Source organism: Variovorax sp. GW823-FHT02B07, assembly GCF_058797695.1.
In genome coordinates this window covers 1,056,491-1,282,425 of the sequence record NZ_JBXAJX010000002.1, presented here as the reverse complement: position 1 = coordinate 1,282,425, position 225,935 = coordinate 1,056,491, and the positions used below count along the sequence as shown (strand labels likewise).

The 225,935-nt window shown below is 68.3% G+C and carries 201 protein-coding genes, 3 tRNA genes and 1 other RNA gene (1 of these 205 cut by a window edge); 96 read left to right on the top strand and 109 right to left on the bottom strand.

From position 1 onward, the window contains the following. Positions 1 to 21: 21 nt before the first annotated feature. The 3 genes from recR to dnaX all read right to left on the bottom strand — a co-directional run bounded on the left by recR (position 22) and on the right by dnaX (position 2,873). Positions 22 to 612 carry a recombination mediator RecR gene (gene recR / locus AC1RGU_RS16915; RefSeq protein ID WP_062473120.1) on the bottom strand — a complete coding sequence of 197 codons (591 nt, stop codon included), beginning with the start codon at positions 610 to 612 and terminating at the stop codon, positions 22 to 24. Positions 613 to 619: 7 nt separating this feature from the next. Continuing rightward, on the bottom strand, positions 620 to 952 hold the full coding sequence (locus AC1RGU_RS16910) for a YbaB/EbfC family nucleoid-associated protein (RefSeq protein WP_007836669.1): 333 nt from the start codon (positions 950 to 952) through the stop codon (positions 620 to 622). 73 nt (positions 953 to 1,025) lie between these two features. Continuing rightward, positions 1,026 to 2,873 carry a DNA polymerase III subunit gamma/tau gene (gene dnaX, locus AC1RGU_RS16905; protein ID WP_492696937.1) on the bottom strand — a complete coding sequence of 616 codons (1,848 nt, stop codon included), beginning with the start codon at positions 2,871 to 2,873 and terminating at the stop codon, positions 1,026 to 1,028. 113 nt (positions 2,874 to 2,986) lie between these two features. Here dnaX and ffs point away from each other — a divergent pair. Continuing rightward, an RNA gene (gene ffs / locus AC1RGU_RS16900) (signal recognition particle sRNA small type) lies at positions 2,987 to 3,083 on the top strand. 105 nt (positions 3,084 to 3,188) lie between these two features. Continuing rightward, a complete protein-coding gene (locus AC1RGU_RS16895; protein WP_492696936.1) occupies positions 3,189 to 3,623 on the top strand; it encodes a GNAT family N-acetyltransferase in 435 nt (144 codons plus the stop codon). Positions 3,624 to 3,635: 12 nt separating this feature from the next. Here AC1RGU_RS16895 and AC1RGU_RS16890 read toward each other — a convergent pair whose 3' ends face one another. From AC1RGU_RS16890 to AC1RGU_RS16880, 3 genes are read right to left on the bottom strand one after another with little or no spacing between them, the layout of a single operon-like run. Further along, entirely contained in the window at positions 3,636 to 4,874 is a 1,239-nt protein-coding gene (locus tag AC1RGU_RS16890) for a TIGR03862 family flavoprotein (protein WP_492696935.1), read from the bottom strand. Beyond that, the gene (locus AC1RGU_RS16885) at positions 4,871 to 8,137 is read right to left on the bottom strand and encodes a UvrD-helicase domain-containing protein (protein ID WP_492696934.1); all 3,267 of its coding nucleotides are present in this window, start codon (positions 8,135 to 8,137) and stop codon (positions 4,871 to 4,873) included. The genes AC1RGU_RS16890 and AC1RGU_RS16885 overlap by 4 nt, the downstream gene beginning before the upstream one ends. Beyond that, positions 8,134 to 10,689, bottom strand: a complete 2,556-nt coding sequence (locus AC1RGU_RS16880) for a PD-(D/E)XK nuclease family protein (RefSeq protein ID WP_492696933.1) — start codon at positions 10,687 to 10,689, stop codon at positions 8,134 to 8,136. The genes AC1RGU_RS16885 and AC1RGU_RS16880 overlap by 4 nt, the downstream gene beginning before the upstream one ends. A gap of 160 nt (positions 10,690 to 10,849) precedes the next feature. Between AC1RGU_RS16880 and trxA the strand changes: the two genes are divergently transcribed. Further along, positions 10,850 to 11,182: a thioredoxin TrxA gene (trxA, locus tag AC1RGU_RS16875; protein ID WP_042578306.1), complete on the top strand. Its 333-nt coding sequence runs from the start codon at positions 10,850 to 10,852 to the stop codon at positions 11,180 to 11,182. 182 nt (positions 11,183 to 11,364) lie between these two features. Continuing rightward, positions 11,365 to 12,630, top strand: coding sequence for a transcription termination factor Rho (gene rho / locus AC1RGU_RS16870; RefSeq protein WP_062473130.1), 1,266 nt, complete (start codon positions 11,365 to 11,367; stop codon positions 12,628 to 12,630). Positions 12,631 to 12,683: 53 nt separating this feature from the next. Here the strand turns inward: rho and AC1RGU_RS16865 are convergent, their stop codons facing one another. After that, complete coding sequence (locus AC1RGU_RS16865) at positions 12,684 to 13,751, bottom strand: oxidoreductase (protein WP_492696932.1); 1,068 nt, start codon at positions 13,749 to 13,751, stop codon at positions 12,684 to 12,686. A gap of 197 nt (positions 13,752 to 13,948) precedes the next feature. Here AC1RGU_RS16865 and AC1RGU_RS16860 point away from each other — a divergent pair, with 197 nt between their 5' ends. The 3 genes from AC1RGU_RS16860 (at position 13,949) to AC1RGU_RS16850 (ending at position 17,389) form a co-directional block, all read left to right on the top strand. Next, complete coding sequence (locus tag AC1RGU_RS16860; RefSeq protein ID WP_056580149.1) at positions 13,949 to 14,209, top strand: type B 50S ribosomal protein L31; 261 nt, start codon at positions 13,949 to 13,951, stop codon at positions 14,207 to 14,209. A 90-nt stretch (positions 14,210 to 14,299) separates the two neighbouring features. Further along, positions 14,300 to 16,027: a hypothetical protein gene (locus tag AC1RGU_RS16855; RefSeq protein ID WP_369646811.1), complete on the top strand. Its 1,728-nt coding sequence runs from the start codon at positions 14,300 to 14,302 to the stop codon at positions 16,025 to 16,027. A 3-nt stretch (positions 16,028 to 16,030) separates the two neighbouring features. Next, positions 16,031 to 17,389 (top strand): MATE family efflux transporter, encoded by a 1,359-nt coding sequence (locus AC1RGU_RS16850; RefSeq protein ID WP_492696931.1) that lies wholly within the window; start codon positions 16,031 to 16,033, stop codon positions 17,387 to 17,389. A 16-nt stretch (positions 17,390 to 17,405) separates the two neighbouring features. Here the strand turns inward: AC1RGU_RS16850 and phoR are convergent, their stop codons facing one another. From phoR to pstS, 7 genes are read right to left on the bottom strand one after another with little or no spacing between them, the layout of a single operon-like run. Continuing rightward, positions 17,406 to 18,743, bottom strand: coding sequence for a phosphate regulon sensor histidine kinase PhoR (phoR, locus tag AC1RGU_RS16845; protein ID WP_174254361.1), 1,338 nt, complete (start codon positions 18,741 to 18,743; stop codon positions 17,406 to 17,408). 44 nt (positions 18,744 to 18,787) lie between these two features. Next, entirely contained in the window at positions 18,788 to 19,480 is a 693-nt protein-coding gene (gene phoB, locus AC1RGU_RS16840; protein WP_062473140.1) for a phosphate regulon transcriptional regulator PhoB, read from the bottom strand. A gap of 31 nt (positions 19,481 to 19,511) precedes the next feature. After that, positions 19,512 to 20,213, bottom strand: a complete 702-nt coding sequence (gene phoU, locus AC1RGU_RS16835; RefSeq protein WP_062473142.1) for a phosphate signaling complex protein PhoU — start codon at positions 20,211 to 20,213, stop codon at positions 19,512 to 19,514. Between the two features lie 16 nt (positions 20,214 to 20,229). Further along, a complete protein-coding gene (pstB, locus tag AC1RGU_RS16830) occupies positions 20,230 to 21,015 on the bottom strand; it encodes a phosphate ABC transporter ATP-binding protein PstB (protein WP_056580144.1) in 786 nt (261 codons plus the stop codon). A gap of 17 nt (positions 21,016 to 21,032) precedes the next feature. Beyond that, a complete protein-coding gene (gene pstA / locus AC1RGU_RS16825; protein WP_082818044.1) occupies positions 21,033 to 21,917 on the bottom strand; it encodes a phosphate ABC transporter permease PstA in 885 nt (294 codons plus the stop codon). Beyond that, on the bottom strand, positions 21,914 to 22,999 hold the full coding sequence (gene pstC, locus AC1RGU_RS16820; protein WP_095745556.1) for a phosphate ABC transporter permease subunit PstC: 1,086 nt from the start codon (positions 22,997 to 22,999) through the stop codon (positions 21,914 to 21,916). The genes pstA and pstC overlap by 4 nt, the downstream gene beginning before the upstream one ends. A 38-nt stretch (positions 23,000 to 23,037) precedes the next feature. Continuing rightward, positions 23,038 to 24,072, bottom strand: coding sequence for a phosphate ABC transporter substrate-binding protein PstS (gene pstS / locus AC1RGU_RS16815; RefSeq protein WP_062473144.1), 1,035 nt, complete (start codon positions 24,070 to 24,072; stop codon positions 23,038 to 23,040). 249 nt (positions 24,073 to 24,321) lie between these two features. Between pstS and AC1RGU_RS16810 the strand changes: the two genes are divergently transcribed. Next, positions 24,322 to 25,842: a Ppx/GppA phosphatase family protein gene (locus AC1RGU_RS16810; RefSeq protein WP_062473146.1), complete on the top strand. Its 1,521-nt coding sequence runs from the start codon at positions 24,322 to 24,324 to the stop codon at positions 25,840 to 25,842. 6 nt (positions 25,843 to 25,848) lie between these two features. On the opposite strand, the gene AC1RGU_RS16805 is transcribed toward AC1RGU_RS16810, so the two are convergent. The 4 genes from AC1RGU_RS16805 to AC1RGU_RS16790 all read right to left on the bottom strand — a co-directional run bounded on the left by AC1RGU_RS16805 (position 25,849) and on the right by AC1RGU_RS16790 (position 30,657). Beyond that, positions 25,849 to 26,700, bottom strand: coding sequence for a hypothetical protein (locus tag AC1RGU_RS16805; RefSeq protein WP_492696930.1), 852 nt, complete (start codon positions 26,698 to 26,700; stop codon positions 25,849 to 25,851). Positions 26,701 to 26,925: 225 nt separating this feature from the next. Beyond that, the gene (locus tag AC1RGU_RS16800; protein WP_062473174.1) at positions 26,926 to 27,387 is read right to left on the bottom strand and encodes a SixA phosphatase family protein; all 462 of its coding nucleotides are present in this window, start codon (positions 27,385 to 27,387) and stop codon (positions 26,926 to 26,928) included. 31 nt (positions 27,388 to 27,418) lie between these two features. Further along, positions 27,419 to 29,746, bottom strand: a complete 2,328-nt coding sequence (gene ppk1 / locus AC1RGU_RS16795; protein WP_492696929.1) for a polyphosphate kinase 1 — start codon at positions 29,744 to 29,746, stop codon at positions 27,419 to 27,421. Further along, positions 29,743 to 30,657, bottom strand: a complete 915-nt coding sequence (locus tag AC1RGU_RS16790; protein ID WP_159271573.1) for a GNAT family N-acetyltransferase — start codon at positions 30,655 to 30,657, stop codon at positions 29,743 to 29,745. Before AC1RGU_RS16790 ends, ppk1 begins: the two co-directional genes overlap by 4 nt. 158 nt (positions 30,658 to 30,815) lie before the next feature. Here AC1RGU_RS16790 and AC1RGU_RS16785 point away from each other — a divergent pair, with 158 nt between their 5' ends. From AC1RGU_RS16785 to AC1RGU_RS16755, 7 genes are all read left to right on the top strand, one after another. Then, positions 30,816 to 32,492: an FAD-dependent oxidoreductase gene (locus AC1RGU_RS16785; RefSeq protein ID WP_492696928.1), complete on the top strand. Its 1,677-nt coding sequence runs from the start codon at positions 30,816 to 30,818 to the stop codon at positions 32,490 to 32,492. Between the two features lie 29 nt (positions 32,493 to 32,521). After that, a complete protein-coding gene (locus AC1RGU_RS16780) occupies positions 32,522 to 32,785 on the top strand; it encodes a UBP-type zinc finger domain-containing protein (protein ID WP_492696927.1) in 264 nt (87 codons plus the stop codon). A 101-nt stretch (positions 32,786 to 32,886) separates the two neighbouring features. After that, a complete protein-coding gene (locus AC1RGU_RS16775) occupies positions 32,887 to 33,591 on the top strand; it encodes a glutathione binding-like protein (protein ID WP_095745562.1) in 705 nt (234 codons plus the stop codon). 35 nt (positions 33,592 to 33,626) lie between these two features. Continuing rightward, positions 33,627 to 33,703 (top strand) — tRNA-Pro (locus AC1RGU_RS16770). Positions 33,704 to 34,033: 330 nt separating this feature from the next. Next, positions 34,034 to 34,219, top strand: coding sequence for a hypothetical protein (locus AC1RGU_RS16765; protein ID WP_139140528.1), 186 nt, complete (start codon positions 34,034 to 34,036; stop codon positions 34,217 to 34,219). A 559-nt stretch (positions 34,220 to 34,778) separates the two neighbouring features. Then, positions 34,779 to 34,855: transfer RNA gene (locus AC1RGU_RS16760), tRNA-Arg, on the top strand. Between the two features lie 320 nt (positions 34,856 to 35,175). Beyond that, positions 35,176 to 35,463, top strand: coding sequence for a hypothetical protein (locus tag AC1RGU_RS16755; RefSeq protein WP_143599021.1), 288 nt, complete (start codon positions 35,176 to 35,178; stop codon positions 35,461 to 35,463). A gap of 19 nt (positions 35,464 to 35,482) precedes the next feature. On the opposite strand, the gene AC1RGU_RS16750 is transcribed toward AC1RGU_RS16755, so the two are convergent. Beyond that, entirely contained in the window at positions 35,483 to 35,833 is a 351-nt protein-coding gene (locus AC1RGU_RS16750; RefSeq protein WP_492696926.1) for a hypothetical protein, read from the bottom strand. 188 nt (positions 35,834 to 36,021) lie between these two features. Between AC1RGU_RS16750 and AC1RGU_RS16745 the strand changes: the two genes are divergently transcribed. Then, positions 36,022 to 37,623, top strand: coding sequence for an MORN repeat-containing protein (locus AC1RGU_RS16745; protein ID WP_492696925.1), 1,602 nt, complete (start codon positions 36,022 to 36,024; stop codon positions 37,621 to 37,623). A gap of 53 nt (positions 37,624 to 37,676) precedes the next feature. Here the strand turns inward: AC1RGU_RS16745 and AC1RGU_RS16740 are convergent, their stop codons facing one another. Beyond that, on the bottom strand, positions 37,677 to 38,216 hold the full coding sequence (locus AC1RGU_RS16740; protein ID WP_369629098.1) for a hypothetical protein: 540 nt from the start codon (positions 38,214 to 38,216) through the stop codon (positions 37,677 to 37,679). Positions 38,217 to 38,305: 89 nt separating this feature from the next. Further along, positions 38,306 to 38,785, bottom strand: coding sequence for a hypothetical protein (locus tag AC1RGU_RS16735; protein ID WP_492696924.1), 480 nt, complete (start codon positions 38,783 to 38,785; stop codon positions 38,306 to 38,308). 193 nt (positions 38,786 to 38,978) lie between these two features. On the opposite strand from AC1RGU_RS16735, the gene AC1RGU_RS16730 reads away from it, so the two are divergent. The 3 genes from AC1RGU_RS16730 (at position 38,979) to AC1RGU_RS16720 (ending at position 42,786) form a co-directional block, all read left to right on the top strand. Further along, a complete protein-coding gene (locus AC1RGU_RS16730) occupies positions 38,979 to 39,377 on the top strand; it encodes a hypothetical protein (protein WP_307635609.1) in 399 nt (132 codons plus the stop codon). A gap of 104 nt (positions 39,378 to 39,481) precedes the next feature. After that, a complete protein-coding gene (locus tag AC1RGU_RS16725; protein WP_492696923.1) occupies positions 39,482 to 41,368 on the top strand; it encodes a YadA family autotransporter adhesin in 1,887 nt (628 codons plus the stop codon). Between the two features lie 134 nt (positions 41,369 to 41,502). After that, positions 41,503 to 42,786 (top strand): acyl-CoA dehydrogenase family protein, encoded by a 1,284-nt coding sequence (locus AC1RGU_RS16720; protein ID WP_492696922.1) that lies wholly within the window; start codon positions 41,503 to 41,505, stop codon positions 42,784 to 42,786. Positions 42,787 to 42,822: 36 nt separating this feature from the next. On the opposite strand, the gene AC1RGU_RS16715 is transcribed toward AC1RGU_RS16720, so the two are convergent. Both AC1RGU_RS16715 and AC1RGU_RS16710 read right to left on the bottom strand, forming a co-directional pair. Next, positions 42,823 to 43,137 carry a hypothetical protein gene (locus AC1RGU_RS16715; RefSeq protein ID WP_070060970.1) on the bottom strand — a complete coding sequence of 105 codons (315 nt, stop codon included), beginning with the start codon at positions 43,135 to 43,137 and terminating at the stop codon, positions 42,823 to 42,825. Positions 43,138 to 43,451: 314 nt separating this feature from the next. Continuing rightward, positions 43,452 to 44,279 (bottom strand): crotonase/enoyl-CoA hydratase family protein, encoded by an 828-nt coding sequence (locus AC1RGU_RS16710; RefSeq protein WP_070060971.1) that lies wholly within the window; start codon positions 44,277 to 44,279, stop codon positions 43,452 to 43,454. A gap of 104 nt (positions 44,280 to 44,383) precedes the next feature. On the opposite strand from AC1RGU_RS16710, the gene AC1RGU_RS16705 reads away from it, so the two are divergent. Continuing rightward, a complete protein-coding gene (locus tag AC1RGU_RS16705; protein ID WP_492696921.1) occupies positions 44,384 to 46,261 on the top strand; it encodes a PhoX family protein in 1,878 nt (625 codons plus the stop codon). A gap of 41 nt (positions 46,262 to 46,302) precedes the next feature. Next, a complete protein-coding gene (locus AC1RGU_RS16700) occupies positions 46,303 to 46,692 on the top strand; it encodes a DUF488 domain-containing protein (protein WP_062481598.1) in 390 nt (129 codons plus the stop codon). A 10-nt stretch (positions 46,693 to 46,702) separates the two neighbouring features. Here AC1RGU_RS16700 and AC1RGU_RS16695 read toward each other — a convergent pair whose 3' ends face one another. Continuing rightward, the gene (locus AC1RGU_RS16695; protein ID WP_492696920.1) at positions 46,703 to 47,314 is read right to left on the bottom strand and encodes a glutathione S-transferase; all 612 of its coding nucleotides are present in this window, start codon (positions 47,312 to 47,314) and stop codon (positions 46,703 to 46,705) included. 125 nt (positions 47,315 to 47,439) lie between these two features. Here AC1RGU_RS16695 and AC1RGU_RS16690 point away from each other — a divergent pair, with 125 nt between their 5' ends. After that, complete coding sequence (locus AC1RGU_RS16690; protein WP_095745626.1) at positions 47,440 to 47,898, top strand: Lrp/AsnC family transcriptional regulator; 459 nt, start codon at positions 47,440 to 47,442, stop codon at positions 47,896 to 47,898. 3 nt (positions 47,899 to 47,901) lie between these two features. Here AC1RGU_RS16690 and AC1RGU_RS16685 read toward each other — a convergent pair whose 3' ends face one another. Beyond that, positions 47,902 to 48,804: an SDR family oxidoreductase gene (locus AC1RGU_RS16685; RefSeq protein WP_095745627.1), complete on the bottom strand. Its 903-nt coding sequence runs from the start codon at positions 48,802 to 48,804 to the stop codon at positions 47,902 to 47,904. Positions 48,805 to 48,967: 163 nt separating this feature from the next. Here AC1RGU_RS16685 and AC1RGU_RS16680 point away from each other — a divergent pair, with 163 nt between their 5' ends. Continuing rightward, positions 48,968 to 49,840: a CoA transferase gene (locus AC1RGU_RS16680; RefSeq protein ID WP_492696919.1), complete on the top strand. Its 873-nt coding sequence runs from the start codon at positions 48,968 to 48,970 to the stop codon at positions 49,838 to 49,840. A 6-nt stretch (positions 49,841 to 49,846) separates the two neighbouring features. Here the strand turns inward: AC1RGU_RS16680 and AC1RGU_RS16675 are convergent, their stop codons facing one another. The 3 genes from AC1RGU_RS16675 to AC1RGU_RS16665 form a co-directional block, all read right to left on the bottom strand. After that, complete coding sequence (locus tag AC1RGU_RS16675) at positions 49,847 to 51,931, bottom strand: esterase-like activity of phytase family protein (RefSeq protein WP_492696918.1); 2,085 nt, start codon at positions 51,929 to 51,931, stop codon at positions 49,847 to 49,849. A gap of 142 nt (positions 51,932 to 52,073) precedes the next feature. Continuing rightward, positions 52,074 to 52,985: a hypothetical protein gene (locus AC1RGU_RS16670; protein ID WP_062481616.1), complete on the bottom strand. Its 912-nt coding sequence runs from the start codon at positions 52,983 to 52,985 to the stop codon at positions 52,074 to 52,076. Between the two features lie 7 nt (positions 52,986 to 52,992). Then, the gene (locus AC1RGU_RS16665; protein WP_492696917.1) at positions 52,993 to 53,913 is read right to left on the bottom strand and encodes a DMT family transporter; all 921 of its coding nucleotides are present in this window, start codon (positions 53,911 to 53,913) and stop codon (positions 52,993 to 52,995) included. A 291-nt stretch (positions 53,914 to 54,204) separates the two neighbouring features. Between AC1RGU_RS16665 and AC1RGU_RS16660 the strand changes: the two genes are divergently transcribed. Continuing rightward, positions 54,205 to 54,846 (top strand): DUF1294 domain-containing protein, encoded by a 642-nt coding sequence (locus tag AC1RGU_RS16660; protein ID WP_492696916.1) that lies wholly within the window; start codon positions 54,205 to 54,207, stop codon positions 54,844 to 54,846. A 19-nt stretch (positions 54,847 to 54,865) separates the two neighbouring features. Here AC1RGU_RS16660 and AC1RGU_RS16655 read toward each other — a convergent pair whose 3' ends face one another. Beyond that, complete coding sequence (locus AC1RGU_RS16655) at positions 54,866 to 57,247, bottom strand: YgiQ family radical SAM protein (protein ID WP_492696915.1); 2,382 nt, start codon at positions 57,245 to 57,247, stop codon at positions 54,866 to 54,868. 156 nt (positions 57,248 to 57,403) lie between these two features. On the opposite strand from AC1RGU_RS16655, the gene AC1RGU_RS16650 reads away from it, so the two are divergent. Beyond that, a complete protein-coding gene (locus AC1RGU_RS16650) occupies positions 57,404 to 58,345 on the top strand; it encodes a bifunctional helix-turn-helix transcriptional regulator/GNAT family N-acetyltransferase (RefSeq protein ID WP_492696914.1) in 942 nt (313 codons plus the stop codon). Positions 58,346 to 58,348: 3 nt separating this feature from the next. On the opposite strand, the gene AC1RGU_RS16645 is transcribed toward AC1RGU_RS16650, so the two are convergent. From AC1RGU_RS16645 to AC1RGU_RS16635, 3 genes are all read right to left on the bottom strand, one after another. Then, complete coding sequence (locus AC1RGU_RS16645; RefSeq protein WP_062481077.1) at positions 58,349 to 59,131, bottom strand: 3-hydroxybutyrate dehydrogenase; 783 nt, start codon at positions 59,129 to 59,131, stop codon at positions 58,349 to 58,351. A 73-nt stretch (positions 59,132 to 59,204) separates the two neighbouring features. Next, positions 59,205 to 60,431 (bottom strand): patatin-like phospholipase family protein, encoded by a 1,227-nt coding sequence (locus tag AC1RGU_RS16640; RefSeq protein ID WP_447744858.1) that lies wholly within the window; start codon positions 60,429 to 60,431, stop codon positions 59,205 to 59,207. Positions 60,432 to 60,504: 73 nt separating this feature from the next. Next, positions 60,505 to 60,954, bottom strand: coding sequence for a CHRD domain-containing protein (locus AC1RGU_RS16635; protein ID WP_070060984.1), 450 nt, complete (start codon positions 60,952 to 60,954; stop codon positions 60,505 to 60,507). A gap of 105 nt (positions 60,955 to 61,059) precedes the next feature. Between AC1RGU_RS16635 and AC1RGU_RS16630 the strand changes: the two genes are divergently transcribed. Continuing rightward, positions 61,060 to 61,614, top strand: a complete 555-nt coding sequence (locus AC1RGU_RS16630) for a DUF924 family protein (RefSeq protein ID WP_492696913.1) — start codon at positions 61,060 to 61,062, stop codon at positions 61,612 to 61,614. On the opposite strand, the gene AC1RGU_RS16625 is transcribed toward AC1RGU_RS16630, so the two are convergent. Next, on the bottom strand, positions 61,611 to 62,540 hold the full coding sequence (locus AC1RGU_RS16625; protein WP_062481073.1) for a YihY/virulence factor BrkB family protein: 930 nt from the start codon (positions 62,538 to 62,540) through the stop codon (positions 61,611 to 61,613). The genes AC1RGU_RS16630 and AC1RGU_RS16625 overlap by 4 nt on opposite strands. 46 nt (positions 62,541 to 62,586) lie before the next feature. On the opposite strand from AC1RGU_RS16625, the gene AC1RGU_RS16620 reads away from it, so the two are divergent. From AC1RGU_RS16620 to AC1RGU_RS16610, 3 genes are read left to right on the top strand one after another with little or no spacing between them, the layout of a single operon-like run. Beyond that, positions 62,587 to 63,177 (top strand): chromate transporter, encoded by a 591-nt coding sequence (locus AC1RGU_RS16620; protein ID WP_492696912.1) that lies wholly within the window; start codon positions 62,587 to 62,589, stop codon positions 63,175 to 63,177. Then, entirely contained in the window at positions 63,174 to 63,773 is a 600-nt protein-coding gene (locus AC1RGU_RS16615; protein ID WP_070060988.1) for a chromate transporter, read from the top strand. Before AC1RGU_RS16620 ends, AC1RGU_RS16615 begins: the two co-directional genes overlap by 4 nt. 45 nt (positions 63,774 to 63,818) lie before the next feature. Further along, entirely contained in the window at positions 63,819 to 64,784 is a 966-nt protein-coding gene (locus AC1RGU_RS16610) for an aldo/keto reductase (RefSeq protein WP_139704534.1), read from the top strand. 10 nt (positions 64,785 to 64,794) lie between these two features. On the opposite strand, the gene AC1RGU_RS16605 is transcribed toward AC1RGU_RS16610, so the two are convergent. After that, positions 64,795 to 65,316 (bottom strand): GNAT family N-acetyltransferase, encoded by a 522-nt coding sequence (locus tag AC1RGU_RS16605; protein ID WP_492696911.1) that lies wholly within the window; start codon positions 65,314 to 65,316, stop codon positions 64,795 to 64,797. A gap of 42 nt (positions 65,317 to 65,358) precedes the next feature. Between AC1RGU_RS16605 and AC1RGU_RS16600 the strand changes: the two genes are divergently transcribed. The 3 genes from AC1RGU_RS16600 to AC1RGU_RS16590 all read left to right on the top strand — a co-directional run bounded on the left by AC1RGU_RS16600 (position 65,359) and on the right by AC1RGU_RS16590 (position 67,570). Next, entirely contained in the window at positions 65,359 to 65,958 is a 600-nt protein-coding gene (locus AC1RGU_RS16600) for a helix-turn-helix domain-containing protein (RefSeq protein WP_492696910.1), read from the top strand. Between the two features lie 120 nt (positions 65,959 to 66,078). Then, the gene (locus tag AC1RGU_RS16595; protein WP_167395039.1) at positions 66,079 to 66,249 is read left to right on the top strand and encodes a hypothetical protein; all 171 of its coding nucleotides are present in this window, start codon (positions 66,079 to 66,081) and stop codon (positions 66,247 to 66,249) included. A gap of 115 nt (positions 66,250 to 66,364) precedes the next feature. Further along, positions 66,365 to 67,570, top strand: coding sequence for an NAD(P)/FAD-dependent oxidoreductase (locus AC1RGU_RS16590; protein WP_492696909.1), 1,206 nt, complete (start codon positions 66,365 to 66,367; stop codon positions 67,568 to 67,570). Between the two features lie 15 nt (positions 67,571 to 67,585). On the opposite strand, the gene rlmB is transcribed toward AC1RGU_RS16590, so the two are convergent. Genes rlmB through AC1RGU_RS16570 form a run of 4 tightly spaced genes read right to left on the bottom strand, consistent with a single transcriptional unit; the run spans position 67,586 to position 70,664 of the window. Then, complete coding sequence (gene rlmB, locus AC1RGU_RS16585; RefSeq protein ID WP_492696908.1) at positions 67,586 to 68,332, bottom strand: 23S rRNA (guanosine(2251)-2'-O)-methyltransferase RlmB; 747 nt, start codon at positions 68,330 to 68,332, stop codon at positions 67,586 to 67,588. A 33-nt stretch (positions 68,333 to 68,365) separates the two neighbouring features. Then, positions 68,366 to 69,355 carry a hypothetical protein gene (locus AC1RGU_RS16580; protein ID WP_492696907.1) on the bottom strand — a complete coding sequence of 330 codons (990 nt, stop codon included), beginning with the start codon at positions 69,353 to 69,355 and terminating at the stop codon, positions 68,366 to 68,368. Positions 69,356 to 69,359: 4 nt separating this feature from the next. Beyond that, entirely contained in the window at positions 69,360 to 69,881 is a 522-nt protein-coding gene (locus AC1RGU_RS16575) for a ribosomal protein L7/L12 (RefSeq protein ID WP_492696906.1), read from the bottom strand. 60 nt (positions 69,882 to 69,941) lie between these two features. After that, positions 69,942 to 70,664, bottom strand: coding sequence for an ABC transporter ATP-binding protein (locus tag AC1RGU_RS16570; protein WP_062480734.1), 723 nt, complete (start codon positions 70,662 to 70,664; stop codon positions 69,942 to 69,944). A 36-nt stretch (positions 70,665 to 70,700) separates the two neighbouring features. Here AC1RGU_RS16570 and AC1RGU_RS16565 point away from each other — a divergent pair, with 36 nt between their 5' ends. Further along, positions 70,701 to 71,336 carry an arylesterase gene (locus tag AC1RGU_RS16565; RefSeq protein ID WP_492696905.1) on the top strand — a complete coding sequence of 212 codons (636 nt, stop codon included), beginning with the start codon at positions 70,701 to 70,703 and terminating at the stop codon, positions 71,334 to 71,336. 93 nt (positions 71,337 to 71,429) lie between these two features. On the opposite strand, the gene AC1RGU_RS16560 is transcribed toward AC1RGU_RS16565, so the two are convergent. Beyond that, positions 71,430 to 71,633 (bottom strand): hypothetical protein, encoded by a 204-nt coding sequence (locus AC1RGU_RS16560; protein ID WP_062480739.1) that lies wholly within the window; start codon positions 71,631 to 71,633, stop codon positions 71,430 to 71,432. A 357-nt stretch (positions 71,634 to 71,990) separates the two neighbouring features. Next, the gene (locus tag AC1RGU_RS16555) at positions 71,991 to 73,184 is read right to left on the bottom strand and encodes a PLP-dependent transferase (protein WP_070060997.1); all 1,194 of its coding nucleotides are present in this window, start codon (positions 73,182 to 73,184) and stop codon (positions 71,991 to 71,993) included. Positions 73,185 to 73,318: 134 nt separating this feature from the next. Between AC1RGU_RS16555 and AC1RGU_RS16550 the strand changes: the two genes are divergently transcribed. The 3 genes from AC1RGU_RS16550 to AC1RGU_RS16540 all read left to right on the top strand — a co-directional run bounded on the left by AC1RGU_RS16550 (position 73,319) and on the right by AC1RGU_RS16540 (position 75,587). After that, a complete protein-coding gene (locus AC1RGU_RS16550) occupies positions 73,319 to 74,074 on the top strand; it encodes a M48 family metallopeptidase (protein WP_062480745.1) in 756 nt (251 codons plus the stop codon). Positions 74,075 to 74,153: 79 nt separating this feature from the next. Further along, positions 74,154 to 75,035: a helix-turn-helix domain-containing protein gene (locus tag AC1RGU_RS16545; protein WP_492696904.1), complete on the top strand. Its 882-nt coding sequence runs from the start codon at positions 74,154 to 74,156 to the stop codon at positions 75,033 to 75,035. Positions 75,036 to 75,110: 75 nt separating this feature from the next. Further along, positions 75,111 to 75,587, top strand: a complete 477-nt coding sequence (locus AC1RGU_RS16540) for a VOC family protein (protein WP_307693113.1) — start codon at positions 75,111 to 75,113, stop codon at positions 75,585 to 75,587. Positions 75,588 to 75,618: 31 nt separating this feature from the next. Here the strand turns inward: AC1RGU_RS16540 and AC1RGU_RS16535 are convergent, their stop codons facing one another. The 20 genes from AC1RGU_RS16535 to AC1RGU_RS16440 all read right to left on the bottom strand — a co-directional run bounded on the left by AC1RGU_RS16535 (position 75,619) and on the right by AC1RGU_RS16440 (position 96,289). Continuing rightward, on the bottom strand, positions 75,619 to 76,143 hold the full coding sequence (locus tag AC1RGU_RS16535) for a phosphoribosyltransferase (protein ID WP_095745645.1): 525 nt from the start codon (positions 76,141 to 76,143) through the stop codon (positions 75,619 to 75,621). Between the two features lie 18 nt (positions 76,144 to 76,161). After that, entirely contained in the window at positions 76,162 to 77,493 is a 1,332-nt protein-coding gene (locus AC1RGU_RS16530) for an adenylosuccinate synthase (RefSeq protein ID WP_095947222.1), read from the bottom strand. A 22-nt stretch (positions 77,494 to 77,515) separates the two neighbouring features. After that, complete coding sequence (locus tag AC1RGU_RS16525; protein ID WP_492696903.1) at positions 77,516 to 78,676, bottom strand: ATP phosphoribosyltransferase regulatory subunit; 1,161 nt, start codon at positions 78,674 to 78,676, stop codon at positions 77,516 to 77,518. A 44-nt stretch (positions 78,677 to 78,720) separates the two neighbouring features. Further along, positions 78,721 to 78,909, bottom strand: coding sequence for a DUF2065 domain-containing protein (locus AC1RGU_RS16520; RefSeq protein ID WP_492684031.1), 189 nt, complete (start codon positions 78,907 to 78,909; stop codon positions 78,721 to 78,723). A gap of 37 nt (positions 78,910 to 78,946) precedes the next feature. After that, positions 78,947 to 79,834 (bottom strand): protease modulator HflC, encoded by an 888-nt coding sequence (gene hflC, locus AC1RGU_RS16515; RefSeq protein WP_062480758.1) that lies wholly within the window; start codon positions 79,832 to 79,834, stop codon positions 78,947 to 78,949. Positions 79,835 to 79,851: 17 nt separating this feature from the next. Continuing rightward, positions 79,852 to 81,228 (bottom strand): FtsH protease activity modulator HflK, encoded by a 1,377-nt coding sequence (hflK, locus tag AC1RGU_RS16510; RefSeq protein ID WP_070061003.1) that lies wholly within the window; start codon positions 81,226 to 81,228, stop codon positions 79,852 to 79,854. Positions 81,229 to 81,302: 74 nt separating this feature from the next. After that, on the bottom strand, positions 81,303 to 82,472 hold the full coding sequence (gene hflX / locus AC1RGU_RS16505) for a GTPase HflX (RefSeq protein ID WP_095947220.1): 1,170 nt from the start codon (positions 82,470 to 82,472) through the stop codon (positions 81,303 to 81,305). A gap of 53 nt (positions 82,473 to 82,525) precedes the next feature. After that, positions 82,526 to 82,771 carry an RNA chaperone Hfq gene (gene hfq / locus AC1RGU_RS16500; RefSeq protein ID WP_056582504.1) on the bottom strand — a complete coding sequence of 82 codons (246 nt, stop codon included), beginning with the start codon at positions 82,769 to 82,771 and terminating at the stop codon, positions 82,526 to 82,528. A gap of 164 nt (positions 82,772 to 82,935) precedes the next feature. Next, complete coding sequence (gene der, locus AC1RGU_RS16495) at positions 82,936 to 84,279, bottom strand: ribosome biogenesis GTPase Der (RefSeq protein ID WP_062480763.1); 1,344 nt, start codon at positions 84,277 to 84,279, stop codon at positions 82,936 to 82,938. A gap of 66 nt (positions 84,280 to 84,345) precedes the next feature. Then, positions 84,346 to 85,488 (bottom strand): outer membrane protein assembly factor BamB, encoded by a 1,143-nt coding sequence (gene bamB / locus AC1RGU_RS16490; RefSeq protein WP_062480765.1) that lies wholly within the window; start codon positions 85,486 to 85,488, stop codon positions 84,346 to 84,348. 12 nt (positions 85,489 to 85,500) lie between these two features. Beyond that, positions 85,501 to 86,193, bottom strand: a complete 693-nt coding sequence (locus tag AC1RGU_RS16485; protein WP_099790062.1) for a YfgM family protein — start codon at positions 86,191 to 86,193, stop codon at positions 85,501 to 85,503. Positions 86,194 to 86,199: 6 nt separating this feature from the next. Beyond that, on the bottom strand, positions 86,200 to 87,510 hold the full coding sequence (gene hisS, locus AC1RGU_RS16480) for a histidine--tRNA ligase (protein WP_492696902.1): 1,311 nt from the start codon (positions 87,508 to 87,510) through the stop codon (positions 86,200 to 86,202). 15 nt (positions 87,511 to 87,525) lie between these two features. Continuing rightward, positions 87,526 to 88,806 (bottom strand): flavodoxin-dependent (E)-4-hydroxy-3-methylbut-2-enyl-diphosphate synthase, encoded by a 1,281-nt coding sequence (gene ispG, locus AC1RGU_RS16475; protein WP_492696901.1) that lies wholly within the window; start codon positions 88,804 to 88,806, stop codon positions 87,526 to 87,528. After that, the gene (locus tag AC1RGU_RS16470; protein ID WP_492696900.1) at positions 88,803 to 89,738 is read right to left on the bottom strand and encodes a helix-turn-helix domain-containing protein; all 936 of its coding nucleotides are present in this window, start codon (positions 89,736 to 89,738) and stop codon (positions 88,803 to 88,805) included. The genes ispG and AC1RGU_RS16470 overlap by 4 nt, the downstream gene beginning before the upstream one ends. Further along, positions 89,731 to 90,582 carry a type IV pilus biogenesis/stability protein PilW gene (gene pilW, locus AC1RGU_RS16465; RefSeq protein WP_095745652.1) on the bottom strand — a complete coding sequence of 284 codons (852 nt, stop codon included), beginning with the start codon at positions 90,580 to 90,582 and terminating at the stop codon, positions 89,731 to 89,733. The genes AC1RGU_RS16470 and pilW overlap by 8 nt, the downstream gene beginning before the upstream one ends. A gap of 4 nt (positions 90,583 to 90,586) precedes the next feature. Next, entirely contained in the window at positions 90,587 to 91,756 is a 1,170-nt protein-coding gene (rlmN, locus tag AC1RGU_RS16460; protein ID WP_139706583.1) for a dual-specificity RNA methyltransferase RlmN, read from the bottom strand. 21 nt (positions 91,757 to 91,777) lie between these two features. Continuing rightward, positions 91,778 to 92,203, bottom strand: a complete 426-nt coding sequence (gene ndk, locus AC1RGU_RS16455) for a nucleoside-diphosphate kinase (protein WP_013542117.1) — start codon at positions 92,201 to 92,203, stop codon at positions 91,778 to 91,780. A gap of 152 nt (positions 92,204 to 92,355) precedes the next feature. Further along, on the bottom strand, positions 92,356 to 94,203 hold the full coding sequence (locus tag AC1RGU_RS16450) for a pseudouridine synthase (protein WP_492696899.1): 1,848 nt from the start codon (positions 94,201 to 94,203) through the stop codon (positions 92,356 to 92,358). Then, positions 94,200 to 95,135, bottom strand: a complete 936-nt coding sequence (gene scpB, locus AC1RGU_RS16445; RefSeq protein WP_492696898.1) for an SMC-Scp complex subunit ScpB — start codon at positions 95,133 to 95,135, stop codon at positions 94,200 to 94,202. The genes AC1RGU_RS16450 and scpB overlap by 4 nt, the downstream gene beginning before the upstream one ends. Before the next feature lie 128 nt (positions 95,136 to 95,263). Beyond that, positions 95,264 to 96,289: an RluA family pseudouridine synthase gene (locus tag AC1RGU_RS16440; RefSeq protein WP_409574662.1), complete on the bottom strand. Its 1,026-nt coding sequence runs from the start codon at positions 96,287 to 96,289 to the stop codon at positions 95,264 to 95,266. A gap of 14 nt (positions 96,290 to 96,303) precedes the next feature. Here AC1RGU_RS16440 and AC1RGU_RS16435 point away from each other — a divergent pair, with 14 nt between their 5' ends. Next, complete coding sequence (locus tag AC1RGU_RS16435) at positions 96,304 to 97,113, top strand: outer membrane protein assembly factor BamD (protein ID WP_070061014.1); 810 nt, start codon at positions 96,304 to 96,306, stop codon at positions 97,111 to 97,113. A 21-nt stretch (positions 97,114 to 97,134) separates the two neighbouring features. Here the strand turns inward: AC1RGU_RS16435 and yoaA are convergent, their stop codons facing one another. Further along, positions 97,135 to 99,216: a DNA repair helicase YoaA gene (gene yoaA, locus AC1RGU_RS16430; protein ID WP_070061015.1), complete on the bottom strand. Its 2,082-nt coding sequence runs from the start codon at positions 99,214 to 99,216 to the stop codon at positions 97,135 to 97,137. Beyond that, complete coding sequence (locus AC1RGU_RS16425) at positions 99,213 to 99,419, bottom strand: HP1242/YdcH family protein (protein WP_062481953.1); 207 nt, start codon at positions 99,417 to 99,419, stop codon at positions 99,213 to 99,215. The genes yoaA and AC1RGU_RS16425 overlap by 4 nt, the downstream gene beginning before the upstream one ends. Before the next feature lie 107 nt (positions 99,420 to 99,526). On the opposite strand from AC1RGU_RS16425, the gene AC1RGU_RS16420 reads away from it, so the two are divergent. After that, entirely contained in the window at positions 99,527 to 100,297 is a 771-nt protein-coding gene (locus AC1RGU_RS16420) for a PP2C family protein-serine/threonine phosphatase (protein WP_369629132.1), read from the top strand. Positions 100,298 to 100,318: 21 nt separating this feature from the next. Here AC1RGU_RS16420 and AC1RGU_RS16415 read toward each other — a convergent pair whose 3' ends face one another. The 8 genes from AC1RGU_RS16415 to AC1RGU_RS16380 all read right to left on the bottom strand — a co-directional run bounded on the left by AC1RGU_RS16415 (position 100,319) and on the right by AC1RGU_RS16380 (position 111,356). Continuing rightward, positions 100,319 to 100,978: a hypothetical protein gene (locus AC1RGU_RS16415; RefSeq protein WP_139706286.1), complete on the bottom strand. Its 660-nt coding sequence runs from the start codon at positions 100,976 to 100,978 to the stop codon at positions 100,319 to 100,321. Continuing rightward, positions 100,975 to 102,072, bottom strand: coding sequence for a cell division protein ZapE (zapE, locus tag AC1RGU_RS16410; RefSeq protein ID WP_062480826.1), 1,098 nt, complete (start codon positions 102,070 to 102,072; stop codon positions 100,975 to 100,977). The genes AC1RGU_RS16415 and zapE overlap by 4 nt, the downstream gene beginning before the upstream one ends. A gap of 82 nt (positions 102,073 to 102,154) precedes the next feature. Beyond that, positions 102,155 to 103,585 carry a dihydrolipoyl dehydrogenase gene (gene lpdA, locus AC1RGU_RS16405; protein WP_307635581.1) on the bottom strand — a complete coding sequence of 477 codons (1,431 nt, stop codon included), beginning with the start codon at positions 103,583 to 103,585 and terminating at the stop codon, positions 102,155 to 102,157. A gap of 19 nt (positions 103,586 to 103,604) precedes the next feature. Further along, complete coding sequence (gene odhB / locus AC1RGU_RS16400; RefSeq protein WP_070061019.1) at positions 103,605 to 104,861, bottom strand: 2-oxoglutarate dehydrogenase complex dihydrolipoyllysine-residue succinyltransferase; 1,257 nt, start codon at positions 104,859 to 104,861, stop codon at positions 103,605 to 103,607. A 54-nt stretch (positions 104,862 to 104,915) separates the two neighbouring features. Further along, a complete protein-coding gene (locus AC1RGU_RS16395) occupies positions 104,916 to 107,792 on the bottom strand; it encodes a 2-oxoglutarate dehydrogenase E1 component (protein WP_062480820.1) in 2,877 nt (958 codons plus the stop codon). Between the two features lie 195 nt (positions 107,793 to 107,987). Then, positions 107,988 to 109,901 (bottom strand): propionate--CoA ligase, encoded by a 1,914-nt coding sequence (locus AC1RGU_RS16390; RefSeq protein WP_492696897.1) that lies wholly within the window; start codon positions 109,899 to 109,901, stop codon positions 107,988 to 107,990. Positions 109,902 to 110,051: 150 nt separating this feature from the next. After that, entirely contained in the window at positions 110,052 to 110,657 is a 606-nt protein-coding gene (locus tag AC1RGU_RS16385) for an isochorismatase family protein (RefSeq protein WP_062480816.1), read from the bottom strand. Between the two features lie 12 nt (positions 110,658 to 110,669). After that, positions 110,670 to 111,356 carry a TetR/AcrR family transcriptional regulator gene (locus tag AC1RGU_RS16380; RefSeq protein ID WP_492696896.1) on the bottom strand — a complete coding sequence of 229 codons (687 nt, stop codon included), beginning with the start codon at positions 111,354 to 111,356 and terminating at the stop codon, positions 110,670 to 110,672. A gap of 127 nt (positions 111,357 to 111,483) precedes the next feature. Here AC1RGU_RS16380 and AC1RGU_RS16375 point away from each other — a divergent pair, with 127 nt between their 5' ends. Both AC1RGU_RS16375 and AC1RGU_RS16370 read left to right on the top strand, forming a co-directional pair. Then, the gene (locus AC1RGU_RS16375; protein WP_492696895.1) at positions 111,484 to 113,109 is read left to right on the top strand and encodes a 4-hydroxyphenylacetate 3-hydroxylase family protein; all 1,626 of its coding nucleotides are present in this window, start codon (positions 111,484 to 111,486) and stop codon (positions 113,107 to 113,109) included. Positions 113,110 to 113,119: 10 nt separating this feature from the next. Beyond that, a complete protein-coding gene (locus AC1RGU_RS16370) occupies positions 113,120 to 113,920 on the top strand; it encodes an alpha/beta hydrolase (RefSeq protein WP_492696894.1) in 801 nt (266 codons plus the stop codon). Between the two features lie 8 nt (positions 113,921 to 113,928). Here the strand turns inward: AC1RGU_RS16370 and AC1RGU_RS16365 are convergent, their stop codons facing one another. Next, positions 113,929 to 114,981, bottom strand: a complete 1,053-nt coding sequence (locus AC1RGU_RS16365; RefSeq protein ID WP_492697099.1) for a PQQ-dependent sugar dehydrogenase — start codon at positions 114,979 to 114,981, stop codon at positions 113,929 to 113,931. Between the two features lie 322 nt (positions 114,982 to 115,303). Between AC1RGU_RS16365 and AC1RGU_RS16360 the strand changes: the two genes are divergently transcribed. After that, positions 115,304 to 115,879: a C40 family peptidase gene (locus AC1RGU_RS16360; RefSeq protein WP_062480809.1), complete on the top strand. Its 576-nt coding sequence runs from the start codon at positions 115,304 to 115,306 to the stop codon at positions 115,877 to 115,879. 86 nt (positions 115,880 to 115,965) lie between these two features. Here the strand turns inward: AC1RGU_RS16360 and lpdA (AC1RGU_RS16355) are convergent, their stop codons facing one another. The 4 genes from lpdA (AC1RGU_RS16355) to aceE are packed head-to-tail and all read right to left on the bottom strand — an operon-like array spanning position 115,966 to position 122,816. Next, on the bottom strand, positions 115,966 to 117,783 hold the full coding sequence (gene lpdA, locus AC1RGU_RS16355) for a dihydrolipoyl dehydrogenase (RefSeq protein ID WP_492696893.1): 1,818 nt from the start codon (positions 117,781 to 117,783) through the stop codon (positions 115,966 to 115,968). Continuing rightward, complete coding sequence (locus AC1RGU_RS16350; protein WP_095745669.1) at positions 117,780 to 118,373, bottom strand: Ntn hydrolase family protein; 594 nt, start codon at positions 118,371 to 118,373, stop codon at positions 117,780 to 117,782. The genes lpdA (AC1RGU_RS16355) and AC1RGU_RS16350 overlap by 4 nt, the downstream gene beginning before the upstream one ends. Further along, a complete protein-coding gene (aceF, locus tag AC1RGU_RS16345; protein WP_492696892.1) occupies positions 118,370 to 120,037 on the bottom strand; it encodes a dihydrolipoyllysine-residue acetyltransferase in 1,668 nt (555 codons plus the stop codon). Before aceF ends, AC1RGU_RS16350 begins: the two co-directional genes overlap by 4 nt. A 49-nt stretch (positions 120,038 to 120,086) precedes the next feature. Beyond that, positions 120,087 to 122,816 carry a pyruvate dehydrogenase (acetyl-transferring), homodimeric type gene (gene aceE / locus AC1RGU_RS16340; protein WP_369646694.1) on the bottom strand — a complete coding sequence of 910 codons (2,730 nt, stop codon included), beginning with the start codon at positions 122,814 to 122,816 and terminating at the stop codon, positions 120,087 to 120,089. A 183-nt stretch (positions 122,817 to 122,999) separates the two neighbouring features. Here aceE and AC1RGU_RS16335 point away from each other — a divergent pair, with 183 nt between their 5' ends. From AC1RGU_RS16335 to AC1RGU_RS16315, 5 genes are all read left to right on the top strand, one after another. Then, positions 123,000 to 125,540: a PAS domain-containing sensor histidine kinase gene (locus AC1RGU_RS16335; protein ID WP_062479933.1), complete on the top strand. Its 2,541-nt coding sequence runs from the start codon at positions 123,000 to 123,002 to the stop codon at positions 125,538 to 125,540. After that, the gene (locus tag AC1RGU_RS16330) at positions 125,537 to 126,172 is read left to right on the top strand and encodes a response regulator transcription factor (protein WP_056580071.1); all 636 of its coding nucleotides are present in this window, start codon (positions 125,537 to 125,539) and stop codon (positions 126,170 to 126,172) included. The genes AC1RGU_RS16335 and AC1RGU_RS16330 overlap by 4 nt, the downstream gene beginning before the upstream one ends. Before the next feature lie 80 nt (positions 126,173 to 126,252). After that, positions 126,253 to 127,104: a bifunctional methylenetetrahydrofolate dehydrogenase/methenyltetrahydrofolate cyclohydrolase FolD gene (folD, locus tag AC1RGU_RS16325; RefSeq protein WP_062479931.1), complete on the top strand. Its 852-nt coding sequence runs from the start codon at positions 126,253 to 126,255 to the stop codon at positions 127,102 to 127,104. A gap of 128 nt (positions 127,105 to 127,232) precedes the next feature. Then, positions 127,233 to 129,281, top strand: coding sequence for a M3 family metallopeptidase (locus AC1RGU_RS16320; RefSeq protein ID WP_369646692.1), 2,049 nt, complete (start codon positions 127,233 to 127,235; stop codon positions 129,279 to 129,281). Positions 129,282 to 129,340: 59 nt separating this feature from the next. After that, positions 129,341 to 129,970 (top strand): glutaredoxin family protein, encoded by a 630-nt coding sequence (locus tag AC1RGU_RS16315; protein WP_492696891.1) that lies wholly within the window; start codon positions 129,341 to 129,343, stop codon positions 129,968 to 129,970. Between the two features lie 40 nt (positions 129,971 to 130,010). Here AC1RGU_RS16315 and rpiA read toward each other — a convergent pair whose 3' ends face one another. Further along, positions 130,011 to 130,715 (bottom strand): ribose-5-phosphate isomerase RpiA, encoded by a 705-nt coding sequence (gene rpiA, locus AC1RGU_RS16310; protein ID WP_095745673.1) that lies wholly within the window; start codon positions 130,713 to 130,715, stop codon positions 130,011 to 130,013. A 40-nt stretch (positions 130,716 to 130,755) separates the two neighbouring features. On the opposite strand from rpiA, the gene AC1RGU_RS16305 reads away from it, so the two are divergent. Next, positions 130,756 to 131,835, top strand: a complete 1,080-nt coding sequence (locus tag AC1RGU_RS16305) for a quinone-dependent dihydroorotate dehydrogenase (protein WP_492696890.1) — start codon at positions 130,756 to 130,758, stop codon at positions 131,833 to 131,835. 27 nt (positions 131,836 to 131,862) lie between these two features. Here the strand turns inward: AC1RGU_RS16305 and AC1RGU_RS16300 are convergent, their stop codons facing one another. The 4 genes from AC1RGU_RS16300 to AC1RGU_RS16285 all read right to left on the bottom strand — a co-directional run bounded on the left by AC1RGU_RS16300 (position 131,863) and on the right by AC1RGU_RS16285 (position 134,343). Next, positions 131,863 to 132,564 (bottom strand): phage holin family protein, encoded by a 702-nt coding sequence (locus tag AC1RGU_RS16300; protein ID WP_492696889.1) that lies wholly within the window; start codon positions 132,562 to 132,564, stop codon positions 131,863 to 131,865. 87 nt (positions 132,565 to 132,651) lie between these two features. Continuing rightward, on the bottom strand, positions 132,652 to 132,948 hold the full coding sequence (locus AC1RGU_RS16295; RefSeq protein WP_056580064.1) for a glycine zipper domain-containing protein: 297 nt from the start codon (positions 132,946 to 132,948) through the stop codon (positions 132,652 to 132,654). Between the two features lie 133 nt (positions 132,949 to 133,081). Continuing rightward, positions 133,082 to 134,185, bottom strand: coding sequence for an NAD(P)/FAD-dependent oxidoreductase (locus AC1RGU_RS16290; protein ID WP_492696888.1), 1,104 nt, complete (start codon positions 134,183 to 134,185; stop codon positions 133,082 to 133,084). 35 nt (positions 134,186 to 134,220) lie between these two features. After that, a complete protein-coding gene (locus tag AC1RGU_RS16285; RefSeq protein WP_062479916.1) occupies positions 134,221 to 134,343 on the bottom strand; it encodes a hypothetical protein in 123 nt (40 codons plus the stop codon). A gap of 1,246 nt (positions 134,344 to 135,589) precedes the next feature. Here AC1RGU_RS16285 and AC1RGU_RS16280 point away from each other — a divergent pair. Genes AC1RGU_RS16280 through gmd form a run of 19 tightly spaced genes read left to right on the top strand, consistent with a single transcriptional unit; the run spans position 135,590 to position 166,945 of the window. Then, complete coding sequence (locus AC1RGU_RS16280; RefSeq protein WP_492696887.1) at positions 135,590 to 142,795, top strand: amino acid adenylation domain-containing protein; 7,206 nt, start codon at positions 135,590 to 135,592, stop codon at positions 142,793 to 142,795. After that, positions 142,792 to 147,789, top strand: a complete 4,998-nt coding sequence (locus tag AC1RGU_RS16275) for an amino acid adenylation domain-containing protein (RefSeq protein WP_492696886.1) — start codon at positions 142,792 to 142,794, stop codon at positions 147,787 to 147,789. Before AC1RGU_RS16280 ends, AC1RGU_RS16275 begins: the two co-directional genes overlap by 4 nt. Before the next feature lie 2 nt (positions 147,790 to 147,791). Then, positions 147,792 to 148,565: a 4'-phosphopantetheinyl transferase family protein gene (locus AC1RGU_RS16270; protein WP_095745677.1), complete on the top strand. Its 774-nt coding sequence runs from the start codon at positions 147,792 to 147,794 to the stop codon at positions 148,563 to 148,565. After that, positions 148,562 to 149,383, top strand: coding sequence for a serine aminopeptidase domain-containing protein (locus tag AC1RGU_RS16265; protein ID WP_307693139.1), 822 nt, complete (start codon positions 148,562 to 148,564; stop codon positions 149,381 to 149,383). The genes AC1RGU_RS16270 and AC1RGU_RS16265 overlap by 4 nt, the downstream gene beginning before the upstream one ends. Further along, entirely contained in the window at positions 149,376 to 150,299 is a 924-nt protein-coding gene (locus tag AC1RGU_RS16260; RefSeq protein ID WP_062473263.1) for an alpha/beta hydrolase family protein, read from the top strand. The genes AC1RGU_RS16265 and AC1RGU_RS16260 overlap by 8 nt, the downstream gene beginning before the upstream one ends. Before the next feature lie 28 nt (positions 150,300 to 150,327). Beyond that, a complete protein-coding gene (locus AC1RGU_RS16255; protein ID WP_062473261.1) occupies positions 150,328 to 151,506 on the top strand; it encodes a polysaccharide biosynthesis/export family protein in 1,179 nt (392 codons plus the stop codon). Positions 151,507 to 151,549: 43 nt separating this feature from the next. Beyond that, complete coding sequence (locus AC1RGU_RS16250; RefSeq protein ID WP_492696885.1) at positions 151,550 to 153,829, top strand: polysaccharide biosynthesis tyrosine autokinase; 2,280 nt, start codon at positions 151,550 to 151,552, stop codon at positions 153,827 to 153,829. Further along, on the top strand, positions 153,826 to 154,506 hold the full coding sequence (locus AC1RGU_RS16245) for a sugar transferase (protein WP_062473256.1): 681 nt from the start codon (positions 153,826 to 153,828) through the stop codon (positions 154,504 to 154,506). The genes AC1RGU_RS16250 and AC1RGU_RS16245 overlap by 4 nt, the downstream gene beginning before the upstream one ends. Before the next feature lie 37 nt (positions 154,507 to 154,543). Then, a complete protein-coding gene (locus tag AC1RGU_RS16240) occupies positions 154,544 to 155,521 on the top strand; it encodes a GDP-L-fucose synthase family protein (protein WP_492696884.1) in 978 nt (325 codons plus the stop codon). 19 nt (positions 155,522 to 155,540) lie between these two features. Further along, entirely contained in the window at positions 155,541 to 156,854 is a 1,314-nt protein-coding gene (locus AC1RGU_RS16235; protein WP_492696883.1) for a hypothetical protein, read from the top strand. 20 nt (positions 156,855 to 156,874) lie between these two features. Beyond that, positions 156,875 to 157,966, top strand: a complete 1,092-nt coding sequence (locus AC1RGU_RS16230) for a glycosyltransferase (RefSeq protein ID WP_492696882.1) — start codon at positions 156,875 to 156,877, stop codon at positions 157,964 to 157,966. After that, a complete protein-coding gene (locus tag AC1RGU_RS16225; RefSeq protein WP_492696881.1) occupies positions 157,963 to 158,916 on the top strand; it encodes a hypothetical protein in 954 nt (317 codons plus the stop codon). Before AC1RGU_RS16230 ends, AC1RGU_RS16225 begins: the two co-directional genes overlap by 4 nt. A 25-nt stretch (positions 158,917 to 158,941) precedes the next feature. Beyond that, positions 158,942 to 159,898, top strand: a complete 957-nt coding sequence (locus AC1RGU_RS16220) for a hypothetical protein (RefSeq protein WP_492696880.1) — start codon at positions 158,942 to 158,944, stop codon at positions 159,896 to 159,898. Next, positions 159,895 to 161,163, top strand: coding sequence for a polysaccharide biosynthesis protein (locus tag AC1RGU_RS16215; RefSeq protein ID WP_492696879.1), 1,269 nt, complete (start codon positions 159,895 to 159,897; stop codon positions 161,161 to 161,163). The genes AC1RGU_RS16220 and AC1RGU_RS16215 overlap by 4 nt, the downstream gene beginning before the upstream one ends. Beyond that, positions 161,160 to 162,431, top strand: a complete 1,272-nt coding sequence (locus tag AC1RGU_RS16210) for a glycosyltransferase WbuB (RefSeq protein WP_492696878.1) — start codon at positions 161,160 to 161,162, stop codon at positions 162,429 to 162,431. Before AC1RGU_RS16215 ends, AC1RGU_RS16210 begins: the two co-directional genes overlap by 4 nt. Continuing rightward, positions 162,428 to 163,537: a UDP-glucose 4-epimerase GalE gene (gene galE / locus AC1RGU_RS16205; protein WP_492696877.1), complete on the top strand. Its 1,110-nt coding sequence runs from the start codon at positions 162,428 to 162,430 to the stop codon at positions 163,535 to 163,537. Before AC1RGU_RS16210 ends, galE begins: the two co-directional genes overlap by 4 nt. Before the next feature lie 40 nt (positions 163,538 to 163,577). Further along, on the top strand, positions 163,578 to 164,324 hold the full coding sequence (locus AC1RGU_RS16200) for a LuxR C-terminal-related transcriptional regulator (RefSeq protein WP_492697097.1): 747 nt from the start codon (positions 163,578 to 163,580) through the stop codon (positions 164,322 to 164,324). Between the two features lie 60 nt (positions 164,325 to 164,384). Then, on the top strand, positions 164,385 to 165,872 hold the full coding sequence (locus tag AC1RGU_RS16195) for a mannose-1-phosphate guanylyltransferase/mannose-6-phosphate isomerase (RefSeq protein ID WP_492696876.1): 1,488 nt from the start codon (positions 164,385 to 164,387) through the stop codon (positions 165,870 to 165,872). 35 nt (positions 165,873 to 165,907) lie between these two features. After that, a complete protein-coding gene (gmd, locus tag AC1RGU_RS16190; protein WP_492696875.1) occupies positions 165,908 to 166,945 on the top strand; it encodes a GDP-mannose 4,6-dehydratase in 1,038 nt (345 codons plus the stop codon). A gap of 120 nt (positions 166,946 to 167,065) precedes the next feature. Here the strand turns inward: gmd and AC1RGU_RS16185 are convergent. The 10 genes from AC1RGU_RS16185 to uvrB all read right to left on the bottom strand — a co-directional run bounded on the left by AC1RGU_RS16185 (position 167,066) and on the right by uvrB (position 175,726). Continuing rightward, a tRNA-Val gene (locus AC1RGU_RS16185) sits at positions 167,066 to 167,140 on the bottom strand. Between the two features lie 75 nt (positions 167,141 to 167,215). Beyond that, positions 167,216 to 167,923 carry a DNA polymerase III subunit epsilon gene (gene dnaQ / locus AC1RGU_RS16180; protein WP_070061050.1) on the bottom strand — a complete coding sequence of 236 codons (708 nt, stop codon included), beginning with the start codon at positions 167,921 to 167,923 and terminating at the stop codon, positions 167,216 to 167,218. Next, a complete protein-coding gene (gene fdx, locus AC1RGU_RS16175) occupies positions 167,923 to 168,261 on the bottom strand; it encodes an ISC system 2Fe-2S type ferredoxin (protein WP_062473234.1) in 339 nt (112 codons plus the stop codon). The genes dnaQ and fdx overlap by 1 nt, the downstream gene beginning before the upstream one ends. 13 nt (positions 168,262 to 168,274) lie before the next feature. Further along, the gene (gene hscA / locus AC1RGU_RS16170) at positions 168,275 to 170,137 is read right to left on the bottom strand and encodes a Fe-S protein assembly chaperone HscA (RefSeq protein WP_492696874.1); all 1,863 of its coding nucleotides are present in this window, start codon (positions 170,135 to 170,137) and stop codon (positions 168,275 to 168,277) included. Positions 170,138 to 170,143: 6 nt separating this feature from the next. Then, the gene (gene hscB, locus AC1RGU_RS16165; protein WP_492696873.1) at positions 170,144 to 170,662 is read right to left on the bottom strand and encodes a Fe-S protein assembly co-chaperone HscB; all 519 of its coding nucleotides are present in this window, start codon (positions 170,660 to 170,662) and stop codon (positions 170,144 to 170,146) included. A gap of 63 nt (positions 170,663 to 170,725) precedes the next feature. Then, complete coding sequence (gene iscA, locus AC1RGU_RS16160) at positions 170,726 to 171,049, bottom strand: iron-sulfur cluster assembly protein IscA (protein WP_007828190.1); 324 nt, start codon at positions 171,047 to 171,049, stop codon at positions 170,726 to 170,728. 1 nt (position 171,050) lies between these two features. Beyond that, positions 171,051 to 171,473 carry a Fe-S cluster assembly scaffold IscU gene (iscU, locus tag AC1RGU_RS16155; protein ID WP_062473231.1) on the bottom strand — a complete coding sequence of 141 codons (423 nt, stop codon included), beginning with the start codon at positions 171,471 to 171,473 and terminating at the stop codon, positions 171,051 to 171,053. 50 nt (positions 171,474 to 171,523) lie between these two features. Continuing rightward, on the bottom strand, positions 171,524 to 172,744 hold the full coding sequence (locus AC1RGU_RS16150) for an IscS subfamily cysteine desulfurase (RefSeq protein ID WP_062473230.1): 1,221 nt from the start codon (positions 172,742 to 172,744) through the stop codon (positions 171,524 to 171,526). 89 nt (positions 172,745 to 172,833) lie between these two features. Beyond that, positions 172,834 to 173,370: a Fe-S cluster assembly transcriptional regulator IscR gene (gene iscR, locus AC1RGU_RS16145; protein ID WP_056580055.1), complete on the bottom strand. Its 537-nt coding sequence runs from the start codon at positions 173,368 to 173,370 to the stop codon at positions 172,834 to 172,836. A gap of 238 nt (positions 173,371 to 173,608) precedes the next feature. After that, a complete protein-coding gene (uvrB, locus tag AC1RGU_RS16140; protein ID WP_492696872.1) occupies positions 173,609 to 175,726 on the bottom strand; it encodes an excinuclease ABC subunit UvrB in 2,118 nt (705 codons plus the stop codon). Positions 175,727 to 175,831: 105 nt separating this feature from the next. Between uvrB and AC1RGU_RS16135 the strand changes: the two genes are divergently transcribed. The 4 genes from AC1RGU_RS16135 (at position 175,832) to AC1RGU_RS16120 (ending at position 179,928) form a co-directional block, all read left to right on the top strand. After that, positions 175,832 to 177,028, top strand: a complete 1,197-nt coding sequence (locus tag AC1RGU_RS16135) for an amino acid aminotransferase (RefSeq protein WP_369646673.1) — start codon at positions 175,832 to 175,834, stop codon at positions 177,026 to 177,028. 155 nt (positions 177,029 to 177,183) lie between these two features. Next, the gene (locus tag AC1RGU_RS16130; protein ID WP_492684071.1) at positions 177,184 to 178,644 is read left to right on the top strand and encodes a polyhydroxyalkanoate depolymerase; all 1,461 of its coding nucleotides are present in this window, start codon (positions 177,184 to 177,186) and stop codon (positions 178,642 to 178,644) included. A gap of 19 nt (positions 178,645 to 178,663) precedes the next feature. Further along, positions 178,664 to 179,296, top strand: a complete 633-nt coding sequence (locus tag AC1RGU_RS16125) for an RnfABCDGE type electron transport complex subunit B (protein WP_492696871.1) — start codon at positions 178,664 to 178,666, stop codon at positions 179,294 to 179,296. Continuing rightward, a complete protein-coding gene (locus AC1RGU_RS16120) occupies positions 179,293 to 179,928 on the top strand; it encodes a LysE family translocator (RefSeq protein ID WP_095947175.1) in 636 nt (211 codons plus the stop codon). Before AC1RGU_RS16125 ends, AC1RGU_RS16120 begins: the two co-directional genes overlap by 4 nt. A gap of 6 nt (positions 179,929 to 179,934) precedes the next feature. Here the strand turns inward: AC1RGU_RS16120 and yedA are convergent, their stop codons facing one another. Then, entirely contained in the window at positions 179,935 to 180,858 is a 924-nt protein-coding gene (gene yedA, locus AC1RGU_RS16115; RefSeq protein ID WP_492696870.1) for a drug/metabolite exporter YedA, read from the bottom strand. 116 nt (positions 180,859 to 180,974) lie between these two features. On the opposite strand from yedA, the gene AC1RGU_RS16110 reads away from it, so the two are divergent. After that, positions 180,975 to 181,472: an Lrp/AsnC family transcriptional regulator gene (locus AC1RGU_RS16110; protein ID WP_062473217.1), complete on the top strand. Its 498-nt coding sequence runs from the start codon at positions 180,975 to 180,977 to the stop codon at positions 181,470 to 181,472. Here AC1RGU_RS16110 and AC1RGU_RS16105 read toward each other — a convergent pair. From AC1RGU_RS16105 to scpA, 7 genes are read right to left on the bottom strand one after another with little or no spacing between them, the layout of a single operon-like run. After that, positions 181,462 to 181,947 (bottom strand): VOC family protein, encoded by a 486-nt coding sequence (locus AC1RGU_RS16105; protein WP_492696869.1) that lies wholly within the window; start codon positions 181,945 to 181,947, stop codon positions 181,462 to 181,464. The genes AC1RGU_RS16110 and AC1RGU_RS16105 overlap by 11 nt on opposite strands. Further along, on the bottom strand, positions 181,944 to 182,981 hold the full coding sequence (gene bioB / locus AC1RGU_RS16100) for a biotin synthase BioB (RefSeq protein WP_492696868.1): 1,038 nt from the start codon (positions 182,979 to 182,981) through the stop codon (positions 181,944 to 181,946). Before bioB ends, AC1RGU_RS16105 begins: the two co-directional genes overlap by 4 nt. Then, positions 182,981 to 185,029, bottom strand: coding sequence for an acetyl-CoA carboxylase biotin carboxylase subunit (gene accC / locus AC1RGU_RS16095; RefSeq protein ID WP_095947173.1), 2,049 nt, complete (start codon positions 185,027 to 185,029; stop codon positions 182,981 to 182,983). The genes bioB and accC overlap by 1 nt, the downstream gene beginning before the upstream one ends. 21 nt (positions 185,030 to 185,050) lie before the next feature. Then, positions 185,051 to 186,595, bottom strand: a complete 1,545-nt coding sequence (locus tag AC1RGU_RS16090) for an acyl-CoA carboxylase subunit beta (protein ID WP_062473211.1) — start codon at positions 186,593 to 186,595, stop codon at positions 185,051 to 185,053. A 59-nt stretch (positions 186,596 to 186,654) separates the two neighbouring features. Further along, entirely contained in the window at positions 186,655 to 187,704 is a 1,050-nt protein-coding gene (meaB, locus tag AC1RGU_RS16085) for a methylmalonyl Co-A mutase-associated GTPase MeaB (protein ID WP_369632893.1), read from the bottom strand. Further along, the gene (locus AC1RGU_RS16080) at positions 187,698 to 188,171 is read right to left on the bottom strand and encodes a GNAT family N-acetyltransferase (RefSeq protein ID WP_062473207.1); all 474 of its coding nucleotides are present in this window, start codon (positions 188,169 to 188,171) and stop codon (positions 187,698 to 187,700) included. The genes meaB and AC1RGU_RS16080 overlap by 7 nt, the downstream gene beginning before the upstream one ends. Before the next feature lie 11 nt (positions 188,172 to 188,182). After that, positions 188,183 to 190,348 (bottom strand): methylmalonyl-CoA mutase, encoded by a 2,166-nt coding sequence (gene scpA / locus AC1RGU_RS16075; protein WP_492696867.1) that lies wholly within the window; start codon positions 190,346 to 190,348, stop codon positions 188,183 to 188,185. Between the two features lie 130 nt (positions 190,349 to 190,478). Here scpA and AC1RGU_RS16070 point away from each other — a divergent pair, with 130 nt between their 5' ends. Further along, positions 190,479 to 191,126, top strand: coding sequence for a GntR family transcriptional regulator (locus AC1RGU_RS16070; RefSeq protein WP_095947169.1), 648 nt, complete (start codon positions 190,479 to 190,481; stop codon positions 191,124 to 191,126). Between the two features lie 138 nt (positions 191,127 to 191,264). Here AC1RGU_RS16070 and AC1RGU_RS16065 read toward each other — a convergent pair whose 3' ends face one another. The 4 genes from AC1RGU_RS16065 to AC1RGU_RS16050 all read right to left on the bottom strand — a co-directional run bounded on the left by AC1RGU_RS16065 (position 191,265) and on the right by AC1RGU_RS16050 (position 194,901). Next, positions 191,265 to 192,050 carry an IclR family transcriptional regulator gene (locus tag AC1RGU_RS16065; protein ID WP_062473201.1) on the bottom strand — a complete coding sequence of 262 codons (786 nt, stop codon included), beginning with the start codon at positions 192,048 to 192,050 and terminating at the stop codon, positions 191,265 to 191,267. Positions 192,051 to 192,214: 164 nt separating this feature from the next. Further along, on the bottom strand, positions 192,215 to 193,210 hold the full coding sequence (dusA, locus tag AC1RGU_RS16060) for a tRNA dihydrouridine(20/20a) synthase DusA (RefSeq protein WP_492696866.1): 996 nt from the start codon (positions 193,208 to 193,210) through the stop codon (positions 192,215 to 192,217). A gap of 31 nt (positions 193,211 to 193,241) precedes the next feature. Next, positions 193,242 to 194,057: a helix-turn-helix transcriptional regulator gene (locus AC1RGU_RS16055; protein WP_492696865.1), complete on the bottom strand. Its 816-nt coding sequence runs from the start codon at positions 194,055 to 194,057 to the stop codon at positions 193,242 to 193,244. 46 nt (positions 194,058 to 194,103) lie between these two features. Then, entirely contained in the window at positions 194,104 to 194,901 is a 798-nt protein-coding gene (locus AC1RGU_RS16050) for an acetoacetate decarboxylase family protein (protein WP_492696864.1), read from the bottom strand. 236 nt (positions 194,902 to 195,137) lie between these two features. On the opposite strand from AC1RGU_RS16050, the gene AC1RGU_RS16045 reads away from it, so the two are divergent. Next, positions 195,138 to 195,521, top strand: coding sequence for a response regulator (locus AC1RGU_RS16045; RefSeq protein WP_062473196.1), 384 nt, complete (start codon positions 195,138 to 195,140; stop codon positions 195,519 to 195,521). 4 nt (positions 195,522 to 195,525) lie between these two features. On the opposite strand, the gene gabT is transcribed toward AC1RGU_RS16045, so the two are convergent. The 3 genes from gabT to AC1RGU_RS16030 are packed head-to-tail and all read right to left on the bottom strand — an operon-like array spanning position 195,526 to position 199,047. Beyond that, positions 195,526 to 196,815: a 4-aminobutyrate--2-oxoglutarate transaminase gene (gene gabT / locus AC1RGU_RS16040; protein WP_492696863.1), complete on the bottom strand. Its 1,290-nt coding sequence runs from the start codon at positions 196,813 to 196,815 to the stop codon at positions 195,526 to 195,528. A 31-nt stretch (positions 196,816 to 196,846) separates the two neighbouring features. Beyond that, complete coding sequence (locus AC1RGU_RS16035; protein WP_492696862.1) at positions 196,847 to 198,085, bottom strand: serine hydrolase domain-containing protein; 1,239 nt, start codon at positions 198,083 to 198,085, stop codon at positions 196,847 to 196,849. A gap of 14 nt (positions 198,086 to 198,099) precedes the next feature. After that, entirely contained in the window at positions 198,100 to 199,047 is a 948-nt protein-coding gene (locus AC1RGU_RS16030) for a GntR family transcriptional regulator (RefSeq protein ID WP_492696861.1), read from the bottom strand. A 164-nt stretch (positions 199,048 to 199,211) separates the two neighbouring features. Here AC1RGU_RS16030 and aptA point away from each other — a divergent pair, with 164 nt between their 5' ends. Genes aptA through AC1RGU_RS15985 form a run of 9 tightly spaced genes read left to right on the top strand, consistent with a single transcriptional unit; the run spans position 199,212 to position 210,171 of the window. Continuing rightward, positions 199,212 to 200,570, top strand: coding sequence for an omega-aminotransferase AptA (gene aptA / locus AC1RGU_RS16025; protein ID WP_492696860.1), 1,359 nt, complete (start codon positions 199,212 to 199,214; stop codon positions 200,568 to 200,570). Between the two features lie 56 nt (positions 200,571 to 200,626). After that, the gene (locus AC1RGU_RS16020; RefSeq protein ID WP_062473189.1) at positions 200,627 to 201,724 is read left to right on the top strand and encodes a C45 family autoproteolytic acyltransferase/hydrolase; all 1,098 of its coding nucleotides are present in this window, start codon (positions 200,627 to 200,629) and stop codon (positions 201,722 to 201,724) included. Positions 201,725 to 201,762: 38 nt separating this feature from the next. Beyond that, entirely contained in the window at positions 201,763 to 203,361 is a 1,599-nt protein-coding gene (locus tag AC1RGU_RS16015; protein WP_492696859.1) for an ABC transporter substrate-binding protein, read from the top strand. 15 nt (positions 203,362 to 203,376) lie between these two features. Beyond that, positions 203,377 to 204,321, top strand: a complete 945-nt coding sequence (locus tag AC1RGU_RS16010; protein WP_070061073.1) for an ABC transporter permease — start codon at positions 203,377 to 203,379, stop codon at positions 204,319 to 204,321. Beyond that, a complete protein-coding gene (locus tag AC1RGU_RS16005; RefSeq protein ID WP_070061074.1) occupies positions 204,318 to 205,133 on the top strand; it encodes an ABC transporter permease in 816 nt (271 codons plus the stop codon). Before AC1RGU_RS16010 ends, AC1RGU_RS16005 begins: the two co-directional genes overlap by 4 nt. After that, positions 205,130 to 206,791 carry an ABC transporter ATP-binding protein gene (locus AC1RGU_RS16000; RefSeq protein WP_492696858.1) on the top strand — a complete coding sequence of 554 codons (1,662 nt, stop codon included), beginning with the start codon at positions 205,130 to 205,132 and terminating at the stop codon, positions 206,789 to 206,791. The genes AC1RGU_RS16005 and AC1RGU_RS16000 overlap by 4 nt, the downstream gene beginning before the upstream one ends. Next, a complete protein-coding gene (locus tag AC1RGU_RS15995; protein WP_492696857.1) occupies positions 206,788 to 207,777 on the top strand; it encodes an alpha/beta hydrolase fold domain-containing protein in 990 nt (329 codons plus the stop codon). The genes AC1RGU_RS16000 and AC1RGU_RS15995 overlap by 4 nt, the downstream gene beginning before the upstream one ends. Before the next feature lie 10 nt (positions 207,778 to 207,787). Next, positions 207,788 to 208,426, top strand: a complete 639-nt coding sequence (locus tag AC1RGU_RS15990) for an FMN-binding negative transcriptional regulator (RefSeq protein ID WP_492696856.1) — start codon at positions 207,788 to 207,790, stop codon at positions 208,424 to 208,426. A 44-nt stretch (positions 208,427 to 208,470) separates the two neighbouring features. Then, entirely contained in the window at positions 208,471 to 210,171 is a 1,701-nt protein-coding gene (locus tag AC1RGU_RS15985) for a hypothetical protein (RefSeq protein ID WP_492696855.1), read from the top strand. 25 nt (positions 210,172 to 210,196) lie between these two features. On the opposite strand, the gene ilvB is transcribed toward AC1RGU_RS15985, so the two are convergent. Continuing rightward, positions 210,197 to 211,987 carry a biosynthetic-type acetolactate synthase large subunit gene (gene ilvB / locus AC1RGU_RS15980; RefSeq protein ID WP_492696854.1) on the bottom strand — a complete coding sequence of 597 codons (1,791 nt, stop codon included), beginning with the start codon at positions 211,985 to 211,987 and terminating at the stop codon, positions 210,197 to 210,199. A gap of 65 nt (positions 211,988 to 212,052) precedes the next feature. Here ilvB and AC1RGU_RS15975 point away from each other — a divergent pair, with 65 nt between their 5' ends. From AC1RGU_RS15975 to AC1RGU_RS15910, 14 genes are all read left to right on the top strand, one after another. Then, entirely contained in the window at positions 212,053 to 212,547 is a 495-nt protein-coding gene (locus AC1RGU_RS15975) for an Lrp/AsnC family transcriptional regulator (protein WP_307693174.1), read from the top strand. Positions 212,548 to 212,630: 83 nt separating this feature from the next. Then, entirely contained in the window at positions 212,631 to 213,158 is a 528-nt protein-coding gene (locus AC1RGU_RS15970; RefSeq protein WP_492696853.1) for a P-loop nucleotide/nucleoside kinase family protein, read from the top strand. A 4-nt stretch (positions 213,159 to 213,162) separates the two neighbouring features. Further along, positions 213,163 to 213,486, top strand: a complete 324-nt coding sequence (locus AC1RGU_RS15965) for a hypothetical protein (protein ID WP_492696852.1) — start codon at positions 213,163 to 213,165, stop codon at positions 213,484 to 213,486. Positions 213,487 to 213,508: 22 nt separating this feature from the next. After that, positions 213,509 to 214,042 (top strand): GNAT family N-acetyltransferase, encoded by a 534-nt coding sequence (locus tag AC1RGU_RS15960; protein ID WP_492696851.1) that lies wholly within the window; start codon positions 213,509 to 213,511, stop codon positions 214,040 to 214,042. Positions 214,043 to 214,165: 123 nt separating this feature from the next. Continuing rightward, the gene (locus AC1RGU_RS15955) at positions 214,166 to 214,414 is read left to right on the top strand and encodes a DUF1272 domain-containing protein (protein ID WP_492696850.1); all 249 of its coding nucleotides are present in this window, start codon (positions 214,166 to 214,168) and stop codon (positions 214,412 to 214,414) included. A 218-nt stretch (positions 214,415 to 214,632) separates the two neighbouring features. After that, a complete protein-coding gene (locus AC1RGU_RS15950; RefSeq protein ID WP_492696849.1) occupies positions 214,633 to 215,139 on the top strand; it encodes a hypothetical protein in 507 nt (168 codons plus the stop codon). Positions 215,140 to 215,320: 181 nt separating this feature from the next. Beyond that, positions 215,321 to 215,737, top strand: a complete 417-nt coding sequence (locus AC1RGU_RS15945) for a VOC family protein (RefSeq protein ID WP_139703054.1) — start codon at positions 215,321 to 215,323, stop codon at positions 215,735 to 215,737. A 55-nt stretch (positions 215,738 to 215,792) separates the two neighbouring features. After that, the gene (locus tag AC1RGU_RS15940; RefSeq protein WP_070061083.1) at positions 215,793 to 216,002 is read left to right on the top strand and encodes a DUF4287 domain-containing protein; all 210 of its coding nucleotides are present in this window, start codon (positions 215,793 to 215,795) and stop codon (positions 216,000 to 216,002) included. Between the two features lie 101 nt (positions 216,003 to 216,103). Continuing rightward, positions 216,104 to 216,643: a DUF6886 family protein gene (locus AC1RGU_RS15935; protein ID WP_492696848.1), complete on the top strand. Its 540-nt coding sequence runs from the start codon at positions 216,104 to 216,106 to the stop codon at positions 216,641 to 216,643. 84 nt (positions 216,644 to 216,727) lie between these two features. Beyond that, a complete protein-coding gene (locus tag AC1RGU_RS15930) occupies positions 216,728 to 217,099 on the top strand; it encodes a VOC family protein (RefSeq protein WP_492696847.1) in 372 nt (123 codons plus the stop codon). 73 nt (positions 217,100 to 217,172) lie between these two features. Next, positions 217,173 to 217,697 carry a sigma-70 family RNA polymerase sigma factor gene (locus AC1RGU_RS15925; RefSeq protein WP_492696846.1) on the top strand — a complete coding sequence of 175 codons (525 nt, stop codon included), beginning with the start codon at positions 217,173 to 217,175 and terminating at the stop codon, positions 217,695 to 217,697. Next, positions 217,694 to 218,692 (top strand): FecR domain-containing protein, encoded by a 999-nt coding sequence (locus AC1RGU_RS15920; RefSeq protein WP_492696845.1) that lies wholly within the window; start codon positions 217,694 to 217,696, stop codon positions 218,690 to 218,692. Before AC1RGU_RS15925 ends, AC1RGU_RS15920 begins: the two co-directional genes overlap by 4 nt. Before the next feature lie 129 nt (positions 218,693 to 218,821). Further along, positions 218,822 to 221,329 (top strand): TonB-dependent siderophore receptor, encoded by a 2,508-nt coding sequence (locus tag AC1RGU_RS15915; protein WP_492696844.1) that lies wholly within the window; start codon positions 218,822 to 218,824, stop codon positions 221,327 to 221,329. Between the two features lie 145 nt (positions 221,330 to 221,474). Continuing rightward, on the top strand, positions 221,475 to 223,586 hold the full coding sequence (locus tag AC1RGU_RS15910) for a hypothetical protein (protein ID WP_492696843.1): 2,112 nt from the start codon (positions 221,475 to 221,477) through the stop codon (positions 223,584 to 223,586). A 31-nt stretch (positions 223,587 to 223,617) separates the two neighbouring features. Here the strand turns inward: AC1RGU_RS15910 and AC1RGU_RS15905 are convergent, their stop codons facing one another. The 3 genes from AC1RGU_RS15905 to AC1RGU_RS15895 all read right to left on the bottom strand — a co-directional run. After that, positions 223,618 to 224,049: a VOC family protein gene (locus AC1RGU_RS15905; RefSeq protein WP_492696842.1), complete on the bottom strand. Its 432-nt coding sequence runs from the start codon at positions 224,047 to 224,049 to the stop codon at positions 223,618 to 223,620. 80 nt (positions 224,050 to 224,129) lie between these two features. Next, entirely contained in the window at positions 224,130 to 225,602 is a 1,473-nt protein-coding gene (locus tag AC1RGU_RS15900) for an ankyrin repeat domain-containing protein (protein WP_492696841.1), read from the bottom strand. A 68-nt stretch (positions 225,603 to 225,670) separates the two neighbouring features. After that, on the bottom strand, positions 225,671 to 225,935 hold the 3' portion of the coding sequence (locus AC1RGU_RS15895; protein WP_492696840.1) for a hypothetical protein. 245 nt of this gene lie beyond the right edge of the window; the window shows 265 of its 510 coding nt (coding positions 246-510); its start codon lies off the right edge, out of view — the gene reads right to left on this strand; its stop codon occupies positions 225,671 to 225,673.

Genomic DNA, 225,935 nt, shown 5'->3' with positions numbered 1-225,935 from the left:
CGGCCTTGAACAGGCCGCGCGTCAGCGGCGATCGACCAGCGCGTGCGCGATGGTGCCGAGGTCGACGTACTCGAGCTCGCTGCCGGCCGGCACGCCGCGCGCCAGACGCGTCACGGTGAGCCCGTGCTGCTTGAGCGCCTCGCCGATCACATGCGCCGTGGCCTCGCCTTCGGCGGTGAAGTTGGTCGCGAGGATGACCTCGCTCACCGTGCCGTCGCGTGCGCGGTCGAACAGCTTCTGCAGGCCGATGTCCTTCGGCCCGATGCCGTCGAGCGGACTGAGCTTGCCCATGAGCACGAAGTAGTAGCCGCGAAAGGCGCCCGTGCGTTCGAGCGCGGCCTGGTCGGCCGGCGTCTCGACCACGCACAGCTTGGTGCCGTCGCGCCGCGAGTCCATGCAGACATGGCAGATCGGCGCTTCGGTGAAGGTGTTGCACAGCTCGCAGTGCCGCACCTGGCCTGCCGCCTGCTGCAGCGCACGCGCGAGCAGCTGCGCGCCCTCGCGGTCGTGCTGCAGCAGATGGAACGCCATGCGCGAGGCCGACTTGACGCCGACACCGGGCAACCGGCGCAGCGCATCGACCAGCGCATCGAGCGAACTGGCGTCTGCCATGCCTCGCTTAGAACGGCAGCTTCATGCCGGGCGGCAGGCCGGGCATGCCGGCGGTGAGCTTGCCCATCTTCTGCTCGCTGGTTTCTTCAGCCTTGCGCACGGCGGCGTTGAAGGCGGCAGCCACGAGGTCTTCGAGCATGTCCTTGTCGTCGGCCAGCAGGCTGGGGTCGATGGTGATGCGCTTGACGTCGTGCTTGCAGGTCATGACGACCTTGACGAGACCGGCGCCCGACTCGCCTTCGACCTCGATGTGCGCCAGTTCTTCCTGGGCCTTCTTGAGGTTGTCCTGCATTGCCTGCGCCTGCTTCATGAGGCCGGCCAGTTGTCCTTTGTTGAACATCGTTGGTCCTGTCTGTGATGGGTTGGTGATGGAAAGAATACGGTCGAAAAATGCGGCGACTGCGGCGCCGGCTTCAGAGGGGCTTCAGCGATCCGGGCACGATCTTCGCATCGAAGTCGCGCATCAGCATCTGCACCTCGGGGTCGCTGCGGATGGCTTCCTCGGCCACCCGCTGGCGCTCGTCGGCCGCCTGCTTGTTGCGGCGCGCCGGGCTGTCGACCACGCCGCCGATCTCGATGGCCAGCCTCACATTGTGGCCGAGGCCCTGCAGCGCCGCCGTGAGCTTCTCGCGGCTGGACGGCTGGTTGAGGGTTTCGCGCTCGATGCGCAGCATCCACTGGTCGGTGTCGCGCGCCACCAGCTGCGACTGCAGCGCGAGCTCGCGCGCCAGTGCCGCCACGCTTTCGGCGGCAACGAGCTGCATGACCGTGGCATGCCAGAAGTCGCCCTCTTCGCTCGGCGGGATCGGGGTGTAGGTGCTGCGCTGCTCCTCTTCGCGCGGCACATCGCGCTGGCCGGGCGGCGGTTGCACGCGGATCGGCACGCCGACGACATGGGCTGCGGGGGCGTCGGACGCCTCCTGAGGGACAGGCCGGGGCATGGGCTGGCGCTGCGGGGCATCGACCACCGCGAGCCGCTGGCCGGCCGGCGCGGGTTGCGCAGGCGGATGCGAAGGCGCGGCAGCAGGTGCCGGATCGGGCACCGAAGGCCGGGAAACCGGGGCGGCTTCACGCGCGGGAGCCCGCGGCGCGGCGCCGCCGGCGTCATTCAGAGTTTTTTTTTCCGTGGAGGCCGTCGAAGCGGCCGCATGGGAGGGCTTGAAGGCCAGCAGCCGCAACAGCACCATGGTCAGCGCCGCGTACTCATCGGGCGCCAGGCCCAGCTCGCCGCGCCCATGCAGGCACAGGCTGTACAGCAGCTGCGTCTCGTCGGCGGGCATCAGCGACGCCAGGCGCGCCGTGTCGGCCGCGTCGGGGTCGGTGGCCGCATCGGCCGATTCGGCGCGCGAGGGCACGGCCTGCAGCACGGCCATGGCCTGCAGCACCGCCGTCATTTCTTCGAGCGTGGACGCGGCGGACATGCCGTCGCGGCGCAGCGCCTCGGAGGTGTCGACCACGGTCTTGCCGTCGCCTTGTGCCAGCGCCTCGATCAGGCGGAACACATGGCCGCGGTCGACGCTGCCGAGCATCTGGCGCACGCCGGTCTCGAGCAGCTCGCCGTTGCCGAAGGCGATGGCCTGGTCGGTGAGCGAGAGCGCGTCGCGCATCGAGCCGCGCGCGGCGCGCGCCAGCAGGCGCAGCGCCTGCGGCTCGGCCGGCACCTGCTCGGTCTGCAGCACGCTGGTGAGGTGCTCGAGCACCGTCTCGGGCGCCATCGGCCGCAGGTTGAACTGCAGGCAGCGCGACAGCACCGTCACCGGCACCTTCTGCGGATCGGTCGTGGCCAGCACGAACTTGAGGTACTCGGGCGGCTCCTCGAGCGTCTTGAGCATCGCGTTGAACGCGGTGTTCGTGAGCATGTGCACTTCGTCGATCATGAAGACCTTGAAGCGCCCCTGCACCGGCTTGTAGACCGCCTGTTCGAGCAGCGACTGCACTTCGTCGACGCCGCGGTTGGAGGCCGCGTCGAGCTCGGTGTAGTCGACGAAGCGACCCGAATCGATGTCCTGGCAGGCCTGGCACACGCCGCAGGGCGTGGCCGTGATGCCGCCCTGCCCGTCCGGGCCCTGGCAGTTGAGCGACTTGGCCAGGATGCGCGACACCGTGGTCTTGCCCACGCCCCGCGTCCCGGTGAACAGATAGGCGTGGTGCAGGCGCTGCGTCGTCAGCGCGTTTTCCAGCGCCTGGACCACATGCCCCTGACCGACCATCTCACCGAAGGTTTTCGGACGGAACTTGCGAGCGAGCACGAGATAAGACATTGCGGGCATTCTAAAAGGCGCGGCGGGGGTCACTTCACGCTTGTTTCCCGTCCCCCTCGAAATGATTCACGCCCCGGCGAAGGGGGCAAATTCAGGCGGTTAGAATGCGGGCTGACGGGCCTCCCTGCATGGTGAAGTGGCCAACCGGGTCAGGTGGGGAACCAAGCAGCCCTAACTGCGTAGTCAGTGCCAGGGGTAAGGCTCGTCAACCTAACATCCAGAAGCCGTGAGTTCCTTTGCAGAGAACTTACGCGCCGTGTCCAGGGGTTACCGACCCCGGACACATCAAACTCCCAGAACTTCGCGCAGCCATCCATGAACTTGGACATCCGGCCCGCCCGCATCAGCGATCTAGAAGCGCTGGTGCGCCTCGACACCGTGGCCGCGCACGATGCGCGCCGCGCGGTGCAGATCAAAGGCTGGATCGAAGATCGCTTCTGCCACGTGATCGAGGTGGATGGCGAGATCGCCGCCTACGGCGTGCTGCACCACCACTTCTTCGACTGCGGCTTCATCGAAATGCTGATGGTCGGCGAGCCATTTCGCCGCAAGCGGCTCGGCCTGCGGCTCGTCGATCACTTCCAGTCGATCTGCGAACGCCCCAAGCTTTTCACTTCCACGAACCGCTACAACGAGGCGATGCAATCGCTGCTGAAAGAAGCCGGGTTCAGGGAGAGCGGCCACATCGAGAACCTCGATGCGGACGACCCCGAGCAGGTGTTCTTCTGGCCGTGCGCGCGCTCGCGCTGAGCGCGCCTTCCGTCAAAGCCCCAGCCGTTGGATCGCGCCGCGCGCCGCAGCCGCGCCGCTGGCCATCGCCGCCGTGAGCAGGTAGCCGCCGGTCGGCGCTTCCCAGTCGAGCATCTCCCCGGCCGCGAACACGCCAGGAAGTGCCGTCGCCATCAGCGCCGGATCGAGCGCGTCGAAGCGCACGCCGCCCGCGGTGCTGATCGCCTCGTCGACCGGCCGCGTCGCGACCAGCTTCAGCGGCACCGCCTTGATGGTGGCCGCCAGTTGCGCCGGGTCCTGCATCGCTTCCTTGCTCAGCGCTTCGTGCAGCACGCCCGCCTTGATGCCCTCGATGCCGAGACGGCTCTTGAGGTGGCTGCTCAGCGAGCGAGCGCCGCGTGGATGCTTCACCGCGGCGAGCACCTGTTCGGCGCTGCGGTCGGGCAGCAGGTCGAGCAGCAGCGTCGCACTGCCGTTCGCGGCAATCTCGTCGCGCAGCAGCGCCGACGCCGCGTAGACCAGGCTGCCTTCGATGCCGGTGGCCGTAGCAACGAACTCGCCCTTGCGCCCGAAGTGCCGCCCCTGGCTGTCGGTGAAGGCGATCGCGACCGACTTGAAGGGCTGCCCCGCGAAGCGGCTCGAAAAATGCTCGCTCCAGCCTGCGCCGTCGAAGCCGCAATTGGCCGGCAGCAGCGGCGCCACCGCCACGCCCTGCGCTTGCAGCCACGGCGCCCACGCCCCGTCGGAGCCCAGGCGCGCCCAGCTCGCGCCGCCCAGGGCCAGCACCACGGCATCGGCCTTGGCGGTGACCTCGCCCGCCGGCGTCGCGAAGCGCAGCGCATTCGCATCGAAGGCCCCGTCACCCACCCAGCGATGACGCATGTGGAACTGCACGCCCGCGGCGCGCAGGCGATGCAGCCAGGCGCGCAGCAAGGGCGCGGCCTTCATGTCGGTCGGGAACACACGACCCGAGGTGCCCACGAAGGTCTCGATGCCCAGTCCGGCCGCCCACTCGCGCGCCTGCTGCGGACCGAAGGCCGCGAGCAGCGGCTCGAGCTGCGCGCGGCGCTCGCCGAAGCGGGTCACGAACACATCGAAAGGCTCGGAGTGCGTGAGGTTGAGGCCGCCGCGGCCGGCCAGCAAAAACTTGCGGCCCACCGAGGGCATCGCGTCGTACACGTGCACCTGCGCGCCGGACGCGCTCAGCACTTCGGCCGCCATCAGGCCGGCAGGTCCGCCGCCGATGACGGCGACGGTAGAGGAAACAGTCATTCGAGATTCACCAGTTCGCCCTGCCCGGTCAGGAACGCGGCGCGCACCGTGGCACCGGGGTAGGCATGTTGCACGGCAGCGCGGTAGCGCTGCATCTGTGCGATCAGGGCCGCGTCCCGTTCGGGGCGCGCGGCCGATTTGTAGTCGAGGATCCACCATGCGCCGGTGGCGCGCTCGCGCACCAGCCGGTCGATGCGCAAGGTATCGCCCTCGTGGACCAGCGTGACTTCATTGCCATGCCAGTCGATGCTGCGATCGTCCCACACCCAGGCACCGGCGCCCGCGCGGATGCGCTGGGCCAGCGCCGCGGCGCCACGTGCCTGCTGCGGATCGAGCATGAATTCGCGCGCGGCCGCCCGCACATGGGCCGGTGGCAGCGCCTCGCCGGGCACCGCCCATTCGAGCAGCCGGTGCATGGCCTGGCCGAACGCGGCGGCGCGCGCGTCGACCGTGGCGTCTTGTACCTTTTTCTTTTCGGGCTGCGCACCGGTTGCAGCCACGAGCGGCGCGGGCAGGCGCTTCATCGCGAAGGTGCCCACCCCGGTCTCGCCGGCGGCAGACGCTTCGACCAGCGGCTCGTCGGCCTCGGTCGGCTCGCACAACGGCTCCAGCCGCGCCCACCAGCTGCCCTCGTTGGCGCGCGACGGCTTCACCGACGACAGCACCAGCCGCTCGCGGGCCCGCGTGGTCGCCACGTAGAGCCCGTTGAGTTCTTCGCGGTGACGCGCGCGCTGCTCCTCCTCGAGCAACGCGGCGGCGCATGCTGGTGGCGTCTTCTCGCTGGCCAGGAACACGAAGCGCGTCGGCGCGCTGTCGCTGCCCTTCCATTCGACCAGCACGCCCATGGTCTGCGCGCGCGGCGGCGGGGCATCGCAGTCGAGCATCAGCACGGTGTCGGCCTCCAAGCCCTTGGCACCGTGCACGGTCAGCAGCTGCACCGCCTCGGGCGCGGCCACGGTGGGCGCGCGCACGCCGCCCGCGCGCAAGGCGCGCACCAACGCGTAAGGCGTGGCGAAGCGCGCACCGTCGATGTCGAGCGAAGCGGCGACCAGCCCGCGCAGGTTGGCCAGCGCGCTCTGGCGCAAGGCCGCCGGCACCGCGGCGCCGAACTTCGCGAGCACGTCGCCGTCGTGAAAGATCGCGTCCAGCGCGTCGTGCGGCGGCATCGCCATCAGCCAGCGCTGCCAGCGGCGCAGCTGCACGCCCGCCTCGGTCAGCACGGGCGGCAGGCCTTCGCCCTTCTGGATCAGCGAGAACCAGCTGGCGACCGGCGTCTCGCGCTGGCAGCGCGCCAGCTGCACCAGCGTGTCGTCGTCGATGCCGAACAGCGGCGACTTGAGCGCGCGCGCCAGCGACAGGTCGTGCGCGGGCGACACCAGCGCATCGAGCAGCGCGACCACGTCCTGCACCTCGGGCGCATCGTTCAGGTCGTTCTTCTCGGGCTGCTGCACGGGAATGTGGCGGCGGCGCAGCGCGTCCTGCATGGCCGACAGCCGGCTGCGGCGGCGCGCCAGCACCATGATCTGGCGCGGCGGCGTGCCGTCGGCGATGCGCTGCGCGACCCAGCGCGCGGCCTGCTCGCACTCCTTCTGCAGCAGCTGCTCTTCGGGCAGCACGCGCGGCGTGACGAGGCTGTCGCGCCAGTGCAGCATGCCGTCGTCGGCCGGCGCGGCGGCCACGGTGGTGTCGAGCGCGTCGCGGTCGATGGCGGGCAGCTTCAGCAGCTCGCCATCGTCGCCGCGCTCGGTGGTGTGGGCGCGGTAGCCGTCGAACTCGCCGGCCGCCTGCGCGGCCAGCATCGCGCTGTTGACGAGGCCCACCACAGCACGCGCGTTGCGGTGCGTGTGGTCGCAGTTGAGCAGTTCGCCGCCGAGCCCTTCACGCACGAACTTCTTGGCGGCGATGAACACCTGCGGCTCGGCGCGGCGGAAACGGTAGATGCTCTGCTTGGGGTCGCCCACGATGAACACGCGCGGCGCACTGCCGCCCGCGCCGGTGTAGGCACTGAGCCAGCCGTAGAGCGCCTGCCACTGCAGCGGGTTGGTGTCCTGGAACTCGTCGATCAGCAGGTGTGCGACGCGCGCGTCGAGCCGCTCCTGCACCCAGCCCGACAACGCCGACTGGCCCAAGAGCAGCTGCGCCGCCTGCTCGACGTCGTTCATGTCGACCCAGCCGTGCGCGCGCTTGACCTCGCCGAAGGCGGTGATCAGCAGGTGCGTGAGCCGCGTCATGCGCTGCTGGTAGAGCCAGGCCGCGTGCTGGGCCTGCGCGGCGCACAGCAGCTGCAGCTCGGTCTCGGCCTCTTGCGCGGCGGGGAATTTCTGCAGGTTCTTGGTGAGCCGGTCTTCGCTGGCGACGAAGAAGGTCTTTCGCAGCACCGCGAGCGCATCGGCCAGCGCCTCGGGCGCGCCGGTGCCGAACACGTCGATGATGGCTTCGGCCGCCTTCTGCGGTGTCTTGTTGGCTTCGCGGCCGAGGGCGGCGGCGCGGTCGAGCCAGCGGCGGCGCACGGCCTCGCCGCACAGCGCGTCGGTCGGCACCTCCAGCCCCTGCAGGGCCGGGTACAGCACGTCGAACGGCGTCACGGCATCCTGGGGATCGGACAGCGAGAACTCGACCCGCTTCGACAGCGCCTCGCCCAGCGCCTTCGCCGTCTGCGAGCGGCCGTGCGTGGCGACGACGGCGTAGTAGTCGGCCAGCGCGCGCGCATCGCCGGTCACGGCCTCGAAGAACGGACGCCAGGTGTGGTTGCGCGCCTCGGCATCGTCTTCGAGCAGCTCGTAGTTCGCGGGCAGCCCCAGCTCGCGCAGCACGGCGAGCGGCGCGTTGCGCAGCAGGCCCGCGAACCATGCGTGGAAGGTGCGGAACTGCACCGGGCGCCCACCTTCGAGCAGGCGCCGGTAGAGCCCCTGCAGGCGCGGCACGGCCGCCTGCGCGGCCTCGGGCGTCATGCCGCGCATCACGAGCTCGCGCTGCGACGCGGCCGGATCGAGCTCGGCGAACAGCGCGAGCCACTGGTCGAGCCGCTCACGCATTTCGCCGGCGGCCTTCTTCGTGAAGGTGATGGCCAGGATCTCGTGCGGCTCGCAGGCTGAATCGCCCTCTTCGAGTAGCGCGCGCACGATGCGCGACACCAGCATCCAGGTCTTGCCGGCGCCCGCGCAGGCTTCGACCGCGACCGAGCGCCGCGGATCGCAGGCGACGGTGTAGAAGGCCTCGCGCGCGACGTGCCGGCCGTTGTGTTCGTAGGCTGCGCCGTTCATGGCGAGACCTCCCAGAAATCCTTGCGGCACAAGCCGCGTGCAGCGCAGAAATCGCAGACGCTGCCCTCGCCCAGCGGCGGCAGCGGCGCGCCCTGCGCGATGCGCGCGAAGTCGTCGATGATGCCGGCCACCAGCGCATCGCGCGCCTCGACCACGGCCGGCTGCTCGACAGTCCGCGTGCCCGACGACTTCTCGCCGACATTGACGTAAGCCGCGCGCAGGGTGTCGTCGGCGACCAACGCCGCGTAGAAGGCAAGCTGCGTGTCCTCGGTCGGATTTTCCACGCGCTCCTTGGTGACGGAGGCGGTCTCGGTCTTGTAGTCGATCACGAAGGGCTGGCCGTCTGCCGTGCGATCGACGCGGTCGAGCCGGCCGACCAGCCGCAGGGTGCCCAGGGGCTGTTCCTTCCAGGGCTCGGCCTCGACGAAGACCGCCCCGTCCGCTTCATGCTTCACGAGCCAGTCGAGATACCCGTCGCGCACCGCCGGCCACGCGGCGGCGAAGGGCAGGAACTCGGCGTCGGAGTAGCCGAGCGTCTGCGTGACATCGCGCGCGGTGTCGGCGAGCAGCGCGGCGCGCGCCTGCGCATCGCTTATCGGTGCGTCGCGCAGGGTCTCGTGGAACTGGCCGAGCACCGCGTGCAGCCAGTTGCCGAAGTCGCGCTTGTCGACCTCGGCATCGAGCTCGTCGGCGGTGCGCAGGCCCAGCTGGCGCAGCGCGAAGAAGCGATAGGGACAGCGGCGCAGGTCTTCGTAGACGCTGGTCGACACGTTGGTGAGCGGCAGCAGCGCGCCCGAGGGCGTGGGCCGCAGGGTCGGCGTGATGGCGACGTCGCGCGGCGTGCGTGGATCGACGCCCGGCTGCAGCGCGTGGGCGAGTTGCAGGGCCTGCACCAGCGGGCTCGGCCGCACGGGCTCGCCGCTGGCGTCGGAATGGCGCCAGACCAGGTCGCAGTTCGGGTTGCGCGTGGCCATGGCCCAGGCCGCGCGCTGCGCGGTCTCCAGCACCTCGCGCGAGGCCAGCCCCAGGTCGAGGCGCTGCGCCGCACTCCAGTTGCCCGGCGGCTCGGGCGACGCGGGCATGCGGCGGTCGTCGCAGCCGGGAATGACGACGGCGCCGAAGACGCGGCCCAGCAACTGGTACATCGGCAGCACGGAGACCTTGGGCGCCTCGTCGCCGGCGGGCGGCACGAAGCTGGCGTCTTCGAGCACGTCGCGCGCCCAGGCCGTGAACTCGGCGAGGCTGTGGCGCCCGCCGGGGAACTCGTCTTCCTCGCCGTGCGCGTCGGCATCGAGCCAGAGGGCGGCGATCACCTTGGCGCCCGCGAAGTCGGCGGCGAGCGCGTCCCACTGCTCGCCGGCCGTCAACAGCTCGCGCAGCGCGCGGTGCCACTCGGCCAGGGAGCGCGTGCGCGCCATCGGGGCGCGGCGGGTTTCGATGGTGACGGTGAACGTGCGTAGGCCTTCGTCCTGCGGCTTGTCGCTGCGCGCGATCAACGCGCACCAGGCCTGCCAGTCGCGCACGCCTTCGCGCCGCAGGCGCATTTCGAGCGACTGCACGGCGAACCCATCGACCTCGGCGCCGCTCTTGAGCCATTCGAGCACCTGGTCGGTGGCGGTGTCGTGCGCGCAGGCGCGCAAGGCACTCATCAGCGTGGCGGCGGCACGCGTGGTGGACAGCTTCCAGCCGGTTTCGTCGTGCGTGACGATGCCCTGGGTGCTCAGCTGCGCACTGATGCGGCGGGTGAGCGCGCGGTCGGTGGCGACGAGCGCGACCGGCGCGCGGCCCTCGGCCAGATGCTGCAGCACGCAGGCGGCGGCCAGCTGGGCCTCGTCCTCGGGGTCGAGCGCCACGTGCGCGTGGGCCGCAGACGGCGGGGCATCGGCGGGCACGAGCGGAATGCGGATCGCGCGGTCGCCCCACAGCGCGCACAGGGCCTGCGTGAGCGGATCGGTCTGGAAGCCCTCGAGCACGATCAGCGCATCGACCTGCGTGCGCGCCGCGTCGCGCAGCAGCACATCGGTCGCGTAGCCCGAGTTCGCGGCCCAGGCCACGGCGACGCGGATCAGCGCGCTCTCGATGCGGAACCACTCCGACTCGCTGCCGGCATCGGCCACCTTGGACGCCCCTTCGGCCCAGTCGCTGCTGCGCACGTCAGGCGCCACGGCGGATGCCAGCGGCGCCAGCTGGTAGGCCAGCTCGACCACGCGCCCCGCGAGCGCGAAGCGTTCGGCCTGGAAGCCCGATTGCGCGAGCAGGCCCTGGGCCGTGACCAGGTCGCGCGCCATGTCGAAGGCGATGTCGTAGCCGGATGGCAGGAAGCCGCCCGCGCTGCGCGCCCAGTTGTGCGTGGTCTCGAAGCGCGGCACGAAGCCCGGGCTGCCGCAGCGCGCCCACATGCCGCGCGCGACCGCCATCAGCTGCGCGTACGGCACCAGCACCACGGTGCGCGCCGCATGCAGCTGCCGTTCGCCGAGCGCGCGCACGATCCGCGCGACGACGCCGTCGGCGGGATCGCACCACAGGGCCTGGACGGGGTGGCCTTCGTTCATGTTCTATCGAGGGGGTTGAGGGGGTCGGCGGCAGGGCCGCAAAGGGCTTTGGCTATCGCCGCCATAGCCGGGCCGCATGGCACGTCACCCCTTGGTTTCTGTCACAATGACCAGCACTTTAGCTGCACCGAAACTCTCTCTGCGCACAAGGACACATCACATGGCCAGCGAACTGATCAAACACATCTCCGATTCTTCCTTCGAGGCCGACGTGCTCAAGTCCAGCCAGCCGGTTCTGGTCGACTACTGGGCCGAATGGTGCGGTCCCTGCAAGATGATCGCCCCGATCCTGGACGAAGTCTCGGCCACCTACGAAGGCAAGCTGCAGATCGCCAAGCTCAACGTCGACGAGAACCGCGACATCCCCGCCAAGTTCGGCATTCGCGGCATCCCCACGCTGATGCTGTTCAAGGACGGCCAGCTGGCCGCCACCAAGGTCGGCGCCATGAGCAAGGCGCAACTCACGGCCTTCATCGACCAGCAACTCGCCTGATGCATTTCTTCCGGCCAGCGCGCAATGCGTTGGCCGGGGCGATTTTCCTGTCATAATCGCCCTCAGTTCACCGGGCCTTTCATCAGGCAACCGGTTCGAGTTCCCCGGTTCGTGAGGCAGTTCTTGCCCCACATCAAACCTCCCCCCGTTCCCGATTCGATTACCCCTCCAGGGGTCGTTCCATGCACTTAAACGAACTCAAGGCACTCCACGTGTCTGAAGTCTTCAAGCAGGCTGAGGCGCTTGAGATCGAAAACATCGGCCGCATGCGCAAGCAAGAGCTGATGTTCGCGATCATCAAGAAGCGCGCCAAGGCCGGCGAACAGGTCTTCGCCGACGGTGTGCTCGAAATCCTGCCCGACGGCTTCGGCTTCCTGCGCAGCCCGGACACCAGCTTCACGGCCAGCACCGACGACATCTACATCTCGCCCAGCCAGGTGCGGCGCTTCAACCTGCACACCGGCGACATGATCGAAGGTGAAGTGCGCACGCCCAAGGACGGCGAGCGCTACTTCGCACTGACCAAGCTGGACAAGGTCAACGACGGCGCACCCGAAGCCAACAAGCACAAGGTGATGTTCGAGAACCTGACGCCGCTGTTCCCCAAGGAACAGATGAAGCTGGAACGCGAAGGCGTCAAGGGCGAAGAGAACCTCACCGGCCGCATCATCGACATCATCGCCCCCATCGGCAAAGGCCAGCGCGCCCTGCTCGTGGCACCGCCCAAGAGCGGCAAGACGGTGATGATGCAGCACATCGCCCACGCGATCAGCGCCAACTACCCCGACGTGCACATGATGGTGCTGCTCGTGGACGAGCGCCCTGAAGAAGTGACCGAAATGCAGCGCACGGTGAAGGGCGAAGTCATTGCTTCGACCTTCGACGAGCCCGCAGCGCGCCACGTGCACGTCGCCGAAATGGTGATCGAGCGCGCCAAGCGCCTGGTCGAACTCAAGAAGGACGTGGTGATCCTGCTGGACTCGATCACGCGTCTGGCCCGCGCCTACAACAACGTCGTGCCCTCGTCGGGCAAGGTGCTGACCGGTGGTGTCGATTCGAACGCGCTGCAGCGTCCCAAGCGCTTCCTGGGCGCCGCGCGCAACGTGGAAGAAGGCGGCTCGTTGACCATCATCGGCACCGCGCTGATCGACACCGGCAGCCGCATGGACGAAGTGATCTTCGAAGAGTTCAAGGGCACCGGCAACTCCGAAATCCATCTGGACCGCCGCCTGTACGAAAAGCGCGTGTTCCCGTCGATCCAGCTCAACCGCAGCGGCACGCGCCGCGAAGAACTGCTGCTGGCCCCCGAGATCCTGCAGAAGACCCGCATCCTGCGTCAGCTCATGTACAACATGGACGAGATCGAGTCGATGGAGCTGATGCTCAAGAACATGAAGGCGACCAAGACCAATGTCGAGTTCTTCGACATGATGCGTCGCGGCGGCTGAGCTTCAGGCTCTTCCGCAAAAGCGCGTTGGCCCCACGGGTCAACGCGCTTTTTTCATGGGCGCTCGATGCGGATGGCGCGGCCTTCGGCGGCGCTCTGGCGGCCGATGTCGAGCAGCTCCATCAGTGCGACGGCCTGCGCGGGTGGCACGGGATTGGGCCCCTTGCCGAGAATCGCATCGCGGACCGCGGCGTAGTAGTCGGCGTAGTTGCCGGCCTGCGTCGGCACCGCGCGAAAGTGCGGTGCGCCGTCGCTGCCCGTCAGCGTGAGTTCGCCATCGAGTGGATCGGCGCCCCACCCTTCGGCCGGCGGTCGCTGGCCGGCGCGCAGCGCGTCTTCCTGCGTGTCGACGCCGTGCTTGACGTAACTGCCGCGCGTGCCGTGCACGATGTAGCGCGGCGCCGCATGGGCCGCGAGCGTCGTGGCGTGCAGCACCAGGCGCAGCGGCGCATGGGGGCAGCTCTCGTAGCGTAGCACGGCGTGGAAATAGTCTTCGACCCGCGCGCCATCGCGCAGGGCGGCTGTGTCGAGCTGCAGCGTGTCGGGTCGGCCGAAAAGCTGCACGGCCTGGTCGAGCAGGTGCGAACCCAGGTCCACCCACAGGCCCGCGCCCGGCACAGGCTGCTCCCGCCAGCGCTCGCGGACCTCGGGACGGAAGCGGTCGAAATGCGATTCCAGATACACCGGGCGCCCCAGATCGCCAGACGCCAGGACCTGCTGGAGCGTCAGGAAATCGGCGTCGAAACGCCGGTTCTGATAGACCGAGAGCACGCGATTGTTGTGCGCAGACAACAATTCGAGATCCCGCGCTTCGGCCACATCGAGCGTGAACGGCTTGTCGACGACCACGTGCTTGCCCGCCTCCAGCGCCGCCTTGGCAACCGGATGGTGCTGGGCGTTGGGCGTCGCCACCACCACGAGGTCGATGTCCGCCCGGGCCACCAGCGCCGCCACGTCGGGCACCACGGACACGCCGGGCCAGTCGGCGTGCACCTTGTGCGGCTGCGAGCTCGCCACGGCCGCCAGTTCGAGTCCCGGAACGGCCGAGAGCACCGGCGCATGGAAGGTCTGGCCGGCGAAACCGTAGCCGACAAGGCCGGCGCGAAGGGGTGTGGAAGTCATGGGAGGGCCCGGTTTGCTCGCAATTGGGGCAGTATGCGATAATCATGGGCTCCGCGAAAAGTGCGGCTGGGCACGTCGCCCGGCTTCCTTGGCCTTCACTTCACGTCAAGACCTCAGGGCGGCGCGCCAGATTGCTGGCACGCTGGTGGCTCTCGCATCGACCGCGCATTGATTCCAACAGCGCAAAAGGAAACACCATGGCAAAAGAAGGCATCCACCCGAATTACCGCGAAGTCCTGTTCGTCGACATGTCGAACGGCTTCAAGTTCGTGACCCGTTCGTGCGCGAACACCAAGGAAATGGGCAAGACCGACGACGGCCGCGAGCTGCCCCTGTTCAAGCTCGACACCACCAGCGAATCGCACCCCTTCTACACCGGCACGCAAAAGTCGGTGGACAACATGGGCGGTCGCGTCGAGAAGTTCCGCAACCGCTTCGGCAAGACCGCTGCCAAGTAATCAGGCACGCGCTCTGGCGTCGAGGGCAGCCCGGTTTACCGCGCTGCCCTTTTTCTTTCCAATCACCCCTTCGCCTCTTCCGCCTCGCCCTTGAACCAGCCGACCCCCGCGATCGTTGCCCAGAATGCCGTACGCCGGCTGCCGCGCGTCGCGTTGCTGCTGCTGTGCGCGGCCTACCTGCTGCCGGGCCTGCTCGGCCGGGGCCCCTGGAAGAGCGCCGACATCACGGCCTTCGGCTACATGGCCGAACTGGCCCGCAGCACCGAGGGCATCGCCCGCTGGTTCGACCCGCTGCTGCTGGGCATGCGCCCCGAGACCCCCGCGCTGATCCCCTACTGGATCGGCGCCTGGGCGATCCAGCTTGCCCCCTCGTGGGTCAACCCCGACCTGGCCGTGCGCTTCGTGTTCGCGCTGATGCTGTGGGGCACCTTCACCGCGACCTGGTACGCCGTCTACTACCTCGCCCGCACGCCGCGCGCCCAGCCCGTGGCCTTTGCCTTCGGCGGCGAGGCGCGCCCCACCGACTACGCCCGCGCCATCGCCGACGGCGGCCTGCTGGCGCTGATCGCTTCGCTGGGCCTGGCCCAGCTGGGGCATGAAACCACGCCCGCGCTGGCGCAGCTGTACTTCGCCTCGCACCTGTTCTACGGCGTGGCCGCACTGCCCTACCGCCGCGTCGGCCCGGTGATCGCGCTCGTGGTCGGCACCCTCGGCATGACGCTGAGCGGCGGGCCGACGGTCGGCCTTGCGCTGGCGATCGGCAGCGCGGTGTACATGGTCTACGAGCGCCGCCAGCGCGCCGCCCGCGAAGCGGAAGGCTACAGCGACGACGAGAGCCCCGGCTTCACCCTGCCCGCCCTGCTGACGATGGTCGGCATCACCGTGCTGGCCGCCGCGCTGGTCTTCGGCCTGGGCCTGGCGCAATGGAAGATCACGCTGGGCCACTCGTTGCTGTCCGACGTGCGCAGCCAGGCCAAGCTGCTGCTGTGGTTCACCTGGCCGGTCTGGCCGCTCGCGATCTGGACGCTCTGGCGCTGGCGCCGCCAGTGGCTCGAGCGCCACGTCGCGCTGCCGCTGTGGTTCGCGCTGGTGCCGCTGGCCGCCACCTGGACCACCGACTTCTCCGACCGCTCCCTGCTGCTGGCCCTGCCCGCCTTCGCCACGCTGGCGGCCTTTGCGCTGCCGACCTTCCGGCGCAGCGCCGCGGCGCTGATCGACTGGTTCAACGTGCTGTTCTTCAGTGGCTTGGCCGTGCTCGGCTGGATGTACTGGATCGCCATGCTGACCGGCGCGCCGCGCAAGCCGGCCGCCAGCGTGGCGCGGCTGGTGCCGGGCTTCGTGGCCGAGTTCTCGCCGGTCGCCTTCGTGCTCGCCCTGGCCGCCACGCTGGCCTGGTGCTGGCTGGTGCGCTGGCGCACCGGGCGCCATCGCGCCGCGCTCTGGAAGACGCTGGTGCTGCCGGCCGGCGGCACCGCGCTGTGCTGGATGCTGCTGATGACGCTGTGGCTGCCGTCCATCGACTACGCGCGCAGCTACGTCCCGCAGGTGCGCGCCGTGACCGAGCGCATCGGCCACCCGCGCTGCGTCGCCGAGCTGGCGCTGAGCCGGCCGCACGTCGCGGCGCTGCGCCACCACGGCAACCTCAACCTGCAGCCGCTGCTGCTGGGCAACGACTGCCCGTGGCTGCTCGTGAGCCCCGACACCATCGAGCGGCTGCACACCATCATCCCGCTGGAACAGTGGCGCTTCAGCGGCACCCTGCGCCGTCCCAGCAGCCCCGCGGACGACCTGCTGCTCTACGAAAAGATCGTGCGCTGACCCGTGAGCAGCAGCACGCACGGGAACGAACGCGGACTCATCGCACGGCACGCCGGCACGGTGCTGATCGGCCAGCTGGCCGTGATGGCCTTCGGCGTGGCCGACACCATCATCGCGGGCCGTTATTCCGAAGGCGCGCTGGCCGCGCTGTCGGTGGGCGCCGCCATCTTCGTCAGCGTGTATGTCTCGCTGATGGGCGTGCTGCAGGCGCTGCTGCCGGTGTGGGCCGAACTGCACGGCGCCAACCGGGGCAGCGAGATCGGCCGCTCGGTGCGCCAGTCGCTCTACCTCGCAGCCATCGCCGTCGTGATCGGCATGACCGTGCTGCTGCTGCCCGGTGCCGCGCTGCGCTGGACCCAGGTACCAGCGGACATGCGCGGCGAGGTCGAGGCCTACCTCGCGGTGCTGGCCTTTGCGCTGGCGCCCGCCCTGCTCTTTCGCCTCTTCAGCACGCTGAACCAGAGCCTGGGCAAGCCCAAGCTCGTGACCTGGCTGCAGCTGGCCTCGCTGCTCGTGAAGCTGCCGCTGTCGGTCTGGTTCACTTTCGGTGGTGCCGGCCTGCCGGCGATGGGGCTGGTGGGTTGCGCCTGGGCCACGCTGTGCGTGAACTGGGCCATGCTGGGCTGCGCGGTCTGGCTGCTGCGCCACGGCGCGTTCTACCGCGGCTACCAGCTGTGGGAGCGCATCGAGGCGCCCGACTGGCGCCAGATCCGCCTGTTCGCGCGGCTGGGCGTGCCCGGCGGCCTCGCGGTGCTGGTGGAAGTGACCTCGTTCACGCTGATGGCGCTCTTCATCGCGCGCCTGGGCACCGCGGCAGCGGCTGCGCACCAGATCGCATCGAACCTGCTGGCCGTGGCCTACATGACGCCGCTGTCGCTCGCCATCGCGACCAGTGCGCGCGTGAGCTTCTGGCTCGGCGCTGGCGACACCGCCCGGGCACGCCATGCCTGCCGGCTGGGCTTCGAGCTCACGGCGCTGTTCGCGCTGCTCTATGCAGGCGCCATGGCCGCGTTTCGCACGCAGCTCGCCAACGTGTATTCCGACAACCCCGCCGTGATCGCGATGGCGGCGGCGCTGCTGGTCACGGTGGCGCTGTATCACATCGCCGATGCCTTCCAGACGCTGTGCGTCTTCGTGCTGCGCTGCTACCGCGTGACGCTGGCGCCGCTGGTCATCTACTGCGCGATGCTCTGGGGCATGGGCCTGGGCGGCAGCTACCTGCTGGCCTACCGCGGCCTGGGGCCGTGGCCGGCCATGCAGTCGCCGCTGGCGTTCTGGCTCATGAGCGCCGCGGCGCTGGCGCTCACGGCGCTGTTGTTCGTCGCGCTGCTGCGCTGGACGATGAAGGCGCGGGCCCGCTGAGGGCCACGCGGCTTGCTTACTTGCTCATCACGCGCGCTTCGCGCACGCGCGTCGCCGGGAACAGCAACGCGAAGCGGCTGCCCTTGCCCACCGTGCTTTCGATCCGCAGCTCGGTTCCGTGGCGCTGCGCGATGTGCTTCACGATCGCCAGCCCCAGTCCCGTGCCGCCGGTCTCGCGCGAGCGGCTGCGGTCGATGCGATAGAAGCGCTCAGTGAGCCGCGGAATGTGCTCGGCGGCAATGCCCGGGCCCGTGTCGCGCACGGCGTATTCACCGCGCCCGTCGGGCAGCACCCGCCAAGTCACCACCACCTCGCCGCCGCCGGGCGTGTAGCGGATGGCGTTGCTCACGAGGTTCGACATCGCGCTCTGCAACTCGGTCGGCGCGCCCGACAGCTCGGACTCGGCCTCCGACGTGAACGTCAGCCGGTGCCCTTGCGGCGTGAGCCGACCCGACAGGCCGCGTCCTTCGTCTTCGCACTGCGCCAGCAGCGCGCGCATGCGCACCCACTGGTTGCCCGACGGCGCCGCACTGCCCTCGAGGCGCGACAGCGTCAGCAGGTCGTTCACCAGCGTTTCCATGCGGTGCGACTGCTGCCCCATCAGCGACAGATAGCGCGTGCGTTCGTCGGCGTCCAGCGGCAGGTTCTGCAGCGTCTCGACAAAGCCCGCCAGCACCGTGAGCGGCGTGCGGATCTCGTGCGACACGTTGGCCACGAAGTCGCGCCGCATCGCCTCGGCCTGCTCCAGCGCCGTGATGTCGCGCGTGAGCAGCATGCGCCGGTTGCCGGCGTAGGGATGCACCTGCACCGACAACCGCACCGGATGGCCGCGATGCTGTGCATGCACGAGACCGGGCGCATCGATGACGACGTCGCGGCTGTAGTTCCACGAGGCCAGGTAGGCCACGAACGCCGGATCGCGCACGAGGTTCGCCAGATGCTGCAGCAGGTCGCGCTCGGCATCGATGCCGAACTGCCCCGCCGCCGTCTGGTTGCACCACTCGATGCGGCCCTGCTCGTCGAGCAGCACCACGCCGTTGGGCGACGCCTGGATGGCGGCCAGGAACTCCTGCAGCCGGTCTTCGGCCTGCCGGGTCTGTTGTTCGCGCTCGCGCAGCAGCTTGCGGATGCGCTCCGAGAGCTCGCCCCACACGCCCGGCCCGCGCGACGGCAGCCCGGCCGCGTCGTTGCGCAGCACGCGCAGCAGGCGTTCGGCGCGCCAGGCATCGAAGCCCAGCCAGAGCACCGCGCCCAGCCAGGCACCCAGCCAGCCGTACTTCCAGCCAAAAAGGCCGACAGCGCCCGCCGCAATTACGAGGGACGCTATTAAAAAAGTAGCAATACGGAAAGGCATGGCGGGCGATTATCCGCGCCCGCCGCCGAGGCTCACGGCGCTGCTCACACCGTGACTTGGGCCGTCAGCCGGTAACCCGCTCCGCGAACGGTTTCCACCATCGGCGCGGCCACGCCCAGCGACTCGCGCAGGCGCTTGACGTGCACGTCGACCGTGCGTTCCTCGATGTAGACGTGGTCGCCCCACACCTTGTCCAGCAGCTGCGCGCGGCTGTGCACGCGCTCGGCATGCTGCATCAGGTAGGCCAGCAGCTTGAACTCGGTCGGGCCGACCTTCAGTGCCCCGCCCTGCCAAGTGACGCGGTGGGTGGAGGTGTCGAGGGCCAGTTCACCGATCTCGACGCGCTCGGTCACCACCTCGGGGGCGCGGCGGCGCAGCACGGCGCGGATGCGCGCCAGCATTTCCTGGGTGGAGAACGGCTTGGTGATGTAGTCGTCGGCACCGGCATCAAGGCCGGCGACCTTGTCGGGCTCGTCGCCGCGCGCCGTGAGCATCAGGATCGGGATGGCCTTGGTGCGCGGGTCTTTGCGCCATTGGCGCGCGAGCTGCAGGCCGCTCTGGCCCGGCAGCATCCAGTCGAGCAGGATCAGGTCCGGCAGGAAGGCGTCGATTTCGCGCTGGGCGGCGGCGCCGTCTTCGGACCAGATCGGCTCGAAGCCGTTGTGGCGCAGGTTGACGGCGATCAGCTCGGCGATCGAGGATTCGTCTTCGACGATCAGGACTCTTGGTTTCTTCATGCGTTATGGGGAGTCTTTGCGGCGACGGTCGTCACTGCAATGCCGACTCGATTTCCTCCATCGAAGTGTGCCGCACATCGGCGCCCTTGACGATGTAGATGATGAACTCGGCGATGTTCTTGGCGTGGTCGCCGATGCGTTCGATGGCCTTGGCCAGGAACAGCAGGTCCAGGCTGGCGGAGATGGTGCGCGGGTCTTCCATCATGTAGGTGACCAGCTTGCGCACGAAGCCGTCGAACTCCTTGTCGATGAGGTCGTCGTCTTTCAGGATCGACAGCGCGGCGGCCGTGTCCAGGCGCGCGAAGGCGTCCAGCGCGGTGCGCAGCAGGTTCGAGGCCAGGTCGGCGGCAATGCGCAGCTCGGTGGTGGGCAGCTGGCGGGCCGATCCGCTCTCGATGATCGACTTGACCATGCGCGCGATCTTGTTGGCCTCGTCGCCCACGCGCTCCAGGTTGGCGGTGGTCTTGCTGATGGCGATCAAGAGGCGCAGGTCGCGCGCCGTGGGCTGGCGACGGGCAATGATCGACGACAGCTCGCGGTCGATCTCGATCTCCATCGCGTTGACGCGATGCTCGGTCTCCATCACGCGGTCGGCGGCTTCGGCGTCGAACTGCAGCAGGGCGTACACGGCCTGGTGGATCTGCGACTCGACCATGCCGCCGAGCTCCATCACGCGCGACGAGACGCCGTTGAGTTCGCTGTCGAACTGGCTGGAAAGGTGTTTCTCGGTCATGGTGTTTCCTTTGACTTCAACCGAAGCGGCCGGTGATGTAGTCCTCGGTCTCCTTGCGCTGCGGCTTGAAGAACATCTGTTCGGTGGCACCGAACTCGATCAGGTCGCCGAGGTACATGTAGGCGGTGTAGTCGCTGCAGCGGGCAGCTTGCTGCATGTTGTGGGTCACGATGACCACGGTGTACTCGTTTTTCAGCTCGGCAATCAACTCTTCGATCTTCGCGGTCGAGATCGGGTCGAGTGCGGAGCACGGTTCGTCGAGCAGCAGCACTTCGGGCTTGATCGCGATGCCGCGTGCGATGCACAGGCGCTGCTGCTGGCCGCCGGAGAGGCCCGAGCCGCTTTGCTGCAGCTTGTCGCGCACTTCGGTCCACAGCGCGGCCTTCTTCAGGGCCCACTCGACGCGGTCGTCCATTTCGCTGGCCGACAGATTTTCGAACAGCTTCACACCGAAGGCGATGTTGTCGTAGATCGACATCGGGAACGGCGTGGGCTTCTGAAAGACCATGCCGACCTTGGCGCGGATCAGTGCCACGTCCTGCTTGGACGTGAGCAGGTTCTCGCCGTCCAGCGCAATGGTGCCTTCGGCGCGCTGCTCGGGGTACAGCTCGAACATGCGGTTGAAGGTGCGCAGCAGGGTCGACTTGCCGCAGCCCGACGGGCCGATGAAGGCCGTGACCTTGTTCTCGGGGATCTCGAGGTTGATGCCCTTGAGCGCGTGGAACTTGCCGTAGTAGAAGTTCAGGTCCTTGACCGAAATCTTCGAGCGCGACGGTTGTTGTTGTGCGACGGTGTTTGGCATGTTGGCGCCTTCTTGATTTAGTGTTTGTTGCGCGTCAGCACGCGCGCCAGGATGTTGAGGGCAAGCACGGCGACGGTGATCAGGAACACACCGGCCCAGGCCAGTTGTTGCCAGTTCTCGTACGGGCTCATGGCGAACTTGAAGATCGTGACCGGCAGGCTGGCCATCGGCTGGCTCACGTCGGCGGTCCAGAACTGGTTGTTCAGCGCGGTGAAGAGCAGCGGCGCGGTTTCGCCGGCGATGCGGGCCACGGCCAGCAGCACGCCCGTGACCACACCGGCGCGCGCGGCGCGCAGCGTGATGCTCAGAATGACCTTCCACTTCGGCGTGCCCAGTGCGTAGGCCGCTTCGCGCAGGCCCGGCGGCACCAGCTGCAGCATGTTCTCGGTGGTGCGGATCACCACCGGAATCACGATGAGCGCCAGCGACAGCGCGCCGGCCAGGCCCGAGAAGGTCTTGAAGTAGGCCACCACCACGGCGTAGACGAACAGGCCGATCACGATCGAGGGTGCCGACAGCAGGATGTCGTTGACGAAGCGCGTGACCGATGCGAGCAAGCCCTTGGGGTTGTACTCGGCCAGGTAGATGCCGGCCATGATGCCGATGGGCGTGCCCACGAAGGTCGCCAGCATCACCATCACGAACGAACCGAAGATGGCGTTGGCGATACCGCCCGCCTCGTTCGGCGGCGGCGTCATCTCGGTGAAGGTGGCGAGCGCGAGGCCGCCCACGCCCTGGCGCAGCGTTTCCCACAGGATCCACACGAGCCAGAACACGCCGAACGCCATCGCGGCGAGCGACAGCGTGAGGGCGATCTTGTTGACGCGGTTGCGCGCGGCGAACTTCGCCTGGCGCGTCTCTGCCAGTGTCTTGGCGTTGATCAGGTTTTGCGCGGTGCTCACGACTTGGTTCCTTCGCTCTTCTTCATCTGGGCCAGCAGCATCTTCGAGAGCGACAGCACGACGAAGGTGATGAAGAACAGCACGAGGCCGAGGTACATCAGCGCAGCCTGGTGCAGGCCCGCGCCGGCTTCGGCGAATTCATTGGCCAGTGCCGAGGTGATGCTGTTGGCCGCCTCGAACACCGACAGGGAGTTGAGCTGGTTCATGTTGCCGATCACGAACGTGACGGCCATGGTCTCGCCCAGTGCGCGGCCGAGGCCGAGCATGATGCCGCCGATCACGCCGGCCTTGGTGTAGGGCAGCACGACCTTGGAGACGACTTCCCAGGTGGTGGAGCCCAGGCCGTAGGCCGACTCCTTGAGCAGCGCGGGCGTCACTTCGAACACGTCGCGCATCACCGAGGCGATGAACGGAATGATCATGATCGCCAGGATGATGCCGGCCGACAGAATGCCGATGCCCACGGGCGGGCCGGACACCAGCGCACCGAGGTACGGCACGCCGGCCAGCAGCTTTTGCAGCGGCTGCTGCACCCAGGTGGAAAGAATGGGGCCGAAGACCAGCAGGCCCCACATGCCGTACACGATGGACGGCACGGCAGCCAGCAGTTCAATGGCGGTGCCCAGCGGGCGCTTGAGCCAGTTGGGCGAGAGTTCGGTCAGGAACAGCGCGATGCCGAAGCTCACCGGCACGGCGATCACCAGCGCGATGAACGAGGTGGCCAGCGTGCCGTAGATCATCACGAGGCCGCCGTACTCGTCCTTCACCGGGTCCCACACGCTGCTCGTGAGGAAGCCGAGGCCGTACTTCGAAATGGCGGGCCAAGCGCCGGCAACCAGCGACAGCAGGATGCCGATCAGCATCGCGAGCGTCAGCAGCGCGGCGCCCTTGGCGGCCCAGCCGAAGAGGCGGTCGGCCATGGGGCCGGAACGTGCCGCCTTGACGGGCGGCGGAGGAGCGGCGGAGGTGCGCGCGCGCTCGGCCGCGAGGTCGAGGGAGGCGGCAGCAGCGGGGAAGGTGGATGACACGGGTCGCTCCGGCAAAGACGAAAGCGGCGCGTCCTGGAGCGAAGAGTTGCTCATGGGCGCGCCGTCCTGGAGGGTGGATGAAGGGTTGCTTCTTACTTGAACGCGACCGGCTTGCCCGATGCGTCCTTCACTTCACCCCATGCCTTGGCAATGGTGGCCTTCACGGCGTCGGGCATCGGCACGTAGTCCAGCTCGTCGGCCGTCTTGTCGCCGCCCTTGTAGGCCCAGTCGAAGAACTTCAGCACGGTGGTGGCGCTGGCGGGCTTGTCCTGCACCTTGTGCATCAGGATGAAGGTGGCGCCGGTGATGGGCCACGAATCCTTGCCGGCCTGGTTGGTCAGCACCTGGTAGAAGCTCTTGTTCCAGTCGGCACCGGCGGCGGCGGCCTTGAAGGCGCTGTCGTCAGGAGACACGAACGTGCCCGCTGCGTTCTGCAGTTGGGCGTAGGTCATCTTGTTCTGCTTGACGTAGGCGTATTCGACGTAGCCGATCGAGTTGGGCAGGCGGTTCACGAAAGCAGCGACGCCTTCGTTGCCCTTGCCGCCCGCACCGGTGGGCCAGTTCACGGCCGTGCCTTCGCCGACCTTCGACTTCCACTCGGCGTTGACCTTGCTCAGGTAGTTGGTGAACAGGAAGCTGGTGCCCGAACCGTCGGCGCGGCGAACCGGGGCGATGGCGGCGTCAGGCAGGGCCAGCGACGCGTTCAGAGCCTTGATGGCGGGGTCGTTCCACTTGGTGATCTTGCCCAGGTAGATGTCGCCCAGCACCTGGCCGTTGAGCTTCAGCTCGCCCGGCTTGATGCCGGGAATGTTCACCACGGGGATCACGCCGCCGATGACGGTGGGGAACTGCATCAGGCCCTTGGCTTGCAGTTCGTCGTCCTTCAGGGGAGCGTCCGAAGCGCCGAAGTCGACGGTCTTGGCTTCGATCTGCTTCAGGCCGGCACCCGAGCCGACCGACTGGTAGTTGATCTTGACGCCGGTGGCCTTGTTGAAGTCGGAAGCCCACTTGGCGTACAGCGGTGCGGGGAAGCTGGCGCCGGCGCCGGTCACGTCTTGTGCGAAGGCGGAAATGGAGAACAGCGCGGTCACGAGGCCGGCGGTTGCAAATTTGAACGTCGTTTTCATAAAGCTTCCTTGAGAAGTAAGAAGTAGTCCCTTTGGGGGCTCGAACGGACTCTAAAAAGCTTTTGTGACATCGATGTGACACCCCTTCTGTCGAGGGAAAATGCCGCTGCGCCACCCCTGCTGTGTGTGACGCTGTCACACAACCGTCATTCACCCCGCCTAACCTCCAGCCCTCGCCGTGACGTGACTTGGGAGGCGGCGCCTGCTGTCACGGCGCTACGATCAGAGAACCGCCCTCTTCACTACAACATGCAAAACGGCACCCGCCTCGCGGCGGTCGATCTCGGCTCGAACAGCTTCAGGCTGGAAATCGGCCAGGTCGACCACGGACAGATCCACCGCACCGAGTACCTCAAGGAAACCGTGCGCCAGGGCAACGGCCTGGACAGCGCCCGCAACCTCACGACCGAAGCCATGCAGCGCGGCTGGGACGCCCTCGCCCGCTTCGGCGAGCGGCTGGCCGGCTTCAAGCGCTCGCAGGTGCGCGCCGTGGCCACCCAGACCCTGCGCGAAGCGCGCAACCGCGAGGAGTTCCTGTTGCGCGCGCGCACCATCCTGGGCTTCGGCATCGACGTGATCCCGGGCCGGGAAGAAGCCCGCCTGATCTACCAGGGCGTGGCGCACCACCTGCCGCACACCGACGCGTCCGACCAGGAGCGCCGCCTCGTCATCGACATCGGCGGGCGCTCCACCGAAATGATCATCGGCCACGCCCTCGAGGCCGAGCGCATGGAGTCGTACCGCGTGGGCAGCGTCGCCTGGTCGATGAAGCATTTCGGCGAAGGCCAGTTCACCGCCCCCGCCTTCCGCGCCGCCGAAGTCGCGGCCAAGGCCGTGCTGGACGACGCGCTCTCCAGCTACACGCGCGACCAGTGGGACGTGGCCTACGGCGCCTCCGGCACCATCGGCGCGGTGGGCGACGTGCTCGCCGCAGCCGGCGGCGAGGCCGGCCTGGTCACCCGCGACGGCCTCGACTGGCTGCTCGACCGCCTGCTCAAGGCCGGCAGCATCGACAAGCTGCGCATCGACGGCATGCGCGAAGACCGCAAGGCCGTGATCGGCGGCGGCCTGAGCGTGCTGCGCGCGGTGTTCGATCTGCTCGACATCCAGGAAATGAAGGTCGCCCAGGGCGCCCTGCGCCACGGCGTGCTCTACGAACTGCTCGAACGCGACGAGAGCGTGGCCGACATGCGCAGCGCCACCGTGGCGCGGCTCGCCACCCGCTTCGCGGTCGACCCGGCGCAAGCCAAGCGCGTGAGCGACACCGCCGCCGCGCTGTTCGTGCAGCTGGCCCCCGCCGCGCGCGGCGGCAGCACCTCGAGCCGCGCCGGCCGCGCACTGCGCAAGCTCGGCTGGGCCGCGCAGCTGCACGAGATCGGCGCGCTGGTCTCGCACAGCGACTACCACAAGCACGGCGCCTACATCCTCGACAACACCGACGCGCCGGGCTTTGCAGTGAACGAACTGCATGCCCTCGGCCAGCTGGTGCTGGGCCAGCGCGGCAAGCTGCGCAAGCTCGAAGCCTCGCTGGACGACGAGACCTTCGTGATGCAGCTGCTGGCGCTGCGCCTGGCGGTGATCCTGTGCCACGCGCGCCGCGACCCCGAGCCGCAGGCGCTGAACCTCGCGGCACTCGGTGCCAGGGCCTTCACGATCGCCTGCGCGCCCGACTGGGCCGAGATGTACCCGCAGTCGGCGCACCTCCTGCGCGAGGAAGTGCTGGCCTGGCAAAAGACCGGCAACTGGCGCGTGGAACTCAGCGGCGCCTGAGCCGCTTCACTTCGTGTCGATGCCGGCCGTCTGCGTGACTGCCGCAGCGCTGGCCTTGCGCGGCTCGTCTTCCCCGAACAGGCTGACATAGGCCGGCTGCACGATCTGGTCAAGCCCGCGCTTCAACCCTTCGCGAGCACCTGCGGTGTCCTTGAGCAGGCCGTCGTACAGGAGATAGGTCGGCTCGCTCAGGTCGGCGACCTGCAAGGTCTGGCCCACGACGGACTGCTTCTCGTCCCTCAGCAACTGCTCCACCCAGACGTACGGCTTGAAGCTCGATGTCGCATCGGCCGCGCCATAGGACGTCGTGATCCGCAAGATCAATGTGCTGTAGCCGGGCGTGGGCTGGAGTTCCTGCACCTGCATCTGCGCGTGCTCTCCGGTCGCACGGAAGAAAGGCGTCAGCTTCACCTCGCGGCCACTGTCCCGCAGGCGCGCCGCCAGCCGCTCTGCGAACTGCCTGTTGAGCCCCATGGTCACTCCGCTGTTCTTCACTGCGGCCGTGAACTCCTTGCTGCGCTGGTCGGTCCGGGCGGCCATCGTCAGTCGGCTGTTGGTATCGACGGAGATGGCCACCAGCGCAGCGAGGGGTCCCAGAAACCCTGCGAAGCCCGTCAGCCCCGACCCGCCGCCATCCGTGACGATCAGTTGGTCTTCCTGGTTGTAGATGAGCTCGACCTTCTCGATCGACCGGGCGACATCGTGACGGGTCGGCGGCACAGGCGCGGCGGTGTTCGTCGCACACCCCGACAGCAGGGCTGCGGCAACAAGCAGAAAAAACAGCGCCTTCAACCGCACGTCCGCGTCTGCACGCAGCATGTTCATGAAGCTTCCTGGCAGTGTGTTGAGCGGTTTCATGCGTCTTCCCCAGTGATGTGGTCGACCGGCACCGCTTCTTTCCCGCATCGGCGTCAAAAGCACGCTGCCGTGGAGTCACACTGTAGAAATTGCGCCGCGCGCGCGCATGAGTGCTTCGCCCCTTTTTCCGGGAGACAAGCGCCCTGCCACCTCTGCCCGCGACCGTGACAAAGCGCCTGTCCGCCAGCGTCAGGCGGGGTTCGCGGCGAAGGACGGCTTTGACAGCTAGAGAAGCTCGGGCGCCTGCACCGTCACCACGACGGTCTGCACGTCGCCGTCGCGCTCGCGGGTGCGGATCCACCACAGCGAGCCCTTGCGCACCGGGCAGCTGTCCTGCTTCAGGCCCAGCAGCATCGAGATGGCCTGGCCCAGCGAGGGCTGGTGGCCGATCACCAGCACCACCGACTTGCCGTTGGGCCAGCCCGTGGCGGCCAGCAGTGCATCGGGGGTGGTGTCGGGCGACAGCTCTGAGCGCAGCTTGTACTTGCGGCCCAGCGCGAGCGCGGTCTGCTCGCAGCGGCGCGCCGGGCTGCACACGATGCGCGTGCCGTCGGGCAGTTGCCGGTCGAGCCAGGTGGCCATGCGCTTGGCCTGCTTTTCGCCGCGCGGGGTGAGCGAGCGCTGCATGTCGTCACACCCTTCGGTCCAGTCCTCGGCTTCGGCGTGACGCCAGAAGATCAAGTCCATGCTCATCGTCTTTCGAACTTCTTCTTCAATTTCAATTGCCGGACGCATCACGGTGGTTTCCTCGTGATGCATAGCGGCCCATCAAGGCGGCCTGGGCGCCATGCGCTTCGATCGCGGGGGACGCACCCGCCTCGCCGGGGTGGGTGTCATGGTCGACACGCCGGTAGATGCCGTCGCCGCCCAGGTCCCAGGCGTCGCGCCCATCGTGCAGGTAAGCCACCAGGCACTCGTCGATGAGGCGCTGGCGCAGGTTGGGGTCGGTCACGGGCCAGGCCAGCTCGATGCGCCGCATCATGTTGCGGTTCATCCAGTCGGCGCTCGACAGGTACAGCGACTCGTCCTCGCCATGGCGAAAATAGAACACGCGCGAATGCTCGAGGAAGCGACCGATCACCGAGCGCACGCGCACGTTGTCGGTGAGCCCCGGCACCTGCGCCGGCAGCGTGCAGGCGCCGCGCACGATGAGGTCGATCTTCACGCCCTTCTGCCCCGCGCGGATGAGCGCGCCGATGATCTCCTCGTCGGTCAACGCGTTCATCTTGGCGACGATGCGCGTGGGCTCGCCGCTGGCGGCGGCCTGTCCGAGCGCATCGATGCGCGCGACCAGGTTCTTGTGCAGGTCGAAGGGCGCGAGCCACATGCGGTTGAGCTTGGGCAGGCGGCTCTGGCTGGCCAGGTGGACGAACACGGCCTCCATGTCGGCGGTGAGCGCCGGGTCGGCCGTGAGGTGGCTGATGTCGGTGTACAGCCGCGCCGTGCGCGGGTTGTAGTTGCCGGTGGACAGATGGCCGTAGCGGCGCAGCTGCTTGCCCTCGCGGCGCGTCACCAGCAGCATCTTGGCGTGGGTCTTCAGGCCCACCACGCCGTACACCACCTGCGCGCCGATCGACTCGAGCATCTCGGCCCAGTTGATGTTGGCCTCTTCGTCGAAGCGCGCCTTCAGCTCGACCACCACCGTCACTTCCTTGCCGCGGCGCACGGCTTCGCGCAGCAGGTCCATGAGCTCGGAGTCGGCGCCGGTGCGGTAGATGGTCTGCTTGATCGCCAGCACCTGCGGGTCGAGCACCGACTCGCGCAGGAACGCGAGCACGCCGTCGAAGCTCTCGAAGGGCTGGTGGATCAGCACGTCGCCGCGCTGCAGCCGCTCGAAGAACGACTGGGCGGGCGACAGCGTGACGGGGAACGACGGCGCGTACGGAGGAAAGCGCAGCTGCGGCTCGCCGATCAGGTCGATGAGCTGCGTGAGCCGCGCCAGGTTCACTGGGCCGTGCACGCGGTACAGCGCCTGCGGCGGCAGGTTGAACTGCGCCAGCAGGAAGCTCGCGAGCGATTCGGCGCAGCTGGCCGACACCTCCAGCCGCACGGCCTGGCCGTAGTGGCGGTGCTGCAGGCCCTGGCGCAGCGCGGTGCGCAGGTTCTTGACGTCTTCCTCGTCGACCGCGAGGTCGGAGTGGCGCGTGACGCGGAACTGCGAGAAGTCGCCCACCTCGCGGCCCGGGAACATGCTGGCCAGGTGCGCGCGCACCACGCTCGACAGCGCCACGAACAGCGTCTTGCCGTCCGACACCTTGGCCGGCATCTTGATCAGGCGCGGCAGCACGCGCGGCAGCTTGACGATCTGGATCGGGTTCTCTCGGCCGAAGGCGTCCTTGCCGCCCAGGCGCACGATGAAGTTCAGCGACTTGTTGGCCACCTGCGGGAACGGGTGCGCCGGGTCGAGCCCCACGGGGATCAGCAGCGGGCGCACTTCGCGCTCGAAATACTCGCTGACCCACTTGCGCTGGGCCGGGTTGCGTTCGCCGTGCGACACGATGTGGATGCCGTGCGTGGCAAAGGTCGGCATCAGCTCGTCGTTGTACAGCGCGTACTGGCGCGCCACGAGCGTGTGGGCCGCTTCGGACAGGCGTTCGAAAGACTCGACCGTGTAGGTGCCCTTGCGATCACCGGCGCTGCCCGCGCTCAGGTGCGGCGCGGCGCGGACCTCGAAGAACTCGTCGAGGTTCGACGACACGATGCACAGGTAGCGCAGCCGTTCGATCAGCGGCACTTCGGGCCGGTGGGCCCAGTCGAGCACGCGCTCGTTGAACGAGAGGATGCTGTGGTCGCGGTCCAGCAACGCGAACGAAGACGCTTCGCCGGCGCGCGACGGGTCAGCGGAGAGGGAGGGCATGGGCACTGATTCTGGAGCAAGCGGCACGGGAGAACACGACGGCTGAAATATGACAGTGTCAACTTCGTCCGTGACAGTTCCATGACATTCGCGTGACGCGCCCTGCCCCACAGAGAGCGAACCTGACACATTCGGCGACGGCGAAGCAGCGTGCGGCCCGGCGTCGGGCCGGATGGCCGCTGGCTTCATGCGCCGAGGAAGTGCTTGCGGTAGCGCGCCGGCAGGTCGTCGATGCGCATCAGCATCGGAAGGTCGGCGGTGTTGAAGTCGGGGTCCCAGGCCGGTGCGCCGAGCACCTTGGCGCCCAGGCGCAGGTAACCCTTGATGAGCGCGGGCGGTTCCACGTCGAGCGCGCTGTCGAGCCGCTCGACCGGCAGCGGCAGGCGCGGCTGCACCTGGTACTGGATCGGCGCCAGGTGGCTGGCCGAGAGCTGGCGCCAGATGCTGGCCGCCGCGTCGCCGCTGGTCACGCCGTTGTGCGACATCGGGATGCTCGCGCAGCCGATCATGGTGTCGAGCTTGTTGCGGTGCATGAAGCCGGCCAGCGCGCCCCACAGCGCGAGGATCACGCCGCCCTGGCGGTGCTCGGCGTGCACGCAGCTGCGGCCCAGCTCGACCATGCGCTCGCGCAGGTCGCGCAGGCGGGTCAGGTCGAATTCGGTGTCGCTGTAGGTGCTGCCGACGCGGCGGGCCTGCGCGGGGGTCAGCACGCGGTAGGTGCCGATGACCTGGCCGGTGAGCTCGTCGCGCACCAGCAGGTGTTCGCAGAAGTCGTCGAACAGGTCGATGTCGTGGCCGGCCAGCGGTGTGGTCAGGCGCGCGCCCATCTCGCCGACGAACACGTCGTGACGCAGGCGTTGCGCGGCGCGCACGTCGTCCAGATGACGCGCCCAGCTCACCGTGATGCCCGGCTTGGCTTCGACCACCGGCGGCACGATGACGGCCAGCGGCGCCTCGGGCACCGACGTGCGGGTGGCCAGTGCGGCGACGGTGGCGGCAGCGGCAGCAACGGCGGGGGTTCCGGCCGCGGGTGCGGGCCACAAGGCTGCGCGCAGTCCGAGCTGCGAGAGCGGAAACGTCGGGTTCGGCAGTTCTTTCATGGGAAATCCCTTTCTGCTGACCGAGTCTGGACACGCGCAATGAAACCGGCATGTCAGCGGCGTGGCAGACACATGACGTTGTTACAACGCGCGCCAGCGTCGCTTTGGCGCCGCTTCGGCGTCTAATGCGGGGCATTCGCGACACGGAGTTCGACCCCATGGCCACCGACGCACCAGGCGCCAACAGCCGCCTGCATCAGACTTTCCCCGTCCTCAGTGACGCCGAGATGGCACGCATCGCCAGCTTCGGCAGCGTGCAGCGCTTTGCGCGCGGCGAGCGCCTGTTCACCGCCGGCGAGACCGGCGCCGGCATGTTCGTGCTGCTCAAGGGCGTGGTCGCCGTCACGCAGCGCGACGGCCTGGGCCACGTGGTGCCGATCGCACGCCAGGGGCCGGGCGAATTCCTCGCCGAGGTCGGCCAGCTGAGCGGGCGCCCTGCCCTGGTCGACGGGCATGCCGACGAAGAAGTCGAGGCGCTGGTCGTGCCGCCGGACCGCCTGCGCGCGCTGCTGGTGGCCGAGGCCGACCTGGGCGAGCGCATCACCCGCGCGCTGATCCTGCGGCGCGTGGCGCTGATCGAATCGGGCGCCGCCGGGCCGGTGCTGATCGGGCGGCCCGACTCGCCCGAAATGGCGCGGCTGGAGAACTTCCTGCGCCGCAACGGCCATCCCTATCACCTGGTCGATGCAGCCGCCGACGCCGATGCCGCCGCCCTGCTCGCCCAATACGGCCCCGACAAATTACTGGCCGTGTGCCCCGACGGCTCGGTGCTGGTCAACCCGAGCGACGAGGGCCTAGCGCGCTGCCTGGGCATGGTCGACACCGCGGCGCGCGACGATCTGTACGACGTGGCCGTGGTCGGCGCCGGGCCGGCGGGCCTCGCGACCGCGGTGTATGCGGCCTCCGAAGGGCTGCGCGTGATCGTGCTCGACTGCCGCGCCTTCGGCGGACAGGCCGGCGCCAGCGCGCGCATCGAGAACTACCTGGGGTTTCCGACCGGCATCTCGGGGCAGGCGCTGGCGGGCCGCGCGTTCGTGCAGGCGCAGAAGTTCGGTGTCGAGATGCTGATCCCGGCGCAGGTCGCTGCGCTCGACTGCTCGCGCGAGAACGCGCGGGACAGCCTGGCGCTGAAACTCACCGACGGCCGCACGATCAACGCGCGCACGGTGGTCATTGCGAGCGGCGCGCGCTACCGCCGACCCGGCGTGCCGCGCCTGGCCGAATTCGAAGGCCGCGGCATCTGGTACTGGGCCTCGGCGATCGAAGCCAAGATCTGCGCGCAGCAGGAAGTGGCGCTGGTGGGCGGCGGCAACTCGGCGGGCCAGGCGGCGGTGTTCCTGTCGCGCCATGCGGCCAAGGTCAACGTGCTGGTGCGCGGGCCGTCGCTGGCGGCCAGCATGTCGCGCTACCTCATCGACCGCATCGAGGCCACGCCCAACATCTCGCTGCAACCGCACACCGAACTCGTGCGGCTGCACGGCGCGCCCGAAGAAGGCCTGACCGGCGCCACGTGGCGCTGCCACACCTCGGGCCAGGAGCACGACTGCCCGGCGCGCAACATCTTCCTGTTCGTCGGCGCGGAGCCCGAGACGTCGTGGCTCGAGGGCTGCGGCGTGTCGGTCGACAAGCACGGCTTCGTGCTGACCGGCGCGGCGGCGAGCAGCGGCTTTCCGGCTCGCCCGGCCACGGCCCTCGAATCGAGCGTGTCGGGCGTGTTCGCGGTGGGCGATGTGCGCTCGGGCTCGGTCAAGCGGGTGGGCGGCGCGATCGGCGAAGGCGCCGCGGTGGTGGCGCTCATTCACCAGCATTTGTCGTCGGCCTCGGCCGTGGCCTGAATTTTTCTACTTCTTGTCCTGAGACACCCATGCCCATCCAAGCTTGCGAACACGTTCCCGGCGACATTGCGCAACCACACACGCCCCGCGGCTGTGAAGACTGCCTGAAGACCGGCGACACCTGGGTGCACCTGCGCCTGTGCGTGCATTGCGGCCATGTGGGCTGCTGCGACTCGTCGAAGAACCGCCACGCCACGAAGCATGCGCGGGCCGAAGGGCATCCGGTGATCCAGTCGATCGAGCCCGGCGAGCACTGGATGTGGTGCAACGCGCACGAACGACAGGTGGGATGACCAGCGGCTGGAAGGCCAATGCCCGCACCCGCACGCGTCTGGAAGCGCGTGTATATGCTGCCGTTCTCCCGTCACAACCCTCTCACCCCGGAGCCCGCGACATGCCCGCATCGCCCATCGAGGTCTATTCCTGGCCCACGCCGAACGGCCACAAGATTCACATCATGCTCGAGGAGTGCGGCCTGCCGTACCACGCGCACCCGGTGAACATCGGCACCGGCGACCAGTTCGCGCCCGAGTTCCTGAAGATCAGCCCGAACAACAAGATCCCCGCCATCACCGACCCCGACGGACCGGACGGCCAGCCGATCTCGCTGTTCGAATCGGGTGCCATCCTCGTGTACCTCGCGGGCAAGACCGGCAAGTTCTTGCCCACGGGCGACCGCGAACGCTACGACGTGCTGCAGTGGCTCATGTTCCAGATGGGCGGCGTCGGCCCGATGCTCGGCCAGGCGCATCACTTCCGCATCTACGCCCCCGAGAAAATCGCCTATGCCGTCGACCGCTACACCAACGAGGCCAGGCGCCTGTACGGCGTGATCGACCGGCAGCTGTCGAAACACAAGTTCATCGCCGGCACGAGCTATTCGATTGCCGACATCGCCATCTTCCCGTGGCTGCGCAGCTGGGAAAACCAGGGCATCACCCTCACCGACTACCCGCACCTGAAGGCCTGGTTCGACGGCATCGCCGCGCGCCCCGCCGTGCAGCGCGGCGTGAAAGTGCTGGCCGACCTGCGCCGCCCCATCACCGATGACAAGGCGCGCGAGATCCTTTTTGGCAAGACACAGTACGAGAAGCGCTGAGCGGCCTCTTATTCGGGCTAGAATGGAAGGCTTGGCGGGGTGTAGCGCAGCCTGGTAGCGCATCTGGTTTGGGACCAGAGGGTCGAAGGTTCGAATCCTTTCGCCCCGACCAAAAGAAAAGTGAAAGCCTGCAACGATGAAAGTCGTTGCAGGCTTTTTTCTTTTCCGGGCCGGTCGCGATCGCCGCGAATCTCACGCCCTTTTAGACGTTTCGTAGCACGACCCACGGCTTTCCGTACATCGGGCAACGCCGCTGCCTTGTTGTTACACCGTCAAGACAACCTTTTTCTTAAGGAACTACCCGCGAGGCCCTCGGCGCTCACGCAGAATCGAGCCAATCGTGATCGTGTTTACAAAGTAAGCGGAATCGCGTTTACAAAGCCGAAGAGCTGAGTCAGGGATGGACGTCGCAACAGAACCCTCACCCCTGGACCCTTTTCCGATGCTGAATTACTTTTCCCGCTGTTCTTGCGGCCTCAGGCATCTCGCACGCATCGAGCGCCGGCCATGGATGCGACTCTTCTCGAGCCTGCGCTTCTACCAATGCAGCGCCTGCGGAAAGAAGCAACTGGCGTCCGAACGCGCGGTGAACGACGCGGTCTGGAAGTACCGCTCGGAAAACGTCTGACGCCCTCTCCGCCCAAGCGATACACAGAGGCATCGGACGGTCGAAACGCCGTCCTTAGCAATCTGTTGCGCGTGCAGCCCTTTCGCTGCATGCCCTGCACCCCCACAGAATCGAACGCGGGTGCTTCACGGTTGAGCAAACCGCGAAGCAGCGTCGGGGAAAGAGTGTCGACACCTTCCCGGTTTGAACTCTTCTGTGATGCTGCTGAATCTGTTTCTCCGATGTTCCTGCGGCCTGGACGGCCTTCGCCGCATCGAGCGGCGAACCTGGATGAGGATGCTGCCGGCCCTCAGGTTCTACCGGTGCAGCACCTGCGGCAAGAAGCAGCTCGCGTCGAAGCAGGCCGCCGAGACCGCCAGGGTGTCGTCCCGCGCCAGCCCCGCCCTTTCGCCCTCTCAACGACCGCCGCCGAAGGCATCGTGCATGGAGGGATGTAGGTAGAATCCGCGCTTCCCCGGTCAGAGGCAGAAGCGTCCAGACCGTTGATTTTTCGGGTCTGTTGCCGCCTCGCCGGCGGCCCGAGGACCGAAGGCTCCGGCCCTCGCTTCTCGACCGGAATCTGCCCGTAGCTCAGTTGGATAGAGCACCTGCCTTCTAAGCAGGTTGTCGGGGGTTCGATCCCCTCCGGGCAGGCCATTTGCGTCTCCAACCGCAACGGGTTTCTCCAACTTTTGCGCCGTTGCTCCGCCGGAAGGACGACGCACAGAGCACGCATGCGCGAGCTACCGCCAAGTCGACGCGCTTGCTGCCCACGGATGCGGCAGTAGGTTTAGCCCGCCCGTCGCCTGCTCACTCCCTCGCGGCACACCCCCTCCGATCTCTCCCAAGACTGCCCAGCCATCCTCCGAGAGGTGATCGCAGCCGTACTACCGGTATCCGTTGACTCCCACAAATGCGGTATTTGGTTTGCAAAATGGCATGGATAGATTCAGGTCTTCCACCACGAGGAGACGTCGATGAATTACAAGAGCCCGCTATTGGCATTCGGCCTTTTTCTTTACGCCGCCCTTGCGAGCGCCAATGAAGCGCAGCGCGCATGCGGGGACTTCGACAGCGCCGTCATGACAACGCGCGCGCAATGCCAGCGCGAGCGAACACAGGACGACAGAGAGTACTGCGCAGCCACCAAGCTCAAGCGCGCCCAAGACGCGCACGCCACGTGCCTTGTTCGATTCAACACCCGGGGAGCGGGGTCCGTTCAAGAAGCCAGGGAGCGCTCAAATCGTATCCGGCGCGAACCCTGAGGGGAGCCATTTTTTCACTTCATCGTTGATTTAACGGGGTTTTATAGGAGTTCATATGGTTCGATTTTCTCTCGCCATCTTGCTGGCATTTGTCTCTTCTCATGCACTCGCCAGCAATTGGACGACATCCATGGACAACAAAAGAAAATGTGAAACCGCGGCTCATGAGGCTGAAAAAAATCGCCGACCGATGGCGGCCAACCATTACAAGCAATGCGCCAAGGACTTTCAGACTGCTGCCCAATATTTTCGGGAGAATGATCAGGCATACAACGGGAAAACGGCTTTTCAGCGTGGGCTTGACCAATACAACAGGGGGAACATGCAATAGCCAATATGCCCCGGTGCGCTGATCGAGAAGATCGGCCACCAGGCTGAGTTCAGTGGCCCAATTTTTCTCTCCTCTCCTCAGGGCCACCCTTGCCCGCCGTCGTGCGGGCTTTTTCTTGGCCTGCGCAGTCCCAGCCCACTGGTTTCCGTGGACTCCCACAAAAGAGGTATTTCGCTCGCAAATCGAGCGACTAGATTCGACTGGTCTCAAATCGAGGGGATGACGCCATGACGATAAAGACCACCGCGCAAGAACCTAACGCCACCTCCAACCGCCGAGGCCAGCATGGCCTCTTGCACGTGATCCAGATCCCCACCCACTTCCTGTCGGTGCTGGTCCTCTCGGCCTGCGTACTGGCTGTTCCTGCGGACGCTCGGGCTCAGGTCAATCCCGAGATCGCCAACTGCGCCGAGCTCAAGGACGAGGCCACAGTCACCCAGGCCGATCTCTGCGCCGCGCATGTCGGCTGCCGCTTCGTGCTGAACGTGCAGAAGACCTGCGCACGCGCCAAGAGCTACCTGGAGCGGCTGCAGGCTGCCATTGGCGAAGGCACGCGCACGCTGCTGTTCGGCTATCGCAAGGAAGTCACACCCGATGCCATCTTCACGGCAGAGCTGAACAGCGAGGAGCGCAGCAACGAGCGTGCGCTGGGCGCCCGGCCCGACGTCCAGCCCCGTGCACAGGACATCGGCAACCGCGTGCGCGATGCGGGCACCGGCGATACCCTGAGCGGCAATGGCAAGAACGGCACCACCTGGGTCTACTACGGCCAGACCCGGGACGGCCAGGAAGAAGGCACCGGCACGACGATCTTTTCCAGCGGCGAGATCCAGCGCGGCCAGTACCGGCAAGGCGAGAGGCAGGGGGCATTCGACGTCCTGCACCCCACCGGCGACCGGTTCGTGGGCGAGTATGTGAACGGCAAGCGTGTCGGCGCGGGCGCGTACGGCTTCAAGAATGGCGCCACCCTGGTCGGCCGCTGGACCGACACAGGCGCCGTGCAGGGCACTTTCACGCGCGCCGACGGCTCCCGCTTCGAAGGCCTGCGCGTGGACGGCAAGCCCGCCCAGGGCCGCGAGTACCGCGCCGACGGGTCGCTATCCGAGGAAGGCCGCTACGACAAGGGTGTGCTGTCGGTAGGCGCGCGCATCGACACCGAGGGCAACCGGATCGACGTCAACCTGCCGCGCGACCGCGAGGCCGCCGCACGCGCCGAAGCAGAAAAGAACCGGCTCGCGGCCGAAGCCGAACAGCAGCGCAAACGCGAGCAGGCGGCCCTGGCCGAACAGCAATTCCGAACCAGCCTGCAGACGATGAACCCAGGCCAGCTCTTCGCCCGCGCCGACGAGTTGAACGCACAAGGCGACCGCGCCCGCGCCCGCGAAGTGCAGCGCACCTTGATGAGCCGCTTCCCCGACCATCCGCTGGCAACCACGACGGCGCGGCAGATGACGGGTGAGTCGGGTGGCAGCACGGCCGCGGGTGGAGGCTCGTCGTCAGCGGGCACGGCCAACGCGGCCAGCCGCCCGGCCGGAACGCGCCTTTCCAGCCAGACCTGCGAAGCCATGAAGCAGTCGGTCATCGCGACCAAGGTCGCCCCCAATGCCTCGATCACCGCCAGCCAGGAAACGGTGATGTTCATGACGAAAACGGTGCTGGACATGATCGCCGCCAACTGCCCTACCGAGCCCGGCGTGACACCCGCCCAGATCGCCGCGGAACGCCAGACGCGCCAGCAGCAATACGCTGCCGCCGAGAACGCCTGCAATGCCGTGCAATCCGGCGGGCGTCGGTGCGTTGCGCAGAATCATTTCGGGCCCGGCCGTTGAGGCCCTGCGAGCGCAGGCCTCACGGCATCACGCGAATGCGTTTTTCGCGGGCCTCAGCACCTTGCCCTGAACTGCTGATCCCGGGCCTCCTTGCGCTGCTCGGCGATCCAGGATTGGGTCGCGCCACTCTGCGGCTGCCGCGCCAAACGGTCGTAGTACGCCACCCGCTCGTTGAAGTGCGCACAGCGCGACGTGTCGCCACTGGCACCCGTCACGCCCGGTGACGTCGCACCGCGTTGCTGCGCGGCCTGTTGCTGAACCGCGTAGCCCTGTCGGGTCTGCCGGTCGGCCATCTCCACCTGCTGCTCCCATGGCAGCCCGGCCGGGACCGGCTCGATGCGCTCGACCAATGCGCCCCGCTCGCGGCAGTGATTCGGCGACCAGAAACGCCCGCCACTGTTGCTCACGCAGAGAAACACCTGGGACGCACCGGCCGCCTCGAGGTTGCGCACCGGCGGCGACACGTCGACCACGCGGCCGCCGCTGCCGCCACACGGCTCACCGCTGTACTGGTTGCCGCATCGATAGACCTGCTGGGCATGGGCCATGCCGCTGGCGATCAGGAGAAGGCTGGCGAGGAAGGTGAGGCGCATGGACGCGATGGTAGTAGCGATGCCTCGCAGTGCACAGGTCATCGACGCCAGCCGCGCCGATGCCCCGCACGAACCCGTCACGCCCCGGCCTAGGCGCCCGCTGGCCGCAACGCCTCCCGCGCACGGGCGGAGAGCGGCACGCTCTCGGGCAGCAGCGACAACGCCTGCGCCCCGCGCGCCGCCGTGCCCACATTGGCCACGAAAGTCCGCCGCGCGTCATGGAACTCGAAGATCAGGTTGAAGGTGCCATAGGCCTCGCGCACGTCGACCTGGCGGATGTCCGCGAAAGGCCGCTCGCGCTGGCGCAACACGCGGTACACCAGCTGCTCGCTTTCGATGCGCAAGACAGGGTTCAGGCTGTTGGTCGCCAGCGCCACCCACGGCAGTCCGCGCAGGCCGGTGAAGGTGGCCACGACGGGCACCGCGCCGCCCTTGATCGCAAGGGGTGCAGCGCCCGCCCGGGGCGCCTTGGGCGTACGGAGCTTCTTCCAGAGCCAGTAGAGGAACCAGAACGACAGCCCTTGAAGGACGATCACTCCGACGGTCCCCAGGACGGTCATCCAATCCATCTGCACGTCGCCTTCCTCTGTGACACAAGCCCGGGCCCTCCCCCGGCAAGGCGCCATTAAAGCAGAGGGCTCCATGCGCCAAATGCGCGCTGTCTGTCATTTGAATTCTGGATTCAATACTGTACATTTAAACAGTATTCTCAAGGAATCCACATGCCGAAGAACGCATCCCAGTCCAACGCGTGGGTGAACCATGACCCAAGCTGAACTCTTCTTCCCCCGGCCGGCAACGCCGCCCTCGCCCCTCTTCCACTTCCACGAGCCCGCCACTGCGGCCGCGCTCGAAGACAACGAAGACGAGCCCCGTGACGCCTTTTCCGCCAAGCTGATCGACTACCCCCATTCGTCGGCCGACGCGGTCAGGGTCGCGGAGCAACGCTTCCGGCGCGAACTCGAAAAGCAACTGGGCGCCGACGTGCTGCCGGCAATGCGCGCCTTCCAGAACGCCAGCGAGTCGAGCGACACCGACCTCACCAAGCGCGAGATCGCGCTGGCCGCGCGCTGGGTCAAGGCCTACGACGCTGCGCGCACGGCGGGCTTTCGCGACTTGGGCGACACGGACGAGGCGTACTTCGAAGTCAAGGCGATCTAGCACCCTGGCGAGGGCTCGTACCAGTTTTCGGTGATGGCTCCCTCGAGGGCAAAAAGACACACTCCGTCGCGTTTGTCTTGTTTGCTTTCACAGGGGAAGAGTCCATGCCGATCCACGTCCACATCCACGGTGTCCATGGACAACCGTCGCGCGTCCGCGCCCTCCGGCACTTGGCTGCCGTGGCCTTGCTAGCCGCAGGCAGCGTCCATGCGGCCGGCTTGACGCACGGCGATGCGGGCAGCGCAGGCACGAGCAGTTCGGCAGGAACAGGCGGCCTCGGCGGCGGCGCAGCCTCGGCCGCCTTCGACGGCGCGACAGCACTGGGTGCGGGCGGCAATGGCGGGTCCGCGACCTCTGGCGGAACCGGTGGCTCGGGTGGCACCGGTGCCAGCGCCACCGCCGGCGGCGCAACGGCCGTCGGCGGCGGAGGGACCGGCGGATCGAGCGAAGCAGGCGGCATAGGCGGCGCTGGAGGACGTGGTGCCGTGGCATCGGCGGGCGGGGCCATCGCACTCGGCGCGGGAGCCACAGGCAGCAACGGTTGTTGCGGCAACAACGGCCCATCGGGCGGCAGCGGCGCACAGGCATCGGGCAACGCCGCGGTCGCCATCGGCAGCGCTTTGGGCACCCAACAGGGCGCCCAAGCCTCCGGCAACGGCAGCACCGCCATCGGCGGCGCGAGCGACACCGCCTCGGGCGCCGCAGCACTGGCCACGGGCGGCGTGGCCATCGGCTCGGGCAGCCGGGTCGCGAACGGTGCGAACGGCGGCGTGGCCATCGGCGCGAACTCGGTCGCCACCTCGGCCAACACCGTGTCTTTCGGCAGTGCGGGACAGACGCGCGGCCTGGTCAACGTGAGCGCCGGCGCGGTGAACGCCACCAGCACCGATGCCGTCAACGGCGGCCAGCTGTACACCGTCCAGCAGAGCGCGGCCAACGCACAGGCCACGGCCTCCGCCGCCAATGGCACGGCCCTCACCGCCATGGCCGACGCGGGCGCGGCGCAAAGCACGGCCAACACCGCAACCACGGCCGCAGCCACGGCCCAGAGCACCGCCAACACGGCACTGGGCGTGGCGAACAACTCCGTGCAGTACGGCGCGGGTGGTGCCCAGGTCGCGCTGAACGCCAACGGCGGCGCCGGCACCACGCTGAGCAACGTGCGCGCGGGCGTCGCCGCCACCGACGCCGCCAACGTCGGCCAGCTGCAGCAGGTGCAGCAAGGCGCGCTGACCACGGCCAACACCTTCACGATGCAGCAGATCGCCGCCTTGCAGGGCGTCATGAACCAGGCGCTGTCCAACGGCCTGTGCAGCTTCAGCGGCGGCAACGTGACCTGCGGCACCGGCACGCAGGCCACGGGCACGGGTGCCACGGCGCTGGGCACCAACGCCACGGCCCAGGGCGACAACACCACGGCGATCGGCCACGGGGCGCAGGCGCGCTACGCAGGCTCGGTGGCGATCGGCGCGGGCGCGAAGGCGCTGGCCGATCCGACGACCGCCGTCGGCAACGACGCCATCGCCACCGGCAACAACGCGGTGGCGCTGGGCGCCAACACGCTGGCCGCGGGATCGAACTCGGTCGCCCTCGGTCAGGGCTCGGTGGCCACGCGCGACAACTCGGTGTCGGTGGGCAACGCCGCCACCGGCCAGACGCGCACCATCGCCAACGTGGCACCCGGCGTGCTGCCCACCGACGCGGTCAACCTGCAGCAGGCACAGCAGCTGACGGCGGCCGCGGTGTCGGAGGCGCGCAGCTTCGCGGCCAAGGGCGTGGCCGCGGCGATGGCGATGGGCGACGCGCCGATGCCGTCCGCACCGGGCAAGACCAGCTGGGCGGCACAACTGGCGAACTACAAGGGCCACTCCGCGATGGGTGCCAGCGTCGTGCACCGCCTCGCGACGGACATGCCGCTGGCGCTCTCCGCCGGGGTCAGCGGCGCGAGCGGATCGGTGGGCGTGCGCGTGGGGCTCAAGGGCGAGTTCTGACGCGTTATCGCAGCCCGCCCGCCGCGCATAAGAAAACACGAAAAGCGTATTTCCCAGCGGCGGCCTGGCGCGGGCACAGTCCCACGCCTGTATCGCTCTTTTTCCGGCGCGCCCTCGGGGCCGCCCGGCTCTCCATGGCATCCATCCACGACACGCCGACGCGCCCCGCCGCGCCCACGGCTCCCGCCCGCTCTTCCACGCTCGCCCCCTCTTCCCAGCAACTCGCCGAGCGCTTCCGCCCCGTCTTCGCGCGCATCGCCGAGCATGCGGCGCAGCGCGAGAACGACCGCGAACTGGCCTACGCGCCGGTGGCCTGGCTCAAGGCCGCCCGCTTCGGCGCACTGCGCGTGCCGCTCGAACACGGCGGCCTGGGCGCCTCGGTCGAGCAGCTGTACGACCTGCTGATCGAACTCGGCGAGGCCGACTCCAACCTGCCGCAGATCCTTCGCGCGCACTTCGGTTTCATCGAGCGCCTGTTCGCCGAGATCGACCCCACGCTGCACGGCCCGTGGATGCGCCTGGCGGCCGACGGCGTGATCTTCGGCAACGCCACCACCGAGCTCGGCGAAGGCGCGCTCGGCGCATTGCAGACCACGCTCACACGCGACGCGCAGAGCGCCGACACATGGCGCCTCGACGGCGACAAGTTCTACAGCACCGGCACGCTCTACGCCGACTGGATCTCGGTCGCGGCCCAGCGCCTGAACGACGACGGCAGCAGCGATCGCGTGATCGCGCTCGTGCCGGCGGAAGCCGCGGGTGTCGAGCGTGTCGACGACTGGCGCGGCTTCGGCCAGCGCCTGAGCGCCTCAGGCACAACGCGCTTTCGCCAGGTGCGCGTGAAGCCCGAGCACGTGCTGCTGTACGTGCGCGACCAGCCCACGCCGCTCACCGCGCATTTCCAGCTCACGCACCTGGCGACGCTGGCGGGCATCGCACGCGCCATCGTGCGCGATGCCGTGGCCTTCGTGCAGCCGCGCAAGCGCGTCTACAGCCACGGCAGCGGCGCCACGCCGCGCGAAGACCCGTTGGTGCAGCAGGTGATCGGCCAGCTCGCGAGCACGGCCTTCGTGGCCGCGTCGACGGTGCAGGCGGTGGCGCGCGGCCTGGGCGAGGTCGACCGCCATCTGCAGCGCGGCGAGGCCGTGCCCGAGCAGTTGCTGTTCGAGGTGGAGCTGAACACCGCCAAGGCGCAGGCCGGCATCGTCGATGCGGTGCTGCAGGCGGGCACGCGGCTGTTCGACATCGGCGGCGCCTCGGCGCTGCAGGAAGACCGGCGGCTCGACCGGCACTGGCGCAATGCGCGCACGCTGGCGTCGCACAACCCGACGATCTACAAGGGACGCGTGGTGGGCGACCACCTGCTCAACGGTGCGCGGCCGACCTTCTACTGGGCGGTCGGCGCCATCGCGAGCTGAGACGGGAAGAAAAAGGAAGACGCCGCGAGGCGGTGTTCAGACCCGCGGCAGCGCCGCGAGAAAGGTCGACACCACGATGGCAGCCGCGCGATCGAGCTGCAGGATGTCGGCGACGTCGAAGGCGTTCGGCGCCGTGTGGCCGCTGGTGCCGAGCGGCTTGCGGATTTCGACCAGCACTTCGGCGGCGAGTTCGCGATCGCTGCGCGGACGGCCGTCGGGGTGCATCACCCACTCGTCGACCTGCTCGATGGGGATGCTGCGAAACACCCCCACGATCGGGACGTACTTGTAGCGGTCCTCGCCCACGAGGATGGGCACGCTGAGATTGCAAAAAAACGTATTCGTCGACATGCGGAACGCCGTCGCTAGCCAAAGCAAAAGTTGATTAATTGTTTTCGAGTGTGACTCCGATAGTCATTTTCCCGACCGAGGGCATACGGCAAGACGTGACCTTCTGCACACAAAGTGCGGTCAATTCCGCCGAATTACTCGGGAAAACAACTACTTAATTCTTACACAAAGACACGGATGGCGCGCTTTGTGTACGATTTTTGGCATACGAAATGTTGCGACCGCCACTTCGGCCGGCCGAAACGGGCGCGCAAACAGCTGCGCCTCGCGGTGTCCGCACCGCGAGGAACGCAGGAAAAACCAGAAGAGAAAACTCAGGCCGGCGCGCTGAACTGCGGCGCCCGCCGCTCGATGTTGGCCTTCACGGCCTCGAGCTGGTTGGGGCTGCCGATCAGCGCCTGCTGCTCGACCGACTCGGCGATCAGCAGCTCGGCGGCGCTGTGCGCGAGCGACGCATTCAGCAGCCGCTTGCCGGCGCGGATCGCGTCGGGGCTCTTGGTTGCGATCTCGTGCGCCATCTGCAGCGCCTCGGCCAGCGGGTCGGCGGCCACGCGCGTGGCCAGGCCCAGGCGCACGGCCTCTTCGCCCGAGAAGATGCGGCCGGTGAAAGTGAGTTCGCGCACGACGTCGGTGCGCGCCAGTTCGCGCATCAGCACCATGCCGGCCATGTCGGGCACGAGGCCCCATTTGATCTCCATCACCGACAGCTTGGTGTCGGCCGCCACGAGCCGGATGTCGGCGCCCAGCGCCACCTGCAGCCCGCCGCCGAAGGCCACGCCGTGCACGGCCGCGATGACCGGCACCGGCACTTCGCGCCACACCATCGCCACCTGCTGCGCGGCGTTCGAGAGGCCGTGCGTGCGCGCGACGAGGTCGGTGCCGCCGGCCGCCGCGCCCAGCACGTCGCTGGCGGCGCCCTGCCCCATGCGTTCGAACGACGCCATGTCGAGCCCCGCGCAGAAGGCCTTGCCGCGGCCCGCGATGACCACGGCGCGCACGCTCCTGTCGTCGCGCAGCGCCTCGCCCGCCTGGACCAGCGCGTCGAACATCGCGGGGTCGAGCGCGTTCATCTTGTCGGCGCGCGCCAGCTGCAGTTCCACCACGCCGTCGGCGTGGCGGGTCCATTCGATACGGTCGCTCATTGCATGTCTCCTGTCGGTGTCCGGGTATCGGCTCAGTATCGCGCGACCGGGCCGCTGGGCGATGATGCGCACTGTCGCCGACCCAACACCTCCGCCGCCTCGCCATGCCCCTGGACCGCCGTCACTTTCTCCTGCAATCGGGCGCCACCGCCGCCGTCGTCGCGCTGTTCGGCCAGGGCTGCGCGCGCTCGCAGCTGCCGCCTTCCACAAGCGCGACGAGCCCCTCGGGCTTCTTCACCAGCGTGCCCATTTCGCAACGCGATGCGGTGGTGGTGCCGCCGGAGTACGAGTGGCAGATGCTCTACCCCTGGGGCGCGCCCACGGGCCTTGCGGGCCGCATGCCGGCCTTCGCGCCCGACGCCGGCAACAGCGCCGACGAGCAGGCCCTGCAGGCCGGCATGCACCACGACGGCATGCACTTCTTCGCGCTCGACGCGCGCGGCGAACGCGGCCTGCTCGTGATGAACCACGAGTACACCGACGAGCAACTGCTGCACCCCGACGGCGTGAAGGCCTGGAACGCCGACAAGGTCCGCAAGTCGCTGCATGCGATGGGCGTGTCGGTGATCGAGGTCCGCCGCACACAAGAAGGCTGGCGCCAGGTGCTGCCCTCGCCCTACGCGCGCCGCGTGCATGGCCGCACGCCGATGCGCATCGCCGGCCCCGCCGCTGGCACGCCGCTCATGCGCACCGCCGCCGACCCGGCGGGCACCGGCGTCTTCGGCACCTTCGCCAACTGCGCGATGGGCGTCACGCCCTGGGGCACCTACCTGACCTGCGAGGAGAACTTTCATGGCTACTTCGGCGGCCCGAAGGAGGCAGCCAGGAACGCGACACCCGCGCAGCGCCGCTACGGCACGGTGCCGGGCGCGCAGTGGGTGGAGTACTGGCGCTTCGACGAACGCTTCGACCTGAGCCGCCATCCGAACGAGCCGCATCGCTTCGGCTGGGTGGTCGAGATCGATCCCTTCGACCCCGACTCGGTGCCCGTCAAGCGCACCGCGCTCGGCCGCAAGCGGCAGGAAAGCGCGACCTGCACCGTTGCGAAAGACGGCCGCGTGGTGGTCTACATGGGCGACGACGCGCGCTTCGAATACATCTACAAGTTCGTGAGCCGCGACCCCGTGCGCCCCGGCACCGATGCCGCCGCGCGCGCCGCCAACCGGCACTTGCTCGACGAAGGCACGCTGCACGTCGCGCGCTTCGACGCCGACGGGCGCGGGCGCTGGCTGGAGCTCGTGCACGGGCGCCACGGCATCGACGCCGCCAGCGGCTTCGCCGATCAGGCCGAGGTGCTGATCCACGCGCGGCTGGCGGGTGACATCGTCGGCGGCACGAAGATGGACCGCCCTGAATGGATCGCCGTGCATCCGCACAGCGGCGAGGTGTACGTCACGCTCACCAACAACACACAGCGCGGCGACCTCGGCAAGCCCGGCGCCGACGCCGCCAACCCGCGCGCGCCCAACTTCTTCGGCGGCATCCTGCGCTGGCGCGAGGACGGCGGCGACGCGGCCAGCACCGCCTTCGCCTGGGACCACTACGCGCTCGCAGGCGACCCCACGCAGCCCGGCGCCGGCACGCGCTACCCCAGCGACAGCGCCGACGCATTCGGCTGCCCAGACGGCCTGCACTTCGACAGCGGCGGGCTGCTGTGGATCCAGACCGACATGAGCGGGCAGTCCATGGGCAAGCCGCCCTACGCCGCGCTCGGCAACAACCAGATGCTGTGCGCCGACCCGGCCACGGGCCGCATCCAGCGATTTCTCACGGGGCCCAACGGCTGCGAGATCACGGGCTGCGTGGTCACGCCCGACCGGCGCACGCTGTTCGTCAACATCCAGCACCCGGGCGAGTCGCGCGACGACGGCGACGCGAAGCACAACAGCGCCTGGCCCGACGGCGCGACGCCCGGCAGCGCGCGCCCGCGCTCGGCCACGCTGGCGATCCGCCGGCGCGACGGCGGTATCGTCGGCACCTGACCGTCGAACACATCACAACAACAGCCCAGGAGATCCCCGTCATGAGCATCCGCATCGTCCGCCTCGGCACCCCGCGCGCACCCGGCGAGGGCCTGCGCATCGGCACCGTGCGCCGCCCACCGCGTGGCGTGCCGAAGACCGAGTTCGCCTCGCAGAACTGGTACGACGTGTGGTACCCCAACCTCGCGCCGTCGGCCGAGACGATGAAGCTGGGCCAGGAAGCCGAGACGCCGGCGCAATGGAACGCCTTCATGCGCAAGTACAAGGCCGAGATGGCCGAGGCCGACGCGAGCCGCAGCCTCGACCTGCTCGCGGCGCTCTCGCACACCGCCGCGCTCGCGGTCGGCTGCTACTGCGAGGACGAGTCGCACTGCCACCGCTCGCTGCTGCGCGGCCTGCTGGCCGAGCGCGGGGCGGACATCGCGGCCTGAGCGCGGTCGCTCAGGCCAGCGGCGCGCCGACGAACACCGGCAGCTGCTCGGCCTGCGCCGTGTAGGCGGCGAGCAGTGGAAAGTCCGATGGGCGCACGGCGTCGGGCAGGATGAACTGCGTGAAGGTCCAGGCCACCGCTGCCGAGATACCGCCCTGCGTGATCGTGCGCTCGTCGGGCGCCGCCAGTGGCGTGGCGGCCAGCTCGCGCTCCAGTTCGGCATAGGCCGCGTTCAGCTGCCCCTGCACGCGATCGACCCACGGCTGGTGCTGCTTCTCACTGGGCCGCAGGTTGCGCTCGTAGACGATCTGCACCGTCTTCTCGCAGGCCGCGAGCGCGGGCCCCGTGAGGCGCAGGTCGCGCAGGCGAGCGGCCGAGTCGGTGGGCCACAGGCTGCGGCCGATGACCGCTTGCGCGTGGTCGATGATGAGCGTCGAATCCATCAGCACCGTGCCGTCATCGCACACCAAGGTCGGGGCCTTCACCACGGGGTTGATCGCGCGGAACTGCTCGAAGGTGCTGAAGACGGAGATCGAGCGGTGCTCGAAAGCGAAGCCGAGCAGGCGCAGCGAGATCGCGGCGCGGCGAACGAAGGGCGAGTCGAGCATGCCGACGAGTTGCATGGGGTCTCCTGAAGAAAGATGACCGCCACCATAGCGCCCGCGCCGCGCGCGCAGAAGGGCAACCCATCGAAAATCGGCGCCACGCACCGATCGATCATCGGTCCCCTCTTCTTTCGCCGCACGCCATGACCCTCGACAAGAAAGACCGCCTCATCCTCGAAGCCCTGCAGACCGACGCGCGCCAGAGCCTGGCCGCGATCGGCAAGCGCATCGGCCTGTCGCAGCCGGCGATGAGCGAGCGCGTGCGCAAGCTGGAGCACGCCGGCGTGATCGAAGGCTACGGTGCGCGCGTGAACCTGCGCGCGCTGGGCGTGGGGCTGGAGGCCATCATCCGCATCGACACCACGCACGCGGCCATTGCGCGCTACCTCGCGCTCTTCGAGGCCATGCCCGAGGTGCTCGCGGTGGACCGCGTGACCGGCGCCGACTGCTTCTTCGTGCGCTGCGCCATCGCCGAGCCGACCGACCTGGAGCGCGTGGTGGATGCGCTGGCGGTCGATGGTTCGGTGACCACCTCGCTGGTGCTGTCGAGCCCCGTGCGCAAGCTGGTCACCGTGGGTGCGGCAAAGGCGCCGCGCAAGTAAGCGTCAGCGCTGCGCCTTGTCCTTCTGGTTCTGCGCCTCGATGCGTTCGCGCGCGGCCAGCCAGTCGGCGTCGCTCCACTCGCGCAGCTCGTAGAAGTTGCCGCCGGTGGCCAGCGCATTGCCGCCGTCCATCATGATGCTCTGGCCCGTGAGCCAGTCGCACTGGCCCGGCGCCATCAGGAAGGACGCAAGGTTCTGCAGCTCGCTCATGCGGCCCACACGCGCCATCGGGTTGGTCTTGATGCTGCGCGCGCCGGGTTCCTCGCCGGGGTTCAGGCGCTTGCTCATGCCCTCGGTCGGGATCTCGCCCGGGCCCACCGCGTTCAGGCGGATGCCGTGGCGCGCCCACTCCACCGCGAGCGACTTGGTCATGACCTCGATGCCCGCCTTGCTCATGGCCGAGGGCACGACGTAGGGGCTGCCGTTGTCGACCCAGGTGACGATGATGCTCATCACGCTGCGGAAGGCGTCGCCCGGCTTCCACGCGCCCGACTTGGCCTGCGCCACCCAGCGCTTGCCCACCGCCTGCGTCACGTAGAAGCTGCCGTGGAACACGATGTTGGCCACGGCGTCGAAGGCGCGCGGCGAGAGGCTCTCGGTCGGCGAGACGAAGTTGCCCGCCGCGTTGTTGACGAGGCCGGTGAGCCCGCCGCTCTGGAACAGGCTCTCGACCATGTCGTCGACCTGCTGCGCGATGCGGATGTCGACGCCGAAGGCATCGATGCGCCGATCGGGAAACTGCTGGCGCCAGGCGGCGGCGGTTTCTTCACAGACCGCCTGGCGCCGGCCGCAGATGGCGACGTCAGCGCCCAGGCTCAGGAATCGCTCGGCCATGGCACGGCCGAGGCCGGTGCCGCCGCCGGTGACGAGGATGCGCTGGCCGCGCATCAGGGATGCTTCGAACATGAGGGGTCTCCTTGGCGTTGCGGCAGCGGCAGGAGCGCGTGCTGCCATCGGCCGCATGCTACGACTGCCAGGGCGCCATGGCTTGCGGAATCTGGCTCTGCCGGCGGGTGAAAATGGCCGCGCCCCTTCCCTTTCACCCCTGGACCTTCCGGACACACGACCCATGCCCCGTTCCTCCGATGCTTCCTTCCTGCCGCTCGACGGCGTGCGCGTGCTGAGCCTGGCGCTCAACCTGCCGGGCCCCGCCGCGCTGCTGCGCTGCCGCACGATGGGCGCGGCCTGCCTCAAGCTGGAGCCGCCCGGCGGCGATCCGATGGGGCTGTACAACCGGCCCGCATACACGGCGCTGCACGAGGGCGTGGAGGTCCGCACGGTCGACCTGAAGACCGAGGCCGGCCAGGCGCAGCTGCATGCCGAGCTGGCCCGCACCGACGTGCTGCTGACCTCGTTCCGCCCGTCGGCGCTGCAGAAGCTGAAGCTCGACTGGGCCTCGCTGCAGGCGCGGCACCCCGCGCTGTCCCAGGTCGCCATCGTCGGCGCACCGGGCGAACGCGCCGAGGAGCCGGGCCACGACCTGACCTACCTCGCCGAGAGCGGCCTCGTCACCGGCACGGCGCTGCCACCCACGCTGTACGCCGACATGGGCGGCGCGTTGCTCGCGAGCGAGGCGGTGCTGAAGGCCGTGCTGCAGCAGACGCGCCAGCGCGGCGGCGTGTACCTCGAGGTGGCGCTGAACGCCTCGGCCGACTGGCTCGCCCTGCCCCGCACCTGGGGGCTGACGAAGCCCGACGGCGCGGTGGGCGGCGCGCACGCGGGCTACCGCGTCTACCCCTGCGCCGACGGCCGCGTGGCGGTGGCGGCGCTGGAGCCGCACTTCGCGGCGCGCCTGTGCGAGGTCGCCGGCGTGGCGCCGCCGGACATGATGGCGCTGGCCACGCACACGGCACTGGCCACCTGGCTCGCGACGCGCACGCGCGCCGAGCTGGAGGCCATGGGCCGCGAGCGCGACGTGCCGCTGCTCACGCTGGCCGACTGACGGCGCTCAGGACGCCGGCAGGCGCAGGTCGCTCAGCTTGCGGTCCAGCTTGATGAGCCAGATGCGCGTCGGCCGCTCCAGGTCGGAGCCGCGCGTGATGCGCGCACTGGTGGCGCCCGCGGGGCAGCCGCTGAAGAGCTTGCCGGTGGCATCGACCGTGCAGTCTTCGACGCTGCCGGCCACGGTCTTTCCATCGGCGCCGAGCAGCACGGTGCCCAGGCCGAAGTCGTTGTCGTTCACCAGCGCCAGCGTCTGGTCATCGACGACCGTCAGGCCCTCGGCCTTCTCGGCCAGCCAGCCCAGCACGTTCAGGTCGAGCAGCTCGGTCTTGCGCATCGTCACCACGGTCGAATAGTCGACGCCATTCGACGGGGCCTGCGTGATGCTGCTGATCTCGAGGTTGTGGTTGAACTCCGGGGCTGCGATGTTCGTCGCGTTGGCCGGCAGCTCCACCAGCATCAGCTTGTTGAACACCTTGCCGTCGCCCTTGCGCGCGCCCTGCTCGATCACGATGAAGCGGCCGTTGCCCAGGCTCACCATGTCGCCGAGCTTGGCGTTGCCGGTGCGGTCCTTGTCGTACTGGCTGCCGTCGATCGGGTAGGCGTAGAGCTTGGAGGTCTCGGTGGCCGGATCGAACGCGAGCCAGCGCGTGAACTTGGCGATGTGGCGCACGTCGGTGTTGCTGCCGCCCGGCGGCTTGGCCTTGATCGACTTGCCGTTGGCGTCGCGCGGATCGATCGGGCTCTGCAGGAAGCCGTGCAGCACGCCGCTGGCCACGTCGAGCGTCAGGCCTTCCATGCCGCGGTTGGGGCGGCGCTGGGCCAGCACGGCCGGCAGGTCGGTGGCGCCGGGGCCGGGCGCGTACTTCTTCTCGATCACGCCGCTGGCGATGTTCAGGCGCGCGATGAAGGGGCCGTACTCGTCGCTGGTCCACAGCACGTTGCGCGCCTTGTCGAGCACCAGGGTCTCGGGGTCGAGGCCGTTGGCGTCGTAGCCTGCCTTGGCTTCGTCGAACTTGTACTCGTCGGTCAGCGGGGTCTCGCCGGTCGAGCCCACGCCCGAGCGCGGCGGCAGGCCGGTGATCTTCTTGCCGGCATCGAGCCGCAGCGGCACGCTGGTGCTGAGCACCGCGCCGGTCTTGCCCACGCGCACAACGCCGAAGCTCGGTGCGAACGACGGCGCCGGGAACACCTTGCTGATGCTGGTGACACCGTCGCCGCCGCCGGGCACGGGCGCGGTCGGGCCGTCGCCGTTGGGGCCGCGGTCGGTGATGGCGTAGAACTCGAGCGCGCCGTCGTCGGCCTTGCCCTTGAACGCCAGGCCCGAGCCGTAGGCCGGCAGGAAGCCCTGCGGAAAGTCGGCCTTGATGTCCGTGCTGTCGCCCTCGTAGGGCACGTGGAAGCGGGTGTCGGCCTGCAGCTGATAGCGCGTGACGGCGATGCCGATGGCGCCGAGCTGGTTCGTCTGCGTCGACGCTTCGGTGACCGGTGCACCCAGCCGCGAGGCCAGCGTGTCCTCGAAGTGCTCTCGGGCCAGCATGCGGCGGTTCGCGTCGACCATGCGGGCATTGTAGGGAGCGGGCAACGCGGCCAGCACCGCGTTGAGCGCAGTGTGGAAGGCGTCGGGCGCGGCGTTGAAATCGAGCGCGCCGGCCGTCAGCGCGGCCTTGAGCGCGGGCGTCAGGCGGATGCCGTTGGCGGGGTCGCGGTCCTCGTCGAAGCTCTGCAGCGCGAGCAGGCGATTGACCACGGCATCGGCCTTCACGTCGCTGCCGCCGGCCAGGGTGAGCGGCGTGATCGCGTCGCCGCAGGCGGCGCTGCCCAGGGCCAGCGCGCCGGCGCTGAAGGTGACGGTCTCGCCGTCCTTGCAGATGAATTCGCCCTTGGCGTTGGTGGCGGCCTTGGCGGCGCTGCCGGCCACGTAGTCGAGGCCCTCCACGGCGGCATCCAGGAAGGTGCCGGTTTTCGACTGTGCAGCGGGCGGATTGGTCGTGCCACCGCCCACCGGGAACGACCAGCCGCCCCCGCCGCCGTTGCCGCCGCCGCAGGCGGTCAGCACCGCGCCAGCGCCCACGAGCGCCAGCCATCCCATCCTCGATCCTCTTGTTGTCTTGCGCATTGCTTGTTGTCCTTGTGATGCGCCCGCGCAAAGGCGCAAGCCCCGGCGATTAATGCCGAGGCAGATGACAAGCCCGTGAAACTGCAACCGAAAGGTTGCGGTGGTCGGCGCCTTTTCAGCGGCCGCTGCCGTCGCGCTGGCGGTCTTCGCGCTTCACCGCGAGGTAGGTGTCGAGGTCGACCTCGTGCAGCTGGCGCGGGTAGCGCTCGGCCGCCGCGAACCAGTAGCGCTGCCGGCGCTCGGCCGGGTCGTTGGCGCCGGTGGCCAGGTAGGCGTCGAGCGTGAGGAAGTAGCGCATCGCATTGCGCTCCACCAGCCCGCGCAGGCCGCGGATGTACTCGGGCTGGCCGTCGGCGCCCTTGCCCACCACGGTGAAGCCCACCTTGGAACTGCCGAAGGTCGCGAGGTAGGCCTGCGTGGCAAGCCGCACCATCGTGTTGTGGTTGTAGCCGTAGCTGAAGTGCAGGAAGGTCTTGCGCTCGTCGAGCGCCACCGCTTCGAGCCGCACGCGGTAGTTGCTGGTGCCGAACGGGCCGGTGTCGGCCGACATCTCGACCTGCAGGTGCTCGGGCGTGGCGCTGGCCACGCGGTAGGCAAAAGGCAGCTCGAAGGCCTGGTCGACCGGCTTGTCGTAGCGGCGCACCACGAACAGCGTGAGCGTCTCCTTGCCCTGCGGCGAGGTGCTGATGCGGCAGCGCCGGTTGTTGATGTGCAGCGTGAGCAGTTCGCACCAGTGGTCCGAGCCCTTGAGCGCCGCGCTGACCTTCGACAGCGGGTGCTCGACCACGGCGTAGATGTCGCCCTCGAGGCCGCCGGGCGTCTCGGTGGAATCGAGTTGCACGGGACGCCCGAAGCGGCTCTGGTCGAGCTTGTCGCTGAGCTTCTGGTGCTCGGCGCGCAGGGCCTGGGCACCCGCGGGCGCGGAGGCCTCGGGGGCCGCCGCCTGCGCCAGCAGCGACACGCCGCAGCAGGCGGCCACCGCCAGGATGCGCTTCCACGAAACCGGCACGGGGGGCGAACTGCTCATCATGGGGCTACACGATACCCCGGTTCCGCCGCACCAGCAGCAGCATCGCCCCCGCCAGCAGCGCCGCGCCCAGCCATTGGCGCGGCGCCATCGGCTGCGCCAGCCACAGCGCCGCGAGCCAGGCCGCCACCAGCGGCTCGATCAGCGTGCCGACCACCGCCGCCGTCGGCGACAGCCGGCGCGCGCCCCAGGCGAAGGCCAGGTAGGCCACCGACGTGGTCGCCACGCCGGTGTAGGCCGCGCCCGTCCATTGCGCCGCGCCCTCGGGCCAGGTGATGCCGTTCGCCACCGCGACACTGAGCATGCACAGCGCCGCGGCGCTCATGCCCCACGCGGACGCGGTGACGGCCGGCACCCGCGCCGGCATGCGCGCGTTGCCCAGCACCACCAGCGCGTAGCAGACGGCCGAGCCGAAGGACCACGCGAGCCCGGCACCGTAGCCCGTCGGCAAGGCGCCCCAGCCAGCGGCCGGCATCACCAGCAGCAGCACGCCCGCCAGCGCCAGCACGAGGCCGCCGAGCAGGCGCGCACCGAAGGGTTCGTAGCCGCGCAGCACCGACACGCAGGCCACGATCAGCGGCGCGCAGCAGATCGAGATCACCGTCGGCAATGCCGCGCCCAAGTGCGCGATGCCGGCGAACCAGCAGCTCACGTTCAGCGCCATCGCGGCGCCGGTGCCGACGACGTGGCCCTGCTCGCGCCGCGTCAGGTGGCGCCACCCGGCATGGGCGACCGGCGCGCGCCGCGTCGCCTGCCAGTGCAGCCACCACAGCAGCGGCATGCCCAGCGCGAAGCGCGCCAGCGACAGGCTGTGCGGCGCGATGCCGCCGTCGATCAGGAATTGCGCCACCAGGGCGCCGCCGCCCCAGAGCACGCCGGCCAGCAGCACGCCGCCCCAGGCCAGGGCGGCCGTTGTTCTTGCATTCATGTTGAAACTCTCCGTGAGGCCCGTCGCCTCGGCGTCGCGTCGACGCATTGCCGGGGGCGGGCATGACCATCCGGCCACCGCCCGGCCTGTCTTCGCTCAGCGGAAGAAGGCGGACGGCAGCGACCACTTGCGGGCCTGACGGGCGCGGCGCGAGGCGCGCGCGAACGTCAGCGGCAGGTCGACGAAGGGGGAGAGTGATGCAGGTGCATGAGCGGCCGATGATAGGAGCGGCGCCCCGCGCCCACAAGAGAGAATCGCCGGCATGTGCCCTGCCCTTTCTCACTGCATGCCATGAAGCGCCAAGGTCGACTCGTTCGTTGGGAGGCCGAGCGCGGCTTCGGTTTCATCCGCAGCCCGGAGGTGTCGGCCGACGTGTTCGTGCACCTGCGCGACTTTCGCGACCGCCAGCTGAGGCCGCAGGTCGGCATGGCGGTGCACTTCGAAGAGATCCATGTCGGCGGCAAGGGGCCGCGTGCGGTGGCCGTGGAAGCGGCTGCGGCCTCGGCGGCTGCCGTGCCTCGTGCAGCATCACGCCCGCAGCCTCGCCGGCCTTCGGGTCGCAGCACGGCCGGCACGCCGTGGGGCGCGTGGCTGATCGGGGTCTACGCGCTGGGCCTGGGCGCCGCCGTCTGGCTCGGCCGCCTGCCGCTGCTCGCGCTGGCGGTCGTCGCGGGGCTGAGCCTGCTCACCTTCGGGGCCTACGCCTTCGACAAGCGCGCGGCGCAGGCCGGGCGCTGGCGCACGCAGGAAAGCACGCTGCACCTGCTCGCGCTCGCGGGTGGCTGGCCGGGCGCGTGGTGCGCGCAGCAGCTGCTGCGGCACAAGTCGAGCAAGGCGAGTTTCCTGTGGAGGTTCTACGTCACGGTCGCGCTGCATTGCGCGGCGCTGGGGGCGTGGGTGTTCTGGCTGTCGAAGCACGCGGCCTTCGGCTGACCGCGCCTTCGACCAGGCCTCAACGCACCTTGCGTGAAGGCTTGTTGAGCGGCTTGCTGCCGTTGTCGCGCGGCGGCAGGCCCGTGTGCTGCGTGAGGATGCGGCCCTTGGAGGGCTTCACCGGCGCCAGCCTGACTGGCGCCGCGGCCTTGGCGGCCACCGGCGCGGAGGTCGAGTTCTTGCGGCGCGCGCTCGTGTAGCCGCCATCGGTCAGCGGCTGCCACGTCGGGATCAGATGGTGCTTGCCGTTGCCGATGAGGTCGGCGCGGCCCATGCTCTTGAGGGCCTCGCGCAGCAGCGGCCAGTTGTTGGCATCGTGGTAGCGCAGGAAGGCCTTGTGCAGGCGGCGGCGCTTGTCGCCGCGCACGATGTCCACCGTCTCGCTCTCGCGCGTGATCTTGCGCAGCGGGTTCTTGTTGGTGTGGTACATCGTCGTCGCCGTGGCCATCGGGCTCGGGTAGAAGGTCTGCACCTGGTCGGCACGGAAGCCGTTCTTCTTGAGCCAGATTGCGAGGTTCATCATGTCCTCGTCGCTGGTGCCCGGGTGCGCGGCAATGAAGTACGGAATGAGGTACTGCTTCTTGCCCGCCTCGGCCGAGTACTTCTCGAACATCTGCTTGAACTTGTCGTAGCTGCCGATGCCGGGCTTCATCATCTTGGTGAGCGGGCCCTGCTCGGTGTGCTCGGGCGCGATCTTCAGGTAGCCGCCGACGTGGTGCTGCACCAGCTCCTTCACGTACTCGGGCGACTGCACGGCCAGGTCGTAGCGCAGGCCGGAACCGATGAGGATCTTCTTGATGCCCTTGAGCGCCCGCGCGCGGCGGTAGATCTTGATGAGCGGGTCGTGGTTAGTGCCCAGGTTCGGGCAGATGCCTGGGTACACGCAGCTGGGCTTGCGGCACGCCGCCTCGATCGCGGGGCTCTTGCAGCCCAGGCGGTACATGTTGGCCGTGGGGCCGCCCAGGTCGGAGATGGTGCCGGTGAAGCCGCTGACCGAATCGCGGATGGCCTCGACCTCCTTGATGATCGAGTCTTCCGAGCGGCTCTGGATGATGCGGCCCTCGTGCTCGGTGATCGAGCAGAAGGTGCAGCCGCCGAAGCAGCCGCGCATGATGTTCACGCTGAAGCGGATCATTTCCCACGCGGGAATCTTGGTCGCGCCGTCGTGGCTGCCGTTCTCGTCGGCGTAGCGCGGGTGCGGGCTGCGCGCATACGGCAGGTCGAACACGTGGTCCATCTCGGCCGTGGTGAGCGGAATGGGCGGCGGGTTGATCCACACGTCGCGCGCGGTGGCGCCCTCGCCGTGCGCCTGCACGAGTGCGCGGGCGTTGCCGGGGTTGGTCTCGAGGTGCAGCACGCGGTTGGCGTGGGCGTAGAGCACCGGGTCGCTGCGCACCTGCTCGTACGACGGCAGGCGGATCACCGAGCGGTCGCGCGGCGGCACGGCGATCTTGCCGCGGCCTTGCAGCGCCGGGTTGGGCACGAAGTTCAGCGGCTTGATGGCGGGGTTGACGACCGAACCGGCGGCAGAGCCCGCGGCTTCGGCGGCCTTAGCGACAGCTTCGGCCTCGTCTTCCTTCGCGCAGGTGGCGCCGTTGGCCTTGGCCTGGTCGGACACCATCAGGTACGGGTTGACGTGCGCCTCGACGCGGCCCGGCTCGTCGACGCTGGTGGAGTTGATCTCGAACCAGGCCTCGGGCGTTTCACGGCGCACATAGGCGGTGCCGCGCACGTCGGTGATCTGCTGCACCGGCTCCTTGGCGGCCAGGCGGTGCGCGATCTCGACGATGGCGCGCTCGGCGTTGCCGTACAGCAGCAGGTCGCACTTGGCATCGACGACGATGGAGCGGCGCACCTTGTCCGACCAGTAGTCGTAGTGCGCGATGCGGCGCAGGCTGCCTTCGATGCCGCCGAGGATGATCGGCACGTCGTTCCAGGCTTCCTTGCAGCGCTGCGAATACACGATGGCCGCGCGATCGGGGCGCGAGCCGCCGACGTCGCCGGGGGTGTAGGCGTCGTCGCTACGGATCTTCCGGTCCGCCGTGTAGCGGTTGATCATCGAATCCATGTTGCCGGCCGTGACGCCGAAGAACAGGTTCGGCTTGCCCAGCACCTTGAAGGGCTCGGCGCTTTGCCAGTCGGGCTGCGCGATGATGCCCACGCGAAAGCCCTGCGCCTCGAGCATGCGGCCGATGACCGACATGCCGAAGCTGGGATGGTCGACGTAGGCGTCGCCCGTGACCACGATGATGTCGCAGCTGTCCCAGCCGAGCGCGTCCATCTCCTTGCGCGAGGTCGGCAGGAACTTGGCCGTGCCGAAACGGGCCGCCCAGTACTTGCGGTAGCTGGTCAGCGGCTTGGCGGCACGCGCAAAAAAGGAGACGTCGACGGGGGCGTTCATCGGTGGGAGCGGACAGCGCCGGGGCGCCGCCTGTGTGGGCAACCCTCGATTTTAGGGTTTTCCAGCATTTCTGTCGCCCTGAAGATCCCTTGCCCCGGGATGCGAGGGCTCTTATTTGATTGCCAAAGTCAATCAACTTGAATGACAATGGCAACCATGCCCACGCCAACGCCCTCCGTCGACCCGTCCGCCGTCAAGGCCATCCGCCGGTTCAACCGCTTCTACACGCGCCGCATCGGCGCCCTCGACCCCTACCTGGGCAGCGACCTGTCGCTGACCGACGTGCGCGTGCTCTACGAGCTGGCGCACCGCGAAACCCCCGTCGCCAGCGAGATCGGGCGCGACCTGGGCTTTGACGCCGGCTACCTCAGCCGCATCCTGCGCCGCTTCGAAACCCACGGCTGGCTCACGCGCGAGCCGCACCCGCGCGACGCGCGCCAGAGCGTGCTGCGCCTGACGGAAGCCGGCCATGCCGCGTTTGCGCCGCTGCAACAGAAATCGCGCGACGAGGCCGCCGCCCTGCTCGCGGCGCTGCCGCCGGCGCAGCAGAACCAGCTGGTGCAGGCCATGGACACGGTGCAGGCGCTGCTCGAACCGGCCGCATCGCCGGCCCGTCCCCAGGCGGCTGTGCTGCGCGACCCCGCGCCCGGTGACATCGGCTGGGTGGTGCAGCAGCACGGCGAGCTGTACGCGCGCGAATACGGCTGGGACCACCGCTTTGAAGCGCTCGTGGCGGGCATCGCGGGCGAGTTCCTGCTCAAGTTTCAGCCCGAATGGGAGCGTTGCTGGATCGCCGAGCTCAACGGCGAGCGCGTCGGCGCGATCTTCGTGGTGCGCAAGTCGGCCACCGTGGCGCAGCTGCGCATGCTGATCCTCACGCCGGCCGCGCGCGGGCTGGGCCTGGGCGGGCGCCTCGTGGACGAGTGCATCGCCTTCGCGCGCCGCAAGGGCTACAAGAAGATGACGCTGTGGACCAACAGCTGCCTCACGGCCGCGCGCAGCATCTACGCCAAGCGCGGCTTCCAGCTCACGCACTCGGAGCCGCACGAGGGCTACGGCCAGCCGCAGGTGGGCGAGACGTGGGAGCTGAAGCTGTAGCGCCTACTGCATGTACCAGCCGTGGCTCACCACCAGCGACTGGCCGGTCAACGCATTCGTCGGGAAAGCCGCGAACAGCAGCGCCACGCGCGCCACATCGTCCGTGGTGGTGAACTCGCCATCCACCGTCTCCTTGAGCATCACGTTCTTGACGACCTGCTCCTCGGTGATGCCCAGCGTCTTCGCCTGTTCGGGAATCTGCTTCTCGACCAGCGGCGTGCGCACGAAGCCCGGGCAGATCACGTTGGCGCGCACACCGTGCTTGGCGCCCTCTTTCGCGACCGTCTTGGCCAACCCGATGAGGCCGTGCTTGGCCGTCACGTACGGCGCCTTCAGCAGCGACGCCTCCTTGGAGTGCACCGAGCCCATGTAGATCACGCTGCCGCCGCGGCCCTGTGCGTACATGTGCTTGAGGCAGGCCTTGGTGGTGAGGAACGCACCGTCCAGGTGAATGGCGAGCATCTTCTTCCAGTCGGCGAAGCTGAACTCGTCGACCGGATGCACGATCTGGATGCCGGCATTGCTGATGAGGATGTCGATGCCGCCGAAGGCCTTCGCGCCCTCTTCCACCGAGGCATTGACCTGGTCTTCATTCGTCACGTCGACGCCCACGCCGATGGCCTGCGCGCCCGTGGCCTTCAGCTCGGCGGCGGTCGCGTCGGCCGCTTCCTTGTTGAGGTCGGCAATGATGATCTTGGCGCCTTCCTGCGCGAACAGGATGGCGATTTCCTTGCCGATGCCGCTGGCCGAGCCGGTGATGTAGGCGACCTTGTCCTTGAGTTGCATGGTGAAGCGTCCTTGGAAGTGGTGGATAGGAAAAAAGCGAGCAAGAACCGGGCACGCGCCCGGCTGTCTTCCCTCAGCGCGACAGCCCCGGCCGCTTGATGCGCCCGGTGCCCGGCTCGCCGAGGTCGAAGGTGGTCACGCCGTTCACCGTGGCGTCGGCGCGCAGCGTTTCGGGGTGGGCGAGCGTCTTGCCCATGTCGCGCACGCCCGATTCCCAGTGCTCCTCGACCGCGGCGCGCGAGAACTCGTAGTCCTTCGACTCGAGCTCGTACGTCTTGTCGCGGTAGATCAGGTGAAAGATGTCGATCGGCTCGTGCGTGAGCTGCGCCTGCACCTCGACCACGCTCGGGTCGTTGCGCAGGCCGGGCGGCAGCTTGGCGATCAGGTCGGCAATGGCCTGCTGCAGGTTCATGTTGGCCGCCAGCGCATCGGTGTTCAGGCGCGTGCGGCTCGAGTAGGTGATGTCCTTCTGGCGCTCCATCACGCCCGACAGCGTGTGCGGCATCTCGCCGCGCGCGTTGAACAGGTCGACCTGCAGCACCACCAGCGCCTCGGAGCGCGGGTGCGTGTCGAGCACGTACTGCAGCGGCGTGTTCGAGACGATGCCGCCGTCCCAGTAGTCGTCGCCGTCGATGTGCACCGGCGCAAAGCCCGGCGGCAATGCGCCGCTGGCCATGATGTGCTCGGGGCCGATGCGCTGGCGCGTGTTGTCGAAGTACACCGAGTTGCCGGTGCGCACGTTGACGGCGCCCACGCTGAAGCGCGCCTCGCAGGCGTTGATGCGGTCGAAGTCGATGAGCCGCTCCAGCGTGGCCTTCAGCGGCGAGGTGTCGTAGTAGCTCAACAGCGGCGCGGCACCGCCCAGCAGCAGGGCCGGCGAATAGCGCGGTTCGAAGAAACCCGGAATGCCGACCAGCGAGGCCATGGTGGCGCTCCACTGGTTCTGCGTGGCGCGGTCACCCAGCCACGACGGCAGGCGCTGCGCCGGCCCCGAAGACACCAGGTGCCAGAACTCACGCAGCCGGTCGACCCGCTGCGCGGGCGCATTGCCGGCGATGAGCGCGGCGTTGATGGCGCCGATCGACACGCCCGCGATCCAGTGCGGCTGCAGGTCGGTCTCGCTGAGCGCGGCGTACACGCCCGCCTGGTAGGCGCCGAGCGCACCGCCGCCCTGCAGCACCAGCGCCTTGCGGGCGGTGCGCATGCCTTCGCGGCGGGCGATGAAGGGATGGGGTGGTGCGTGCGAAGAAGAGGAAGCAGCGGTGGCGGCGCGAGGCTTTTTCTTGGGTGTCGTCGTCATGCGGTCATTGGACACCAGCCCCGCGACAGCCACCTGACCAGGGGCCTTTTCGCGGCTTCAGCCCGGACGAATCTCACATCTTCGGCAGCATCTGCCCGCGGATCTCGCCGCCCGGGTTGGCGGCTGTGTGGATGTTGGCGTACCACTTGCCGGCCACGAGGTCGGCCGCCTGCGCCGGCGTGAGCGTGGCCTGGCCCTCGATCGGGCTGGCCGGACTCGCGAAGGGCAACACCACGCCGGCATTCGCGCCCGCGGCGGCGGGCCCGTGGAAGTGGGCCGCCGTGGCCGGGCCGCTCAGGCCTTCGTAGGTGATCTTGTACTTGAGCACGTTGGTGTCGCGGTTGAGCCAGGCCTCGGCCATGCCGCTGCCGCGCGTCATGTTGGGCGGCACCTGGCTGGCCGCGTTCATCGCGCCGCTGAAGCTCGCGACGTTCGACTTCGACATCATTCCGCAGCCGGCCAGTGCGACGGCGGCCAGGCCCGCGACGAGGGTGCTGCGCCAGAGTGTGCGAGTGTTGTTCATGGTCGGGGTCTCCTGTGGATGAAAGCATTCAGCATAGGCAGACGCCGCCTGCGGCCTTGTCGGCCAGCGCCCCTTCTTCGCACGCCTGTGCAAGAGAATGCAACGATGATTTCCGACGACACACTCCCTTCCGCACACGACGTGGTCGCCTTCTGGCGCGATGCCGGACCCGAGCGCTGGTTCGCGAAAAGCGATGCCTTCGATGCCGCATGCATCGACCAGTTGGCCGCCGCCCACCAGGCCGCGGCCAGCGGCCGGCTCGACCACTGGGCCGACACCGCCGAAGGCGCGCTGGCCCTGCTGGTGCTGCTCGACCAGTTCCCGCGCAACGCCTGGCGCCAGAACCCGCACATGCTCGCCACCGACGGCCTCGCACTGGCCGTGGCGCGCCGCGCCGTCGAGGCCGGCTTCGACCGGCAGGCCGAGGCGCTGATGCAGCGCTTCTTCTACCTGCCCTTCATGCACTCGGAGGTGCTGGCCGAGCAGGAGCGCTCGGTGGAACTCAACGCCACGCAGGACGCCAGCACGCAGCACTTTGCCGTGCTGCACCGCGACATCGTGGCGCGCTTCGGGCGCTTTCCGCACCGCAACCAGATGCTCGGGCGCACGTCCACGCCGGAAGAGCAGAAGTTTCTCGACGAAGGCGGCTTCGCAGGCTAAGCAGCGTCGACATGCGCCGGCAGCGGCACGTCGCGCGTCGGCGACGCCTGCCCCGCCGGCTCGCCGATGGCGTCCTTCATCGAGCCGTAGGTGCGCGCATAGACCCAGGTGAACTCGGCGCCCAGCAGGAAGATCTGCGCCGAGTAGTACACCCACACCAGCACCACCACCAGCGAGCCGGCCGCGCCGTAGCCCGAGGCCACGCTGCTCTTGCCGATGTACAGGCCGATGAGGTGCTTGCCCACGGTGAACAGCAGCGCCGTCACCGCCGCGCCCACCCACACGTCGCGCCACTGCACCTTGGCGCGCGGCATGATCTTGTAGATCATCGCGAAGATCACCGTGACCATCGCGAAGCTGAAGACGAAGTTCACCACCTGCGCCAGCGTGGCCCAGGCGCCGAACATCGGCGACCACCACTTGCCCAGCGCCGCCAGTGCCGCGCTCGCCACCAGCGACACCATCAGCAGGAAGCCGATGCCCATGATCATGCTGAACGACAGCAGCCGCACGCGCAGCATGTTGAAGACGCCCTTGTTGCGGGTGCGCGCGGGGGCGCGCCAGATGCGGTCGAGCGCGTCCTGCAGCTCGCCGAAGACGGTGGTCGCACCCACGATCAACAGCGCGATGCCGACCACCGTGGCCACGATGCCCTCGGTCGGCTTGTTGACCGCCTGCAACATGCCCTGCACCGCCGCCGCGCCCTGCTCGCCCATCAGGCCCGAGAGCTGCGCAAAAATTTCGCCGCGCGCGGCCTCCTGCCCGAACACCAGGCCGGCCACCGCGATCACGATCAGCAGCAGCGGCGCGATCGAGAACACCGTGTAGTAGGCCAGCGCCGCGCCCATGCTCGGGGCGTAGTCGTTGGACCAGGAAGCGAAAGCGCGCCGGCAGAGATCGAAGAGTGCGCGAAGTCGAATGAGCATGGCGTCGGGTCCCGGTGAAGCAGTGCGCCTACGATAATCGTTCCACATGCATCCGTCCGCCCCCGCCGCGGCATCGCCGCCCGACCATCCCCAGCCCGCGTCGCCACGCGACCTTTTTGTTTCGTTCACCTGGCTCGCGCTGCAGGGCTTCGGCGGCGTCCTCGCCATCGTCCAGCGCGAGATGGTCGAGAAGAAGAAGTGGCTCACGCCCGACCAGTTCCTCGAGGACTGGGCCGTGGCCCAGGTGATGCCGGGGCCGAACGTGATCAACCTCGCGCTGATGATCGGCGACCGCTACTTCGGCCTGCGCGGCGCCGTGGCCGCGGTGGCGGGCATGCTCACCGTGCCGCTGTTCGTGATCCTCGCGCTGGCCGTGCTCTACGCGCACTACGCCGCCAACCCGCAGGTGGCGGCCGCGCTGCGCGGCATGGGCGCGGTGTCGGGCGGGCTCATCGCGGCCACGGGCATCAAGCTGATCCCGCAGCTGCGCAAGCACCCGCTGGGCTTTGCGACCTGCCTGGCGTTCGTGGCGCTGGTGTTCGCAGCCATCGCCCTCCTGAAGATTCCGCTGGGGTGGGTGCTGCTCGCGGTGGGCGGCGTGGCCTGCGTATGGACCTGGAAGAAGATTTTCCCATGACCATCGCGATGCAATGGCACGACTGGCTGGCCCTCTTCGGCCAGTACCTGCTGCTGTCGCTGCTGTCGATCAGCGGCGCGATCACCACGGTGCCCGACATGCACCGCTACCTCGTGGCGCAGCACGGCTGGCTCACCGAGGCGCAGTTCACCTCCTCGGTCGCCATCGCCCAGGCCGCGCCCGGGCCCAACGTGCTGTTCGTCGCGCTGATGGGCTGGAACGTCGGGCTCAACGCGGGCGGCGGCATCGGCGCCGGGCCCATGGCCTGGTTGCTGGGCTTCTTCGGCCTGATGGTCACCATGGTCGGCATCATGCTGCCGAGCACCACCCTCACCTACGTCGCCACGCGCTGGGGCCATCGCAACCGCACGCGCCGCGAGGTGCGCGCCTTCAAGCAGGGCATGGCGCCGGTGGTGGTCGGGCTGCTCATCGCCACCGGCTGGGTGCTGGCCGGCGGCAACCAGTCGAGCGGCGTGCCGGCCTGGCACCTGTGGCTGCTCAGCGGCGTGGCCGCGCTGGTGGTCTGGCGCACGCGCATCCACCTGCTGTGGCTGCTGGGCTGCGGCGCGGCGCTGGGCGCGGTAGGCTTCGTTTGAGCCTTTTTCCTTTCTGCATACTTTTTCTTTCAGGAGCCCTCTGCCATGTCGCAACTTCGTCCGCTCGGCCGTTCCAGCCTTCGGGTGTCTCCCCTCGCCTTCGGTGGCAACGTGTTCGGCTGGACCGTCGACGAGGCGGCCTCGTTCAAGCTGCTCGACGCCTGGCTCGACGCCGGCTTCAACTTCGTCGACACCGCCGACGTCTACTCGGCCTGGGTGCCGGGCCATGTGGGCGGCGAGTCGGAAACGATCATCGGCAAGTGGCTCAAGCACAGCGGCAAGCGCAACCGCTTGGTACTGGCCACCAAGGTCGGCAAGCCGATGGGCGAAGGCAAGGTGGGCCTGTCGCCCAAATACATCCGCGAAGCCGTCGAGGCGTCGCTCAAGCGCCTGCAGACCGACTACATCGACCTGTACCAGTCGCACGACGACGATGCCAACACGCCGCTCGAAGACACGCTGGGCACCTTCGACGCGCTCATCAAGGAGGGCAAGGTGCGCGCCATCGGCGCCTCGAACTACACGGCGCCGCGGCTGGCCGAGGCGCTCGACGTGTCGGAGCGCCTGGGCATCGCGCGCTACGAAAGCCTGCAGCCGCTGTACAACCTGTACGACCGCGCGGTGTTCGAGGACGCCCTGGAGCCGCTGTGCCTCAAGCGCGAAGTGGGCGTGATCAACTTCTACGCGCTGGCGGCGGGCTTTCTCACCGGCAAGTACCGCACTGAGGCCGATGCGGCCAAGAGCGCACGCGGTGCCAACACCACCAAGAAGTACCTGAACCCGCGCGGCCTGCGCATCCTCGATGCGCTCGACAAGGTGGCCCAGCAGTACAACGCCAAGCCCGGCCAGGTCGCCATTGCCTGGCAGATCGCACGGCCCGGCGTGACGGCGCCGATCGCCAGCGCCACCTCGCTGGCGCAGCTCGAAGAGCTGGTGGTGGCTACGCAGCTCAAGCTGGACGCGGGCACCATCGACATGCTCGACCGGGCCAGCGCCGAGACGCCGGCCTGACGAGCCTCGGCTAGCCGTCGACCGGGTTCAACGACGTCGCCAGGATGCGCTGGTAGAACGCCACGTCGAGCCAGCGGCCGAACTTGAAGCCGGCCTGCCGCACGGTGCCTGCATGCGTGAAGCCCAGGCGCTCGTGCAGCGCGATGCTGCCGGCGTTCGAGGCGTCGATGGCGCCGACCATCACATGCACCTCGCGCGCGATCGCCTCGGCCACGATCGCCTCCATCAGCGTGCGACCCAGGCCCTCGCCGCGGTGCGCGGCGTCGACGTACACCGAGTGCTCGACCGTGTACTTGTAGGCCGGAAAGGCGCGGAACGTGCCGTAGCTTGCGAAGCCCAGCAGCTTGCCGTTGTCGTCCACCGCACCGATCACGGGAAAGCCGCCGGCGCGCTTGGCGGCGAACCACGTCACCATGTTCTCGGGCGTGCGCGGCTTGTAGTCGTACAGCGCGGTGGAGTTGACGATGGCCTCGTTCAGGATCGCCAGGATGGCGCCTGAATGGGCTTCTTCGGTGCAGGCGATGAGACGCATGGTGTTTCTCTGTCGTTCAATATAAGAGAATAATAATCTCATATGGGAAACACTTCACCTTCCACCTCCTCGCCGGCGCCGGCCGATGGCCACATCGACGCGCTCATCGCCACGCGGCTGCTGGCGCTGCGGCAAGCGCAGGGGCTCAGCCTCGCGGACCTGGCCGGGTTGTCGGGCGTGAGCAAGGCGATGATCTCCAAGGTCGAGCGCGCGCAGAGCAGCCCCACCGCCGTGCTGCTGGGCAAGCTGGCCGCCGGCCTCGGGGTCTCGCTGGCGCAGCTTCTCACCGAGGACAAGGCGCAGCCGCAACGGCTGCGCAAACGGGCTGCGCAGGAGGTCTGGCGCGACCCCGAGGCAGGCTACCTGCGCCGCCAGGTCGCCGAGCGCGGCGCGGGCAGCGGCGTGGAGCTGGTCGAGGTCGAACTGCCGCGCGCCGCGCAGGTCGGCTATCCGCGATGGAGCGGCACGCCGTACCGGCAGAGCCTGTGGATGCTCGAGGGCGCACTGCAGGTCGACTACGGCGACGAGCGCTTCGAGCTCACCCCGGGCGACTGCCTCGACTTCGGCGTCGACCGGCCGCTGGTCTTCAAGGCGCTGGGGGCCACCGCCTGCCGCTACCTGCTGGTCGCCGTTCCCGATTGATTGAACGATTGCCTGACCGATGCGGTAGGCAAGCTCCCACACGCAGAGACGACTCAGGCCGGTCCGGGCCACGGGGTGCGTCGGGATACTGCAAGGCATCTCAGCTACCGGAGCCGCACGATGTCCTTTGCGCTTTACATGATCGGCTTTCTGATCTTCCTGGCCGGGGTCGCCTGGGGCGCCTCGGTGGCCGGCGTGCCCACGCTCTACATCGGCATCGGCGCGCTGATCCTGCTGGGCATCGGCGTCTTCAGCGCCGTGGCCCGCACGCGCAGCAAAGACCCGTCCTGAACGAGCCTGATCGCTTCACAGATCAGTTCACACAGGCTTCACGCCCGGCGCACATGGCGTCGCTAACTTCGCAGGCGCACCACACCCCGTGGTGCGCTTTGCAAGTCAGCCTCCCATGCACGCCTCTTCTTCCTGTCTCTTTTCTCCCCACGCGCCTTCCTCGTCGGTCGCGCCCTGCCCCGCGCCGGCCTTCGTGAGCGACCCGGGAACGGCCTGCACCCAGGTCGACCTGCTCGTCATCGGCGCGAGCTTTGCCGGGCTGGCCTGCGCCCGCGCCGCCGCCAAGGCCGGCCTGCGCGTGATGGTGCTCGAGAAGAAGGCCGCCGCCGGCGCCAAGCTGCACACCACCGGGATCATCGTCAAGGACGCGGTCGACAGCGTGCCGTGGCTGGCCGACGTGCCGCCCGCGCTGGTGCGCCGCATCGAGGGCGTGCGGCTGTACGCGCCCGACATGCACCACGTCGACCTGCACGCGCCCGGCTACTGGTTCTGGGCCACCGACGCACCCGCGCTGCTCGACTGGATGGTGGAGTCCACCCGGGCCTGCGGCGTCGAGGTGCGGCTGGGCACGCTGTTCGAGCAGGCGCTGTGGGCGAACGGCCGCTGGGAGGTGCCGGTGGCGCAGGGCCCGTGCATCCGCGCGACCTACCTCGTGGGCGCCGACGGCCCGCACTCGCGCGTCGCCAAGGCGCTGGGCCTGTCGCGCAACACGCGCTTTCTCTACGGCGTGGAGCACGAGTACCAGGGCGCGCGCATGGCGCCCGACCTGCTGCATTGCTTCATCGATCGCCGGCTCGCGCCGGGCTACATCGGCTGGGCGCTCGACGGCGTCGGCGTGAGCCAGATCGGCCTGGCGCGCCGCATGGGCCGCCACGACACGGGCGCGCTGCGGCTCGATCCGCTCTTGCGCAAGATCGCCGCCGTGGTGTCGCCCGGCGAGGCGCCGCCGGTCGCCGTGCGCGCCGGGATGATCCCCTGCGGCGGCGTGCTGCCGGTGGTCGCCCGCGAACGGGCGCTGCTGGTGGGCGATGCGGCGGGCATGGTGTCGCCCGTGACGGCCGGCGGCATCCACACGGCGCTGCAGCACGGCGAGCGCGCCGGCGAGGCCGTGGCGCGCTTCGTGCGCGGCGAGGCGGACGACCCCGCGACGTGGTTCGTGCGCGGCTACCCGCGCTTCCTGATGAAGCGCACGCTGCGCTGGGCCTTCGACCACTTCCAGAGCGACTGGATGTTCAACCGCCTGCTCGGCACGGCGCCGATGCGGCGTGCGGCGGAGCTGGTGTACTTCCACCGCAAGGGCAGCGGGCCGGTGGCCCGCTAGCCTGCCAAGCCAGGCTCAACCGCCGCGCTGGCGCATGGCCTCGTAGAGGCACACGCCGCTGGCCACCGAGACGTTCAGGCTCTCGACCGCGCCGGCCATGGGAATGCTCACCAGCTCGTCGCAAGTCTTGCGCGTGAGCTGGCGCATGCCCTCGCCCTCGGCGCCCAGCACCAGCGCCAGCGCGCGCTTGAAGTCGCTCTGGTAGATCGTGCCCGGCGCGTCGTCGCTGGTGCCCACGCACCAGATGCTGCGTTCCTTGAGCTCGTTGAGCGTGCGCGCGAGGTTGGTCACCATGAAGTACGGCACCGTCTCGGCCGCGCCGCTCGCCACCTTGGCGACGGTGGCGTTGATGCCGGCCGCATGGTCCTTCGGCGCGATCACCGCATGGGCGCCGGCGCCGTCGGCCACGCGCAGGCAGGCGCCAAGGTTGTGCGGGTCGGTCACGCCGTCGAGCACCAGCAGCAGCGGCACGGTGCCGGCCTCCTCGAGGCCCTCGAGCAGTTCGTCGAGCGAGCGGACCTGGGCCACGGGCTCGACCCGCGCGACCACGCCCTGGTGGCCGTGGCTGCCGCTGAGCTTGGACAGCCGCAGGCCGTCGGCCTCGACCAGCCGCACACCGGCTTCTTGCGCACGCGCAATGAACTGTTTCATGCGCGCATCGCGCCGGCTGGCGTCGAACATCACTTCGAGCACCGATTTCGGCGCGGTCTTGATGCGCACGCCCACGGCATGGAAGCCGAAGATCACTTTGGGGGAAGACATTCCCCGATTATCGAGGGCGCGGCGCCCTCGCCCTCAGGCCAGCGGCAAACCGCTGTTCGCGCGGGTGCGTTCGTCGTGCAGTTCCTGCACCACCAGGGCGTTCATGTGCACCTTCAGCGTGTTGCCCACGCTGCCCAGGTACTGGCAGGCGGCATACCCTTCGGCGGCCTTTTCGTAACGTGCCACCCAGGCGTCGCGCGCGGGCAGCCGGTCGGGCGACACGGGCCAAACGCCCGGGCGCGGGCGCAGGTGTTCGGCGATGCCCACGCGCCAGGGCTTGGCGCTCAGGCGGGCGCGAAAGCAGTTCTGGTTGCGGCACATGCGCGCGTAGACCTTGTCGGCGCCCAGCGTCTGGAACACGTCGGTCACGGCGGCGTCGGACGGTGCGAAGACATCGTGCATGGCCAGCACGCGCAGCCCGGCCGGCGTGCGGTACAGCCGAAGGTGCCAGTCGGGATGCTGGTGAATGAAGCGCTCGACACGCGCTCGCGCGCCCGCCAGCGGATCGCTCTTGTCCTCGGTGAGGCGCAGCCCCTCGTAGCGGGCGCGCCAGAAGCCGAAGGCCGCCACCAGAATGAACGCGACCACTCCGGCCATCGCCGAACGCGTGCCGTAACCCGCAACCAGCGCCCCAATGAACGCCATGCCGATCACCGTCAATCCGCGCGTGCTGTCGCGCAAATCCTGGACCTCGAAGTCGACGTCGACGAACAGCACGTCGGGCGTGTTGAGGCAGCGCGCGCCGTAGCCGTTGCGGGTGACGATGCTGTCGCCCTGGCGTTCGACGATCTCCTCGCGGATCGGCACGCCATTGGCGCCGTTGTAGGCCAGCTTGCGTTCGCGACGCTCCAGCTTTTCGCCGTCGACCACGATGCGGTCATAGGCCTCGCGCGTGCGCTGGTCGGCATGGGCCTGCGCGGCGAGCGGGCTATCGTCGGACCAGCCGAAGCGGCGCACCGTGACATGCCGGCCGGCCACCCGCTCCTGGATACGGCCTTCGGCCCAGAACTGGGGAACGATCACGGCCTCAGGCGCCCTTGAAATACGACCACGCCGCGGCCGCGATCAGCAGCACGACGATCACCGGCAGCCACCTGAAGCCGCCGCCCGTCACCCGGCCCGGTTCGGCCATCGGGTTCGCCGCCGGGCTCGACGGCAGGTGCCCGAAGTCGCCGGCGGCCGGGTTCTGGTGCGCCTCGACCAGCTGCTTGGCCTCGGCCAGGCCCAGGCCGGTGGCCTCGCGCGTGAGGCGCACGGCTTCGACCTTCTGGCCCCGCGCCAGGGCCGCGAGCGCGGCGGCCGGCACCGCGGCGGGGCCGTTGCCCTGCATGCCGCTGCCGGTCTCGGCCGCAGCCTCGCCCCGGCCCCAGTCGCCTTCCTGCCAGTCGGCCGGCGCGCTGGTTGCGACTGCGCCACTGTGGGCATAGCGCTCGACGGCTTCCTTGGACGACTTGAGGTCCATGCCGGTGCGGTCGCGCACGATCTTGATGGCCTCGATCAGGTTGCCGCGCTCCAGCGCGGCGATGGCTTCGGGGGGAAGCTGGGTCATGAACTCTCCTCTGTGTTCAGGGGAGCGCCGCGGGAGCCGGGCGCTGTCTTTTTTGCTGGCTCAGGCGGCCTGAGCGACGGTCGATTCGGGTGTTTTTTCGTTGAGCGCCACGCGCCCGGCTTCGATGGTGATGCGCCGTTCGCACTGCGAGGCGATGCTGCGGTCGTGCGTGACCAGCACCAGCGTGGTTCCCAACTCGCGGTTCAGGTCGAACATGAGCTTCATGACCTGCTCGCCGGTGGCGAAGTCGAGGCTGCCGGTGGGCTCGTCGGCCAGCAGCAGGGCCGGCTGGACCACGAAGGCCCGCGCCAGCGCCACGCGCTGCTGCTCGCCGCCCGACAGCACCTTGGGGTAGTGGCCCAGGCGCTGGCCCAGCCCGACGCGGCCCAGCATCTCGGTGGCGGCCTTGCGCGCGTCCTTGCGGTTGGCCAGCTCCAGCGGCAGCATGACGTTCTCAAGCGCGCTCAGGTTGCCCAGGAGCTGGAAGCTCTGGAACACGAAGCCCACGCGCTGGGCACGCAGCGCGGCGCGCTCGTCCTCGTCGATGGCGAAGATGTCGTCGCCCGCCAGCTTCACGGTGCCGCGCGTGGGCGTGTCCAGCCCGGCAATGATCGACAGCAAGGTGCTCTTGCCAGAGCCCGAGGCGCCGACGATGGCGGCGGTTTCCCGCGCGCCCAGGGTGAAATGGATGTCCTGCAGAATGTCCAGCGTGCCGGCCGAGTCGGTGACGGACTTGAAGACATGCTCGACGGCGACAATGGCATCAGACGGGGGTTGGGACATGAAAGGCTTTTCGTTTTGAATCGACGTGACTTTATCTTGACCACCGCCGCGCTCGGCAGCGCGGGGGCATGGACGGCTGCGGCAGCCCAGGCACAGACGGCATCGGCCGGCAAGCCGGTGATCCTGGTGCTCGGTGATTCGCTGAGCGCAGAGTACGGCCTCAAGCGCGGCGAAGGCTGGGTACCCTTGCTGGAAAAAAGGCTTGCGCAGCAGAAGATCGCAGCCTCGGTGGTCAACGCCAGCATCAGCGGCGATACCAGCTCCGGCGGTCGCGCCCGCTTCCCCGCCCTGCTGGTGCAGCACAAGCCCAGCCACGTGGTGCTGGAGCTGGGCGCCAACGACGCCCTGCGCGGCCTGCCGCTGTCGAACACCGAAGACAACCTGCTGCAGATCACCAAGGCCGCGCAGGCCGCCGGCGCGCGGGTGCTGATCGTCGGCATCCAGGTGCCGCCCAACTACGGCGGCGACTACACGCGGCGCTTCGAGGCCGTGTTCGCGAAGGTGGCAGGCGCGACCAAGTCGGCGCTGGTGCCGTTCCTGCTCAAGGGCGTGGCCGATGCGCCCGACGCCATGACGCTGTTCCAGTCCGACCGCATCCACCCGACCGCCGCGGCACAGCCGCAGATCCTGGACAACGTCTGGCCGGAGCTGCGCAAGCTGCTGCCCAAGTAGCCTCGCCTCCTTGCGCGCGCCCCAAAGAAAAAGCCGCCGCAGGCCTGCGCCTGCAGCGGCTTTTCTGTTTTCAGGGGTGCCAGGAACGAGGGGTCATCCGTTCTTGGTCGGCAACTCGGGCGCCGTGGGGGGATCGCGTTCGAGCGATGCCACGTCGGTCTCCGGGTCTCCGGGGGCCAGCCCGTCGCTGCTCGGATTGAGCTTGCGGTTCGCCTTCTCCCGGAGCTTTTCTTCCTTCTTTTTCTTCTTGGCCAGCTCTTTCTGGCGCTTCTCGTAGCCGTAATTGGGTGTTGCCACTGCTTCTCCTTCAGGCGAGGCAGTCAGGGTGACTGCGCTTCAGCCTACTGTAAGCGATAACGGTGCAGTCTCAAGACGCGGCGCCGGCGGCCGTTTCGAACTCGAACACACCTTGCAAACCCGGGTAACGCTGGTGCATGAACCAGCCCATGGCCCCCCGCGCCGGCCGCCACCGATGAGGAGTCGCGTGCCGCGCAGGTCGGACACGCCTTCCAGAAGGCCGGACTGCGCGAGCGCCTCCAGCACCTGCGCGGGCACGGCCAGCACCCGTGACGCGGGCGGCACCGCATCGCGCGCAGCCGGCGGCGCGACGCGCTGGCTCTCGCGGTGTTTCCTGCCCACTGCGCGCAACAGCGCCTACATCTGCAGCAAGGCCTGCTGCAGGTCGGCACGCAGGTCGTCCACGTCCTCCAGGCCGACCGAAAAACGCACCAGCGTGCCCTTGTAGGGCCAGCGGGCGACGCTGGCGTCGCGCATCAGGCCGATGTCGTAGGGCACGACGAGGCTGATCGGGCCGCCCCACGAATAGCCGAGGCGGAAGAGCTTCAGGCTGTCGCAGAAGCGATCGACCTGCTCGGTGCTGAAGCGCTCGTCGAACACCACCGAGAACAGGCCCGCGGCCAGGTCGGTGGCACCGCACAGCGCGCGCCAGTTGGCGTGGCCCGGCGAATCCTCGAGCGCGGGATGCAGCACCTGCGCGATCTCTTCGCAGCCGTTGAGCCAGCCGGCCAGCTCGCGCGCCGCGCGGTCGTGCGCGGCGTAGCGCAGCGCCATGCTCGGCAGCGAGCGCAGCAGGGTTTCGACGTCGCCCACGCCGATGCCGAAGCCGGTGCGCATGTGGGTGAGCTTGAGCGCGCGGTGCAGCCGCTCGTCGCGCGTGACGACGCTGCCCATGAGCACGTCGCCGCCGCCGCTGGGGTACTTGGTGAGCGCGTGCACCGACACGTCGACGCCCTGCCCCGTGCCGTTGAAATCGAAGGGCGCGAAGGCCAGGCCCGCGCCCCAGGTGTTGTCCAGCGCGGTCATCACGCCGCGCTCGCGGCAGACCTCGGCCAGCGCCGGCAGGTTGGGGAATTCCATCGTCACCGAGCCGGCCGCTTCGAGCCACACCAGCCGCGTGCGGTGCGAGAGCTTGGCTTCTAGGTCGGACGGATTCATCGCGTCGTACAGGCGGTGCGTGATGCCGAAATTGGCGAGCTCGCCCGTGGCCAACGCCTTGGTGGGGCCGTAGGCGTTGTCGGGAATCAGCACTTCGTCGCCGGTCTTGAGGAACGCGAACGAAACCAGCGAGATCGCGGCCAGCCCGCTGGGCACCAGCAGGCATTCGGTGCCGCCCTCGAGCGTGGCCAGGCGTTCTTCGAGCGTGAAGGTGGTGGGCGTGCCGTGCAGGCCGTAGGTGTAGCCGGCCTTGGTCTTCCAGTCGCGCGCGCGCATGGCGGCGACGTCGGCGAAGAACACGGTCGAGGCCTTGAACACGCCGGGCTGCGGCGCAGCGAAGGTGGCCGGCGGCGTGTAGGGATGGTGGATCAGGGTCGTGGAAGGCTTGCTCATGTGCTGATGCTAGCGCCCCGCGAGGAACCCTCGACGGCCGTGACATTCTCCGTTCGATGTCGACGGCCTTGGCCGGATCGCACGCGCATTGCGGATAGAGTTGCCCCTCCGAAAATAAAGGGAGGATTTTCTCGATGCGTCATCTGCTCATCACCATCACGGCCGCTGCGGCCCTGTCCGCCTGCGGCGGCATGAAGAACCTGGATTCGAACGCGCTCGCGGGCGCCGGCGGCAGCGCCTTCAAGGCTATGTCGCTCACCGACGGCGACGTGCAGGCCCTGGCCAACCAGTCTTGCGCCGAGCTCGACAAGAGCTCCAAGGTCGCGGGCCCCGCCGATGCCTACAGCAAGCGCCTGGAGCGCGTGCGCCAGGGCCTGCCCACCACCATCGGTGGCCAGCCTGCCAGCTACAAGGTCTACCTCACGAAGGACGTGAACGCCTGGGCCATGGGCAACGGCTGCATCCGCGTCTACAGCGGCCTCATGGACCTCATGAACGACGACGAGCTGCGCGGCATCATCGGCCACGAGATCGGCCACGTCGCCCTGGGCCACAGCAAGAAGGCCATGCAGACCGCCTACGCGGTGTCGGCAGCGCGCGGCCTGGCCGGCGCCACCGGCAATGCGGCGATCACGCAGCTGTCGTCCTCGCAGATCGGCGACTTCGCCGAGAAGCTGGTCAACGCGCAGTTCTCGCAGTCGCAGGAAACCGACTCGGACAACTACGCCTTCGACCTGCTGACCACGCAGAAGCTCAAGCGCGAAGGCCTCGTCACCGCGTTCCAGAAGCTGGCCAAGCTCGACGGCGGCAAGAGCTCGATGCTCAGTTCGCACCCGGCCTCCGGCGACCGCGCGGCCAACATCCAGAAGCGCCTCGCAACGAGCAAGTAAGCAGCCTGGGCCCGGGCGGCTGCTCGGCGCACAATGCGCCGATGCTCACCCGCCCGCCCTTGCCGGGGCCCGCCGCGCCATGCAGCTGACGCGGCCCCCGTCCCCTCATCTGCGGCCCTTCCTGCGGCTGCTGTGGGCCTCGGCGCCCGACGGCACACCCGACACACGCACCGGCGCCCGCGAGCACGTGCTGCCCACGGGCGGCATGCACCTGGTGTTCCGGCTTTCGGGGCCGCCGCTGCGGCTCTTCGACGACACGCGCGACCTGCGCGGCCACACGGTCGGCCACGCCATCGTCGGCGGTGCGCGCGCTGCTTTCTACCTGCGCGATGTGTCGGTGGCCACACGCTCGGTCGGCGCGCAATTGCACCCCGGTGCGGCCCGGCTGCTGCTCGGCGCACCTGAAGGCGCCCTGAGCGGGCGCCACACGCCGCTCGACGCGCTGTGGGGCGAGCGGCAGACCGCCGACGCGCTCGAACAGCTGCATGCATCGTCCGACGACCCGGCCCGGCAGCTGAACGTGTTCGAGGCCTTGCTGACCCGGCGTCTGGCCGCCGCTACCCTGCCCCGCACCAGCCCGCGCGGCCTGCACCCGGCCGTGGCCGCCTCGCTGGGGCAGATGAAGCGCGACACGCCCGCGTCGATCGCCACGCTGGTGGCGCGCAGCGGCTACAGCCACCGGCGCTTCATCGCGCTGTTCCGCGCGGCGGTCGGGCTCGCGCCCAAGGAATACGCCCGCGTGATGCGCTTCGACCGCGTGCTGGCGCTGGCCGCCGACGATCCCGCGCGCGCCTGGGCCGACATCGCGCTCGCCGCGGGCTACAGCGACCAGGCGCATCTGAGCCGCGAGTTCTCGGCGCTGGCCGGCCTGTCGCCGCAGGCCTGGCGGCAGACGGGCGCTGCGTCGCCGCGTCACGTGCCGGCTGCCAGTGCGGCAGGTCAAATTCCTTCAAGACGCTAGCGCCGAGGCTGCGCAGAATCGGCGCCACAGTCCCCGTTTCATCACCCGATTCCAGAAAGAAAGGCAGGTCCCGCCATGGCCATCCACGAGCTGTTTCCGTACCTCTGCGTCGACAACGCCGCCGCGGCCGTCGACTTCTATTGCCACGTGTTCGAGGTGAAGGAAATCTTTCGACTGACCGAGCCCAGCGGCCGCATCGGGCACGTCGAGCTGGACTTTCACAACGGCGCGATCCTGATGATCTCGGACGAGTTCGCCGAGTTCAACATCCGCTCGCCCAAGGCGCTTGGCGGCAGCGCGGTCTCGCTGCACCTGCATGTGGACGATGCCGACGCGCTGGTCGCGCGCGCGGTCGCCGCCGGCGCCACGCTGGACATGGCACCGCAGGATCAGTTCTATGGGGAGCGTTCCGGCGTCTTCCGCGACCCCTTCGGTCACCGGTGGAACGTGGGGCACAGCATCGAGAAGCTGACGCCGGAGGAAATGCAGCGGCGCTACACCGCGATGTTCGACACCCCCGGCGGCGGCAGCTGCAGCTGCAGCAGCAGCTGAGCGCGCCGGCCGGTGGTGCCAGGGCCGGTCGTCAGACCGACCACTTCTCGATCAGCTTCTCGGCGCCGAGCGAGTCGTAGCCCTCGAAGGGCTGGTGGATCCACGGGTTGGTGGCCAGGAACTCGACCGAGTAGTCGGGCGTGAAGGTCGACAGTGCCTTGGTCCAGATGACCGCGCTGCGCAGCTCGGTGATCGGCTTGTAGTTGTTGCGCAGCATGTCCATCACGGCGTGCAGCGTGTGGCCCGAATCGGCCAGGTCGTCCACCAGCAGCACCTTGCCGGCGATCTCGCCCTTGGGGGTCGTGATGTAGCGGGCGATGTCGAGATGACCCTGGATCGTGCCGGCGTCGGCGCGGTAGGAGCTGGTCGACATGATCGCCAGCGGCTTGTCGAAGATGCGCGAGAGCACATCGCCCGGGCGCATGCCGCCGCGCGCCAGGCACAGGATGGTGTCGAACTCCCAGCCCGACTGGTGCACCTTGATCGCGAGCTTCTCGATCAGGTTGTGGTACTCGTCGTAGCTGACGTAGAGATGTTTGCCGTCTTCGGTCAACATGGTCTGGTTCGTTCCTGTTCAGTCTGCGAGGTAGGGGTGACGCATCATGATCGTGTGGTCGCGATCAGGGCTCGTGGACACCATGTGGATCGGCACGCCGGTGACCTGCTCGATGCGCTGCAGGTACAGCCGCGCATTGACCGGCAGCTTGTCGTACTGCGTGACGCCCACGGTGCTTTCGGTCCAGCCTTCGAGCGTTTCGTAGATCGGCGTGCAGCGCTCGATCTCGTCCGCGCCCATCGGCAGGATGTCGGTGGTTTCGCCGTCGAGTTCGTAGCCGGTGCACAGCTCGAGCTTCTCGAGGCCGTCGAGCACGTCCAGCTTGGTGATGCACAGGCCCGACAGGCCGTTGACCTGCGCCGAGCGCTTGAGCAGCGCGGCATCGAACCAGCCGCAACGGCGGCTGCGGCCGGTGGTCACGCCCTTTTCGGCGCCCACGGTGCTCATGTGGTAGCCGGGGGTGCCCGGCGTGGCCCAGTCGAGCTCGGTGGGGAACGGACCGCCGCCCACGCGGGTGCAGTAGGCCTTGGTGATGCCCAGCACGTAGTGCAGCATGCCCGGGCCCACGCCCGAACCGGCGGCGGCGTTGCCGGCCACGCAGTTGCTCGAGGTGACGTACGGGTAGGTGCCGTGGTCGACGTCGAGCAGCGTGCCTTGCGCGCCTTCGAACAGCAGGTTGGCGCCGGCCTTGTGGGCGTCGTTCAGCTCGCGCGACACGTCGGCCATCATCGGCTTGAGCAGCACGGCGTGGCGCATGGCTTCGTCGAACACGGTGTCGTAGTCGATGGCGGGCGCACCCAGCACCTGCGTGAGCACGTGGTTGTGCAGTTCGAGCAGCACGCGCAGCTTGGCGGCGAAGCGCTCGGGGTGCTTCAGGTCCTGCACGCGCAGCGCGCGGCGGGCGATCTTGTCTTCGTAGGCCGGACCGATGCCGCGGCCGGTGGTGCCGATCTTCTCGATGCCACCCTTTTCGCGGTAGGCCTCGCGCGCGATGTCCAGCGCGGCGTGGAACGGCAGGATCAGCGGGCAGGCTTCGCTGATGCGCAGGCGCGAACGCACTTCGACGCCGGCTTTCTCCAGGCCTTCGATTTCCTCGAACAGCTTGGCCGCCGACAGCACCACGCCGTTGCCGATGTAGCACTTGACGCCGGGCCGCATGATGCCGCTCGGGATCAGGTGCAGCGCCGTCTTCACGCCGTTGATGACCAGCGTGTGGCCCGCGTTGTGGCCGCCCTGGAAACGGACCACGCCCTGGGCGCTTTCCGTCAGCCAGTCAACCAGCTTGCCCTTGCCTTCGTCGCCCCACTGGGTCCCGACGACGACCACGTTTCTTCCGGTGGTTACGCTCATGCTCGTTCCATTGCTTAAAAATTCAGATCGCTCGGACACTCCATTGGCCGGCCTGCTCGACGAGCTCGCGGTCGCAATGGAATTCATCGATTTCGCTGCCATGTCCGGGCAGCACGCAGACAACCGTTTCGCCGGCCTTGCGCAGTTGGGCGATGGCCTCGCGCAGGCCGACCGCGTCGCTCCAAGGCGCACGGATGGCGGCGCGCAGCGGACGGGCCGGCAGCACGCCGACGAGTTCGCGCACATCGAGGCTGAAGCCGACGGCCGGACGGTTGCGGCCGAACACGGCGCCCACCTCGTCGTAGCGGCCACCGCGCACCAGCGAGTCGGCCGCGCCCGGCACGTAGATGCCGAAACGCATGCCGCTGTAGTAGGCGTAGCCACGCAGGTCGGCCAGGTCGAAGCTGATCTGGCGCCCTGCGGTGCCGTTCAGGCCGGCGGCCAGCTGCTTCAGGTCGGCCAGCGCCGCGGCCACGGTGGGCGTGCCCTTCAGGGCCTTGGCGGCCTCGCCGAGCACGGCCACATCGCCGTACAGGCCCACGAGGGCGCGCAGGCCGTCGCGTGACGCAGCGGGGAAATCCTTGGTGAGCGCCTGCAGCTCGCTCGCGTCCTTGGCGGCCAGCGCGGCGTGCACGCGGGCGATCGCGGCGGCATCGACCGGCACGCCGGCGAACAGCGCGCGCACGATGCGGGCGTCGGCCAGGTCGACGATCACGCCGTCGCGCAGGCCGGCGGCGTCGAGGCAGTCGAGCGCCAGCAGCAGGGTTTCGGTGTCGGCTTCGAGGCCGGCGTGGCCGTAGATCTCGGCGCCGAACTGCAGCGGCTCGCGGGTGGCGTGCGGGCGGTCGGGCCGGGTGTGGACCACCGGACCGCAGTAGCACAGGCGCGCCACGCCGTCGCGGTTCAGCAGGTGGGCATCGATGCGCGCCACCTGGGGGGTGGTGTCGGCGCGCAGGCCCATGCTGCGACCGGAAAGCTGGTCGACGAGCTTGAAGGTTTGGAGGTCGAGCGCTTCGCCGGTGCCCGAAAGCAGCGACTCCAGGTGCTCGAGCAGCGGCGGCATCACCAGCTCGTAGCCATAGCCACGGGCGGTATCGAGCAGCTGGCGTCGAAGTTCTTCGATGTGGCGCGCCTCGGAGGGCAGCACATCGGCAATGTGATCCGGGAGGACCCAGGCGGACATGGGGATCGGGGGCGTGGTTAAACCGGGATTCTACCGGGCCCGAGCTACCCCAGAGCCCAGAGCAGTACCAAACCCAGCAGGATGCTGCAAAGACCGAAGAAACGCAGCTGGCCGTCGCGCAGCTGCAGCAATTGGCTGAAGCCGCGCCGCCACCCGCCCGGCGAGACGAAAGGCAGGATGCCTTCGATCACCAGGACCAGCGCCAACGCGCTCCAGAAGGTGTCGGCGCTCACGGCTCCAGGCAGGACAGCGGAAACGGACGGCCTGTTGTTACTTGCGCGCCGAGCCGGAGCTCTGCATGGCGCGGAAGAAGTCCGAGGACGGATCGAGCACCATCACGTCGCTCTTCTTGTTGAAGCTCTGCTTGTAGGCCTCGAGGCTGCGATAGAACTGGGCGAACTGCGGATCGCGGCCGAAGGCCTCGCTGTAGGTCGCTGCAGCCTGGGCATCGCCCTCGCCCTTGATCTTCTGGGCGTCGCGGTAGGCGTTGGCCACGATCACTTCGCGCTGGCGGTCGGCGTCGGCGCGGATCTTCTCGCCTTCGGCCGTGCCGGTGGAACGCAGCTCGTTGGCCACGCGCTTGCGTTCGGCTTCCATGCGGCGGTAGACCGATTCGGTGATGGCTTCCACGTAGTCGACGCGGGTGATGCGCACGTCGACCACGTCGACGCCCCAGGGCTTGGCGCCCTTCACCACGGCCAGCACTTCACGCTGCACGTCGGCCATCAGGGCCTCGCGGCGCACCGAGATCAGGTCGCGCACGGTGCGCTTGTTGATGTTTTCCTGGAAGGCGTTGCGCACCACGCGGTTCAGCTGCATGGCGCCCGCGTTCTCGTCGAGGCCGACGTTGCGGATGTAGGCCTGCGGGTCGGAGATGCGCCAGCGCACGTACCAGTCGATCACCACGCGCTGCTTTTCAGCGGTGAGCATGGGCTCGGTGTCCAGGCTCGAGAGCGTCAGCAGGCGCTTGTCGATGTACGACACGTTCTGGAACGGCGGCGGCAGCTTGAAGTTGAGGCCGGGCTCGGTGATGACCTGCTTGATCTGGCCGAGGGCATAGACCACGCCGAACTGGCGCTGGTCGACCACGAAGAGGGTCGAGCTCAGCAGCACGAGCAGGACGAGGACCGAGGTGGCGATGAAACCGATTCTGTTCATGTTGTTCCGGGCCTTTCTCAGCGCACGTCGCGGTCACGCGAACGGCCGTCACGGGCGCGCACGTCGGTGGTGGCGGGCGCCACCGGGATCACCGACGACTGGGTCGGTGCGGTGCCGGCCACGCTGGGGCTGGCGGCGTCCACGGGCGTGGCTGTGTTGCCGCCGCCTTGCTGCATCAGCTTGTCGAGCGGCAGGTACAGCAGGTTGGATCCCTGCTTGCTGTCGACCAGCACCTTGGTCGTGCTGGCGTAGATCTGCTGCATGGCGTCGGTGTACATGCGGTCGCGCGTCACCTGCGGCGCCTTCTGGTACTCGGTCAGCACCGAGCTGAAGCGACCTGCGTCACCTTGTGCCTGCGCCACGATGCGGGCCTTGTAGGCCTCGGACTCTTCCTTCAGGCGCGACGAGGTACCGGTGGCCAGCGGCACGACGTTGTTGGCGTAGGCCTCGGCGTCGTTCTTGGCGCGTTCGCGTTCCTGGCCGGCCTTGAGCACGTCGTCGAAGGCGGCCTGCACCTGCTCGGGCGGACGCACGCCGCCCTGCTGCAGGTTGATGCCGACGACTTCGACGCCGACCTTGTAGCGGTCGAGGATGGTCTGCATCAGTGCGCGCACGCGGGGCGCGATCTGGTCGCGCTCTTCGGCGAGCGCCGCATCCATCTTCATCTTGCCGACCACTTCGCGCACGGAGCTTTCGGCCACCTGCACGATGGTTTCAGCGGGCGACTTGCTCTCGTAGAGCCAGGCGCGCGCATCGCTCAGGCGGTACTGCACGGCGAACTTGATTTCGACGATGTTCTCGTCTTCGGTCAGCATGGCCGATTCGCGCAGGCCGGTGGAGCGCACGATGGCGTCGCGGCCCACGTCGGTGGAACGGATCTGCGTGGTCACCACCACTTCGTGGCGTTGAATGGGGTACGGCAGGCGCCAGTTGAAGCCTGCGTTCACCGTCGACTTGTAGCGACCGAATTGCGTCACCACGGCCTGCTGGCCTTCGTTCACGATGAAGAAGCCGGTGCCGAGCCAGATCAGGACCGCCACGGCGGCCACGAGGCCGATGCCGAAGCCGGCGTTCTTCATGTCGGGCTTGTAGCCGTTGCCGCCACCGCCGCCGGTACCGTTGGGGCGATTGCCGCCGCCCTTGCCGCCGCCGAAGAAACCGCCGAGCTTGCGATTGAGGTCGCGCCAGAGTTCGTCGAGGTCGGGCGGGCCCTGGTTCGGGCCCTGGCCGCGCGGGCGATTGCCGTTGCCGTTGTTGTTCTGGTTGCCGCTCGAAGGCGGCGGGATCGGGGCGCCGGGGGGATCGGCATCGGGCGGCCGGTTGCCGGCCGGGCGGTCGCCGTTGGAGGACGGCTCGTCGCCGCGCCCCCATCGGCCATCGTTCAGGTTGAACATGCCCAGAAACCCTCTCCGCGCTGGCTTTGCATTCATTCGCTTCGTTCTCGTGTCAGTGGCGGGATTGTGCCCAATCAAGGGGCCGCATCGTGCAATTCAGCGTCCGCCTCAGGGGTCATCGTATCGGCGACGGAACCCGATTGCCGGGCCAGCTCGGCCCGCAGCAACGGCAGGCCTTCGCCGGTCCTGGCGCTGAGGAAGATGCGGGGAACCTGCACGCCGTCGATTTCCATCTCGTCCTGCAGATGCAGCGGATGTTGCGCGCTTTCAAGGGCGTCGAGCTTGTTGAACACCAGCAGCTGCGGCACGTCGCCTGCGCCGATGTCCTGCAGCACCGACTGGACCTCGGCCATCTGCTCGGGATAGTGCGGGTTGGAGGCATCGATCACGTGCAGCAGCAGGTCGGCATCGACCGCCTCCTGCAAGGTGGCCTTGAACGCATCGACCAAGCCGTGCGGCAGGTCGCGGATGAAGCCCACGGTGTCGGAGATCGACACCTGCCGCCGCGCATCGCCCAGGTAGAGGTTGCGCGTGGTGGTGTCGAGCGTGGCGAACAGCTGGTCGGCCGCATAGGCGCGCGCCTTGACCATCGCATTGAAGATCGACGACTTGCCCGCGTTGGTGTAGCCGACGAGCGAGATGTTGAAGGTCTCGCGGCGCTCGCGCTGGCGGCGCTGCGTGCTGCGCTGCTTCTGCACCTTGGCCAGGCGTTCGCGCGTGCGCTTGATCGACTCGTTGATCATGCGGCGGTCGAGTTCGATCTGCTTTTCGCCGGGGCCGCCGCGCACACCTGCGCCGCCGGTCTGGCGCTCCAGGTGGGACCAGCGACGGACCAGCCGCGTGCTCAGGTACTGTAGGCGAGCCAGCTCGACCTGCAGCTTGCCTTCGTGCGAGCGGGCACGCTGGGCGAAGATCTCGAGGATGAGGAAGGTGCGGTCATACACCGCGACATCGAGCTGGCGTTCGAGGTTGCGCTGCTGCGCAGGACTCAGGGACTGGTCGAAGATGACCTCGCTCGCCCGGTGCATGGCGGCGAGCTCCTTGATCTCTTCGGCCTTGCCGCTGCCGACGAACAGCGCCGCGTCGGGCGCCTTGCGCTTGCAGGCCAGGCGGGCAACGGGCGTCAGGCCCGCGGTTTGTGCAAGCAGGCCGAGTTCTTCGAGCTCGCTGTCGAAATGGGGCAGCCCGAAATCGACACCGACGAGAACGGCGGCGCCTTCCTGGCGGGGGATCGAATCAGACAAGCGGAATCAGATATGGAAAAAGCGCGGCGGGGTTGCCGCCGCGCTCCGCGCGATCAGGCGGCGGCGTCGTCGTTCTCGTTGGCCGAGAAGTTGACGGCACGACCCGGCACGATGGTGGAAATGGCGTGCTTGTAGACCATTTGCGTCACTGTATTGCGAAGCAACACGACGTATTGATCGAAGGACTCGATCTGGCCTTGCAGCTTGATGCCGTTCACCAAATAAATGGAAACCGGCACATGCTCGCGACGCAAGGTGTTCAGAAACGGGTCTTGCAGAAGTTGCCCTTTATTGCTCACGATATTCTCCGTGTTCAAGAGTAGTTGTTGGAGAGATGACCTTAACACAGGGTTTCTGCGCCGCAGCAATCGGGGTCAAAAGCCTTGAGAAAATAACGGTTCTCAAAAGACGGAACTTCCGCTCCTGCTGCGGCTCAACGGCTGCCATCGGCAGCCAAGCGCCCTCAGTTGTCCTTGTCCACGAACGGATTCTGCGAGCTTTTGAACTGGATCCGCAAGGGCGTGCCCACGAGGTCGAATTCCTTGCGGAAACGCCCTTCCAGGAAACGCTTGTAGGCGTCGGTCACATGCTCCAGCGAATTGCCGTGAATGATGATCACGGGTGGATTCATGCCGCCCTGGTGCGCATAGCGCAGCTTGGGCCGGAACATGCCACCGCGCTGGGGCGCCTGGAATTGCACCGCCTCCAGCAGCAGGCGCGTCAGCACCGGCGTCGACATCTTGCGCGTGGCCGACTTGTGGGCCTGCGCAATGGCCTGCCACACCGGGCCCAGGCCCTGGCGCTTGATGGCCGAGATGAAATGCAATGACGCGAACTTCAGGAACGGCAGGCGGGTTTCGATCTGCCGCTGGATCTGCTCGCGCTGGTAGCTGTCGACCGCGTCCCATTTGTTGATGGCGATCACCACCGCACGTCCGCTTTCGAGGATGTAGCCGGCGATGTGCGCGTCCTGGTCGGTCACGCCCTGCGTGGCGTCGAGCAGCAGCAGCACGACGTTGGCCGACTCGATGGCCTGCAGCGTCTTGACCACCGAGAACTTCTCGATCGCCTCGAACACCCGACCCTTGCGGCGCAGGCCGGCGGTGTCGATCAGCTCGAAGCGCTGGCCGTTGCGCTCGAAGGGCACCGAGATCGCGTCGCGCGTCGTGCCGGGCATGTCGAAGGCCACCAGGCGCTCTTCGCCCAACCAGGTGTTGATCAGCGTCGACTTGCCGACGTTGGGCCGGCCGGCCACGGCCAGCTTGATCGGCTTGTTGACGTCGTCTTCGTCTTCCTCGTCGTCCGGGTCAGCCAGGTTCAGTGGCGCGAGCGCCAGCTCGACCAGGTCGCGCATGCCCTGCCCGTGCGCCGCGGACACGCCGTGCACGTCGCCGAAACCCAGCTCGTAGAAGTCGACCAGCTTGGTGCCGTCGTGCATGCCTTCGGCCTTGTTGGCCGCCAGCACGCAGGGCTTGCCCAGCCGGCGCAGCTCGTTGGCGATGTCGTGGTCTTGCGCCGAGAGGCCTTCGCGGGCATCGACCACGAAGATCACGACGTCGGCCTCGGCCACGGCCTGCCGCGTCTGCTTGGCCATTTCCTTGTAGATGCCGCTGCCGGCATCGGGCTCGAAGCCGCCGGTGTCGATCACGATGAACTCGTGCTTGCCCAGGCGGCCGTTGCCGTAGTGGCGGTCGCGCGTGAGGCCGGCGAAGTCGGCGACGATGGCGTCGCGCGTCTGGGTCAGGCGGTTGAAGAGCGTCGACTTGCCGACGTTGGGACGGCCGACCAGGGCCACGACCGGCTTCATGGCCGGCCTTTCGATGGCGCGGTTTTCATGGTCGGGCCTTGGAAGTAAGAGAAAGACAAGAAATGACTATTCAGGGCGGTAGCCGAACACGCCACCCTTGGCGGTCACGACGACCACCGTGTTGCCGGCCAGGACCGGCGTCACGGTGATGGCCGAGCCATCGGGCGTCACGCGGTTGAGCAGCGCACCGTCTTCGCGCGACACGAAGTGCAGCGTGCCGGTGCTCTCGCCAATGATCAGCGAGCGGCCCACGGCCAGCGGTGCGGTCAGTTCGCGGTTCTTCAGGCGGCTCATCTGCCAGGCGCGTTCGCCGTCGGCGCGACGCCAGGCGGTAACGCTGCCATCCGACTCTGTGCCATAGAGAAAGCGCTCGTCGCCGCTCACGCCGTCGGCGCCCGAGGCCGGCTTGCTCCAGAGCAGCTGGCCGCGCAGGGTGTCGACGCAGCCGACGCTGGCGTAGTAGGCGCGTGCGCAGACCGTGTCGCCGTAGCGGCTCACGCTGCCGGTCAGGTCGACCAGGCGTTCCACGTCGTTGGTGCCGCGCGGCGCGGCGATGGGTGCTTCCCAACGCGAGCTGCCGTTGCCGGGGTTCATGCCGACGAGTCGGCCACCCAGACCGGCGACCAGCGTGTCGCCGACCGCGATCAGGACGCCCGACTTGCGCAGCACGAGGTTTTCGCCCGGGCGCTGTTGCTGCCACAGGCGACGGCCGCTCTGGCCGTCCCAGGCGCTGACGCTGCGGTCGGCGGTCTGCACGAAGACGCGGCGACCGGCCACCAGCGGTGCGGTGAAGGCCTGGGCCGACAAGCGCTGCTTCCACAGCACCTTGCCGTTCTCGATGGCGACCACTTCGTTGTTGGTAGTGACCACGGCCGTCAGCGAGCCGTCGCTGCCGACACCGGCCGCCAGCGGCGCACCGGCGCTGGCGCGCCAGGTTTCGCGACCGGCGCGGGCATCGATGGCGACGACCGTGCCGTCACTGCCGGCCACGGTCACGATGTCACCGCTGACATCGGCGGTGAGCGGGAATTCGACGCCCGGAATCCGCACGTTCCAGGCCTGGCGCACACCCATCAGGGACGGGTTGGCCGGCAGTTCGGCGGGCTTGGGCTTGCCGGAGCCCGAGCAAGCGGCCAGGAGCGCTACCAGAACAAGAGCAGAACCCGCGCGCAGGGCGGTCGATTCAGGCATGAAACGCTTGAAATTCATGAGGGTGTGCGATCAGGAGTTCTTGGGGACGGCGGGCGTCACGGTGACGGTCGGCGCCAGGGTCTTCGGGTCGACACCGACCGCGTTGAGCTTGATCTCGACCAGCCGGCGGTAGTCCGAGCCGGCGCCCAGGCCGGTCCAGGCCTTGCGGTACTCGGCCTGCGCCTCGTCGCGCTTGCCTTGCGCCATGTAGATGTCGCCCTTGCGGTCGGCCACCAGCGGTTCGAATTCGGTCGGCACCTTGCCGTCGAGTTGCTTGAGCGCGTCGTCGTAGGACTTGGCATCGAGCAGTTCGGCCGCAAGCCGCAGCTTGGCGATGGCCTGGTAGCCCGGGTCGACGGCGTTCTGCGCAACCCAGCCCAGCGCCGCGCGCGAGCCATCGGCATTGCCCTTGTCGAACAGGGTCTTGGCGACCAGCAGGCCGGCCTGCTGTGCGTAAGCGGTGCCCGCGAAGCGCTCCTTCATGTCGGTCATCACGCGCTGGATGCGCTCGACGTCGCCCGACTGCGTGCTGCGCTCGACCTCGTCATAAAGGGCCGCAGCCTGGGCAGCCTTGGTGCGCTGGTAGTACTGCCAGCCGTTCCAGGCCACGAAGGCGCCGGCGACGAGCAGCACAGCCCAGGTGATCAGGGTGCCGTAGGTGTTCCAGAAATGCTTGAGCTGGTCGAGCTGTTCCTGTTCTTCGAGGTCGAGATGGGTGGCCATGCGCTGTCAGAGGTTGGGAGCCGGCGATTGTAGGGTGGCGGCCCAGGTGGTCACTTCAGCAAGTGAACGGGCGGACTGCGCGACGCTGGCGTCGCGCAAGGCCTTGAGAGTCACTTCACCGCGCGCAAGTTCATCGGCGCCGAAGATCAGGGCGTAGGCGGCGCCGCTGGCGTCCGCCTTGCGCATCTGCGCCTTGAAGCTCGCAAGGCCTTCGGCCGTGCTGGCGTGCATCTGCACGCGCACGCCGGTTTCGCGCAGCTGCTGCAGGGCGCGCAGCACGACGGGCATCGAAGCGGCGTCGGGCACGATGGCATAGACATCGGGCACCGGTGCCGGCACTTCGGTGCCCTGCTCTTTCAGCAGGTCGAGCACGCGCTCGACGCCGATGGCCCAGCCCACCGCGGGCGCCGGCTTGCCGCCGATCTGGGCGATGAGGTCGTCGTAACGGCCACCGGCGCACACCGTGCCCTGCGCGCCGAGGCGATCGGTCACGAACTCGAACACCGTGAGGTTGTAGTAGTCGAGCCCGCGCACGAGGCGCGGGTTGATCGTGAAGGCGATGTCGTTGGCCTTGAGGATGGCCTGCAGCCCCTCGAAGTGCGCCAGCGATTCGGCACCGAGGAAGTCGATCAGCTTCGGGGCCGACTCGACCACCTCTTTCATGGCCGGGTTCTTCGTGTCGAGGATGCGCAGCGGGTTGCTGTGCAGGCGGCGCTTGCCGTCCTCGTCGAGCTTGTCGGCGTGCTGCTCGAAGTGGGCGATGAGCTGGGCGCGGTGCAGCGCGCGCTCGGCCGGCTGGCCCAGGCTGTTGAGTTCCAGGCGCACGTCGGTCAGGCCGATGGCCTTCCACAGCGCGGTGGCCAGCAGGATCAGTTCGGCGTCGACATCGGGTCCGGCAAAACCGAGCGCCTCGGCGCCGATCTGGTGGAACTGGCGGAAGCGCCCGCGCTGCGGCTTTTCGCGGCGGAACATCGGGCCCGTGTACCAGAGGCGCTTGGGGCCTTCGTAGAGCATGTTGTGCTCGATCACGGCGCGCACGAGGCCGGCCGTGTTCTCCGGGCGCATCGCCAGGTGCTCCGACTGCCCATGCTTGTCCGAACGGTCTTCGAAGGCGTACATCTCCTTCTCGACGATGTCCGTCACCTCGCCGATGCCGCGCACGAACAGCGCCGTGTGCTCCAGGATCGGGGTGCGGACGTTGCGGTACGCATAGCGCCCCATCAGGTCGCGCACGGTGGCCTCGAGCCACTCCCAGCGCGCCGATTCGGGCGGCAATATGTCGTTCATGCCTTTGACGGCATTCAATTTTTCAGCCATGAGTCTGCGGAGGTGTCAGGCAGCGACGGCGTGTTCGCCGCCGAAGCGCTTTTCGATGTAGGTTTCGACGAGCTGGTGGAACTCGTTGGCGATATTGTCGCCGCGCAGCGTGAGGGCCTTTTCGCCGTCGATGAAGACCGGCGCGGCAGGCGCCTCGCCCGTGCCGGGCAGGCTGATGCCGATGTCGGCGTGCTTGCTCTCGCCGGGGCCGTTGACGATGCAGCCCATGACGGCCACCTTCAGCGTCTCGACACCGGGGTACTTCTTGCGCCAGACCGGCATCTGCAGGCGCAGGTAGTCGTCGATCTGCTTGGCCAGTTCCTGGAAGGTGGTGCTCGTGGTGCGGCCGCAGCCCGGGCAGGCCGTGACGCTCGGCACAAACACGCGCAGGCCCAGGGCCTGGAGGATTTCGTTGGCGATCAGCACTTCCTGCGTGCGCGACTCGCCCGGCTGCGGCGTGAGCGACACGCGGATCGTGTCGCCGATGCCCTCTTGCAGCAGGATCGACAGCGCCGTGGCCGAGGCCACCGTGCCCTTGGTGCCCATGCCGGCTTCGGTCAGGCCCAGGTGCAGCGGGTTGTCGCAGCGCTTCGCGAGCTCGCGGTAGACCGAGATCAGGTCCTGCACGCCGCTCACCTTGCACGACAGGATGACCTGGTTGCCGGCCATGCCCATCGATTCGGCCAGCTTGGCGGACTCGATGGCCGAGGTGATCAGCGCCTCGTACATCACCTGCTTGGCGTCCCAAGGCTCGGCGCGCTGGCTGTTGGTGTCCATCAGGCTGGCGAGCAGTTCCTGGTCGAGGCTACCCCAGTTCACACCGATGCGCACCGGCTTGTTCCAACGCATGGCCGCGTCGATCATCTGGCCAAACTGCTTGTCCTTCTTGTCGCCCTTGCCCACGTTGCCGGGGTTGATGCGGTACTTGCTCAGCGCCTCGGCGCAGGCCGGATAGTCGGTGAGCAGGCGGTGGCCGTTGTAGTGGAAGTCGCCGATCAGCGGCACGTCGATGCCCATGCGGTCGAGCTGCTCGCGGATGTAGGGCACCTGAGCGGCGGCTTCGGGCGTGTTGACGGTGATGCGGACCATCTCGGAGCCCGCAATGGCGAGTTCCTTGACCTGGATCGCGGTGCCGATGGCATCGACCGTGTCGGTGTTGGTCATCGACTGCACGCGCGTGGGCGCGTCGCCCCCCACCGTGACGATGCGCGGGCCCCAGACCACGCTGGCCTGGCGCGAGCGGCGCGCCTTGGGCGCCGCCGATTCGATGGGTTGGGGAGTGCAGTCGGTTGTCACGATTTCACCTCGAAACGCGCCACGCCGCCGCCGCGGGTGACAGGCTTCAGATCGTAGGGCTTTCCGTTCACCTGCACATCGACGGCCGATGCACGCCCCACCACCACGGACAACGGCAGCGTGCCCGACAGCCCGACGGTCTCGCCGACCTGCAGGCTGCGACGCAGCAACTGCTTGCCGCCGGCTTCGGTGACGGTGATCCAGCATTCCTCGCGCGCCACGAAGACGAGCTGCTGGCTGCTGGCGGTGCTGGCGCTGGTGTTGGCGACGGCCGCGAGGGGCGCAGAGGCCGGGGCGGCTGGCGCGGCAGCCGCCACGCCGGCGGCCGGGGCGGCGCCCACCGGGCCGGTCGGCGCCACGGCCTGCGTCGGCACGGGCTCCGAGACATCGGCCGGATCGGCGGGCGGCGGCATGGTCTCGCCCTCATTCTTTGCGGTCAGCCGCGCGACGGAGGCGCCGATCTGGTCGAACGCCGATTGCGGCATCCAGAACAGCACGCCGGCGCCGATCAAGAGCAGCACCACGACCGTCAGCAGCGCGCGCGACGGCAGGCCGCCGGAGCGTCCACCGTTCCAGCGCGGCGTGTCGGACACGACGCGGGCATTCAGCGTGCGGTTGGTTTCGGCCAGCGGTGCGCGTTGTGCGCCCGGCAGCTTGGCAAGCACTGGCGCCGGATCGATGCGCAGTGCGCGGCACACGCTGCTGGCCAGGGCCCGGGCGAACACCGGGTCGGGCAGCGAGGCGATGTCGTCGGCCTCGAGTGCGATCAGCTTTTGCGGCGGCACCTTGAGCGCCGCGGCCACCATCTCGATGTGCAGGCCATGCGCTTCGCGCGCCTCGCGCAGCATGTCACCGGCCGTCTTGTGCGCGACGTCGCCTTCTGCCAGCGGCAGCGCCGCGGACGTCCCGAACTCCGAAACCCGTTCAGTCATTGAAATTCCCGCGCTCGTACGCCATTGCCTCCCGCGATTGAGGGAAACGTCGTTGCAATTGACCGCCCAGCTGCGCGACAGCCTCGCGGTTGTTGAGCTTCCGTTCGATCTTGATGCCGAGCCAGAGCGTCTCGGCATTGGCCGAGGGGCTGTTGTTGACACGGCGGACGTAGAACTGCGCGCGCGACCATTCTTCGCGCTGCGCCAGCACCGAGGCCAGGTTGAAGCCGACCACCGGATTGCCGGCATCGAGCTCGTAGGCCTGCAGGAGGCTGCGCTCGGCCTGCGGCCGCTGGCCGGCCTTGAGCTCGCAGACCCCCTGGGTCATGAGCGTCTTGGCACGGTCGGCATAGCTGGGCACGGCCAGTGCCGCGGCGAACTGCTGCGCGGCGTCGCCGTAGCGGTTCTGCTGGCACAGCAGCCAGCCGTAGTTGTGGCGCGTGTTGGCGTCGCGCGGATTGATCGCGACCGCCCGGCGGAAGCTGTCTTCGGCCTGGCCGGCATCGTCCAGCCGCATGTAGACCAGGCCGCGCAGGTTGTAGGCGTCGGCGTAGTTCGGGTCGATGGCCAGCACCTGCTTGAGCTCTTCGAGGGCGACCGAGGGCTGGCCGTGTTCGAAATAGCCGGCGGCCAGCTCCATCCGCAGGCGGGCACGGCGACGGTTGTTCTCGTCGACGTCGGTCACGGCAGTGGTACCGCTGTCGGCCCCGCTGCCGACAAGCCCGGTGGTGGTGGTTCGCGTGTTGACGCAGCCCGCGAGAAGAAGCGCCACGGCGACGCTCGCGATTCCTGCGCTCAGCACTCGCTGCACGCTCGCGGTCGTCGTCGGAAAGGCCATGCTCATTGCGTCAATGCTCCTGGGGAACGGTGGTCTTGGGGGTCTTGGCGCGGGTCGGGTGCAGAACGACGGGACGCTCGGCCACCGCCGCACGGCGCTGGGCCATGCGCTCGGCCGCACGGGTGCGGTCTTTCACGTCGCCGGCGAGTTGTCCGCAAGCGGCGTCGATGTCGTCACCGCGCGTCTTGCGCACGGTGGTCACGAGGCCCGCTTCGCTCAGCGTGCGGGCAAAGGCCAGCACGCGCGGTTGCGGCGAGCGCAGCAGGCCCGACGCCGGGAACGGGTTGAACGGAATCAGGTTGAACTTGCACGAGACGTCGTGCTTGCGCACGAGCTCGATCAGCTGGCGCGCATGTTCGGGCTGGTCGTTCACGCCGTCCAGCATGCAATATTCGAAGGTGATGAAGTCGCGCGGCGCATGCACGAGGTAGCGCTTGCAGGCCTCGAGCAGTTCGGCGATCGGGTACTTGCGATTGAGCGGCACGAGGTCGTCGCGCAGCGCATCGTTGGGCGCATGCAGCGAGACAGCCATGGCCACGGCGCAATCGGTGCCCAGGCGGTCGATCATCGGCACCACGCCGGAGGTCGACACGGTGACACGCCGGCGCGACAGCCCGTAGGCGTTGTCGTCGAGCATGGTGCGCAAGGCGGGCACCAGCGCAGAGTAGTTCTGCAGCGGCTCGCCCATGCCCATCATCACCACGTTGGAGATGACGCGCTCGTCGCGCTTGAGGTGCTTGCGCAGGAAGTGCTCGGCGAACCAGAGCTGGGCGACGATTTCGCCCGTGGTGAGGTTGCGGCTGAAGCCCTGATGCCCGGTCGAGCAAAAGCGGCAGCCCACGGCGCAACCGGCCTGCGACGACACGCACAGCGTGCCGCGATCGTCTTCGGGAATGAACACGGCCTCGACCGCATCGCCGCCGCCGACGTCGAACAGCCACTTGATCGTGCCGTCCTTGGATTCATGCTGCGTGAGGACCGACAGGGCCTCCACGCGCGCGGTGGTCGCGAGTTTCTCGCGCAGCGACTTCGCCAGATCGGTCATCTGGGTGAAGTCGCTGGCGCCACGCTGGTGGATCCAGCGGAACAGCTGCGTGGCGCGGAATTTTTTCTCGCCGAGTTTTTCGCAGAACGCAGCCAGCCCGTCGAGATCGAATTCGAGCAGATTGGCTGTGGTCATGAATTCAGGCGAGCAACGGCTTCAGCGTGCGTAGACGTTGAGGCCGGCGAAGAAGAACGACACTTCGTTGGCAGCCGTTTCGGGCGCGTCCGAGCCGTGAACGGCGTTGGCGTCGATGCTGTCGGCGAAGTCGGCGCGGATGGTGCCGGCGGCTGCCTTCTTGGGGTCCGTGGCGCCCATCAGGTCACGGTTCTTGGCGATGGCGTTCTCGCCTTCGAGCACTTGCACGAACACGGGGCCCGAGATCATGAACTCGACGAGGTCCTTGAAGAAGGGACGCTCCTTGTGCACCGAGTAGAACTGCTCGGCTTCGTTGCGCGACAGGTGAACCAGCTTGGCGGCGACGATCTTGAGGCCAGCAGCCTCGAAGCGGGAAACGATCTTGCCGATGACGTTCTTGGCGACGGCGTCGGGCTTAATGATGGAAAGGGTACGTTCGATAGCCATTGAAATGCTTCCTGAGCTTTGATTTTGAAGTGTTTTGTCACAACTGCAACGAGTTTGTTTCGTGGCACGTCGACAAAGCCTCTGATTTTAACCGGCGCGACCTGCGGGATTGGTGAAAACCCCGCGAAAGGCCGCGCTCCGACGGCTGGCTTTCAGCGTCCGCGACGGCGTCCGCCGCCACCACCGCCAAAGCCACCACCGCCGCCTTGCGAGCCGCCACCACCGCCGCGGCGTCCCGGACCGCCGCGTTGCTCCTTGCGCTGGCGCGAGAAGCTGTCGGCACCGATGTAGCCGAGCGAGGTCTTCATCGGATCGGGCTGGTTCGCACCGCCGCCACCGCCAGCACCCGCCGACCGGTTGCCACCGCCGCCCTGCCCTTGCCCCTGGCCGCCCTGACGGTTGCCGGGACCGGCGTTGCCGCGACGCCCCTGCTGCGGCGGGCCGCCATTGCCACCACCCCGGTTGGGACCACCGCGTCCGCCGCGCTCGGCACGCGGCGGACGACCGTCGCCCAGCGGACTCGGGATCGGTGCTTCGCCGCGCGCTTCACGCGGCTGACCGCCACCCATGCCGCCGTTGCGGTTGTTGTTGTTGCCGCGGCGCTTCTTGTTCCGGCCGTTGCGACCACCACCCTCCGGCCCGCCGGGACCGCGCTGCGACGGCCCCGCCGGTCGCGCCTGCGCACCGCCCGAGGCCTGGAACAGCGCCTGGATATCGCGCTCGTCGAGCTCCATCCAGGCACCGCGCTTGAGACCGCGCGGCAACACCATCGCGCCGTAGCGGATGCGGATGAGTCGGCTGACCGCATGACCCACCGACTCGAACAGGCGGCGCACCTCGCGGTTGCGGCCTTCGGAAATGGTCACGCGGTACCAGCAGTTGGAGCCTTCGCCGCCACCGTCTTCGATGGTGCCGAACTGCGCCATGCCGTCGTCCAGGCGCACGCCCTCGAGCAGCTTCTTCTTTTCTTCGCTGGTGAGCGCGCCCAGCACGCGCACCGCGTACTCGCGCTCCAAGCCGAAGCGCGGGTGCATGAGCTGGTTGGCGAGATCGCCGGAACTGCTGAACAGCAGCAGGCCTTCGGTGTTCAGGTCGAGCCGGCCGACCGACTGCCACTTGCCCTGCTGCAGACGCGGCAGCTTGCGGAACACCGTCGGGCGGTTCTGCGGGTCGTCGTGCGTGACGACCTCGCCCACGGGCTTGTGGTACGCGATCACGCGCGGCGGCGGCGGTGCGATGCGGTAGCGGATCGGCTTGCCGTTGATCTTGACCTGGTCGCCGTACTGGATGCGCTGGCCGATGTGGGCCGGCTCGTTGTTGACCGAGATGCGACCCTGCAAGATGAGTTGCTCCATCTCGAGGCGCGAACCGAGGCCGGCCTGCGCCAGCACCTTGTGCAGCTTGGGCGAATCGGCCTCGGGCAGCAGCACGCGCTTGAGCGGCGGCACCTCGGGGCTTTCCTCGTCGGCGTCGAACTGGCCGGAAATGACGTCGGCAAAACGGATCGGCTCGGTCGGCGGCGCATTGCGCTGCTCGCGCTCGGCGGCACGGCGGGCGCGATCGAGGTCGTCTTCCTCTTCGTCGGGTTCGTCTTCCTCGTCGTCTTCGTCGTCCCCGCGGTCGTCGTCCTGGTCCTCGTCGGACATCTGGGGACGCTGTGCTTCGACCGGCGCCGGCTCGTCTGCCTCGGCTGCCACCACTTCCGCAGCCACGGGCGCCACATCGGGCTGGACCGTCGCGGGAGCTTCCGCAGCAGGAGCGACTTCCGCCGCGCTCACCAATTGCTCATCGGCAGCCGGCGCCTCGACCACCTTCTTCTTGCGGGGTGCACGCGGCTTCTTCGGCGCCTCCCCGGCCTCGGCCCCTGCCGGCTCTGCGGGCGCAGCGACGGATTCAACAGCAACTTCCGTCACCTTCTTGGGCGTGGCGGCCCGCTTCCGCTTCTTGACTTCGGGTTCGACCGGCAGCATCGCTGCGTCGTCGGTGTCGGATGAGCTCATGGGGTTTTTCCGGGAGAAACAGCGTGGGGGTCGTGGGGGTCGGTCTCGTCCGCTGCGGGGGACGGGACGTCGGATTCGGGTTCTTCGGGCGCGGCGGCCACTTCGGGTTCGGCGGGCGGCTCGCCGGTTTCTGGCTCGGACACAGGCAACGCCTCATCGACGGGCTCGGCGGCCTCGGCGATCGCCACCACCTCTTCGGCAAACTCCGCCGCATCGGTCGAGACGACTTCTGCCAGCTCAGCTGACTCAGGCGGCGCATCGATCATGGCGAGTTCGGGCTGCACACCTTCTTCTCCATCCACCAGCGCTGCGGGCTCTGCAGATTCCGCAACGGCCTCTTCCGCCGCATCGCCGTCGATCGGCAGCCCCGGCTGGTCGCCCGCGGCCTGCTGCAGCGCATCGACCAGCGCCGCCTGCTGCGCAGGCGTTTCCACCAGCGGCAGCTGGTCCAGCGAGGCCAGGCCCAGGTCGTCGAGGAACTGGCGGGTGGTCGCGTAGAGCGCGGGCCGGCCGACGGTTTCGCGGTGGCCGATCACCTCGACCCAGCCGCGGTCTTCGAGCTGCTTCAGGATCAACGAGTTGATCGTGACGCCGCGGATGTCTTCCATGTCGCCGCGCGTGGCCGGCTGCCGGTAGGCAATGATGGCCAGCGTCTCGAGCGCGGCGCGCGTGTAGCGCGGCGGCTTCTCGGGATGCAGGCGATCGAGGGCATCGCGCATCTCGGGCCGGCTCTGGAAACGCCAGCCGCTGCCGACGCTCACCAGCTCCAGGCCGCGTTGCGCCCAGTCTTCCTGCAGTTCGAGCAACAGCACCTTGATCGTGTCCACGCCCAGCTCGTCGTCGAACAGCACGCGCATGTCGCGCACCGGCAGCGGCTGGCTCGAACAGATCAAGGCGGTTTCGAGAATGCGCTTGGCATCCGCCGTATTCATGGTTCGCGTTATCCGGAAAAAGGCGCCTGGCGACGCTTGTTCAGATGGATGGAAGGGGTAGGCGTTGCCGGCACGCGGCGAGTGCAACGCAAGGCCGGCATCGGGTGGCCGGCGCGGCCCTCGGGCCGTCAGGCGCGATTGTAATCCAGCCCCCAGGTCTGCAAAGCCTGGGCCAGATCGGGCGGCGGCGGCGAACGGAACTCCATCGCCTGCTGCGTGACGGGATGCACGAACGCCAGCCGGAACGCATGCAGCGCCTGCCGCGACAGACCCGCCGCGGGCGCGCCGCCATACAGCGCGTCGCCGACCAGCGGATGGCCGATCGACGCCATGTGCACGCGGATCTGGTGGGTGCGACCGGTTTCGAGCGTGCAGCGCACCGCGCAGCCGTCGGTGTGGCTGTCGAGCCGCTCGATCAGCGTGCGCGCGGTCTTGCCCGCGTGGCGCTCGAGGTCGACCACGGCCATGCGCAGCCGGTTGCGCGGATCGCGGCCGATCGGCGCATCGACCTGCCGGGCCGCCGCACCTTCCCAGGCCTTGTGCCCCATCGCCAGGTACTGGCGCTTCACATCGCGCGCGGCGATCAGCGCCACCATGGCGTCCATTGCAGCCCGCGTGCGCGCCACCACCATCAGGCCGCTGGTGTCGCGGTCGAGGCGGTGCACGATGCCCGCGCGCGGCAGCAGCACGGCCTTCGGATCGAGCGCCAGGAGCCCGTTCAGCAGCGTGCCGCTCCAGTGGCCCGGCGCCGGATGCACCACCAGGCCGGCCGGCTTGTCGATGATCCGCAGGTGCTCGTCTTCATGGACGGTGACCAGGTCCATCGCCTCGGGCCTGAAGGCTTGACTCTGGGGCGTCGGCCGCAGCTCGATGCGCCCCGACTGGCCCGCGCGCACCGTGGCAGAGACCTTGGTGAGCGTGCGCCCTTGCAGCTCGACGGCGCCGGCCTCAATGAGTTGCTGAAGGTAACTGCGCGAAAACTCGGGCACCAGCGCCGCCAGGGCGCGGTCGAGCCGCTGCCCGTGCTGCGCTTGGTCAATGGCGAAGGGCCGCAGCTCGCTGGGCTCCGCGAGATCGGCGCCCTCTTCAGGTTCAGGCCCTTCCGGGGGATCGGTCAGGGGGTCGGTCGATATAATTGAGGGCAACTGTTTCACGAAAGCCGTATGTGATGTTTCGCGCCAAATTATCGGTCCCTGCCTGGATCGCGCTCAGCGCGGCGGCCCTTCTCGTCGCCGGTTGCGGTTCCACCACCAAGGAAGACAAGACCGCGAACTGGAGCCCCAACCGCATCTACTCGGAAGCCAAGGACGAAGTCGGCTCCGGCGCCTACGACAAGGCAGTGCCGCTGTACGAGAAGCTCGAAGGCCGTGCCGCCGGCACGCCGCTGGCCCAGCAGGCCCAGCTCGAAAAGGCCTACGCCCAGCACAAGGCCGGCGAAAAGGCCAACGCCATCGCCACGCTCGATCGCTTCATGAAGCTGCACCCGGCCAGCCCGGCGTTCGACTACGCGCTCTACCTGAAGGGCGTGATCAACTTCAACGACGACCTGGGCATGTTCGCGTTCCTGACGCGCCAGGACCTGTCCGAGCGCGACCAGAAGGCCGCCAAGGAATCGTTCGAATCCTTCCGTGACCTCGTGACGCGCTTCCCCGAGTCGCGCTACGCGCCCGACGCACGCCAGCGCATGAACTACATCGTGAACTCGCTCGCGCAGTATGAAGTTCACGTGGCGCGCTACTACTACTCGCGTGGCGCCTACCTGGCGGCCATCAACCGGGCGCAGATCGCACTGTCCGACTACCGCGAAGTGCCGGCGCTCGAAGAAGCGCTGTACATCATGGTGAAGTCGTACGACGCGCTCGGCATGAAGGACCTGCGCGACGACGCACAACGCGTGCTGACCACCAACTACCCGCAGAGCACCTACCTGGCGAACGGCTTCAAGGGCAGCACCGACCCCTGGTGGAAGCTCTGGTAATCCAGCGCCTCCCGGTAGATATCAATAGGGTTTCCTGAGCGCGTCGATCGCGCTCTCGAAATCCGCTTCGGTTTCCAGCCGGCGCATCGGCGGCAACGCCGCCAGCAGCCGCCGGCCATAGCCCATCGCCACGAGGCGCGTGTCGCAGATCGCGAGCACGCCGCTGTCGGTTTCACGGCGAATGAGGCGCCCTGCCCCTTGCTTCAATGCCACGGCCGCCTCGGGCAGCGAATAGTCGCTGAACGAGCTGCGCCCCTGCGCTTCGAGCCGCTGCGAGCGGGCTTCCACCAGCGGGTCGTTGGGCGGCGGGAATGGCAGCTTGTCGATCACCACGAACTGCAGCGCGTCGCCCGGTGCATCGAAGCCTTCCCAGAACGAGGCCGACGCCACCAGCACGCAGCCCGCGCGCCCGTTGCTTGCGCCTTCGCGGAAGCGGTCCATGAGCACGCGCTTGGGCAGCTCGCCCTGCACCAGCACCTCGGGCCGCGCTTCTGTCTGGAGCAGTTCGAACTGCTGGCGCATCGCGTCGCCGATGGTGCGCAGCGCGCGCAGCGTGGTGGTGAGCACCAGCGTGCGCCCGCCGAGCTCGGCGGCGCCGTGCGCGGCCAGCTTGGCCACCTGCTGGCTGTGCGTGGGATCGTTGGGCTTCGGAAAGGCCCGCGGCACATAGATTGCTGCCTGCGAGGCGTAGTCGAAGGGGCTTTGCACGCGCAGCACTTCGGCGTCGCGCAGGCCGCAGGGCTCGGTGAACCAGCGCAGTGTCGGGTCGTCGCCCAGCGTGGCGGAGGTGAAGACCCAGGCGCGGCGGCTGTCTTCCTGCGGTGGCGGTGGGACGGCACCGTGCTCGGGGTCTTCCTCGTCGTCGCCGTAGGGCAAGTCGGACTCCACGGGCTCGTCGGCCAGCTTGAGCACCCGCTTGCGCATCGCATCGGCGATGTCGAGCGGCGACTCGATCAGGCGCAGCTGCGTGCCCACGTCGACCCAGCGCACCGAGTCGAGTTCGCACGGCTGCGCGAAGCGCGCCGTGCGCTTGGCGAGCTGGCGCGCGCGCTCGTGCAGGCGCACGAAGTCGGGCGAAATTTCGCTCACCGTGTCCAACCCGTCGGCGGCCAGCACGAAGGCGTCCTGCAGGTCGTCGAGCGCGCCTTGCCAAGCCTCGGCATTCACGCCCTCGGGGGCCGGGCCGATCCAGCGCAGCTTGGCGCCCGGCCATTGCTTGCCGACCACCAGCCGCAGTTCGCGCGCCGCGCGTTCGACCCCTGCCACCAGCTGCTGCCAGTCGACCAGCCCGCGCGCATGCTGCAGGCCCGCGCCGAGCATGTCGCGCGCGAAGTCGAGCGCCTGCCCGCTGCCGAGCTGCGCGCCCAGGAACTGCACGCCGGTCTCGTTGAGCTGGTGCGCCTCGTCGAACACCACGACGCTCACGGTCGGCAGCAGCTCGGCCATGCCGGTCTCGCGCACCGCGAGGTCGGCAAAGAACAGGTGGTGGTTGATGACCACGATGTCGGCCGCCAGCGCCTCGCGTCGCGCCAGGTTGACGTGGCAGGCCTTGAACTGCGGGCATTGCGCGCCCAGGCAGTTCTCGCGCGTGGAAGTGATCAGCGGAATCAGCGGCGAGCGCTCGTCGAGCCCCGGCAGTTCGGCGAGGTCGCCGGTGCGCGTGGCTTTCGACCACTGCTCGATCTTCGCCAGCGTGCGCAGGCTGCCGCGCTCGGGCAGCGAGGCGTCGTGGCGCGCCATGTCGAGGCGGTGCAGGCACAGGTAGCTGCCCCGCCCTTTCAGCAGCGCCGTGCGTATCGGCAGTGCGAAGGCCTCGACGAGGCGCGGCAGGTCGCGGCCGAACAGCTGGTCCTGCAGGGTCTTGGTGGCGGTCGAGAGCAGCACGCGCTCGCCGCTCAGCAGCGCCGGCACGAGGTACGAGAAGGTCTTGCCCACGCCGGTGCCGGCCTCGACCACGAGCATGCCGCCGTCGGAGATGGTGCGGGCCACGGCCATCGCCATCTCGGTCTGGCCGCCGCGTTCGCGGAACTGCTCGGCGGCCTGCGACAGCACCCCGTCCTGCGCGAACGCATCGCGCACCTGGTTTTCGAGCGGCGACGTCACGCCGGTTCTTTCGGGTCGAGCGCGTTCTCGAGCTGGGCGATCTGGTCGCGCAGGGCGAGGCGGCGCTTTTTCAGGCGGCGCATCAGCAGTTCGTCTTGCGGCGTGCCGTCTTCCGAGAGCCGGTCGATGGTGGCGTCGAGGTCGGCATGCGCGATGCGCAGCTCGATCAGCTGACGGGAAAGGGAATGAAGATTGGAGTCCAACGGTGGGGGTGCGCGTGCCGCATGGGGCCGCGCGTGTTCATTCGATAATACGTCCTGACACGAACCCCAGAGAAGACAGAAAGCGCGCCTCTGGCGCCCCAGCGCTCATGACCCAAGGCTTTCGACTCGCCGCCGCCACCGGCCTCCACAAGGGGGATCGCCCCTACCAGCAGGACCAGGTGCTGTTGATGAGCCACCCCCGCACGCCGGGCTGCGTGCTCGGTGTCATCGCCGACGGCATGGGCGGACGCAGCGGCGGGCGCAAGGCGTCCGACCAGGTGCTCATGACCGCGCGCCAGCTCTTCACCCGCTACAGCCCCGAGCGCGACGACCCCGCCGTCGTGCTGCGCCAGCTGCTCGAAGACGCCCACACGGTGATCAAGCTCACCGCGCTGTCGAGCGAGCAGGAGCCGCACAGCACGCTGGCCGCCTTCCTGATGACCCCCAAGGGCGACTGCGCCTGGATCCATGCGGGCGACTCGCGCATCTATCACTTCAACGACGGCGCGCTGGTCAAGCGCACGCGCGACCATTCGTACGTGCAGGCGCTGGTCGATCGCGGCCAGATCAGCGAGGCCGAGGCCAACATCCATCCGCAGGGCAACATCCTGCTGGGCTGCCTGGGCATGACGACCACGCCGCCGCCCGTCGATCCGCACCACATCGCCAAGCTGCAGCCGGGCGACCTGCTCATGGCCTGTAGCGACGGGCTCTGGCACTACTTCTCGCCCGAGGAACTGGCCAGCGTGCTGTACGCGCAGCCGCCGCGCGACGCGGTGGAAATCCTGGTGGGAGAAGCACGGCGCCGTGCGCGCGGCACGGGCGACAACATCTCGATCGCGGTGCTCAAGCTCGACCGGCTGCCCGCGGCGGCCTGAGCGCCCGCCCTCTTTCAAGGATCAGGGCGAGGAAGCCGCCGGTGCCGGTGGCAACGGTGCGCCGCGCGGCTTGGTGCGCTCGGCGTTCTGGCGTTCGCGGTTGGCGCGGTGTTCCGCCGCCCGCTTCTGCTTGTCCTCGAAGCGCGTGGTCGCGGCCGGCGCTTCGGCGCGGCGCTGGGCCGCCTTGGCCTGCTCGTCGGCGTGGGCCTTCTGCTTGTTCTCGAACTGGCGCTGGCGCTCGGCCGCGTCGGCCGCGGTCGCGGCCCGGCTCGCGGCGTGGTCGGCGGCGCGCTGCTCGCGCGCCTTCTGGTCTTCCTGCGACTTCTCGCGCTGTTCGCGCGAATCCTGCGGGCGCTGGGTGGCGGCCTTCTGGTCGAGCTTCTGCAGCTCGGCCGCGCCGCTGCGCTGGCGCTGGATGTCGTTGATCGCGGTTTCCTGCCGCTTGATGTGGTCGGTTTCCTTGCGACGGCGGCTGCGGCTTTCGCGCAGGCAGTCTTCGACCGCGAACTTCTTGTAGCAGGCGGCGCGCTCCTTCGCGTAGCGCGACTCGATGACCTCGCGCTCGGCCGCCAGGCGGCTGCGTTCGGCTTCGAGGTCGGCGTTGCCCGCCGCCGCATTGGACTGGGCCCACAGCGGCAGGCTGGCCAAGGCCAGGAACAGGGCAAGAGCGGTTTTTTTCATGTGAGTCGGGTGTCGACGATGCGGCGTTCCAGGGCGAGGAATTCGCTCGACTGCATTTCGGTGAGCCGGGACACCGTGCGCGGAAACTCGTGCGCCAGCGGCCCCTCGGTGTACAACGCCTCGGGCGGAACCTCGGCCGACATGATGAGCTTGCAGCGCCGGTCGTACAAGACATCGACCAGCCAGGTGAAACGGCGTGCTTCCGAGGCCATGCGCACCGGCATGTGCGGCACGTCGGACAGCAGCACGGTGTGGAACTGGCTCGCGATCTCGAGGTAGTCGTTCTGCGAACGCGGGCCGCCGCACAGCGTCTTGAAGTCGAACCACACCACGCCGCCGGCCTTGCGCAGCGCGCGGATCTCGCGCTGCTCGATGTGCAGGATCGGGTTTTCGTCGGCCGTCTCGGCCAGCTTGTCGAAGGCGTGGCGCATTTCCTTCTCGGCCGCCGCGTCGTTCGGCGTGAGGTACATGCGCAGCTGCTCCAGCGTGCGGCGCCGGTAGTCGGTGCCGTTGTCCACGCTCAGCACTTCGAGCTTCTGGTTGAGCAGTGCAATGGCGGGCAGGATGCGGTCGCGGTGCAGGCCGCCGGGGTACAGGTCGTCGGGCTTGAAATTCGAGGTGGTGACAAAGCCCACGCCGTTGTCGAACAGCGCCACGAGCAGGCGGTGCAGGATCATCGCGTCGGTGATGTCCGCGACGTGGAACTCGTCGAAGCAGATCAGCTTGTAGCGCTTGGAGATGCGCAGCCCCAGCTCGTCGAGCGGGTTCACGGTGCCCTGCAGGTCGCGCAGCTCGCGGTGCACTTCGCGCATGAACTCGTGGAAGTGCAGGCGCGTCTTGCGCCGCAGCGGCACGGCGTTGAAGAACAGGTCCATCAGGAAGCTCTTGCCGCGCCCCACGCCACCGTACATGTAGACGCCGCGCGGCAGCTCCGGCCGGTTGATGAGCTTCTTCAGCGCGTTGGAGCGCCGGGCCTTGTACTCGCCCCACTCGGTGGCGCAGCGGTCGAGCGCCTCGACGGCCGCGAGTTGTGCGGGATCGCTCTTGAACCCGCGTGCCGCGAGTTCCGCTTCGTAAGCCTGTTTGACGCTCAAGGGATCGGATCGCTTCAAAAATGGAGAGCCCCGACCGCCCCGCGAGGGTCGATCGGGGCCGGGTTCGCTCAAGAACCGGAGATCAGAAGTTGAGCGTGCGCTTGTCCACGGCCAGGGCCGCTTCCTTGGTGGCTTCCGACAGCGACGGGTGCGCATGGCAGATGCGCGCGATGTCTTCGGCGCTGGCCTTGAACTCCATCGCCACGACGGCTTCGGAGATCAGCTCGCTGGCCTGCGGACCCACGATGTGCACGCCCAGGATCTCGTCCGTGGCGGCGTCGGCCAGGAACTTGACCATGCCGGTCGTGTCGCCCAGCGCGCGTGCGCGGCCGTTCGCCAGGAACGGGAAGGTGCCGGCCTTGTAGGCGCGGCCTGCGGCCTTGAGCTGCTGCTCGGTCTGGCCGACCCACGCGATCTCGGGGCTGGTGTAGATCACCCACGGCACGGTGTTGAAGTTCACGTGGCCATGCTGGCCCGCGATGCGCTCCGCCACCGCCACGCCTTCTTCCTCGGCCTTGTGCGCCAGCATCGGGCCGCGCACCACGTCGCCGATGGCCCACACGTTGGGCAGGCTGGTCTTGCAGTCGTCGTCCACGGCGATGGCGCCGCGTTCGTCCAGCTTCAGGCCCACGGCTTCGGCGTTCAGGCCGATGGTGTTGGGCACGCGGCCGATCGAGACGATCAGCTTGTCGACTTCCAGCGTCTGGGCTTCGCCCTTGGCGTTGGTCCAGGCGACGCTCACGCCCTTCTTCGACGACTTGATCTCGCCGACCTTCACGCCGAGTTCGATCTTCAGCTTCTGCTTGTCGAAGGCCTTTTTGGCTTCCTTGGCGATCTGCTCGTCCACGGCGCCCAGGAAGGTCGGCAGTGCTTCGAGCACCGTGACTTCGGCACCGAGGCGGCGCCACACCGAGCCCATTTCGAGGCCGATGACGCCCGAGCCGATCAGGCCCAGCTTCTTGGGCACCGCGCCGATGCGCAGCGCGCCGTCGTTCGAGAGGATGTTTTCCTCGTCGAACGGCGTGCCCGGCAGCGCGCGGGCGTTGGAGCCCGTGGCGATGATGATGTGCTTGCCGCTGATCGATTCTTCAGCGGCGCCTGCCACCTTGATCTCGTAGCCGGCGTCGTCCGCCTTCACGAACGAACCGCGGCCGTGGAAGAAGCTGATCTTGTTCTTCTTGAACAGGTACAGGATGCCGTCGTTGTTCTGCTTCACGACCTGGTCCTTGCGGGCCAGCATCTTGTCGATGTCCAGGCCGAGGCCTTCGACCTTGATGCCGTGGTCCGCAAAGTGGTGGCCGGCCTGCTCGAAGTGCTCCGACGATTGCAGCAGCGCCTTCGAGGGGATGCAGCCGACGTTGGTGCAGGTGCCGCCCGGCGCGGGGCCGCCCTTGCCGTTCTTCCACTCGTCGATGCAGGCCACGTTGAAGCCGAGCTGCGCAGCGCGGATCGCCGCGATGTAGCCGCCAGGACCGCCGCCGATGACGACGACGTCGAATTGCTTGTTTGCCATCTGGTTCTTGCTCCCCGGATCAGATGTCGAACAGCAGGCGCGACGGATCTTCCAGCGCTTCCTTCATGGCGACCAGGCCCAGCACGGCTTCGCGGCCGTCGATGATGCGGTGGTCGTAGCTCATGGCGAGGTAGTTCATCGGGCGAACGACGATCTGGCCGTTTTCGACCACGGCGCGGTCCTTGGTGGCGTGCACGCCCAGGATGGCCGACTGGGGCGGGTTGATGATCGGGGTCGAGAGCATCGAGCCGAAGGTGCCGCCGTTGGAGATGGAGAACGTGCCGCCGGTCATTTCTTCAATGCCCAGCTTGCCGTCTTGTGCCTTCTTGCCGTACTCGGCGATCTTCTTCTCGATGTCGGCGAAGCTCATCTGGTCGGCATTGCGCAGGATGGGCACCACCAGGCCGCGCGGCGAACCGACGGCGATGCCGATGTCGAAGTAGCCGTGGTACAGGATGTCGTTGCCGTCGACCGACGCGTTGAGCACCGGGTACTTCTTCAGCGCGTGCACCGCGGCCTTCACGAAGAAGCTCATGAAGCCGAGCTTCACGCCGTGTTCCTTGGTGAACGCGTCCTGGAACTTCTTGCGCAGGTCCATGACCGGGGCCATGTTCACTTCGTTGAAGGTGGTCAGGATGGCGTTGGTCGATTGCGACTGGATCAGGCGCTCGGCGATGCGCGCGCGCAGGCGGCTCATCGGCACGCGCTGTTCCGGGCGCTCGCCCAGGTCAGGCGCGGCAGGCGCAGCCACCTGTTGCAGCGCGGGCTTGGCAGCCGGTGCGGCGATGGTGGCGGCAGGCTTGGCGCCGGCAGCCACGGCGCCGAGCACGTCGCCCTTGGTCACGCGGCCGTCCTTGCCCGTGCCGGCCACGTCGCTGGTCTTCAGGTTGTTGTCGGCCAGCAGCTTGGCGGCGGCGGGCATGGCCACGTCGGCCTTCGAACCACCGGTGGCGGCGGCTGCCGCTGCGGGTGCAGCAGCGGCCGGCGCGGCGGCGGGTGCAGCTGCAGCAGCAGGCGCTGCAGCGGCGGCCTTGCCGTCGGTGTCGATCTTGGCGATCAGCTGCTCGGCCACCACGGTGGCGCCGTCGGGCTGAACGATCTCGACCAGCACGCCGGCCGAGGGCGCAGGCACTTCGAGCACGACCTTGTCGGTTTCGATCTCGATCAGGATTTCATCGACGGCGACGGCTTCGCCGGCTTTCTTCTTCCACGTGAGCATGGTGGCCTCGGCCACGGATTCGGAAAGCTGGGGGACTTTGACTTCTACGATAGACATTTGGAGTGAGCTCCGTTTTGTTCTTGAGGGTGTTCGTGTGAAAAGGGACGGTTCTTACTTGGTCAGCACGAAGCCCTTGAGCTTGCCAAATGCGCCATCGACCAGCGCCTTCTGCTGTTCCTGGTGCAGGTGCGAGTAGCCGACGGCAGGCGATGCCGAAGCGGCACGGCCGGAGTAGCCGAGCTTCTGGCCTTCCTGCATGTTTTCGTGGATGTAGTGCTGCACGAAGAACCAGGCGCCCTGGTTCTGCGGCTCGTCCTGGCACCACACGATGTCCACGAGGTTGGGGTACTTCTTGACCTCGGCGGCGAAGGCCTTGTGCGGGAACGGATAGAGCTGCTCGACGCGGATGATCGCCACGTCGTCGCTGCCCTGCTCTTCGCGCTTCTTGGCCAGGTCGTAGTAGACCTTGCCCGAGCAGGCGATCAGGCGCTTGACCTTCTCGGCCTTCAGACCCTTGCTGTCGGGAATGACGGTCTGGAAGCTGCCCTTGGTGAACTCGGACAGCGGCGAGGTCGCGTCCTTGTTGCGCAGCAACGACTTGGGCGTGAGGATGATCAGCGGCTTGCGCAGGTTGCGCACCATCTGGCGGCGCAGGATGTGGAAGATCTGGCTGGCCGTGGTGGGCTGCACCACCTGCATGTTGGTGTCGGCGCTCAGCTGCATGAAGCGCTCCAGGCGGGCCGAGCTGTGCTCGGGGCCCTGGCCTTCGTAGCCGTGCGGCAGCATCATCGTGATGCCGTTGACACGACCCCACTTCACTTCGCCCGAAGCGATGAACTGGTCGATCACCACTTGCGCGCCGTTCACGAAGTCGCCGAACTGGGCTTCCCAGATGACGAGCGTGTTGGGGTCGTTCGAGGCGTAGCCGTACTCGAAGGCCAGCACGGCTTCTTCGGACAGGATCGAGTCGATGACGACGAACGGGGCCTGGTTCTCGGCCACGTTCTGCAGCGGCGTGTAGGTGCCGGTGTCGAACTTCTCGCGGTTCTGGTCGTGCAGCACGGCGTGGCGGTGCGTGAACGTGCCACGGCCCGAGTCTTCACCCGACAGGCGCACCGGGTAGCCGCTGGCCACCAGCGAGGCGAAGGCCATGTGCTCGCCCATGCCCCAGTCGACGTTGACGTCGCCACGGCCCATGGCTGCGCGGTCGTCCAGCACCTTCTTCACGAGCGGGTGCACGGTGAAGTTCTCGGGTGCCTTGGTGATGCGTTCGGCCAGGCGCTTCCACTCGGCGGAGGGAATGGCGGTGTCGCCGGCGTCGGTCCACTTCTTGTTGAGGTACGGGCTCCAGTCGACGGCGTACTTGCTCTTGAAGTTGGTGAGCACGGGGTCGACGGTGTTCTTGCCTTCGTCGAAGGCGGCGCGCTGCGCCTTGACCATGTCGTCGCCGAGCGTGTCGCCCAGGCCTTGCGCGGCCAGCTTGTCGGCATACAGCTTGCGCGTGCCGGGGTGGGCCGCGATCTTCTTGTACATCAGCGGCTGGGTGAGCGAAGGCGTGTCCTGCTCGTTGTGGCCCAGCTTGCGGAAGCAGATGATGTCGACGACCACGTCCTTCTGGAATTCCATGCGGAAATCCAGGGCGAACTGGGTGGCGAGCACCACGGCTTCGGGGTCGTCGCCGTTCACGTGCAGCACCGGCGCTTCGATCATCTTGACGATGTCCGAGCAGTACAGCGTCGAGCGGCTGTCGCGCGGGTCGCTGGTGGTGAAGCCGATCTGGTTGTTGATGACGATGTGCACCGTGCCGCCGGTGGAGTAGCCACGGGTTTCGGCCAGCGCCAGCGTTTCCATCACGACGCCCTGGCCTGCGAAGGCGGCGTCGCCGTGCACGATCACGGGCAGCACCTGCTTGCCCAGCGGGTCGCCGCGGCGGTCCATGCGGGCGCGCACCGAGCCTTCGACCACGGGGTTCACGATTTCCAGGTGCGAGGGGTTGAACGCCAGGCTCAGGTGGACCGGGCCGCCGGGGGTGGTCACGTCCGAGCTGAAGCCCTGGTGGTACTTGACGTCGCCGGAGGGCAGGTCTTCGGGGGCGGTGTGGTCGAACTCGGCGAACAGGTCGGCGGGCATCTTGCCCAGCGAGTTCACCAGCACGTTCAGGCGGCCGCGGTGGGCCATGCCGATCACGATTTCCTGCACGCCCTTGACGCCGGCCTGGTTGATCAACTCGTCCATCGCGACGATGAAGCTTTCGCCGCCTTCCAGCGAGAAGCGCTTCTGGCCGACGTACTTGGTATGCAGGAAACGCTCGAGGCCTTCGGCGGCCGTCAGGCGGTTGAGCACGTGCTTCTTCTGCTCGGCGCTGAGCTTGGGATTGGTGCGGGCGCTTTCGAGCTTCTGCTGCCACCAGCGCTTGTGGTTCTGGTCGGTGGTGTACATGTACTCGGCACCCATCGTGCCGCAGTACGTTTCACGCAAGGCATTGAGCAGGTCGCGCAGCGACATGGTCTCTTTGCCGAAGAAGGTGTTGCTGGTGTTGAACACCGTCTCGAGGTCAGCGTCGGCAAAACCGTAGAACGAGGGCTCGAGTTCCGGAATGGCGGGACGCTCGGCGCGCTTGAGCGGGTCGAGGTCGGCCCAGCGGGCGCCGACGTTGCGGTAGGCGGCGATCAGCTGCTGGACGGCCGTGCGCTTGCGGCCGAGTTCGGAGTCGGCGCCGCTGGCCTGCACGACACGGGTCGTGCCCTGCTTGGCCAGTTCGGCAAAAGCATTGATGACCGGCAGGTGGGGGACGTCGCGGGCGCTGGTGCCGTCGGCGGCGGGAACGTTCTGCAGGGCGTCGAAATACGTGCGCCAGTTGTCGGGAACGCTGCCGGGGTTGGCGAGGTAGTTTTCGTACATCTCCTCGACATAGGGCGCATTGCCGCCGAAGAGGTAGGTGTTGCCTTGATAGGCGGTGTACGCCGTGGGCGTAGAGGAATCGCTCATGATCCGCTGACCTTCGCTTCCCTGGAGGAAGCACGAGTTGGTTAAGAAACCTTCCGCGACACGGCTGGACCGATTGGCGGATGCGACTGTGGCTGGGGAAGGGCCTGAGTACCTTGGCATTGTGCCACGTCAACCATATGACGACAGAACGCGGCTGCGCAAGGCCCGCAACCCTACCCCGATTCGCGCCCGCGGTCAGGTGGCGGACAGTAACTGTTTGATCTGCTGCAGCGTGGCCGGATCGTCGATGGTGGTCAGGTCGCCCGGGTCGCGCTGCTCGCAGACGGCCTGGATGGCCCGGCGCAGCAGCTTGCCGCTGCGGGTCTTGGGCAGGCCGCTCACGAAGCGCACGCGCGCGGGCCGCGCCAGGGCTCCGAGCTGGTCGGCCACGACCTTCATGATTTCGCCCTCGAGCTTGAGCGCCGCGTCGGCATCGGTCACGGCCAGGCCGTCCTTCGGCACGACGAAGGCCATCGCCACCTGCCCCTTGAGCGTGTCGGCCACACCGACCACGGCCACCTCGGCCACGTTGGCGTGGCCCGAGATGCTCTCCTCGATCTCGCGCGTGCCCAGCCGGTGGCCGGCGACGTTGATCACGTCGTCGGTGCGGCCCAGGATGTAGAAATACCCGTCGGCATCGCGGATGCCCCAGTCGAAGGTCGAATAGACCATCTTGCCCGGCACGCTCTTCCAGTACGTGTTGACGAAGCGGGCGTCGTCCTTCCACACGGTCTGCATGAAGCCGGGCGGCGTCGGGCCCTCGACCACGACCACGCCCTTCTCGTTCGCGCCGGTGAGCTCCTCGCCGGTCGACTCGTGCAGGATCTTGATGCGGTAGCCATACATCGGCACGCCGGGGCTGCCGAACTTGCTGGGCTTGGCTTCCACGCCGTTGGCGATGGTGATCATCGGCCAGCCCGATTCGGTCTGCCAGTAGTTGTCGATGATCGGCACGCCCAGGCCGTCGCTGATCCAGCGCGCGGTCGGCTCGTCGAGCGGCTCGCCGGCCAGGAACAGCGCGCGCAGGGTCGACAGATCGTACTTCTTGAGCAGCGCCGGGTCTTGTTTCTTGAGCACGCGCACGGCGGTGGGCGCGCTGAACATCACCGTCACCTTGTACTTCTCGACCAGGCGCCACCAGATGCCGCCGTCCGGCTGCTGGTCGAGGCCCTGCGTGGGCAGGCCCTCGTACATGATGGTGGCCATGCCCGCGATCAGGGGGCCGTAGACGATGTAGCTGTGGCCCACGACCCAGCCGATGTCGCTGGTCGAGAAGTAGGTTTCGCCGGGCCGGCCGTCGAAGATGTGCTTCATGCTCGCGGCCAGCGCCACGGCGTAGCCGCCCACGTCGCGCTGCACGCCCTTGGGCTTGCCGGTGGTGCCGCTCGTGTAGATGGTGTAGCTGATGTCGGTCGAGGCCAGCCAGGTGCAGGGCACCTGCGCGTCCAGGTGCTTTTGCCTCAGCTCGCCCGCCAGATGGTCGCGGCCAACCACCAGCGTCATCTGCGCCAGGCCGCGGTCGGTCAGCAGCACGGCCTCGGGCTTGTGCTTTGACAGGCGGATGGCTTCGTCGAGCAGCGGCTTGTACGCGATGACCTTGCCGCCGCGCGAACCCGCATCGGCGCTCACGACCACCTTGGGCTCGGCGTCCTCGATGCGGGTGGCCAGCGAGCCGCTGGCAAAACCGCCGAACACCACGCAATGGATGGCGCCGATGCGCGCGCAGGCCAGCATCGCGAAGGCCGCCTCGGGAATCATCGGCATGTAGATGAGCACGCGGTCGCCCTTGCCCACGCCCAGTTCGACGAGGCTGGCGGCGGTGCGCTGCACCTCGGCATGCAGCTCGGCGAAGCTGTAGCTTTTCTCGGCGCCGGTCTCGGTCGACACGAAGATCAGCGCCGGCTGATCGCCCCGATCGGCCAGGTGCCGGTCGACGGCGTTGTGGCACAGGTTGGTGGTGCCGCCGACGAACCAGCGCGCGAACGGCGGCTGGCTGGCGTCGAGGATCTGCTGCGCGGGCGTGTGCCAGTCGATCAGCTTGGCCTGCTCGGCCCAGAAGGCCTCGGGCGCGTCGACGGACTGGCGGTAGAACTCTTCATAGCGGCTCATCGGGATTTGTCTCCTGTTTTATGGATGCCGTTCCGGACTCGCGCCGAAACTGAATTCATAATTATGGAGACCGATCTTGCGGGAAGCTGACAGCCGCGGCAATCCGGACAGCACCCTTGCCGGGCCGCCCTTCGACAGCAATTCAGTAACTCAGCGGATCAGCGCCTGCAGGTCGCGGAACGCCGGGTGCTCGGCGGTGCGCAGCCACTCGAAGCCGACCATCTCGGTGGTCACGAGCTCGGCGCCCGCGCCGGCCAGCCGGTCGAAGGCGGCGTCGCGGTTGCGCTCGGTGCGCGAACTGCAGGCGTCGGTGACGACCCACACGTCGAACTCGTCCTCGAGCAGGTCGAGCGCGGTCTGCAGCAGGCAGACATGGGCTTCGCAGCCGGCGATGACGATGGTGTTGCGCTCTTCGGCCGCGGCCGGGGGCTTCTGCAGGTGCTTGGGCAGGCTGCGGGCATTGCCCTGCGGTGCCGCCTTGGCAGGCGGGCGCAGCCATTCGCCGAGCCCCTCTTCCACGCCGCTGAAATGCATCTTGGCCAGCGTCTTGCGGCAGAAGGCGCGGATCTCGGGCAGGTTCTCGCCCAGCTTGGACGGGTTCTGCTCGGTGCCCCAGACCGGCACGTCGACCCATTGCGCCATCTGGCCCAGGCGCGCCGCGTTGCGCGCTGCCGCCTCGCCTTCGAAGATCGCCGGCATCAGCCGCGCCTGGTAATCGACCAGGACGAGTTGGGATTGCGTGGCGTCGAGCAGCATGGACTTCTTCTTTCAGGTATCGGTTGAACTGGACTGAACCGTACCACTGAAAAGAGCGGGTTTCACTGCGCCTTCCGCTGTAGCTGCAGGGGTCGATCGCTGTGCCAGTTGCGCGAGGTAGGTCTTGAACAGTGCATCGGCCGACTGCTTGAACATGCGGATGCGCCCCGTGTGCTGCATCAGCAGCAGGCCGACGCCGTGCGCGAACAGCGCCGTGTTCTCCTGCTGCGCGAGGTCGGCATCGAGGCCCAGGGCGAGCAGCGCCTCCTCGCAGGGACGCAGGGCGTCATAGAGGCGGTCGTTCAGTTCGTGGTCGAGCGCGTGCGTCAGTCCCCGGGGCCGCATGCCGTGCACCAGATAGAAGCCGAGGTCGAGGTCGCGCGGGTTCGCCGCGTAGAAGTCGAACCAGGCCTGGGCCTTGGCGGCCAGGGTCTGGTCGGGCCGGCGCTCGGACACCGCCACCTCGGCCACGGCGGTCTGCAGGCGCAGCAATGACTCGTCGAGCAAGGCCGCGTAGATCGCCTCCTTGCTCTCGAAGTACGAATAGATGGCGCCCGGCGTGTAGCCGGCTTTCTTCGCGATTTCCCGGATGCTCGCGCCCTCGATGCCCGCCTCGGCGAACACCGTTCGAGCGGCGTCGAGCACCAGGGCGCGGCGGGCGTCGGTGAGGGTCTGGCGGCGTTGGAGCTTGGCGTGCATGGGCGGGACTATAGCCCTCGATCTGTTCATCGATCATTTTTTCGAACATTGATCTAAAAATTGAACAGTGTTTAAATCTTCGAGCCGACGGTCCAAGAATCCCCACGAGCCCCTGGAGACAACACGCATGAATGCCCCGCCTTCCGACGCCCTCCTCATGTCAGGCGCCGACTACCGCGAATCGCTGCGCCGCTACACGCCCACCGTGTTCGTCGACGGCCGCCGCGTCGCCAGCGTGGCCGACGAGCCCGCCTTCCAGCCCGGCATCAACGCCATCGCCCTCACCTACGACCACGCGCTGAAGCCCGAGTACGCGCCGCTCATGACCGCCGTGCAGCACACCAGCGGCAAGCGCGTGAACCGGCTCTCGCACATCAACACGAGCTCGGGCGACCTGCTCAACAAGCTCGAGGCCGTGCGGCTGGTGTGCCAGGAAACCGGCTGCGCCCAGCGCTACCTGACGCACGACGCGCTCAACGCCATCGCGCAGGTGTCGGCGCGCATCGACGACGCGCGCGGCAGCACCGAGCACACGGCCCGCTTCCACGACTACCTGCACCGCATCCAGGACCAGGACCTGACCCTGGGCGTCGCCATGACCGACGCCAAGGGCGACCGCAGCCGCCGTCCGCACGAGCAGGCGAACGTCGACAGCTACCTGCACGTGGTCGAGCGCAACGCGCGCGGCATCGTCATCTCGGGCACCAAGGCCATCGTGACCGGCGCGCCCTACGTGCACGAGCTGCTGGTCATGCCCTGCCGCAACATGGGCAAGGAAGACGCCGACTTCGCCGTCTGCTGCGCCGTGCCGCTCGATGCACCCGGCCTCACCATCGTCGCGCGGCCGGCCGGGCGGCCCGGCGAGAAGCTCGAGCACGGCGACGCCCTGTTCAGCCGCAAGTACGGCCAGAGCACCGGCGTGTGCATGTTCGACCGGGTGTTCGTGCCGTGGGAGCGCGTGTTCTATGCCGGCGAATGGGAGCACTCGGGCCACCTGACCTACAGTTACGCCACGCACCACCGCCACAGCTGCATCGCGGCCCGCGCCGGCTTCGGCGACCTGCTGATCGGCGCCGGCGCGCTGATGTGCGAGGCCAACGGCTTCGACCCCGGCAAGGAGAGCCACCTGCGCGAGCAGATGGTCGAGCTCATCACCATCACCGAGGGTTTCTTTGCGTGCGGCGTGGCGGCCAGCGTCTACGGCAAGGCCGACGACCACTGCGAGGTCTTCATGCCCGACCCGGTGTTCAGCAACATCGGCAAGCTGCTGCTGGCCACGAAGATCTACGACATGCACCGCATCGCGCACTACGTGAGCGGCGGCCTCATCGTCACCCTGCCCGGCCCGGACGAAGACCACAACCCCGAGACGGCGGCGCGGCTGTCCGACGTGCTGCGCGCCAACCCCGCCATTCCCTACGAACAGCGCATCGAGACGGCCCGCTTCATCGAAGACCTGACGGCCGGCTATCAGGGCGGCTGGTACAGCGTGATCAGCCTGCACGGCGGCGGCTCGCCGGCGGCGATGAAGCAGGAGATCTGGCGCAACTACCCGGTGGGATCGAAGGTCGAGCTGGTCGAGCGGCTGCTCGAGCGCGGCATCGCGGCCGACGGCACGCCGGCCGCCGCGCCGCACGATCCGCGCCGCGCCATCACGAAGAACCGCCAGCCCGGCAAGTGCTGCGACACCGGCTGCACCGCGCCGGGACAGCCCGTGATGGTCGACCTGCCAATTCCGGTGTCGCGCACCTAGACTCCGGCGGATGCAGTCCCTGTCGCTCCTGCGCCGCCGCCTCGCCCTGCTCCTCGGAGCAGCCTCGCTGCTGCTGCTCGCCGGCTGCGGCGGTTTGCGGGCCGCCGAGGCACCGCTGGCCACCACGCTGGAAAAGAGCAGTTGCACCCGCAGCGCCGACACGCTGATCGTGCTGCTGCCCGGCGCATACTCAGCGCCCGAGGAGTTCGTGCGCGAAGGCTTCATCGACGCCCTGAACGAGAACCGGCTCGCGGTCGACACCCTGCGCGTCGATGCCCATATGGGCTACTACCGCAACAAGACCATCCTCGACCGGCTGGCGCAGGACGTGATCGCCCCGGCGCGCCGCCAGGGCTACAAGGCGATCTGGATCGCGGGCATCTCGGTCGGCGGTTTCGGCGGGCTGCTGTATGCCCAGACGCACCCCGGCGACCTCGCCGGCCTGGTCGTGCTGGCTCCCTACCTGGGCGAACGCGTGCTGAGCCAGGACATCGCCAATGCCGGCGGCGTGGCGCGCTGGCGCGGCCCGCTCGAAGCACCACCCGGCAGCGACCCACGCACGCCCAGCGACACGCAGCTGTGGCAATGGCTGCGCGGCTACGTCGGCCACACCCGCACGTTCGGCGACCGGCCGCCGCTGTACCTGGGCTACGCGCTCGACGACCGCTTTGCCTTCAGCCACCGGTTGCTGGCCGGAGCGTTGCCAGCGGAACGCGTGGTCACGACCGAAGGCGGGCACGACTGGCCCGAGTGGCGGCGGCTCTGGCGCCGCCTGCTGCCGACGCTGCCGCTGCCGGGCTGCCCGGGCTGAGGCGTCGGTCAGTTCGGCCGCAGACGCAGCAGCTTGCCGTCGGACTCGTCGGTGAGCACGTAGAGCAGGCCATCCGGCCCCTGCTTCACGTCGCGGATGCGGGCCCGGCCGTCGGCCAGCAGCTTGTGCTCGGCGACCACCTTGTCGTCCTTCAGCTCGATGCGATCGAGGTACCCGAACTTCAGCGAGCCCACGAAGAGGTTGCCCTTCCAGCCGGCGCCGTAGCGGTCGCTGGTGAGGAAGGCCATGCCCGAGGGCGCGATCGACGGCACCCAGTAATGCAGCGGCTGTTCCATGCCGTCCTTGCGGGTGATGCCCTCGCCGATCTTGCCGCCGCCGTAGTTTTCGCCATAGGTGATCACCGGCCAGCCGTGGTTGACGCCGGCGCGCGGGATGTTGATCTCGTCGCCGCCCTGCGGGCCGTGCTCGGTCATCCAGAAGCGGCCATCGGGCGCGAGCGTCGCGCCCTGGCTGTTGCGATGGCCGTAGCTCCAGATCTCGGGCAGCGCCCCCGGCTTGCCGACGAAGGGGTTGTCTTTCGGCACGCTGCCATCCTTGGCGATGCGCACCACCTTGCCGTGGTGGTTGTCGAGCGTCTGCGCATCGTCCTTGCGGCTGAAGCGGTCGCCGAGCGTGAGGAACAGGTTGCCGTCGCGGGCCTCGACGATGCGGCAGCCGAAGTGCGCGCGGCTCGCGACCTTCGGCTTCTGGCTGAAGATGACCTTCAGCGCCTCCAGCTTCGTGCCGTCGGCCGACAGGCGGGCGCGTGCGAGCGCGGTGCTGTTGGCCGATCCGCCCGCCGCTTCCGGCTCCGAATAGCAGAAGTACAGGGTGCGGTTCTGCGCGAAGCCGCTGTCGGCCAGCACGTCGAGCAGCCCGCCCTGCCCGCCCGCAGCGATGGGCGGCAGGCCCTGGATCGGCGCGCCCAGCTTGCCGTCGGCCGCCACCAGCCGCAGGCGGCCGGGCTTCTCGGTGACCACGAAACGGCCCTCCGACAGGAAGGCGACGCCCCAGGGGTTCTCAAGACCCGAGGCGACGGTTTCGGCACGCACCTGCGCCATGGCCGCGCCAGCCAGGCCACACCCCGCGAGCACCAACAGGCTCCCCAGGGAGCGAAGAAAGGAGCGATTTCGCAAGTTCATGAAGATTTCCTGAATTTGAGGACGTCTTGGCAACAAATGGAATGCACATGCCGACTTTTAAGACTTCAAAGTCATATCAGCCGAGGTGTTTACATTCGAATCCTTATGCCGCATAAACGTTCACCGTTACATTTTTTCTTCCGCCGGATCGAAAAAACACATGTAAATCAATGGTTTACGCACGCATTCAACAATTCAGATTAAATTGACATAACTGCGCGTCATCAATATCCTACGCGCCATGCGTTTTTTCGTCCTACCCGTATCCCTCCTGTTCGCCGTGGCCGTCCACGCCGCCCCCCCTCAACAGGATCGATCGGATGAGATGGACCGAATCCTTGCCGAACGCGGCCTGGTCGGCCAGTTCCATCAGGTTCGCCAGACCGTCGCAGAGCGCACGTCCGACCTCGTCGTGACCGCCATCGGCTTCCTCGGCGTTCCTTACCGCCGCGGCGGCAACACCGCCGAATCCGGCTTCGATTGCAGCGGCTTCGTCCGCGCCATGTATAACCAGACGGTGGGCCACGTGCTCCCGCGCCGCGCCGAAGAACAGGCCGCCGCCACCGAGAAGATCGACCGCAGCCAGCTCAAGCCCGGCGACCTCGTGTTCTTCAACACCATGCGCCGCACCTTCAGCCACGTCGGCATCTACGTCGGCGAAGGCAAGTTCATCCACTCCCCCCGCTCCGGCGCCCAGGTCCGTGTCGAAGACATGAACGGCAGCTACTGGCAGCGCCGCTTCGACGGCGCCCGCCGCGTGCTCAGCGGCCAGGGCGACGAGGTCAAGGCCGCGGCCATGGGCACTGCCAGCGACTGATTCGGCGCTCCGAATCCAGGACGAAAAAAATCCCGCCGCGGCGGGATTTTTTGTGGGCGCTCGACAGGCGCCGTAGCGCCAATCGATCAGGCCGCCTTCTTCGCCGGCGGCAGGTCCGTGCAGGTGCCGTGCGCCACTTCCGCTGCCATGCCGATGCTTTCGCCCAGCGTCGGGTGCGGATGGATGGTCTTGCCGATGTCGATCTCGTCCGCACCCATCTCGATGGCCAGCGCGATCTCGCCGATCATGTCGCCGGCATGCGTGCCGACGATGCCGCCACCCAGGATGCGGTGCGTCTCGGCGTCGAACAGCAGCTTGGTGAAGCCTTCGTCGCGACCGTTGGCGATGGCGCGGCCCGATGCGGTCCACGGGAAGTGGCCCTTCTTGACCTTGATGCCTTCGGCCTTGGCCTGGTCTTCGGTGAGGCCGACCCATGCCACTTCGGGGTCGGTATAGGCCACGCTGGGAATCACGCGGGCGTTGAAGGCGGCGCTGGACAGCTCCTTGTCGCCCTTCTGCTCGCCGGCGATCACTTCAGCCGCCACATGCGCCTCGTGCACCGCCTTGTGCGCCAGCATGGGCTGGCCCACGATGTCGCCGATGGCGAAGATGTGGGGCACATTGGTGCGCATCTGGATGTCGACCGGAATGAAGCCGCGGTCGCTCACCGTGATGCCGGCCTTCTCGGCGCCGATCTTCTTGCCGTTCGGGCTGCGGCCCACGGCCTGCAGCACGAGGTCGTACACCTGCGGCTCCTTCGGCGCGTTCTCGCCCTCGAAGGTGACCTTGATGCCTTCCTTCGTGGCTTCGGCGCCGACCGTCTTGGTCTTGAGCATGATGTTGTCGAAGCGCGGCGCGTTCATCTTCTGCCAGACCTTCACGAGGTCGCGGTCGGCGCCCTGCATGAGGCCGTCGAGCATCTCGACCACATCCAGGCGCGCGCCCAGCGTCGAGTACACGGTGCCCATCTCAAGGCCGATGATGCCGCCGCCCAGCACCAGCATGCGCTTGGGGTCGGTGCCCATCTCGAGCGCGCCGGTCGAGTCGACCACGCGCGGGTCCTTCGGCATGAAGGGCAGGCTCACCGACTGCGAGCCGGCCGCGATGATCGCGTTGCGGAACTTGACGGTCTGCTTCTTGCCCGTGGTGTCCCAGCTCGTGCCGGAGGTCTCTTCGACTTCCAGGTGGTACGGGTCGATGAAGTTGCCCACGCCGCGCAGCACAGTCACCTTGCGCATCTTGGCCATCGCCGTGAGGCCACCGGTGAGCTTGCCCACCACCTTGTTCTTGTGGCCGAGCAGCTTGGCGCGGTCGACCGTGGGCGCAGCGAAGCTCACGCCCAGGTCGGCGAAGTGCTTCACCTCGTCCATGACGGAAGCGACGTGCAGCAGCGCCTTCGAGGGAATGCAGCCGACGTTCAGGCACACGCCGCCGAGGGTGGCGTAGCGTTCGATCAGCACGACCTTCAGGCCGAGGTCGGCCGCGCGGAAGGCGGCTGAGTAGCCGCCGGGGCCGGCACCGAGTACGACCACGTCGCACTCGACATCGACCTTGCCGCCGTAGCTGGACACCACCACCGAAGCTGCCGCGGCGGGGGCCGGTGCAGCCGCCTTGGGCGCAGGCGCAGCAGCTGCCGGCGCGGGTGCCGGCGCGGGCGCGGCGGCCCCGTCGACTTCGAGCGTCAGCACGACCGAGCCTTCCTTGACCTTGTCGCCCACCTTCACGGCCAGCGACTTCACCACGCCGGCGGCCGACGAGGGAATCTCCATCGAGGCCTTGTCCGATTCGACCGTGATGAGCGACTGTTCGGCCTTGACCGTGTCGCCGATGTTGACCAGCACCTCGATCACCGCGACTTCGTCGAAGTCGCCGATGTCCGGCACCTTGATGTGTTGTTCGCTCATTTGGACACTTTCAGTTTGAGTGTGAGAACGTCGGCCGGCAGGGCCGAATTGCGATCGAATTCGCAGGCGGCGGCGATGCCCGCCTCCGCCACGTCGCGCGCGTTGCGCGACTTGTTGTCATAGGCCGCGTGCATGGCGCCGAGCGCGAAGCTGCGTCCCGAGCCGATGGCCCAGTACTGCTTGAACTCGAACACCTCGCGGTAGCTGTAGATGCCGTAGATGCCGCTCGGGTTGGCCAGCAGCATGGTGAACTGGCTCGACTCGTAGGGCTCGTGCTCGTCTTCCTTGGTCTGCATGAAGAACGAGTCCTTCAGCACCGGATGCAGCTGCGTGAAGGTGTGGAACACCTCGTGCTTGCTGCCGAACTGCAGCGCCTCGCGCGGCTGAGCCGCCAGCGCATGCTGGAGCACCAGCTGGTGCGCGGCGGCGCCCGCCACCGCGAACAGGCTCTGGCCCGCGGCATCCTCGACGGTGAAGATCTTCTGGTTCGCTTCGGCGTTGTGCGACATGCGCGTGTCGCCGAAGGTCACCAGCGAATCGGCCGCCATCGTGACCTGGCCACCCTTTCGGACGGCCACAACCGTGGTCATAGCAGGATGCGACGGTAGTCCGCGAGCACCTGGCCCAGGTAGGCGTTGAAACGCGCAGCCAGGGCGCCATCGATCACGCGGTGGTCATACGACAGCGACAGCGGCAGCGTGAGACGCGGCACGAACTGCTTGCCGTCCCACACCGGCTTCATCTGGCCCTTGGAGAGGCCGAGGATGGCCACTTCGGGGGCGTTGATGATGGGCGTGAAGTGCGTGCCGCCGATGCCGCCGAGCGAGCTGATCGAGAAGCAGCCGCCCTGCATGTCGGCCGAGCCGAGCTTGCCGTCGCGTGCCTTCTTGGCGAGTTCGCCCATCTCCGCGCTGATCTGCAGGATGCCCTTCTTGTCGGCATCTTTCAGCACCGGCACCACGAGCCCGTTGGGCGTGTCGGCCGCGAAGCCGATGTTGTAGTACTGCTTGTAGACGAGCTGGTCGCCGTCCAGGCTGGTGTTGAAGTCGGGGAACTTCTTCAGCGCCGCGACCACCGCCTTGATCACGAAGGCGAGCATCGTGACCTTGATGCCCGACTTCTCGTTCTCCTTGTTGGTGGAGACGCGGAAGGCCTCGAGCTCGGTGATGTCGGCTTCGTCGTTGTTGGTGACGTGCGGGATCATCACCCAGTTGCGGTGCAGGTTCGCGCCGCTAAGCTTCTTGATGCGCGACAGGTCCTTGCGCTCGACGGTGCCGAACTTCGTGAAGTCGACCTTGGGCCACGGGATGAGGCCCAGCGCCGCGCCGTCGCCACCACCACCGGCCGGCGCCTTGGCCGCCGAGGCCTTGGTGCTGGCCTGGCCGCTCATCACGGCCTTGGTGAAGTTCTGGACGTCTTCCTGCGTGATGCGGCCCTTGAGGCCGGAACCCTTGACCTCTTCGAGCGGCACGCCGAGTTCGCGTGCGAACTTGCGCACCGAGGGCGAGGCGTGCGGCAGGCTGCCGGTGGGAGCCGACGTCGGCTGGTGGGCCGGAGCGGCGGCTGCCGGTGCGGCGGCGGCCGGCGCAGGAGCGCTGGCGGTTGCGGCGGCAGGCGCGGCAGCTGCGGCCTGTGCCGGCGCGGGCGCCGATGCAGGTGCGGCAGCCCCTGCGGCGCCTTCGAGCACCGCGATCAGGTCGCCGATGTTGACGGTGTCGCCGACCTTGACCTTGAGTTCCTTCAGCACGCCGGCGGCCGACGACGGGATTTCCATCGAGGCCTTGTCCGACTCCACCGTGATCAGCGACTGCTCGGCGGCGATGGTGTCACCCACCTTCACCAGCAGCTCGATGACCGCGACGTCCTTGAAGTCGCCGATGTCCGGCACCTTGATATCGACCGGGCCCGAAGCAGTCGACGCGGCTGCCGGCGCGGCAGCGGCCGGTGCAGGCGCTGCGGCAGCGGGTGCCGCAGCAGCAGGCGCAGCGGCCGGCGCCGGGGCGGCGGCAGCCGCGCCCTCGGCCTCGACCACCAGCACCACCGAGCCTTCCTTGACCTTGTCGCCCACGGCGACCTTGATTTCCTTGACCACACCGGCCGTGGACGACGGGATTTCCATCGACGCCTTGTCCGATTCGACCGTGATGAGCGACTGTTCGGCCTTGACCGTGTCGCCCACCTTCACGAGCACCTCGATCACCGCGACTTCATCGAAATCGCCGATGTCCGGCACCTTCACTTCCACTGCTGCCATATCGTTGTCTCCCGCCGTCAGGCGCCGTTCGTTCGTTGGTTGTTGATGTTCAAGCGTAAAGCGGGTTGACCTTGTCGACATTGATGCCGTACTTCTTGATCGCTTCCACCACCTTGGCCACCGGCACGGTGCCATCTTCGCTCAGCGCCTTGAGCGCGGCCACGACGATGTAGTGACGATTGATCTCAAAGTGTTCGCGCAGCTTGGCGCGGAAGTCGCTGCGGCCGAAACCGTCGGTGCCCAGCACCTTGTAGTTGCGGCCCTTGGGCACGAAGGGACGGATCTGCTCGGCGTAGGCCTTCATGTAGTCGGTCGACGCGATCACCGGGCCGGTCGAGGCACCGAGCTGCTCGGCCACGAAAGGCACGCGCGGCGTCTGGTCGGGGTGCAGCAGGTTCCAGCGGTCGGCGTCCTGGCCGTCGCGGGTCAGCTCGTTGAAGCTCGGGCAGCTCCACACCGAAGCCGACACGCCCCACTCCTTCTCGAGCAGCTCCTGCGCGGCAAAGCTCTCGCGCAGGATGGTGCCGCTGCCCAGCAGCTGCACGGTCGGCGCTTCCTTGGCGCCCTTGGCGGCCTTGACCACCGGACCCTGCTTGGACAGGTACATGCCCTTGATGATCTGCTCTTCGGTGCCGGGCTGCAGGCCGGGCATCGCGTAGTTCTCGTTCAGCAGCGTCAGGTAGTAGTAGACGTTGTCCTGCTTCTCGACCATGCGCTTGAGGCCGTGGTGCAGGATCACGCCGACTTCGTGCGCGAAGGTCGGGTCGTAGCTCACGCAGTTCGGGATGGTGTTGGCCAGGATGTGGCTGTGGCCGTCTTCGTGCTGCAGGCCTTCGCCGTTCAGCGTGGTGCGCCCCGAGGTGCCGCCCAGCAGGAAGCCGCGGGCCTGCATGTCGCCGGCCGCCCAGGCCAGGTCGCCGATGCGCTGGAAACCGAACATCGAGTAGTACACGTAGAACGGCACCATGATGCGGTTGTTCGTGCTGTACGACGTGGCCGCCGCGATCCAGCTGGACATGCCGCCGGCTTCGTTGATGCCCTCTTGCAGGATCTGGCCAGCCTTGTCTTCCTTGTAGTACATGACCTGGTCTTTATCGACCGGGGTGTACTGCTGACCGTGCGGGTTGTAGATGCCGATCTGGCGGAACAGGCCTTCCATGCCGAAGGTGCGGGCCTCGTCCACCAGGATGGGCACGACGCGCGGGCCCAGGGCCTTGTCGCGCAGCAGCTGCGTGAGGAAGCGCACGTAGGCTTGCGTGGTCGAGATCTCGCGGCCTTCGGCCGTGGGCTCCATCACCGCCTTGAAGGTGTCGAGCGAGGGCACCGTGAAGCTCTCGTCGGCCTTGACGCGGCGGTGCGGCAGGTAGCCGCCCAGGGCCTTGCGGCGCTCATGCAGGTAGCGCATTTCCGGCGTGTCGTCGGCCGGCTTGTAGAACGGCAGCTCGGCGATCTGGCTGTCGGGAATCGGGATGTTGAAGCGGTCGCGGAAGGCCTTGATGTCCTCGTCGCCGAGCTTCTTGGTCTGGTGGACCGTGTTCTTGCCTTCGCCGATCTTGCCCATGCCGAAGCCCTTGACGGTCTTGACGAGCAGCACGGTGGGCTGGCGCTTGTGGTTCTGGGCGGCGTGGAAGGCGGCGTACACCTTCTGCGAGTCGTGGCCGCCGCGCTGCAGGTTCCAGACCTCGTCGTCGGTCAGGTGCTCGACCATCTTCAGCGTGCGCGGATCGCGGCCGAAGAAGTTCTTGCGCACGTAGGCGCCGTCGTTGGCCTTGAACGACTGGTAGTCGCCGTCGTTGCACTCCATCATGATCTTGCGCAGCGCGCCGTCATGGTCCTTCTCGAGCAGCGCGTCCCAGCCCTTGCCCCAGATCAGCTTGATGACGTTCCAGTTGGCGCCGCGGAACTCGCCTTCGAGCTCCTGGATGATCTTGCCGTTGCCGCGCACCGGGCCGTCCAGGCGCTGCAGGTTGCAGTTGATGACGAAGATCAGGTTGTCGAGGTTCTCGCGCGCGGCCAGGCCGATGGCGCCGAGCGATTCGACTTCGTCCATTTCGCCGTCGCCGCAGAACACCCAGACCTTGCGGTTCTCGGTGTTGGCGATGCCGCGGGCGTGCAGGTACTTCAGGAAGCGCGCCTGGTAGATCGCCATCAGCGGGCCCAGGCCCATCGACACCGTGGGGAACTGCCAGAACTCGGGCATCAGCTTGGGGTGCGGGTAGCTCGACAGGCCCTTGCCGTCCACTTCCTGGCGGAAGTTGAGCAGCTGGTCTTCGGAAAGGCGGCCTTCGAGGTAGGCGCGGGCGTAGATGCCGGGCGACACGTGGCCCTGGATGTACAGCAGGTCGCCGCCGTGGTTTTCGCTCTCGGCGTGCCAGAAGTGGTTGAAGCCGGCGCCGAACATGCTGGCCAGCGAGGCGAAGGAGCCGATGTGGCCGCCCAGGTCACCGCCTTCGGGCGGGTGGATGCGGTTGGCCTTGACCACCATGGCCATGGCGTTCCAGCGCATGTAGGCGCGCAGGCGCTGTTCGATCTCGAGGTTGCCGGGGCTGCGGGCTTCCACGCCCGGCTCGATGGTGTTCACGTAGCCGGTGTTGGCCGAGAACGGCATGTCGACGCTGTTCTGGCGCGCATGTTCGAGCAGTTGTTCGAGCAGGAAGTGCGCCCGCTCGGGCCCTTCGCTCTGGATGACGGAAGACAGTGCATCCATCCATTCACGCGTCTCCTGGGCGTCCGCATCGTTTGCGGCCGAGCCGAACAGGTTCTCGGGATTTGCCGACATGCTTGTCTCTCCTTTTAGGGCTGTGGCTGTAATTTAGTGCGCTGGGCACCGAGCGCGCCGGAGTTTCGCATAGAAGTTTCCCTATTTCAAATAGTGCTTGTTGATTTCTTATTATGAAATATCAGGGAAGCACGTCCCCGGCAGGGCCTCTTGCCCGGGAGGGCCATCACCTAAACTCCGCCCATGCCCCTTTCCTCCCCGCTCGCGGTCGCCCGCAGTGCCGTCAAAGCCTCGCCGCTGTCCTGGTGGCGCACGTGGTGGCGCAAGCAGACACCCGTGCTGCAGGACGCCGTCGCGATGCTCGCGCCGATGGCGGCCGTGCTGCTGTTTCTCGCGGCCATCGTGTCGGCGTTCTGGTACCTGCGCTCCGAAGAAGTCGAGCGCGAGCAGGAATCGGTGCGGCGCGATGTCGAGTACGCGCAACAGCGCATGCGACTTCGCCTGTTGGAGCGGCAGGAACAGCTGATGCGCATCGCGCGCGATGCCTCCAACCGCGAGATCGATCCGGTCGAGTTCACGAGCCGCGCCGAGTCGCTGGTGAGCCAGTTCCCCGAGCTGCAGACCATCAGCTGGATCGACGACCGCCGCCGCTTCAAGGCCGGCTATGCCGCGCCCAGCGTGCATCCGGCGCAACAGCACCTGATCGGCGATGTGCTGCGCCCCGGCGACATCGAAAGCAACTACGCATTGGCGCGCGAGCTGCGCCAGCCGGTGTACTCGCAGCCCGTGGCCGGCGGCGAACCGGCCGCGATGCTGCAGCTGCACATTCCGCTGTTCGACCAGGGCCTGTTCGCCGGCGTCGTGCTCGGCGAGTTCTCCATCGACGGCCTGCTGCGCTACGGCATGCCCTCCGAGGTGCAGGCGCGCTATGCCGTGTCGCTGCTCGACGCCAAGGGCAACGTCATCGCCGGCAACACCACGCCGCTGAAGAACAGCGGCACCCGCCTGCTGCCCTGGACCGAAGCCACCAACGAATACGAAGTGCCGGTGTCGCCCGTGGGCAACGCGCTGATGCTGCGCGCGCAGGCCTACCGCACCTCGCAGGGCGTGGTGGGCAACGGCCTCTTCTGGCTCGTGTGCGCCCTCAGCGTGATGACCAGCTGGATGCTGATCGGCACCTGGCGCCACACGCGCCGCCGCCTGCAGGCGCAGCAGCGGCTGGTGGCCGAGACCAACTTCCGCCGCGCGATGGAAAACTCCATGCTCACCGGCATGCGCGTGCTCGACCTGCAAGGCCGCATCACCTACGTGAACGCCGCGTTCTGCGCCATGACAGGCTGGAGTGAAGACGAACTCGTCGGCCAGACGCCGCCCTTCCCCTACTGGCTCGAATCCGACCGCGAGGTGATGAACGAGCGCCTCGAAGAAGAGCTGCACGGCCGCGCCCTGCCCGGCGGCTTCCAGGTGCGCGTGAAGCGCAAGAACGGCAGCGTGTTCAACGCGCGCCTGTATGTGTCGCCGCTGATCGACGCGCGCGGCCACCAGACCGGCTGGATGACGTCGATGACCGACATCACCGAGCCGACGCGCATCCGCGAGCAGCTGTCCGCCTCGTATGAGCGCTTCACCACCGTGCTCGAGGCGCTCGACGCCGCCGTGTCAGTGGCGCCCATTGGCAGCGAGGAGCTGCTGTTCGCCAACAAGCTGTACCGCCTGTGGTTCGGCTCCGACACCGTGGGCCACCTGGGCATGGTGGCGCAGGCCGGCGTGCCGCCGTCGAACGCGCACGACGAAGGCCTGGACGACGTCGACCCCTACGCCGGCCTGCCCATCGACACCCTCACCGCCGCCCAGACCGCGAACAACGAGATCTTCGTGCCGCACCTGGGCAAGTGGCTCGAGGTGCGCTCGCGCTACCTGACCTGGGTCGACGGTCGCCTGGCGCAGCTGGTGATCGCCACCGACATCACGCCGCGCCGCGACGCCGAAGAGCAGGCCGCCGCGCAGGCCGACAAGGCCCAGGCCGCGAGCCGCCTGATCACCATGGGCGAAATGGCCTCCAGCGTGGCGCACGAGCTCAACCAGCCGCTCACCGCCATCGCCAACTACTGCAACGGGATGATGTCGCGCATCAAGGGCCAGACGATCGACAACGACGCCCTGCTGGCCGCGCTCGAAAAAACCTCGAAGCAGGCGCAGCGCGCGGGCCAGATCATCCAGCGCATCCGCTCCTTCGTGAAGCGCAGCGAACCCAACCGCACACCGGCCGACGTCGCCACCATGGTGAGCGAGGCGGTCGAACTCGCGGGCATCGAGCTGCGCCGGCGCAACGTGCGCCTGAACCACTACGTGGCCGCGCGGCTGCCGGTGGTGCGCGTCGACCCGATCCTCATCGAGCAGGTGATGGTCAACCTGCTGAAGAACGCGGCCGAATCCATCGACATCGCCGACCGCCCGCTGGCGCGCCGCAGCGTCGAGCTGCGCGTGCTGCCCAAGGTGATCGAGGGGCACAATGCCATCGAGTTCTCGGTGCAGGACACGGGCAAGGGCCTCTCGCCCGAGGTCATGGACCGGCTCTACGAGGCCTTCTTCTCCACCAAGCCCGAGGGCATGGGCATCGGGCTCAACCTGTGCCGCACCATCGTCGAGTCGCACCGCGGCCGGATGCAGGCGGAGAACATCTACAATGGCCCGGATGTGATCGGATGCCGTTTTTCCTTCTGGATTCCGGTGTTGGACGCTATCAGTTCCGTAGCAAGCGACGAGGCAAAGGTACCTGCATGAGTTTGATTCCGAAGAAGGGCACGGTCTATGTCGTCGATGACGACGAAGCCGTACGCGATTCGCTGCAATGGCTGCTCGAAGGCAAGGACTACAGAGTCCGCTGTTTCGAGTCCGCCGAATCCTTTCTCTCCCGATACGACCCGCGCGAAGTCGCCTGTCTGATCGTCGATATCCGCATGGCCGGCATGACCGGCCTCGAATTGCAGGATCGGCTGATCGAACGGCGTTCTCCGTTGCCGATCGTGGTCATCACCGGCCACGGCGACGTGCCGATGGCGGTCGACAGCATGAAGAAGGGCGCGATGGATTTCATCCAGAAGCCCTTCAACGACGAAGAGTTGGTGTCGCTGGTCGAGCGCATGCTCGAACACGCACGCGGCGCCTTCACGCAGCACCAGCAGTCGGCCAGCCGCGACGCGCTGCTGTCCAAGCTCACCGGCCGCGAAGCGCAGGTGCTCGAGCGCATCGTCGCCGGCCGCCTGAACAAGCAGATCGCCGACGACCTGGGCATCAGCATCAAGACGGTGGAGGCGCACCGCGCCAACATCATGGAAAAGCTCAACGCCAACACCGTGGCCGATCTGCTCAAGATCGCGCTCGGGCAAGCGGCCCCAGCCGCCAAGGCCTCCTGAGCTGCAGCTATCCCTGCGATAGCCACGCACCTTCCCCACGCCTGCGCAAGCGGGCGTTTTTACTTGGAAAATCAAAACCGATGACCGCCCAACTGATCGACGGCAACGCCCTCGCCAAAACCATCCGCGCCGAGGTGTCCGGCCGCACCGCTGCGCTGAAGGCCCGCGGCGTGAACCCGGCCCTGTCCATCATCCTGGTGGGCAGCGATCCGGCGAGCCAGGTCTACACCAAGCACAAGGTCAACGACAGCACCGAGACCGGCCTCTCTGCCACGCTCGAGACCTACCCCGCCGACCTGAGCGAGGCCGACCTGCTGGCGCGCATCCGCGCCCTCAACGACGACCCCAAGGTGCACGGCATCCTCGTTCAGTTGCCGTTGCCCAAGCACATGGACAGCCAGAAGGTCATCGAGACCATCTCGCCCGCCAAGGACGTCGACGGCTTCCACGTGGCCAGCGCGGGCGCGCTGATGACCGGCGCTCCGGGCTTCTGGCCCTGCACGCCGCACGGCTGCATGAAGATGCTCGAATCGATCGGCTACGACCTGCGCGGCAAGCATGCCGTGGTCATCGGCCGCAGCAACATCGTCGGCAAGCCCATGGCCATGATGCTGCTGGCCAAGAGCGCCACCGTCACCATCTGCCACAGCGCCACGAAAGACCTGGGCGCCCTCACGCGCCAGGCCGACGTGGTCGTCGCCGCCGTGGGCAAGCTCGACCTGCTGACCGCCGACATGGTGAAGCCCGGCGCGGTCGTCATCGACGTGGGCATGAACCGCAAGGCCGACGGCAAGCTGGCGGGCGACGTCGATTTCGACGGCGTGAAGGAAGTGGCCGGCTGGATCACCCCCGTGCCCGGCGGCGTCGGCCCCATGACGCGCGCGATGCTTCTGGTCAACACCCTTGAAGCGGCCGAACGCGCCGCAAGATAAGAACCATCCCGTTGTTGGCTCACTGCGTGTAGCCGCCTCCCCTCAAGGGGCACCACCGGCGGCCCGGCAAAGCCGGTTCCGCGGTGGTTCCCGAAATGGCTTCGCTACGCTCGCCCAGGATCTTTCACATGACCAATCCGCTCCTCGACTTCACCGACCTCCCCCTGTTCGACCGCATCAAGCCCGAACACGTGTCGCCCGCGGTCGACGCGCTGCTGGCCGATGCCGAGGCCGCGCTGCAGACGGTGACGGCGCCCGAATTCCCGGCCGACTGGATCGCGATCTCCAAGGTGCTCGACGTGGCCTCCGAACGCTTCAGCCGCGCCTGGGGCGCTGTCGGCCATCTCAACGCCGTGGCCGACACGCCCGAGCTGCGCGCCGCCTACAACGAGGCCATGCCGCGCGTCACCGCCTTCTGGACCCGCCTGGGTTCCGACGAACGCCTGTACGCCAAGTACAAGGCCATCGACCCGGCCACGCTCAACCCCGAGCAGCGACAGGCGCACAAGAACGCCGTGCGCAACTTCGTGCTCGGCGGCGCCGAGCTGCAGGGCGAGGCCAAGCAGCGCTTTGCCGACATCCAGGAACGCCAGGCCGAGCTGAGCCAGAAGTTCAGCGAGAACGCCCTCGACGCCACCGACGCCTTCGCGCACTACGCGCAGCTGGGTGAACTCGACGGCGTGCCCGAAGACGTGGTGAGCGCCGCGCGCGCGGCCGCCGAGGCCGAAGGCAAGAAAGGCTACAAGCTCACGCTCAAGATGCCGTGCTACCTGCCGGTGATGCAGTTCGCCAAGAGCAGCGCGCTGCGCGAAACCCTGTACCGCGCCTACGTCACGCGCGCCAGCGAACTCGGCGATCCGAAGTTCGACAACACCGCGCTCATCACCGAGATCCTCGCGCTGCGCGAGGAAGAATCGAAGCTGCTGGGCTACAAGAATTTCGGCGAACTCTCGGTCGTGCCCAAGATGGCCGAATCGCCCGAGCAGGTCGTCAAGTTCCTGCGCGACCTCGCCGCCAAGGCCAAGCCCTACGGCGAGCGCGACCTGGCCGACCTGCGCGCCTTCGCGGCCGAACAGCTGAACCTCGTCGATCCGCAGGCCTGGGACTGGACCTACGTCGGCGAAAAGCTCAAGGAAGCGCGCTACGCCTTCAGCGAGCAGGAGGTGAAGCAGTACTTCCCGGCGCCGAAGGTGATGGCGGGCCTGTTCAAGATCGTCGAGACGCTGTTCGAGGTGTCGATTCGCCGCGACAGCGCGCCCACCTGGCACCCGAGCGTCGAGTTCTACCGCATCGAGCGCGCCGGCCAGAAGGTCGGCCAGTTCTACCTCGACCCTTCCGCCCGCGCCGCCAAGCGCGGCGGCGCGTGGATGGACGACGTGCGCGCCCGCTGGCTGCGCCCCGACGACGGCGTGCTGCAGACGCCGGTCGCGCAGCTGGTGTGCAACTTCGCCAGCGGTGTCGACGGCAAGCCGCCGCTGCTCACGCACGACGACGTGACCACCCTCTTCCACGAGTTCGGCCACGGCCTGCACCACATGCTCACGCAGGTGAACGAGCGCGACGTGTCAGGCATCAGCGGCGTCGAGTGGGACGCGGTCGAGCTGCCGAGCCAGTTCATGGAAAACTTCTGCTGGGAGTGGGACGTGCTCGCCCACATGACGGCCCACGTCGACACCGGCGAGCCGCTGCCGCGCGCGCTGTTCGACAAGATGACCGCCGCCAAGAACTTCCAGAGCGGGCTGCAGACGCTGCGCCAGATCGAGTTCTCGCTGTTCGACATGCTGCTGCACACCGAGCACCAGGCTGCTGCTGCCGCCCCGGGCGCCGTGATGGCGCTGCTCGGCCAGGTGCGCGCCGAAGTGGCCGTGATGCCCTCGCCGCCGTTCAGCCGCACGCCGAACACCTTCAGCCACATCTTCTCGGGCGGCTACGCGGCCGGCTACTACAGCTACAAGTGGGCCGAGGTGCTGAGCGCCGACGCCTACGCGGCCTTCGAGGAAACCGTGGGCGCCGACGGCGAGCCCAACATCGAGACCGGCCGCCGATACCGCCAGGCCATCCTGGAGGCCGGCGGCAGCCGCAGCGCCATGGATTCGTTCAAGGCCTTCCGGGGCCGCGAGCCGCAGCTTGATGCGCTGCTGCGACATCAGGGCATGGCTCAGGCCCAGCCCGCTTGATACGGCGCTGAAGCTTGCGATACTCGGGAGATATGTATCCGACTTTTTACAAACTCCCGATGCGCGGCCTGATCGGCCTGGTCCTCGTGTTGTCGACCGCCGGCGTGCTGGCACAGGCGGTCTACCGCCAGGTCGACAAGAACGGCAAGGTCACGTTCTCGGACCAGCCCCCCGTCGTCACCAACGCGCCGACGGGCGGGCCCCAGCCGGCCGGCGTCAACGCGCCAACCAACAGCGGGCTTCCCTACGAACTGCGCCAGGTGGCACAGCGCTACCCCGTCACGCTCTACAGCGGTGAGGGCTGCGGCCCCTGCAACGAGGCGCGCACGCTGCTCACCACGCGCGGCATTCCCTTCGAGGAACGCACCATCAAGAGCAACGAGGACGTCGACGCCCTGCAGCGCTTGAGCGGACAGAACGCGCTGCCGCTGCTGACCGTCGGGTCGCAGCAGCTCAAGGGCTTCTCGGATGTGGAATGGTCGCGCTACCTCGACGCGGCCGGCTATCCCAAGAGCAACAGCCTGCCCCCGGGCTACCGCCCGCCGGCCGCGCGCCCGCTCGTCGCGCAGCAGGCACCGGCAGCGGCCGCACCCCGTGCGACCGACACGCCCCTGCAGCCGCCGAACCCCGCGCCGGCACCGCCCTCGAACGCACCGGGCCCGAACAACCCGGCCGGCATCAAGTTCTAGAGACGACGGGGGCCTCGCCCCCGTGCTGCATCGCCGCCGCTCAGCCGGCGAACTGCAACGTCTTCACGCCCGACGCCGTGCCCAGCAGGCACACGTCGGCCTTCTGGTGGGCGAAGACCCCCACCGTCACCACGCCGGGCCACTGGCTCACTTCGGATTCGAAGGCGCGCGGGTCGGTGATCCGCAGGCCGGTGACGTCGACGATGTGCTGGCCGTTGTCGGTCACCAGCGGCAGGCCGTCTTTCTCGCGCACCTGGGCGATGCCGCCCAGGCCGGCGAACTGGCGCATCACGCGGCGCACGGCCATCGGGATCACTTCCACCGGCAGCGGAAACGCGCCGAGCGTCTCGACCAGCTTGGAGGCGTCGGCGATGCAGACGAAGCGCTTGGACTGCGCCGCGACGATCTTCTCGCGCGTGAGCGCCGCACCGCCGCCCTTCACCATGAAGCCCCGGTGGTCGATCTCGTCGGCGCCGTCGATGTAGACGGCCAGTTCTTCCACCTCGTTGCTGTCGAACACCGGGATGCCCAGCGCGCGCAGGCGCTCGGTGGACGCGACCGAGCTGGAGACGGCGCCCTTGATCTCGTCCTTGATCGTGGCCAGCGCGTCGATGAACTTGTTGACCGTGGAGCCGGTGCCCACGCCGACGATCTCGCCCTTGACCACGTAGGCCAGCGCGGCAAGGCCGACCTGGGCCTTGAGTTCATCCTGGGAAAGAGGGGTTGGGGAGGCGGGTGCGGTCATCGCGGAGAATCCTTGGCTCATTGAAGTCGAGAATTATCCGATGCCCCTGCTGTTGCCCTCTTCGCTCTATGGCCTGGCCCGCCCTTTTCTGTTCGGTTTCGACCCCGAGCACGCCCATGAAATCACCCTCGACGGGCTGGCCCGCACCCAGAACACGCCCTTGGCCTGCGCCTACGCGGCGACGCGCGTCGAAGACCCGATCCAGCTGGCTGGCCTGAATTTCCCCAACCGCGTCGGCCTGGCCGCCGGGCTGGACAAGAACGCACGCTGCATCGACGCCTTCGCGGCCATGGGCTTCGGTTTCGTCGAGGTCGGCACGGTCACGCCCAAGGGCCAGCCCGGCAACCCGAAGCCGCGCATGTTCCGCCTGCCGCAGCGCGATGCACTGATCAACCGGCTCGGCTTCAACAACGAAGGGCTCGACGCCTTCCTGGCCAACGTGCAGAAGGCCCGTTTCCGCAAGCAGGCCGGTGGCAGCAAGTCGCCCATGCTGCTGGGCCTGAACATCGGCAAGAACGCAGCCACGCCGATCGAGCGCGCGGTGGACGACTACCTGGCCTGTCTGGACGGCGTCTACCCGCACGCGGACTACGTGACGATCAACATCTCCAGCCCCAACACGGCCAACCTGCGCTCGCTGCAGAGCGACGAGGCGCTCGACGCCCTGCTGGGCGCCGTGGCCGAGCGGCGCGAAGCGCTGGCCACGCGCCACGGCAAGCGCGCGCCGCTGTTCGTGAAGATCGCCCCCGACCTCGACGACGCGCAGGTCGCGGTGATCGCCGCCACGCTGCAGCGCCACCGCATGGACGGCGTGATCGCCACCAACACCACGCTCGCGCGCGACGCGGTGGCCGGCCTGCCGCACGCACAGGAAGCCGGCGGCCTTTCGGGCGCACCGGTGCGCGAAGCCAGCAACCGCGTCATCGCGCAACTGCGCGCGGCGCTGGGCAAGGACTTTCCGATCATCGGGGTGGGCGGCATCCTGAGTGCAGCGGATGCCAAGGCCAAGATCGCCGCGGGCGCGGACGTGGTGCAGATCTACACCGGCCTGATCTATCGCGGCCCCGGGCTGGTCCGCGAAACGGCCCAGGCGTTGCAGCAGGATCGCCGCAGGGCCTGAGCCGGTTTTCTTCTAGCTACCGGTGGCTCAGCGCATGCGCCAGAGCACCGGCGCAATGACCGTGGCCCAGCGCAGCAACCGCTTCGGGCGGATCACCGCCACAGCGGCGGCAGCGACCACCCCGGCGGCCACCGGATGCTCGCGCGCAATGCGCAACGCGGTTGCCGCGGCCGACTCGTTCGCAGGCTCGCCCGAGGCCGGCTGCGTCTCGCGACCGCCCTGCAGGGTGGCGATGCGTTCGCGCTGGCGTTCCATGCGGGCCAGCAGCTCTTCGCGTGTGACGGGGCGCGGCGGACGCGGCGCTTCGTCGTCCAACTCCGGGTCCTTGCCGAGGTTGAAGCGGTCCTGGACCCAGGCCCAGTCGCGCTCGAACTCGTGAAAGGTCGGCACGAAGCTGTTGGAGGCATTGCTCAGGCTGCGCATCAGGCCGATGACGGCCGCCAGCCACAGCACCGCCCAGACACCGGCCACCACCCAGGCGGCGGTGACGCGGTATGGCGTGTCCCAGTAATGCACGACCACCGCCATCGAAAGCAACGCCACCGCGACGGTGGTCAGCCCCAGCACGGCGACGACCAGGACAAGGGTCAGCTTCAGGCGCTGCTTCTCGTCCTCCCAGGCCATGCGCAGCAACTGCACCCGGTCCTCGGCCGCCAACGCACCTTCGGCGGCGGCGATGCGCAACCGGCGGATGCGGGCACCGAGCCCGAACAGGGACAGCAGTCTCATGCGCCGCCTCCGCCCTCACCGGCCACATCAGCGTGGCGACGGCGAACGAAGGGACGGCGGTGCGCGCTCAGGCCGGTGCAGTGACGCTCAGCGGCGGCCAAGCAACAGGCCCACCAGCACGCCGACGGCCAGTGCGGCGCCGGCAACCTGCCAAGGTTCGTCGTGGGCGTAGGTGTTGGTGGCGGTGGCCGCCTGGCGCGCCTTCTTGGCGGCCAGCTTGCTCTTTTCGGAAGCCAGCTCGCGCGCGATGGCGAGCTTGGTGTCGATGCGTTGGCGCAGCGCCTTGATGTGGGGAACCGAATCCAGGTCCTTGCTGGCCAGCACGCCGCGCACGTCGCTTGCGATATCTTCGGCTGCTGCTTCAAGATTGTTGGATGCACTCATTGGAATCTTTCCTCCGTGATGACACCGGCACCGCGCCGGCGGCTTCACGCCAGCATATGGCGTGCTGTCATGTTACAGGCTCGAAAGCCCCTCATGCGCGACAGATGTGCTCAGTTGTGCCCGAGTGCATGCATCAGGCCTCGGCGAGCAGGTCCGCAACGTGCCGTCCGATGGCCAGGCAACTGGTGAGTCCGGGCGACTCGATGCCGAACAGATGGACCAGCCCCGGCACCCCATGCGACGCCGGCCCCGCGATCACGAAATCGGCCGCGGGCTCCTCCGGCCCCGAGATCTTCGGACGCATGCCGGCATAGCCCGGGATCAACGCGCCGTCGGGCAACGCCGGCCAGTACCTGCGCACCTCGTCGTAGAAGCGTTCGCCGCGTGCGGGATCGACCACGAGATCATCGGCCGCCTCGACCCACTGCACGTCGGGCCCGAACTTGGCCTGCCCGCCGAGGTCGAGCGTCAGGTGCACGCCGAGCCCGCCCGGCTCCGGCACGGGATAGATGAGCCGGCCGAAAGGCGCGCGGCCCGCGAGTGTGAAGTAGCTGCCCTTGGCGAAGTACTCGCGCGGCACCACCGACGCCGGCATGCCTTCGAAGCGGCGCGCCAGCGCCGGTGCGCCCAGCCCCGCGGCATTGACCACGGTGCGGCAGCGCAGGGCCGTGCCATCGGCGGCGATCAGCACGACGGCCCCATCCCCGCATTCGGCGCGTTCGATGGGCGACTTGAGCGCGAGCATGCCGCCCGCGTTCTCGAGGTCGCCGAGCAGGCCCAGCATCAACGCGTGGCTGTCGACGATGCCCGTGCTCGGCGAATGCAGCGCCGCCACGCAATGCAGCTGCGGCTCCATCGCGTTGGCTTGCTGCGCGGTGAGCAGCACCAGATCGTCCACGCCGTTGGCCGCGGCCTTGGCGCGGATCGCGTCGAGCTGGCCCACCTGTTCGGCCGAGGTCGCCACGATGAGCTTGCCGCAGCGGCTGTGCGGCACGCCGCGTGCCTGCGCGTAGCTGTAGAGCGCGTCGCGTCCTTCCACGCACAGCGTCGCTTTCAGCGACCCCTGCGGGTAGTAGATGCCCGCGTGGATCACCTCGCTGTTGCGCGAACTCGTTCCCGTGCCGATGGCCCCTTCGGACTCCAGCACCAGCACCTCCCGGCCCGCGAGCGCCAATGCGCGCGCCACGGCCAGACCCACCACGCCGGCACCGATGACGGCGCAATCGATTTCATCCATCGCGCGAGCTTAGCGCGGCGCGACGGGCGCTCTGCCTACCTCGCGCTGGGTGGCGGCTCGGGGTCGGTGGGCTCGTCGGGCGCGTGCTCCGGCCCTTCGTCGGGCTCGACCGGCAGGTCGGGCGTGATCGGAGACGGAAGATCGGGTTGGGTGGCCATGGCTGCACTCCTTCGTTCCATCTCTTCGTTCTAGCGCGTTCTCACGCGCCTGCAAGCGGCCCGTGGCGGAAGGCGTCGTCGGTGCGCACCGACAACAGGCCTTCGCCCAGGCGTTCCAGCAACAGGGCCACGCACGCTGCTGTGTCCTCGCCCCTCCCACACCACACAGGGAGGATCACCGTTCGCGATGCATGGCAGGGCCAGTCTAGGCACCGCCGCGCCTTCGCACATGAGCGAAGCGCCCTTTGGTGAGGGTGCCATGCGCCCTGCCCGGCGCGCATGCGAGCGTGACAAAGCGCCTGCCTGGGACCGGGTACCTGACGCGGCCCCCACGATCCGCCGGTCGCGTCGAGAAAAACGCCGTCCGTCCGGCCTGAAAAACCCGTGCCCGCAAAGCATTCGCGCCGCGGTCCGACGGTGAATTGCGGACGAAATGACGGGCCCGCTGCGTCGATGCCCCGACCCGGCTCAGGCCTTCCCGCCGGCGCGACGGAAATCAACCGGGATCAATGCCGGTACCCATGGCGCGACCGCCTTTCCGAAATTTGCCGGCGATTGTCGCAATGCATCCCCGCGCTCCGTGCGCTGACAGAGGGGAAAGTACCTCAATCCCCATTGCCCTCTATTTCATTAAAACAATGGACATCATTTGAATTTCAATGATCGCCAAGAATCACGAAAAATTGCATCCCAGGCACCAAAAATCAGATGACAAGTAACATTTTCAATTAGATATTTTAGGCCTTTGAGGATTTCAAAATTCACCCTCGAATTAACCAAAAGACGAAAAAACCATTCCACAGAAGAAAAACATCTACCCCATTCTGAGTGCTCAACGCTCAAATGCCGATTCCTTCCAACTGTCTCAATTCGCGAAAAGTTTCTTGTCAACCGTCAAAACTTGTCTGATTTCAGAAACCTTCATAGAAGTGATACCGAAACTCAGACTCGCAGGTCTGCAGACATAGCAAAGAAGAATGGCCATTTTTTCGAATCGACGTTCCATCATGGCTTCCTACAGGGGTGACAAAACGCCCACCACAAATGGCCTTGGTACCTCAAATGTCATGGCTTAGGTAGTTCGATTCGGAAATATTTATATCCAAATGTAAACATGGAGAAAAGAGCCAAACAGAAGGCTCACCAAGTTCATAGGATCGCGACAAACCAAGAACCAAATCCAATTGAAATCAATTCGATTCCTTCAATTGAATTTTCCATTCACAGTCTGCAGCCGGGTAATTGCATGGAAACCCACATTGCTTCGTCGCCGGAGGCCGCCGTGGCTTCGCAGGCCGCGCTGGGCGATCTGTTCGTGTCGCCGCCCGCGCGCACGGCGGCAGGCGAACGGCTCGACGTCTCGCTGGTCCTCGAAGCCGGGTTCGCGCAGCGCTGGCTCGCCTCGCTGGGCACCACGGGGTACCTGCCCGACACGCTCTTCGTGGGTGCCTGGCTGCTGCTGCAATCGCGCTGGCTGGGCGCGGCCCTGCCGGGGTCTCACGGCATGCCGACGTCGCTGCCCGGCACAGCCAGCGCGTGGCTGACCCAGCTCGACCTCGACCGGCGGGCCACGCCGCACACCGCCGACACCCTGCCGCCCCTGCGGCTCGAAGCCCGGACAGCACTCCCCGCCAGCCTGCACCTGGACGTCGACGCGAGCCTGATGGACGCGCCCTGCGCCAGCCGCCTGCTCGCAGCCATCGCCGACACCGCCGCCGATCTGCTGGTGCATCCCGGTGCGGCGCTCCACAACATCCGCGCCCTGCCCGACGCCGACCGCCGCGACCAGCTCGCCGCCTGGGCCACGCCGCCCGCCGCGCCCGACCTGTCGCTCACCGTGCCCGCCGTGTTCCGCCGCCGGGCCGCGGCCACGCCCGACGCGGTGGCGCTGGTGGAAGGCGACGAAACGATGACCTACGCCGAGCTCGACGCGCGCAGCGACCGGCTCGCACGGCGCCTGCAGCAGTCGGGTGTGCAACCGGGCGACCCCGTCGGGATGGTGTTCGAGCGGTCGATGGCCGCCATCGTCGCGATGCTCGGCATCCTCAAGGCGGGCGCGGCCTACGTGCCGGTACCCACCGACTTTCCGCCCGAACGCGTCGCCACGATGTTCGACCAGGCCGGCGTGACCCGGGTCGTGACGACCGAGGCGCTGGCTTCTCTCGTGCCGGCCCCCCGCACCGCCGTGCGCATCGACGCGCCCGAAGACGGCGCGGACCCCGCGCCGTGGACACCGCCGGCCTTCGACGGCGAATCGCTGGCGTACCTCATGTACACCTCGGGCTCGACCGGCGTACCCAAGGGCATCGAGATCAGCCATCGCGCCATCCTGCGGCTGGTCGTTGATGTCGACTACATCGAACTCGCACCCGGGCGCGCGATGCTGCACGCGGCGCCGCTCGCCTTCGACGCCTCGACGCTCGAGGTCTGGGGGCCGTTGCTCAACGGCGGGCGCTGCGTGATCCACGACGAACGGGTACCCACCGGCGCCGGCCTCGCGCGCACCATCGCCCGCCACGAGGTCCACACCGCCTGGCTCACGGCCTCGCTCTTCAACGCCGTGGTCGACGGCGATCCGCAGCATCTCGCGGGCCTGGCGCACCTGTTCACCGGCGGCGAGGCGCTGTCGGTACCCCATGTGCGGCGCGCGCTCGACGCACTCCCCGGGCTCACGCTCAGCAACGGCTACGGGCCGACCGAGTGCACGACCTTCGCGGCGACCCATCGCATCGAGCGCGCCGCGATCGCAGCGGGCCCGCGCTCGGTACCGCTCGGGCGCCCGATCAAGGACACCGTGCTGCGCGTGCTGAGCCCGACGCTCGAGCTGCTTCCCAGCGGACTCGTGGGCGAGCTGTGCATCGGCGGACACGGCCTGGCGCGCGGCTACCTGGGCCAGCCCGAACTCACGGCCGCGCGCTTCGTGCCCGATCCTTTCGGTGCGCCGGGCGAGCGGCTCTACCGCACCGGCGACCTCGCCCGCTGGCTGCCCGACGGCACCGTCGAATTCATCGGCCGCATCGACGGCCAGGTCAAGATCCACGGCCATCGCATCGAGACCGGCGAGGTCGAGGCGGCGATCCTCGCGCACCCCGCGGTGCAGTCCTGCGCGGTGGTCGCGCGGCCCGGTCGCGACGGCCAGCTGCGCCTGGTCGCCTACCTGGTCGCCCGCACGCAGAAGCTGGCGTGGGACACGCTGCGCGCGCACCTGGCGACCCGCCTGCCCGCGCCGCTGCTGCCGTCGGCCCAGGTGTGGCTTGCGCAACTCCCCGTCACGCCCAACGGCAAGCTCGACCGCAACGCCCTGCCCGAGCCGGCCGCCGAGCGCCCCGAACTCGCGCAGCCTTTCGAGGCCGCGCGCGATGCGCTCGAGCAGCAGGTGTGCGACGCCTTCGCGCGCGCGCTGGGCATCGACAAGGCCGGGCGCCACGACAACTTCTTCGACCTGGGCGGCAGCTCGCTGCTGGTGCTGCAGGTGCTGGCGGACCTGCAGCGCGAAGGCGCGCCGCCGCTGTCGACCAACCTCTTCTTCCGCCACCCGACGCCGGGCGCCATCGCGGCGCAGTTGCAGTCGGCTGGCGAGGCGCCGCAGACGCCACAACCCGTGCCCGTGCGCGAGGACGCCGCCAGCGTCCCCGAGCCCATCGCTCTCATCGCCACCGCCGGTCGCTTCCCCGGCGCGGGCGATGTGGAGCAGTTCTGGGACAACCTCGTCGCCGGGCGCGACACCATCAGCTTCTTCGACGACGCCAGCCTGGACGCCGGCGTCAGCGAGTCGCTGCGCCGCGACCCGGCCTACGTGCGGGCGCGCGGCGTGATCGACGGCATCGAGGGCTTCGATGCCGCCTTCTTCGGCATCGGCCCGAAGGAAGCCGCACTCATGGACCCGCAGCACCGCGTGTTCCTCGAGATCTGCTGGGAGTGCCTGGAGCGCGCGGGCTACGTGCCCGACGAAGCGCCGGGCCCGGTGGGCGTGTACGCGGGCACGTACAACGCGACCTACTTCCAGCGCCACGTCGCCTCGCGGCCCGACCTCGTGGAGGCCGTCGGCGAATTCCAGGTGATGCTGGCCAACGAGAAGGACTACATCACCACCCGCGTGGCCAACCGGCTCAACCTGCGCGGGCCGGCGGTGAGCGTCAACACCGCATGCTCGACCTCGCTGGTCGCGGTGGCCCAGGCCTTCCATGCGCTGCGCACGGGCCAGTGCTACATGGCGCTGGCGGGCGGCGCCTCGGTCACCTGCCCGCCGCGCAGCGGCTACCTCTACAACGAGGGCTCGATGCTCTCGCCCGACGGCCACACGCGCAGCTTCGACGCGCAGGCCAAGGGCACCGTGTTCAGCGACGGCGCCGCCGTGGTGCTGCTCAAGCGGCTGTCCGACGCGCAGGCCGACGGCGACACCGTCTATGCCGTGCTGCGCAGCGCCTGCGTCAACAACGACGGCGGCGCCAAGGCCAGCTTCACCGCGCCCAGCGTGGACGGCCAGGCGGCGGTGATCCGCGCCGCGCTGGCCGCGGCGGACGTGGACGCACGCAGCATTTCCTACGTGGAGGCGCATGGCACCGCCACGCCGATGGGCGACCCCGTCGAGGTCGAGGCGCTGGCCGTCGCGTACGCCGAGCACACCGACGCGCGGGGCTACTGCACGCTCGGCTCGCTCAAGAGCAACGTGGGCCACATGGTCACGGCCGCGGGTGCCGCCGGCCTCATCAAGACGGCGCTGTCGCTGCACCACGAACTGATTCCGCCCACCGCGCACTTCACGGCGCCGAACCCGGCGATCGACTTCGCGCGCACGCCGTTCCACGTCAGCAACCAGCTGCAGCCGTGGCCGCGGGCCGCGCTGCCGCGCCGCGCGGGCGTCAGCTCCTTCGGTGTCGGGGGCACCAACGCGCACGTCGTGCTCGAGGAGGCGCCGGCGCGGCAGGCGCGCACCACGCAACCGGGTGTCCATGTGCTGGCGCTGTCGGCCCGCTCGGAGGCCGCGCTGGCGGTCGCGACGCAACAGCTGGCGACGCACCTGGAGGAACAGCCCGAACTCTGCCTGGGCGACGCGGCATTCACCCTGTGCGTCGGCCGCAAGGCCCATGCCTTCCGCCGCGCCGTGGTGGCCGGCGATGCGGCGCAGGCCATCGAGGCCTTGCGCTCGGAGAACACGGCGTGGCGCGTGAGCGACCGGATCGCCGAGCGCGCGCCGCAGCCCGTGCTGATGTTCCCGGGCCAGGGCGCGCAGTACCCGGGCATGGGCCGCGCGCTGCATGCGGGCGACCCGGTGTTCGCGGCCGCGTTCGACAACTGCCTGCGTGCCTTCGAGGGCTCACTGGACTTCGACCTGCGCGAACGCATGTTCGCAGACGACCCGCAGGCGCTCGCGCCGACGGCCGTCACGCAGCCCGCGCTCTTCACGCTCGAGTACGCGCTCGCACGGCGGCTGCTGTCGCTGGGCCTGCGCCCGCACGCGCTGATCGGCCACAGCGTCGGCGAATTCGTCGCGGCCGTGATCGCCGGCGTGATGCGCCTGGAAGATGCCGCCCGGCTCATTGCCCGCCGCGGCGCGCTCATGCAGGCACAGCCCGCCGGGACGATGCTGTCGGTGCGGCTCGGCGCGGACGCGCTGGCCTCCCGGCTCGCGGCCTCGCCCCAGGTCTCGCTCGCCGCGGAGAACGCACCCGGCGCCTGCGTGGCCGCCGGCCCCGCCGAGGCCATCGCCGAACTCCAGGCCGCGCTCGAAGCCGAGGGCGTCGCCTGCCGGCTGCTGCAGACCTCGCACGCCTTTCACTCCGCCATGATGGACGCCGCGGTGGCGCCCTTCGAGGCGCTCGTGAGCCAGGTGGCGCTGCACGCACCGCAGATTCCCCTTTACTCCACGTTCACCGGTCGCCTGCTCGAAGACGCACAGGCCACGAGCCCGGCCTACTGGGCGCAGCACCTGCGCGGCACCGTGCGCTTCTCGCCGGCGTTGCAGAGCGCGGCGGACGACGCCACCCATCCGGTGTTCGTGGAAGTCGGCCCCCGCAACACGCTGGCCGCGCTGGTGCGACAGCACCGCCTGCCAGGCCTGGCCCCGGCGTCGAAGGCCGGCGCGGTGGCGGTGTCGCTGCTGCACGGCGAGCCGGCCGACGAGACCCGGACCTTGCGCCTGGCCGCCGCGCGCCTGTGGACCTGCGGCGCCGAGGTCGACCTTGCCCTGCTCGCACCGCGCGCCGGCGCCCGGCGCGTGTGCCTGCCCACCTACCCGTTCGAACGCAAGCGCCTGTGGGTCGACATCGCGCCCGCCGCGCCGGTGTCACCGGCCCTTGCGCCCGCCCTGCCTGTTTCATTGGAGCCGATCGTGACCGCTGCAGCGCCCTCGCCTGACCTTCCTCCGCCTTCTTCCCCGCCGTCCGAGGCGTCGCGCGCGGCGTCGGTCGACAGCCGATTGCGGGCCCTGTTCGAAGACATCTCGGGCATCGACATGGCGCAGGCCGAGGGCCAGGCCCCGTTCGGCGAGATCGGGATGGACTCGCTCACGCTGACCCAGGCGGCCACGCAGATCAAGAAGCGCTTCAAGGTCGAGCTGAGCTTCCGTCAGCTGATGGAGAACTACCGCAGCTTCGACGCGCTGGCCGCGTACCTGCTGCAGAGCCTGCCGCCCGAGGCCGAGCCGGTGGCTGTGCCCGCCACGCCCACCATGCCTGCGGCCTCCGCCGTGCAGGTGTCGATGCCAACGCCACCGCAAGGGCTTGCGCAGCCCACCGGCCTGCTGAACCAGGTGATCGCGCAGCAGGTGGAGCTGATGCGCCAGCAGCTCGCGCTCCTGTCCGGCGCGGCCGCGCCAGTGGCGGTGGCAGCGATGCCCGTGTCGGCCGAGGCCGTGCCCGCCGCGCAGCCACAGCCGCCCGCCGAAGCGCCGCTTCGCTACGACGTCAACAAGGCCTTCGGCGCCATCGCCCGCATCCACACCCAGCGCACCGCCGAACCCAGCGCGCGGCAGAAGGCACGGCTCGCCACCTTCGTGCGGCGCTATGTCGAGCGCACGCCAAAGAGCAAGCGCTTCACCGAGGACAACCGCGCCCACATGGCCGATCCGCGCGTGGTCAACGGCTTCCGTCCGCTGACCAAGGAGATCACCTACCAGATCGTGATCGAGCGCTCCAAAGGTTCCAGGCTGTGGGACCTCGACGGCAACGAGTACGTCGACGCACTCAACGGCTTCGGGCTGAACCTGTTCGGCTGGCAACCCGACTTCGTGCAGGACGCCGTGCGGGCCCAGCTCGACGCGGGCTACGAGATCGGGCCGCAGCATCCGCTCGCGGCCGACGTGACCCGCCTCATCTGCGAGCTCACGGGCAGCGAGCGCGCCGGCCTGTGCAACACCGGCTCCGAAGCCGTGATGGCGGCGCTGCGCATCGCGCGCACCGTCACCGGCCGCAGCACGGTGGTCGCCTTCACGGGCTCCTACCACGGTACCTTCGACGAAGTGCTGGTGCGCGCCGGCAAGGGCGGCAAGGGCCTGTCGGCCGCGCCCGGCGTGATGAGCGGCATGTTCGGCGACATCCGCGTGCTCGACTACGGCACGCCCGAGGCGCTGGCCTTCATCCGCGACAACGCCGCCGACCTGGCGGCCGTGCTGGTCGAGCCGGTGCAAAGCCGCCGCCCCGACTTCCAGCCGCGCGAGTTCCTGCACGACGTGCGCGACGTCACCGCGAAGAATGGCTGCTGCCTCATCTTCGACGAGGTCATCACCGGCTTTCGCAGCGCGCTGGGCGGTGCGCAAGAGCTGTTCGGCGTGCGCGCCGACCTCGCCACCTACGGCAAGGTGATCGGCGGCGGCTTTCCGGTCGGCGTGATCGCCGGCAAGCGCGAGTTCATGGACGCGCTCGACGGCGGCGCCTGGCAGTACGGCGACGACTCGATCCCGGGCGTGGGCGTGACCTACTTCGCCGGCACCTTCGTGCGCCATCCGCTCGCGCTCGCGGCGGCCAAGGCCTCGCTCACGCACCTGAAGGAGGCCGGGCCCGCGCTGCAGGCCGGGCTCACAGCGAGCACGACCGCCATGGCCACGGAACTCTCGGGCTGGTGCCAGGAGGTCGGCGCGCCGATCGAGATCCGTCATTTCGCGTCGCTGTGGCGCGTGAGCTGGCTCGAAGACCAGCCGCTGCAGGACCTGCTGTTCGCCATGATGCGCAGCCGCGGCGTGCACATCCTGGACAACTTCCCGTGCTTCCTCACGAGCGCGCACAGCGCCGAGGACATCGCCTTCCTGCAGCGCGCCTTCAAGGAATCGGTCGCCGAGATGCAGGAATCCGGCTTCCTTCCGCGCCGCGCTCCCGCCCCCACCCGCTTCGACGCGCGCAAGCCCGTCGAGGACGGCAGCGTGCTGGCCCGCGACAGCGACGGCCAGCCGTACTGGTACGTACCCGAAGACGCCGCCTTGCACGAGCGCCTCATCAACGGAAAGGCCGCAGCATGAACGCCGCACTCAAGCCCACCGCGAGCGGTGGCCTCGTCGAATGCATCATCGCGACCACCGAGTCGCAGCGCGAAATCTGGCTCGGCGCCACGCTGAGCCCCGAGGCCTCGATGGCCTACAACGAGTCGGTCGTGCTGCGCCTGCGCGGCGCGCTGGACGGCGACGCCTTGGCGCGCGCCACCGACCGGCTGCTCGAACGCCACCAGGCGCTGCGCGCCACCATCTCGCCGGACGGCACCTTCATGCTGGTCAGCCCGCCGGCCGGGAACCACCTGGTGCGCCACGACCTGGGCGGGCTCGCGCCCGAAGCCCTCGCGCAGGCGCTGCACGCGGCCCATGACGAGGCGGTGTGCACGCCGTTCTCGCTCGAGCACGGGCCGCTGTTCCGGGCGGTGCTGTACCGCCTGGGCGATGACGAGCACGAACTCGTGATGTCGGCGCACCACGTGGTCTGCGACGGCTGGTCGTGGGCGGTCATCACCGAGCAGCTGGGCCACCTCTATGCCGAGGAAACCGGCATCGGGCTGAAGCTCAAGGCCGCACCGCTCTTCGCGGACTTCGCCGCCGAGGAAGCCGTCGCGGCCGCGAGCCCCGACATGCAGGCGCACATCGACTACTGGCTGGAGCGCTTCGCGGGCAACACGCAGCCCGTGCTCGACCTGCCGCTGGACCGCCCCCGCCCGGCCGCCCGCACCTTCAATTCGCGCCGCGCCGAGCGCCTGCTCGACCGGCGCGTGGTGGGCGCCGTGCGCATCGCGAGCACCAAGGCCGGCGTCAGCCTGTTCACGGGCCTGCTCAGCGGCTTCGTCGCGACGCTGCACCGCCTCACGGGCCAGGAAGACATCGTCGTCGGCATCCCGACCTCGGGCCAGCTCGCGCACGACGTGCCCGGCCTGGTCGGCCATTGCGTGAACCTGCTGCCGCTGCGCATCGCCGCGCATCCGGCCATGCGCTTCGACGCGCTGATGGACGAATGCAGCACCGCCGTGCTCGACGCCTTCGATCACCAGGCCCTGACCTACGGCGCGCTGCTGGGCCAGCTGTCGCTCGAGCGCGACCCGAGCCGGCTGCCGCTGGTGAGCGTGACCTTCAACGTCGACCCCGACGTGGCGAGCAGCGCGCAGGCCTTCACCACGCTCGACGTGGTGCAGGACACCATCGCCCGGCGCTACGAGAACTTCGAACTCTTCGTGAACCTGCGCCCGCACGCCGGCAGCCTGCAGGTCGAGGCGCAATACAACACCGACCTGTTCGACGACGTGAGCGTGCAGCGCTGGCTCGACATGTTCGAGTGCGTGCTGCAGTCGGCCGCGCACAAGCCCGACGACACCATCGGCGGGCTCGACGTGCTGTCCGCCGGCGCCGCGCGTGCGCTGCTGGCGCTGCAGCCCGCACGCGTGCCGCTGCGCGGCGCGCCGCTGGCGCACGCCGGCTTCGTGGCGCGCGTGCCGCAGCAGCCGCACCGCCCGGCGGTGCGCGACGGCGCGCGCAGCTGCAGCTACGGCGAACTCGATGCGCTGTCCAACCGCCTGGCGCGTGCGCTGCGCGCGCGCGGCGTGGGCCGCGGCCAGCGCGTGGGGCTGTGCCTCGAACGCAGCCTGGAGATGGTCGTCGCCATGCTGGGCATCCTCAAGGCGGGGGCGTCCTACGTGCCGATGGACACCTCATTTCCGCAGGCGCGGCTGGACCACTACGCCAGCGACGCCACCCTCAGCCTGATGCTGACCTCGTCCGACATCGCGGTGGCGCCGCGCGACTGGCGCGCCGACGCCGACCAGCGCGTCTTCGAGATCGATCGCGACACCGCCTGGCGCCAACTCTCGGGCGAAGCGCTGCCGCCGAGCAGCGACGACCCGGGCTCCGAAGACGCGGCCTATGTGATCTACACCTCCGGCTCGACCGGCCTGCCCAAGGGCGTCATCGCGCATCACCGGGGCGTGGCGCACCTGCTGCAGTGGATGCAGCGCGAATCGGGCATCGGCCCGTCCGACCGCATCGCCGCCGTCACCACGCTGTCGTTCGACATGGCCGTGCCCGACCTGCTGCTGCCGCTGGCGGCGGGCGCCGAACTCGTGATGGTGCAGCGCGAGGTCGCGATGGACGGCAACCGCCTGTCGCAAGCGCTCGACGACGAACAGATCACGCTGCTGCAGGCCACGCCCGGCATGTGGCAGCTGCTGCTCGATGCCCAGTGGGCCGGCGGCACGCCCGGTTTCCGCGGCTGGACCGGCGGCGAGGCGCTGCGCCCGAGCATGGCACTGGCGCTGTGCGAGCGCATGGAAGGCCTGTGGAACGGCTACGGCCCGACCGAGACGACGGTGTACTCCACGGCTTGGCATGTGCGTCCCGAAGAGATCGCCTCGCGCGGCATCTCGATCGGCAGGCCCGTCGACAACACCGAGATCTGGATCCTCGATGCCGACCTGCAGCCCTGCCCGATCGGCGTGCCTGGCGAAATCTGCATCGCGGGCGAAGGCGTCTCGCTGGGCTACCTCGACCGCCCCGCGCTGACCGCCGAGCGCTTCGTCACGGTGCGCATCTTCGGCGCCACGAAGAAGGTCTACCGCTCCGGCGACCGCGGCCGCTGGCGCAACGACGGGCTGCTCGACCACCTCGGCCGGCTCGACTTCCAGGTCAAGGTGCGCGGCTACCGCATCGAGCCCGGCGAGATCGAAGTGCGCTGCTGCGAAGTGGCCGGCGTCTCGCGCAGCGTGGTCGTGGCCCGCGAGGACAACCCCGGCGACGTGCGCCTGGTGGCCTACCTGGCGCTGGCGCCCGAGGGCGGCTTCGACCTCGATGCGCTGATGGTGCACCTGCGCAAGCACCTGCCGGCCTTCATGCTGCCGCAGCACGTGGTGACGCTCGACGCCCTGCCCACGCTGGCCAACGGCAAGGTCGACCGCGTCTCGCTGCCGCCACCGCAGGCGGTGGCGCGCAACGAGGTGCGGCGCGGCGCCGGTCCGCGCAACGCGCACGAGCGCAAGGTGCTCGCGGTCATGGAGAAGGTGCTGAGCCTGCCGGGCCTGGACATGCACGACAACTTCTTCACCATGGGCGGCCACTCGCTGCTGGCCGCGCGGCTCACCACGCTGCTGAGCCGCGAGTTCCAGGTCACGCTGCCGCTGCGCGCGCTGTTCGAGGCGCCCACGGCCGAGAAGCTGACCGCGGTCATCGAGGCCCTGCAGGGCGCGGGCGTCGGCCTGCAGGCGCCGATTGCCTGCCACCCCGATCGCCGCAGCGCGCCGCTCACGCCCTCGCAGGAACGCATCCGCTTCATGGAGCAGCTGTACACGGGCCGGTCGGTCTACAACGCACCCTCGGCGCAGCGGCTCACCGGCAAGCTCGACGCGGCGCGCTTCGAAGGCGCGCTGCGCGAAATGATCCGCCGCCAGCCGTCGCTGCGCACCAGCATCGGCTTCGACGAAGACACGGGGCGGCCCATTCAATCGATCGCAGCGTCGGTGGAGTTCGCCCTGCCGCTGGTCGACCTGCGCGGCCTGCCCGCTGACCAGCGCGAGGCCGAGCTGGTCGAGCAGATGCAGGAGCTGGCCGACCGGCCGCTCGACATCCACAGCGCGCCGATGATGCGCGCGACCCTGTTCCAGCTCGACGACAACGAGCACGTCTTCCTGTTCGTGCCGCATCACCTGATCTGGGACGGCTGGTCCTTCGACCTGATGCAGCGCGAGCTGGGCGCGTTCTACGACGCCGCCGAACGCGGCCGTCCGCACAACCTGCCCGCGCTCGCCACCACCCACGGCGACTATGCCGAGTGGCTGGAAACCTGGCTGACCGAGCCGGCCTGCGAAGAGCAGCTCGCGTTCTGGCGCGGCCGGCTCGCCAGCGCCAGGGCCGTGCGCCCGCCCCGCACCGACATGCCGCGCCGCGCGGGCAAGAGCGGCCAGGGCGGCGCGCACTGGATCCACATCGACCTGCAGAGCACGCAGCGGCTGCGCGAGGTGGCGCGCGACATGGACGTGACGCTCAGCATGCTGACCTTCGGCATCTACGCGCTGACCATGGCCCAGGCGACCGGCAACGACGCCATCGTCATCGCGAACCCGGTGCGCGGGCGCCAGCAGGCCGAGACGGAAGACGTCATGGGCTTCTTCAACAACGTGCTGCCGGTCTCGCTCGCGGTCGACATGGCGCTGCCGCTGCCCGACTTCATGCGCTACGTGAAGCAGGAGCTGCTGTCGATGATGAACCACCAGCAGGTGCCCTTCGAGCGCCTGATGGCCGAGCCCGGCTATGCGGGGCAGATCAAGGCCTCGGGGCCCTACCAGGCGATGTTCTCGTTCCAGGACGCCCGCGAACGCGCACGCACCGTCGGCAGCCTGCAGACCCGCCAGGTGCACGTGATGCAGCACGGCGCCACCGACGACGTCGGCGTGTGGCTGATGGACAAGCCGCACGGCCTGGAAGGCGCGCTGCTCTACAACGCCGACGTGTACCTGCGCGAGACCGGCGCCCAGCTGCGCGAGCGTTATCTCGAGGTGCTGGCCCGCGTCGCCGACCACCCGAACGCCACGCTCGCCGAGATCGCCAGCGCCGAAGGCTCGGCCAGCGCACGCTATCTGCGCAAGCTGGCGGCCGACGAGGCGGACAAGAGTGCGCCGGCCGAGCCCCTCAACGGCGACGCGCGCGAGGCGAAGCGCGGACTGCTCAGCCCCGAGCACGCCCAGCTGGCCCAGATCTGGGCCGACGTGATCGGAATCGATGTCGACGAGATCCGCGCCAGCGACAACTTCTTCGACCTCGGCGGCGACTCGCTGCTGGTGCTGCGCGCCGTGCAGCAGGCGGCGCAGACGCTGGGGCACCGCGTGGAGCCGCGCCGCTACCTGTTCGAGAACCTCGGGCAGATCGCGTCCTCGGCGCACGGCACGCCGCACGGCGTGCCTTCGGACCTCGCCGACCTGGCCGCCGGCACGGCCGCGCATGCACAGCGCGGCGGGCTGCTCGGCGCACTCGGCAGCTGGCTGCGCAAGGGGTGACCATGACCGGCGCCGCCAACGCACTGTCCATCGACGCACCGGTCTGCCGGTACGTCGAGCTGGACAGCTTCACCGACACCCTGCCCGCCCAGGTGCTGTCGGAAGAAGAGCGCGCACGCGCCGAGAACCTGCGCTTTCCCGTCGACCGGCAGCGCTTCGTGGCGGCCCATGTCGCGCTGCGCCAGGCGCTGTGCGCGTACACGGGCCTGGCCCCCGACGCGCTGACGCTGGCCATCGGCGCCTTCGGCAAGCCGTCGCTGGCGGGGCATCCGCGCACCCAGTTCTCGCTGAGCCACAGCCAGGGCCTGGCATTGATCGCCATTGGCGGGCGCGGCCCGCTGGGCGCCGACGTCGAGCTGCTGCGCCCGATGCCGGACGCGGCCGACCTGGCGGCGGCGCATTTCACGCGGCGCGAACAGGAGGCGCTGGCCGCCCTGCCCGCACACGAACGCGACCAGGCCTTCCTGACCTGCTGGACCCGCAAGGAAGCCTGCCTGAAGGCCATCGGCGTGGGCCTGCTCGTGTCGCCGCAGAGCTTCGACGTGGGCCTGGCACCGGACAGCCGCAGCGTCGAGCTGCCGGTGGCCGGCCGCATCCTCGTGCTGGCGCTGGGGCCGGCACCCGCGCGGGCGGACAGCGTGGGCTCGCTCGCCGAATGGCGCCATACCGAAGCCCGCGCCCGGCCCTCGCAGGCCGACCCCGAAGGCCGCCGCATGCGCCCCCTGAATCCGCGCAAGGGGATGAGCGAAGCGCGATGCGCAGGGGGTGTCGCATGACCCTCTTCACGCCGCTCATGTTCGGGCCGGCCTCGCGCCAGGTCTTCGGCGCGTTCCACGCCGCCGACGACCACCGGGGCGAGCCCACCGCGGTGCTGCTGTGCCCGCCTTTCGGGCAGGAGGGCCTGCGCACCCACCGCTTCTTCAAGGTGCTGGCCGAACGCCTCGCGCGCGCCGGCATCGCCACGCTGCGCTTCGACTTCTACGGCTCCGGCGACTCGCCGGGCGACGAGAGCGAGGGCGAGCTCGACGGCTGGCGCCGCGACCTGTGCGCGGCGCACGAGGAGCTGCGGCGGCACGCACCCCATGCCGCCATCGTGTGGATCGGCGCGCGGCTGGGTGCCACCCTGGCCGTGCTGGCCGCGCGCAACGGGCGCTGCGACCCGGCGCGGCTGGTGCTCTGGGAGCCGGTGATCGACGGGCCGGGCTACGCGCGCCTGCTGCGCGAGCGGCACGTCGAGGCGATCGACACGACCTTCTGCATTCCCGACCTGTCCTGGCGCCGTCACCTCGCGCGGGACCCGGACGCGCTACCCGAGGAGGCGCTGGGCGTGCGTCTCTCGCCGGCGCTGCAGGCGCAGCTGCGCGCCCTCACGCCGCAGTCGCTGCCGCTCACGGCCCTGCACGACACCCTGGTGCTGGCCCCGCCCGACGACACGTCCACCGCGCAATGGGCGGCCGAGCAGCAGTCGCGCCACATGCCGGTGCGCCTGGCCTACCTGAGCCACCCGCTGGACTGGACGTCCGACCCCTTTCCCCACAGCGCGATGGTGCCGGCCGATGCGCTCAACCGCCTGCAGGGAGCGATCCATGAATGACATGACGCAGACCCCGGTGTGCTTCGGCCCCGGCAACGCACTGATGGGCATGCTCACCCTTCCCGCGCAGCGCGTGCCGGCGCCCGTCGCCTGCCTGATGTTCAACATGGGCGCGAACCACCGCGTCGGGCCACGCCGCATCAACGTGAAGCTGGCGCACCTCCTGGCCGCGCGCGGCGTGGGCAGCCTGCGCTTCGACCTGGGCGGCATCGGCGACAGCGAGGCGCTGGACACCGGGCCTGACCTGCAGACGCGCGCCGTGCACAGCCTGCAGGCCGCCATGGACCTCGTGCAACGCATGCAGGGCATCGGCCAGTTCGCGACCGTGGCCATGTGCTCGGGCGTGGAGCACGCCATGTCGGCCGCCGCGGTGGACGCGCGCATGGTGGCGCTCTCGCTGTTCGACGGCTTTGCCTTCCCCCAGCGGCGCACGCGCTGGGAGCTCACGGTGCGCCGCGCGCTCGCGGCGCCGCTGCACCCGTCGTTCCCCGGCAAGGCGCGGCGCTGGGTGCTGCGCCATCTGCCGGGCAGCACGGTGGGCAAGCCGCTGCCGGGCTACTTCGTGGACCGGCGGCCGCCCAACGTCAACGCGATCTGGTTCGAAGCCACGATGAAGCGGCTGGTCGAACGCGAGGTGGCGGTGCAGCTGCTGTATTCGGGATCGCTGCATGTCTGCGACCGCGACCGCGACCAGCTCGGCGCCCTGCGCCGCGAACCGTTCATGCAGGGCCTGCAGTACGAGTTCATGCGGGACGTGGACCACACCGTCTGCACGGTGAAGGGCCAGCAGCTCTTCCTGCAGTCCGTCGGCGACTGGGTCGTCGAGCACTGTCTGGCCACCGGCAGCCCGCAGCGGCAGGACCGCCCGGCGACAGGCACCCCGCGCGCGATCCCGGCCACGCTCGCCGCGCCCTGAAACAACAACCGAAGCCAAGGAGATTGCCATGACATCCGCAACCCCAGCGAACCCGCGCGGCGAGCGCCTCCTCGCCACCGAGGGCGCCCGCGCCCTTCCCGGTGGCCGCTTCCGGTCGCGCGCCATGGCGCTGCTGCTGTCGCTCGGCTTGTGCGGCTGCGCACCCGGCTTCGGCACACCGGGCCCGCTGCAGTCGGCCGACGGCACGGCCGGCGGCAGGATCGCGGCCATCACGCCGGAGCTGGTCCGCGCGCAACTCGCCGGCAACACGGGCATCCCGCCCGACGTGAAGGCGCTGTTCGGCCGGCCCGCGCCCTACACCATCGGGCCGGGGGACGTGGTGGGCATCACCGTCTACAACAACCCCGAGCTGCAGCCCAACCTGGGCGCGGTGATCGCGCAGCAGAGCGACCCGACCGGCGTCACCGTGGCGCCGGGCTTCATCGTCGATGCCGCGGGCGAGATCAGCTTTCCCTACATCGGCCGCACCCGGCTGCAGGGCCTCACGGAAAGCGGTGCGTCCGAGCTGATCGCCAAGCGCATCGGCAGCATCATCAAGGCACCGCTGGTGAGCGTGCGCATCCAGTCGTTCCGCAGCCAGCGCGCCTATGTCGAGGGCGAGGTCCGCACGCCGGGGCTGCAGATCTTCACGGACATCCCGATGACGCTGTCCGAGGCGCTCAACCGCGCGGGCAGCATCACCGCCGGGGGCGACCGTTCGCATGTGACGCTCACGCGCGGCGACCGCACGGTGGTCATCGACCTGATGCAGCTCAAGCGCTTCGGCGCCGACGCCAACAACATCCCGCTGCGCAACGGCGACATCGTGTACGTCGGCAGCCGGGACGACAGCCGCATCTACGTGATGGGCGAGATCCTGCGGCCCTCGGCGCTGCTGATGCGCAACGGCCGCATGAGCCTGAACGAGGCCCTGGGCGATGCGGGCGGGCCCGACCTGCTCACGGCCGACCCCGGGCAGATCTACGTGATCCGCAACTCGCCGCAGACGCCCGACACGCCGCAGATCTTCAGCCTGAACGCGAAGAACCCGGCCGCGCTCGCGCTGGCCGACCGCTTCGAGCTGCGGCCGCGCGACGTCGTCTATGTCGACCGCGTGCCGCTGGTCTCGTGGAACCGGGTCGCCAACCTGATCCTTCCCGCCGCCCAGGTGATCAACCTCGCGCGCGACACCGCCCGCAGCAGGTAGGCCGCGCAGCCCCGGCCCGAACACGACAAAGAAGGTGAAGCCCATGAATGCGCGTTGGTACCCCCCCCTTCCCGCACCGTACAGCCCGGAACCCGAGCGCCCGCACTCGCGGTTCAAGGAATACGTCGACCTGATGCTGGACAACCGATGGCTGATCGCCTCGGTCACCGCCGCGGTGTTGGTGCTGGGCGCGGGCTACGCGCTCTTCGGGCCGCGCGTGTACGAAGCGAACGTGCTGATCCAGCTCGAGGATGCCGAACGCTCGCCCGGCGGCGCGGGCGATGCCGCGGTCAACGGCGTGGGCGTGAAGACGCCGACCTCGGGCGAGGCCGAGATCCTGAAGTCGCGCATGGTGCTCGGTCAGGCGATCGAGAACACCAAGCTGTTCATCAAGGCACGCCCGCACTACATCCCGGTCGTGGGCGCCTTCATCGCACGGCATTCGAAGACGCTGTCCAGGCCGGGCTTCCTCGGCATGCGCGGCTATGTGTCGGGCACCGAGCGGATCGCGGTCGCGCAGATGGACGTGCCGCCGGCCCTCGAGGGCAAGAAGTTCCTGCTGACCACTGGCAAGGACGGCACCTACACCCTCACGCACCCCGACCTCGACACCCCGCTGCACGGCCGGGTCGGCGAGCCGCAGGACAGCTCGGTGCCGGGCGGCACGGTCCACCTGCTGGTGGCCTCGATCGACGCCCGGCCCGGCGGCGCCTTCGAGCTGACGCGGCATTCCACGCAGCTCACCATGCTCGAGCTGCAGCGCGAGCTGCGCGTGATCGAGAAGGGCAAGCAGTCCAGCGTGATCGACGTGAGCTGGCAGACCGACGATCGCGAGCACCTGGCGAACCTGCTCAACGAAGTGGCGCGCCTGTACATGCGCCAGAACATCGACCAGAAGACCGCGCAGGCCGAGCGCACGCTGAACTTCCTGGGCACCGAGCTGCCCAAGTTCAAGCAGCAGCTGGAACAGTCCGAAGAGGCCTACAACCAGTACCGCAACCAGAACGGAACCATCAGCCTGGACGACGAGGCGCGCAACGCGCTGTCGCAGAACGTCGACCTGCAGGCCAAGCTGCTCGACGCGCGCCAGAAGCGCCTGGACCTGGCGAGCCGCTTCACCAGCCAGCACCCGATGCTGATCACGCTCGACGCGCAGATCGCCTCGCTGCGCAAGGAGCTGGGCGGCGTGGACAACCGCATCCGCCGCATGCCGATGCTGCAGCAGAACTCGCTGCGCATGCAGCGCGACATCAAGGTCAACACCGAGCTCTATTCGTCGCTCCTGAACAGCTCGCTGCAGATGCGCCTGGCCCGCGAAGGCCGCATCGGCAACGTGCGCGTGCTCGACCAGGCGCTGTCGCCCGAGAAGCCGGTGCGGCCCAAGGTGGTGATCGTGATGGCGCTGGCGCTGGTCGTGGGGCTGTTCCTGGGCGCGGTCACGTCGGTGCTTCGCAAGGTGCTCAAGAACACGGTCGCCACCCCCGACGAGATCGAGATGCGCACCGGCCTGAACGTCTACAGCACGATCGCACTCAGCACGCGGCAGGGCACGCTCGACCGCGCCATCCGCCAGGGCAAGCCCGGCGTGAAGCTGCTGGCGGCCTCGCACCCGGACGACCCGGCGCTCGAAGGCGTGCGCAGGCTGCGCACCGCGCTGGGCTTCCTGATGGCGGGCGCGCAGAACAACCGCATCCTGCTGACCAGCGCCACGCCGGGCGCGGGCAAGACCTTCCTGTCGGCGAACTTCTCGGCCGTGCTGGCGGCCTCGGGCAAGCGCGTGCTGCTGATCGACGCCGACATGCGCCGCGGCAAGCTGGCGAGCCAGTTCGGGCTCAAGGCGACCACCGGCCTGTCGGAGCTGATCGCCGGCACCGCCACGCTCGCGCAGGCGGTGCATGCGCAGGTGCTGCCGCACCTGGACGTAATCACCACCGGCAAGCTGCCGCTCGATCCGGCCACGATGATGGGTTCCAGTGCGTTCACGCGCCTGCTGGAGACCCTCTCGGCGCTCTACGACGCCGTGGTCATCGATGCGCCGCCGATCCTGCTGGCGACCGAGACCGTGGCGATGTCACCGGACGTGGGCACCCTGATGCTCGTGGCCCGCGCCGGCGACAGCGAACTGGGCGACCTGGTGGAGAGTGCCAAGCGGCTGGCGCACGTGGGCGCGGCGTTCCACGGCGTAGTGCTCAACGCGCAGGACGCGCGGCAACGCCACAACGCCTACGGCTACGACTACGGGCCCTACGGCCTGCCGCCGAACATCTATCCGCCCGCGCTGGGGCACACCCCCCGCGCCGAACCGGAGCGCGCGACATCATGAGCACGCACCTTTCACGCACGCCGCACCGCAGCGCCGCACGCCCCGTGCCGGTGGGCGGCTCGCGGCTCCTGCAGGCCGCCAAGCGCACCATGGACATCCTCCTGGCGGGCGCCTTCTTCCTGTTCCTGGGCTGGGCCTACGCGCTGATCGCCCTCGGCGTGCTGCTGACCTCGGGCGGCCCGGCCATCTACGTGCAGCCGCGCTACGGCAGGGACGGGCGGATCTTCCGCTTCTACAAGTTCCGCACCATGGCGCCCGACGCCGATGCCCTGCTGGCCCGCCACCTGCGCGAGAACGACGCGGCGCGGCGCGAATGGGAGAAGTTCCAGAAGCTCGAGCACGACCCGCGGATCACCCGCTTCGGCGCCTTCCTGCGCCGCTACAGCATCGACGAGTTTCCGCAGTTCTGGAACGTGCTCAAGGGCGACATGAGCATGGTCGGCCCGCGCCCCTGCATGTTTGCCCAGAAGGAACTCTACGGCCCGTACTGGGCGTACTACTGCGCGGTGCGCCCGGGCATCACGGGCCTGTGGCAGATCAGCGGACGCAACGAGGTGAGCTACCGCCGCCGCGCGGCCATGGACGCCGAGTACGTCGCCACGCTCTCGCTGCTGCGCGACGTCGTGATCCTGCTGAAGACCTTCCGCGTCGTGCTCGGGGCGCGCGGTTCGCGCTGAGACCTGGAGTCCCCTCTTCCTTCACTGAAAGAACGCCATGCGAATCTATGTTGCAGGTCATCGCGGAATGGTCGGCCAGACGCTCACGAGGCGCCTGGGCGAACTCGGCCACGAGGTCGTGACGCGCAGCCACGCCGAGCTCGACCTGCTCGACCAGGCCGCCGTCGCGCGCTTCTTCGCGATCGAGCGCGTCGACCAGGTCTACGTGGCGGCGGCCAAGGTCGGCGGCATCCACGCCAACATGACCTACCCCGCGCAGTTCATCTACGAGAACCTGCTGATCGCGGCCAACCTCACGCACCAGGCCTTTCTCGCCGGCGTCAAGCGGCTGCTGTTCCTCGGCTCCAGCTGCATCTACCCGCGGCTGGCCGAGCAGCCGATCCGCGAAGAGGCCCTGCTCACCGGCAAGCTCGAGCCCACCAACGAGCCCTACGCGATCGCCAAGATCGCGGGCATCAAGCTGTGCGAGAGCTACAACCGGCAGTACGGCGCCACGCACGGCGTCGACTTCCGCAGCGTGATGCCGAGCAACCTCTACGGCCCCGGCGACAACTACCACCTGGAGAACAGCCACGTGGTGCCCGCGCTGATCCAGCGCTTTCACCTGGCCAAGATCAGCCGCACGCCGAGCGTGCTGATCTGGGGCAGCGGCCGGGCGCGGCGCGAGTTCCTGTACGTGGACGACATGGTCGAAGGCTGCCTGGACGTGATGAACCTGTCGCGCGCCGCCTACGACCAGCACACCGATCCGATGCGCGGCCACATCAACCTCGGCACGGGCGAGGACGTCTCGATCGCCGAGCTGGTGGAGCACATCCGCGAGGTGGTGGGCTACGAGGGCAGCATCCACTACGACCTGGCCCAGCCCGACGGCGCCCCGCGAAAGCTGCTGGACGTGTCGCGCGCGGCCAGCTTCGGGTGGCGCGCCACGGTGCCGCTGGCCGAAGGGCTGCGCCGCACCTATGCGGACTACCAGACGGCGCGCCGGACCGCCGCCGAGGCCGAGCACGCCTGAAGCAGAAACGGACCTCGCCATGAGAACCCTTGTCTTCTGGTCCGGCATCGTCTGCGCCGCACTGTGCGGGCTGATCGATCCTGTCTGGGGCTACGGGGTGGTGTTCGTGCTGACGGTGGTGCAGCTGTCGATGCTGGGCACCGCCAGCGACAGCGTGTTCCTGCTGATCCACTACACGGCGGTTCTCATCTACTTCTCGCTGGCGCCGGCGATGCAGATCGCGACCGACACCGACTTCTGGGAGGTCGGCATCGTCGGCCAGGCTGCGCACACGCAGGGGCTGATGCTCGTGCTGCTGTACATGGCCGGCGTGGAAGCCGCACGGCTGGGCCTGCCCGAGCCGCCCGCCGCGCCCCGGCCGGCGCAGCGCGCGCTCAGTGCCGGCGTCGCCCACCCCTTCCTGCTGCTGGCCTGCCTGGAGGTGGCGTTCGCCATGCTCTTCCTGCGCCCCGACATGAACTTCACGGCGCGCGGCGTGATTTCCGAAGAGGAGGCCGCGCCGGTCCAGTACATCGTCTACTCCACGCTGCCCAAGCTCATGGTGCTGCTGTGCTGCGTGGCGCTCGCGATCCACGCCACGCGCCAGCGCACGCTGTGGGCCTGGTGCGTCGCGGGGCTCGCGTTCGCACTGGCCGCCATCGCCGCGAACCCGGTCAACACGGCGCGCCAGGTCATCCTGATCGGGCTGCTTCCGCTGCTCATCCATGCCCTGGGGCGGCGCCACCGGTGGACGCTCGCCGCCGTGATCTTCGGCGCCATCGCGGGCCTGGGGCCGGTGCTGAACCTGATCTCGCGGGACGCCATGTGGGGCGCGGAGCTGGCGTCGTACCCCTTCAGCCAGGACTTCGACGCGATGTTCGTCGTCGCGGGCATCCTGGAGCGCGCGCCCTCGCCCGATCTGGGCTACGGGCGCTACCTGCTCTCGGCCTTCTCCTTCATCCTGCCGCGCGAACTGAAGATGTTCCCGGGCTACGACCCGCTCGGCTGGCCGGCCGTGCTGGGCAACTTCTCGCAGAGCAACCTGTCGCTGCCGCCCTTCACCACCGCCTACTTCGACTTCGGGCTGGCGGGCCCGGCCCTGCTGGGCTTCGCGGTCTCGGCGCTCTTTCGCCTCGTCGACAAGGCCATCGATCCGCAACGCACGCTGACGGCCGGCTACCTGTGCGCGCTGGTGCTGCTGGCGGCCTACGTGCCGTTCCTGCGCGGGCCGATCCTGGGCTGGGGACCGTTCGCCGTCTCGGGGCTGGTCGCGGCCGTCGTCGCCGGCAGCCTCGCGGCGTGGTTCCGCAGGCCGGCCCCCCGCCCGGCGCGCGCCAGCCTGCCGACCGCATGAGAACGCACGCAGGAGCGACCATGGCCACCTACCTCTTCTACGACACGATCCGGCTCAACGCGTCGGCGGGCGGGGTGCTGAACGTGTCCGAGGTGCTGCTCGAGAGCATGCGCGACGCGCCGGGCCACGAGGTGCAGCCGATCAGCGAGCGCCATCCGCACCTGTACGCGGCCGCGCGGCGGCTGAAGATCAGCCGCTTCATCCTCGACACGCTGCTCTACAACGTCCACCTGGTGCGCGGGTGGCTGCGCGGGGAGCGCGTGTACTCGCTGTTCCCGAACTACTTCCTGCCGTTCTCGCTGCTGGCGCCCTTCGGCCGCCACCGGGATTCGATCGTGGTGGTGCACGACGTGCAGTACAAGTCGTACCCGCAGTACTTCAGCGCGCGCAAGCGCCTCTGGCTCGACTGGAACCTGCACCGCGTCGCGCGCAGCGCCGCCGACGTGGTCTTCATCAGCCGCAGCAGCCAGGAAGATTTCGAGCGGCACTTCAGGCGCTGCGAGCACCCGGCGGTGATCTTCAATCCCGTGGATGCGGGTGCCGTCGCCGCTAGCGCCGACAGCACGGCAGCGCCCGACGGGCGCTACCTGATCGCGGCCTACCACTACTACCCGCACAAGAACTTCGAAGGCATCCTGAAGCTCTTCGTGCGCATGAAGCGCCAGGGCCTGGTCGACTACCTGGACATCACCGGCAACGGCGCCAAGGAGGTCGAACGCATGATCTCGGCCATGGCGCCCGCGTTCCGCGGCTGCGTGCGACACCGCGGGCTGGTGTCGCGGGACGAGCTCCTGCGGCTGTATCGGGGTGCGACGGCCTTCATCTCGCTGTCCACCTTCGAGGGCTTCAACCTGTCGGCCGCCGAGGCGGCCACGCTGGGCGTGCCGCTGCTGCTCTCGGACCTTCCGGTGCACCGCGAGCTCTTCGCGGGCTACGCGTTCTTCATCGGCAACGAATTCGTCGGCCTCGGCAGCATCGAGCGCTACCTGGCCGCGCACCAGCGCACACGCCCCGCATGGTCGCTCTCCCGGGCCTGCACGCCGGGCGCGGTGGCCGCGAGTTACCTCAGGCTGAAGCGCGGTGACGCGTCGCTGGCGAGGGCCACGCCATGACCAACCGTGCACGCTCCCTGCTTCGCACGCTCGCGGTGCTGGCGCTCGGGCTGGCCGCGTGGGCGCGGCCGGCCGTCGCCGCAGCGCCCGAAACGCAGGGCGCCCCGGGCTTCGGCGTGATGGTGCATTACCTGCCCGACAAGCAGTCCATCGCCGGCATCGGGCGCTTCGACGTCGACGCCTTCGCCGCCTCGCTCGCGGAGATGCGCGCCAGCCATCTCATCCTCACGCTCGGGCAGAACAACGGCCAGTTCATCGCGCCGAACGCCGCCCTCGAAGCGCTGTGCCCGCGCAGCGCCGCGCACCGCTCGCCGCGCGACCTGCCGATGGAGATCGGCCGCGCGCTGCGGCGCCACGGCATCGCGCTGATCCTCTACCTGCCGTTCCGCGCGCCGCAAGGGGATGCCTACCTGATGGAGTGCCTGGGCGATGTCTCCGAACAGCTGCCGCCGCCGCAGCGCTTCATCGCCGCCTGGTCGGCGGTGATCGACAGCTGGTCGCAGCACTACGGTGCAGTCGCCACGGGCTGGTGGTTCGACGGTGTCTACAACACGACGGGCATGACGACGCGCGACTGGGACCGGTTCTGCGCGGCCGCGCGCAACGGCGCACCCACCCGGTGGCTGGCCTTCAATGCCGGCGAGGGGGCGGCGCGCTTCAGCCTCAAGAGCGCGCCGTGCCAGAACCTCATGGCGGGCGAGTACCTGCAGCCCGCCGCACGCCTGGCCTCGCCGCCCTCCGAACTCCGGCTGCATGTGCTGACGCCGCTGGGCGCTTCCTGGGCCCAGCCGAGCGCGCCGCGCTTCTCGGCCGCGCAGCTGCGCAGCTGGATCGGCGACGCGAACGCGCGGGGCGGAATGCTCACCCTCGACATGCCGCTGGACGCCGACTTCCACTTTCTCCCCGCCCACGTCGCGCTGGTACGCAGCGCCACCGCGCCGCGGCCCTGACCCGTACCAACCCGCTTGCCCGACCATGGACCACGCCCTCCCCTTCATCGTTGTGGAAGACCGCCAGAACACGGCTCTGCGCCTGTGCTGCGAATCCGCGGCCATGGCGCAGGAGCAGCTGGTCGTCCTGTCGGACACCGACGCCGGACCGGCATACGAACGCTTCTGCCAGGCCTACGTGCACCTGTCGAGCAACACGCCGGCGTTCGAGAAGATCTGCTTCCGGCGCTACTTCCTCCTGGCGAACCATCTCGCAGCGCACCCCGACTGCCGTGCCTTCGTGCTGATCGACAGCGACGTGCTGCTGTTCAACGGCGTCGGCGCCCACATTGCGCGCCTGGTGGGCAACGCCGACTTCTCCGGCTCCAGCATCCTGCCCACGGACGGCTGGAACCCCTGCCAGATCTCGCCGCACGTGAGCTACTGGACGGCGGCCGGCCTGCAGGACTTCGTCGCCTGTCTCCTGCACATGTACAGCACGCCCGCGGGCCTGCACCAGCTGCGCGAGATCGCCGAGCGCTTCGCGACCCGCAGCGTGCGCGGCGGGGTGTCCGACATGACGCTGCTGTACCTGTGGGCGCAGGCCAGCGGCAACACCGTGCCGATCAACCGGGTGTTCGACGGCCAGGTGATCGACCACAACGTCAACGGCGGCACCAACCACTTCGTGCGCGAGTTCCGCGTGCGCGGCGGCGCCAAGCGCCTGGCCTTCGTCGACGGCCAGCCCTGCCTGCAGACGCCGGCGGGCAACACGGTGCGCGTGCTCGCGCTGCACTTCCAGGGCGCCGCCAAGCTGGCGATGCAGCCTGCGCTGCATCGCCGCGTGTACACGGTCGCGGCGCTGACCTGGGCACTGCAGATGGCGCGCCGGGCCAAGAACAACGCGCACCGGATCGCCTCGCGCGCGCGCCGCATGGCCGACAGCCTGGGCTTCGCGGACGCGCCGGCGGCCAAGCACCCCGCGGACGGGAGCACGCCATGAAGCCAGCCGCCGACACCTCGTTCGCCCTGCCCGGCATCCGCCTGGCACAGCGCCTGGGACTGGGGGCGCTCGCGTCGCGGCTGTATGTGTACCTGTCGGGCTTCCTGGCGATCTTCCTGATCGCGGCGCAAGTGGCGCCCGCGCGCTTCGGCGAGTACTCCGTCTACCAGTCGGTGCTCGAAGTGGCGCTCGTCGTGGGCACGCTGGGCAGTTCGCTGCTGTTCTCGCGCAATGCCGCAAGCGTGCCTCCCCGGGTGACGCGCGGCGACCTGGTGCGCACGCTGGCGATCGGGCTGCCGCTGGCCGCACTGCTCGCGGCCGGCGTCGTGGGGGCGCAGCACCTGCCGGTGGCCGGTGCGCCCTTCATGCTGATCGTGCTGTCGCTCGCGGTCTTCGCCTTCAACAGCCTGCGTCTGTCGTACAGCCGGGGCCTGGGCCATGCGGGCCTGCTCAACCTGGAGTCGGGCGTGCGCGCGACCGTGCTGGTGCTGGGCGTGGCGACGCTCGCTGCGCTCGGCCTGGAGATCGGCGTGGCGCACCTGCTCGCCATCAATCTGCTGGCCTTGGTGCTCGTGGGCGCGGCCATCTTCCTGCCGGCGAACGGCGCAGCGCCACCGGCCGGGCCGCCCTTGCTGGCGCTCGCGTCGCAGGCCAGCGCCACGGTGTATGCGCTGCTGACCTTCCTGCTGCGCAAGTCGGACCTGCTGCTGGTGGCGCTCTTCATGCCGCTGGGCTACGTGGGCGCGTTCAAGCTGGCCTTCCTTCTCGCGGAGGCACCCTCGCAGTTCGTGCAGGCCTTTCTCGTCACGAAGACGCCGGCGATGCTGGACGCCAACGCGGCCAACCTGACGATCGAGAAGCTGCGGCTGGCGCGGCATTCGTTCCTGCTCGGCTGCGTGCTCTTCGTGGGGCTGGCGGGGCTGATGGCGGTGGCCGCGCCGCTGCTGAAGCTCGGCCCCGAGGCGCGCGACATCTTCGTGTGCATCGCGCCGTACTTCCTGCTGAGGACCTACACGGTCCATCACGAAACGATGCTCTCGCTGAACGCCACGATGGGCTCGCTCGGGTGGTGGACGCTGCTGGAGTTCGCGCTGCGGCTGGCCTCGTACGGCGTCGTGATCTCGCTCTTTCCCGACAAGCCGCACTACGTCTTCTTCATCGCCTTCGTCACCGACTTCGTGCTGTACGAGCTGCGCATGCGCGCGCTGTTCGGCTTCTTTCCGATCGTGCGCCTGCTGCGCCCGGCCCTGGGGAGCTCGCCGTGAAGATCCTGCTGTACTCGATGAACTTCGCGCCCGAGCTGGCCGGCATCGGCAAGTACTCGGGCGAGATGGCCGACTGGCTTCAGGCCCGGGGCCACGACGTGCGCGTGATCGCGGCGCCGCCCTTCTTCCCGCACTGGGCGGTGTTCGAGGGCCATTCGGCCTGGGCCTACCGCAAGACCACCGGGCGCAACGGCCTCACGGTCTGGCGCGCGCCCACCTGGGTGCCTTCGCAGCCGCGTGCGCTGGCGCGCGTGGCGCACCTGTGCTCGTTCATGCTGTCGAGCATGCCGCTGCTGCTGGCGCAGGCGCGCTGGAAGCCCGACCTTGTGTTCGTCGTGGAGCCGCCGCTTTTCTGCGCGCCCGCAGTGCTGTGCTTCGCGAAGCTGCTCGGCATCAGGTCGTGGCTGCACATCCAGGACTTCGAAGTCGATGCGGCGTTCGGCCTGGGCCTCGTGCGCGGCGCGGGCGTGCGGCGCGTCGCGCTGTCAATGGAGCGATGGCTGCTGGCAAGGTTCGACCGCGTGTCGACCATCTCGGCGGCCATGGTCGACAAGGCCAGGAGCAAGGGCATCGGCGAAGGCCGGCTGGTTCTCTTTCCGAACTGGGTGGACGTCTCGGCGATCCGCCCCGCTCCCCGCGCAGTCGATGGCTACCGGGCCGAGTTGGGCATTGCGCCCGACGCCGTGGTCGTGCTCTATGCGGGCAGCCTGGGCGCCAAGCAGGGCATCGAGCTGCTGGCCGACGCGGCGGGCCTGCTGGCCGACCGGCGGAACATTCACTTCGTCATCTGCGGCAACGGCCCGAGCCGCGGCCCGCTGATGTCGGCCTGCGCCGGCCTGGACCGCGTGCACTTTCTCGAGCTGCAGCCCGCCGAACGGCTCAACGAGCTGCTGGGCATGGCCGACATCCACGTGCTGCCGCAGCGCGCCGATGCCGCCGACCTCGTGATGCCCTCGAAGCTTGCCGGCATGTTCGCGAGCGGCAAGGCCGTGATCGCCACGGCGCACCCCGGCACCGAACTCGCACGCGTGGTCGCAGACCGTGGCTTCGTGGTGCCCCCGGGCGATGCGGCCGTGCTGGCCGACGCGATCGCGCAGCTCGCGTGCTCGCCGGGCCTGCGCCAAGCGCTCGGTGCGGCGGGCCGCGCGTTCGCGCTGGCGGAGCTCGACCAGGACGCCATCCTGTCGCGCCTCGAACAAGAACTGCTTCGCTGCGTGGCGGACCGAAGCACGGCCACGCCAACCCCACTGCGCGAGTCCCAACCATGACCCACTCAAAGATTCTGGTGACGGGTGGCGCCGGCTTCGTCGGAAGCCACGCCTGCGTGGCGTTGATCGCGGCCGGCTACCTGCCGGTGGTGCTGGACACGCTGGTCAACAGCGACCCGCGTTCGCTGGAGCGCGTGGCACGCATCTGCGGCGTGCAGCCGCAGCTGGTGCGCGGCGACGTGCGCGACGCGGCGGTGCTCGACCGCGTGTTCGCCGAGCATGGGGTCGACGCGGTGCTGCATCTGGCGGGGCTGAAGGCGGTCAGCCGCTCGGTGAGCGACCCGCTCGGCTACTACGACGTCAACGTGGCGGGCAGCCTCGCGCTGGCGCGGGCCATGGAGCGCGCCGGCGTGCGCACGCTGATCTTCTCGTCCTCGGCCACGGTCTACGGCGACATCCCGCGCTCGCCGATACGGGAAAGCGCGTCGTACGCGGCCGTCAACCCCTACGGGCGCTCCAAGGTGATGGTGGAGCGCATGCTCGCGGACCTCGCCCGCTCCGATCCGCGCTGGGGCATCGCGTGCCTGCGTTTCTTCAACCCCATCGGCGCGCACGAGAGCGGCCTGCTCGGCGAACACCCGCAGGGGCCGCCCGACAACCTGGTGCCGTATGTCTCGCAGGTCGCGGTGGGCGAGCGCGGGCACGTCGTCGTGCACGGCAACGACTACGAGACGCACGACGGCACGGGTGTGCGCGACTACGTGCACGTGATGGACGTGGCCGAAGGCCATGTGGCGGCCCTGCGGTACGCGACGCTCCATCGGGGCCTGCTCACGGTGAACCTGGGCACGGGGCACGGCGCGTCGGTGCTCGACGTGATCGCGGCCTTCGAACGCGCATGCGGGCACCGCATCGCGGTGCACATCGGTCCGCGCCGTTCCGGCGACGCCCCGGCCTACTGGGCGGACGTGCAGCACGCCCAGGACCGGCTCGGCTGGCGCGCGCAGCGCAGCCTGGACCAGATGTGCGCCGACAGCTGGCGCTGGCAGCTGGCGAACCCGCGCGGCTTCGACGAACCGATGCCGGGCTTCCCGGTCCGCGCCGCCGACGGCGCCGCATCGACCGCCGTCCCTCACTCACTTCAACCGGGGCAAGAACATGGCTGAAAACACGCTCACACCCTCTGGCGACCCCACCCCCGCCGTGATGGCGCCGCGCCGCCCGGGCCCGTCCGCCCCCGTGTGCGCGCCCGCCGCGAGGCTGTGGCCGGACTTCATGACGGGCCAGGAAAAATCGCCGGTGCGCGTGCTGCTCATCGACGACGACGAGTACATGCGCCGGGTGATCGCCCAGGAGTTGCTGTCGGACCTGCGCATCCAGCTCGAAGGCCAGGCCGACAGCATCCGCGAGGGGCGCAAGCTCTTGGCCACGCATGCGTTCGACGTGCTGATGGTCGACCTGCGGCTCAGCGACGGCATGGGCTTCGAGCTGATCGCCGAGGCGCGCCGTCACCATGGCAACGGCGAGATCATCGTGATCTCCGCGCTCGAGGACGATGCCCACGTGCTGCGCGCCTTCGAGCTGGGCGCCACGGGCTATCTGCTGAAGAACGCCTGGCTGCAGAGCTTTGCCGATGCAGTGCTGCACGTGGTGAACGGCGGCGCCGTCATCACGCCGCGGCTCGCGCGGCGCCTGCTGCACCGCCTGAACCACCAGCCCCGCGAGCCGCAGCCCGCCGACGACGCATCGCCGTCGCGCGACACGACGCTGACACCGCGCGAGAGCCAGGTCCTTCGCCACGTGGCGTCGGGCTACGTCTCCGCGGAGATCGGCGCCAAGCTCGGCATCACCGGCCAGACGGTCAACGTGCACATCAAGAGCATCTACAAGAAGCTGCATGTGCATTCGCGCGCCCAGGCGGTGAACCTCGCCGTTCACACGGGCCTGATCTGAGCGGCACGCCCTCGAAGCGATCCGGTTCATCACCCACTGCACACACAAAGGCTGGTCACCATGAACACCCCCACCATTCATCCCGTGGTCCTGTGCGGCGGCAGCGGCACGCGGTTGTGGCCGCTGTCGCGCAAGGCCTTTCCCAAGCAGTTCGCGCCGCTCGTGGGCAACAAGAGCCTGCTGCACCTCACGCTCGAACGGCTCGCGACCCTGAACCGGACGATCACCTGCGTCGCGTCGGAAGAGCATCGCTTCCTGGTGCGCGAGGCGATCGAGAACGCGCACGCGCAGGGCCGCCAGATCCTCGAGCCCGTGCCCCGCAACACGGCCGCCGCGATGGCCGCGGCGGCCCTGCTGGCCGAACCCGACGACCTGCTGCTCTTTGCGCCCGCGGACCACCACATTCCCGACGTGGCGCTGTTCGAGGCCACGATGCGCAGCGGCGTCGAAGCAGCCCTGGCAGGCAAGATCGTCACCTTCGGCATCGCGCCCAGCTTTCCGAGCACGGCCTACGGGTACATCGAGGCGGCCGGGGCCACGGGCCATGGCCCCAGCCACGCGGTGGCGCGCTTCGTCGAGAAGCCGACGGCGGCGGTGGCCGCGGCGCTGATCCTGCAAGGCAACTACTGCTGGAACGCGGGCATCTTCCTGGTCCAGGCACGCACGCTGGTCGCGGCCCTGCGCACGCATGCGCCCGACATCCTCGCCACCTGCGAACGCGCGACCGCCGCGGTGTCGGTCGACGGCAGCTTCGTGCGGCTGGACCGTGAGGCCTTCGAAGGCTGCCGCAGCGACAGCATCGACTACGCGGTGCTCGAAAAGCACGCCGACGTCGCGGTGGTGCGCTTCGAGGGCGCCTGGAGCGACGTGGGCAGCTGGAACGCGGTGGCCCAGCTGCACCCGGCCGACGAGGCGGGCAACCGCGTGAGCGGCGCGGGCAGCGTGCTGAACTCGCGCAACACCTTCGTGCATGCGCCGCACCGGCCGGTGGTGGCGCTCGGCACCGAAGACCTGATCATCGTGGACACGCCGGACGCGGTGCTGGTCGCGGGCGCGGACTGCGCCGAACAGGTGGCCGAAGTGGTGCGCATGCTGGCGCGCGAGGGCACGGTCGAAGCCACCGAGCATCGCCGCGTGGTGCGGCCCTGGGGCGCTTACGACAGCATCGACACCGGCGAGCGCTTCCAGGTGAAGCACCTGACCGTCAAGCCCGGCGGCAAGCTGTCGCTGCAGATGCACCACCACCGCGCCGAGCACTGGATCGTCGTCAAGGGCACGGCCAAGGCCACGCGCGGCGGCGAAGTGCTGCTGGTGCGGGAGAACGAGTCGATCTACCTGCCCTCGGGCACCATCCATCGGCTGGAGAACCCCGGCAAGACAATGCTGGAAGTGATCGAGGTGCAGACCGGCAGCTACCTCGGCGAAGACGACATCGTGCGCTTCGATGACACCTACGGCCGCTGCCCTGCGGCCGAGAAGCGCGAGGCGCTCGCGCTGCAAGCGGCCGTGCAGCCCGCGGCCGAACGCGGCGTCGATGCGCCGGCCTGACCCGTCCCTTCCCTTCCTCTCACCTCATTGAAGCCATGAAAAAACGTGCTGTCGTCACTGGCATTACCGGACAGGACGGGGCGTACCTGGCCGAGCTGCTGCTGGGCAAGGGCTACACCGTCTACGGAACCTTCCGCCGAACCAGTTCGGTGAACTTCTGGCGCATCGAGTCGCTCGGCATCCAGGACCATCCGGAGCTTCATCTCGTGGAGTACGACCTGACGGACCTGGGCAGTTCGATCACGCTCATTCGCGATGCGCAGCCCGACGAGGTCTACAACCTGGCAGCACAGAGCTACGTGGGCGCGAGCTTCAACCAGCCCGAAGCCACCACGAACATCAACGGGCTGGGCACCCTCCACCTGCTCGACGCGATCCGCCTGACGGACCGCGGCATCAGGTACTACCAGGCCTCGACGTCGGAGATGTTCGGCAATGTGCAGGCCATTCCGCAGAAGGAAGACACGCCCTTCTATCCCCGCAGCCCGTACGGCGTCTCCAAGCTCTTCGCCCACTGGATGACGATGAACTACCGCGAGAGCTACGGGCTCTTCGCTTGCTGCGGCATCCTGTTCAATCACGAGAGCCCGTTGCGCGGCCGCGAATTCGTGACGCGCAAGGTCACCGACGCGGCGGCCAAGATCAGGCTCGGCAAGCTCGATGTGCTCACGCTGGGCAACATGGACGCCAAGCGCGACTGGGGCTATGCGAAGGAATACGTCGATGGCATGTGGCGCATGCTGCAGGCCGACAAGCCGGACAACTACGTGCTCGCCACCAACCGCACGGAAACCGTGCGGGATTTCGTCGACATGGCGTTCAGGGCCGCGGGCTATGAGCTCCGGTTCGAAGGGACGGCGCAGGAAGAGGTCGCCATCGACCGCGAGAGCGGCAAAGTCCTCGTGAGGATCGATCCGAAGTTCTATCGCCCCGCGGAGGTGGAGTTGCTCATCGGCGATGCGTCGCATGCCAGGAGGACGCTTGGCTGGGAGCCCCGCACGACGCTGGAGGAGCTGTGCGCGATGATGGTGGAGGCCGATCTGCGGCGCAACCGCGAAGGCCGGTCGTTCTGAGTGCAGAAGACCCATCCTGAATCGCACCAGGATTTGCGCGGGACCAACAAAAACGGCACCCGAAGGTGCCGCCTGAAACGAAAACGGCACCTGATGGTGCCGTCTGTCGTAGGTCTGAAATGGTGGGCGGTGGAGGCTTCGAACCTCCGACCCCAGCAGTGTGAATGCTGTGCTCTACCCCTGAGCTAACCGCCCTGAGACACTGCTTTTGAGTTCAGTGTCTTGAACACGTATCGCGTTGTGCGAAGCCTCAGATTATGCCATAGCTTTTCAGCCGTTTTGGCGAAATAAAGTTTTTCCGCCGCTGGATTTGTCGAGTTGCGACAACACGGCCTCGTGCGCGCTGAGCTCATGCTCGGCCGCCGCGATCACCGGCAGCTCGAACTGGCTCAGGTCGATGGCCACGACTGTCGTGCCCTGCGCGGGCTCGTTCGAGGCCACGTCGATCAGCAGTGCGTCCTGCCCGCGCGTGAGGTTGATGTAGACGTCGGCGAGCAGCTGCGCGTCGAGCTTGGCGCCGTGGAAGGTGCGGTTCGAGCGGTCGACACCGAAGCGGTCGCACAGCGCGTCGAGCGAATTGCGCTTGCCGGGATAGACCAGCTTGGCCATGGCCAGCGTGTCGGTCACTTCGCTCACGAAGGTCTTGAGCGGCGGCAGGCCGGCGCGCTCGAATTCCTTGTTGAGAAAGCCGACGTCGAAGGCCGCGTTGTGGATGATGAGCTCGGCGTCGCGCAGGTACTCGATGATGTCCTTGCCCAGCGTGGCGAACTTCGGCTTGTCGCGCAGGAAGTCGGTGGTCAGGCCGTGGACCTTGAGCGCGTCCTCGTGGCTCTCGCGCTCCGGGTTGAAGTAGATGTGCAGGTCGTTGCCGGTGAGCTTGCGCGCGAACAGCTCCACGCAGCCTAGCTCGATGATGCGGTCGCCATTTTCGGCAGAGAGCCCCGTGGTTTCCGTATCGAGAACGATCTGGCGCGACATCAGTGGTTTTCCTTGGCGTGGTTGATCGAGTACTTCGGAATCTCGATCGTCACATTCTCCTGCGCCAGGATCGACTGGCAACTCAAGCGCGATTGCGGCTCCAGGCCCCAGGCACGGTCGAGCAAATCTTCTTCGCCCTCTTCCGCCTCGTTCAGCGAGTCGAAGCCCGCGCGCACGATCACGTGGCAGGTGGTGCAGGCGCAGCTCATCTCGCAGGCGTGCTCGATGTTGATGTCGTTGTCGAGCAGCGCCTCGCAGATCGAGGTGCCGGCGGGCGCGGTGATCTCGGCGCCTTGCGGGCAGTACTCGGGATGCGGGTAGATCTTGATCGTGGGCATGAAATGGTTCTGTCTACAGGGATTCGACCTTGCGGCCCGCGAGCGCGCGTGCAATGCCCGCGTTCATGCGCTGGGCGGCGAAGGCTTCGGTGTCGTTGGCCAGCGCCTTCGTGGCGGCTTCGATGACGGCGGCCTCGTTGCTGCTCTTGGCAACATCGCGCAGCCGCGCCATCGAGGCGTCGATGGCGGCGCGCTCTTCGGCGCTCAGCAGGTCGCCGTCGGCATCGAGCGCGCTCTGCGTGGCCAGCAGCATGCGGTCGGCATCGACGCGCGATTCCACCAGTGCACGGGCCTGCATGTCCTGCTGGGCGGTGGAGAAGCTTTCCTGCAGCATGGTCGCGATCTGGTCGTCCGACAAGCCGTACGACGGCTTGACCGCCACGCTGGCCTCGACGCCGCTGCCCTGCTCCTTGGCGCTCACGCTCAGCAGGCCGTCGGCGTCGACGGTGAAGGTCACGCGGATGCGCGCCGCGCCGGCCGCCATCGGCGGGATGCCGCGCAGCGTGAAGCGCGCGAGGCTGCGGCAGTCGGACACGAGGTCGCGCTCGCCCTGCACCACGTGCAGCGCCAACGCGGTCTGGCCGTCCTGGTAGGTGGTGAAGTCCTGCGCCATCGCGGTCGGGATGGTCTGGTTGCGCGGCACGATGCGCTCGACCAGGCCGCCCATGGTCTCGATGCCGAGCGACAGCGGGATCACGTCGAGCAGCAGCAGCTCGCCCGCGCCGTTGTTGCCGGCCAGCTGGTTGGCCTGGATGGCGGCGCCGAGCGCCACGACCTCGTCGGGGTTCAGGTTGATCAGCGGCTCGCGCCCGAAATAGGCGGCCACCGCACTGCGGATCTGCGGCATGCGCGTGGAGCCGCCGACGAGCACGATGCCCTGCAGCTCTTCAGGCTTGAGCTTGGCGTCGCGCAACGCCTTGCGTACGGCCGCGAGGGTGCGGTCGGTGAGCGCCTGCGTGGCGGCAAAGAACTGCGCGCGGGTCAGCGTGAACTCGGCCTTGCCGCCCGCCAGCGCGGCGCTGAAGAGGGTCGAGTCGGCATCGGTAAGTGCTTCTTTCGCGGCGCGCGCGGCCACGAGCAGCGCGGCGCGGTCGTTGTCGCTGCCGGCCTGGCGGCCGGTCTGCGCGAGCACGAAGTCGGCGATGGCATGGTCGTAGTCGTCGCCGCCCAGGGCCGAGTCGCCGCCCGTGGCGATCACTTCGAACACGCCCTGCGTGAGCCGCAGGATCGAGATGTCGAAGGTGCCGCCGCCCAGGTCGTAGACCGCGTAGACGCCTTCGCTCGCGTTGTCCAGGCCGTAGGCGATGGCGGCGGCGGTCGGCTCGCTGATGAGGCGCAGCACGTTCAGGCCCGCGAGCTGCGCGGCGTCCTTGGTCGCCTGGCGCTGGCCCTCGTCGAAGTAGGCCGGCACGGTGATGACGGCGCCGTAGAGCTCGTCGTCGAAGGTATCTTCGGCGCGGTAGCGCAGCGTGGCCAGGATCTCGGCGCTGATCTCGACGGGCGACTTCTCGCCTGCCGAGGTCTGCACCTTGACCATGCCGCCGTCGTCACCGCCGATGCGGTACGACATGGCATCGCGGTTCGCGATGTCGGCCAGGCCGCGGCCCATGAGCCGCTTGACCGAGGTGATGGTGTTGGCGGGGTCCTGCGCGCGCGCGGCCACGGCGTCGAAGCCGATCTGGCGGCGGTCGCCGTCGAGGTAGCGCACGGCCGAGGGCAGCAGCACGCGGCCCTGGTCGTCGGGCAGGCATTCGGCCACGCCGTTGCGCACCGAGGCCACCAGCGAATGCGTGGTGCCAAGGTCGATGCCCACGGCGATGCGGCGCTGGTGCGGATCGGGCGCCTGGCCGGGTTCGGAAATCTGAAGAAGAGCCATAAGGGCTTATTGTCCCAACTGATCGAATTTTTTCTCGACGTCCTCGCCGAAGCGCTCAATGAACATGAGGGCTCTCACCTGCTGAACGGCACCGGGGTAGTCGCCCTTCTCGTCGATCAGCCAGTCGAGCGACGAGAGTGCGCGGGCGCGCGTGGTTTCGACGTCGGCCTGCAGCAGCTCGACGGCGGCGATGTCGCGGGCGTCGTCGAGCGCCTCGCGCCACTCCATCTGCTGCATGAGAAAAGCGCCCGGCATCGCCGTGTTGTTCTCGGCATTCAGCGGCGCGCCGTGCAGCTCGCAGAGATAGCTCGCGCGACGGATCGGGTCTTTCAACCGCTGGTAGGCCTCGTTGATGCGCACCGACCACTGCATGGCCACGCGCTGCGCCGCGGCGCCCTGCGCGGCGAAGCGGTCCGGGTGCGCCTCGCGCTGCAGTTCCTTCCAGCGCGCGTCGAGCACGGCGCGGTCCTGCGCGAAGGTCGCCGGGACGGCGAACAGTTGGAAGTCGGTGTCGTTGAGGTTCATGGCAATAAAAAGCCGCCAGCACATGACATGGTGGCGGCTGTGGTCGCGGTCAGCGACGACGCATCAGATGCGAAAACTTTCGCCGCAGCCGCAGCGATCACGTTCGTTCGGGTTGATGAACTTGAAGCCCTCGTTCAGGCCTTCGCGCACGAAGTCGAGCTGCGTGCCGTCGATGTAGGCCAGGCTCTTCGGGTCGACCAGCACCTTCACGCCGTGGTCTTCGAACACCACATCTTCAGGCGTGAACTCGTCGACGTACTCGAGCTTGTAGGCCAGGCCCGAGCAGCCGGTGGTCTTCACGCCCAGCCGCACGCCCACGCCCTTGCCCCGTTTGCCGAGGTAGCGGGTGACGTGGCGCGCAGCGGCTTCGGTCAGCGTGACGGCCATCTCAGTGAACAGCAGCTTCGGCGGTCGACTCGGGGGTCTTGGCGCCGTGCTTGGCCTTGTAGTCGCTCACGGCCGCCTTGATGGCGTCTTCCGCGAGGATCGAGCAGTGGATCTTGACCGGCGGCAGCGCCAGTTCTTCGGCGATCTGCGCGTTCTTGAGGGCTGCCGCTTCGTCGAGCGTCTTGCCCTTGACCCATTCGGTCACGAGCGACGACGAGGCGATGGCCGAGCCGCAGCCGTAGGTCTTGAAGCGCGCGTCTTCGATCACGCCGGTTTCGGGGTTGACCTTGATCTGCAGCTTCATCACGTCGCCGCAAGCCGGTGCGCCGACCATGCCGGTGCCTACCGAGTCGTCGCCCTTTTCGAAGGAGCCGACGTTGCGGGGATTTTCGTAGTGGTCGATGACCTTGGAAGAATATGCCATGGTGTACCTCTCAAACTTTGTTCAATCGTGGAGCCTTGGGCTGGCCTGGGTCAGTGTGCCGACCACTGGATCGTGCTGATGTCGACGCCGTCCTGGAACATCTCCCACAGGGGGCTCAGCTCGCGCAGCTTGGCGACGTTGTGCTTGATGGTCGAGATGGCGTAGTCGATTTCTTCTTCGGTCGTGAAACGGCCGATGGTCATGCGCAGGCTGCTGTGGGCCAGCTCGTCGCTGCGGCCCAGGGCGCGCAGCACATAACTGGGCTCCAGGCTGGCCGAGGTGCAGGCCGAACCCGACGACACCGCCAGGCCCTTGATGCCCATGATCAGCGACTCGCCTTCGACGTAGTTGAAGCTCATGTTCAGGTTGTGCGGCACACGGCGCTCGAGGTCGCCGTTGATGAAGACCTGTTCGACATCCTTCAGGCCGTCGAGCAGGCGCTTCTGCAGACGCGCCGCATGGGCGATGTCGTCCTTCATCTCGAGCTTGGCGATGCGGTAGGCCTCGCCCATGCCGACGATCTGGTGCGTGGGCAGCGTGCCCGAGCGCATGCCGCGCTCATGGCCACCGCCGTGCATCTGCGCTTCGAGGCGGATGCGCGGCTTGCGGCGCACGTACAGCGCGCCGATGCCCTTGGGGCCGTAGGTCTTGTGCGAAGCCAGGCTCATCAGGTCGATGGGCAGCTTCGTGATGTCGATGTCGATCTTGCCGGTGGCCTGGGCCGAGTCGACGTGGAAGATCACGCCCTTTTCGCGGCAGGCGTTGCCCAGCGCGACCACGTCCTGGATCACGCCGATTTCGTTGTTCACGAAGAGCACGCTGGCCAGGATGGTGTCGGGACGGATGGCCGCCTTGAACTTCTCGAGATCGACAAGGCCGTTTTCCTCGACGTCGAGGTAGGTCACTTCGAAGCCCTGGCGCTCGAGTTCGCGCATGGTGTCGAGCACGGCCTTGTGCTCGGTCTTCAGGGTGATCAGGTGCTTGCCCTTGCCCTTGTAGAAGTGGGCCGCGCCCTTGAGCGCCAGGTTGATCGACTCGGTGGCGCCCGACGACCAGACGATCTCACGCGGGTCGGCGTTGATCAGGTCGGCCACCTGGCCGCGCGCCTTTTCGACCGCTTCTTCGGCTTCCCAGCCCCAGGCGTGGCTGCGCGATGCCGGGTTGCCGAAATGTTCGCGCAACCAGGGAATCATGGCGTCGACCACACGCGGGTCAACCGGCGTGGTGGCGCCGTAATCGAGATAGATCGGGAAATGAGGAGTGACGTCCATGGCTGGCTCGGGCTGGCGTGGGGGGTTGTGTTCTGGGATCAGGGCAAACTCAGGGCGATGCCCGCAGGCATCGCCGGACTCATCGGGGGTCAGGACTTCGCGAAGACGTTGCCGAGGGCGAAGACCGAATTCGGCGCATTCACGCGGATGGGCTTGACCACCGGCTGGGCCGAGATGGCGCGCTTGACGACCGGCTTGTTCTCGATCTGCACGCCCTTGGCGATCTGGTCGTCGACCAGCTTCTGCAGCGTGACGGAGTCGAGGAACTCGACCATGCGCTGGTTCAGCGAGGCCCACAGTTCGTGCGTCATGCAGCGACCCTGCTCACCGAGGCAGTTTTCCTTGCCGCCGCACTGCGTGGCATCGATCGGCTCGTCGACGGACACGATGATGTCGGCGACCGTGATGTCCGCCGCCTTGCGTCCGAGGCTGTAGCCGCCGCCGGGGCCGCGGGTCGACTCGACCAGCTCGTGGCGGCGCAGTTTGCCGAACAGCTGTTCGAGGTACGACAACGAAATCTGCTGCCGCTGGCTGATCGCAGCCAGCGTGACCGGACCGGTGTTCTGACGCAACGCCAGATCGATCATTGCTGTGACCGCAAAACGGCCTTTGGTAGTGAGACGCATCGCAAGCTCCTTCAAGTGCTTACCGTTGAAATGACACCACGGCCTTGGGCCGCGGTGACTTCGTCTCCGCCCTGCCCGACCCCGACGCTGGTGAACCAGCCGGTAGGAGTCGGTCCTTCATCGCGAAGTTCTTTGTTGTTGAGTATTTCGGTCAAGTATAGCAGAAGCCCCTGAGATCTGCTCGGGTAAACCCCAGCGCGGCTCGCTTGAAGAAAGCGAACTTATGACCTAGCCGAAATCAGGACGTCAGACCGGCGATGTTGTCGCCGCCCGACGCCCCGAACGCCTGCTCGCGCAGCAGCGCCAGCTGGTCGCGCACCCGGGCCGCCTTTTCGAACTCGAGGTTGCGGGCGTGCTCCAGCATCTGCTTCTCGAGCCGCTTGATCTCCCGGGCGATGTCCTTCTCGCTCATGTCCTCGACCTTGGCGCGTTCCAGGTCGAGCTTGGCCATTTCCTTGCCGGTCTTTTCGCTGTAGACGCCGTCGATCAGGTCGCGCACCTGCTTCACGATGCTGCGCGGCGTGATGCCGTTCGCCTCGTTGTGGGCGATCTGCCGGTTGCGGCGGCGCTCGGTCTCGCCCATGGCCTTCTTCATCGACTCGGTCATCCGGTCGGCATAAAGAATGGCCTTGCCGTTCAGGTTGCGCGCCGCGCGGCCGATGGTCTGGATCAGCGAGCGCTCCGCGCGCAGGAAGCCTTCCTTGTCGGCATCGAGGATCGCCACCAGCGACACCTCGGGAATGTCCAGCCCCTCGCGCAGCAGGTTGATGCCCACCAGCACGTCGAAGGTGCCCAGGCGCAGGTCGCGCAGGATCTCGACCCGCTCCACCGTGTCGACGTCGCTGTGCAGGTAGCGCACCTTCACGCCGTTGTCGCCCAGGTAGTCGGTGAGCTGCTCGGCCATGCGCTTGGTCAGCGTGGTGATCAGCACGCGCTCGTTCTTGTCGACGCGGATGCGGATCTCGCCCAGCACGTCGTCGACCTGGTGCGTGGCGGGACGCACCTCGACCTCGGGGTCGATCAGCCCGGTCGGCCGCACCAGCTGCTCGACGACGTTGCCGGCGTGGTCCTTTTCGTACTGCGCCGGCGTGGCCGACACGAAGATGCACTGGCGCACCCGCTTTTCGAACTCCTCGAGCTTGAGCGGCCGGTTGTCCAGCGCGCTGGGCAAGCGAAAGCCGTACTCGACCAGCGTGACCTTGCGCGCCCGGTCGCCGTTGTACATGGCACTGAGCTGACCCATCATCTGATGGCTCTCGTCGAGGAACATCAGCGAGTCCTTCGGCATGTAGTCGGTGAGCGTGGCCGGCGGGTCGCCGGGCTCCGCGCCCGAAAGGTGCCGCGTGTAGTTCTCGATGCCCTTGCAGTGGCCGATCTCGGCCAGCATTTCCAGGTCGAAGCGCGTGCGCTGCTCCAGCCGCTGCGCCTCGACCAGCTTGCCCGAGCCGGTCAGCTCCTTGAGCCGGCCGGCCAGCTCGATCTTGATGGTTTCGACCGCCGCCAGCACCTTGTCGCGCGGCGTCACGTAGTGGCTCGACGGGTACACCGTGAAGCGCGGCACCTTCTGGCGGATGCGCCCGGTGAGCGGGTCGAACAGCTGCAAAGATTCGATCTCGTCGTCGAACAGCTCAAAGCGGATCGCCAGCTCGCTGTGCTCGGCCGGAAACACGTCGATGGTGTCACCACGCACCCGGAACGTGCCGCGGGCAAAGTCCTGCTCGTTGCGCGTGTACTGCATGCGGATGAGCCGCGAGATCAGGTCGCGCTGGCCGACCTTGTCGCCCACGCGGGCGATCAGCCGCATCTCCATGTAGTCCTCGGGCGTGCCGATGCCGTAGATGGCGCTCACCGTGGCCACGATCACCGTGTCGCGCCGCTCCAGCACGCTCTTGGTGGCCGACAGCCGCATCTGCTCGATGTGCTCGTTGATCGAGGAGTCCTTCTCGATGAACAGATCGCGCTGCGGCACGTAGGCCTCGGGCTGGTAGTAGTCGTAGTAGCTCACGAAGTACTCGACGGCGTTCTTCGGGAAGAACTCGCGGAATTCGCTGTACAGCTGCGCCGCCAGTGTCTTGTTGGGCGCGAACACGATGGCCGGGCGCCCCAGCCGGGCGATCACGTTGGCCATGGTGAAGGTCTTGCCCGAACCGGTCACGCCCAGCAGGGTCTGGAACACCTCGCCGTCGAGCACCCCGGCCACCAGGCCGTCGATGGCCGCGGGCTGGTCGCCCGCCGGCGGATAGGGCTGGAACAGCTCGAACGGCGAATCCGGGTAGCGGATGAATTCGCCCTGCTTCGCCGGCCCGATGGGGTCGAGTTTCTTCAGGTCTGCTATGGCTTCGGTGTTCTCTGGCATGGCTGTTCCCGACAGGTGGCGTGGCGCCGGTAAAATTCAAGGCAACCGGAAAGGATAAAGCCTCCTCCGGTTGCCAGCGAAGCTTTCATCCCAAAGGACCTTTCCATGTCTATGTTCACCGCGGTCGAAATGGCGCCGCGCGACCCGATCCTCGGCCTCAACGAGCAATTTGCAGCCGACACCAACCCCCTCAAGGTCAATCTCGGCGTCGGCGTGTATTACGACGACAACGGCAAGCTGCCCCTGCTCCAGTGCGTGCAGGCCGCAGAGCAGAACATGATGAAGGCCCCCTCGGCCCGCGGCTACCTGCCGATCGACGGCATCGTGGCCTACGACAACGCCGTCAAGGGCCTCGTCTTCGGCCCCGAGAGCGAGCCCGTCACCTCCGGCCGCGTGGCCACCATCCAGGCCATCGGCGGCACCGGCGGCCTGAAGGTCGGCGCCGACTTCCTCAAGAAGCTCAACCCCAACGCCACCGTGCTGATCAGCGACCCGAGCTGGGAAAACCACCGCGCGCTGTTCACCAACGCCGGTTTCACGGTCGAGAGCTACCCCTACTACGACGCCGCCCAGCGCGGCATCAACTTCGACGGCATGCTGGCCGCCCTGAACGCGGCACCGGCCGGCACCATCGTCGTGTTGCACGCCTGCTGCCACAACCCGACCGGCTACGACATCACCCCCGCGCAGTGGGACCAGGTGGTCGCCGCCGTCAAGGCCAAGGGCCTCGTGCCCTTCCTCGACATGGCCTACCAGGGCTTCGGCTATGGCCTGAAGGAAGACGGCGCGGCGGTTGCCAAGTTCGTCGACGCCGGCCTGACCTTCTTCGTGTCGACCTCGTTCTCCAAGAGCTTCAGCCTGTACGGCGAGCGCGTCGGCGCCCTGTCGGTGCTGTGCGAGAACAAGGAAGAAGCGGGCCGCGTGCTGTCGCAACTCAAGATCGCCATCCGCACCAACTACAGCAACCCGCCGATCCACGGCGGCGCCGTGGTGGCCGCGGTGCTGGGCACCCCCGAGCTGCGCGCCCTGTGGGAAAAGGAACTGGGCGAGATGCGCGTGCGCATCAAGGCCATGCGCCAGAAGCTGGTCGACGGCCTGAAGGCCGCCGGCGTGAAGGAAGACATGAGCTTCATCACCACCCAGATCGGCATGTTCAGCTACTCGGGCCTGACCAAGGACCAGATGGTGCGCCTGCGCAACGAGTTCGGCGTGTACGGCACCGACACCGGCCGCATGTGCGTCGCCGCGCTCAACAGCAAGAACATCGACTACGTCTGCGCGTCGATTGCGAAGGTCATCTAGGTGACAACCGGGTGTGACTGAATCGACTTTTTGACGATTCGTTCACATTCGGCCACAGAAGCCGAATCCGGCCCGCTGCGGGCTAGGGTTCGGCCCCCTGCGCCGCGGCAAATGCACTGATATATTGCACTGCAACATCCACTCAAAGACCCGCGATGCTCTATCAACTCTACGAAGCCCAGCGTTCCCTGATGGAGCCCTTCTCGGACTTCGCCCAGGCCGCCTCCAAGCTCTACGGCCCCGGCGCCGTCTGGAGCCAACTGCCGATGGCACAGCGCATGGCCGCCGGCTATGACCTGCTGTACCGGCTGGGCAAGGACTACGAGAAGCCCGAGTTCAACATCAAGTCCGTCAAGGTCGACGGCGAAGAGGTCGTGATCCAGGAGGCCGTCGAGCTCGACAAGCCCTTCTGCGAACTGCGCCGCTTCAAGCGCTTCACCGACGAACCGCACATCCTCAAGACGCTCAAGAGCCAGCCCGTGGTGCTGATCGTGGCGCCGCTGTCGGGCCATTACGCCACTCTGCTGCGCGACACCGTGCGCACCATGCTGCAGGACCACAAGGTCTACATCACCGACTGGAAGAACGCGCGCCTGGTGCCGCTGTCCGACGGCGAGTTCCACCTGGACGACTACATCAACTACGTGCAGGAGTTCATCCGCCGCCTGCAGGCCGAGTACGGCAACTGCCACGTCGTGAGCGTGTGCCAGCCCACCGTGCCGGTGCTGGCGGCCGTGTCGCTCATGGCCAGCCGCGGCGAGCCGCTGCCCCTGACGATGACCATGATGGGCGGTCCGATCGACGCGCGCAAATCGCCCACGGCCGTGAACAACCTCGCGACCAACAAGAGCTTCGAGTGGTTCGAGAACAACGTGATCTACCGCGTGCCGCAAGGCTTCCCGGGCGCGGGCCGCAAGGTCTACCCGGGCTTCCTGCAGCACACGGGCTTCGTGGCCATGAACCCCGACCGCCACGCCAGCAGCCACTACGACTACTTCAAGGACCTGATCAAGGGTGACGACGCCAGCGCCGAAGCCCATCGCAAGTTCTACGACGAGTACAACGCCGTGCTCGACATGGACGCGGATTACTACCTGGAGACCATCCGCACGGTGTTCCAGGACTTCGACCTGGTCAACGGCACCTGGGACGTGAAGAGCCCCGCCGGCCAGGTGGAGCGCGTGCGTCCGCAGGACATCCACGCCACCGCCCTGCTCACCGTCGAAGGCGAACTCGACGACATCTCCGGCTCGGGCCAGACCCAGGCCGCGCACAGCCTGTGCACCGGCATCGCCGACGCCAAGCGCGAGCACTACGAGGTCAAGGGCGCGGGCCACTACGGCATCTTCAGCGGCCGCCGCTGGCGCGATCTGGTCTACCCGAAGGTGCGCAACTTCATCGCCGCCAGCGACGAGCCCCAGCGCCGCGCCGGTGCGCGCGAAGAGCTGCCGGCCGAAGACCGCATCAAGCCCGGCCAGAAGCTGAAGGTCGTGGCTACCGCTGCAGCCCGCAAGACGCCGGTCGCCGCCAAGAAGGCGGTCGCCGTGAAGGCTGCGCCGGCCGCCAAGAAGCCGGCCGCAGCGGCAAAGAAGCCGCGCGCCAGCGCCGCGCGCTGAGCCGCGCGCATCACCCACCGTGAACGGGCTGGCCGCACGCATCAACGACGCACTGCCTCAAACGCAGTGCACACGGTGCGGCTACCCGGATTGCGCAGGCTACGCGCAGGCCATCGCCGACGGCGAGGCGGGCATCAACCAGTGCCCGCCCGGCGGTGCCGAGGGCATCGAGCGCATTGCGCTGCTCACCGGCCGCGCCGCGCTGCCGCTCGATCCGCAGTTCGGCACCGAAGGCCCGCGCGCCATGGCGCTCATCGACGAGGCCTGGTGCATCGGCTGCACGCTGTGCCTCGATGCCTGCCCGACCGACGCGATCATCGGCATCCACAAGCGCATGCACACGGTGATCGAGGCGCACTGCACGGGCTGCGAGCTGTGCATTCCGGTGTGCCCGGTCGATTGCATCTCCCTCGAAGTCGAAACACCCGGCCGCAGCGGCTGGCAGGCGTGGTCGCAGGCACAGGCCGAGGCCGCCCTGCAGCGCTACAAGCTGCACGCCCGACATCGCGAGACCGCGAAGCGTGAGGCCGACCCCGCGCCTGCCGCCGCCGAACCGCAGGCCGCCGACACGCGCAAGCGCTCCATCGTCGAAGCCGCCCTGGCGCGCGCCCGGGCCGCCGCCGAACAACGCCAAGCCGCCACCAAGCCATGACCCTCGACACCCTGCTGATCTATGCCGTCGCCTCGCTCGCCCTGGCGGTGATTCCCGGCCCGACCATGCTGCTGGCGCTGTCCAACGGCATCGACGGCGGCATGCGCCGCGCCAGCTGGGGCATCGCGGGCGCGTCGCTGGGCAGCGTCTCGCTGATCGCAGTCGTGGCGCTCGGGCTGGGCTCGCTGCTCGCGGCTTCGGAATGGCTCTTCAACGCGATCCGCGTCGCGGGCGTGGCCTACCTGGTGTGGCTCGGCATCAAGCTGTGGCGCAGCGAAGCGACCGACCTGGGCACAGCGCTGGCCAAGTCGGCCGTCGAGGTCCGTCCGCACGGGCGCATCGCCCTCGTGCGCAGCCTGATGGTGGCGCTGTCGAACCCGAAGACGGTGCTGTTCTTCGCCGCCTTCCTGCCCCAGTTCATCGACACCGCCAAGCCCCAGGGCATGCAGTACCTGGTGCTGGGCGCGATCTTCGTGGCGCTCGACACCTGCGTGATGCTGGCCTATGCCGGCGCCGGCACGCAGGCCGTGCGCTGGCTCTCACGCCGCGGCCTCAAGGTGCTCAACCGCAGTTGCGCGGTCGGCATGTGGCTGCTGGCGGCCACCCTCGCCTTCTGGCGCCGCCCGGCTTGAGTTCGATCAGCCCTTCTGCGGGCGCTTGAAGAGCAACAGCAGCACGCCCGCCAGCACCACGCCCACGGCGTACCACTCGAAGCGCGTGACAGTCTCGTGGGCGATCCACACGCCCAGCAGCATCGCGATCACCGGATTGACGAAGGTGTAGCTCGCCGCCACCCCGGCCGGCGCCTGCGCGAGCAGCACCATGTAGGCGTTGAACGCGATCAGCGAGCCGAACACCACGAGGTAGACCCACGCCCCCAGCGCCACCGGCTGCGGCGGCCAGCTCATCGTTTCGCCCGACACCGCGGCCAGCACCATCAGCACCACGCCGCCGCACAGCATCTCGCTCGCGAAGCCCATGGCGCCGGGCGCCAGCAGCAGCTTGCGCTGGCTCAGCACGCTGCCGAGCGACCAACAGATGCAGGCCACGCAGATCGCGACCAGCCCCTCGGGCGAGGCCTTGAAGCCGCTGCCCTGCGTGAGCATCAGCACGCCGACCAGCCCCAGCGCGATGCCGACCGCTTCGAGCCGCGCCGGCTTCACGCCCCAGATCAGGTTCAAGAGCGCAATCAGCAACGGAATGACGGCGATGAACGCCACCACCAGCCCCGAGCCGATCGACACCTCGGCCAGGGCCGTGCCGCCCATGCCGCCGCCGAGCATCAGCGCGCCGACGACCAGCGCATTGCGCCACTGCAGGCGCGTCGGCCAGGGCGTGCCGCGCCAGCGCATCCACGCCGCCAGCAGCACGCCCGCGACCAGGAAGCGCGAGCCCATCTGCAGGAACGGCGGAAAGCTGATCAGCGCGTACTTGATGGCCAGGTAGGTCGAGCCCCAGACCACCCAGGTGGCGGCCAGGCACAGCCACAGCAGCGGCGTCAGCCGGGGACGCGAGGAGGAAGCGGCAGGCGCGGCCTGCGCGGGCGTGGCGAGTGTCGACATATCGAGGGTGTCTCTTCTTGGTATGGAATGCCCGTCATGGTATGAAAGCCATGGGCCGGCAGCCATGCGAATTTCATGGTTCTGCTCGCACCGTACCGTCGAATTAAAGGACTTCCATGGACTTCACCTTGACCCCCACGCTGGACGCCCACGACACCCGCATCCTGGCCGAACTGCAGGCCGACGCCCGCCTGAGCATGGCCGAGCTGGGCCGCCGCGTGCACCTGAGCCAGCCGGCCGTGACCGAGCGCGTGAAAAAGCTGGAAGCCGCCGGCGTCATCACCGGCTACCGCGCCACCGTGAACCTCACGCGGCTGGGCTACGGCATCCGCGGAATCATCCGCGTCGGGCGCGCCGACTACGACCTCGTGGTGAAACTGGTGCAGGAGACGCCCGAATGCGTCAATGCCTACAACGTGACCGGCGAGGACAGCTGGATCCTCGAGATCGCCGTGATCGACGTGCCGCACCTCGATGCGGTGCTCGCCAAGTTCTGCATCCTGACCGAGACCGCGACCTCGATCATCCTGAACCCGGCGCGCGAGCACCAGCCGATGCTGCCGCCGCAGCGCGCCGACGTGAAGCCGCCGGTGCGCAAGGCGCTCAGCGCGTAGCGGCGAGCGCGTTGAAGGCCGTCACCACCTCGGGCGGCGCCTGCACCATCTCGACCAGCACGCCCTCGCCCGAGATCGGGAACTCGTCGTTGGACTTGGGGTGCAAGAAGCAGATGTCGAAACCGGCCGCGCCCTTGCGGATGCCGCCCGGCGCAAAGCGCACGCCCTGCGCCGTGAGCCATTCGACGGCCTTGGGCAGGTCGTCGATCCACAGGCCGACGTGGTTCAGCGGCGTGGTGTGCACCGCCGGTTTCTTCTCGGGGTCCAGCGGCTGCATCAGGTCGACCTCGACCTTGAACGGGCCGCTGCCCATCGAACAGATGTCTTCGTCGACGTTCTCGCGCTCGCTGCGGAAGGTGCCCGTCACCTCGAGCCCCAGCATGTCGACCCACAGCTTCTGCAGCCGCAGCTTGTCGGGACCGCCGATGGCGATCTGCTGGATGCCCAGCACCTTGAAGGGACGCGGCGTGGTCATGCGCAGCCGCCTTCTTCCGCCTGCTCCTGCGTGCGGTGCGAGCGCAGGCCGAGCTTGCGCAGCAGCTGCACGTCGGCATCGGCGTCGGGGTTGCCGGTGACCAGCAGCTTGTCGCCGTAGAAGATCGAGTTGGCGCCGGCCATGAAGCACAGGGCCTGCACCGCCTCGCCCATCTGCTGGCGGCCGGCCGACAGGCGCACGCGTGCGGTCGGCATCGTGATGCGCGCCACGGCGATCATGCGCACGAAGTCGAAGGGATCGACCGGCTCCGAGTCGGCCAGTGGCGTGCCGGGCACGCGCACCAGGCTGTTGATCGGCACCGACTCGGGGTACGGGTCCATGTTGGCGAGCTGCGCGATCAGCCCGGCGCGGTGCACCGGCTGCTCGCCCATGCCCACGATGCCGCCGCAGCACACGCTGATGCCAGCGCCGCGCACGGCCGCCAGCGTGTCCAGGCGGTCCTGGTAGGTGCGCGTGTCGACCACGTCGGTGTAGTACTCGGGCGCGGTGTCCAGGTTGTGGTTGTAGTAATCCAGGCCCGCGGCCTTGAGCTGCTGCGCGTGGTGCGGCTCCAGCATGCCCAGCGTGGCGCAGGTCTGCAGCCCCAGGCCCTTCACGGCCTCGACCAGCACCGCCACCTTCTCGACGTCGCGGTCCTTGGGCGCGCGCCAGGCGGCGCCCATGCAAAAGCGCGTGGCGCCGGCGTCCTTGGCGGCCTGCGCGGCGCGCACCACCTCGTCGACCTCCATGAGCTTTTGCGCCTTCACGCCGGTGTCGAACTCGGCCGACTGCGGGCAGTAGCCGCAGTTCTCGGGGCAGCCGCCGGTCTTCACCGACAGCAGCGTGGCCAGCTCGATGTCGCCCTCGGGGAAATGCCGGCGGTGCACGGTCTGCGCCTCGAACAGCAGTTCCATGAAAGGCTTGTCGAGCAGCGCCTGGATGGCCTCCACGGACCAGGGGCCCTGGGGCGTTGCCACGGCCTTGGCCGGGCGGTGCAGCGTGATTGCTGCCTGTTGCAGGTCGTTGGCACCCATCAGTTGAACTCCAGAATGATTTGGTCGACGGCGAGCGATTCGCCCTTGGCCGCCGAGATCTTGCCCACCACGCCGTCCTGCGTGGCGAACAGCACGTTTTCCATCTTCATGGCCTCGATCACGGCCAGCTTCTCGCCGGCCTGGACCTGTTGCCCCGGCTGCACCGACACCTCGACCAGCAGGCCCGGCATCGGCGACATCAGGAACTTGCTGAGGTCGGGCGGCGCCTTGTAGGGCATCAGCTCGAGCAGGCGCGCACCCAGCGGCGACAGCACCATGGTCTCGATCTGCGTGCCGTCGTGCGACACGCGCAGTGCCAGCGGGTTCTTGCCCGCGCCGCGCTCCACCTGCGCCGTGAACGGCTTGCCGTTGGCCGTGCCCTGCACGCGCACCGCGCCCAGCGCGAAGTCGCTCTCGATCTGGTAGCGCTTGTCGCCCACCGTGACGGCGCTGGCGCCGGTCTTGTCCTGGAAGTCGCTCACCGACACCGCGTGGTGCACGTGCTTGCCCTCGGGGCCCAGCTCGACCACCACGAACTGCTCGCCCACCTTCACGCCGTGGCCCGCGAGCTGCCCGCTGATGCCCGAGGCGCGCGCGCGGTAGCGGCGATTGACGAAGGCGGCCAGCGCCACCAGGAACGCCGGATCGGCGTGCGGCACGTCTTCCGCATGGAAGCCCTTGCCGTAATGCTCGGCGATGAAGCCGGTGTTGAAATCTCCCGCCACGAACTTCGGATGCGCCAGCAGCGCGGCCTGGAACGGGATGTTGCTGCTGATGCCGCGGATCACGAAGCCGTTGAGCGCCTCGCGCATGAGGGCGATGGCCTCGTTGCGGTCCTTGCCGTGCACGATGAGCTTGGCGATCATCGAGTCGTAGTACATCGGGATCTCGCCGCCGTCGTACACGCCGGTGTCCACGCGCACGCCGTGCAGATGGCCCGTGTCGCTCGCGAACATGCTCTCGGCCGGGGGCTGGAACTTCACCAGACGGCCCGTCGAGGGCAGGAAGTTGCGGAACGGGTCTTCGGCGTTGATGCGGCACTCGATGGCCCAGCCGTCGCGCTTCACGTCGGCCTGCGCCAGCGGCAGCTTCTCGCCGGCCGCCACGCGGATCATCAGCTCGACCAGATCCAGGCCGGTGATGCATTCCGTCACCGGATGCTCCACCTGCAGGCGCGTGTTCATCTCCAGGAAGTAGAAGCTCTGGTCCTTGCCGACCACGAACTCCACCGTGCCCGCGCTCTGGTACTTCACGGCCTTGGCCAGTGCCACGGCCTGCTCGCCCATCGCCTTGCGCGTGGCGTCGGTGATGAAGGGCGACGGCGCCTCCTCGATCACCTTCTGGTGGCGGCGCTGAATGGAGCACTCGCGCTCGTTCAGGTAGATGACGTTGCCGTGCGAATCGCCCAGCACCTGGATCTCGATGTGGCGCGGCTCCTCGACGAACTTCTCGATGAACACGCGGTCGTCGCCGAAGGAATTGCGCGCCTCGTTGCGGCACGAGGTGAAGCCCTCGAAGGCCTCCTTGTCGTTGAAGGCCACGCGCAGGCCCTTGCCGCCGCCGCCGGCCGAGGCCTTGATCATCACCGGGTAGCCGATGTCCTTGGCAATCTCGACGGCGCGCTCGGCCGTCTCGATGGCGTCGTTCCAGCCCGGGATGGTGTTGACCTGGGCTTCGTTCGCGAGCTTCTTCGAGGCGATCTTGTCGCCCATGGCCGCGATCGAATAGTGCTTCGGGCCGATGAAGGCAATGCCCTCTTCCTCGACCTTGCGCGCAAAGGCTTCGTTCTCCGACAGGAAGCCGTAGCCCGGGTGCACGGCTTCGGCGCCCGTCTTCTTGCAGGCCGCGATGATGCGGTCGGCTTGCAGGTAGCTCTCACGGCTGGGCGCGGCGCCGATGTGCACGGCCTCGTCGGCCAGCTCGACGTGGCGGGCTTCCTTGTCGGCGTCGGAGTAGACGGCGACGGTCAGGATGCCCATCTTCTTGGCCGTTTGAATCACGCGGCAGGCGATTTCACCGCGGTTGGCGATCAGGATCTTCTTGAACATGTTCTTCTTTCTCCGTGCGGCTCAGAGCGGAATGTTTCCGTGCTTGCGCCACGGGTTCTCGAGCTTCTTTTCGCGCAGCATCACGAGCGAGCGGCAGATGCGCTTGCGCGTCTCGTGCGGCAGGATCACGTCGTCGATGTAGCCGCGCGCGCCGGCCACGTACGGGTTGGCGAAGCGGGCCTTGTATTCGGCCTCGCGGGCGGCGAGCTTCTCGGGGTCGTTCTTGTCTTCGCGGAAGATGATCTCCACCGCGCCCTTGGCTCCCATCACCGCGATCTCGGCGCGCGGCCAGGCCAGGTTGACGTCGCCGCGCAGGTGCTTGGAGGCCATCACGTCGTACGCGCCGCCGTAGGCCTTGCGCGTGATGACGGTGATCTTGGGCACCGTGCACTCCGCGTACGCGTACAGCAGCTTGGCGCCGTGCTTGATGATGCCGCCGTACTCCTGACCGGTGCCGGGCATGAAGCCGGGCACGTCGACGAAGGTGATGACGGGGATGTTGAACGCATCGCAAAAGCGCACGAAGCGCGCCGCCTTGATGCTGCTCTTGATGTCCAGGCAGCCCGCCAGCACCAGCGGCTGGTTGGCCACGATGCCGACCGTCTGGCCTTCCATGCGCGCGAAGCCGATCACGATGTTCTTCGCGTAGTCGGGTTGCAGCTCGAAGAAGTCGCCGTCGTCCACCACCTTCAGGATCAGTTCCTTGATGTCGTAGGGCTTGTTCGGGTTGTCGGGCACCAGCGTGTCCAGCGAGTAGTCGGGCCGGTCGGCCGGGTCGCCCTGGCCGTCATTGCCCAGACGCACCGGCGGCTTCTCGCGGTTGTTCAGCGGCAGGTAGTTGTACAGGCGGCGCAGCATCATCAGCGCCTCGACGTCGTTCTCGAACGCCATGTCGGCCACGCCGCTGCGCGTGGTGTGGGTGATGGCACCGCCCAGTTCTTCGGCCGTCACGCTCTCGTGCGTCACGGTCTTCACCACCTCGGGGCCGGTGACGAACATGTAGCTGCTGTCCTTCACCATGAAGATGAAATCGGTCATGGCGGGCGAGTACACGGCGCCGCCGGCGCACGGGCCCATGATCATGCTGATCTGCGGCACCACGCCCGAAGCCATCACGTTGCGCTGGAACACGTCGGCATAGCCGCCCAACGAGGCCACGCCTTCCTGGATGCGGGCGCCGCCCGAATCGTTCAGGCCGATGACCGGTGCGCCGACCTTCATGGCCTGGTCCATCACCTTGCAGATCTTCTCGGCATGGGCTTCGCTGAGCGCGCCGCCGAAGACCGTGAAGTCCTGGCTGAACACGAACACGAGGCGGCCGTTGATCATGCCGTAGCCCGTGACCACGCCGTCGCCGGGGATCTTCTGCTCGGCCATGCCGAAGTCGACCGAGCGGTGCTCGACGAACATGTCCCACTCTTCAAACGTGCCGTCGTCGAGCAGCAGCTCGATGCGCTCGCGCGCCGTGAGCTTGCCCTTGGCGTGCTGCGCGTCGATGCGCTTCTGCCCGCCGCCGAGTCGCGCCTGGGCGCGCTTCTTTTCGAGTTGTTCGATCAGTTCTTGCATGGTGTGCTTCCGAAGCTGTGGTTCTGGATTGCTGGGAGAGTCTTGTGGGGGCCGGGGTGTCACACCCGGGCGGTGATGGCTGCCGCGGCGAGCAACTGGCGCGCCGCCGTCGAGGCCGGCAGGCTGCCTTGGGCCACCTGCTGCGTGAGCTGCGGCAGCAGTTCGCGCACCTGCGCATGCTGGCGGAACGCCTGCTTGAGCCCGGCGTCGATGCGTTCCCACATCCACGCGGTGGCCTGCTTTTCGCGGCGCTTGGCGAGCTTGCCGTTGGCGGTCTGCAGCGCCTTGAATTCGAGCACGGCGTCCCAGAAGGCGTCGACGCCGGTGCCCGCGAGCGCGCTGAGCTGCAGCACCTTGGGCAGCCAGAAGCGGCGCTCCACGCCGCTGTGGGCGTCGTGCACGGCGTGCGCGTGGTCGGGGTTGCCCTGGTGGCCGAACAGGCGCAGCGCCGAGGTGATCTGGGCCTGCGCGCGCGTGGCGGCGTCGCGGTCGATGTCGGCCTTGTTGATGGCGACCAGGTCGGCCAGTTCCATCACGCCCTTCTTGATCGCCTGCAGGTCGTCGCCCGCGTTGGGCAGCTGCAGCAGCACGAACATGTCGGTCATGCCCGCCACGGCCGTTTCGCTCTGGCCCACGCCCACGGTCTCGACGATGACGATGTCGTAACCCGCGGCCTCGCAGACCAGCATGGCTTCGCGCGTCTTCTCGGCCACGCCGCCGAGCGTGCCGCTCGAGGGGCTGGGCCGGATGTAGGCGCGCTCGTGCACCGACAGGCGCTCCATGCGCGTCTTGTCGCCCAGGATGGAGCCGCCCGACACGGTGGACGACGGGTCGATGGTGAGCACCGCCACGCGGTGGCCCTTGCCGATCAGCAGCAGGCCCAGCGTCTCGATGAAGGTCGACTTGCCCACGCCGGGCACGCCCGAGATGCCGAGGCGAAACGATGCGCCGGTGCGCGGCAGCAAGGCCGTGAGCAGTTCGTCGGCCTGCGCGCGGTGGTCGGTGCGCGTCGATTCGAGCAGCGTGATCGCCTTGGCGATGGCACGGCGCTGCGCCATGCCCGGCGCATCGGCGAGCGCGCGTTCGAGCGCGCCGACGGTGTTCAGCACGCGGCCTCCGACGCCACGCGCCAGCGGTAGTGCAGGTCGACGCCCTCCTCGCCTTCGAGCACGAAGCCGTGCCGCTGGTAGAAGCGGTTGGCGTCGCTCTGCACGAGCGCGGTGAGCTTGATGTCCAGCTTCTGTTCGCGCGCCTGCGCCTTGGCCCAGCGCAGCGCCCATTCGCCGATGCCGCGCCCCTGGAAGCCGGTGCGCAGGTACAGGTGATCGAGGCGCAGCGCATCCGCGTCCTCAGGCTTGAGCGTGATGAAGCCCAGGCGCTGCTCACCGTCAAGCACGATGTGGTGCATGTACGGCACCACGAAACCAGCCGACAGGCGCTCGCGCGAGCGCGTGAGGTCGAAACGGCCGACGCGCTCCAGGCTCGGACGCATCGCATCGATGCGCACGGCCAGCATGTCTTCGAAATCGCTGGAATCCACGGGCTGCAGCGACAGCCGCGACAAGAGATCGCCCACGTCGCTTCGTCTCAGACTGCGACGGCCGCGCGGATCTGCTCCAGCACGTCCTTGGCGCTGGCCGGGATGGGCGTGCCCGGGCCGTAGATGCCCTTGACGCCGGCTTCGTACAGGAAGTCGTAGTCCTGGCGCGGAATCACGCCGCCGACGAAGACGATGATGTCGTCCGCGCCCTGCTTGCGCAGTTCTTCGATGATGGCCGGCACAAGAGTCTTATGGCCGGCGGCGAGCGTGCTCACGCCCACGGCGTGCACGTCGTTTTCAATCGCTTGCCGCGCGCATTCTTCGGGCGTCTGGAACAGCGGGCCCATGTCGACGTCGAAGCCGAGATCGGCGAACGCGGTGGCGACCACCTTCGCGCCACGGTCATGCCCGTCCTGCCCCAGCTTGGAAATCATCACGCGCGGGCGGCGGCCCTGCGCTTCTGCAAAGTCGTTGATCTCTGTCTTGAGCGCTTCCCAGCCTTCGGCCGAGTCATAGGCGGCAGCGTACACACCGGTCACCTTTTGCGTGTCGGCGCGATGGCGGCCGAATGATTTTTCGAGGGCGTCGGAAATCTCGCCGACGGTGGCGCGGGCGCGCACCGCGTCGATGCTCAGCGCCAGCAGGTTGCCGGTGTTGTTCTCGGCGGCATCGGTGAGCGCGTCAAGCGCGGCCTGCACCTTGGCGTTGTCGCGCGAAGCGCGGATGCTCTGCAGGCGCGCCACCTGCTGCTCGCGCACCTTGACGTTGTCGATCGACAGGCTGTCGATCGCGTCTTCGCTCTTGAGCTTGTACTTGTTGACGCCGACGATCACGTCCTTGCCCGAGTCGATGCGCGCCTGCTTCTCGGCGGCGGCGGCCTCGATCTTGAGCTTGGCCCAGCCGCTGTCCACGGCCTTGGTCATGCCGCCCATGGCCTCGACCTCTTCGATGATGGTCCAGGCGGCGTCGGCCATGTCCTGCGTGAGCTTCTCCATCATGTAGCTGCCGGCCCAGGGGTCGATCACGTTCGTGATGTGCGTCTCTTCCTGGATGATGAGCTGCGTGTTGCGCGCGATGCGGGCGCTGAACTCGGTGGGCAGCGCAATGGCTTCGTCGAGCGCGTTGGTGTGCAGGCTCTGCGTGCCGCCGAACACCGCGGCCATCGCCTCGATGGTGGTGCGCACCACGTTGTTGTACGGGTCCTGCTCGGTGAGCGACCAGCCAGACGTTTGGCAGTGCGTGCGCAGCATCAGGCTCTTGGGGTTCTTGGGGTTGAACTCCTTCATGATGCGGCACCACAGCAGGCGCGCCGCGCGCATCTTGGCCACTTCGAGGTAGAAGTTCATGCCGATGGCCCAGAAGAAGCTCAGGCGCCCGGCAAAGCCGTCCACGTCGAGGCCCTTGGCCAGCGCGGTCTTCACGTACTCCTTGCCGTCGGCCAGCGTGAAGGCGAGCTCCAGCGCCTGGTTGGCGCCGGCTTCCTGCATGTGATAGCCGCTGATCGAGATCGAGTTGAACTTCGGCATCTTCTGCGCCGTGTACTCGATGATGTCGCCAATGATCCGCATGCTCGGCGCCGGCGGAAAGATGTACGTGTTGCGGACCATGAACTCCTTGAGGATGTCGTTCTGGATGGTTCCGCTCAGCTGGTCTTGCGCCACGCCCTGCTCTTCGGCCGCGACCACGTAGCCCGCCAGCACCGGCAGCACGGCGCCGTTCATCGTCATGGACACGCTCACCTTGTCGAGCGGGATCTGGTCGAACAGGATCTTCATGTCCTCGACCGAATCGATCGCCACGCCGGCCTTGCCAACGTCGCCGGTCACGCGCGGATGGTCGCTGTCGTAGCCGCGGTGGGTGGCCAGGTCGAAGGCCACGCTCACGCCCTGCCCGCCGGCGGCCAGGGCCTTGCGGTAGAACGCGTTCGATTCTTCGGCGGTGGAGAAGCCGGCGTACTGGCGGATGGTCCAGGGGCGCACCGCGTACATAGTTGCCTGCGGGCCGCGCAGGTAGGGCTCGAAGCCGGGCAGCGTGTCGGTGTACTTCAGGCCTTGCAGGTCGGCCGCGGTGTACAGCGGCTTCACGCTGATGCCGTCGGGCGTGATCCAGTTCAGCGCATTCACGTCGCCGCCGGGCGCCGACTTGGCGGCGGACTTGGCCCAGGCGTCGAGGTCGGCCGGCTTGTAGGTGGGTTCGGGTGTGCTGCTGCTCATGGAAGGCGCCGCTCCAGGCGGTGGTCTGACGGGATTCGCAAGGTCGCTTGCACGGATTTGCAAGCCGTTCACAAGTCTAACCCATCTGTAATTATTAATTCAAACGCGATTTTGAAGTACAGTTCAGCCCATGTCCGCCGTCACCCTGACCCCCCGCGCCCTCTATGAAGAGGTGGCCGAGCTCCTGCGCCAGCGGATCTTCCGCCGCGAGCTGGAGCCGGGCAGCTGGATCGACGAGCTCAAGCTGGCCGAGGAATACGGCATCAGCCGCACGCCCCTGCGCGAGGCGCTGAAGGTGCTGGCCGCCGAAGGCCTGGTGACGATGAAGGTGCGCCGCGGCGCCTACGTCACCGAGGTGTCGGAGCAGGATCTGGCCGATGTGTACCACCTGCTCTCGCTGCTGGAAAGCGACGCCGCCGGCGTGGTGGCCGAGCGCGCCACCGATGCCCAGCGCGCCGAGCTGAAGGCGCTGCACGCCGAGCTGGAAGCGGCCGCCGCCCCCGGCAAGGAAGACCGCGAGCACTTCTTTGCGGTGAACGAGCGCTTTCACATGAGCCTGCTGGCCATTGCCAACAACAAGTGGCGCGACCAGATGGTGGCCGACCTGCGCAAGGTGATGAAGCTCAATCGTCACAACTCGCTGCTGAAGGCGGGGCGCATTGCCGAATCGCTGGCGGAGCACCGCGCGGTGATGGCGGCCATCGAGGCGCGCGACGCGGCCACGGCCATGGCGCGCATGCGCGAGCACTTCCTCAACGGCCTGGAAGCCGCTGTATAGGGCTCTCCCCCAGGCTGCGCGCACTTCGTGTCGCTTCGTCAACCCCCTTCCGGGGGCGACGCCTGCGGCCCGGCAGAGCCGGTTCCGCGGCGTCTCACGAAGGGGCCTGCGCCCTTTGGGCGCGGCCTCGCTCCCCCTTCAGCCTAGCGTGAGGGTGCCGGCCTCTGTCGCGATGCGCTGGGCGATTTCCAGCATGCGCGGGGCGACACGGCTCAGCATGGCCTCCCTCGGCAGCAGGTAGGCGGGGCCGCCGCAGCTCACGCCGTAGCGTTCGCCGCGCGGGCCTTCGAGTGCGAAGCCCAGGGCGTGGATCTGGGGGTTCCATTCGCCGAAGGAGGTGCAGTAGCCCAGGCGGGCGTGCTCTTCGAGGCTGGCGATGAGGCGCGGCTCGATGGCGTGCCAGTTCTCGCCGGTTTCGAGCCGGATCTGCTCCAGCAATGCCGACTGCTCGGGCCCGGGCAAGGCGCCGATGTAGGCGCGGCCGGAGGCGGAGGTGGCGATGGACATGCGCGAGCCAACGTCGATGCGGGAGCTGATGAGCGCCGAGCGCGGGCGCAGCGAATCGATGACCAGCATGTCCAGGTCGTCGCGCACCGCCATGTGGATGCTGGCGCCCGACAGTTCGGCCAGGTTGCTCAGATGGGGACGCGCCAGCGCCCTCAGATCGAAATTGCGCAGGTAGCGGCTGCTCATGTCGAGCAACACCGGCCCCAGGCTGAAACGCTCGCTGTCTTGCGACTGCCGCAGATACCCCGCCCCCACCAACGTCGCCGTGAGGCGCGACACCGTGGCCTTCGGAATGCCGGTGGTGTCGGCCAATTCCCGGTTTCCGACGGGCGCTGCCGCCATCCCGATGACCTTCAGCAGCGACAACCCCCTGGCAAGCGCACTGACTTCTTCCTTGCTGCCTGCAGCTTCACTCATAAGACAGAACCTTTTTCTTGTTTCCCTGACCGCCTTATTCTTGAGCAAAAACAGGTGCTTCGCTCACACTTGTTGTTGCATTGTCATGAAACTGTGTTCCATCGAGCGTCAACTTCGCTCAATTGTGTTGACTGTCTACAAAGTCGGGGCGGCGAGGCCGGAATTCAGGCGGCCTGGGCGGCAGGTTCGTGCGCCAGCGCCATCACTTCGTGCGGCGGGCGGGTCTTCAGGCGGTGGTCGCTCCAGACCTGGCGCCAGCGGCGCGCGCCGGGCAGGCCGTTGCGCAGGCCCAGCATGTGGCGCGCGATCGACCACCAGTTGGTGCCGTGTTCGGCCGCCTCGCGGACCATGTAGTCGCACATCCGCGCCTCGATGTCCTCGCGCGTGAGCGTCTGCGGGGCGTCGCCGTAGAACTCTGCGTCCCATTCGGCCAGCCACCAGGGGTTGTGGTACGCCTCGCGGCCGATCATGGCGCCGTCGAGCAGCCGCAGGTGCTCGTGCACCTGCGCGTTGGTGGCGATGCCGCCGTTGATCGAGAACTGCAGCGCCGGAAAGTCGTGCTTCAGGCGGTGCACCAGCGCATAGCGCAGCGGCGGAATCTCGCGGTTCTGCTTCGGGCTCAGGCCCTGCAGCCAGGCGTTGCGCGCATGCACGATGAAGGTGCCGCAACCGGCCTCGCTCACCGCGCCGACGAAGTCGCGCACGAACTCGTAGCTCTCGATCTTGTCGATGCCGATGCGGTGCTTCACCGTGACCGGCACATCGACCACGTCGACCATCGCCTTCACGCAATCGGCCACCAGCTGCGGCTCGTTCATGAGGCAGGCCCCGAACGCGCCGCGCTGCACGCGCTCGCTCGGGCAACCGCAGTTCAGGTTGATCTCGTCGTAGCCCCACTCCTGCCCGAGCTTCGCGCAATGGGCGAGGTCGTGCGGCTCGCTGCCGCCGAGCTGCAGCGCGACGGGGTGTTCTTCTTCGTGAAAGCGCAGGTGGCGCGGCACGTCGCCGTGGATCAGCGCGCCGGTGGTCACCATCTCCGTGTAGAGCAGCGCGTGGCGTGTCATGAGGCGATGGAAGACGCGGCAATGCCTGTCGGTCCAGTCCATCATGGGCGCGACGGAGATGATTTTTTCTTTCAGATTCAAGGACTTGTCGTTCATACGCGGGGCGCTCGCTCGGGGGCGTAGTTTCTCACGCGACGGTTTTTGGCGAGCCGCCCGCCCGGTAGTTCCCCGGCGTCACGCCGAAGCAGCGGCGGAACCAGCGCGAGAAATGCGCCTGGTCGGCAAAGCCGCATTGCGCGGCCACCTCGGCGGGCGCATGGCCTTCGCGCAGCAGCACCTTGGCGCGGGCGATGCGCGCCAGCCGCGCGTACTGCGCCGGCGCCATGCCGACCGCCGCGCGGAACAGGCGATGGAAGTGCTCGCGCGACACGCCGAGCCGTTCGGCGAGTGACGTGGGTTCGATGCGGCAGGCGTCCTCGGTCGCGAGCAGGTCGCACACGGCCTCGACGCGCGCATCGCCCGCCGCCCGCGCGACCGCCACGAGCGGCTCGGTCGTCTGCGTGCGGAAGATGCCATCAAGCAGCGCGCCAATGCGCGCACCGTCCTTCGCCGATGCCGCCTGCGCGAGCGCATCGACGCTCGCCTCGTCGCGCCAGACCTCCTGCCGCATCGACCCGCGCCGACCCGCCGGCCACCCCATTCGCGCCGCCACCCAGGCGTGCGGCACGTACAGCATCACCATGCGAAAGCCCTGCGCGCTCACGCCGGCCGTGTGCAGCGCGAACGGCGGCATCAGCACCAGCTCGCCCGCCTGCGCCGAGCGGGGCGCGCCGGCGCAGACGAACTCGCAGCGGCCTTCGACGATCGCGCCCACGCTCCACTCCGCATGCCAGTGCAGCGCGAAGTGCGCCTTGGGATCGCCCGCGAACATCACCTCGACCGGCGTACCGTCGGCCAGCGGCAGGCCGATCACATGCGAGGTCGTCGGGGCGGGAAGCGTCATGGCCCGCCGAGGGTAGCGCAGCCACCCGCCGAAGGCAGCGCCCGCCTCACACCGCGATCGCGCCGCGCACCGTGAGGCCCATCCAGCCCGCGCTGGCCTGCGTCGCCTGCACGGGGCCGAGCAGCGCCAGTTCCTCCGCCGGATGCTCGTGAAAGCGCAGCGTGGCCTCGCCCCGCACCCAGCCCGTTTCGACGCGGTCGATGATGTCGGCGCGCAGGTAGCGCGGCACCGCCACGCTGCCCGCCTGCGTCAGGTCGGGCCAGCCGACGGCGCCGATGGTGGGCGCGGCCAGGAAGCCGAGCGGCCCGCTCGCCTCGCCCGACAGCGTGACCGTGGCATCCGCCAGCCGCCGCTCCTTCACGCTGAGGCTCGCGCCGAGCCGGCTGCCGGCCGCCATCGGCGCGGCGGCCGGATGGATCAGCGGCAGGCTGCGCGTGAGCCAGGTCTGGCCGATCTTCTTGGGCCAGCCCTGCAGCCAGCCGCGCAGCATCGAGATGTCCTGGTCGACGTAGATGAGCGGGCAGTAGAAGCAGCGGCGCGACGTGTCGCTGCGCGCCGGTTCGATCTCGAGCACCACGATGGTCTCGCGGTACTGCGCGTACACGGGGTCGAGCATTTCGCGCCCGTCGTCGCCGCACGATTGCCAATCGGCGAAATGCACGCAGCCGTTACCCGTGGCCACGCCGACCTCCGGCGGCACCAGCGCGGCGCCGCGTGCGGCATCGAACGAGAAGCCCACATTGACCAGCCACCCGGCGTAGTGCCACGGCGGCGCCTGCACGAGCGCGCTGCGGCCCGAAGCAGTGAAGGGTGGCGCGAAAGAAGATGAAGAAGAAGGCGACATCAAACAACCTGTCGTGACGGAGTCAAAGAAGCCCCGCAAGATAGGCACGCCCCGCGCCCGCGTCTTGTACGTCAGTGATGCAATGCACAAACAACGCTTTCGCGTGCGCGGGGGACGCCATGTGGCGGCGTTGTCCGACTCCGCCCCGCCCTCGCCTCGTGACAATGGACCGGCCCGGCAGACCCGCGCCACAAGCGCAGACGAGCCGACGCATTTCATTTCCAGGCTACGCACCGATGACCCGCATCTACCTCATAGAAGACAACCCCCTGATCGCCACCACCCTGACCGATGGACTGAGGGAATTCTCCGGATGCGAAGTCGTCGCCACCGCCAGCAGCAGCGACGAAGCCATCGACTGGCTCGACGCGAACCCCGACGCCTGGGACGCCGCCGTGATCGACGTGTTCCTCGCGCAAGGCAACGGCCTGACCGTGGCCAACCACCTGAGGGAACGCAAGTCGCCCGCGCAGCGCACCGTGGTGTTCATGAACCACGCGACCTCCGAGGTGCGTGAAGGCGCGCTGTCGGCAGGCGTCGATGCGGTGTTCGACAAGTCGCTGCAGCTCGAAGATTTCTACGACTTCTGCCGCACGCTCGGCATTGCGCCGCGCCGTTAGTCGTTCAGACGTTGGCCGCGCGAATCGATTCGGCCAGCAGCCCCAGCCCTTCCTCGAACACCGCCTCCGGAATGGTGAGCGGGAACAGGAAGCGCACCACGTTGCCGTGTACCCCGCAGGTCAGCAGCAGCAGGCCGCGTTCGAGCCCGGCCGCATGCACCCGCTTCGTGAATTCGGCGTCGGGCTCGCCGCTGTGCGGATCGCGAAACTCCACCGCCACCATCGCGCCCAGGCCGCGCACGTCGCAGATGCGCGGCACCTCGGTGCGCAGGGCCGCGAGGCTGGCCGTCAGCCGCTCTCCGAGCAGGCGGGCGCGGGCGACCAGCCCTTCGTCCTCGATCACGCGCATCGTCTCCAGCGCCGCGGCCACTGCCAGCGGGTTGCCCGCGTAGGTGCCGCCGAGGCTGCCGACGCGCGTGGCGTCCATGAGTTCGGAGCGTCCCGTGAGCGCCGACAGCGGAAAGCCGCCGGCCAGGCTCTTGGCGGTCGTGACCAGGTCGGCCTCGATGCCGTAGTGCTCCAGCGCGAACAGCTTGCCCGTGCGCCCAAAGCCGGTCTGGATTTCGTCGACGACCAGCAGGATGCCGTGGCGGTCGCACTCCGCGCGCAGGTGTTCCATGAGTGCGGGCGGCGCCACGTAGAAACCGCCCTCGCCCTGCACCAGTTCGATGACGATCGCCGCCACGCGCTGCGGGTCGACGTCGGTCTTGAACAGCCGGTCGAGCGCCGCGATGCTGTCGTCCACCGTCACGCCCAGCGGCGCGGCCGGAAACGGCACGTGCCACACATCGCCCGGCATCGGGCCGAAGCCCGCCTTGTACGGCGCGACCTTGCCGGTGAGCGCCATGCCCATGAAGGTGCGGCCGTGGAAGGCGCCCGAGAACGCCACCACGCCGCTGCGGCCGGTGGCGGCGCGCGCCACCTTCATCGCGTTCTCGACGGCCTCGGCGCCGGTCGTGAAGAGCGCGCTCTTCTTGGCACTCGGGCCGGGCACGAGGCGGTTCAGCTGCTCGCACAGCGCCACGTATTCCTCGTAGGGCGTGACGTGGAAGCAGGTGTGGTGAAAGTCGTCGAGCTGCGCACGCACGGCCGCCACGATGCGCGGGTGGCGGTGGCCGGTGGCGAGCGTGGCGATGCCGCTGGCAAAGTCGACAAAGCGCCGGCCTTCCACGTCCCACAGCTCGGCGTTGTCGGCGCGGGCGGTGAAGTGCGGCGTGAGCGTGCCGATGCCCTGCGCGCAGGCGGCGTTCTTGCGGGCCTGCAGGCTCGCGTTGGTCGTGACTTGGGTGAGCATGAAGAAAAAATAGAAAGAGAAGAGACAGAAATCAGCCGCGCATCAGGTGCTCGGCCAGCGCGCGAAAGGCGTGCATCGAGGTCGGCAGGTGCACGTTGGCAGCCAGCGGGTGCGAGGCAAAACGCGCCACCACCATCTCGGCCTCGGGGTCGATGTGCAGCGCCTGGCCGTGGATGCCTTGCGCGGTGAAGGTGCGGCGCGCGTCATGCGCCACCCACCACATGTTTCTGTAGCTCCAGCCGGCCAGCCGCGTGTAGCCCGCGAGCGCAAAGCGCGCCGGATCGGCGCCGTGGCGGATGTCGGCCACCACGGCCTCGGGCACGATCTGCATGCCGTTGAACGCGCCGCCCAGCCGCATCATTTCGCCCAGCCGCGCGAGGTCGCGCAGGCCGGTGCACAGGCCACCGCCCGCGAACTCGGCGCCCTGCCCGTCCACGGCAAAGGCCGCGTCCTGCTCGGCGCCCAGGCGCGACCAGATGCGCTCGCCCAGCACCCGCGCCAGCGGCTGGCCCGCCACGCGGCTGATGAGCCAGCCCAGCACGTCGGTGTTGACGGTGCGATAGGCAAAGGCCTCGCCGTGCGTGCCCTGCCCCTGCACGGTCTGCAAGAACTGGCGGTAGCCCTCGGCGCCCGCGTAGCCCGCAGGACGCGGCAACAGCTGGCCGGCGCGTGCGTGCTTCCACACGCCGGCGTCGGGGTCGGTGTAGTCCTCCGAGTAGTCGATGCCCGTCGTCATGTCCATCACCTGGCGCACGGTGGCGTGGCCGAAGGCGCTGGCCGCCAGCTCGGGGATGTAGTGCCGCACCTGCGCATGCTCATCGAGCGCGCCCTCGGCCGCGAGCATCGCGCCGACCGTGCCGACGACCGACTTGGAGACCGACATCGCCATGTGCTGCCCGTGTTCGTCGAGCGCGCCGAAGTAGCGCTCGTACACGATGCGGCCGCGGTGCAGCACCACCGCGCCGTCGGCACAGATCGTTGTGAGCGCACTGCGCCAGTCGGTGCGCGAGCCGTCGGCGGGCAAGGTGAAGGCCAGCGTGTCGAGCTCCGGCCGCTCGGCGCGCGGCAGCACCGACACCGGCCCAGTGCCGCGCGACACGTTGCGCGTCGGCTGCAGCTCGCGCAGGTGCGAGAAGGCCCAGCGGTTCTCGGGCGCCTGGAAGATCGGGCGTTCGCGCGGGCGCTGTACGGCGGTGCCGGCCGTGGGAAAACCATCGCGCCAGCCGTCGGCCAGCGCGGCATCGGGAGCCGTCGTTTCTTGGGTGGTCATGGGTGTGGGGTGGCTCAATCGCCAAGCGCATCCAGGTCGCCCATCACGCGGCGTTCCAGGATGTCGCTGGCACGGCTCAGGTGGGCGTGCATGTGCTTCGCGGCGACTTCGAGCTTGTTCTCCTCGACCGCGTCGAGGATCTGCAGGTGCTCGCGGCACGACTTGCGCAGCAGGTCGATGTTCACGAGCGGGTAGTCCGAGAGATCGGAGATGCGGCGCAGCCGGTTCTGCTGCTTCACCGCATCGAGGATGAAGCGGTTGCCCGAGGCGCTGGCCAGCAGCTCGTGGAACTGCGCGTTGGCCTCGAAGAACTCCATCCATGAATGGCGCGAGGCGTGCGTCAGCAAGGTCTGCTGCTGTTCGCGGCAGGCGAGCAGCCGCTCGTGCTCAACCTTGAAGCCCGGCTCGCGCAGCGCCGCGCATTCGACCACCAGCCGAAAGCGGTAGCTCTCGCGCTCGCTCTCGACCGAGTCGAGGGTTTCGGTGAACTCCCAGCGCTGATAGTGGCGACCGCGCAGCACGCCGTCCTGCAGCAGCGTGGTCATCACGTTGCGCAGCAGCGGGCGCGGCACGCCGTAGGTCTGGGCCAGTTCGAGTTCGTTGACGCGCGTCGGCAGCTTGCCCGCGAGGCGGTCGCGCAGCACGCGGTAATAGAGCGTCTTCTCCTCGTCCTCCGGCATCTCGCGGCGGGCGCGGTCGAGCGCCTCGCGGTCGGCCACCAGCGTGTAGCCGCGGTTGGGCACATGCGCCAGCAACGCACGCTCGTGCAGGAGGCGCAGCGCGGCGCGCACCGGCGTGCGCGAAATGCCGAGCCGGCCCGCGAGGTCGGTCTCGGTCATGTGGCGGCCGTTCTCGTAGCCGCCGGCCAGGGCCTGGTCGAGGATGTAGCGGCTCACGCGCTGGGTGAGCGGCGGGACCGACTTGTTGTCCATCTGCGTCTGCATCTGCTGCTGCGGGGCCATCCATGGGTCTCCGGAAACACGGGCTGGGTGCCGATCATCGCGGGTTCTTTGTATTTTTGGCCCTAAAAAACCATGTACATCTCACGCCAAAAATACAATTTGGATTTCAAGATCGGCCCCACGCCGACCCGGACGACGGGTCGTTTCCCAAGGAGAAAAACACCGTGGCTTCCGCCGATACCCTGACAACGCCACCCGGTTCGCTCGACGCGTTCTGGATGCCCTTCACGCCCAACCGCAAGTTCAAGCAGGCGCCGCGCCTCATCGTCGGCAGCGAGGGCCTGTACTACGACCTGGCCGATGGCCGCCGCGTGCTCGACGCCATTGCCGGCCTGTGGTGCGTGAACGCCGGGCACCGCAACCCGCGGGTCAGCGCGGCGATGAAGGCGCAGATCGACGTGCTCGACTACGCCTCCAACTTCCAGATCGGCCACCCCGCCGCCTTCACGCTGGCGCAGCGCCTCACGCAGATGGCGCCGGCCGGCATGGACCACGTGTTCTTCACCAACTCGGGCTCCGAGTCGGTCGACACCGCGCTGAAGATCGCCGTGGCCTACCACCGGGCGCGCGGCGACGCGGGCCGCTATCGGCTCATCGGGCGCGAGCGCTCGTACCACGGCGTGGGCTTCGGCGGCATCTCGGTGGGCGGCATCGGGCGCCAGCGCAGCACCTTCGGGCCGCTGCTCAACGGCGTGGACCACCTGCCGCACACGCTCGACCTGGCGCGCAACGCCTTCTCGCGCGGCGAGCCGCCGCACGGCATCGACAAGGCCGACGCGCTCGAAGCGCTGGTTTCATTGCACGACGCCTCGACCATCGCCGCCGTGATCGTCGAGCCCGTGGCCGGCTCCACCGGCGTGCTGCCGCCGCCGCGCGGCTACCTCAAGCGCCTGCGCGAGATCTGCGACAAGCACGGCATCCTGCTGATCTTCGACGAGGTCATCACCGGCTTCGGCCGCGTGGGCAGCAACTTCGCATCCGACCTGTTCGGCGTGACGCCCGACCTCATCACCACCGCCAAGGGCCTGACCAACGGCGCCGTGCCGATGGGCGCCGTGCTCATGCGCGGCGCGGTGCACGACGCCTTCATGCACGGCAGCGTGAGCGCGGTCGAGCTGTCGCACGGCTACACCTACTCGGGCCATCCGCTGGCCTGCGCCGCCGCCATGGCCACGCTCGACGCCTACACCGAAGACGGCCTCATCGCCCGCGCCGCCGAGCTGTCGCCCTATTTCGAAGACGGCCTGCACAGCCTGCGCGGCCTGCCGGGCGTGATCGACGTGCGCAATGTCGGCCTCCTGGCCGGCATCGAGCTGCAAGGCTGGGCCTCGGGCCCCGGCACGCATGCGCAGGCGGTGGCGCAACATTGCCTGGACGAAAGCGGCGTGCTGGTGCGCTCGGTGGGCGACACCATTGCGCTGTCGCCGCCGTTCACGCTGGAGCGCCAGCACATCGACCAGATCATCGACAGCCTGCGCGCCGCCATCGCGCAGACCGCACAAGCCACCGACACGGCAGCCTGAGCACCTCAGGCCGCACGCACAGACACACAAGACAAGCCCCGGAGACAAGACACACCATGGACATCGAATCGTTCCCCCTGTACGACATCGAAGGCGACGCGCAGCAGCGCGGGCGCCAGTACGGCCGCGCCGCCGGCGACCGCATCGACCTGAGCCTGCGCACCTACCGCGCCGCCTTCGAGCGCGTGGGCCTGAGCTGGGAGCGCACGCGCGCGCTGGCGCGCCGCTTCATGCCGATGGTCGAGGCCTTCGACGCCGGCATGCTGCGCGAGATCGAGGGCGTGGGCGAAGGCGCGGGCGTGCCGGCCGAGGACATCGTGGCGCTCAACGCGCGCAGCGAAATGCTCTACGCTTTCCAGCAGCTCGAAGCCACCGAGCCGCCCGACGGCTGCACCGGCGTGGTCGTCATGCCCTCGGCCGCGCGCGACGGCAAGCTCATCCATGCGCAGAACTGGGACTGGCGCGTCGAAAGCCTCGAGCTCGGCGTGGTGCTGCGCATCCAGCCCGACGAAGGCCCGGCCATGCTCACCTTCGCCGAGGCCGGCACGCTGGCACGCGCGGGGCTCAACAGCGCGGGCATCGCCGTCACCGGCAACTTCATCAAGGCCGACAACGACGGCAAGCAGCAAGGCGTGCCGCTGGCGCTGATCCGTCGCGGCATTCTGCAGTCGACGCTGTACGCCAACGCGCTGGGCGTGGTGTGCCGCAGCGCGCGCTCGATCTCCAACAACATGATCATCACGCACGCCGAGGGCGAGGCCGTGAGCCTGGAGACCTGCCCCGAGCAGGTGTTCTGGCAGCAACCCGAAGGCGGCATCCTGGTGCACGCCAACCACTTCAAGACCCCGGCGGCGCTGGCGCGCGTGGTCGACCGCAGCCTGGAGACCACGCCCGATTCGCTCTACCGCGACCGCCGCGTGACCGAGGCGCTGCACAACCGGCGCGCAGCGGGCCTGCTCACCGAGCAGGACGTGCTCGACGCATTGCAGGACCGCTTCGGCGCGCCGCGCGCCGTGTGCCGCAGCCCGAGCGCCGGCCCCGGCGGTGCCTCGTCGGCCACCGTGGCGACCATCGTCATGGACCCGGCGGCACGAAAGATGCGCATCGCGCCAGCGCCCTTCAAGGCGCACCGCTTCACCGAGTATTCCCTCTGATCCGCCCGCCCCGCCCAGCCATCGCCAGGAGTGTTGCCATGAACCTGCCCACGCCCCCGTCCCTCCCTCCCGCTGCGCGCACCGCCGCCGCGCTGGTCCTCGGCCTCGGCCTGGCCGCCAGCGCGGCCTTCGCCCAGGCCCCGGCCGGCCAGACGATGCGGATCCAGATCAACTCCGACATCCGCTCCACCGACCCCGGCGGCAACCGCGACGACAACACCGACAACGTGCTCATCCACGTGGTCGAGGGCCTGGTCGCGCTGCGCGAAGACACCTCGGTCGGCCCGATGCTCGCGAGCAAGGTCGACACCTCGGCCGACGGCCTGACCTACACCTTCACCCTGCGCGACGGCGTGAAGTTCCAGAACGGCGCGGTGCTCACGGCCGACGACGTGGTGTGGAGCTGGCAGCGCTACCTCAAGCCCACCAGCGGCTGGCGCTGCCTGCCCGAGTTCGACGGCAAGGGCATGACCAAGGTGCTCGCGGTGGAAGCGCCCACGCCGAAGACCGTGGTGTTCAAGATCGAGCGCCCGAGCGCGCTGTTTCTCACCATGATGGCGCGCCCCGACTGCGGCGGCGCCGCCATCCTGCACCGCAGCTCGCTCGGCGCCGACGGCCAGTGGAAGGAGCCCGTGGGCACCGGCCCCTACAAGATCAAGGAGTGGAAGCGCGGCCAGTACATCGAGCTCACGCGCTTCGACGGCTACACCTCGCGCCCCGAAGCACGCGACGGACTCACGGGCGGCAAGAAGGCGGAGATCGAGAACCTGCGCTTCGTCGTCATTCCCGACTCGGCCGCGGCCAAGGCGGCGCTGTACAGCGGCGGCATCGACGCCTTCATCAGCCCCAGCCCCGCCGACGTGGTCGAGATGCGCGGTCGCAGCGACGTGCGCGTCGACACCACGCCGGTGATGACCATGGTCGCGCTGCTCCTGCAGACCACCGACCCGCTGCTGAAAGACGTGCGCATCCGCCGCGCGCTGGCACTGGCGCTGGACACGCCCGAGATCGCCAAGTCGGTCACCGAGGGCCTGTCGGCCGTCAACAACTCGGTCGTGCCATCGTCCAGCCCGTTCTACAGCGCCGTGCAGGCCGGCGGCTACAAGCGCGACATCGCCGGTGCCAAGAAGCTGCTGGCCGAGGCCGGCTACCGCGGCCAGCCGATCAAGCTCGTCGCCAACAAGCGCTACGAGGCGCTGTACTCGGCCGCCGTGCTGGTGCAGGCCATGGCCTCCGAGGCCGGCATCAACATCGAACTCGAAGTGCTCGACTGGGCCACGCAGCTCGACCGCTACACCAAGGGCCAGTACCAGAGCATGGCCTTCATCTACTCGGCGCGCATCGACCCTTCGCTCAACTACGAGATGGTGTCCGGCGACAAGGCCACGCAGCCGCGCAAGGTGTGGGACAACGCCGCCGCGCAGACCCGGCTCACCGAGAGCATGGTCTCGCGCGACAAGGCGCGCCGCCAGGTGCTGTTCGACGAGTTGCACAAACAGATGCTGCAGGACGTGCCGATGGTCGTGCTCTTCAACGCCAGCGACGCCACCGCCATGCGCAAGAGCGTGGCCGGCTTCAAGGGCTGGGCGCCGGCCAAGCCGCGGTTCTGGAACGTCCGGCTCGACGCACGCGGCTGACGGGGCGCCGCCGCCATGCTTGCCTACCTCTTGCGCCGGATCGCCATGACGGTCCCGACGCTGCTGCTGGTGTCGATTGCCGTCTTCACGCTCATGCGGCTGATTCCGGGCGACCCGGTGCAGCTCATGCTCGGCGAAGGCGCCGACCCCGCGCAGCTCGAACTCGCACGCCAGCAGATGGGGCTGGACCAGCCCCTGGTCACCCAATACGTCGTGTGGCTGCGCCACGCACTCACCGGCGACCTGGGCGTGTCGACCACCAACGGCCTGGCCGTGCTGCCGCTGATCTGGGAGCGCTTTCACGTGAGCGCCGTGATCGTGCTCACCGCCGTGGCGCTGGCCTCGCTGATCGCCGTGCCCGCCGGCCTCGTCGCCGCCTGGCGCAAGGACCGGCCGACCGACCTCGCCATCATCGGCGCGGCCACGCTGATGCTGTCGGTGCCGAGCTTCTGGCTCGGCCTGCTGCTGTTGATGTTCTTCGGCCAGTACCTGCACTGGCTGCCGGTGGTGGGCTACGTGCCCATGTCGGAAGACTTCTCTCAGGGCCTGATGTACGTCATCTTGCCGATCGTCACGCTGGTGCTGGTCGAGACCGGCGTGCTCACGCGCATGTCGCGCGCCAGCACCATCGAGGTGCTGAGGCTCGAGTACGTGACGCACGCGCGCGCCAAGGGCGTGCCCGAGTCGCAGGTGCTGCGCCGCCACGTGCTGCCCAACGCCTTCAACCCCACGCTCACCATGATCGGCCTCATCCTGGGCCATCTGCTGAGCGGCATCGCGGTGCTCGAAACGGTGTTCACCCTGCCCGGCCTGGGCCGCCTGATGATCGATTCGATCTTCGCGCGCGACTACCCGGTGCTGCAGGGCTGCCTGCTGTTCACGGCCTGCATCTACGTGGTCATCAACCTGATCGTGGACATGTGCTATCCCCTCTTCGATCCCCGGGTGTCGGTGCAGTGAAAAAGCTCAAGACCCATACCCTCGTGGGCGGCGTGCTCATCGGCGTGCTGCTGGTCCTGGCGCTGGTGGCCGCACTGTGGACGCCCTACAACCCGCTGGGCATCGACCTGCGCGGCAAGCTGCAGCCGCCCTCGGCCGCGCACTGGCTGGGCACCGACGAGTTCGGGCGCGACGTGGCCAGCCGCGCCATGCGCGCGGCCTCCACCAGCTGCCTCATCGCGCTGCTCACGGTGGCGCTGGCCACCGCCGTCGGCCTCGTGGTGGGCGTGCTCGCCGGCTTCGTGCGCGGCTGGACCGACCGCGTGCTCATGGCCTTCAACGACACGCTGCTGGCCTTTCCGGGCCTGCTGCTGGCGCTGGGCGTGATGGTGATCGTGGGCGCCAACCAGTGGGGCATCGTGCTCGCGCTGAGCATGGCGTATGCGCCCTCGGTGGTGCGCGTGGTGCGCGGCACCGTGCTGTCGCTGCGCGAGCGCGAGTACGTCGAGGCCTCGCGCATGATCGGCAACGGCGAGATCTACACCATGTGGCGCCACATCCTGCCCAACTGCGTGGCGCCCGTCGCCGTGCTGGCCACCAGCATGTTCGGCTGGGTGCTGCTGTCGGAAAGCGCCCTGAGCTTCCTCGGCCTGGGCGTGCCGCCGCCCGCGCCCACCTGGGGCAACATGCTCTCCAGCGCACGCCCCTACATGGCCTCGGCCGTGTGGCTGTGCCTGGTGCCGGGCCTGTGCATCGCGCTCACGCTGCTGGGCATCAACCTCCTGGGCGAATCGCTGCGCGACCGGCTCGACCCGCGCACGGAGAAGTCATGACCCATTCCTCCTCTTCCGCAGCGCCCGTGCTTTCCGTGCGGCACCTGAAGATCGACCTGCATGGCGGCGCCCAGACGCTGGTGCACGACCTCTCGTTCGACGTGCGCCCCGGCGAGTTCCTTGCCGTGGTCGGCGAATCGGGCAGCGGCAAGACCATGGCCGCGCGCGCCATCCTGCAGCTGCTGCCGCCCGGCATCGCGCAAAGCGGCGGGCAGATCGTGTTCGACGGCGAAGACCTGAGCACGCGGGACGTGAAAGCCATGCGCCCCATCCGTGGACCCGGCATCGGCATGGTGTTCCAGGAACCGATGGTCTCGCTCAACCCGGTGCACCGCATCGGCGAGCAGATGGCCGAGGGCCTGCGCATGCACACGAAGCTGTCGGCCTCGGAGATTCGCGCGCGCTGCCTCGACATGCTGCGCCGCGTGCAGATCGCCGACCCCGAGCGCTGCCTGCACGCCTACCCGCACGAGTTCTCGGGCGGCATGCGCCAGCGCATCATGCTGGCCAGCGTGATGCTGCTCCAGCCGCGCCTGCTGATCGCCGACGAGCCGACCACCGCGCTCGACACGCTGAGCCAGCGCGAAGTGCTCGACCTGATGGTTGGCCTCGCAAAGGACCAGGGCACGGCCGTGCTGCTCATCACGCACAACCTCGGGCTCGTCGGGCGCTATGCGCAGCGCGCCATCGTGCTGGAGAAAGGCAAGCTCGTGGAGACGGGCGACGTGCCCGCCATCCTCGTCGACCCGAAGCAGCCCTACACCCGCAAGCTGGTCGATGCCCTGCCGCGCCGCCAGGCCGCGAAGCCGGCCCCGGCCACGGCGCAGCAGCCGCTGGTGCAGGTGCGCGGCCTGTGCGTGAGCTACCCCGGCGCGCGCGCGGGCTTCTTCAAGCGCCATGCGCCGGTGCAGGTCATCGACCGGCTCGACCTGGACATCCACCCCGGCGAAATGGTCGCGCTGGTGGGCGGCAGCGGCTCGGGCAAGACCACGCTGGGCCGCGCCATCCTGCGGCTCGCGCCGTCGCACGCGGGGCAGATCCTGTTTCGCGGCGACGACGTGCGCAGCGCCGACCGCGCCGCGCTGCACCGCTTCCGGCTCGCCTGCCAGCTCGTGTTTCAAGACCCGTTCTCGTCGCTCGACCCGCGCATGCGCGTGCAGGAGATCGTGGCCGAGCCGCTGCGCCACCTGCCCGCGCTCGATGCCGCCGCGCGCGGAAAGCGCGTGCACGAGACGCTCGACGAAGTCGGCCTGGACGGCCTGGGCGCGCGCTACCCGCACGAGCTCTCAGGCGGCCAGCGCCAGCGCGTGGCGATCGCGCGTGCGCTGGTGCGCCGGCCCGCCTTCGTGGTGGCCGACGAGCCAGTGTCCGCGCTCGACATGACCATCCAGGCGCAGGTGCTGCGGCTCTTTCAAAGCCTGCAGGCGCACCACGGCTTTGCGTGCCTGTTCATCAGCCACGACCTCGCGGCCGTCGAGCAGATCGCCGACCGCGTCGTCGTGATGGAGCGCGGCCGCATCGTCGAGCAAGGCCCGCGCGACGCCGTGTTCGACCAGCCGAGCCATGCCTACACGCAGGCGCTGCTGGCGGCCACGCCTCGGCCGCTCGCGTCGCTGGCCGAACCCGTCCTTCGCTCTCCCGAGAAAGTGTTTGCGTGACTGCCACCCCCCTGCCCGCCACCTGGCTGAACCCCACCGCCCCGCCCCCGCTCGATCCGCAGATCGTCGAGTTCATGCGCCTCATGGCGGCCGAGGGCGGCCGCTATCCGAAGCGCCACACCATCCCGATCGCCGAAGGCCGCGCCAACGCCGAGAAGGTGCGCGCCCCGTGGACCGAAGGCGGCCCGGCGATGGTGCGCACGGTCGAACAGCAGGTGCCCACGCGCCACGGCAACGTGCGCATCCGCGTGCACTACCCGCAGCACCGCAGGCTGCAGGGCGCGCTGGTCTACATCCACGGCGGCGGCTTCGTGCTGTTCAGCCTCGACACCCACGACCGCGTGATGCGCGAGTACGCGGGCCGCGCGGGCATCGCCGTCATCGGCATCGACTACACGCGGGCGCCCGAGGCGCAGTTTCCGCAGCCGCACGACGAGTGCGTCGACGTGATGCGCTGGCTCGCGGCGAACGCGGGCACGCTCGACATCGACCCCGCGCAGCTCTTCATCGGCGGCGACTCGGCGGGCGCGAACCTGTCGGTGGGCGCCTGCCTCGTGCTGCGCGACGCGGGCGAGGCCCTGCCGCTGGGCATGCTGCTGAACTACGGCGCCTACAGCACCGAGCTGTACCGCGAGTCGGTGGTGCGCTACGGCGCAGGCGAGTACGGCCTGTCGCTTCACATGATGGTGTGGTTCTATGGCCTGTACCTGCGCCGGCCCGAAGACTTTCGCGATCCGCGCCTGGCCAGCCTCACGGCGCGGCTCGAAGGCCTGCCGCCCGCGTGCCTCGCAATCACCGAGTGCGACCCGCTGCACGACGACAGCGTGCTCATGGCCGCGCGCCTGCGCGAAGCCGGCGTGGCCGTGACCGACGTGCTCTACCCCGGCACGATCCACGGTTTTCTCGAAGCGGTGTCGATCGCCGACGTGGCGGGCCGCGCCTTCGACGACGCCGCCCGCTGGATGCACGCGCTGGCCGCGCGCTGAAGCCCTCGCCATGTACACGCCCAAGCCGTACATCAAAGACGACCTCGCGACGCTGCACGCCGGCATCCGCGCCTGGAGCTTCGGCACGCTCATCACCGTGGGGCCCTCCGGCGCCAGCGCCACGCACCTGCCCTTCCTGCTCGACGCGCAGGACGATAGCCCCGGCCTGCTCACCACGCACCTGTCGAAGAAGAACCCGCAGTTCGACGAGCTGCGCGCGGGCGCCGAAGTGCTCGCCATCTTCCAGGGCCCGCATGCCTTCGTCACGCCCAGCTGGTACGTGAAGCAGAGCACCTTCCCGACGTGGAACTACACCGCGATCCACGCGCGCGGCACGCCCCGCGTGATCGAGGAACGCATGGCCATCCATGCCGTGCTGCGCCGCACCGTCGCGCTGTACGACACGCCGCTGGGCGGCAACTGGGACTTCGACGCCATGCCCTTCGACTTCGTGGCGCCGCGCCTGGACATGATCGCGGCGGTCGAGATTCCGGTGCGCGTGCTCGAAGGCAAGTTCAAGCTCAACCAGGACCGATCGGAAGACGACCGCAAGGGCGTGATCGCCGCACTCGAGCGGCTGGGCGATCCGCAGGGCATGGCCGTGGCGGGGCTCATGCGGCAGCAGATGGCGTCGACGGTGGCGGGCTGAATCACGGCGGCACAATCGTCCGCGTGCCACGTCTACTTCACCTTTTGACCGCCGGCCTCGCGCTCGCGTCCTCCCTCGCCCACGCGGCCGACCCGGCGCTGCTCGTCACCTCGCCCGTCGCGCTGCAGGCCGCCGAGAAAGCCGGCGCCGGTTTCGGCCGCTGGTTCGACGTGCCCTCTGCGGCCAGCGGCATCGCCACCAACCAGGCGCTCGCACGCTCACCCGCCTGGCAATCGATCGCCGACCCGCTGAAGACCAGCCTCGCCGCCCTGCAACGCCGCGACCCGCAGGCCGGCGTCGGCATTGCGCGCTACCCGCACCGGATCTTCGATGCACGCTGGCTCGCCAGCCCCGACGCCTTCTTCGAGCTGGTCGGCGTGGCCAACCGCATGGACCGTCGCCCGTTCCAGCCCGGCGCCTGCGGCGAGACGCGGCTCGTGTACCGGCTGGCGTACCGCTCAGCCGCGATGCAATCGCGCCTACCAATGACCGTCGCCGTCGAGCTGCGCGGCGATGCGCCCGATGCCGACGGCAGCTGCGCCAGCGCCGCGCGCCGCTGGCAACCACCGCAAGCCTCGATGAAAGACGAAGCCCTCGGCCGCTGGCTCGTGTCCGCCGACGGCCCGCTCGCGCCGCCGCGGCTCGCGCAGGCCCGCATCGCGCAGGTGACGACCAACCTGCAGAGCGTGCGCTGGCCCTCGGCCGTGCGGCCCGACCTCGGCGGCCATGCCGAATACCTGCTGCGCGCCTTCCGCTGGAACGCGGGCACGCAGCGCTTCGACGCGGGCCCGCTCGAGAACACGCCCGACGTCGCGAAGCTCAAGGCCGATGCCCCGCTGCGCAAGGCGCTGCTGCAGTGGCTGCAACAGCCCGACACGTTGCGCGCGCTCGACAGCGCCACCGTGCGCATCCCCGATCGCTTCCTGGCGACCGAGTCGGTCTCCGTCGCGCCGCGCGGCCTCGAGCGCCTGGCGAACCGCCCCTTCGAACAGCTGTTCGCGCCCGGCGACTGGCAACCCGTGCCCGGCAGCCGCACGCTGCAGTCACCGCAGGCCGTGCTGCGCCGGCTCGACGACCTGAGCTGCGCGGGTTGCCACCAGAGCCGCGCAGTCGCGGGCTTTCACCTGCTGGGCGTGGACCGACGCGGCGCCTCGCGCACCTTCACGACCGGCAACGCGCTCGCGCTGCCGCACTCGCCGCACTTGCAGGATGAGTTGGCGCGGCGCGAACGCTATGTGAAGGCGGCGATGACGACGCCCGTACCCGACCCGTTCCGCCCGCTGGCCTCGCCGGACGATGCGAACGCCTTGCGCGACAAGGCTACCGTCGGCGCCAGCTGCGAGCCCACGCGCATCACCGCCTCGGCCGACCCATGGCGCGACCGCGCGCAGAAGTTGCCGCGCACCGCCGCCACGACCTGCGAAGGCGCAGATTCGGTCTGCGAGAAAACCTCGGTCGGTTTCCCCGGCGGCATGTGCTCGGGTCGCTGCGATCCGAAAGACCCGAACGGCACCTGCGGTGGCATCGCCATCCTCAGCGACTTCAACCAGTGCCTGGCAGCCAAGCAACCCTTCGGGGATTGCCTGAGCAAGCACACGCGGCCCGGCAACCTGCGCAGCTGCTCGGCGCAACAGCCTTGCCGCGAGGACTACATCTGCGCGCAAGCCGAAGGCCAGCCCGAAGGACGCGGGGCGTGCATTCCGCCTTACTTCCTGTTCCAGATGCGGGTGGACGGGCACTCATGATGTGAGCGAGTGCGAGGACCGGCGCTCAGCGTTCTTCTTCGTACCACCGGTCCTTCGCCAGCATCACCCGGTGATGCCCGCACCCCGACGGCATCATCGGGAAGCAGTTCTCCTGCGCCGCCACCTGCACGTCGAGAAAGAACGGCCCCTTGCTCTCCAGGCATTCGGCCAACGCCTCTTCCAGCTCCGCCGGATCGGACACGCGCCGCGCCCCCCAGCCGAAGGCCTTCGCCAGCGCCACGAAATCCGGCAGCGCCTCGTTCCAGCTGTGGCTCAGGCGGTTGCCGTGGTTCAGCTCCTGCCACTGGCGCACCATGCCCATGTAGCCGTTGTTGCTCAGCACCAGCTTCACCGCAGTGCCGTGCTGCATGGCAGTCGACAGCTCCTGGATGTTCATCAGCACCGAGGCGTCGCCGCTCACGCACACCGTGAGCGCGTCGGGGTGGCCAATCTGCGCGCCGATGGCCGCGGGCAGCCCGTAGCCCATGGTGCCGGCGCCGCCCGAGGTGAGCCAGTGGCGCGGGCTGTCGAAGCGCAGGTACTGCGCGGCCCACATCTGGTGCTGGCCCACGTCGGTCGAGACGATCGCATCGCGGCCCGCGATGGCCCGTTGCAGCGACGACATGAGGTGCTGCGGCAAGATTTCTTCGGTCGACGGCGTGAAGGCCAGGCAGTCTTCGGCGCGCCAGCGCTCGATGCGCGCCCACCACGGCGCCAGCCGCTCGGGCGCAAACGCTTCGGGCAGCAGCCCCAGCAGCGCTTCGACGATGGCGCCGCAGTCGCCCACCATCGGCACGTCGACGTGCACCACCTTGTTGATGCTGCCGGGGTCGATGTCGATGTGGATCTTGCGAGCATGCGGGCAGAACTCGTCGAGCTTGCCCGTCACGCGGTCGTCGAAACGCGCGCCCACGCACACCACCAGGTCGGCCTCGTGCATCGCGAGGTTGGCTTCGAGCATGCCGTGCATGCCCAGCATGCCGACGAACTTCGGGTCGGACGCGGGGAACGCGCCCAGCCCCATCAGCGTGAGCGTGCACGGCGCGTGCAGCCGGTGCACGAGCTGCGTGAACGCCTCGCAGGCCGCCGGCCCCGAGTTGATGAGCCCGCCGCCGCCGTAGAGCACCGGCCGGCGTGCGGTCGAGATCAGGTCGGCGGCGCGCTGCAGCATCGCCCGCGGCGGTAGCGGCGCGCGGCCCGTGCGCAGCGCACGCAACGGGGCCGGCGCGGCGCCATGCGTGAGGCGCATGAGCTGGATGTCCTTCGGCACGTCGAGCAGCACCGGGCCGGGGCGGCCGGTGGTGGCGATGTCGAGTGCGCGGCGCACCAGCGCGGGCACGTCGTCGGCCGCGCGAACCTGCCGGTTCCACTTGGTCACCGGGCGCGACATGCCCAGCGCGTCGCTTTCCTGGAAAGCCTGCGTGCCGATCACCGCCGTCGACACCTGCCCGCTGATGCACAGCACCGGCACCGAGTCGCTCATCGCGTCGAGCAGCCCCGTGATCGTGTTGCCCACGCCCGGCCCCGAGGTGACCAGCACCACGCCCACGCGGCCCGTGCTGCGCGCATAGCCCTCGGCCGCATGCACCGCCGCCTGTTCGTGGCGCACCAGCACATGGCGCAGCCGGGGTTCACCGTGCAGCGCGTCGTACAGCGGCAGCGCCGCGCCGCCGGGGTAGCCGAAGATCGTGTCGACGCCGCACTCGACCAGCGTGTCGAGCAGCGCTTCGGCGCCGTTGCGCACGCGGGGTGGGGTCTCGGGCATGGCCGGCGAGAGGGAGGGCGAGGATGTGGGGGGAAGGTCGAGCAGTCGCATGCCGTCAATTCTTCCGCTCTTGAGGCAGAATTTGCTTCTTTCTTTTGGCTGTTTAAGCTCGAAACATGAAAACCAATCGCCAAACATCGTCAGACAGCGAAGGATCTTTCGACAAGACCGATCTGGCGATCCTGCGGGTGCTGCTGCTCGACTCGCGCAAGACCCTGCAGGAGATCGGCAACGAGGTCGGCCTGTCGCCCACCAGTTGCTGGACGCGCATCAAGAAGCTCGAGGCCTCGGGCGTCATCAAGCGCTACACCGTCGACGTCGACCCGGCCAAGCTGGGCTACCACGATTCGGTCATCGTGCAGGTCACCCTCGAGAGCCACACCGACGAAACCCTGTACGACTTCGGCCGCACCCTCGCCACCATTCCCGAGATCCAGGAGGCCTACCTCGTCTCGGGCGATTACGACTACTACATCCGCATCGCCGTGCGCGACACGCGCGACTACGAGCGGCTGCTGCGCGAGAAGCTCTACAAGATTCCCGGCATTCGCCACAGCAAGTCGCACTTCGTGCTGCGGGTGCTGAAGGAAGCGACGGTGCCGCTGATCTGACGGGTCGACGGGCCCGCATGAACGAATGGTGGGTACGATCGCCGACGAACGGCCCTTCGCAGACGCCATCCCCTTCCCCTTCCATGAGATCGACTTCGGAACATCGAGCCCTGATCGTCCTGAGCGGACTGCCCGGCACAGGCAAGACCACCATCGCGCGCGAACTCGTGGCGCGCGTCCCTTCGGTGTACCTGCGCATCGACGCCATCGAGCATGCGTTGAAGACTGCGAGCGGACGCGCTGACGATGTGGGCCCGGCGGGCTATGTCGTCGCGTACGCGCTGGCTCGGTCCAACCTTGCGCTCGGCATGTCCGTGGTTGCTGATTGCGTCAATCCGCTGTTGGTCACGCGCGAGGCTTGGCGGGCCGTGGCGTCAGAGACGTCATCGCATCTGGTGGAGATCGAGGTCGTGTGCTCTGACGTCGTTGAGCATCGCAGGCGCGTGGAGAGCCGGGAAGCCGACATTGCGGGCTTCGCGTTGCCGAGCTGGGAGGCTGTGCTTCGGCATGACTACGAGGCCTGGGGCACGAGCCGCCTGGTCATCGACTCGGCGCTGGTGAATGCGAACGAGGCGGCGGACCTGATCTGGCGGCGCGTGCGTGAGCGGTAAATCGATGCGCTCCCGTTTCATCGACGCCTTCCTGGGCGCCATCGTGCTCGGGCCCTGGGCGGCGATGTTTGCCTATCTGGGCCTTGCACCGTTGACCGCCTACTGGCTCGACGGCACCAAACATCGCACGGGCGCCAGCCGCGGCGCTTCCTATTGGTGGAGCTTCCCGGACGCCGTGGCCGCGCAGTACCCGATGCTCACCTGGCTGCTCGAACTCAAGAGCCATGTCGTTGTGTGGAGTTGCCTGGCTGGGATGGTGATCGGGCCGGTGGTGGCGTGGATCATGAGCAGCCGCTTGAAGCGCATGCGTCGCGACATCCGCCAATGAATTTAGGAATGAACGATCGTCCATGAACCCGACCGCAGAGATCTCGGTGCAACCAGCGAAACCCGATGAATGGAAGACCTATCGAGACCTGCGCCTGCGGGCGTTGCTCGATTCCCCGGACGCCTTCGGAAGCACGTACGAGGCGGAGGCCACGAGAACCGATGCGATGTGGTCCGCTCGCATTGCTGCGGCGACTTCGTCGGGGAAAGACCGTGTGCTTTTCGCGTTCAACCGCACCGACGCCTGCGGCCTGATCTGGTGCAAGGTGTCCGGCGATGAACCGGTTGTCGCTCATCTGTTTCAGATGTGGGTCGACCCCGCCTCACGAGGCATCGGGGCCGGTCGCGCCTTGCTTGAAGAAGCGGTTTCCTGGGCAGCGCGTGCAGGGATGAAGCGCGTCGGCCTGGGGGTCACTGTCGCAGACACGCCCGCGATGCGCCTGTACACGGCGTGCGGTTTCCGACCCGATGGTGCGTTGGAGCCGCTGCGGGAACACTCGCCCTTGATGGTGCAGCCGATGAGCCTGGTACTCGGATCAGCCGGCCCCATAGCCTGACTTTCGCGATACCCGCACACGGTCTCTTCGTGCGGCAACACGCATCAGCCCCCCGTGATCGCCACGCATTGGTCGACACACCTTCGTTTAAGCTCGACCGACTCAACTCTCTGAGGTTTCGCCATGCTCCAAATGCGCCCCGGGTGTGAATGCTGCAACCGAGACTTGCCACCGGATTCGGCCGATGCTCGCATCTGTTCTTTCGAGTGCACGTTCTGCAGTGATTGCGCGAACCAACGCCTCGCAGGCACATGCCCGAACTGCGGCGGAGAGTTGGTCCCACGCCCGTCGCGGCCAACGGCAAAACTTGAAAAGTTTCCGGGTTCGACCACACGGATTTTCAAGCCCGAAGGTTGCGCAGCGGCACCGTGAAGTGCGCGTCGCGGGCCCTGTCGCTTCGACGCTTTCTAACGACGGGAGACGACCTCCAATCTCAGAGAATTCTTGCGCCGCAAGATAGAGATCTACGCACCTTCAGGTGCGGCAAGACAGGCGATGATCCGATAAGAAAGCGATCGACCGCATCGCACACTTGGAGTTGCTACGGATCGAAAATTCGCGGCTCACGAAATGAACAACTGGAGCTAACAATGCGATTTTTCTGGCGGCGGGATGCCTTGACAGATTCGCCATACCTTCGGGATGCCAATCGACTAGGCGACGTCATTGCAGCTCTGCAAGCAATGGCCGTCTATAAGTTCTACAAGCTCTCATTTGAAGATTGGGCGGACCGCCTGACTGCAGACAAGACTCAGGCTGAGAAGTGGAAGACCGTGTTTGCCGAGCACCCGGAGTTCTTTCGCCTAGACGGAGCCAAGGAGAGGGCTTCACTGGTTTGGCGCCGACAGTTTCCTAGGCGCTACGACGTAGATAACGAGCGAGTTCTTACGGCCGAGGAATACCGATCGCTCCCGGCGGAGAGGAGCGCTCGCATGTCGCGCAACCCCTTGTCGTCATCCGATATTAAGGCTCTCGTGGACACCGCAGTAAGCATGCACTCGAGGGCTCTTGAGCATCAGAAGGACAAACGCTGGTGGGTCGCTCTTTCAAGCGCGGCAGGCGCACTCTTAGGTGCACTTATCGGGAAGCTTCTTTGATATGGCGGGATTCCTTTGCAACGCTGATTGAATGTCAGCGATAAAACCACGCCGCGACACGCGCCGCATCCGGCCACAGGTGCTCGACAGCTCGGCGTGCGATCGGGCAAGCGCAGACCATCTTCCCTGTCGCAGGTCGACTTGATCGCCTTACCATCCCCGATTTTTCCGACCAGACCCCATGCACCAATCACTCGGCCTCGTCTCCTTGGTGGTCCCCGACTACGACAAGGCGCTCGAATTCTTCGTCGGCACGCTGGGCTTCGAACTCGTCGAAGACACGCCCGTGCCCGCACAAGGAAAGCGCTGGGTCGTGGTCAAGCCGCAGGGCGGAGAAGGGGCCTGCCTTCTCCTGGCGCAAGCATCGGCGCCAGAACAGCAACGCGCCATCGGCGACCAGGCCGGCGGCCGTGTGTTCCTGTTCCTGTACACGGACGACTTCTGGCGCGACTACGAAAAGTACAAGGCCGCAGGCGTCGAGTTCGTTCGCCCGCCGGAGGAACAGCCGCACGGGGTCGTGGCTGTCTTCAAGGACCTGTGCGGAAACATGTGGGACCTGATCCAGCCCAATGCCAGCAACAGGAGCTGGCAGCTGTAAGAATGCCCTCCCACGCTTGCACGAATCTCACACTCCACCCGCGAAAGAACCGCCCATGACCGAGACCGCCAAGGTAAAAGGACCCGCCTCGTACTTCCCCTCCATCGAGAAGACCTATGGCCAGCCGATCGCGCATTGGATGGACATTCTTCAGGCTGCTGGTCCGCTGAAGCACATGGAGCTCGTGAGCCAGCTCAAGACCCAGCACCAGATGGGTCATGGGCATGCGAATGCCTTGGTTGCGGCGTTTCTTGCGAAAAAATAGCTCGCGCCATCAGCGCCAAGAATGCATACCTTCGGCTCACGGTCATGCGAGCGGGCGGCCTTTTCGCCGCGACGACTCGAGTCGACCTTTGACGCCCCGACATGCGCCTCTTTCACTTCAGCGAAGACGGTCAGATCGACCAGTTCACGCCACGCTCTGTACGCCAGCCGGCACTTCGCAAACCCGGTCAGGAATGGCTCAACGGCCCACTCGTGTGGGCCATCGATGCCGATCACCAGCGGCTGTATCTCTTTCCGCGAGAGTGCCCGCGCATCGTTGTCTGGGCGCACTCGGCATCGAGCCACGATGATCGAATGGCGTGGATGGGCGATCTTCCGTGCGGCGTACAGGCCGTTGCTTTCATAGAGCGAGCCTGGGTGGACCGCCATCGATCTGGCTCGATCTTCCGCTACGAGTTTCCCGTCCACTCGTTCGAGTGCATTGACGACGCAGGCATGTTCGTCAGTCGAAACGTGGTGCGTCCGCTGGGCTGCGAAAGAATCGCGAATCTTCCCCTGGCCTTGAACGACAGCCACACCGAGTTGCGGGTTGTCGACTCGTTGCTGCCCTTGCGTGGCGTCTGGAACAGCACGCTGCATGCCAGTGGCATACGCTTGCGCAATGCGTCGGGTTGGGCCTGACCTCAATGCCCAACCGAGGGCAAATAAGCGTCTCGGTCAATCGCCTTTCGGTAGTACGCGCCTAACCCCCAGCCAGGAGAGCCCATGCAGCTTCACACCGCCCGCATCTTCGTCCAGGACCTAGCCCTCGCCTCCCGCTTCTATGAAGACATCCTCGGCCTGCCCCTGAAGGCCGACGGCCGCGACCAGGGCTTTTGCGTGTTCGACGCAGGACCCATGAGCCTGGTGGTCGAAAGTGTCGAAGCAGATGCCCCGCCAGAAGACCTGGCCTTGGTGGGCCGCTTCACAGGCCTGTCTTTCGACGTGGACAACATCCAGTCGAAGTACACCGAACTCTCGTCACGCGGCGTGACCTTCAGCGGCCTCCCCGAGCCGCAGTCATGGGGCGGCATCCTCGCCACGCTGCGCGACCCCGCCGGCAACGAACTTCAGTTGGTGCAGCAGCCCCGAACGTAGCCATTGGTGCACAGTCGTCATACAATGAGAATAATTCTTATTTGGATGGCCTGGCCACCGCACTACGTCCGCCATGGCCGCCGATCCCGCTCTGCACCCGCACATCCACACCCTCTATAGCGAGCACCACGGGTGGCTGCAGGGCTGGTTGCGCAGGAAGCTCGGCAATGCCTTCGATGCGGCAGACCTCGCACAAGACACCTTCCTGCGCATCCTCACCGCGCCAGACCACACGCCCGAGAAGCAGTGCGACTGGCAATTGCGGGAGCCGCGCGCCTACCTGACGGTCGTTGCCAAGCGGCTGCTGGCCAATCTGTACCGCCGGCGTTCGCTGGAGCAGGCCTACCTCGAGGCCTTGAGCGCGTTGCCCGAACCTCTGGCGCCCTCGCCCGAGCAGCAGGCGATCATTCTCGAAACCCTGCAAGAGATCGACGCGATGCTCGACGGCCTGGCACCGCTGGTGCGCCAGGCCTTCCTGATGGCGCAGCTCGAAGGGCTGGGCTACGCGGAGATCGCAACGAAGCTGGGCGTGAGCGAGCGCACGATCAAGCGCTACATGGCCGAGGCCATGGCCCGCTGCATCCTGCTGGTCGCGTGACGGTGCAACGCACGATGGCGGTCGGGGTCGACAAGGCCGTTGCCCTGCAGGCGGCGCAATGGTTCGTCCTGCTGCAGTCGGGCGAAGCCACGGCGGCCGATCGCACGCAATGGGCGCGCTGGCGAGCGGCCGACCCCGCGCACGAAGCGGCCTGGCAGCGCGCCGAGCAAGTCAGCGGCAAGTTCGGCAGGCTGCCGGGCGCGCTGTCGATGCCGGTGCTGGGCCGAGCGGTGCGAAGCGACCGCCGCACAGCTGCCAAGGCACTCGCCGTGCTGCTGACCGCGGCACCTGCAGGCTGGCTGGCCTGGCGCGCCTCACCGGCGCGCGAATGGCTGGCCGACCACCGCACCGCCACGGGCGAACGCCGCGAACTCCGACTGGCCGACGGCACGCGCCTGCAGCTCAACACCGCAACGGCCATCGACGTGGCCTACGGCGCGACGCAGCGCGTGGTGCGGCTGCATGCGGGCGAAATACTCATCGAGACGGCACCCGATGCCGTGCCCTCCTCCGACGCCTCCTACCGCCCCTTCATCGTCGAGACCGCGCAGGGGCGCCTGCGTGCGCTGGGCACGCGCTTCGTGGTCCGGCAGCACGAAGGCGATCGCAGCCATCTGACGGTGCTCGACGGCGCGGTCGAGGTTCGCCCCGACCACGCGCGCAGCCTGACGGCGACGGTGGTGCGTGCCGGCGAGCAGGCCATGTTTTCTTCGACGGCCGTCGGCGAGGTCACGGCAGCAGCGCCCGATGCCGAGGATTGGTCGCGCGGTGTCCTGCGCGCCAGGAACATGCGGCTGCACGACTTCCTCGCCGAGCTGGGCCGCTACCGGCCCGGCGTGCTGCGCTGCGATCCGGCCGTGGCCGACCTGCGCGTGTCGGGCGTGTTCCAGCTGCGCGACACCGGCCCGGTGCTCGACAGCCTGCCGCAGGCCTTGCCGGTGGACGTGCTCTTTCGCACGCGCTACTGGGTGACGGTGGTGGCACCGGGCGGTTGAGGCATCGGGTGCCGGCGGCGATTCAGGCCGTTGCGATTTTTTCTGTCGCGGCCTGTCCCCTTTTCTTTCCTCGCGTGTGAAGCCTTGAGGAACAGCAACTTCACACCCTTGCAGGAGAGAGAGAAATCCATGGCCCGTCGCCGACCGCCCCCCCTTGATTCCGACGCCGTCTCGTTGCGTGCGTTGTCGCTCGCCGTGCATGGCGCGTTGTTCGCCATGGCATGCGCTGCTGCCGGGACGGTCGCCGCGCAGACGCCGGGTGTGCCCAACGCACCGGCCACGCAGGCCGAAACACGCAAGGCCTACAACATCGCGCCCGGCCCACTCGACGAGGCCCTGTCGAGCTTCGCTGCCACCGCCGGCGTGAGCATCACGATCCCGCCGGCCCTCGCGCAGGGCAAGCGCTCGCCCGGCCTGCAGGGCCAGCACGCCGTGGGCGAAGGCTTCGCGCGGCTGCTGGCCGGCTCGGGCCTCGAGGCGGCGGGCGGCGCGGGCGGCTCGTATGCGCTGCGCCGCTCGAGCATCGGCGGCCCTGCAGACACCGGCGCCGACGGCAGCACCACCCTGGCACCGGTCACCGTCACGGCCGAGGCCGAACGCAGCGCCACCACCGAAGGCACGCGCTCGTACACGGCGCGCGCGCTGACGCTCGGCAAGGGCGAGCAGGCGCTCAAGGACATTCCGCAATCGGTCAGCGTGATCACGCGCCAGCGCATGGACGACCAGGGCCTCGTCGACCTGCGCGACGCGGTCAACAACGTCACGGGCGTGGTGGGCGTCAAGGGCGTGGGACCGGGCATGGTCCTCACGTCGCGCGGCTTCCAGATCGACGCCTGGCAATACGACGGCGTGCCCGTGCCGCGCAACATGTATTCGCTGGGCAACTGGGCCACCGAAGACACGGTGTTCTTCGACCGCGTGGAAGTGCTGCGCGGCGCCTCGGGCCTGTTGCAGGGCACCGGCAGCCCGGGCGGCGCGATCAACCTCGTGCGCAAGCGCGGCCAGCCCGAGAAGACGCTCACGCTCACCGGCAAGGCGGGCTCGTGGGACCACTACGGCGCGCAGCTCGACACCGGCGGTCCGCTCAATGCCGAAGGCACGCTGCGCGGCCGCGTGGTGGTCGACGAAGACCGCAGCCACTCGTTCACCGACTACGTGTGGCGCAAGACGCGCTCGCTCTACGGCGCCATCGACTACGACATTTCGCCCGACACCACCGTCGGCTTCGGCGTGAGCCATTCGCACGGCAAGGGGCGCCCGATGCTGCGCGGTTTTCCGCGCTACCCGGACGGCACCGACATCGGCCTGCCGCGCTCCGTGTTCACGGGCGCCCTGTGGAACCACAGCGACATCGAGCAGACCACGGTGTATGTCGACGCCGAGCACCGTTTCAACGACAACTGGAAGCTGAAGTTCTCCGCGCTCGGCATGAACGAGAAGAACAGCGCGCAGCACCAGCGCATGCACGGCGACGTGCAAGCCGACGGCAGCGGGCTGAACTTCGCCGACTGGGACACCCGCTTCGATTCCCGCAAGCTCGGCTTCGACGTCTACCTGCGCGGACGCTTCGACGCACTGTCGATGCAGCACGACCTGACCATCGGCGCCAACTACTCGAAGTTCGAGTCAACCGACCGGTATGCACGCCGGTTCAGCGGCGGCGGCAACATCTTCGCCATCGACCACAACCGCCCGGCGCAGAACTACGACACCATCATGGCGGCGGGCGGCGGGAAGAGCCACACGCACTACGACGTGCGGCAAAAGGGCATCTACGGCAGCTGGCGGGCCCAGTTGGCCGAGCCGCTCACGGCCATCGTCGGCGCGCGCCTGAGCTGGTACGACTACCTCTACTCGAGCCAGTCCGCGGGCTTCACGAGCACCGTCAGCACGTCGGGCGAAGTGACGCCGTACGTCGGCCTCGTGTTCGCGCTCAACAAGCAATGGTCGGCCTACGCGAGCTACACCGACGTGTTCGAGCCGCAAACCGAGCGCACCGTCTCGGGCGACGGGCTCAAGCCCATCATCGGCAGCAATTACGAGGTGGGCCTGAAGGGCGAACTGATGGACGGCCGCCTGAACACCTCGCTGGCCGTGTTCCGCTACAACCACACCAACCGCGCCGTGACCGACCGCGACGGCGGTTTTGCCTGCGACGGCTGGTACTGCTCCAAGTCGTCGGGCAAGGTGCGCAGCCAGGGCTTCGAGGCCGAGCTCAGCGGCGAGGTCGCGCCGCGGCTGCAGCTCACGGCGGGCTACACCTACAACACCACCCGATTCCTCGAAGACCCGGACAACAAGGGCAAGATCTTCAGCCAGTGGACGCCCAAACACATGCTGCGCGTGTGGACCAACTACCAGCTGCCCGGCGACTGGAGCCGGCTCAGCGTGGGCGGCGGCTTCAGCATCCAGAGCCACACGCTGGGCTACGACCGCACGTACAAGGTGCCCGGCTTCGCCGTGTGGAGCGCACGCCTGGCCTACCAGCTGACGCCGGAGGTGGCGCTGGCCGTCAACATCAACAACGTCTTCGACAAGCGCTACTACATCCCGGCCTACAGCGAGGCCGATGGGAACAACAACTACGGCGATCCGCGGAATGTGCTGTTCACGGTGAAGTACACGCCCAGGCTGTGAGCCGCGAGCCTCTTCGGGCCTACCAGTTTCTTGGGATTTCCAGCGCCCGCCTCGCTGCATAGCATCTCGTCACCAAACGAGACGAGGTGAGCGAGTGATTCAATCGAGGGGTCTGCAGCGCCTTGCTGCGAGGCATGCGGCATGGATGGCCGCGCTGGTGCTGGCGGCATGCGGGGGCGGAGGCAACGGCGGGGGTGGCGGCATCGGCTGGGTGCCTGTGGTGCCTGTGCAGCCCGATGCGCCGGCCGCGAGCTACCCCATCGGCGGCAGCGTCTCGGGATTGAACGGCACGCTGGTGCTGCGCAACAACGGCAAGGACGATCTCACCCTCGAGGCCGACGGCGCCTTCCGCTTCACCGAGCCGGTGACGGCCGGCAATCCCTACGCAGTGAGCATCGCCCGGCAACCGCAGGGGCAGACCTGCGCGGTGAGCGCGGGCCGGGGCACGGCCTCGGCCGCCGTCACGGACGTGCGCGTGATCTGCGCGGCCATCACGCACACGGTGGGCGGCACGCTCTCGGGCCTGGCGGGCGGAACACTGGTGCTGCGCAACAACGGTGCGGACCCGTTGAGCCTCACGGCCGATGGCCACTTCGTGTTCGCGCAGGTCGTGCCCGAAGGCGCGACGTACGACGTGACCGTGCACACGCAACCGGCCGGGCTGCTGTGCAAGCTCACCGGCGCCAGCGGCACGGTCAACGCGGCCGTCACCTCGGTGGTGGCCCAGTGCGCCGCCGACCCGTCGTTGCAGCCGCCGCCGATTCCCGCCGCGCCCAGCGTGGGCTATGCGCCCAAGTCGTTCCTGTTCAGCTGGCCGGCCGTCGCCAACGCCACCTACTACCGGCTGGGTGAAGACCCGGGCGCGACAGGCAGCTTCACGGTGGTGGCGGACAACCTCGGCAGCACCACCTACGCGCGGCAGGAACTGGCGCTGACCCAGCCACCGGCCGCATGGCGCCATGCGCTGCAGGCCTGCAATGCCAATGGCTGCAGCCCCTGGTCGCTGCCGGTCACGCCGGATGGCAACCGGGCGATCGGCTATTTCAAGTCGACGTCCACCGGCGCCCACGCCTTCGGCCGAGGCCTTGCCCTGTCCCCGGACGGCAGTGCCATGGCCGTGGGCGATGGGGCCACCCTGGAGCTGTTCACGCGCAGCGCGGGCCAGTGGCAGTGGGTGCAAACGCTGGGCTTCCAGGTGGGGAGCGTTCCCAACCCGGTCGTCTCGGACGACGGCACCTTGCTCGTGGGCATGCCTGGCCACGATGGGGCGTTTGGCGACCAGGGCCTGGTGAAGGTGTTCTCGAGAACCCCCTCGGGCTGGACGCAGGCCGACGAGTGGAACCCGCCAGCGCCGCGTTTCATAGGCAACTTCGGCGCGTTCCTCGGCATCTCGCAGGACGGCACGGTGGTCGTGGTCTCGGAGTACTTCAGCGCCAGGGGTGGAAGCTTTCACGTGTACCGCAAGACGGGCGGCACCTGGGCCCGGGAAGCCACCATCGAACCCGAGCATGCGCAGCCGGGTTCGCTGTTCGGCGTGCAAGCAAAGATCTCGGCCGATGGCAGCACGATCGTGGTGGGCGCGCAGTACGAGCCCAGCGGCTCGCTCACCGATGAAACCGACACCAGCGTGTCCAATGCCGGCGCGGCATTCGTCTATGGCTACGACACCGGCACGGGCACATGGACCAAGCGGGCCTACCTCAAGGCACCGGTGCCCACCCTCCACGATCTGTTCGGCGCCAGCACCGCCATCTCGGGCGATGGCAACACGGTGATCATCGGCACGCGCAATGCGTCGGTTGCGGGCGTGTCTCGCGCTGGCGTCGCCCATGTGTTCCGGCGCAACGCGGGCACCTACGCCCTCGCCCAGACGATCCCGGCGCCCCAGCTCACGCCGGACGCCATGTTCGGCGGGTTCGGCCTGGCGCTCACGCAGGACGGCACCGCCCTGGCGATCGCCGCGCGCGGTGATTCGAGCAGTGGAACGGGAGTCGATGCCGACACGACGCAAGGCGCGGCCCCGGGGTCCGGCGCGGTCCACGTGTATCGCCTGGCCGGCGCGCAGTTCGCCCATGCGAAGTATCTGAAGGCCTCCAACACGGGAAGCGGCGATCTGTTCGGCGAGGCCATCGACATCACGGCAGACGGCCGGACGATCGCGGTGGGGGCGCGAGGAGAAAGCAGCGCCGCAACCGGCATCGGTGGCGATCAGGCGGACAACAGCGCTGTCAATCGCGGGGCGGTTTACCTCTACTAGCGATTGCTTCGGGACGACGTACCGGGAGCGATCAGAACCTGATCCGCACCGAAGCCGCACTGCGATCGGCCTCGCCATGAAACACGGCCTCGATGTTGTTGCCGTCCGGGTCCAGCACGAACGCCGCGTAGTACCCGGGGTGGTAGGCGCGTTCACCTGGCGGGCCGTTGTCCCGGCCTCCGTGCGCCAATGCGGCCTGGTAGAAGGCGTCCACCATGGCCCGGTCCTGCGCCTGGAATGCGATGTGGTGGCGCCCGGTCAGTTCGCCCTGCACTTCCTCGCTGCCAGGCGCGGAGACGAACAGCTCGTCGGCCCAGAAGTTGCGCGCGTCGGAGCCGCCCATCGGGATCTTCAGCGCCTCGAAGACGGCACTGTAGAAGGCCTTGCTGGCCGCCAGATCGCGAACGACCAGTCCGATGTGGTCGATCAGGCGGCCGCGATGCAGTTCTTTTTGTGTACTCATGAAGCGCTCCTGTCAGTGGAGATCGGAGTGGCGGAATCTACCAAAGCCAACCTCGGATATCGAGCGACAGGGTTTGCATCTCAGGGCCGACTCAGCTTCAGCAATTTCTTCCATGCAGCCAGCGATGCGCCATGCGATGGCGGGTGCGCCTGCAGCCATGCCTGGGCCGAGGCGTGCGGCGGGTAGTGGCTTCGCAGCGCCGGATCGGCACCTGCCGCCACCAGCAGCCGCGCGATCTCGAGGTGGTCGTGCGCCACCGCGCGCATCAGAGCGTTGTCCGTCCAGAACCCCGCTGGCGGCAAGGCGCTTTCAGTGCCGGGCGCGGGTGCGAACGGCAACCGGCCGACAGGCAGCGTGGCCTGCGGCAACGTCGGTGAACCTGCGTGCGGTGCGAGCGAAGCGTCGTTGCAAGGAGGCGGCAGCACATGGACAAGGCGAGGCAGCCCCGACGAGGTCTGTGGCTGCGGCACCAGTTCGCTGCGCAGCGGCGCGGGGGTCTGGTGGTTCACGTCGACGCCCAGGGCCAGCAAGGCGCGCACAGCCTCCACATTGCCGGCATCGACCGCCGACGCCAACGGCGTCATGCGTCCGCAAGCGACCGTCTCGAAGGCGCGGTAGGCGGCCAGGGCCTCCTGCGGTCTCTGCTGCAGGATCAGCAGATAGACCCGTGCCTCGGCCGGTGCACCCGCTTCGAGGGCCGGCCACTGCGGCGGGTCCATGGCCCGGTGCAGCAGGCGAGCCACCTGCAGATGCCCCTGCGTCGCCGCTGCGCGCACGGCGCGCTCGGTCGCCGGCAGGCCCTGCGCCAGCAGCAGGCGAACGATCCCCGCATCGCCACCCCTGGCCGCCGCATCGAGCGCGTTGTGCCCATCGGCATCGGCGCCCCGCACCGCATCCGGCGACATGGCCACCAGGAGCTGCCGGACGCTTTCCAGGCTGCCCTTCTCCGCTGCCACCGCCAGGGCCGACGCGCCCTGCGCATCGCGCACATCCGGCCGCGCGCCGGCGGCCAGCAGCAGCCGCACGCGCGCCGGGTCGTGCGCGTGCTCGATCAACGGCGGGTGCGAGCTCGCGGCGTTGGGGTCGGCACCGGCGGCCAGCAGCGCCTGAATGACCCAGGTCGTGGGCGCGAAGAACAACGGAAGGCCGCCGTTGCGATCGGGCGTGTCGGGGTTCGCGCCCGCCTTCAGCAGCAGCGCCAGGGTCTGGCGGAAGTCGATGGCGTGCGTGTCGCTGATGCCGCCGGAGCCCGCGAACTTGGCTGCGCGCAGCAGCGCCGTCTCGCCGTCGTTGGCGTTGCGGTAGTTCACATCGGCATGGCGACGCAGCAGGAACTTCACCATCTGCGCGTTGCCTTGCTGCGCGGCCTTCATCAGCGGCGAGTCGCCCACATTGAAACCGTAGCCCTGCACATCGTTGGCACCAAAGCCCTGCGCAAGAAATTCCTCGACCTCGCGCAGGCGACCGCGCTCCACGGCATCGAAGAACGGGATCTGCGCTTGCGCGGATATCGTGTCACGCGCGGGTTCGGCTTCGGCTGGATGCGCGGGCATGTGAAGCATGAGAGCTGATGCGAAGGCGATGCACCAATGAAAGGTTGGATTTCGTGTGAACACTGCGGTCAGGCCTCGCTGGCCTGTCGATCGATGTCCGCCACGAGGCCTTGCAGCCACAGCCGGTGATCGCTGAAGGTGCTCAGTCGCTCCTCGGCCTCTTCCCTCGCAGCCAGGTGCTGATCCAGATACCGGAACCCGACCCGCCGTGCGGCCTCGTGCAGGACGCTCTCGGGCACATCGTTTTCATACAGCACGTCGAACCGGGTCACCCAGAAGCCTTGCTCGGTCAACGCGATGCGCTCGAACGCGCGAGGGTCTTCCACGCTGAAC

Bases quoted from the DNA above. Each gene is read 5' to 3' on its own strand.
- ppk1 (WP_492696929.1), bottom strand. From the start codon at position 29,746: ATGAAGCCAGCGGCCATCCGGCCCGACGCCGGGCCGCACGCTGCTTCG.
- AC1RGU_RS16725 (WP_492696923.1), top strand. From the start codon at position 39,482: ATGCCGATCCACGTCCACATCCACGGTGTCCATGGACAACCGTCGCGC.
- AC1RGU_RS16045 (WP_062473196.1), top strand. From the start codon at position 195,138: ATGACCCGCATCTACCTCATAGAAGACAACCCCCTGATCGCCACCACC.
- AC1RGU_RS16380 (WP_492696896.1), bottom strand. From the start codon at position 111,356: ATGCACGCCAAGCTCCAACGCCGCCAGACCCTCACCGACGCCCGCCGC.
- AC1RGU_RS16530 (WP_095947222.1), bottom strand. From the start codon at position 77,493: ATGAGCGTAACCACCGGAAGAAACGTGGTCGTCGTCGGGACCCAGTGG.
- AC1RGU_RS16050 (WP_492696864.1), bottom strand. From the start codon at position 194,901: ATGTCGCCTTCTTCTTCATCTTCTTTCGCGCCACCCTTCACTGCTTCG.
- AC1RGU_RS16250 (WP_492696885.1), top strand. From the start codon at position 151,550: ATGAATGCGCGTTGGTACCCCCCCCTTCCCGCACCGTACAGCCCGGAA.
- AC1RGU_RS16435 (WP_070061014.1), top strand. From the start codon at position 96,304: ATGTTTCGCGCCAAATTATCGGTCCCTGCCTGGATCGCGCTCAGCGCG.
- AC1RGU_RS16200 (WP_492697097.1), top strand. From the start codon at position 163,578: ATGGCGCCGCGCCGCCCGGGCCCGTCCGCCCCCGTGTGCGCGCCCGCC.
- AC1RGU_RS16550 (WP_062480745.1), top strand. From the start codon at position 73,319: ATGCGTCATCTGCTCATCACCATCACGGCCGCTGCGGCCCTGTCCGCC.
- pstB (WP_056580144.1), bottom strand. From the start codon at position 21,015: ATGCCAAACACCGTCGCACAACAACAACCGTCGCGCTCGAAGATTTCG.
- AC1RGU_RS16235 (WP_492696883.1), top strand. From the start codon at position 155,541: ATGAGAACCCTTGTCTTCTGGTCCGGCATCGTCTGCGCCGCACTGTGC.
- AC1RGU_RS16285 (WP_062479916.1), bottom strand. From the start codon at position 134,343: ATGGCCACCCAACCCGATCTTCCGTCTCCGATCACGCCCGACCTGCCG.
- AC1RGU_RS16540 (WP_307693113.1), top strand. From the start codon at position 75,111: ATGGCCATCCACGAGCTGTTTCCGTACCTCTGCGTCGACAACGCCGCC.
- AC1RGU_RS16695 (WP_492696920.1), bottom strand. From the start codon at position 47,314: ATGCAACTCGTCGGCATGCTCGACTCGCCCTTCGTTCGCCGCGCCGCG.
- AC1RGU_RS16415 (WP_139706286.1), bottom strand. From the start codon at position 100,978: ATGAAAAAAACCGCTCTTGCCCTGTTCCTGGCCTTGGCCAGCCTGCCG.
- AC1RGU_RS16365 (WP_492697099.1), bottom strand. From the start codon at position 114,981: ATGGCGCAGGTGCGTGCCGAAACCGTCGCCTCGGGTCTTGAGAACCCC.
- AC1RGU_RS16360 (WP_062480809.1), top strand. From the start codon at position 115,304: ATGCGTTTTTTCGTCCTACCCGTATCCCTCCTGTTCGCCGTGGCCGTC.
- AC1RGU_RS16195 (WP_492696876.1), top strand. From the start codon at position 164,385: ATGAACACCCCCACCATTCATCCCGTGGTCCTGTGCGGCGGCAGCGGC.
- AC1RGU_RS16735 (WP_492696924.1), bottom strand. From the start codon at position 38,785: ATGGATTGGATGACCGTCCTGGGGACCGTCGGAGTGATCGTCCTTCAA.
- AC1RGU_RS16880 (WP_492696933.1), bottom strand. From the start codon at position 10,689: ATGAACGAAGGCCACCCCGTCCAGGCCCTGTGGTGCGATCCCGCCGAC.
- AC1RGU_RS16335 (WP_062479933.1), top strand. From the start codon at position 123,000: ATGCCCCTTTCCTCCCCGCTCGCGGTCGCCCGCAGTGCCGTCAAAGCC.
- aceE (WP_369646694.1), bottom strand. From the start codon at position 122,816: ATGTCGGCAAATCCCGAGAACCTGTTCGGCTCGGCCGCAAACGATGCG.
- bioB (WP_492696868.1), bottom strand. From the start codon at position 182,981: ATGGGTGCCAACGACCTGCAACAGGCAGCAATCACGCTGCACCGCCCG.
- scpA (WP_492696867.1), bottom strand. From the start codon at position 190,348: ATGAGCAGCAGCACACCCGAACCCACCTACAAGCCGGCCGACCTCGAC.
- AC1RGU_RS16385 (WP_062480816.1), bottom strand. From the start codon at position 110,657: ATGCTGCTCGACGCCACGCAATCCCAACTCGTCCTGGTCGATTACCAG.
- AC1RGU_RS16890 (WP_492696935.1), bottom strand. From the start codon at position 4,874: ATGACTGTTTCCTCTACCGTCGCCGTCATCGGCGGCGGACCTGCCGGC.
- AC1RGU_RS16865 (WP_492696932.1), bottom strand. From the start codon at position 13,751: ATGACTTCCACACCCCTTCGCGCCGGCCTTGTCGGCTACGGTTTCGCC.
- AC1RGU_RS16375 (WP_492696895.1), top strand. From the start codon at position 111,484: ATGAATGCCCCGCCTTCCGACGCCCTCCTCATGTCAGGCGCCGACTAC.
- AC1RGU_RS16670 (WP_062481616.1), bottom strand. From the start codon at position 52,985: ATGAGCAGTTCGCCCCCCGTGCCGGTTTCGTGGAAGCGCATCCTGGCG.
- AC1RGU_RS16470 (WP_492696900.1), bottom strand. From the start codon at position 89,738: ATGACTGAACGGGTTTCGGAGTTCGGGACGTCCGCGGCGCTGCCGCTG.
- uvrB (WP_492696872.1), bottom strand. From the start codon at position 175,726: ATGCCAGAGAACACCGAAGCCATAGCAGACCTGAAGAAACTCGACCCC.
- AC1RGU_RS16305 (WP_492696890.1), top strand. From the start codon at position 130,756: ATGCCCCTGCTGTTGCCCTCTTCGCTCTATGGCCTGGCCCGCCCTTTT.
- AC1RGU_RS16350 (WP_095745669.1), bottom strand. From the start codon at position 118,373: ATGACCACGGTTGTGGCCGTCCGAAAGGGTGGCCAGGTCACGATGGCG.
- AC1RGU_RS16330 (WP_056580071.1), top strand. From the start codon at position 125,537: ATGAGTTTGATTCCGAAGAAGGGCACGGTCTATGTCGTCGATGACGAC.
- AC1RGU_RS16705 (WP_492696921.1), top strand. From the start codon at position 44,384: ATGCCCCTGGACCGCCGTCACTTTCTCCTGCAATCGGGCGCCACCGCC.
- AC1RGU_RS16555 (WP_070060997.1), bottom strand. From the start codon at position 73,184: ATGAGCAAGCCTTCCACGACCCTGATCCACCATCCCTACACGCCGCCG.
- AC1RGU_RS16780 (WP_492696927.1), top strand. From the start codon at position 32,522: ATGCCCATCCAAGCTTGCGAACACGTTCCCGGCGACATTGCGCAACCA.
- AC1RGU_RS16625 (WP_062481073.1), bottom strand. From the start codon at position 62,540: ATGCTCATTCGACTTCGCGCACTCTTCGATCTCTGCCGGCGCGCTTTC.
- AC1RGU_RS16715 (WP_070060970.1), bottom strand. From the start codon at position 43,137: ATGTCGACGAATACGTTTTTTTGCAATCTCAGCGTGCCCATCCTCGTG.
- AC1RGU_RS15905 (WP_492696842.1), bottom strand. From the start codon at position 224,049: ATGAGTACACAAAAAGAACTGCATCGCGGCCGCCTGATCGACCACATC.
- AC1RGU_RS16065 (WP_062473201.1), bottom strand. From the start codon at position 192,050: ATGAGTGAAGCTGCAGGCAGCAAGGAAGAAGTCAGTGCGCTTGCCAGG.
- AC1RGU_RS16895 (WP_492696936.1), top strand. From the start codon at position 3,189: ATGAACTTGGACATCCGGCCCGCCCGCATCAGCGATCTAGAAGCGCTG.
- AC1RGU_RS16245 (WP_062473256.1), top strand. From the start codon at position 153,826: ATGAGCACGCACCTTTCACGCACGCCGCACCGCAGCGCCGCACGCCCC.
- AC1RGU_RS16755 (WP_143599021.1), top strand. From the start codon at position 35,176: ATGAATTACAAGAGCCCGCTATTGGCATTCGGCCTTTTTCTTTACGCC.
- AC1RGU_RS16230 (WP_492696882.1), top strand. From the start codon at position 156,875: ATGGCCACCTACCTCTTCTACGACACGATCCGGCTCAACGCGTCGGCG.
- rpiA (WP_095745673.1), bottom strand. From the start codon at position 130,715: ATGACCGCACCCGCCTCCCCAACCCCTCTTTCCCAGGATGAACTCAAG.
- AC1RGU_RS16685 (WP_095745627.1), bottom strand. From the start codon at position 48,804: ATGTTCGAAGCATCCCTGATGCGCGGCCAGCGCATCCTCGTCACCGGC.
- AC1RGU_RS16810 (WP_062473146.1), top strand. From the start codon at position 24,322: ATGCAAAACGGCACCCGCCTCGCGGCGGTCGATCTCGGCTCGAACAGC.
- recR (WP_062473120.1), bottom strand. From the start codon at position 612: ATGGCAGACGCCAGTTCGCTCGATGCGCTGGTCGATGCGCTGCGCCGG.
- AC1RGU_RS16260 (WP_062473263.1), top strand. From the start codon at position 149,376: ATGAATGACATGACGCAGACCCCGGTGTGCTTCGGCCCCGGCAACGCA.
- AC1RGU_RS16765 (WP_139140528.1), top strand. From the start codon at position 34,034: ATGCTGAATTACTTTTCCCGCTGTTCTTGCGGCCTCAGGCATCTCGCA.
- AC1RGU_RS16860 (WP_056580149.1), top strand. From the start codon at position 13,949: ATGGCAAAAGAAGGCATCCACCCGAATTACCGCGAAGTCCTGTTCGTC.
- pstC (WP_095745556.1), bottom strand. From the start codon at position 22,999: ATGAGCAACTCTTCGCTCCAGGACGCGCCGCTTTCGTCTTTGCCGGAG.
- AC1RGU_RS16450 (WP_492696899.1), bottom strand. From the start codon at position 94,203: ATGAGCTCATCCGACACCGACGACGCAGCGATGCTGCCGGTCGAACCC.
- AC1RGU_RS16035 (WP_492696862.1), bottom strand. From the start codon at position 198,085: ATGACCACCCAAGAAACGACGGCTCCCGATGCCGCGCTGGCCGACGGC.
- AC1RGU_RS16660 (WP_492696916.1), top strand. From the start codon at position 54,205: ATGAAGCGCCAAGGTCGACTCGTTCGTTGGGAGGCCGAGCGCGGCTTC.
- phoU (WP_062473142.1), bottom strand. From the start codon at position 20,213: ATGACCGAGAAACACCTTTCCAGCCAGTTCGACAGCGAACTCAACGGC.
- AC1RGU_RS16215 (WP_492696879.1), top strand. From the start codon at position 159,895: ATGAAGCCAGCCGCCGACACCTCGTTCGCCCTGCCCGGCATCCGCCTG.
- AC1RGU_RS16645 (WP_062481077.1), bottom strand. From the start codon at position 59,131: ATGCAACTCAAGGACAAGGTCGCCTACATCACCGGCTCGGCCAGCGGC.
- hflK (WP_070061003.1), bottom strand. From the start codon at position 81,228: ATGTTCAACCTGAACGATGGCCGATGGGGGCGCGGCGACGAGCCGTCC.
- AC1RGU_RS16720 (WP_492696922.1), top strand. From the start codon at position 41,503: ATGGCATCCATCCACGACACGCCGACGCGCCCCGCCGCGCCCACGGCT.
- AC1RGU_RS16605 (WP_492696911.1), bottom strand. From the start codon at position 65,316: ATGCGTCTCATCGCCTGCACCGAAGAAGCCCATTCAGGCGCCATCCTG.
- rlmN (WP_139706583.1), bottom strand. From the start codon at position 91,756: ATGACCACAGCCAATCTGCTCGAATTCGATCTCGACGGGCTGGCTGCG.
- AC1RGU_RS15990 (WP_492696856.1), top strand. From the start codon at position 207,788: ATGTACACGCCCAAGCCGTACATCAAAGACGACCTCGCGACGCTGCAC.
- yedA (WP_492696870.1), bottom strand. From the start codon at position 180,858: ATGTCGACACTCGCCACGCCCGCGCAGGCCGCGCCTGCCGCTTCCTCC.
- AC1RGU_RS15965 (WP_492696852.1), top strand. From the start codon at position 213,163: ATGCGCTCCCGTTTCATCGACGCCTTCCTGGGCGCCATCGTGCTCGGG.
- AC1RGU_RS16105 (WP_492696869.1), bottom strand. From the start codon at position 181,947: ATGACCACGCCGCGTCCCTTCAAGGTGCTGGGCATCCAGCAGATCGCC.
- AC1RGU_RS16010 (WP_070061073.1), top strand. From the start codon at position 203,377: ATGCTTGCCTACCTCTTGCGCCGGATCGCCATGACGGTCCCGACGCTG.
- AC1RGU_RS16220 (WP_492696880.1), top strand. From the start codon at position 158,942: ATGGACCACGCCCTCCCCTTCATCGTTGTGGAAGACCGCCAGAACACG.
- AC1RGU_RS16745 (WP_492696925.1), top strand. From the start codon at position 36,022: ATGACGATAAAGACCACCGCGCAAGAACCTAACGCCACCTCCAACCGC.
- AC1RGU_RS16525 (WP_492696903.1), bottom strand. From the start codon at position 78,676: ATGTCCGCCTGGGTCCTCCCGGATCACATTGCCGATGTGCTGCCCTCC.
- lpdA (WP_492696893.1), bottom strand. From the start codon at position 117,783: ATGAGCGAACAACACATCAAGGTGCCGGACATCGGCGACTTCGACGAA.
- rlmB (WP_492696908.1), bottom strand. From the start codon at position 68,332: ATGTCTTCCCCCAAAGTGATCTTCGGCTTCCATGCCGTGGGCGTGCGC.
- AC1RGU_RS16420 (WP_369629132.1), top strand. From the start codon at position 99,527: ATGACCCAAGGCTTTCGACTCGCCGCCGCCACCGGCCTCCACAAGGGG.
- AC1RGU_RS16615 (WP_070060988.1), top strand. From the start codon at position 63,174: ATGACCATCGCGATGCAATGGCACGACTGGCTGGCCCTCTTCGGCCAG.
- AC1RGU_RS16485 (WP_099790062.1), bottom strand. From the start codon at position 86,193: ATGGCCACCCATCTCGACCTCGAAGAACAGGAACAGCTCGACCAGCTC.
- AC1RGU_RS16070 (WP_095947169.1), top strand. From the start codon at position 190,479: ATGTCCGCCGTCACCCTGACCCCCCGCGCCCTCTATGAAGAGGTGGCC.
- AC1RGU_RS15945 (WP_139703054.1), top strand. From the start codon at position 215,321: ATGCACCAATCACTCGGCCTCGTCTCCTTGGTGGTCCCCGACTACGAC.
- AC1RGU_RS16370 (WP_492696894.1), top strand. From the start codon at position 113,120: ATGCAGTCCCTGTCGCTCCTGCGCCGCCGCCTCGCCCTGCTCCTCGGA.
- accC (WP_095947173.1), bottom strand. From the start codon at position 185,029: ATGTTCAAGAAGATCCTGATCGCCAACCGCGGTGAAATCGCCTGCCGC.
- AC1RGU_RS16290 (WP_492696888.1), bottom strand. From the start codon at position 134,185: ATGGATGAAATCGATTGCGCCGTCATCGGTGCCGGCGTGGTGGGTCTG.
- AC1RGU_RS16635 (WP_070060984.1), bottom strand. From the start codon at position 60,954: ATGAACAACACTCGCACACTCTGGCGCAGCACCCTCGTCGCGGGCCTG.
- AC1RGU_RS16740 (WP_369629098.1), bottom strand. From the start codon at position 38,216: ATGCGCCTCACCTTCCTCGCCAGCCTTCTCCTGATCGCCAGCGGCATG.
- hisS (WP_492696902.1), bottom strand. From the start codon at position 87,510: ATGGCTGAAAAATTGAATGCCGTCAAAGGCATGAACGACATATTGCCG.
- dnaQ (WP_070061050.1), bottom strand. From the start codon at position 167,923: ATGTCGCGCCAGATCGTTCTCGATACGGAAACCACGGGGCTCTCTGCC.
- AC1RGU_RS16135 (WP_369646673.1), top strand. From the start codon at position 175,832: ATGTCTATGTTCACCGCGGTCGAAATGGCGCCGCGCGACCCGATCCTC.
- phoR (WP_174254361.1), bottom strand. From the start codon at position 18,743: ATGCCTTTCCGTATTGCTACTTTTTTAATAGCGTCCCTCGTAATTGCG.
- AC1RGU_RS16650 (WP_492696914.1), top strand. From the start codon at position 57,404: ATGCCCACGCCAACGCCCTCCGTCGACCCGTCCGCCGTCAAGGCCATC.
- dnaX (WP_492696937.1), bottom strand. From the start codon at position 2,873: ATGTCTTATCTCGTGCTCGCTCGCAAGTTCCGTCCGAAAACCTTCGGT.
- ilvB (WP_492696854.1), bottom strand. From the start codon at position 211,987: ATGCGACTGCTCGACCTTCCCCCCACATCCTCGCCCTCCCTCTCGCCG.
- AC1RGU_RS16680 (WP_492696919.1), top strand. From the start codon at position 48,968: ATGCCCCGTTCCTCCGATGCTTCCTTCCTGCCGCTCGACGGCGTGCGC.
- pstS (WP_062473144.1), bottom strand. From the start codon at position 24,072: ATGAAAACGACGTTCAAATTTGCAACCGCCGGCCTCGTGACCGCGCTG.
- der (WP_062480763.1), bottom strand. From the start codon at position 84,279: ATGAAGCCGGTCGTGGCCCTGGTCGGCCGTCCCAACGTCGGCAAGTCG.
- trxA (WP_042578306.1), top strand. From the start codon at position 10,850: ATGGCCAGCGAACTGATCAAACACATCTCCGATTCTTCCTTCGAGGCC.
- fdx (WP_062473234.1), bottom strand. From the start codon at position 168,261: ATGCCCACGATCAAGATCTACCCGCATCCCGAGTACTGCCCGCAAGGC.
- AC1RGU_RS16655 (WP_492696915.1), bottom strand. From the start codon at position 57,247: ATGAACGCCCCCGTCGACGTCTCCTTTTTTGCGCGTGCCGCCAAGCCG.
- AC1RGU_RS16300 (WP_492696889.1), bottom strand. From the start codon at position 132,564: ATGAGACTGCTGTCCCTGTTCGGGCTCGGTGCCCGCATCCGCCGGTTG.
- AC1RGU_RS16775 (WP_095745562.1), top strand. From the start codon at position 32,887: ATGCCCGCATCGCCCATCGAGGTCTATTCCTGGCCCACGCCGAACGGC.
- AC1RGU_RS16255 (WP_062473261.1), top strand. From the start codon at position 150,328: ATGACATCCGCAACCCCAGCGAACCCGCGCGGCGAGCGCCTCCTCGCC.
- AC1RGU_RS16730 (WP_307635609.1), top strand. From the start codon at position 38,979: ATGACCCAAGCTGAACTCTTCTTCCCCCGGCCGGCAACGCCGCCCTCG.
- AC1RGU_RS16120 (WP_095947175.1), top strand. From the start codon at position 179,293: ATGACCCTCGACACCCTGCTGATCTATGCCGTCGCCTCGCTCGCCCTG.
- AC1RGU_RS16240 (WP_492696884.1), top strand. From the start codon at position 154,544: ATGCGAATCTATGTTGCAGGTCATCGCGGAATGGTCGGCCAGACGCTC.
- hscB (WP_492696873.1), bottom strand. From the start codon at position 170,662: ATGAACCTCAACGACACCGACTTCCAACTGTTCGCCGTCCCGGCGACC.
- AC1RGU_RS15955 (WP_492696850.1), top strand. From the start codon at position 214,166: ATGCTCCAAATGCGCCCCGGGTGTGAATGCTGCAACCGAGACTTGCCA.
- AC1RGU_RS16590 (WP_492696909.1), top strand. From the start codon at position 66,365: ATGCACGCCTCTTCTTCCTGTCTCTTTTCTCCCCACGCGCCTTCCTCG.
- folD (WP_062479931.1), top strand. From the start codon at position 126,253: ATGACCGCCCAACTGATCGACGGCAACGCCCTCGCCAAAACCATCCGC.
- dusA (WP_492696866.1), bottom strand. From the start codon at position 193,210: ATGAACGACAAGTCCTTGAATCTGAAAGAAAAAATCATCTCCGTCGCG.
- AC1RGU_RS16055 (WP_492696865.1), bottom strand. From the start codon at position 194,057: ATGACGCTTCCCGCCCCGACGACCTCGCATGTGATCGGCCTGCCGCTG.
- AC1RGU_RS16710 (WP_070060971.1), bottom strand. From the start codon at position 44,279: ATGAGCGACCGTATCGAATGGACCCGCCACGCCGACGGCGTGGTGGAA.
- ndk (WP_013542117.1), bottom strand. From the start codon at position 92,203: ATGGCTATCGAACGTACCCTTTCCATCATTAAGCCCGACGCCGTCGCC.
- AC1RGU_RS16640 (WP_447744858.1), bottom strand. From the start codon at position 60,431: ATGACGACGACACCCAAGAAAAAGCCTCGCGCCGCCACCGCTGCTTCC.
- galE (WP_492696877.1), top strand. From the start codon at position 162,428: ATGACCCACTCAAAGATTCTGGTGACGGGTGGCGCCGGCTTCGTCGGA.
- phoB (WP_062473140.1), bottom strand. From the start codon at position 19,480: ATGAAGAAACCAAGAGTCCTGATCGTCGAAGACGAATCCTCGATCGCC.
- AC1RGU_RS16535 (WP_095745645.1), bottom strand. From the start codon at position 76,143: ATGTTGACCGAAGACGGCAAACATCTCTACGTCAGCTACGACGAGTAC.
- AC1RGU_RS15975 (WP_307693174.1), top strand. From the start codon at position 212,053: ATGAAAACCAATCGCCAAACATCGTCAGACAGCGAAGGATCTTTCGAC.
- gmd (WP_492696875.1), top strand. From the start codon at position 165,908: ATGAAAAAACGTGCTGTCGTCACTGGCATTACCGGACAGGACGGGGCG.
- AC1RGU_RS16620 (WP_492696912.1), top strand. From the start codon at position 62,587: ATGCATCCGTCCGCCCCCGCCGCGGCATCGCCGCCCGACCATCCCCAG.
- AC1RGU_RS16030 (WP_492696861.1), bottom strand. From the start codon at position 199,047: ATGGCCCCGCAGCAGCAGATGCAGACGCAGATGGACAACAAGTCGGTC.
- AC1RGU_RS15970 (WP_492696853.1), top strand. From the start codon at position 212,631: ATGAGATCGACTTCGGAACATCGAGCCCTGATCGTCCTGAGCGGACTG.
- AC1RGU_RS16545 (WP_492696904.1), top strand. From the start codon at position 74,154: ATGCAGCTGACGCGGCCCCCGTCCCCTCATCTGCGGCCCTTCCTGCGG.
- AC1RGU_RS16675 (WP_492696918.1), bottom strand. From the start codon at position 51,931: ATGGGATGGCTGGCGCTCGTGGGCGCTGGCGCGGTGCTGACCGCCTGC.
- gabT (WP_492696863.1), bottom strand. From the start codon at position 196,815: ATGCTCACCCAAGTCACGACCAACGCGAGCCTGCAGGCCCGCAAGAAC.
- AC1RGU_RS15960 (WP_492696851.1), top strand. From the start codon at position 213,509: ATGAACCCGACCGCAGAGATCTCGGTGCAACCAGCGAAACCCGATGAA.
- AC1RGU_RS16690 (WP_095745626.1), top strand. From the start codon at position 47,440: ATGACCCTCGACAAGAAAGACCGCCTCATCCTCGAAGCCCTGCAGACC.
- iscU (WP_062473231.1), bottom strand. From the start codon at position 171,473: ATGGCATATTCTTCCAAGGTCATCGACCACTACGAAAATCCCCGCAAC.
- AC1RGU_RS16110 (WP_062473217.1), top strand. From the start codon at position 180,975: ATGGACTTCACCTTGACCCCCACGCTGGACGCCCACGACACCCGCATC.
- AC1RGU_RS15910 (WP_492696843.1), top strand. From the start codon at position 221,475: ATGGCCGCGCTGGTGCTGGCGGCATGCGGGGGCGGAGGCAACGGCGGG.
- AC1RGU_RS16610 (WP_139704534.1), top strand. From the start codon at position 63,819: ATGTCGCAACTTCGTCCGCTCGGCCGTTCCAGCCTTCGGGTGTCTCCC.
- AC1RGU_RS16800 (WP_062473174.1), bottom strand. From the start codon at position 27,387: ATGGACTTGATCTTCTGGCGTCACGCCGAAGCCGAGGACTGGACCGAA.
- AC1RGU_RS16700 (WP_062481598.1), top strand. From the start codon at position 46,303: ATGAGCATCCGCATCGTCCGCCTCGGCACCCCGCGCGCACCCGGCGAG.
- AC1RGU_RS16790 (WP_159271573.1), bottom strand. From the start codon at position 30,657: ATGAAAGAACTGCCGAACCCGACGTTTCCGCTCTCGCAGCTCGGACTG.
- hflC (WP_062480758.1), bottom strand. From the start codon at position 79,834: ATGAACAGAATCGGTTTCATCGCCACCTCGGTCCTCGTCCTGCTCGTG.
- pilW (WP_095745652.1), bottom strand. From the start codon at position 90,582: ATGAGCATGGCCTTTCCGACGACGACCGCGAGCGTGCAGCGAGTGCTG.
- AC1RGU_RS16320 (WP_369646692.1), top strand. From the start codon at position 127,233: ATGACCAATCCGCTCCTCGACTTCACCGACCTCCCCCTGTTCGACCGC.
- bamB (WP_062480765.1), bottom strand. From the start codon at position 85,488: ATGAATTTCAAGCGTTTCATGCCTGAATCGACCGCCCTGCGCGCGGGT.
- AC1RGU_RS16575 (WP_492696906.1), bottom strand. From the start codon at position 69,881: ATGACCCAGCTTCCCCCCGAAGCCATCGCCGCGCTGGAGCGCGGCAAC.
- AC1RGU_RS16600 (WP_492696910.1), top strand. From the start codon at position 65,359: ATGGGAAACACTTCACCTTCCACCTCCTCGCCGGCGCCGGCCGATGGC.
- AC1RGU_RS15940 (WP_070061083.1), top strand. From the start codon at position 215,793: ATGACCGAGACCGCCAAGGTAAAAGGACCCGCCTCGTACTTCCCCTCC.
- AC1RGU_RS16020 (WP_062473189.1), top strand. From the start codon at position 200,627: ATGGACATCGAATCGTTCCCCCTGTACGACATCGAAGGCGACGCGCAG.
- AC1RGU_RS16395 (WP_062480820.1), bottom strand. From the start codon at position 107,792: ATGAGCGATTCCTCTACGCCCACGGCGTACACCGCCTATCAAGGCAAC.
- AC1RGU_RS16910 (WP_007836669.1), bottom strand. From the start codon at position 952: ATGTTCAACAAAGGACAACTGGCCGGCCTCATGAAGCAGGCGCAGGCA.
- AC1RGU_RS16225 (WP_492696881.1), top strand. From the start codon at position 157,963: ATGACCAACCGTGCACGCTCCCTGCTTCGCACGCTCGCGGTGCTGGCG.
- aceF (WP_492696892.1), bottom strand. From the start codon at position 120,037: ATGGCAGCAGTGGAAGTGAAGGTGCCGGACATCGGCGATTTCGATGAA.
- AC1RGU_RS16630 (WP_492696913.1), top strand. From the start codon at position 61,060: ATGATTTCCGACGACACACTCCCTTCCGCACACGACGTGGTCGCCTTC.
- AC1RGU_RS16885 (WP_492696934.1), bottom strand. From the start codon at position 8,137: ATGAACGGCGCAGCCTACGAACACAACGGCCGGCACGTCGCGCGCGAG.
- scpB (WP_492696898.1), bottom strand. From the start codon at position 95,135: ATGAATACGGCGGATGCCAAGCGCATTCTCGAAACCGCCTTGATCTGT.
- AC1RGU_RS15935 (WP_492696848.1), top strand. From the start codon at position 216,104: ATGCGCCTCTTTCACTTCAGCGAAGACGGTCAGATCGACCAGTTCACG.
- AC1RGU_RS16015 (WP_492696859.1), top strand. From the start codon at position 201,763: ATGAACCTGCCCACGCCCCCGTCCCTCCCTCCCGCTGCGCGCACCGCC.
- AC1RGU_RS15950 (WP_492696849.1), top strand. From the start codon at position 214,633: ATGCGATTTTTCTGGCGGCGGGATGCCTTGACAGATTCGCCATACCTT.
- AC1RGU_RS16000 (WP_492696858.1), top strand. From the start codon at position 205,130: ATGACCCATTCCTCCTCTTCCGCAGCGCCCGTGCTTTCCGTGCGGCAC.
- iscA (WP_007828190.1), bottom strand. From the start codon at position 171,049: ATGGCCGTCACGCTGACCGAAGCCGCTGCGCGCCACGTCACCCGCTAC.
- rho (WP_062473130.1), top strand. From the start codon at position 11,365: ATGCACTTAAACGAACTCAAGGCACTCCACGTGTCTGAAGTCTTCAAG.
- iscR (WP_056580055.1), bottom strand. From the start codon at position 173,370: ATGCGTCTCACTACCAAAGGCCGTTTTGCGGTCACAGCAATGATCGAT.
- hscA (WP_492696874.1), bottom strand. From the start codon at position 170,137: ATGGCTCTTCTTCAGATTTCCGAACCCGGCCAGGCGCCCGATCCGCAC.
- AC1RGU_RS16130 (WP_492684071.1), top strand. From the start codon at position 177,184: ATGCTCTATCAACTCTACGAAGCCCAGCGTTCCCTGATGGAGCCCTTC.
- AC1RGU_RS16665 (WP_492696917.1), bottom strand. From the start codon at position 53,913: ATGAATGCAAGAACAACGGCCGCCCTGGCCTGGGGCGGCGTGCTGCTG.
- AC1RGU_RS16805 (WP_492696930.1), bottom strand. From the start codon at position 26,700: ATGAAACCGCTCAACACACTGCCAGGAAGCTTCATGAACATGCTGCGT.
- AC1RGU_RS16270 (WP_095745677.1), top strand. From the start codon at position 147,792: ATGACCGGCGCCGCCAACGCACTGTCCATCGACGCACCGGTCTGCCGG.
- AC1RGU_RS16390 (WP_492696897.1), bottom strand. From the start codon at position 109,901: ATGAGCCGCTATGAAGAGTTCTACCGCCAGTCCGTCGACGCGCCCGAG.
- AC1RGU_RS15930 (WP_492696847.1), top strand. From the start codon at position 216,728: ATGCAGCTTCACACCGCCCGCATCTTCGTCCAGGACCTAGCCCTCGCC.
- odhB (WP_070061019.1), bottom strand. From the start codon at position 104,861: ATGTCTATCGTAGAAGTCAAAGTCCCCCAGCTTTCCGAATCCGTGGCC.
- AC1RGU_RS16570 (WP_062480734.1), bottom strand. From the start codon at position 70,664: ATGTCCCAACCCCCGTCTGATGCCATTGTCGCCGTCGAGCATGTCTTC.
- AC1RGU_RS16315 (WP_492696891.1), top strand. From the start codon at position 129,341: ATGCGCGGCCTGATCGGCCTGGTCCTCGTGTTGTCGACCGCCGGCGTG.
- AC1RGU_RS16785 (WP_492696928.1), top strand. From the start codon at position 30,816: ATGGCCACCGACGCACCAGGCGCCAACAGCCGCCTGCATCAGACTTTC.
- AC1RGU_RS16295 (WP_056580064.1), bottom strand. From the start codon at position 132,948: ATGAGTGCATCCAACAATCTTGAAGCAGCAGCCGAAGATATCGCAAGC.
- AC1RGU_RS16275 (WP_492696886.1), top strand. From the start codon at position 142,792: ATGAACGCCGCACTCAAGCCCACCGCGAGCGGTGGCCTCGTCGAATGC.
- AC1RGU_RS16280 (WP_492696887.1), top strand. From the start codon at position 135,590: ATGGAAACCCACATTGCTTCGTCGCCGGAGGCCGCCGTGGCTTCGCAG.
- AC1RGU_RS15925 (WP_492696846.1), top strand. From the start codon at position 217,173: ATGGCCGCCGATCCCGCTCTGCACCCGCACATCCACACCCTCTATAGC.
- AC1RGU_RS16265 (WP_307693139.1), top strand. From the start codon at position 148,562: ATGACCCTCTTCACGCCGCTCATGTTCGGGCCGGCCTCGCGCCAGGTC.
- lpdA (WP_307635581.1), bottom strand. From the start codon at position 103,585: ATGGCAAACAAGCAATTCGACGTCGTCGTCATCGGCGGCGGTCCTGGC.
- AC1RGU_RS16090 (WP_062473211.1), bottom strand. From the start codon at position 186,595: ATGCAAGAACTGATCGAACAACTCGAAAAGAAGCGCGCCCAGGCGCGA.
- AC1RGU_RS16595 (WP_167395039.1), top strand. From the start codon at position 66,079: ATGTCCTTTGCGCTTTACATGATCGGCTTTCTGATCTTCCTGGCCGGG.
- AC1RGU_RS15900 (WP_492696841.1), bottom strand. From the start codon at position 225,602: ATGCCCGCGCATCCAGCCGAAGCCGAACCCGCGCGTGACACGATATCC.
- AC1RGU_RS16150 (WP_062473230.1), bottom strand. From the start codon at position 172,744: ATGGACGTCACTCCTCATTTCCCGATCTATCTCGATTACGGCGCCACC.
- AC1RGU_RS15915 (WP_492696844.1), top strand. From the start codon at position 218,822: ATGGCCCGTCGCCGACCGCCCCCCCTTGATTCCGACGCCGTCTCGTTG.